This is a genomic window from Streptomyces sp. NPDC047049 (genome assembly GCF_040643995.1).
GTDB lineage: Bacteria > Actinomycetota > Actinomycetes > Streptomycetales > Streptomycetaceae > Streptomyces > Streptomyces mooreae.
The window spans coordinates 41085-251169 of record NZ_JBEYVM010000010.1; the positions used below are offsets into that span (position 1 = coordinate 41085).

The 210085-nt window shown below is 71.7% G+C and carries 184 protein-coding genes and 2 tRNA genes; 71 read left to right on the plus strand and 115 right to left on the minus strand.

The features are described 5' to 3' along the window. Positions 1 to 135 precede the first annotated feature (135 nt). Both ABZ851_RS22230 and ABZ851_RS22235 read right to left on the minus strand, forming a co-directional pair. Positions 136 to 678, minus strand: a complete 543-nt coding sequence (locus ABZ851_RS22230) for a GNAT family N-acetyltransferase (protein ID WP_361130279.1) — start codon at positions 676 to 678, stop codon at positions 136 to 138. Between the two features lie 368 nt (positions 679 to 1046). Next, positions 1047 to 2183: a glycerophosphodiester phosphodiesterase gene (locus ABZ851_RS22235; protein ID WP_361130282.1), complete on the minus strand. Its 1137-nt coding sequence runs from the start codon at positions 2181 to 2183 to the stop codon at positions 1047 to 1049. 307 nt (positions 2184 to 2490) lie between these two features. Here ABZ851_RS22235 and ABZ851_RS22240 point away from each other — a divergent pair, with 307 nt between their 5' ends. Then, positions 2491 to 3159 (plus strand): lysophospholipid acyltransferase family protein, encoded by a 669-nt coding sequence (locus ABZ851_RS22240; protein ID WP_361130285.1) that lies wholly within the window; start codon positions 2491 to 2493, stop codon positions 3157 to 3159. A 132-nt stretch (positions 3160 to 3291) separates the two neighbouring features. Here the strand turns inward: ABZ851_RS22240 and ABZ851_RS22245 are convergent, their stop codons facing one another. The 5 genes from ABZ851_RS22245 to ABZ851_RS22265 form a co-directional block, all read right to left on the minus strand. Further along, complete coding sequence (locus ABZ851_RS22245; RefSeq protein ID WP_336050273.1) at positions 3292 to 5262, minus strand: bifunctional metallophosphatase/5'-nucleotidase; 1971 nt, start codon at positions 5260 to 5262, stop codon at positions 3292 to 3294. 268 nt (positions 5263 to 5530) lie between these two features. Next, positions 5531 to 7075, minus strand: coding sequence for an MFS transporter (locus tag ABZ851_RS22250; protein ID WP_311625495.1), 1545 nt, complete (start codon positions 7073 to 7075; stop codon positions 5531 to 5533). Next, positions 7072 to 7623, minus strand: a complete 552-nt coding sequence (locus tag ABZ851_RS22255) for a helix-turn-helix domain-containing protein (RefSeq protein WP_311625494.1) — start codon at positions 7621 to 7623, stop codon at positions 7072 to 7074. Before ABZ851_RS22255 ends, ABZ851_RS22250 begins: the two co-directional genes overlap by 4 nt. Before the next feature lie 131 nt (positions 7624 to 7754). Beyond that, positions 7755 to 9197, minus strand: a complete 1443-nt coding sequence (argH, locus tag ABZ851_RS22260) for an argininosuccinate lyase (RefSeq protein ID WP_361130290.1) — start codon at positions 9195 to 9197, stop codon at positions 7755 to 7757. A 118-nt stretch (positions 9198 to 9315) separates the two neighbouring features. Next, positions 9316 to 10509 carry an argininosuccinate synthase gene (locus ABZ851_RS22265; protein ID WP_088796805.1) on the minus strand — a complete coding sequence of 398 codons (1194 nt, stop codon included), beginning with the start codon at positions 10507 to 10509 and terminating at the stop codon, positions 9316 to 9318. Positions 10510 to 10923: 414 nt separating this feature from the next. Between ABZ851_RS22265 and ABZ851_RS22270 the strand changes: the two genes are divergently transcribed. Continuing rightward, a tRNA-Pro gene (locus ABZ851_RS22270) sits at positions 10924 to 10997 on the plus strand. A gap of 205 nt (positions 10998 to 11202) precedes the next feature. Continuing rightward, positions 11203 to 11997: a DUF1963 domain-containing protein gene (locus tag ABZ851_RS22275; protein WP_361130293.1), complete on the plus strand. Its 795-nt coding sequence runs from the start codon at positions 11203 to 11205 to the stop codon at positions 11995 to 11997. Between the two features lie 17 nt (positions 11998 to 12014). Here the strand turns inward: ABZ851_RS22275 and ABZ851_RS22280 are convergent, their stop codons facing one another. The 8 genes from ABZ851_RS22280 to ABZ851_RS22315 form a co-directional block, all read right to left on the minus strand. Then, positions 12015 to 12497, minus strand: coding sequence for an SAM-dependent methyltransferase (locus ABZ851_RS22280; protein ID WP_361130295.1), 483 nt, complete (start codon positions 12495 to 12497; stop codon positions 12015 to 12017). A 455-nt stretch (positions 12498 to 12952) separates the two neighbouring features. Next, entirely contained in the window at positions 12953 to 14074 is a 1122-nt protein-coding gene (locus ABZ851_RS22285; protein WP_361130298.1) for a mechanosensitive ion channel domain-containing protein, read from the minus strand. A gap of 268 nt (positions 14075 to 14342) precedes the next feature. Then, a complete protein-coding gene (locus tag ABZ851_RS22290; protein ID WP_030987163.1) occupies positions 14343 to 14900 on the minus strand; it encodes an arginine repressor in 558 nt (185 codons plus the stop codon). An 8-nt stretch (positions 14901 to 14908) separates the two neighbouring features. Continuing rightward, positions 14909 to 16144 (minus strand): acetylornithine transaminase, encoded by a 1236-nt coding sequence (locus tag ABZ851_RS22295; protein ID WP_361130301.1) that lies wholly within the window; start codon positions 16142 to 16144, stop codon positions 14909 to 14911. Next, positions 16141 to 17058 carry an acetylglutamate kinase gene (argB, locus tag ABZ851_RS22300; protein ID WP_088801934.1) on the minus strand — a complete coding sequence of 306 codons (918 nt, stop codon included), beginning with the start codon at positions 17056 to 17058 and terminating at the stop codon, positions 16141 to 16143. The genes ABZ851_RS22295 and argB overlap by 4 nt, the downstream gene beginning before the upstream one ends. A gap of 64 nt (positions 17059 to 17122) precedes the next feature. Beyond that, positions 17123 to 18301: a bifunctional glutamate N-acetyltransferase/amino-acid acetyltransferase ArgJ gene (gene argJ, locus ABZ851_RS22305; RefSeq protein ID WP_361130304.1), complete on the minus strand. Its 1179-nt coding sequence runs from the start codon at positions 18299 to 18301 to the stop codon at positions 17123 to 17125. 70 nt (positions 18302 to 18371) lie between these two features. Then, on the minus strand, positions 18372 to 19400 hold the full coding sequence (gene argC, locus ABZ851_RS22310; protein ID WP_361130307.1) for an N-acetyl-gamma-glutamyl-phosphate reductase: 1029 nt from the start codon (positions 19398 to 19400) through the stop codon (positions 18372 to 18374). Between the two features lie 157 nt (positions 19401 to 19557). Next, positions 19558 to 20511, minus strand: coding sequence for an aminoglycoside phosphotransferase family protein (locus ABZ851_RS22315; protein ID WP_361130310.1), 954 nt, complete (start codon positions 20509 to 20511; stop codon positions 19558 to 19560). Positions 20512 to 20782: 271 nt separating this feature from the next. Between ABZ851_RS22315 and ABZ851_RS22320 the strand changes: the two genes are divergently transcribed. The 4 genes from ABZ851_RS22320 (at position 20783) to rox (ending at position 25755) form a co-directional block, all read left to right on the plus strand. Beyond that, positions 20783 to 21769 (plus strand): hypothetical protein, encoded by a 987-nt coding sequence (locus ABZ851_RS22320; RefSeq protein WP_361130313.1) that lies wholly within the window; start codon positions 20783 to 20785, stop codon positions 21767 to 21769. A gap of 116 nt (positions 21770 to 21885) precedes the next feature. After that, positions 21886 to 22479, plus strand: coding sequence for a hypothetical protein (locus tag ABZ851_RS22325; protein ID WP_361130316.1), 594 nt, complete (start codon positions 21886 to 21888; stop codon positions 22477 to 22479). Positions 22480 to 22751: 272 nt separating this feature from the next. Further along, positions 22752 to 23864 (plus strand): MFS transporter, encoded by a 1113-nt coding sequence (locus ABZ851_RS22330; RefSeq protein ID WP_361130698.1) that lies wholly within the window; start codon positions 22752 to 22754, stop codon positions 23862 to 23864. 457 nt (positions 23865 to 24321) lie between these two features. Continuing rightward, on the plus strand, positions 24322 to 25755 hold the full coding sequence (gene rox, locus ABZ851_RS22335; protein WP_361130319.1) for a rifampin monooxygenase: 1434 nt from the start codon (positions 24322 to 24324) through the stop codon (positions 25753 to 25755). A gap of 173 nt (positions 25756 to 25928) precedes the next feature. Here the strand turns inward: rox and ABZ851_RS22340 are convergent, their stop codons facing one another. The 4 genes from ABZ851_RS22340 to ABZ851_RS22355 all read right to left on the minus strand — a co-directional run bounded on the left by ABZ851_RS22340 (position 25929) and on the right by ABZ851_RS22355 (position 30854). Then, positions 25929 to 27326 (minus strand): FAD-dependent oxidoreductase, encoded by a 1398-nt coding sequence (locus ABZ851_RS22340; RefSeq protein WP_361130322.1) that lies wholly within the window; start codon positions 27324 to 27326, stop codon positions 25929 to 25931. Between the two features lie 246 nt (positions 27327 to 27572). Beyond that, positions 27573 to 29039 carry an APC family permease gene (locus ABZ851_RS22345; RefSeq protein WP_361130325.1) on the minus strand — a complete coding sequence of 489 codons (1467 nt, stop codon included), beginning with the start codon at positions 29037 to 29039 and terminating at the stop codon, positions 27573 to 27575. A 192-nt stretch (positions 29040 to 29231) separates the two neighbouring features. Then, on the minus strand, positions 29232 to 30098 hold the full coding sequence (locus tag ABZ851_RS22350) for a class I SAM-dependent methyltransferase (protein WP_361130328.1): 867 nt from the start codon (positions 30096 to 30098) through the stop codon (positions 29232 to 29234). A 165-nt stretch (positions 30099 to 30263) separates the two neighbouring features. Continuing rightward, complete coding sequence (locus ABZ851_RS22355) at positions 30264 to 30854, minus strand: helix-turn-helix domain-containing protein (RefSeq protein ID WP_361130331.1); 591 nt, start codon at positions 30852 to 30854, stop codon at positions 30264 to 30266. 137 nt (positions 30855 to 30991) lie between these two features. Here ABZ851_RS22355 and ABZ851_RS22360 point away from each other — a divergent pair, with 137 nt between their 5' ends. Continuing rightward, complete coding sequence (locus tag ABZ851_RS22360; RefSeq protein WP_361130334.1) at positions 30992 to 32110, plus strand: NAD(P)/FAD-dependent oxidoreductase; 1119 nt, start codon at positions 30992 to 30994, stop codon at positions 32108 to 32110. Positions 32111 to 32199: 89 nt separating this feature from the next. Here ABZ851_RS22360 and ABZ851_RS22365 read toward each other — a convergent pair whose 3' ends face one another. After that, positions 32200 to 32604: a DUF5997 family protein gene (locus tag ABZ851_RS22365; RefSeq protein WP_336050295.1), complete on the minus strand. Its 405-nt coding sequence runs from the start codon at positions 32602 to 32604 to the stop codon at positions 32200 to 32202. 58 nt (positions 32605 to 32662) lie between these two features. Here ABZ851_RS22365 and ABZ851_RS22370 point away from each other — a divergent pair, with 58 nt between their 5' ends. Continuing rightward, positions 32663 to 33493 carry a LysR substrate-binding domain-containing protein gene (locus ABZ851_RS22370; protein ID WP_361130337.1) on the plus strand — a complete coding sequence of 277 codons (831 nt, stop codon included), beginning with the start codon at positions 32663 to 32665 and terminating at the stop codon, positions 33491 to 33493. A 147-nt stretch (positions 33494 to 33640) separates the two neighbouring features. Here ABZ851_RS22370 and ABZ851_RS22375 read toward each other — a convergent pair whose 3' ends face one another. Continuing rightward, a complete protein-coding gene (locus ABZ851_RS22375) occupies positions 33641 to 33832 on the minus strand; it encodes a DUF1059 domain-containing protein (protein WP_088796820.1) in 192 nt (63 codons plus the stop codon). A gap of 159 nt (positions 33833 to 33991) precedes the next feature. On the opposite strand from ABZ851_RS22375, the gene ABZ851_RS22380 reads away from it, so the two are divergent. Next, the gene (locus ABZ851_RS22380) at positions 33992 to 35080 is read left to right on the plus strand and encodes a class I SAM-dependent methyltransferase (RefSeq protein ID WP_361130340.1); all 1089 of its coding nucleotides are present in this window, start codon (positions 33992 to 33994) and stop codon (positions 35078 to 35080) included. Between the two features lie 192 nt (positions 35081 to 35272). Beyond that, positions 35273 to 36022, plus strand: coding sequence for a helix-turn-helix transcriptional regulator (locus tag ABZ851_RS22385; RefSeq protein ID WP_361130343.1), 750 nt, complete (start codon positions 35273 to 35275; stop codon positions 36020 to 36022). A 63-nt stretch (positions 36023 to 36085) separates the two neighbouring features. On the opposite strand, the gene ABZ851_RS22390 is transcribed toward ABZ851_RS22385, so the two are convergent. Both ABZ851_RS22390 and ABZ851_RS22395 read right to left on the minus strand, forming a co-directional pair. Next, positions 36086 to 36460, minus strand: a complete 375-nt coding sequence (locus ABZ851_RS22390; protein WP_361130346.1) for a DUF4333 domain-containing protein — start codon at positions 36458 to 36460, stop codon at positions 36086 to 36088. A 5-nt stretch (positions 36461 to 36465) separates the two neighbouring features. Next, positions 36466 to 37182 (minus strand): hypothetical protein, encoded by a 717-nt coding sequence (locus tag ABZ851_RS22395; protein WP_361130349.1) that lies wholly within the window; start codon positions 37180 to 37182, stop codon positions 36466 to 36468. A gap of 218 nt (positions 37183 to 37400) precedes the next feature. Between ABZ851_RS22395 and ABZ851_RS22400 the strand changes: the two genes are divergently transcribed. Next, positions 37401 to 37880: a MerR family transcriptional regulator gene (locus ABZ851_RS22400; RefSeq protein ID WP_361130352.1), complete on the plus strand. Its 480-nt coding sequence runs from the start codon at positions 37401 to 37403 to the stop codon at positions 37878 to 37880. 13 nt (positions 37881 to 37893) lie between these two features. On the opposite strand, the gene ABZ851_RS22405 is transcribed toward ABZ851_RS22400, so the two are convergent. The 3 genes from ABZ851_RS22405 to ABZ851_RS22415 all read right to left on the minus strand — a co-directional run bounded on the left by ABZ851_RS22405 (position 37894) and on the right by ABZ851_RS22415 (position 40613). Beyond that, positions 37894 to 38466: a histidine phosphatase family protein gene (locus ABZ851_RS22405; protein ID WP_361130355.1), complete on the minus strand. Its 573-nt coding sequence runs from the start codon at positions 38464 to 38466 to the stop codon at positions 37894 to 37896. Positions 38467 to 38509: 43 nt separating this feature from the next. Further along, on the minus strand, positions 38510 to 38962 hold the full coding sequence (locus ABZ851_RS22410) for a GNAT family N-acetyltransferase (protein ID WP_336050309.1): 453 nt from the start codon (positions 38960 to 38962) through the stop codon (positions 38510 to 38512). Positions 38963 to 39110: 148 nt separating this feature from the next. After that, positions 39111 to 40613: a PLP-dependent aminotransferase family protein gene (locus tag ABZ851_RS22415; protein WP_361130358.1), complete on the minus strand. Its 1503-nt coding sequence runs from the start codon at positions 40611 to 40613 to the stop codon at positions 39111 to 39113. Here ABZ851_RS22415 and ABZ851_RS22420 point away from each other — a divergent pair. Next, entirely contained in the window at positions 40612 to 41613 is a 1002-nt protein-coding gene (locus ABZ851_RS22420) for a DMT family transporter (protein WP_361130361.1), read from the plus strand. The two genes, ABZ851_RS22415 and ABZ851_RS22420, sit on opposite strands and share 2 nt — an antisense overlap. A gap of 247 nt (positions 41614 to 41860) precedes the next feature. Then, positions 41861 to 42070 (plus strand): DUF1918 domain-containing protein, encoded by a 210-nt coding sequence (locus ABZ851_RS22425; RefSeq protein WP_361130364.1) that lies wholly within the window; start codon positions 41861 to 41863, stop codon positions 42068 to 42070. A 125-nt stretch (positions 42071 to 42195) separates the two neighbouring features. On the opposite strand, the gene ABZ851_RS22430 is transcribed toward ABZ851_RS22425, so the two are convergent. Then, positions 42196 to 43425, minus strand: a complete 1230-nt coding sequence (locus ABZ851_RS22430; RefSeq protein WP_361130367.1) for a family 10 glycosylhydrolase — start codon at positions 43423 to 43425, stop codon at positions 42196 to 42198. Between the two features lie 168 nt (positions 43426 to 43593). Between ABZ851_RS22430 and ABZ851_RS22435 the strand changes: the two genes are divergently transcribed. From ABZ851_RS22435 to ABZ851_RS22475, 9 genes are all read left to right on the plus strand, one after another. Beyond that, a complete protein-coding gene (locus ABZ851_RS22435) occupies positions 43594 to 44451 on the plus strand; it encodes a 3-hydroxybutyryl-CoA dehydrogenase (protein WP_336050318.1) in 858 nt (285 codons plus the stop codon). Positions 44452 to 44996: 545 nt separating this feature from the next. After that, positions 44997 to 45470, plus strand: a complete 474-nt coding sequence (locus ABZ851_RS22440; RefSeq protein ID WP_361130370.1) for an SseB family protein — start codon at positions 44997 to 44999, stop codon at positions 45468 to 45470. Then, positions 45467 to 46072 carry a hypothetical protein gene (locus ABZ851_RS22445; RefSeq protein WP_361130373.1) on the plus strand — a complete coding sequence of 202 codons (606 nt, stop codon included), beginning with the start codon at positions 45467 to 45469 and terminating at the stop codon, positions 46070 to 46072. The genes ABZ851_RS22440 and ABZ851_RS22445 overlap by 4 nt, the downstream gene beginning before the upstream one ends. Further along, a complete protein-coding gene (locus ABZ851_RS22450) occupies positions 46072 to 47871 on the plus strand; it encodes a putative T7SS-secreted protein (RefSeq protein WP_361130376.1) in 1800 nt (599 codons plus the stop codon). The genes ABZ851_RS22445 and ABZ851_RS22450 overlap by 1 nt, the downstream gene beginning before the upstream one ends. After that, positions 47868 to 48278, plus strand: a complete 411-nt coding sequence (locus tag ABZ851_RS22455; protein WP_361130379.1) for a hypothetical protein — start codon at positions 47868 to 47870, stop codon at positions 48276 to 48278. The genes ABZ851_RS22450 and ABZ851_RS22455 overlap by 4 nt, the downstream gene beginning before the upstream one ends. Further along, the gene (locus ABZ851_RS22460) at positions 48275 to 50764 is read left to right on the plus strand and encodes a type VII secretion system-associated protein (RefSeq protein ID WP_361130382.1); all 2490 of its coding nucleotides are present in this window, start codon (positions 48275 to 48277) and stop codon (positions 50762 to 50764) included. Before ABZ851_RS22455 ends, ABZ851_RS22460 begins: the two co-directional genes overlap by 4 nt. A 152-nt stretch (positions 50765 to 50916) precedes the next feature. Continuing rightward, complete coding sequence (locus ABZ851_RS22465) at positions 50917 to 52185, plus strand: MFS transporter (RefSeq protein WP_361130385.1); 1269 nt, start codon at positions 50917 to 50919, stop codon at positions 52183 to 52185. Positions 52186 to 52576: 391 nt separating this feature from the next. Next, positions 52577 to 53011: a hypothetical protein gene (locus tag ABZ851_RS22470; protein ID WP_361130388.1), complete on the plus strand. Its 435-nt coding sequence runs from the start codon at positions 52577 to 52579 to the stop codon at positions 53009 to 53011. Further along, entirely contained in the window at positions 53001 to 54191 is a 1191-nt protein-coding gene (locus ABZ851_RS22475; protein ID WP_361130391.1) for an MAB_1171c family putative transporter, read from the plus strand. The genes ABZ851_RS22470 and ABZ851_RS22475 overlap by 11 nt, the downstream gene beginning before the upstream one ends. Before the next feature lie 195 nt (positions 54192 to 54386). Here ABZ851_RS22475 and ABZ851_RS22480 read toward each other — a convergent pair whose 3' ends face one another. Next, positions 54387 to 55811, minus strand: a complete 1425-nt coding sequence (locus tag ABZ851_RS22480) for an aldehyde dehydrogenase family protein (protein WP_361130393.1) — start codon at positions 55809 to 55811, stop codon at positions 54387 to 54389. 157 nt (positions 55812 to 55968) lie between these two features. Continuing rightward, on the minus strand, positions 55969 to 56784 hold the full coding sequence (locus tag ABZ851_RS22485; protein ID WP_361130395.1) for an SDR family oxidoreductase: 816 nt from the start codon (positions 56782 to 56784) through the stop codon (positions 55969 to 55971). 574 nt (positions 56785 to 57358) lie between these two features. Here ABZ851_RS22485 and ABZ851_RS22490 point away from each other — a divergent pair. Continuing rightward, the gene (locus ABZ851_RS22490; RefSeq protein ID WP_311625452.1) at positions 57359 to 57616 is read left to right on the plus strand and encodes a hypothetical protein; all 258 of its coding nucleotides are present in this window, start codon (positions 57359 to 57361) and stop codon (positions 57614 to 57616) included. A gap of 30 nt (positions 57617 to 57646) precedes the next feature. Here the strand turns inward: ABZ851_RS22490 and ABZ851_RS22495 are convergent, their stop codons facing one another. The 10 genes from ABZ851_RS22495 to infC form a co-directional block, all read right to left on the minus strand. Then, positions 57647 to 58177, minus strand: a complete 531-nt coding sequence (locus ABZ851_RS22495) for an NUDIX domain-containing protein (protein ID WP_311625451.1) — start codon at positions 58175 to 58177, stop codon at positions 57647 to 57649. Positions 58178 to 58225: 48 nt separating this feature from the next. Next, positions 58226 to 59563 carry a transcriptional regulator gene (locus ABZ851_RS22500; protein ID WP_088796840.1) on the minus strand — a complete coding sequence of 446 codons (1338 nt, stop codon included), beginning with the start codon at positions 59561 to 59563 and terminating at the stop codon, positions 58226 to 58228. A 178-nt stretch (positions 59564 to 59741) separates the two neighbouring features. Then, positions 59742 to 60962: a PP2C family protein-serine/threonine phosphatase gene (locus ABZ851_RS22505; RefSeq protein ID WP_361130399.1), complete on the minus strand. Its 1221-nt coding sequence runs from the start codon at positions 60960 to 60962 to the stop codon at positions 59742 to 59744. 369 nt (positions 60963 to 61331) lie between these two features. After that, positions 61332 to 63884 carry a phenylalanine--tRNA ligase subunit beta gene (pheT, locus tag ABZ851_RS22510; RefSeq protein ID WP_361130402.1) on the minus strand — a complete coding sequence of 851 codons (2553 nt, stop codon included), beginning with the start codon at positions 63882 to 63884 and terminating at the stop codon, positions 61332 to 61334. Further along, complete coding sequence (gene pheS, locus ABZ851_RS22515; protein ID WP_361130405.1) at positions 63884 to 65008, minus strand: phenylalanine--tRNA ligase subunit alpha; 1125 nt, start codon at positions 65006 to 65008, stop codon at positions 63884 to 63886. The genes pheT and pheS overlap by 1 nt, the downstream gene beginning before the upstream one ends. Positions 65009 to 65267: 259 nt before the next feature. Beyond that, on the minus strand, positions 65268 to 66428 hold the full coding sequence (locus ABZ851_RS22520; protein ID WP_361130408.1) for a PAS domain-containing sensor histidine kinase: 1161 nt from the start codon (positions 66426 to 66428) through the stop codon (positions 65268 to 65270). Between the two features lie 83 nt (positions 66429 to 66511). After that, positions 66512 to 67366, minus strand: coding sequence for an RNA methyltransferase (locus tag ABZ851_RS22525; protein ID WP_336050341.1), 855 nt, complete (start codon positions 67364 to 67366; stop codon positions 66512 to 66514). A gap of 131 nt (positions 67367 to 67497) precedes the next feature. After that, entirely contained in the window at positions 67498 to 67881 is a 384-nt protein-coding gene (gene rplT, locus ABZ851_RS22530; RefSeq protein ID WP_052857680.1) for a 50S ribosomal protein L20, read from the minus strand. Positions 67882 to 67986: 105 nt separating this feature from the next. Continuing rightward, a complete protein-coding gene (rpmI, locus tag ABZ851_RS22535; RefSeq protein ID WP_016576627.1) occupies positions 67987 to 68181 on the minus strand; it encodes a 50S ribosomal protein L35 in 195 nt (64 codons plus the stop codon). A 124-nt stretch (positions 68182 to 68305) separates the two neighbouring features. Then, positions 68306 to 69004, minus strand: coding sequence for a translation initiation factor IF-3 (infC, locus tag ABZ851_RS22540; RefSeq protein ID WP_361130413.1), 699 nt, complete (start codon positions 69002 to 69004; stop codon positions 68306 to 68308). A 330-nt stretch (positions 69005 to 69334) separates the two neighbouring features. Here infC and ABZ851_RS22545 point away from each other — a divergent pair, with 330 nt between their 5' ends. After that, complete coding sequence (locus tag ABZ851_RS22545) at positions 69335 to 69715, plus strand: DUF1844 domain-containing protein (protein WP_086719722.1); 381 nt, start codon at positions 69335 to 69337, stop codon at positions 69713 to 69715. 86 nt (positions 69716 to 69801) lie between these two features. Here ABZ851_RS22545 and ABZ851_RS22550 read toward each other — a convergent pair whose 3' ends face one another. The 4 genes from ABZ851_RS22550 to ABZ851_RS22565 all read right to left on the minus strand — a co-directional run bounded on the left by ABZ851_RS22550 (position 69802) and on the right by ABZ851_RS22565 (position 73968). Further along, positions 69802 to 70575 carry an MIP family channel protein gene (locus ABZ851_RS22550; RefSeq protein WP_361130416.1) on the minus strand — a complete coding sequence of 258 codons (774 nt, stop codon included), beginning with the start codon at positions 70573 to 70575 and terminating at the stop codon, positions 69802 to 69804. 116 nt (positions 70576 to 70691) lie between these two features. Next, positions 70692 to 71423, minus strand: coding sequence for an SseB family protein (locus tag ABZ851_RS22555; protein WP_361130419.1), 732 nt, complete (start codon positions 71421 to 71423; stop codon positions 70692 to 70694). Between the two features lie 92 nt (positions 71424 to 71515). Then, positions 71516 to 72688, minus strand: a complete 1173-nt coding sequence (gene mycP, locus ABZ851_RS22560) for a type VII secretion-associated serine protease mycosin (RefSeq protein WP_361130421.1) — start codon at positions 72686 to 72688, stop codon at positions 71516 to 71518. After that, complete coding sequence (locus tag ABZ851_RS22565; protein ID WP_361130424.1) at positions 72685 to 73968, minus strand: hypothetical protein; 1284 nt, start codon at positions 73966 to 73968, stop codon at positions 72685 to 72687. The genes mycP and ABZ851_RS22565 overlap by 4 nt, the downstream gene beginning before the upstream one ends. A gap of 255 nt (positions 73969 to 74223) precedes the next feature. On the opposite strand from ABZ851_RS22565, the gene ABZ851_RS22570 reads away from it, so the two are divergent. Next, entirely contained in the window at positions 74224 to 75477 is a 1254-nt protein-coding gene (locus tag ABZ851_RS22570; protein ID WP_361130427.1) for an amino acid deaminase/aldolase, read from the plus strand. A 28-nt stretch (positions 75478 to 75505) separates the two neighbouring features. Here the strand turns inward: ABZ851_RS22570 and ABZ851_RS22575 are convergent, their stop codons facing one another. The 4 genes from ABZ851_RS22575 to ABZ851_RS22590 form a co-directional block, all read right to left on the minus strand. Continuing rightward, positions 75506 to 76780 (minus strand): haloacid dehalogenase-like hydrolase, encoded by a 1275-nt coding sequence (locus ABZ851_RS22575; protein ID WP_361130430.1) that lies wholly within the window; start codon positions 76778 to 76780, stop codon positions 75506 to 75508. Between the two features lie 112 nt (positions 76781 to 76892). Next, entirely contained in the window at positions 76893 to 77678 is a 786-nt protein-coding gene (locus ABZ851_RS22580) for a 3-oxoacyl-ACP reductase (RefSeq protein ID WP_336050354.1), read from the minus strand. Continuing rightward, the gene (locus ABZ851_RS22585) at positions 77675 to 79045 is read right to left on the minus strand and encodes an aldehyde dehydrogenase family protein (protein WP_093492941.1); all 1371 of its coding nucleotides are present in this window, start codon (positions 79043 to 79045) and stop codon (positions 77675 to 77677) included. Before ABZ851_RS22585 ends, ABZ851_RS22580 begins: the two co-directional genes overlap by 4 nt. A gap of 10 nt (positions 79046 to 79055) precedes the next feature. After that, complete coding sequence (locus ABZ851_RS22590; protein WP_093640086.1) at positions 79056 to 80423, minus strand: glutamine synthetase family protein; 1368 nt, start codon at positions 80421 to 80423, stop codon at positions 79056 to 79058. 73 nt (positions 80424 to 80496) lie between these two features. Between ABZ851_RS22590 and ABZ851_RS22595 the strand changes: the two genes are divergently transcribed. From ABZ851_RS22595 to ABZ851_RS22605, 3 genes are all read left to right on the plus strand, one after another. After that, positions 80497 to 81228, plus strand: coding sequence for an FCD domain-containing protein (locus ABZ851_RS22595; protein ID WP_361130435.1), 732 nt, complete (start codon positions 80497 to 80499; stop codon positions 81226 to 81228). Between the two features lie 149 nt (positions 81229 to 81377). Beyond that, complete coding sequence (gene eat, locus ABZ851_RS22600) at positions 81378 to 82865, plus strand: ethanolamine permease (protein WP_361130438.1); 1488 nt, start codon at positions 81378 to 81380, stop codon at positions 82863 to 82865. A gap of 121 nt (positions 82866 to 82986) precedes the next feature. Further along, positions 82987 to 83685 carry a gamma-glutamyl-gamma-aminobutyrate hydrolase family protein gene (locus tag ABZ851_RS22605; protein WP_361130441.1) on the plus strand — a complete coding sequence of 233 codons (699 nt, stop codon included), beginning with the start codon at positions 82987 to 82989 and terminating at the stop codon, positions 83683 to 83685. A 124-nt stretch (positions 83686 to 83809) separates the two neighbouring features. Here ABZ851_RS22605 and ABZ851_RS22610 read toward each other — a convergent pair whose 3' ends face one another. Next, on the minus strand, positions 83810 to 84742 hold the full coding sequence (locus tag ABZ851_RS22610) for a LysR family transcriptional regulator (RefSeq protein ID WP_361130444.1): 933 nt from the start codon (positions 84740 to 84742) through the stop codon (positions 83810 to 83812). Positions 84743 to 84828: 86 nt separating this feature from the next. Between ABZ851_RS22610 and ABZ851_RS22615 the strand changes: the two genes are divergently transcribed. Beyond that, positions 84829 to 85977, plus strand: a complete 1149-nt coding sequence (locus ABZ851_RS22615; protein ID WP_361130447.1) for a TDT family transporter — start codon at positions 84829 to 84831, stop codon at positions 85975 to 85977. Positions 85978 to 86066: 89 nt separating this feature from the next. Here the strand turns inward: ABZ851_RS22615 and ABZ851_RS22620 are convergent, their stop codons facing one another. The 3 genes from ABZ851_RS22620 to ABZ851_RS22630 form a co-directional block, all read right to left on the minus strand. Further along, positions 86067 to 86840 (minus strand): helical backbone metal receptor, encoded by a 774-nt coding sequence (locus ABZ851_RS22620; protein WP_361130701.1) that lies wholly within the window; start codon positions 86838 to 86840, stop codon positions 86067 to 86069. Between the two features lie 103 nt (positions 86841 to 86943). Then, the gene (locus tag ABZ851_RS22625; RefSeq protein ID WP_361130450.1) at positions 86944 to 89553 is read right to left on the minus strand and encodes an ABC transporter permease/substrate binding protein; all 2610 of its coding nucleotides are present in this window, start codon (positions 89551 to 89553) and stop codon (positions 86944 to 86946) included. Continuing rightward, the gene (locus ABZ851_RS22630; protein ID WP_361130453.1) at positions 89546 to 90805 is read right to left on the minus strand and encodes a betaine/proline/choline family ABC transporter ATP-binding protein; all 1260 of its coding nucleotides are present in this window, start codon (positions 90803 to 90805) and stop codon (positions 89546 to 89548) included. Before ABZ851_RS22630 ends, ABZ851_RS22625 begins: the two co-directional genes overlap by 8 nt. Positions 90806 to 91032: 227 nt before the next feature. Here ABZ851_RS22630 and ABZ851_RS22635 point away from each other — a divergent pair, with 227 nt between their 5' ends. Further along, positions 91033 to 91947 (plus strand): 5'-3' exonuclease, encoded by a 915-nt coding sequence (locus ABZ851_RS22635; protein ID WP_361130704.1) that lies wholly within the window; start codon positions 91033 to 91035, stop codon positions 91945 to 91947. Between the two features lie 51 nt (positions 91948 to 91998). Then, positions 91999 to 92856 carry a siderophore-interacting protein gene (locus ABZ851_RS22640; RefSeq protein ID WP_361130456.1) on the plus strand — a complete coding sequence of 286 codons (858 nt, stop codon included), beginning with the start codon at positions 91999 to 92001 and terminating at the stop codon, positions 92854 to 92856. Between the two features lie 98 nt (positions 92857 to 92954). On the opposite strand, the gene ABZ851_RS22645 is transcribed toward ABZ851_RS22640, so the two are convergent. The 11 genes from ABZ851_RS22645 to ABZ851_RS22695 form a co-directional block, all read right to left on the minus strand. Continuing rightward, positions 92955 to 95771 carry a DEAD/DEAH box helicase gene (locus ABZ851_RS22645; protein ID WP_361130459.1) on the minus strand — a complete coding sequence of 939 codons (2817 nt, stop codon included), beginning with the start codon at positions 95769 to 95771 and terminating at the stop codon, positions 92955 to 92957. Positions 95772 to 95984: 213 nt separating this feature from the next. After that, positions 95985 to 96947, minus strand: coding sequence for a twin-arginine translocase subunit TatC (tatC, locus tag ABZ851_RS22650; RefSeq protein WP_361130462.1), 963 nt, complete (start codon positions 96945 to 96947; stop codon positions 95985 to 95987). A gap of 65 nt (positions 96948 to 97012) precedes the next feature. Then, positions 97013 to 97312, minus strand: a complete 300-nt coding sequence (gene tatA, locus ABZ851_RS22655; RefSeq protein ID WP_361130465.1) for a Sec-independent protein translocase subunit TatA — start codon at positions 97310 to 97312, stop codon at positions 97013 to 97015. 221 nt (positions 97313 to 97533) lie between these two features. Next, positions 97534 to 97737, minus strand: a complete 204-nt coding sequence (locus ABZ851_RS22660; RefSeq protein WP_361130468.1) for a hypothetical protein — start codon at positions 97735 to 97737, stop codon at positions 97534 to 97536. A 17-nt stretch (positions 97738 to 97754) separates the two neighbouring features. After that, the gene (locus ABZ851_RS22665) at positions 97755 to 98015 is read right to left on the minus strand and encodes a hypothetical protein (protein WP_336050375.1); all 261 of its coding nucleotides are present in this window, start codon (positions 98013 to 98015) and stop codon (positions 97755 to 97757) included. Between the two features lie 58 nt (positions 98016 to 98073). Beyond that, the gene (locus ABZ851_RS22670) at positions 98074 to 99024 is read right to left on the minus strand and encodes a WYL domain-containing protein (RefSeq protein WP_361130472.1); all 951 of its coding nucleotides are present in this window, start codon (positions 99022 to 99024) and stop codon (positions 98074 to 98076) included. Positions 99025 to 99040: 16 nt separating this feature from the next. Then, complete coding sequence (locus tag ABZ851_RS22675) at positions 99041 to 100009, minus strand: WYL domain-containing protein (protein WP_361130475.1); 969 nt, start codon at positions 100007 to 100009, stop codon at positions 99041 to 99043. 164 nt (positions 100010 to 100173) lie between these two features. Further along, entirely contained in the window at positions 100174 to 100548 is a 375-nt protein-coding gene (locus tag ABZ851_RS22680) for an FKBP-type peptidyl-prolyl cis-trans isomerase (RefSeq protein ID WP_018087767.1), read from the minus strand. A gap of 57 nt (positions 100549 to 100605) precedes the next feature. Continuing rightward, entirely contained in the window at positions 100606 to 101409 is an 804-nt protein-coding gene (locus ABZ851_RS22685; RefSeq protein ID WP_361130479.1) for an FKBP-type peptidyl-prolyl cis-trans isomerase, read from the minus strand. Positions 101410 to 101752: 343 nt separating this feature from the next. Further along, positions 101753 to 103114, minus strand: a complete 1362-nt coding sequence (gene pafA / locus ABZ851_RS22690) for a Pup--protein ligase (RefSeq protein ID WP_088796873.1) — start codon at positions 103112 to 103114, stop codon at positions 101753 to 101755. 9 nt (positions 103115 to 103123) lie between these two features. Continuing rightward, positions 103124 to 104383, minus strand: a complete 1260-nt coding sequence (locus tag ABZ851_RS22695) for an MFS transporter (RefSeq protein ID WP_361130483.1) — start codon at positions 104381 to 104383, stop codon at positions 103124 to 103126. A 121-nt stretch (positions 104384 to 104504) separates the two neighbouring features. Here ABZ851_RS22695 and ABZ851_RS22700 point away from each other — a divergent pair, with 121 nt between their 5' ends. Next, positions 104505 to 105551 (plus strand): LacI family DNA-binding transcriptional regulator, encoded by a 1047-nt coding sequence (locus ABZ851_RS22700; protein WP_361130486.1) that lies wholly within the window; start codon positions 104505 to 104507, stop codon positions 105549 to 105551. A 70-nt stretch (positions 105552 to 105621) separates the two neighbouring features. On the opposite strand, the gene prcA is transcribed toward ABZ851_RS22700, so the two are convergent. The 6 genes from prcA to arc form a co-directional block, all read right to left on the minus strand. After that, on the minus strand, positions 105622 to 106494 hold the full coding sequence (gene prcA, locus ABZ851_RS22705; protein WP_088796876.1) for a proteasome subunit alpha: 873 nt from the start codon (positions 106492 to 106494) through the stop codon (positions 105622 to 105624). Positions 106495 to 106563: 69 nt separating this feature from the next. Next, on the minus strand, positions 106564 to 107409 hold the full coding sequence (prcB, locus tag ABZ851_RS22710; RefSeq protein WP_361130490.1) for a proteasome subunit beta: 846 nt from the start codon (positions 107407 to 107409) through the stop codon (positions 106564 to 106566). Then, positions 107361 to 107873 carry an endonuclease VII domain-containing protein gene (locus ABZ851_RS22715; protein ID WP_361130493.1) on the minus strand — a complete coding sequence of 171 codons (513 nt, stop codon included), beginning with the start codon at positions 107871 to 107873 and terminating at the stop codon, positions 107361 to 107363. The genes prcB and ABZ851_RS22715 overlap by 49 nt, the downstream gene beginning before the upstream one ends. Before the next feature lie 129 nt (positions 107874 to 108002). Next, positions 108003 to 108221, minus strand: a complete 219-nt coding sequence (locus ABZ851_RS22720) for a ubiquitin-like protein Pup (RefSeq protein WP_088796879.1) — start codon at positions 108219 to 108221, stop codon at positions 108003 to 108005. Between the two features lie 189 nt (positions 108222 to 108410). Next, positions 108411 to 109922: a depupylase/deamidase Dop gene (gene dop / locus ABZ851_RS22725; RefSeq protein WP_361130496.1), complete on the minus strand. Its 1512-nt coding sequence runs from the start codon at positions 109920 to 109922 to the stop codon at positions 108411 to 108413. Between the two features lie 276 nt (positions 109923 to 110198). Further along, positions 110199 to 111965, minus strand: a complete 1767-nt coding sequence (arc, locus tag ABZ851_RS22730; protein WP_093492937.1) for a proteasome ATPase — start codon at positions 111963 to 111965, stop codon at positions 110199 to 110201. A gap of 249 nt (positions 111966 to 112214) precedes the next feature. On the opposite strand from arc, the gene ABZ851_RS22735 reads away from it, so the two are divergent. Then, positions 112215 to 112508: a ferredoxin gene (locus ABZ851_RS22735; RefSeq protein ID WP_088796882.1), complete on the plus strand. Its 294-nt coding sequence runs from the start codon at positions 112215 to 112217 to the stop codon at positions 112506 to 112508. A gap of 45 nt (positions 112509 to 112553) precedes the next feature. On the opposite strand, the gene ABZ851_RS22740 is transcribed toward ABZ851_RS22735, so the two are convergent. The 3 genes from ABZ851_RS22740 to ABZ851_RS22750 all read right to left on the minus strand — a co-directional run bounded on the left by ABZ851_RS22740 (position 112554) and on the right by ABZ851_RS22750 (position 115589). Continuing rightward, entirely contained in the window at positions 112554 to 113129 is a 576-nt protein-coding gene (locus ABZ851_RS22740; RefSeq protein ID WP_361130707.1) for a hypothetical protein, read from the minus strand. Positions 113130 to 113331: 202 nt separating this feature from the next. After that, entirely contained in the window at positions 113332 to 114258 is a 927-nt protein-coding gene (locus tag ABZ851_RS22745) for a tRNA (adenine-N1)-methyltransferase (protein ID WP_088796884.1), read from the minus strand. A 68-nt stretch (positions 114259 to 114326) separates the two neighbouring features. Then, complete coding sequence (locus ABZ851_RS22750) at positions 114327 to 115589, minus strand: site-2 protease family protein (protein ID WP_361130501.1); 1263 nt, start codon at positions 115587 to 115589, stop codon at positions 114327 to 114329. Between the two features lie 175 nt (positions 115590 to 115764). Here ABZ851_RS22750 and ABZ851_RS22755 point away from each other — a divergent pair, with 175 nt between their 5' ends. Both ABZ851_RS22755 and ABZ851_RS22760 read left to right on the plus strand, forming a co-directional pair. Continuing rightward, entirely contained in the window at positions 115765 to 116736 is a 972-nt protein-coding gene (locus tag ABZ851_RS22755; RefSeq protein ID WP_361130504.1) for a RecB family exonuclease, read from the plus strand. A 56-nt stretch (positions 116737 to 116792) separates the two neighbouring features. Continuing rightward, positions 116793 to 117464, plus strand: a complete 672-nt coding sequence (locus tag ABZ851_RS22760) for a response regulator transcription factor (protein ID WP_088796887.1) — start codon at positions 116793 to 116795, stop codon at positions 117462 to 117464. Between the two features lie 93 nt (positions 117465 to 117557). Here ABZ851_RS22760 and ABZ851_RS22765 read toward each other — a convergent pair whose 3' ends face one another. The 4 genes from ABZ851_RS22765 to metH form a co-directional block, all read right to left on the minus strand. Then, on the minus strand, positions 117558 to 119156 hold the full coding sequence (locus ABZ851_RS22765) for an ABC transporter substrate-binding protein (protein ID WP_361130507.1): 1599 nt from the start codon (positions 119154 to 119156) through the stop codon (positions 117558 to 117560). An 89-nt stretch (positions 119157 to 119245) separates the two neighbouring features. Further along, positions 119246 to 120853, minus strand: a complete 1608-nt coding sequence (locus ABZ851_RS22770; protein ID WP_361130510.1) for an ABC transporter substrate-binding protein — start codon at positions 120851 to 120853, stop codon at positions 119246 to 119248. 363 nt (positions 120854 to 121216) lie between these two features. Further along, positions 121217 to 121930, minus strand: a complete 714-nt coding sequence (locus ABZ851_RS22775; RefSeq protein WP_361130513.1) for an HAD family phosphatase — start codon at positions 121928 to 121930, stop codon at positions 121217 to 121219. A 247-nt stretch (positions 121931 to 122177) separates the two neighbouring features. Next, the gene (metH, locus tag ABZ851_RS22780; RefSeq protein WP_361130516.1) at positions 122178 to 125687 is read right to left on the minus strand and encodes a methionine synthase; all 3510 of its coding nucleotides are present in this window, start codon (positions 125685 to 125687) and stop codon (positions 122178 to 122180) included. 269 nt (positions 125688 to 125956) lie between these two features. Here metH and ABZ851_RS22785 point away from each other — a divergent pair, with 269 nt between their 5' ends. From ABZ851_RS22785 to ABZ851_RS22805, 5 genes are all read left to right on the plus strand, one after another. Beyond that, positions 125957 to 126721, plus strand: coding sequence for an IclR family transcriptional regulator (locus ABZ851_RS22785; protein WP_361130519.1), 765 nt, complete (start codon positions 125957 to 125959; stop codon positions 126719 to 126721). 229 nt (positions 126722 to 126950) lie between these two features. Beyond that, a complete protein-coding gene (locus ABZ851_RS22790) occupies positions 126951 to 127739 on the plus strand; it encodes an MIP/aquaporin family protein (protein WP_336050398.1) in 789 nt (262 codons plus the stop codon). A gap of 49 nt (positions 127740 to 127788) precedes the next feature. Continuing rightward, complete coding sequence (gene glpK / locus ABZ851_RS22795) at positions 127789 to 129339, plus strand: glycerol kinase GlpK (RefSeq protein ID WP_336050400.1); 1551 nt, start codon at positions 127789 to 127791, stop codon at positions 129337 to 129339. 2 nt (positions 129340 to 129341) lie between these two features. Then, entirely contained in the window at positions 129342 to 130946 is a 1605-nt protein-coding gene (locus ABZ851_RS22800) for a glycerol-3-phosphate dehydrogenase/oxidase (RefSeq protein WP_361130524.1), read from the plus strand. A gap of 266 nt (positions 130947 to 131212) precedes the next feature. Further along, complete coding sequence (locus ABZ851_RS22805; protein WP_361130527.1) at positions 131213 to 131884, plus strand: FadR/GntR family transcriptional regulator; 672 nt, start codon at positions 131213 to 131215, stop codon at positions 131882 to 131884. 148 nt (positions 131885 to 132032) lie between these two features. On the opposite strand, the gene ABZ851_RS22810 is transcribed toward ABZ851_RS22805, so the two are convergent. The 8 genes from ABZ851_RS22810 to ABZ851_RS22845 form a co-directional block, all read right to left on the minus strand. Beyond that, on the minus strand, positions 132033 to 132818 hold the full coding sequence (locus tag ABZ851_RS22810; protein WP_361130710.1) for an SDR family oxidoreductase: 786 nt from the start codon (positions 132816 to 132818) through the stop codon (positions 132033 to 132035). A gap of 222 nt (positions 132819 to 133040) precedes the next feature. Further along, positions 133041 to 133898, minus strand: coding sequence for an amidohydrolase family protein (locus ABZ851_RS22815; protein ID WP_361130530.1), 858 nt, complete (start codon positions 133896 to 133898; stop codon positions 133041 to 133043). Continuing rightward, positions 133898 to 135007 carry an aldo/keto reductase gene (locus tag ABZ851_RS22820; protein WP_361130533.1) on the minus strand — a complete coding sequence of 370 codons (1110 nt, stop codon included), beginning with the start codon at positions 135005 to 135007 and terminating at the stop codon, positions 133898 to 133900. Before ABZ851_RS22820 ends, ABZ851_RS22815 begins: the two co-directional genes overlap by 1 nt. Before the next feature lie 7 nt (positions 135008 to 135014). After that, complete coding sequence (locus ABZ851_RS22825; RefSeq protein WP_361130536.1) at positions 135015 to 136046, minus strand: ABC transporter permease; 1032 nt, start codon at positions 136044 to 136046, stop codon at positions 135015 to 135017. Further along, positions 136043 to 137653, minus strand: a complete 1611-nt coding sequence (locus ABZ851_RS22830) for a sugar ABC transporter ATP-binding protein (protein ID WP_361130713.1) — start codon at positions 137651 to 137653, stop codon at positions 136043 to 136045. Before ABZ851_RS22830 ends, ABZ851_RS22825 begins: the two co-directional genes overlap by 4 nt. A gap of 23 nt (positions 137654 to 137676) precedes the next feature. After that, entirely contained in the window at positions 137677 to 138708 is a 1032-nt protein-coding gene (locus ABZ851_RS22835) for a sugar ABC transporter substrate-binding protein (RefSeq protein WP_361130539.1), read from the minus strand. 125 nt (positions 138709 to 138833) lie between these two features. After that, the gene (locus ABZ851_RS22840) at positions 138834 to 139583 is read right to left on the minus strand and encodes an SDR family oxidoreductase (RefSeq protein ID WP_361130715.1); all 750 of its coding nucleotides are present in this window, start codon (positions 139581 to 139583) and stop codon (positions 138834 to 138836) included. 74 nt (positions 139584 to 139657) lie between these two features. After that, the gene (locus ABZ851_RS22845) at positions 139658 to 141001 is read right to left on the minus strand and encodes an enolase C-terminal domain-like protein (RefSeq protein WP_361130718.1); all 1344 of its coding nucleotides are present in this window, start codon (positions 140999 to 141001) and stop codon (positions 139658 to 139660) included. A 261-nt stretch (positions 141002 to 141262) separates the two neighbouring features. On the opposite strand from ABZ851_RS22845, the gene ABZ851_RS22850 reads away from it, so the two are divergent. Further along, the gene (locus ABZ851_RS22850; RefSeq protein ID WP_361130542.1) at positions 141263 to 142435 is read left to right on the plus strand and encodes a PAC2 family protein; all 1173 of its coding nucleotides are present in this window, start codon (positions 141263 to 141265) and stop codon (positions 142433 to 142435) included. 113 nt (positions 142436 to 142548) lie between these two features. Here the strand turns inward: ABZ851_RS22850 and ABZ851_RS22855 are convergent, their stop codons facing one another. The 5 genes from ABZ851_RS22855 to ABZ851_RS22875 all read right to left on the minus strand — a co-directional run bounded on the left by ABZ851_RS22855 (position 142549) and on the right by ABZ851_RS22875 (position 149433). Continuing rightward, positions 142549 to 145605 carry an NPCBM/NEW2 domain-containing protein gene (locus tag ABZ851_RS22855; RefSeq protein WP_361130545.1) on the minus strand — a complete coding sequence of 1019 codons (3057 nt, stop codon included), beginning with the start codon at positions 145603 to 145605 and terminating at the stop codon, positions 142549 to 142551. Positions 145606 to 145765: 160 nt separating this feature from the next. Further along, positions 145766 to 146995, minus strand: a complete 1230-nt coding sequence (gene mshC / locus ABZ851_RS22860) for a cysteine--1-D-myo-inosityl 2-amino-2-deoxy-alpha-D-glucopyranoside ligase (RefSeq protein WP_361130548.1) — start codon at positions 146993 to 146995, stop codon at positions 145766 to 145768. A 132-nt stretch (positions 146996 to 147127) separates the two neighbouring features. Then, complete coding sequence (locus ABZ851_RS22865) at positions 147128 to 148057, minus strand: SCO1664 family protein (protein ID WP_361130551.1); 930 nt, start codon at positions 148055 to 148057, stop codon at positions 147128 to 147130. Continuing rightward, positions 148021 to 148611 (minus strand): DUF3090 domain-containing protein, encoded by a 591-nt coding sequence (locus ABZ851_RS22870; protein ID WP_311626701.1) that lies wholly within the window; start codon positions 148609 to 148611, stop codon positions 148021 to 148023. Before ABZ851_RS22870 ends, ABZ851_RS22865 begins: the two co-directional genes overlap by 37 nt. Positions 148612 to 148731: 120 nt before the next feature. Further along, the gene (locus tag ABZ851_RS22875) at positions 148732 to 149433 is read right to left on the minus strand and encodes a histidine phosphatase family protein (protein ID WP_361130554.1); all 702 of its coding nucleotides are present in this window, start codon (positions 149431 to 149433) and stop codon (positions 148732 to 148734) included. A gap of 59 nt (positions 149434 to 149492) precedes the next feature. On the opposite strand from ABZ851_RS22875, the gene corA reads away from it, so the two are divergent. After that, entirely contained in the window at positions 149493 to 150485 is a 993-nt protein-coding gene (gene corA, locus ABZ851_RS22880; RefSeq protein ID WP_361130557.1) for a magnesium/cobalt transporter CorA, read from the plus strand. Positions 150486 to 150539: 54 nt separating this feature from the next. Here corA and ABZ851_RS22885 read toward each other — a convergent pair whose 3' ends face one another. Further along, positions 150540 to 151328, minus strand: coding sequence for a ferritin-like domain-containing protein (locus ABZ851_RS22885; protein ID WP_361130560.1), 789 nt, complete (start codon positions 151326 to 151328; stop codon positions 150540 to 150542). A gap of 282 nt (positions 151329 to 151610) precedes the next feature. Beyond that, complete coding sequence (locus tag ABZ851_RS22890) at positions 151611 to 152666, minus strand: LLM class F420-dependent oxidoreductase (protein WP_361130563.1); 1056 nt, start codon at positions 152664 to 152666, stop codon at positions 151611 to 151613. 127 nt (positions 152667 to 152793) lie between these two features. Here ABZ851_RS22890 and ABZ851_RS22895 point away from each other — a divergent pair, with 127 nt between their 5' ends. Both ABZ851_RS22895 and ABZ851_RS22900 read left to right on the plus strand, forming a co-directional pair. Further along, positions 152794 to 153777 (plus strand): aldo/keto reductase, encoded by a 984-nt coding sequence (locus tag ABZ851_RS22895; protein WP_361130566.1) that lies wholly within the window; start codon positions 152794 to 152796, stop codon positions 153775 to 153777. Next, positions 153774 to 156497, plus strand: a complete 2724-nt coding sequence (locus ABZ851_RS22900; protein WP_361130569.1) for a helix-hairpin-helix domain-containing protein — start codon at positions 153774 to 153776, stop codon at positions 156495 to 156497. The genes ABZ851_RS22895 and ABZ851_RS22900 overlap by 4 nt, the downstream gene beginning before the upstream one ends. Positions 156498 to 156665: 168 nt before the next feature. On the opposite strand, the gene ABZ851_RS22905 is transcribed toward ABZ851_RS22900, so the two are convergent. Then, a complete protein-coding gene (locus ABZ851_RS22905; protein ID WP_336054717.1) occupies positions 156666 to 157340 on the minus strand; it encodes a hypothetical protein in 675 nt (224 codons plus the stop codon). Positions 157341 to 157387: 47 nt separating this feature from the next. Here ABZ851_RS22905 and ABZ851_RS22910 point away from each other — a divergent pair, with 47 nt between their 5' ends. After that, positions 157388 to 157576: a DUF5703 family protein gene (locus ABZ851_RS22910; RefSeq protein ID WP_006607658.1), complete on the plus strand. Its 189-nt coding sequence runs from the start codon at positions 157388 to 157390 to the stop codon at positions 157574 to 157576. Between the two features lie 84 nt (positions 157577 to 157660). Here ABZ851_RS22910 and ABZ851_RS22915 read toward each other — a convergent pair whose 3' ends face one another. The 3 genes from ABZ851_RS22915 to ABZ851_RS22925 form a co-directional block, all read right to left on the minus strand. Beyond that, positions 157661 to 158458, minus strand: coding sequence for a chaplin family protein (locus ABZ851_RS22915; RefSeq protein WP_361130573.1), 798 nt, complete (start codon positions 158456 to 158458; stop codon positions 157661 to 157663). 171 nt (positions 158459 to 158629) lie between these two features. Continuing rightward, complete coding sequence (locus tag ABZ851_RS22920; protein WP_129297185.1) at positions 158630 to 158863, minus strand: chaplin; 234 nt, start codon at positions 158861 to 158863, stop codon at positions 158630 to 158632. Positions 158864 to 159006: 143 nt separating this feature from the next. Beyond that, entirely contained in the window at positions 159007 to 160332 is a 1326-nt protein-coding gene (locus tag ABZ851_RS22925; protein ID WP_361130576.1) for a M20/M25/M40 family metallo-hydrolase, read from the minus strand. A 307-nt stretch (positions 160333 to 160639) separates the two neighbouring features. On the opposite strand from ABZ851_RS22925, the gene ABZ851_RS22930 reads away from it, so the two are divergent. The 4 genes from ABZ851_RS22930 (at position 160640) to ABZ851_RS22945 (ending at position 163051) form a co-directional block, all read left to right on the plus strand. Then, a tRNA-Leu gene (locus ABZ851_RS22930) sits at positions 160640 to 160727 on the plus strand. Positions 160728 to 160820: 93 nt separating this feature from the next. Continuing rightward, positions 160821 to 161762, plus strand: coding sequence for a pseudouridine synthase (locus tag ABZ851_RS22935; protein WP_361130579.1), 942 nt, complete (start codon positions 160821 to 160823; stop codon positions 161760 to 161762). A 144-nt stretch (positions 161763 to 161906) separates the two neighbouring features. Beyond that, positions 161907 to 162581 (plus strand): HAD family hydrolase, encoded by a 675-nt coding sequence (locus ABZ851_RS22940; RefSeq protein WP_361130582.1) that lies wholly within the window; start codon positions 161907 to 161909, stop codon positions 162579 to 162581. A 20-nt stretch (positions 162582 to 162601) separates the two neighbouring features. Then, positions 162602 to 163051 (plus strand): NUDIX domain-containing protein, encoded by a 450-nt coding sequence (locus ABZ851_RS22945; RefSeq protein WP_361130585.1) that lies wholly within the window; start codon positions 162602 to 162604, stop codon positions 163049 to 163051. A 63-nt stretch (positions 163052 to 163114) separates the two neighbouring features. On the opposite strand, the gene ABZ851_RS22950 is transcribed toward ABZ851_RS22945, so the two are convergent. Together ABZ851_RS22950 and ABZ851_RS22955 are read right to left on the minus strand one after the other, a co-directional pair. Continuing rightward, positions 163115 to 164734 carry an ABC-F family ATP-binding cassette domain-containing protein gene (locus ABZ851_RS22950; protein WP_361130721.1) on the minus strand — a complete coding sequence of 540 codons (1620 nt, stop codon included), beginning with the start codon at positions 164732 to 164734 and terminating at the stop codon, positions 163115 to 163117. Positions 164735 to 165146: 412 nt separating this feature from the next. Continuing rightward, the gene (locus tag ABZ851_RS22955; protein WP_361130588.1) at positions 165147 to 166604 is read right to left on the minus strand and encodes a cytochrome P450; all 1458 of its coding nucleotides are present in this window, start codon (positions 166602 to 166604) and stop codon (positions 165147 to 165149) included. 88 nt (positions 166605 to 166692) lie between these two features. Between ABZ851_RS22955 and ABZ851_RS22960 the strand changes: the two genes are divergently transcribed. The 3 genes from ABZ851_RS22960 (at position 166693) to ABZ851_RS22970 (ending at position 169159) form a co-directional block, all read left to right on the plus strand. Next, on the plus strand, positions 166693 to 167094 hold the full coding sequence (locus ABZ851_RS22960) for a (2Fe-2S) ferredoxin domain-containing protein (RefSeq protein ID WP_361130591.1): 402 nt from the start codon (positions 166693 to 166695) through the stop codon (positions 167092 to 167094). Positions 167095 to 167228: 134 nt separating this feature from the next. Further along, positions 167229 to 168026 (plus strand): response regulator transcription factor, encoded by a 798-nt coding sequence (locus ABZ851_RS22965; RefSeq protein ID WP_361130594.1) that lies wholly within the window; start codon positions 167229 to 167231, stop codon positions 168024 to 168026. Continuing rightward, positions 168023 to 169159, plus strand: coding sequence for a HAMP domain-containing sensor histidine kinase (locus ABZ851_RS22970; protein ID WP_361130597.1), 1137 nt, complete (start codon positions 168023 to 168025; stop codon positions 169157 to 169159). The genes ABZ851_RS22965 and ABZ851_RS22970 overlap by 4 nt, the downstream gene beginning before the upstream one ends. 88 nt (positions 169160 to 169247) lie before the next feature. Here ABZ851_RS22970 and ABZ851_RS22975 read toward each other — a convergent pair whose 3' ends face one another. From ABZ851_RS22975 to ABZ851_RS23000, 6 genes are all read right to left on the minus strand, one after another. Beyond that, positions 169248 to 170552 (minus strand): MFS transporter, encoded by a 1305-nt coding sequence (locus tag ABZ851_RS22975; protein ID WP_361130600.1) that lies wholly within the window; start codon positions 170550 to 170552, stop codon positions 169248 to 169250. Beyond that, on the minus strand, positions 170549 to 171202 hold the full coding sequence (locus ABZ851_RS22980) for a helix-turn-helix domain-containing protein (protein WP_361130603.1): 654 nt from the start codon (positions 171200 to 171202) through the stop codon (positions 170549 to 170551). The genes ABZ851_RS22975 and ABZ851_RS22980 overlap by 4 nt, the downstream gene beginning before the upstream one ends. 97 nt (positions 171203 to 171299) lie before the next feature. Continuing rightward, on the minus strand, positions 171300 to 172037 hold the full coding sequence (locus tag ABZ851_RS22985) for a cytochrome b/b6 domain-containing protein (RefSeq protein ID WP_361130606.1): 738 nt from the start codon (positions 172035 to 172037) through the stop codon (positions 171300 to 171302). Continuing rightward, positions 172021 to 172773, minus strand: coding sequence for a molybdopterin-dependent oxidoreductase (locus tag ABZ851_RS22990; protein ID WP_361130609.1), 753 nt, complete (start codon positions 172771 to 172773; stop codon positions 172021 to 172023). Before ABZ851_RS22990 ends, ABZ851_RS22985 begins: the two co-directional genes overlap by 17 nt. An 81-nt stretch (positions 172774 to 172854) precedes the next feature. Further along, entirely contained in the window at positions 172855 to 173826 is a 972-nt protein-coding gene (locus ABZ851_RS22995) for a tetratricopeptide repeat protein (RefSeq protein WP_361130724.1), read from the minus strand. A 307-nt stretch (positions 173827 to 174133) separates the two neighbouring features. Beyond that, positions 174134 to 175789, minus strand: coding sequence for an FAD-binding dehydrogenase (locus ABZ851_RS23000; RefSeq protein WP_361130612.1), 1656 nt, complete (start codon positions 175787 to 175789; stop codon positions 174134 to 174136). A gap of 206 nt (positions 175790 to 175995) precedes the next feature. Here ABZ851_RS23000 and ABZ851_RS23005 point away from each other — a divergent pair, with 206 nt between their 5' ends. The 8 genes from ABZ851_RS23005 to ABZ851_RS23040 all read left to right on the plus strand — a co-directional run bounded on the left by ABZ851_RS23005 (position 175996) and on the right by ABZ851_RS23040 (position 183018). Further along, positions 175996 to 176889 carry a DMT family transporter gene (locus tag ABZ851_RS23005; RefSeq protein WP_088796934.1) on the plus strand — a complete coding sequence of 298 codons (894 nt, stop codon included), beginning with the start codon at positions 175996 to 175998 and terminating at the stop codon, positions 176887 to 176889. A gap of 111 nt (positions 176890 to 177000) precedes the next feature. Then, positions 177001 to 177534: an NUDIX domain-containing protein gene (locus ABZ851_RS23010; RefSeq protein ID WP_361130617.1), complete on the plus strand. Its 534-nt coding sequence runs from the start codon at positions 177001 to 177003 to the stop codon at positions 177532 to 177534. 43 nt (positions 177535 to 177577) lie between these two features. After that, positions 177578 to 177988: a DUF202 domain-containing protein gene (locus tag ABZ851_RS23015; protein ID WP_336054178.1), complete on the plus strand. Its 411-nt coding sequence runs from the start codon at positions 177578 to 177580 to the stop codon at positions 177986 to 177988. 233 nt (positions 177989 to 178221) lie between these two features. Further along, positions 178222 to 178584: a DUF202 domain-containing protein gene (locus tag ABZ851_RS23020; protein ID WP_361130620.1), complete on the plus strand. Its 363-nt coding sequence runs from the start codon at positions 178222 to 178224 to the stop codon at positions 178582 to 178584. Positions 178585 to 178753: 169 nt separating this feature from the next. Then, positions 178754 to 179725: an MBL fold metallo-hydrolase gene (locus ABZ851_RS23025; protein WP_361130623.1), complete on the plus strand. Its 972-nt coding sequence runs from the start codon at positions 178754 to 178756 to the stop codon at positions 179723 to 179725. A gap of 222 nt (positions 179726 to 179947) precedes the next feature. After that, a complete protein-coding gene (locus ABZ851_RS23030) occupies positions 179948 to 181000 on the plus strand; it encodes a phosphotransferase family protein (protein WP_361130626.1) in 1053 nt (350 codons plus the stop codon). A gap of 7 nt (positions 181001 to 181007) precedes the next feature. After that, positions 181008 to 182240 carry an acyl-CoA dehydrogenase family protein gene (locus ABZ851_RS23035; protein WP_361130629.1) on the plus strand — a complete coding sequence of 411 codons (1233 nt, stop codon included), beginning with the start codon at positions 181008 to 181010 and terminating at the stop codon, positions 182238 to 182240. Positions 182241 to 182376: 136 nt separating this feature from the next. Then, complete coding sequence (locus ABZ851_RS23040) at positions 182377 to 183018, plus strand: MerR family transcriptional regulator (RefSeq protein WP_361130632.1); 642 nt, start codon at positions 182377 to 182379, stop codon at positions 183016 to 183018. On the opposite strand, the gene ABZ851_RS23045 is transcribed toward ABZ851_RS23040, so the two are convergent. From ABZ851_RS23045 to ABZ851_RS23060, 4 genes are all read right to left on the minus strand, one after another. Next, entirely contained in the window at positions 183006 to 183626 is a 621-nt protein-coding gene (locus tag ABZ851_RS23045) for a methyltransferase domain-containing protein (RefSeq protein WP_361130635.1), read from the minus strand. The genes ABZ851_RS23040 and ABZ851_RS23045 overlap by 13 nt on opposite strands. A 344-nt stretch (positions 183627 to 183970) precedes the next feature. Continuing rightward, positions 183971 to 184576 carry a TetR/AcrR family transcriptional regulator gene (locus ABZ851_RS23050; protein WP_129297164.1) on the minus strand — a complete coding sequence of 202 codons (606 nt, stop codon included), beginning with the start codon at positions 184574 to 184576 and terminating at the stop codon, positions 183971 to 183973. Between the two features lie 25 nt (positions 184577 to 184601). Next, the gene (locus ABZ851_RS23055; RefSeq protein ID WP_361130638.1) at positions 184602 to 186263 is read right to left on the minus strand and encodes an AMP-binding protein; all 1662 of its coding nucleotides are present in this window, start codon (positions 186261 to 186263) and stop codon (positions 184602 to 184604) included. Positions 186264 to 186386: 123 nt separating this feature from the next. Next, positions 186387 to 187160 carry an SDR family oxidoreductase gene (locus ABZ851_RS23060; RefSeq protein WP_361130641.1) on the minus strand — a complete coding sequence of 258 codons (774 nt, stop codon included), beginning with the start codon at positions 187158 to 187160 and terminating at the stop codon, positions 186387 to 186389. A 244-nt stretch (positions 187161 to 187404) separates the two neighbouring features. Between ABZ851_RS23060 and ABZ851_RS23065 the strand changes: the two genes are divergently transcribed. Both ABZ851_RS23065 and ABZ851_RS23070 read left to right on the plus strand, forming a co-directional pair. Continuing rightward, positions 187405 to 188682, plus strand: coding sequence for a DUF1343 domain-containing protein (locus ABZ851_RS23065; RefSeq protein ID WP_361130644.1), 1278 nt, complete (start codon positions 187405 to 187407; stop codon positions 188680 to 188682). Between the two features lie 103 nt (positions 188683 to 188785). Further along, positions 188786 to 190120 (plus strand): MFS transporter, encoded by a 1335-nt coding sequence (locus ABZ851_RS23070; RefSeq protein ID WP_361130647.1) that lies wholly within the window; start codon positions 188786 to 188788, stop codon positions 190118 to 190120. Positions 190121 to 190141: 21 nt separating this feature from the next. On the opposite strand, the gene ABZ851_RS23075 is transcribed toward ABZ851_RS23070, so the two are convergent. After that, positions 190142 to 191164 (minus strand): LysR family transcriptional regulator, encoded by a 1023-nt coding sequence (locus tag ABZ851_RS23075; protein ID WP_336054189.1) that lies wholly within the window; start codon positions 191162 to 191164, stop codon positions 190142 to 190144. A 259-nt stretch (positions 191165 to 191423) separates the two neighbouring features. Then, positions 191424 to 194243 carry a penicillin acylase family protein gene (locus ABZ851_RS23080; protein ID WP_361130650.1) on the minus strand — a complete coding sequence of 940 codons (2820 nt, stop codon included), beginning with the start codon at positions 194241 to 194243 and terminating at the stop codon, positions 191424 to 191426. A 254-nt stretch (positions 194244 to 194497) separates the two neighbouring features. On the opposite strand from ABZ851_RS23080, the gene ABZ851_RS23085 reads away from it, so the two are divergent. Beyond that, positions 194498 to 195118, plus strand: a complete 621-nt coding sequence (locus ABZ851_RS23085; RefSeq protein ID WP_361130653.1) for a hypothetical protein — start codon at positions 194498 to 194500, stop codon at positions 195116 to 195118. A 242-nt stretch (positions 195119 to 195360) separates the two neighbouring features. Continuing rightward, the gene (locus tag ABZ851_RS23090; RefSeq protein ID WP_361130656.1) at positions 195361 to 196803 is read left to right on the plus strand and encodes an amidase; all 1443 of its coding nucleotides are present in this window, start codon (positions 195361 to 195363) and stop codon (positions 196801 to 196803) included. 87 nt (positions 196804 to 196890) lie between these two features. Here the strand turns inward: ABZ851_RS23090 and soxR are convergent, their stop codons facing one another. Continuing rightward, on the minus strand, positions 196891 to 197460 hold the full coding sequence (gene soxR, locus ABZ851_RS23095; protein WP_361130659.1) for a redox-sensitive transcriptional activator SoxR: 570 nt from the start codon (positions 197458 to 197460) through the stop codon (positions 196891 to 196893). Positions 197461 to 197616: 156 nt separating this feature from the next. Between soxR and ABZ851_RS23100 the strand changes: the two genes are divergently transcribed. Then, on the plus strand, positions 197617 to 198078 hold the full coding sequence (locus ABZ851_RS23100) for a MaoC family dehydratase (RefSeq protein WP_361130662.1): 462 nt from the start codon (positions 197617 to 197619) through the stop codon (positions 198076 to 198078). Between the two features lie 108 nt (positions 198079 to 198186). Here the strand turns inward: ABZ851_RS23100 and ABZ851_RS23105 are convergent, their stop codons facing one another. Both ABZ851_RS23105 and ABZ851_RS23110 read right to left on the minus strand, forming a co-directional pair. Next, positions 198187 to 198837: a TetR/AcrR family transcriptional regulator gene (locus ABZ851_RS23105; RefSeq protein WP_361130665.1), complete on the minus strand. Its 651-nt coding sequence runs from the start codon at positions 198835 to 198837 to the stop codon at positions 198187 to 198189. A 232-nt stretch (positions 198838 to 199069) separates the two neighbouring features. Further along, positions 199070 to 200221, minus strand: coding sequence for an acyl-CoA dehydrogenase family protein (locus ABZ851_RS23110; RefSeq protein ID WP_361130668.1), 1152 nt, complete (start codon positions 200219 to 200221; stop codon positions 199070 to 199072). A gap of 146 nt (positions 200222 to 200367) precedes the next feature. Here ABZ851_RS23110 and ABZ851_RS23115 point away from each other — a divergent pair, with 146 nt between their 5' ends. Genes ABZ851_RS23115 through ABZ851_RS23125 form a run of 3 tightly spaced genes read left to right on the plus strand, consistent with a single transcriptional unit; the run spans position 200368 to position 202169 of the window. Next, positions 200368 to 201009, plus strand: coding sequence for a TetR/AcrR family transcriptional regulator C-terminal domain-containing protein (locus ABZ851_RS23115; RefSeq protein WP_361130671.1), 642 nt, complete (start codon positions 200368 to 200370; stop codon positions 201007 to 201009). Positions 201010 to 201063: 54 nt separating this feature from the next. Beyond that, positions 201064 to 201906, plus strand: coding sequence for a helix-turn-helix transcriptional regulator (locus tag ABZ851_RS23120; protein ID WP_361130674.1), 843 nt, complete (start codon positions 201064 to 201066; stop codon positions 201904 to 201906). Beyond that, positions 201888 to 202169: a DUF397 domain-containing protein gene (locus ABZ851_RS23125; RefSeq protein ID WP_361130676.1), complete on the plus strand. Its 282-nt coding sequence runs from the start codon at positions 201888 to 201890 to the stop codon at positions 202167 to 202169. Before ABZ851_RS23120 ends, ABZ851_RS23125 begins: the two co-directional genes overlap by 19 nt. Here ABZ851_RS23125 and ABZ851_RS23130 read toward each other — a convergent pair. From ABZ851_RS23130 to ABZ851_RS23145, 4 genes are all read right to left on the minus strand, one after another. After that, on the minus strand, positions 202166 to 203248 hold the full coding sequence (locus ABZ851_RS23130) for a Zn-dependent alcohol dehydrogenase (RefSeq protein WP_361130679.1): 1083 nt from the start codon (positions 203246 to 203248) through the stop codon (positions 202166 to 202168). The two genes, ABZ851_RS23125 and ABZ851_RS23130, sit on opposite strands and share 4 nt — an antisense overlap. Before the next feature lie 93 nt (positions 203249 to 203341). Next, entirely contained in the window at positions 203342 to 204736 is a 1395-nt protein-coding gene (locus tag ABZ851_RS23135; protein WP_361130682.1) for an aldehyde dehydrogenase family protein, read from the minus strand. Between the two features lie 395 nt (positions 204737 to 205131). Further along, positions 205132 to 206649: a citrate:proton symporter gene (locus ABZ851_RS23140; protein ID WP_361130685.1), complete on the minus strand. Its 1518-nt coding sequence runs from the start codon at positions 206647 to 206649 to the stop codon at positions 205132 to 205134. 226 nt (positions 206650 to 206875) lie between these two features. Continuing rightward, entirely contained in the window at positions 206876 to 207562 is a 687-nt protein-coding gene (locus tag ABZ851_RS23145; RefSeq protein WP_361130688.1) for a TetR/AcrR family transcriptional regulator, read from the minus strand. A 225-nt stretch (positions 207563 to 207787) separates the two neighbouring features. Here ABZ851_RS23145 and hmgA point away from each other — a divergent pair, with 225 nt between their 5' ends. Beyond that, a complete protein-coding gene (gene hmgA / locus ABZ851_RS23150) occupies positions 207788 to 209146 on the plus strand; it encodes a homogentisate 1,2-dioxygenase (protein WP_361130691.1) in 1359 nt (452 codons plus the stop codon). Positions 209147 to 209162: 16 nt separating this feature from the next. Next, positions 209163 to 209909: a GntR family transcriptional regulator gene (locus ABZ851_RS23155; RefSeq protein ID WP_336054204.1), complete on the plus strand. Its 747-nt coding sequence runs from the start codon at positions 209163 to 209165 to the stop codon at positions 209907 to 209909. The last annotated feature ends 176 nt before the right edge of the window (positions 209910 to 210085 follow it).

Here is a 210085-nt window from a genome sequence, read left to right on the forward strand (position 1 = left end):
GCGAGCAGGGCGGCGTTGGCCTGCTCGTACTGCAGCGCGTCGGCGCCGGACTCGGCCAGGTCGCGGGTCAGCAGCACGCGCGGCCGGGACCCGCACCCCCCCTTTTCTCATGCCGGTTTTCCCTGCCGGACGGCGTCACGCCTGGGCGGCGAACTCCCCCTGGCTCGGTTCGGCGGGCGTTGCCACGGCGGCGGCCTCCGTACGGAGCTCCTTCTCCAGCGTCACCACGCTCAGCCGGGGAGTGCGCTGCTCGGTGTCCACGGGCAGATAGCCGCGGCTGCGGTAGAGCCGCAGGTTGCCCTCGCTGCGGTGGCCGGTGAACAGGCGGTAGCGGGTGGCCGACCGCTCGGCCGCCAGCCGCTGTTCGACGGCGTCGAGCAGCCGTCCGCCCAGGCCGTGGCGCTGCATCCGCGGGTGCACGATGAGCTTGGCTATCCGCGCGGTGCCGTCCTCGTCGACCGTGCCGCGCACGGACCCGACCACCTCCTCGCCGAGCCTGGCCACCATGACGCAGCCCTCGCCCAGTTCGGCGCGCAGCGCCTGCAGCGTCTGGGTGAGCGGTTCGATGCCGTAGTCGTCGTACAGCGCGGCTTCCTGCTGGTAGCAGAGGTACTGGAGTTTGAGGATCTGCTCGGCGTCCTGATCGGTCGCCGCAGAGATGGTCACGCTCGTGCCCATGCGCGTATGCCTCCCCTATTCGGTTCGTTGGTCCGGGCGCTCGAGGGTGAGAGGGGTGCGCCCGGAACGATGTGCCCTGACGGACGGCGCCGTGGGGTACCCGTCGCCGCCATGGCGTGGCTGACACTGCTTCTTCCGGGTTCCCCGGTATGTGGCAGCGGCAATCTCCGCCGCGAGCATTCTGCGCAGGCAATTGGGGCAGACGGAACGGACCGGCACCGGGCTCTCCTGTGACATTCCCAACTCAGATGAGAGTGCGGGGAAGTCCGAGGGGAGAGCGCAGGGGAGGTGGTGCCGGTCCGGGCTCCGCCACGGCGGCGGTCCACGGCGAAAAGTTCCGCGAAGGGGCCACGAAGGGCCCCACGGGATCAGCCCTTACGGAACTCCGCGGCCGCCAGCAGCGCGGTGTCGGGGTTGTCGGAGAACAGGCCGTCGATACCGGTGCCCAGGAGCGCCTTGAAGAAGCGGAGGGAGTCGCCGTAGGCGTTCGGGTCGGTGCCGCGGCGCATGTCGGTCGGCAGGAAGGTGTTCTCGTTGCGGACCGTGTAGGGGTGCAGCACCAGCCCGGCGGCGTGGGCGTCCTTGACCACGGAGCTGGGCTCGCCGAGCTTGCCGTCGGCGTCCCGCGGAATGATCACGGTCAGGTCCGGGCCGATGCCCTGGGCGAACCCGGCGAGCCACTTCAGGCCCTCGGGCTTGACCAGGTCGGCCACGGTGCGCCGGTCACCGGACGCCGTGAAGTCCCAGGGGCGGTCCTTGAGCGTGCCCAGCAGGACGACCTTGGGACAGTCGACCAGCTTGTCCAGGCGCTGGATGCTGCTCGGCTCGAAGGACTGCAGGAAGTTCGGGGAGTTCTTCCGGTGCCGGCCGTGCGCCCGCAGCGCCTTGGCCAGCCGCTCCTCCAGGCCGAGGCCGAGCTTGCGGAAGTAGGTGGGGTGCTTGGTCTCGATGTGCAGCCAGACGCGGCGGCCCCGCTTGCGGCCCTCGCGCTCGGCCCACTGCAGGACCTCCTCGAAGGTCGGCACCTCCCACACCCCGTCGTAGAGGGTGTTGTGCTGGCGGGTGCCCGGTATGCGCTCCTTGGCGCGCAGGGTCTTGAGCTCCGCGAGCGTGAAGTCCTCGGTGAACCAGCCGGTCAGCTTGGCGCCGTCGACGGTCTTGGTGGTCTTGCGGTCCGCGAACTCGGGGTGCGCGGAGACATCGGTGGTGGCGGTGATGTCGTTCTCGTGACGGCAGACCAGATGCCCGTCCTTGGTGGGGACGAGGTCCTGCTCGATGACGTCCGCGCCCATGTCGAGGGCGAGTTGGTAGGAGCCGAAGGTGTGCTCGGGGCGGTAGCCGCTGGCGCCGCGGTGGCCGACGATCAGCGGCACCGGCAGCTCCTGGGGTGCGCCCTCGCGGGCACGGGCGCTCGCCTGGCCGGCTCCGCCGAATACCGCCGCTCCCGCGCCGAGGGCCGCGGCCCCCAGCACCGTCCGTCGTCCCGGCTGCTGCCACTTGTGCATGCCCACGCTCCTTGTCCGAGGTGTTTTCGTCCGTTCCAGGTGCTTCCGGGTGTTTTCCGGCGTGCGGTGAGGCGTGTTGCACACCGGCCCACGGAACCGGGCCGATCGTAAGCACGGACGGGTCATGCCGGGGAGACGCCCACCAACATAGGGGGGAACATGGAGGTAACACACGTCAACTGTGGGTCAACTGTGCGTATCGACCTCGTGAACCCGATGTGCGAGCCGGAGTGACCCGCGAGTATTGTCCTGGGCTGCAGAGATCTGCGCCCGCTTGACGTTGACCAGTCGCGACCCGGAGGGCCCGTTGTCCCGCATTGTGCTGAAGGCGATTCTCGGATTCGTCATGCGTGTCCTGTACCGCCCGAAGGTCGAGGGCATGGAGCGCATTCCGGCGACCGGACCGGTGATCCTGGCCGGCAATCACGTCACCTTCATCGACTCGCTGTTCCTGAGCCTGGTGGTCAAGCGCCCGGTGTACTTCATCGGCAAGGACGAGTACGTCACCGGCAAGGGCGTCAAGGGCCGGCTGATGGCCTGGTTCTTCACCAGCGCCGGCATGATCCCGGTGGACCGCGACGGCGGGCACGGCGGGGTCGCGGCGCTGATGACCGGCCGCCGGGTGCTGGAGGAGGGCAGCGTCTTCGGCATCTACCCCGAAGGCACCCGCTCCCCCGACGGCCGTCTCTACCGCGGCCGTACGGGTATCGCCCGGCTCACCCTGATGACCGGCGCGCCCGTCGTCCCGTTCGCGATGATCGGCACGGACAAGGTGCAGCCCGGCGGCAAGGGCCGCCCGCACATCGCCCCGGTGACGGTGCGCTTCGGCGAGCCGCTGGACTTCTCCCGCTACGACGGCATGGACCGTGACCGCTATGTGCTGCGGGCGGTCACCGACGAGGTGATGAGCGACGTGATGGAGCTGTCCGGCCAGGAGTACGTCGACGTCTACGCCACCAAGGCCAGGGCCGCCTGACCCGCCCTTGACCCGCTACCACGGGCCCCGTCCGATTCCCGGACGGGGCCCGTGGTGCGTGTGGTGCTCCCGCTCCGGGTCAGCGGGCACCCGGCCCGCCCCGGGTCAGCAGGGCACCCGGCCGGCCCCGGGTCAGCAGGGCACCCGGAAGCCGCCGGGGGCGCGCTGGCCCTCGGCTCCGCCGGTCAGCGCCGTGCGCAGCGCCGCCTCGGGCCGCGGTACCACGCTGCCGTCGGCCTGCAGGAGTTGCTGGCGCTGGGTGACGGTGCCGGTGCGGGCGCCGGGCACCTCCGCGTTCTTGACCCGTACCCGGTTCAGCGGTGCGGGCGTGAGCTGCTTCTTGGTGCGGACGAAGGAGATGAAGCTCTCGTAGTCGCGGGTGTGCCGGACCGGTGCGGTGAAGCCGGTGAAGGCGCTGAAGCCGTCCTGGTTGATGAGGGTGTACGAGGGGGCGGCGAGGCGGTAGCGGCGGCCGGTGTCGAGTGCGGTGCCGTTGATGAAGACGTCGGCGGGGTCGATCCGCCGGCCGACCGGCCCCGCGGCGTCGAAGGTGTAGCGGACGTTCCCGGAGACCGCCAGCGGTGAGAAGCCGAGGCCGCCGCCGGCGGTCGGCGCCCACTGTTCCTCCAGCGCGTCATGGATCTGCCGGCCGGTGACGGTGACGGTCAGGATCGGGTCGCCGAAGCCCACGGAGTTCCAGGCCTGCGCAAAGGTGAGGGTGCCGTCGGTCTCCTGGTCACGGATCAGATCGCCGGCGATCACCGCCTGGCCGACGCGCGGGGCGACCGCGATCACGGCGAGGTCGGCGGGGGTGTTGGGGTGGTCGGCGGGGTCGTCCATCGGGCCGTGCGGCTGCCGGCCCGCCCACAGCGCCCAGTCGGCGACGAGGTTGCCCATGGTGGACTCCCCCAGCGCGTTGCGGCGCCGGGTGAAGGAGGCGGTCTGGGTGCCGATCTTGGTACGGGCGCGGCGGGAGGCGTAGTCCGCCCAGTAGCCGGCGATCGAGCGCAGCTCGGGATCCGGCGTCACATCGCGGGTGTTGGGGTGGTTGGTGGAGGTGGTCAGCTCCCGGATCACCGCTCCGGTGTCCGGGTCGAGGCGGAGGTTGATCTCGTTGATGATCTGCCCGTAGCAGCCGGCCTCGACGAAGGGGCGGGGGTCGCCGTTGGGGTCGGGCAGCATCATGGTGAAGGCGCAGTGCCAGTGGCCGGTGACGATGGCATCGATGTCGGGCGAGACGCGCAGCGCCAGTTCGTAGGCGGGTCCCGAGGGGTTCTTGCCGCTGGAGAAGTCGCTGCCGGCCACCGCGCCGTCGTGCATGCTGAGCACGATCGCATGGACGCCGCGTTTCTTGAGCTCCGCGGCACAGCGGTTGGCGGTCTCCAGTTCGTCCAGGGTGCGCAGTCCCGGCTGGTAGGAGCCGGGGAACGACTCGGTGCCGACGGCGGTCAGATGGATGAAGCCGATCGCCAGCCGGCGGCCCCGGCCGGCGTCCACGTACTCGATGTTGTAGGGCGCCAGTACGGTTTCGCCGGTCGCGTTCCAGACCATGTTGGCGCTGTAGTAGGGGAACTGCGCGCCCTCGAAGCGGCGCCCGGTGGAGTCCTTGAAGTCGTCGTCCCGTCCGACGACCGGGAAGTCGTCGCCGTCGACCATGTGCGAGGTCAGGAAGGCCGCCGACTTGTCGAACTCGTGGTTGCCGGCCGAGGCGAAGTCGAGGCCCATGGCGTTGAGCGCCTCGATGGTGGGCTCGTCGGCGAAGGAGGAGGCGTCGAACTCCCAGCCGGAGAAGAGGTCGCCGGGGGCGAAGAAGAGCGAGTTGTCGCGGCCGTCTCTCAGCCGCTCCAGGTGGGCGGCCATATAGGCCACGCCGCCCACCGTGTACGTCTTTCCGCCGGCACCGGTGATGAGGGAGTTGGCTCCCGGGGCGCCCTGCAGATAGCCGTGCAGATCGGTGATGTTGAGGAGCTGGACGTCGACGTATTCGTCGGCGCTGGCCGCGTCGCGGGCGTGGCCGGTGGCGTAGGCGTTGCTGCCGATGGCGCTCGCGGTGGCCAGGGCCCCCGCTGCGGTGATGAAGGAGCGTCGTCCGATGTCGCGCACTGCGTCACTCTCCTGAACGAGCCGTCCGTAGGGGGACGACGGGAGAGTCAAGCGAGCCGCGCCGGACGGCCGGTCACCAGCACACGTACCGGGCGTGAACAGGCGAGGGACAGTCGCCCCCAGGGCGTGTCCCGTGGATCATGGCCGGTGCACGGCGCCGTGATCCACAGGACACGCCCTGAGGCGCGGTGGGTGCCCGCCGTCCGGCGGATCGGCAGGGGGTGTGTCCCTGGTCTCGCGGGCCGGCGGAGAGCGGCGAGACGCCCGCCTAGCTGTTGGCCAGCTCCTGGCCGCGGAGCAGGAACCAGGCGGCGACCGCGGCGGACAGCAGGACCGCCGCACCCACCGCGGCCGCGGCGTCCACCCCGGCGACGAAGGAGTGCTGTGCGGCCTTGACCAGTGCCGCGGCCTGGTCGGCGGGGAGGTGGCGGGCCGCTTCGAAGGCGCCGCCGAGCGATTCGCGGGCGGCGTCCGTGGCCGGCGCCGGGACCCCGGGCGGGGCGGCGAAGCCCCGGTAGTTGGCGGTCACGATGGACCCCAGCAGCGCGATGCCGAGCGCGGCGCCCAGCTCGTACGCCGTCTCGGAGACCGCGGAGGCGGCTCCCGCCTCCTCCTTGGGGACGCTGGAGAGGATCACATCGGCGGTGACCGTGAACGAGAAGCCGGCGCCGATGCCGACGACGAAGAGGATCAGGCACAGGGCGGCGGTGCCGGTGTCGCCGTGCAGGGTGGTGCAGCCGACGAGCGAGAGGCCGACCACGGCGAGGCCGCCGGCCACCACGATCCGTACGGACAGCCGGCGGGCGACCCAGCCGGCGGCCAGACCGGCGCCCACCGCACCGATCGCGGCCGGGAGTTCGGTGAGCCCGGCATTGAGCGGCGAGCGCAGCTGCACCATCTGGAGGAACTGGGAGAGGAAGAAGACCAGGCCGGAGAGTCCGAGGATGGTCAGCAGGTCGGCCAGCACCGCCCCGGAGAAGCCGCGGTGGTGAAAGAGCTTCATGTTCAGCAGCGGCGAGGCGAGGGTGAGCTGCCGCCGGACGAACACGAGCAGGGCGAGCACGCCGAGGACGGCGGCCAGTGCGATGTCCCAGCGGTAGCCCTCCACCGCCGCTTCCTTGATGGCGTAGACGACGGCGACGATCCCCACCAGGGCCAGCAGCACGCTGGGGATGTCCCACGGCCCGGGATCCGGGTTACGTGACTCCGGGATGACCCGGGCGCCGACGGCCACCAGCAGCGCCATCACCGGCAGGTTGATCAGGAAGACCGAACCCCACCAGAAGTGTCCCAGCAGAAAGCCGCCGAGGACCGGCCCCACCGCCATACCGGCCGAGGCCATCGCGCCCCAGATACCGATGGCCAGGCTGCGTTCCTTGGGGTCGTGGAAGAGGTTGCGGATGAGCGCCAGGGTGGCCGGCATCAGCGTGGCGCCGGCCACGCCCTGCAGCGCACGGGCGGCGATCATCATCTCCGGGGTGGCGGCGTACGCGGCGAGCACCGACATGGCGCCGAAGCCGACCGAGCCGATCAGCAGCAGCTTCTTCCGGCCGATGCGGTCGCCGAGGCTGCCCATGGAGACCAGCAGGCCGGCGATGACGAAGGAGTAGATGTCGCCGATCCACAGCAGCTGCGTGCCGGACGGCCGGAGGTCTTCGCTGAGGAAGGGGGTGGCGAGGCCGAGGACCGTGGCGTCGACGCCGACCAGCAGGACGGCGAGGACGAGGACGGCGAGTGCGAGCCAGCGTCCCGGCCGGGGCTGGTCGTCCACATGAGCCGAGCCGGCCGGTTCTGACGCTATGGTCTCGGTCATTTCTCCATGCTCCGTCGGATGCCGCCGAGCAGCAGCTCGGCGATCGAGTGGTTGAGGTCATTGCGGGCGACCCGTCCCTCGTGGACGGCCCAGGCCCCGGCGCCGATCAGGCCGTAGAAGGCCTCGGTGAGCCAGGCGGCGCTCAGATCGATGCGGAAGTCGCCCGCTTCCTGGCCGCGGCGGAAGAGGGCGGAGATACGGGCGTCCAGCTCCGCCCAGCCGGCGTTGATCTCGCCGTCCTCGAAGAGCTGGTTCTCGGTGAAGAGGAAGGCCAGGACGGCGGCGACCGGTTCGGCCTCGGCGATCAGCCGGCGCAGCGCCTCGACCGCGTCCCCCTCCTCCAGCCGCGCCGCGTCCATCGCCTGCACGAACTGCGCGATGCCGTGCTCCTCCAGCGCCCTGATCAGCGCGTCCCGGCCGGCGAAGTGCCGGTGGAGCGTCGCGCGGCTGATCCCCGCGGCACGGGCGATCTCGTCCATCGGCGTCGACGCCCGGCGCGTGAGCAACGCGGCGGCTTCCTTGAGTACCCGTTCACGGTCCACAGCCATGAGACACACAATACCTGAATGAGACATTGATGTCTCACATGACCCTCGCCACACGCACGACGGCGGCCCGCCCCCGGGTCACTCCCGGGGGCGGGCCGCCGTCACTTACCCCTGTGACCAGGGGTCTCCCACTAGGCCAGCTCGGTGGCCTTCTTGGCCGCCGCCCACTCCTGCTGCTTCACCAGATCGGCCCGCACCTCGGCGAGCTGGACCGCCACCGCGGAGGGCGCGGTGCCGCCCCGGCCGCTGCGCGAGGCGAGCGCTCCCGGGACGTTGAGGACGCCGCGGACCTCGGGGGTCAGATGCGGGGAGATCTTGGCGAACTGCTCGTCGGTGAGCTGGTCCAGCTCGATGCCGTGCGCCTCGCACTCCTTGACGCACTCACCGGCGACCTCGTGCGCCACCCGGAACGGCACGCCCTGCTTGACCAGCCACTCCGCGATGTCGGTGGCCAGCGAGAACCCGGCCGGGGCCAGCTCCTCCATCCGCTCACGGTTGACGGTCAGCGTGGCCATCATGCCGGTGAACGCCGGGAGCAGCACCTCCAGTTGGTCACAGGAGTCAAAGACCGGCTCCTTGTCCTCCTGGAGGTCACGGTTGTAGGCGAGCGGCAGCGCCTTGAGCGTCGCCAGCAGACCGGTCAGGTTGCCGATGAGACGCCCCGACTTGCCCCGCGCCAGCTCCGCGATGTCCGGGTTCTTCTTCTGCGGCATGATCGAGGAGCCGGTCGAGAAGGCGTCGTGGAGCGCGACGAAGGAGAACTCCTTCGTGTTCCAGAGGATGACTTCCTCGGCGATCCGGGAGAGGTTCACCCCGATCATCGCCGTGATGAAGGCGAACTCCGCGACGAAGTCACGGGAGGCCGTGCCGTCGATGGAGTTGCCGGCCGAGCCGTGCTCGAAGCCGAGGTCGGCCGCGACCGCCTCCGGGTCGAGGCCGAGCGAGGAGCCGGCCAGCGCGCCCGAGCCGTACGGGGAGACGGCGGTGCGGTCGTCCCACTGCCGCAGCCGCTCCGCGTCCCGGGACAGCGACTGCACATGCGCCAGCACATGGTGGGCGAAGAGCACCGGCTGGGCGTGCTGGAGGTGGGTGCGGCCCGGCATCGCCACGTCCGGGTGGGTCTCGGCGAGGGAGACCAGCGCCTCCTGGAGGTCGGCGATCAGCCCGCCGATGATCCGGGCGTGGTCGCGCAGGTACATCCGGAAGAGCGTGGCGACCTGGTCGTTGCGCGACCGGCCGGCCCGCAGCTTGCCGCCGAGGTCCGGGCCCAGCCGCTCCAGCAGCCCGCGCTCCAGGGCGGTGTGGACGTCCTCGTCGGCGATGGTGCCGGTGAACGAGCCGTCGGCGACGTCCGCGGCGAGCTTGTCGAGGCCGGCGAGCATGCGGGTCAGTTCATCCTCGGTGAGCAGCCCGGCCTTGTGGAGCACCCGGGCGTGCGCACGGGAGCCGGCGATGTCGTAGGGGGCCAGCCGCCAGTCGAAGTGGACGGACGCCGACAGTTGGGCCAGCGCCTCGGCCGGTCCATCGGCGAAACGGCCGCCCCAGAGCCGGACGTCACCGCTGTTGCTGCTCACTGCTGCTCCTCAAGGCTGCTTCGGATACGCGGCCTCCCCCTGGGTCCCGGGGACCAGGGGGTACCCCCGCCACGGGGGGCGGGGACGCGGGCCGTCGTACGGTGATAACGAGACGGGCTCAGGCCAGGTCGCGCTTGGCCGCGATCTTGCTCGACATCCCGAAGAGTTCGATGAAGCCCTTCGAGAGCGACTGGTCGAAGGTGTCGCCGGTGTCGTACGTCGCGAGGTTGAAGTCGTAGAGCGACTGGTCGGACTTCCGGCCGGTGACCACCGCGCGGCCGCCGTGCAGGGTCATCCGGATGTCGCCGCTGACCTGCTGGTTGGCCTCGTTGATGAAGCCTTCCAGGGCGCGCTTGAGCGGCGAGAACCACAGGCCGTCGTAGACCAGCTCGCCCCAGCGCTGCTCGACCTGCCGCTTGTAGCGGGCCAGTTCGCGCTCGACGGTGACGTTCTCCAGCTCCTGGTGCGCGGTGATCAGCGCGATGGCGCCGGGCGCCTCGTACACCTCACGGGACTTGATGCCGACCAGCCGGTCCTCGACCATGTCGATCCGGCCGATGCCCTGGGCGCCGGCCCGCTCGTTGAGCTGCTGGATGGCCTGCAGGACGGTGACGGGCTTGCCGTCGAGGGCGACCGGGACGCCCTCCTTGAAGGTGATGACGACCTCGTCGGCCTCCCGCTGGACGGCCGGGTTCTCGGTGTACTCGTACACGTCCTCGATCGGCGCGTTCCAGATGTCCTCCAGGAAGCCGGTCTCCACGGCCCGCCCGAAGACGTTCTGGTCGATGGAGTACGGCGACTTCTTGGTGGTCGCGATCGGGAGGTTCTTCTCCTCGCAGAACGCGATCGCCTTGTCCCGGGTCATCGCGTAGTCGCGGACCGGGGCGATGCACTTCAGGTCGGGGGCGAGGGAGGAGATACCGGCCTCGAAACGGACCTGGTCGTTGCCCTTGCCGGTGCAGCCGTGGGCGACGGTGGTGGCACCGTGCTTCCTGGCGGCGGCCACCAGGTGCTTGACGATGGTCGGCCGCGAGAGCGCGGAGACCAGCGGGTAGCGGTCCATGTACAGGGCGTTGGCCTTGATCGCCGGGAGGCAGTACTCATCGGCGAACTCGTCCTTGGCGTCCGCGACCTCGGCCTCGACCGCACCGCAGTCGAGCGCACGCTTGCGGATGACGTCCAGGTCCTCGCCGCCCTGGCCGACGTCCACGGCAACGGCGATGACCTCGGCGCCCGTCTCCTCGGCGATCCAGCCGATGCAGACAGAGGTGTCCAGGCCGCCCGAGTAGGCGAGTACGACGCGCTCGGTCACGGGTTTCTCCTTACGGTGCATACGCTGATGGGTATAAGTATGCACTCCACCGTATGTTTCGTCAACGGGACGATGAACACGCAGGTCAACGCGCGAGCCGACGGCGCGATGAGGCCGTCAGCCGCCCTCTCGCACCACCTCGGTCAAGACGCTCACATGACTCACCGACACGTCCTTCGCGGCCGTCAGCAGCGCCACCCGCTCCCGCAGCCCTCCGGCGCCTCGTAGACCCGGCGCACCCGCAGGCCATCCTTCGCGGACATTTCACCCATAACCCCATCGAACCACGCCGGGCGGGCCCCCGCTGGCGGCCCGGGACGACGCCTGCGAGCACCCGCTTTGGATTCATGGCCCCGGACAGGGTATTTTTCTTCTGCACGCCCCGGCCGGGATTCCTCCGGCCGGCACGAGCACCGGGACGTGGCGCAGCTTGGTAGCGCACTTGACTGGGGGTCAAGGGGTCGCAGGTTCAAATCCTGTCGTCCCGACGGTGCAGTAAGGGCTTTCAGCCCAGGTCAGGGCCTTGTTCCCGCTTCGGCGGGAACAAGGCCCTTGATCGTTTTCAGGGGCTGCCGGCTCGCGATGCCGTGGACCGCATGCGAGCCGACTTCCGTATCCGCAGTTCAAGCGGCTGCTCACCGTACTGTGGCAACCCCGCTCCTCGCCGGAAACGGACGTTGAGAAGATCCACCAATGGAATTCGACGACGCCGCCACCCTGCACCGGGTATGCACCGAGCGACTGGGCGAGAAGTCCGGCCGTCAGTTCGCGGCCATGGCCCGGCGCGGCTTCCGGCTCGTCCCCGCGGCGGACGGCTCCGAGGCCACCGGCCGCTGCCGTCTCGGCGGTCCCGCCCTGCTCGAACCCGGCACTCCCTGGCCCGAACTCGGCGGCTGCCCGCTGTCCCTGCACGCCGTACTCGACACCGACGCCCTCGCCCCCTGGCTCGGGGACGAACTGCCCACCCGGCCGGGTCTGCTCAACTTCTTCTCGTTCGACCCGGACGTGCCGTACGAGGAGTACCGGCGTCTGGGCCTGTCGCCCGAAGACGGCCTCGTGCTGACCGCGGATCCGGCACGGGCGGTCGAGACAGCGGCGCCCGCACCGGCCAGGAGCTATCCGGCCGCACCCGTCCACGCGGCCGGGGTGACCATGCTCCCGGACTGCTGGGACCTGGCGGACGACGACATCGACTTCGACCCGGCCGAGCACTGGGGAGCGCCGTCGCTCCTCCTCCTCGAGATGGAAGACTTCGACGGGAACACCGCCAACGGCCATCGTGCCTTCGGCTGGCCCGACACCTCGTATGCCTCCGAGGTGACCCCTCGCGACGCCGACGGACCGGCCGTCCACCTGCTCCAGCTCGCCGGGGACACTCAGCTCGGATGGGGCTGGGGCGACGCCGGGTCGCTGTACTTCACGATCCCGGCGAAGGCCTTCGCGGCGGGAGACTTCAGCAGAGCCGAGGCGACCGTGCGCTGTTGCTGAGCCCTTCCCCACGCCCCCTACTCGCGAGGACCGGCGTAGTAGTCGGCCAGCATCTCCGAGGGCCAGGCGGGCTCGCGCACCTCGCCCTGCGGTCCCATCGCGGTGAACCACGGCTTGATGTCCAGGACCGGTGTGCCGTCCACGGCATCCAGCGCTTCCACGTGCAGATCCAGGCCGTCCACCTTGACCAGGCGGCACCGCGAGACGCCCAGCCAGTTCACCCGGCGCATGTTGCGGTGGGCGAAGATGCCACCGGCCGGCCAGTCGGGGTTGCCGCGGGGGTGCCGGGGCTCAGGGCGCAGATCGGCGGGGTCGGTCAGGTGGAAGCGGAAAACGACCTCGAGGTGGGAGAAGTCCTCCAGGCCTACGACGGAACTCTCGGCGAACTGCTCCGGGTCGATACGGATGATGGAGCGAGTGCCGCCCCAGTAGTCATCCGTGGGCTCGACGCGTCCACCCACCACGTGGGCGACGGGCACGACCTTGAACTCTTCTGTCATGGGGCGGAACTCCTCGGAGAAGTGGAGGGGACGGGCGGTCAGGCGGACTCGGCAAGGTGAGCAGCAGCACGGTGATCGAGTTCGGCCACCGTAGGGGGCCCGGCCCGGCCCGGCAACGGTGCGGATCGGGGTGGTGGACAAGTCGAAGGCTCCGCCACGGCACCGTCCGCCGGGGGCGTGACGAGGGTGCCGGCCGAACCGGCATCGTCAGCGATGTCCGCGACGGCGTCTACGTGTTACGGCCGGAGAACGGGCCGGGCCACTGGCTCTGCGACGTCCCCGGGCGGCTGACGGTGGCCGTCCGGCGTGAAGAGCGGCGTGACGGCTGAGCCGAAGTGAGGTGAGGGGCAAGGCGAGGGGCGAGCCCGGCCGCCCCGGCGGGGGAAGGCCCGCGCGGGACGGCCGTTCGCGGCCGGGCTCATGACCGGGGGCTACGGCACCCGCCGGACCGGCGGCTACGGTACCGGCGGGACCGGGCCCGACAGGTCGCGCCGGTCCGAGAGGTCGCGCTGCTCCGAGAGGTCCCGCTGGTGCGGTATCGCGATCTCGTCCGGCTTCTGGAGGGCCACGGTCCGGGCCGGGGAGGGGATCCGGATGCCCTCGGCCCGGTAGCGCTGGTGCAGGCGCTTGATGAACTCGTGCTTGATCCGGTACTGGTCGCTGAACTCGCCGACGCCCAGGATCACCGTGAAGCTGATCCTGGAGTCGCCGAAGGTGTGGAAGCGGACGGCCGGTTCGTGGTCCGGGTCGCCGCCGTCGACGTCCTTCATCACGCTCTCGACGACCTCGGTGGTGACCCGCTCGACATGGTCGAGGTCGCTGTCGTAGCCGACGCCCACCTGCACCAGGATCGTCAGCTTCTGTTCCGGGCGGGTGAAGTTGGTCATGTTGGTGCCGGCCAGCTGGGCGTTGGAGATGATCACCAGGTTGTTGGAGAGCTGGCGCACCACGGTGTTCCGCCAGTTGACGTCGACGACGTAGCCCTCCTCGCCGCTGCTGAGCCGGATGTAGTCACCGGGCTGCACCGTCTTGGAAGCGAGGATGTGCACGCCCGCGAAGAGGTTGGCGAGGGTGTCCTGAAGAGCCAGTGCGACGGCGAGGCCGCCCACGCCCAGGGCGGTGAGCAGCGGGGCGATGGAGATGCCCAGGGTCTGCAGGACGACGAGGAAGCCCATCGCCAGGACGATGATGCGGGTGATGTTGGCGAAGATGGTCGCCGATCCGGCCACCCCGGACCGGGACTGCGCGAAGGACTTCACCCCTCCGGTGATCACCCGGGCCGCGGTGAGCGTGACGACCAGGATGAGCAGCACCATCAGCGTCCGGTTGACGGTGCGTTGGACCGTCTCCGTCAGCGGCAGCGCCGCGGCCGCCGCCGCCAGGCCGCCGGTGACCGCCGCCCAGGGCACCACCGCCCGCAGCGCGTCGACGAGGATGTCGTCCCCGCTCCACCGGGTTTTGAGGGCGTGTTTGCCGAGCCAGCGCAGCGTCACCCGCAGCAGTACGGCGGCCACGATGCCGGCCGCCAGCGCGGCGCCGGCCACGATCAGGTCGTGCAGTGTCACAGCGCGGTTCACCGGCCGGCTCCCCCCGCGGCCGGAAGGAGCGGCCTCGCTATCAGCCGGATGTGATGTCTCGTCACCATGCCACCTGCTCGTCTCTAGGGCTGTGAAGGCGCCGGGACATCCGCGGACGTCCCGGCGCGAACTGCCATCCTGCCGTATGGGGTTCGGCAGGCAGCGGGTGGCTCGGGTGGAATGGTGCACGGTGCGCGCGGCCGCCGCCGGGGGCGGGGCGGTTCGCTCCCCGGGGTGACGAGAGGCGCGGGGAGCGGCGCGGGTGGTGTCAGTGCGCCTTTTGCGCCAGGCGCAGCAGATGGTCGGCGAGGGCCTGCCCGCCCGCCGGGTCGCGGCTGATGAGCATCAGGGTGTCGTCGCCCGCGATGGTGCCGAGGATGTCGTGGAGTTCGGCCTGGTCGATGGCCGAGGCCAGGAACTGGGCGGCGCCCGGCGGGGTGCGCAGGACCACGAGGTTGGCGGAGGCCTCGGCGGAGATGAGGAGTTCGCCGGAGAGGCGGCGCATCCGCTCCTCCTTGGCCGACTCCCCCAGCGGCGCCCGCGGCTTGCGGTCGCCGCCCTCGCTGGGCACCGCGTAGATCAGCTCGCCGCCGGTGTTGCGGATCTTCACCGCGCCCAGCTCGTCCAGATCGCGCGAGAGCGTCGCCTGGGTGACGGACAGGCCGTCGTCGGCGAGCAGCTTGGCGAGCTGGCTCTGGGAGCGGACCGGCAGCCGGTTGAGGATGTCCACGATCCGGCGGTGGCGGGCGGTACGGGTCTGCGGTACGGCCTGGCCGCCGTTCTGCGCCTCGTTGTCCTGCGGCTCGTTGTCCTGCGGCTCGCTCATCGTTGTCGTCAGTCTCCGGCTCGTCGTTCCCCGTCGGCCCCTTGGCGGGCCGTGTCCAGGACGCCGGGAAGCCTGTGGAGGAACACTTCCGCTTCGTCGTCGGAGACGATCAGCGGCGGGGCGAGCCGGATGACGTCCGGCGCGACCGCGTTCACCAGCAGGCCCGCGTCCTGAGCCGCCTGCTGTACCTGTGGCGCGAGCGGCTCCGTCAAGACGATACCCAGGAGGAGGCCCGCACCGCGGACCTGGCCGACCAAGGGGTGGCCCAGGGCCTCGGTTCCGCTCCTCAGCCGCTCGCCGACCCGCTTGACGTTCTCCAGGACGCCGTCGGCCTCGATGGTGTCCAGGACGGCGAGGGCGCCGGCGCAGACGACCGGGTTGCCGCTGAAGGTCGAGCCGTGCGAACCGGGCGTGAGCAGGCCGGCGGCCGGGCCGAAGGCCAGCGTGGCGCCGATCGGCAGACCGCCGCCCAGGCCCTTGGCGAGGGTGACGATGTCGGCCTCGATGCCCTGTGCCTGGGATTCCAGCCAGTGTCCGGTCCGGCCGATGCCGGTCTGGATCTCGTCCAGGACCAGCAGGGTGCCGGTGGCGGCGGTGATCTCGCGGGCGGCCCGGAGGTAGCCGGGGGGCGGGACGATGACGCCGTTCTCGCCCTGGACGGGCTCCAGGATGACGAAGGCGGTGTCGGTGGTGACGGCGGCCCGGAGCGCTTCGACGTCGCCGTACGGGACGTAGTCGACCTCGCCGGGCAGCGGCGCGAACGGCGCCTGCTTGGCGGGCTGGCCGGTGAGGGCGAGGGCGCCCATGGTGCGGCCGTGGAAGCCGCCGGCCGTGGAGACCATGTGGCGGCGCCCGGTCAGCCGGCCGATCTTGAAGGCGGCCTCGTTGGCCTCGGCGCCGGAGTTGGAGAAGTAGACCCGGCCGGGGCGTCCGGCCAGCGCGAGCAGGCGTTCGGCGAGGGCCACGGTGGGCTCGGCGACGAAGAAGTTCGAGACGTGGCCGAGGGTGGCGACCTGGTCGGAGACGGCGCGGACCACCGCGGGGTGGGCGTGGCCGAGGGCGTTGACCGCGATGCCGCCGAGGAAGTCCAGGTACTCCTTGCCGTCGGCGTCCCACACCTTGGCGCCCTCGCCCCGGACGAGCGGGATACGGGGAGTGCCGAAGTTGTCCATCATGGCGCCCTGCCAGCGGCCGGTGAGGCCCGCGTTGGTCACCGGGCCGTGGCCGTGTGCCGCGTCGCTCATGTCGCCCCCTCGATCGTGTTCGCGTCCGGCACGACCATCGTGCCGATTCCTTCGTCGGTGAAGATCTCCAGCAGGATCGAGTGCTGGACCCGCCCGTCGATGACCCGGGCGGTGTGGACGCCGTTGCGGACGGCGTGCAGACAGCCCCGCATCTTGGGGACCATGCCGCTGGCCAGGTCGGGCAGCAGCTTCTCCAGTTCGGTGGCGGTGAGGCGGGAGATCACCTCGTCGCTCTGGGGCCAGTCCTCGTACAGCCCCTCGACGTCGGTGAGCACCATCAGCGTCTCGGCGCCGAGGGCCGCGGCCAGCGCGGCCGCGGCGGTGTCGGCGTTGACGTTGAAGACACCGCCGGCATCCTCCTCGTCGCTGCTGCGGGCGATCGAGGAGATGACCGGGATCCGGCCGTCGTCCAGGAGGGCGTGGACGGCCCCGGGGTCGATGCCGGTGATCTCGCCGACCCGGCCGATGTCCACCTGCTCGCCGCCGATGTCGGCGAAGTGCTTGGTCGCGGTCATCAGGTGCGCGTCCTCGCCGGTCATGCCGACGGCGAGCGGGCCGTGCTCGTTGAGCAGCCCCACCAGCTCGCGCTGCACCTGGCCGGCCAGCACCATCCGGACGACGTTCATCGCCTCGGGCGTGGTGACCCGCAGGCCGCCCTTGAACTCGGACTCCAGGCCGAGCAGGTCCAGCTGGGCGCTGATCTGCGGGCCGCCGCCGTGCACGACGACGGGGCGCAGTCCGGCGTGCCGCAGGAAGACCACGTCCTGGGCGAAGGCGCGCTTGAGCTCTTCGTCGACCATGGCGTTGCCGCCGAACTTGATGACGACGGTCTTGCCGTGGTGCCGGGTCAGCCAGGGCAGCGCCTCGATGAGGGTCCGGGCCTTGGGGAGCGCGGTGTGTTTGCGGGTGCTCATGCTGCGGCCTCGCTTCTGGGTGCGTGCCGGGATCCCGGCACGCACCGGTGATGGATGCGCTCGCTCATGAGGAGTACGCGCTGTTCTCGTGGACGTAGTCGGCGGTCAGGTCGTTGGCCCAGATGACCGCGGACTCGGTGCCGGCCGCGAGGTCGGCGGTGATGCGTACCTCCCGGTAGCGCATGTCGACCAGGTCGCGGTCCTCGCCCACCGAGCCGTTCTTGCAGACCCAGATGTCGTTGATGGCGACATTGAGCTGGTCGGGCTCGAAGACGGCGGAGGTGGTGCCGATGGCGGAGAGCACCCGGCCCCAGTTGGGGTCCTCGCCGTGGATGGCGCACTTGAGGAGGTTGTTGCGGGCGATGGAGCGGCCGACCTCGACCGCGTCGTCCTCGCTGGCCGCGCCCACGACCTCGATCCGGATGTCCTTGCTGGCGCCCTCGGCGTCCCCGATCAGCTGCCGGGCCAGTTCGTCGCAGACCGTGCGCACCGCCTCGGCGAACTCCGCGGTGTCCGGTACGACGCCGGAGGCGCCCGAGGCGAGCAGCAGCACCGTGTCGTTCGTCGACATACAGCCGTCGGAGTCGACCCGGTCGAAGGTGGTGCGGGTCGCGTCGCGCAGTGCCGTATCGAGGGCGGCGGCGGGCAGATCGGCGTCGGTGGTCAGTACGACGAGCATGGTGGCCAGGCCCGGGGCGAGCATGCCGGCGCCCTTGGCCATCCCGCCGACGGTCCAGCTTCCCCCGGCCTCCGGCCCGGTGGTGGCCCCCACCGTGACCTGGGCGGTCTTGTGCACGCTGTCGGTGGTCTTGATGGCGATGGCGGCCTTCTCGCCGCCGTGCCCGGTCAGCTCCGCCGCGGCGCGCTCGATTCCGGGCAGCAGCTTGTCCATCGGGAGCCGCAGGCCGATCAGTCCGGTGGAGGCGATCGCCACCTCGCCGGCGTTGTGCCCCAGCACCTCGGCGGCCTTCTCCGCGGTGGCGTGGGTGTCCTGGAAGCCGAGCGGACCCGTACAGGCGTTGGCGCCGCCGGAGTTGAGGACGACGGCGGAGACCGTGCCGCCCTTGAGGACCTGCTCGGACCAGACGACCGGTGCGGCCTTGACGCGGTTGGAGGTGAAGACACCGGCGGCGGCCAGTCGCGGCCCGTTGTTCACCACGAGGGCGAGGTCCGGGTTGCCGTTCTCTTTGATCCCCGCGGCGATGCCCGCCGCCGTGAACCCTTGTGCTGCCGTGACGCTCACTGCTTCTTCTCCTCCGTCGCTTCGCCGGCCGCCCCGCCGGTCACGCTGTGCTGCCCCGGATCCGTCCGTGTCACGGAGCCACCCCGACCTTCGGAAGTCCCGTCTCCTCGGGGAGGCCGAGGGCGATGTTCATGCTCTGCACCGCGCCGCCCGCGGTCCCCTTGGTGAGGTTGTCGAGGGCGCTGATCGCGATGATCCGGCCGGCCGCGGCGTCCAGCGTCACCTGGACCTGGGCGGTGTTGGACCCGTACACGGCGGCGGTCGACGGCCACTGGCCCTCGGGCAGCAGCCGCAGGAACGGCTCGTCGGCCAGCGCCTTGTCGTACGCGGCGCGGACGGCGGCGGCGTCCACGCCGGGCTTCGCCTTCGCCGAGCAGGTGGCGAGGATGCCGCGCGACATGGGGGCCAGGGTCGGGGTGAAGGACACGCTGATCCGCTCGCCGGCCACCGCGCTCAGGTTCTGGCTCATCTCGGGGGTGTGCCGGTGCCCGCCGCCGACGCCGTACGGGCTCATCGAGCCCATGACCTCGGAGCCCAGCAGGTGCGGCTTGAGGGCCTTGCCGGCGCCGGAGGTGCCGGTGGCCGCGACGATCACGGCCTCGGGCTCGGCGAGCCGGTCCGCGTAGGCGGGGAACAGGGCGAGCGAGACGGCGGTGGGGTAGCAGCCCGGGACCGCGATGCGCCGGGTCCCCTGGAGCGCGGCGCGCCCCCCGGGCAGCTCCGGGAGGCCGTACGGCCAGGTGCCGGCGTGGGCCGAGCCGTAGAAGGCCTCCCAGTCGGCGGAGTCGCTGAGCCGGAAGTCGGCGCCGCAGTCCACGACCAGCACATCCGGCCCCAGCTCCTCGGCGACCGCGGCGGACTGGCCGTGCGGCAGCGCGAGAAACACGACGTCGTGCCCGGCCAGCACCTCGGCGGAGGTCGGCTGGAGCTCCCGGTCGGCCAGCGGGCCCAGATGCGGCTGCAGCCCGCCCAGGCGCTGCCCGGCGTTGGAGTGCCCGGTCAGCGCCCCGATCTCCACCTCCGGGTGCCCCAGAAGCAGGCGCAGCACTTCACCGCCCGCATACCCGCTCGCCCCGGCCACTGCTGCTCGTACCGTCATGGACCTCTCCTCCTTGATGGCATGACTATACGGATAGCGGCAGTTTTATGCAATGGCCGGAGAGGGACGGCCACGGAAGGGGCGCGACGCAAAGATCCCGCCGGATTGGTTGAGTGGTTGACGATGAGGCCGTCGCCGCGCCCCGGACCGCCTTGACTCAGCCCGGCGCATCCATCAGGGCAGTGACATAGGCATCCAGCCGCTCCTCCACGGCTCGCGTCGTCAGCGCCGCCCTCCCCGCCTCCCGCCATGGCTGCGACACCGACCGCACCTCTTCCGAGAGCGCCAGGCCGCCCCGTACCAGCCAGTACAGTCGCTCGCTCGCGGCCGCGGCCAGCACCCCGCCGGCCTCCTCATAGGCCCCGGGGAACCGCAGGCCCCACGCCGGGCCGTGCAGCAGTGCGAGATTGGCGGCACAGTGCGCCACATCGAGATCCGCCGGACCCCAGGAGGCCGCCGCCCAGTCGACGACGCCGGTGATCCGGGCACCTGCCGGCCGCGCGGGCGGCACGTCGAACAGCACGTTGCCGGGCTGGAAGTCCCGGTGCAGGAATCGCCCTGCACAGCGCGGCGCGGGCCCCCGGATCACGTCGATCGCCGCGGCCCAGGCCGCCGCATGGGCACCCTTCGGAACGACCACGGTGCCGGCGGTCGTCAACGCCGCATACGCACGGGGCCGCACGGCGGGTCGCAAGGCGTGGATCGCCACGAGCTGACGGGCCAGCAGCGGAACGCGCGTCTCCAGCCCCTCGTCGTCGAGGACCGGCCGGCCCGCCAGACGGGTCATGAGGAGCGACGGACACTCGCAATGCGCGGCGGTCGGATCAACCGCGACCAGTCCAGGAGCCGGCACACCGGTCCCCGTGAGCAGGGTCAGGGCGCCGGCCTCCCTGTTCAGCCAGTCCTCGGCGTGCTCCACGTTGACGAAGGTCCGCAGTACGAGGTCACGGGCGCCTCCGTCCCGCGCGCCGATGGTCAGCCTCCACATTTCGGCAGTAATGCCGCCGTGCAGCGCTTCAGCTCTGACAATCCGTTCGCCGGCCTGCAGGTGCCGGCTCACCCAAGCCCGTGTCAACGGCCGGACAGCCGCCGCTCCGTCATGGTGGGCCACCGCGCCGACCCCGTTCCTTCCAGCCGCTTACCTGAGGACCTTTGAAGACGGACCCTGACGGAAATCCAGGACACCTCCCACCATATGCGCCACTTCAGTGACTTGAGCGTGGAACCTCTTCGCGGCGCGAGTCCTCTTATATGGGGCGCAAGGGTGCGCATGTGTGCATCTGCATGGGCACTCCCGCACACCAGAGTCATGCACGGCCTGAACATGACGCACGTCAACCTGTGCCGCCCAGGCGGCACGTGGGATACGAGAGGTCTGCTGAATGAAGATTCGCCGCGCCCTGACGGCCGCCGCGGCGGCTGCCGCATTAGCGCCCGCCGCCGTACTGGCCGCACCCGCCGCCGCGTTCGCCGCTGACGGAGGCCCGGCATCCCCGGACCGCGACGGGGCCACCCGTCACGCCCCGGCGAAGCCGCCGAAGGCCGCCGGGACCGTCGAAGGGCCCCATAAGGAGACCGCCGGTGCGAGAGATGCCACCGGTGGAGGCAAGGACGCCGGTGACTCCGACGGTGCGGGTCAGTCCTGCGCGTTCGAGTCCGACCAGTTGCAGGCGGCCGTCCACGGGCTGCCGCGCCAGCTGACTGCGGGCGGCGCCTGGACCCCCTTCACCATGACGCTCGCCAACACCACCGGCAAGCCCCTGGAGGAGGTCCAGCCCTCCCTGCTCGTGTCCTCCGCCCAAGATGTCGACCGGCCGTACTGGGAGCTGGAGACCGAGTACCGGGACGCCAAGACGGGGAAGTGGAAGACCTTCCACGACGCCCTGCCGGAGGACCTGTTCGGCTTCTTCGCCATCGGTCCGCACAGCAGCATCACGCTGCAGCTGCGCACCCACGCGGTCAAGAACGCCAAGCCCGGAGCCGGATACGCGCTCGCCGCCGGCGACTACCGCAACCACGACGGTTCCTGTGGCTCGGCCAAGGAAGCCTGGTACGACTTCACCATCCTGCGTGCGGACGCGAAGCCGACGCAGCCCCCGACCGGCAAGCCGGGTGAGCCGGGTGAACCGGGTGGCACGGCCGCGCCCGGACAGAGCGCCGCGTCCGGCGGCGGTACGGGTGGTTCCGGTTCCACCGGTGGCCTCAGCCCGCAGGGCGGCGGCGAGCTCGCCGCGACCGGCTCCTCGCCGGCGCTCCCGCCGGTCGCTCTCGCCGGCGGAGCCGCGATGGTGATCGGCGCGGGTGCAGTCATCGGCGTACGCCGCCGGAAGGGCCTGGCCGGTCCGGGCGCCACGGACGTCACCGCGTAATCCCCCGCCACTTTCCCAGGAACCTGTTGACCCACCCCAAGGATCCACGGCCTTGGAACCCGATGACACGGGAAACGAAGGCTCCAGGGGTCCGACGAACCAGGAGAGAGATCTTCATGAAACTGCGCCGCGCCCTGTCGGTCTCGGCCGCGACGGTCGCCCTGCTCCCGGTGGCGATGGCCGCCGCGCCCGCCGCCCAGGCGGCCCCTGCCGCGAAGCTCCCGAAGTGCTCCGACCTCGACACCGGGGAGAACCACCACACCTTAGTGGGCCGCTCGTTCGGCATACCCAAGTCGATCGCCCTCGGCAGTCAGTGGACGAGCTACACCGCCACGCTCACCAACGCCTCGGCGAAGGAGCTGAAGTCGTTCGAACTCAGCGCCAAGCTGGGCAGTTACATCTACAACGAGGGCGAGCGCGACCTGAGCCCGTACGGCGATCTGCAGTACTGGGACACCACGCAGCACGCCTGGAAGACGCTGCGCCAGGCCGACGGAAAGGCCCGCGGCACCCTCCCCGCCCCGAAGACGCTGAAGCCCCGCGAGTCCGTCCACGCACAGCTGCGGTTCAGGGTGAGCAAGGACCTGCCCATGGACCAGGCGTACGACGCGTTCACCGGCATCACCGGCGCCTTCACCGACCGCTACCGTGACACGGACTGCACGGCCGAGGTCGACGAGGCCGGCGCTTTCTCTCCCCGCAAGGGCTGAAACCCACGGGGGGGCTGCCGCCGTCGCGCCCCGAGGGCGGCGGCCCCCTATGGCCCTCCCGATCTGCCGATGAAAACCTCTGTCCGCAGGGGATGCGGAGGGAGATGCGGTGAGGCTGACCATGAATTGAGTTGCGGCGGGACCGGTGAGCCCGGTGAGCTGATTCCATGGACGGTGCCACCGAGCAGGAGCGGCCGGCGAGGGCCGGGAGAGCCCGCGCGATCACCGGGCGACCGGCTCCCCGGTACGGACCGGCGGTGCTCGTGGCCCTGATGCTGGCCGCCTTCACGTTCAACACCGCGGAGAACCTGCCGATCGGCCTCCTGGAGCTCATCTCCGAGAACCTTCATGTGTCCCTGCCGGCGGCCGGCCTGCTGGTCACCGGGTACGGCGTGACCGTGGCCGCTGCCTCCTTGCCGCTCACCCACGCCCTGCGGACGGTGGCCCGACGCCATCTGCTCACGGCACTACTGGCGACGCTCGTCGTCTCCAGCCTGGTTGCTGCGCTGGCCGCCTCCTACTGGCTGCTCCTCGTGGCACGGCTGCTGACCGCGCTCGCCCAGGCCTTGTTCTGGGCCGTGATGGGGCCGGTCGCGGTGGGCCTGTTCGCGCCCCGGGCCCGCGGGCGAGTGGTCGGGGCGCTGTCCGTCGCCGGTTCGCTCGCCCTCGTGATGGGTGTTCCCGCCGGAACCTGGCTGGGTCAGCACAGCGGCTGGCGGTTGCCCCTCGCCCTGCCGGCGGCTCTGGGGTTCATCTCTCTGGTGACGATCGCCGCTCTGCTGCCGACCTCACGTCCGGAAGAAGAACCTGCCGCCTACGGAACCGCCCCGGACGCCCGCCGGTTCGGGACGGTGCTGGTGGCCGGGGCCCTGTCCGCCACCGGGGCCTTCGCGGGATTCACCTACCTCGTGAAGTTCCTGGGCGACGTGAGCGGGTTCTCCCCCGGCACGGTCAGTGCCCTGTTCGTGGTTTTCGGTGGTGCGTGTCTGGCCGGGGTGAGCGTCACCGGCGTGCTGCTGGACCGCTTTCCGCAGTCCGCGCTGAGCGCTGCCGTTGCCACGCAGGCGGCGGGGATGCTCGGTCTCTATGCGGCCGGCACCGATCCGGTGGCGGCGGTGGGGTTCCTGGTGCTGATGGGCGGTGCACTCGGGCCGGTGTTCATGGCCACCCAGCACGCGATGCTGCGCTGCGCACCGGGCCGCACGGATCTCGCACTTGCGGCGAACTCCGGTTCCTACAACGCGGGTATCGCGGCGGGCGCCGCACTCGGCGGACTGATCCTGCCGCTGGCCGATGTGCGGGGCACCTTTCTCGCCGGCGGGCTGCTGACGTGCGGGGCCTGCGCGGTGCTCGTCGGTGGGCGGGTGTCCGCCCGGCGGCGATGAGAACGCCCGTACCGCTTCACCGAAAACGGGAGCACCAGCTCGGGAGGCCCGGGAGGCCCGCCCCCGGCGGGTGGACCCCAGCTCTTGACGGCCTCCGCGATCCAGCGTCCACGGCCGGTGCTGGCACTGGCATCGGTACCGGGACTGACGTCGGCACCAGCACCGGCAACACATAGCGAAGGCAAGGAGGTTACGCGCTCCTTGCCACTCTCAACCTATAGCGCACCGGGGGTCTTGCGGCAAGGCCCGGGAGGTGCCGCAGAATGTTCGGCCAAGGCCAGGACCTGCGCAAATCACGCATGTGCGAGGTGCGTGGGCCGTTGTCGGCGTTTGTCGATGTTGATGCATGTCGACCCATGTCGCTGCGTGCCGACGCATGGGTGGTGTGCGGGTGTCCTGCCGTCGGCCTGCGCGGGGCGGCCGGCCGACATCACCTCTCATGGAACGGGGCGTATTGATGATTGACGTGATCGTGGTCGGCGGCGGGCCGACCGGGTTGATGCTGGCCTGTGAGCTGCGGCTGCACGGCGTGCGGGTGGTCGTGCTGGAGAAGCTGGCCGGGCCGACCGGGGAGTCCCGCGGGCAGGGGCTCCACGCGCGCAGCGTCGAGCTGATGGACCAACGCGGCCTGCTGGACCGGTTCCTCGCGGTCAGTGAGAAGTTCCGGGCCGGCGGGCTTTTCGGCGGCATCATGAAGGCGTGGCCGGACCGGCTGGACACGGCTCACCCGTACGCCCTCGCCGTCCCGCAGCCGGTCACCGAGCGGCTGCTCAACGAGCGTGCCGTCGAACTCGGTACCGAGATCCGGCGCGGCTGCGAAGTGGCCGGGCTGAGCCAGGACGAGGACGGGGTGACCGTCGAGCTGGCGAGCGGAGCCGGCACGCACCTGCGTGCGCGTTACGTCGTCGGGTGCGACGGCGGTCGCAGTGCGGTGCGCAAGCTGCTCGGGGTCGGTTTCCCCGGTGAGCCCGCCACCGTCGAGACGCTGCTGGGTGAGATGGAGGTGGCCGAGGATCCGGCGGCGATCGCTGCCGTCGTCGAGGACGTACGCAAGACCCAGCTGCGGTTCGGCGTCGCGCCCACGGAGGACGGGGTGTGCCGCGTCATCGTGCCCGCCGACGGGGTGGCCGAGGACCGGGCGACCGCGCCGACCCTGGAGGAGTTCAGGCGGCAGCTGCGGGCGACCGCGGGCACCGACTTCGGGGTGCACTCGCCGCGCTGGCTGTCCCGGTTCGGCAACGCCACCCGGCAGGCGGAGCGCTACCGGGTGGGCCGGGTCCTGCTGGCCGGTGACGCGGCGCACATCCACCCGCCGACCGGCGGGCAGGGGCTCAACCTCGGCGTGCAGGACGCCTTCAACCTCGGCTGGAAGCTGGCGGCCGAGGTCGGTGGCTGGGCGCCGGAGGGGCTGCTGGACAGCTACCACGCCGAACGGCACCCGGTGGGCGCCGCCGTACTGGACAGCACCCGCGCGCAGATGACGCTGCTGGGGACCGATCCGGGGGCGACCGCACTGCGGGGACTCTTCTCGAAGCTGATGGACTTCGAGGAGGTGAACCGGTACGTGACCGGGATGATCACCGCGGTCGGGGTCCGCTACGACGTCGGCGAGGGCCACGAACTGCTCGGCCGGCGGCTGCGGGACGTACAGCTGAAGCAGGGGCGCCTCTACGAGTTGATGCACGGCGGCCGCGGACTGCTGCTCGACCGGACCGGCCGGCTCTCGGTGGCGGGCTGGGCGGACCGGGTCGACCACGTCGTCGATGCCAGTGACGAACTGGACGTGCCCGCGGTGCTGCTGCGGCCGGACGGCCATGTGGCGTGGGTGGGTGACGAGCAGCAGGATCTGCTCCGCCGGCTGCCCCGGTGGTTCGGCGCGGCGGCCGGCTGAGCAATGCGGTGAGCCGGCCAGTTCGAGACGTCCGGGGCGGGGCGGGCGGTCGGGGCGGGTCGGGCGGTCGGGGCAGGCGGGGCCGACGGGGCGGTGCAAGCGGGCCGAGGCAGGCGGGGGGCGGGGCCAACGAGTCGGAGCAGGTCAGGGCAGTGGGGGCAGAACAGTTCGGGTCAGGGAGACCGGTCCGGCAAGGCGGCGGCGTGCCGGGCGCGGGACAGTGCGACCAGGACTTCCTGGGCGGCTCGCTCGCCGGAGCGCACCGCTCCCTCCATCAGGCCGTGCATCAAGGTGGCCGACTCGGTACTGGCCCAGTGGATCCGGCCGGCCGGCTCGCGCAGCGCACTGCCGTAGTTGGTCAGGGTGCCCGGCGGGAAGTGGCCGATCATCCCGCCCAGTGACCACTGTTGGGCGGACCAGTCGGTCTCCAGGTACTGGGCGGGGTGACGCGCCTCGGGACCGAACCGCTCGGTCAGCGCGTCCAGCCAGATCTCCCGCCGCCGGGCCGGGTCCAGGCGTCCCAGGCGCAGGGCTCCGGTGCTGAACGCATAGCTGCTGAGTACTCCCGGCCGTCCCGACCGCGGCGTCTGGTCGATGGTGACCGGGACGGGCGACCGGGGTGCCAGGGTCTGGCCCGACAGGTGCTGCTCGCGCCAGAAGGGCTGGGGGTAGACCGTGTGCACCCGGATGATGGCGCCCGGCACCACCCGCTGCAGCAGATGGCTGTAGCGGGTGGGAAGCGGCGGATCGAAGGTGATCCGCCCCGCCAGCACCGGGGGCGTCGCCACGATCACCCGCTGCGCCCGCACGGTGAGCGAGGAGGAAACCACCTCGATACCGGTGGCGTCGTGGGCGATCCGCTCAACGGGGCTGGACAGGTGCACCCTTGGCCCCAGTTGCGCGGCCATCCGCCTCGCCACTTCGGGGGCTCCGCCGTCCACGAGGTGGGATTCGGTCTTCCTGGTGTCGGTGTAGTAGCCGAAACCGCCGCCGCCCCGGGCCAGGGTGAGGGCGCCCAGCAGCGATACCTCCGCCGGGTCGGCGCAGAACAGCAGGTTCATGGTCGATCCGAGCAGGGTGCGGGCGGTGGCCGAGGGCACGTTGCGCGGGTCGGAGAGCCACTGCCCGAGGGTGCGGGCGTCCCATGCCCGGGCGCCCCGGGCGGACCACGGGGCATCCGCCGGGAGGCGCCGCGTCATCAGTTGCAGCCGCGCCAGCGCCAGGCCGAGGGCGAAGAGGTTCTTGGGGCCGGTGGCGGGGAGGGGGCCGTGGTAGCGGTGGTTGACTCCGTCGAGGCGCAGGAGGTGATCGCCCTGCTCGTACTGGCGGTACACCTCAAGTCCCAGTTCCCGGCAGAGCTGGAACATCCGGTCCTGCCCCTTGCCCAGCCAGGTACCGCCGGCCGACACCACGGTCCCGTCGGGAAGTTCACGGTTCCACACCCGCCCGCCCACCCGGTCCCTCGCCTCGACCACCACCACCTCATGGCCGGCCTGGACCAGACGTCTCGCGGCGGCGAGTCCGGCGAACCCGGCACCCACCACGCACACGTCTGCCCGCAGCTGTTCCATGACCCACCTCCAGGCCCAGCCTCGCCCACCGGGCCGTGCTCCGCCCGGCGGGTGATCCATCAGGGCGCGAACGGCGCGCCGGCGGACCCGCACGTCGGCAGCCCCGGCACGTCGGCGGTCCGGCACATCAGCAGCCCCGGCATCAGCGTCCCGCCTCAGGTCAGCGGCGACGCCGTTCCCAGCCGGCCCGGAGCAGCACCGCCGCACGAGCGCGGCGCTCGGCGCTCGGCGCTCAGTGCTCAGTGCTCAGTGCTCAAAGACGCTCACCTCTCCGGGCTCGGTCTCCAGCACCTCACGGTCGAAGAGCAGCATGCCCAGGAAGAAGAGCCCGCCCACGAGGAGCAGCCCCACCACGATCAGGACGGGGACCAGCGCCTCCGGGGGCGCCACCAGCACACAGAGCGAGACGACCGACCACACCAGCGCGCAGATCGCGACCGGCAGCTCGAAGCGCCCGAGGCTGAACGCGCCCCTTTTGCGGTCCAGCCGTCGGCGCACCACCAGGTAGAGGACGATCGTCGAGCCGTAGATGATCGCCGGGAGAATCGTCGACGCGGTGATCAGCTTCAGCAGCGCGGCGCCCGGCAGCGCGACCATCAGGACGACTCCGACGACGAGGATCAGGACCGTCGCCGGGACCGGCGTGCGCGTGCGGGGGCTGACCCGTCGCATCAGCCCGTGGGCCGGGAAGCGCGCGTCGCGCGACATCGCGAAGACGATCCGCGAGCATGCGGCCATCACCACCATCCCGGCACCGAAGAACGCGAAGGCGATCGCCACCAGCAGGGTTCTCTCCATCACCGGGCCGAGCTGTTCGCGCATGATCGCGGCGACCGGCGAGCCGCTGGCGGTGATCCGTGGGATGTCGTTGATCGCGACCGTGAGCGCGATCAGGAACAGCATGCCCAGCAGCCCGGCGGCCACGACGGATCCCACGATCGCGCGCGGGACGCTGCGGTAGGGGTCCTTGGCCTCCTCGGCCAGGTTCGCCGCGGCGTCGAAGCCGACGAGCGTGGCCAGGCCCATGATCATCGCGAGCATCAGCCCGCCGCCCACGGCGAAATACTCCGGGGCGTTCTCGGTGACACCGCGCGAGGTGAGGTTGCCGGCCGTGCCGTGGCCCGTGATCGGCACGGCGATGAAGAGCGCGATCGCCACCACCACGACCAGCACCAGTTCGAGCCCCACCGCGCTCGCGTTGATCACGCTGACGATGCGCGTCGAGGCCACGGCGAGCACGGCCTGGATGAGCAGCACCACCAGTGTGATCACACGCGCGGTGTCTTCGTCGGGCCGGAGGCCGGCGAGCGGCATGAAGGCCTGACTCGCGAGTGCGTTGTCGACCGCCACGACCGCGATCGCCAGGTAGCAGAAGGTCAGCCAGCCGAACCCCCAGCCGACCTTCGGGTTGGCCAGCCGCGAGGCCCATTGGTAGGACGAACCGCTCAGCGGGATGCGGGCCGCGAGCTGGGCGACCACCAAGGCCACCAGCGTCTGTCCCACCGCCGCGACGGGCCACAGCCAGATCCCGACCGGCCCCGCGTTCTGCAGCACGTCGTCGTAGGTCCCGAAGATGCCCACCGCCACCGAGATGAACGCGAACGAGATCGCGAACACCTGGAAGGAGCCGAGCGTCCGCTTCAGCTCCTGCCGGTATCCCCCGAGCTCGACGGAGTCCTCGCCGGCCTGCGTGTTCTTCGCGGCCTCGGCCATCTCGGGCACCTCACCTTCACCGGGCCCCGGCGGCCACCCGCCCAGGTATCTCATGGCGGGCGCCGCTGCGGCGTCGGGCATGCCCTGATGCGGGTGGATATAGCCCGGTTGCGGGACGGATGACGCGCTGTCCGGACGGTGGAACTGCCGGACGGGTGGTGGAGTACCCAACCGGGCGGTGGGGGTGCCTGTCTACCGGGCGGTGGTGCGCCCGGCGCGGAGCACATGGCCGCTGAACACATCGGCGTCGGCAGCGGCACCGGCGTCGGGAGTGGGTTCGCCCAGGTATCGCGCGAGCAGTTCCGGCCCCGTGAAGTCCTCGATGTCGTCCAGCTTCATCGCGCGCAGCTCATCGGCGAGGCCGTCCGGGGTGAAGTGGCTGAGCCAGGGTTCGCCGAACTCCGCCACCCGCCGTGTGGCGGCCTCGTACGCGGCGCGGAGCTCCGGCGGCATCGTGGGCGACGGTTCGAGGTAGTAGTCGAAGACCACTTCGACGGGCGCGGTGTGCTCGGCCACGCAGCGCAGTGTGGCGAGGACGGCGTCCCGTGTCAGGTAGGGCGTGACCCCGAGCCAGATGAAGAACGCCGGTCGGTGGCGGTCCAGCCCGGCCGCGTCCAGGGCCTCGGCGAGGGTGTCGCGTTCGAAGTCGATCGGGGCGAAGACCAACGACGGCGGGAGGGCGATCCCGGCCGCGGCCAGCTGCTGCCGCTTCCACTCCTGGGTGTCCGGATGATCGACCTCGAACACCGTCAGGCCGGCGTGCGGGTTGCGGCAGGCGAAGGTGTCCAGGCCGGCGCCGAGTACGACGACCTGCCGGGTGCCGGCGGCCACCGCGGAGGCGAGCGAATCCTCGGCGAAGCGGCTGCGCGCGGCGACGAACCGGATGTTGTGCCGGGCGATCGGGTCGTCGGACGGCGGCAGCAACACGTCGGGGTCGAGGGGGAGGTGGAGGATCTTCGATGCCAGCGGGTCGGTGAAGAACCGCTGGGGATCGGCTTGGTGGCGCGCTCGGGCGTGCGCTGTCCGCATCGCGGTACGGCTCGGCTGACCGGCTTCCATGTGTTCCCCCAGTAACTTCCGGCTCAAGGGCCTCAGGCATTTCGTGTGGCACACCGGAGTATTCCGTGTGTGATGCCGGTCCGTGCGGGATTCCCGGTCTACTCGCCCCGCCAGGAGCCCGTCTTCTCGCCCCGCCAGGAGCTGGTCAGCCCTGGTCAGTCCCGGTCAGCCCTGGTCGTGCCCGGGGTGGGTGGCCGCCCAGCCGTTTTCGAGCAGGGCGAAGGCTGCTTCGGCGGCACGGCTCGGGTCGGTGTGCCGCTGGATGAGCCCACGGGTCTCCAGCGCGAAACGGGCGAGGGCGGCGCAGGTGACGTCGCCCTCGGGGGCGCCGGTCTCCTCGGCGATGGCCTGCGCCACGGCCGTTTCGTGGCGCATCCACATGCGGTGGGAGTAGTCGCGCAGCGTCGGAGTGCCCTCCACCATGCGCAGGAACGGGGCGCACCGCGGATCCTTGGCGAGGTCCTGGGTCCGCAGGAGGTGCTCGCGCAGCGCTTGCGGGATCGACTGTCCGGGGGCACGTTCCCGCACGGCGGCGACCAGCCCCGCCTCGATGTCGTCCTCCTCGTCGAAGACCAGCGCCTCCTTGCTCGGGAAGTGCTTGAACAACGTGGTCACCGACACGTCGGCGGCGTCGGCGACGTCCTTGACGGAGACCTGGTCGTAGCCCCGGTCGAGGAAGAGCTCCAGTGCGGCATCGGCCAGCGACTTGCGGGTTCGGGCCTTCTTGCGCTCACGGCGCCCGGTCGGTTCGGTCACCGTCGCAGCGTATCCCGAAGGGCATCACGAAGCGCACTCACTGCGAAAGTTAAGTCATTGCACTTATTTAGTGAGTGTGCTTTCTTGGTCGTGCCGGACCTCCCGGCGGATCACCCACTTCCGAGGGGACGAGCCCCATGAACGCCACGCGTGACCCCCGCATCGCCGTCGTCGGCGCCGGCCTGGGGGGCCTTGCCTGCGCCCGGGTCCTGCAGCGCCACGGTCGCTCCGTCACCGTCTGGGAGCGGGAGGCCTCCGCCGGAGCCCGCGCACAGGGCGGCTCTCTCGATGTGCACGCCGGGACCGGTCAGGCCGCCCTGCGCGCGGCGGGGCTGCTCGACCGCTTCCGCGCCCTCGCCCGGCCCGAAGGCCAGGAGTGGCGCCTGCTCGATCCCGCCACGGCCGCCGTCCTGCCCGCGCAGGGCCCGCCGGACGACCACGGCGAGGAGGACAGGCCGGAGATCGACCGCGGTCAGCTGCGGGGGCTGCTCCTGGATTCGCTCACCGCGGGCAGCGTGCGGTGGGACCGTGCCGTCAGCGCGGTCACCCCGCTCGGGGACGGCACCGGCCGCCTGCTCTTCGGCGACGGCACCACTGAGGACTTCGACCTGGTGATCGGCGCCGACGGCGCCTGGTCACGAGTGCGTCCGGCCCTGTCGGACGCCGTACCGGGCTATACCGGTGTGACCCTCGTCGAGGCCGGCTTCGAGGACTGCGACACCCGTCATCCCGGTCTGGCACGGATGGTCGGCGTCGGCACCATGGTGGCCATGGCCGACAGCAAGGTGCTGTTCGCCCAGCGCAACAGCAACGGCCGCATCCGCGTCTACATAGGCTTCCGCGGACCGGAGGACCGGCAGGTGGCCGCGGGTGTGGAGCCCGGTGACACGGCGGCCGTGCGGGCGCACCTGCTCACGATGTTCGACGGCTGGGACGAGCGCCTGCTCGCACTGCTGCGGGACAACGACGGCGGCTTCATCCACCGGCCCGTCTTCGCGCTGCCCGCCCCGCACACCTGGGAGCACGTCCCCGGTCTCACGCTGCTGGGCGACGCCGCGCACCTGATGCCACCGCTCGGGCTGGGGGCCAATCTCGCCATGCTGGACGGCACCGAACTCGCCCGGGCCCTCGTCGCCGAACCCTGCGTCGACGACGCCGTCCGTGCGTACGAGAGCGTCATGCTGCCGCGCTCGGCCGAGGCCGCCAAGGACTGTGCGGAGGGGCTGGCGCATCTCCTTCCCCCGACGGGCGCCTGAGCACGCCCCGCCACCCCTACGGGTACGGGGCGGGGCGGCCCGGTGGGGAAGGGGCGGCCCGGTGGGGAAGGAGGAGGATCAGCAGCGGTTCAGGAACGCGGCGGGCCGGACTGCTCGTCCCGGGCCGCGTTCTTCTCCTTGATCCGGGCCGCTTCCTTGCGGACCTCGGCCTGGGTGGCGCGCTCCTTCTGCAGCCACTCGGGACTGTCCTTCTTCAGCGCCTCGATCTGCTCCGTGGTGAGGGGTTCGGTGACACCGCCCCGCGCGAGGCCCGAGATGGAGACGCCCAGCTTGGCCGCGACCACCGGCCGGGGGTGCGGGCCGTTGCGCCGCAGGTCCTGCAGCCACTGGGGCGGATCGGCCTGCAGGGCGTTCAACTCGGTGCGCGAGACGACACCCTCCTGGAACTCGGCGGGGGTGGCCTCGAGGTACACACCCAGCTTCTTGGCCGCGGTGGCGGGCTTCATCGTCTGGGTGGTCTGGTGCGACGTCATGGTGTCCAGGGTATCGATCGTGTGCGCTACCTCCGACCACGACCGGTAGCCTGTGCACGTGACTGGCTCGGAAGTATCCCCTTCGTTCCGTCTCGCGTATGTCCCGGGGGTGACGCCCACGAAGTGGGTGCGGATCTGGAACGAGCGGCTTCCCGACGTTCCCCTGACCCTCGTCGCGGTGTCGGCCGCGCAGGCGTGCGACGTCCTGCGGGGCGGCGACGCCGACGCGGGTTTCGTGCGGCTGCCGGTGGACGGGGCGGACCTCAGCGCGATCCCCCTCTACACCGAGACGACCGTCGTCGTGGTCCCGAAGGACCACCTCGTGACGGCCGCCGACGAGGTGTCCGCCGAGGACCTGGCCGACGAGATCGTGCTGCACCCCCTCGACGAAACCCTCGACTGGGAGCAGCGGCCGGGGCGGCCCGCGAACGACCGCCCCGCCACGACCGCGGACGCCGTGGAGCTGGTGGCGGCAGGGGTGGGCGTCCTCGTCGTCCCGCAGTCCCTCGCCCGCCTGCACCACCGCAGGGACCTCACCTACCGGCCGGTGTCGGACGCCCCGGCGTCACGGGTCGCACTGTCGTGGCCGCAGGACGAGACCACCGACCTGGTGGAGGACTTCATCGGGATCGTCCGCGGGCGGACCGTCAACAGCTCACGCGGGCGCCGCCCGGACCCGGCCCCGGCGCAGCCGAAGGGCAAGCGCGGCGAGACCGGCGGCGCGCGGCACAAGCCCGCGGCCGGGAAGACGGCAGGGAAGACGGGCAAACCGGCGGGGAAATCGGCCGGGAAGCCGTCCGGCAAGAGTCCGCGGGGTGGTTCCGGCGGTTCCGGCGGTTCCGGCGGCGCGAGGGGCGCCAAGCGCGGCAGGCCTCGGCGCCGGTCGTAGCCCGCGGGGGCCGCCCACGGCGCCCGCGCGCACTGCATCCGGACAGGGCGAGGCCGCCGTCCCGCCGCGGGGACGGCGCACCGCTGCCGCGCCGCGGACGTCTACGGCTCCCGCGCCTGAGGCGCGCTCAGTGCTGCTCAGGCGTGCTCAGGCGTGCTGCGGAACCTCGTCCTTCATGGCCGTCCTGATCTGTTCCCGCAGCTCCGGGCTGTCCTGGTGTCCGTGGACGGATACCGCGTGCTCGGTGGCGGCGCGGAGCACTTCTTCCTCCTCGCCGGCGATGACGAGGGTGCAGTTCATCTCGCTGGGCTGGTCCCGGCAGTCGATCTTCTTGCGCATGGTGCACCTCCTGTCCCCTCCTCTCCCCCAGTGTCGGCCCCCGTGTCGTCCGGGGTCACCACCCGCCGCATACGGCGAATCCCGTATGGCGCGCGGGGTGGCCGTCCTGTTGCAGTGAGAGGAGGACGAGAGGGAGATGAGGACGAGGAGGTGAGAGACGTGACGGCCTCCGCCGGTGTCACCCCCGGCGCCTCGGTGGACGAGGACCGGGTACAGGAGTTCCTGGAGAGGGTGATCGCCGACAGCGGCGCCGCGGTCGCCGGCCTGTGCACCTCGCTCGGTGACCGGCTCGGCCTGTACCGGGCCATGGCGGGCGCCGGCCCCCTCACCTCCGTACAACTCGCCGCCCGTACAGGGCTGGTCGAGCGCTACGTCCGCGAATGGCTGACCGCCCAGGTCGCCGGCGAATACGTCAGCTACGCGCCCGGCACCGACACCTACCTGCTGCCCGACGAGCACGCCGCCGTCCTGGCGGACCCGGATCTGCCGACGTACGCGGCGGGGTTCTCCACCGTGCTGCGGGCGGTCTACGCCACCGAGGACATCCTCGTGGAGGCCTTCCGCACCGGTGCGGGCGTCGGCTGGGAGGAACACGGAAGCGCGCTGTTCGCCGGCACCGCGCAGTTCTTCCGCCCCGGGTACTCGGCCGCGCTGGCGCCAAAGTGGCTGGCCGCGCTGGACGGTGTGGTGGAGAAGCTGGAGCGCGGCGCGCGCGTCGCCGACGTCGGATGCGGCTACGGCTACTCCACGACGCTCATGGCCCAGGCCTTCCCCCGGTCGCGCTTCGAGGGCTTCGACTTCCACCGTCCGTCCATCGAAGCGGCCCGCGGCATCGCGGCCGAGCGGGGACTGGACAACCGGGTCAGCTTCCAGGTCGCCACCGCCCAGGACTTCCCGGGCGAGGGCTTCGACCTGATCACGTTCTTCGACTGCCTGCACGACACCGGCGACCCGGGCGGCGCGCTGCACCACGCCGAGCAGGCCCTGGCCGACGGCGGCACCTGCATGGTCGTCGAGCCGAACGCCTCGGCCAACGCCCAGGAGAACGTCAGCCCCGTCGGACGGGCGCTGACCGCGAGCTCGGTTGCCGTCTGCCTGCCGTCCGCGCCGGCCCAGCACGGTCCGCAGGCACTGGGAAACCACGCGGGTGAGGAGGTGCTGCGGCAGCTCGCCGACGAGGCCGGACTCCATCACTGGCGACTCGCCGCACAGAGCCTCGTCAACCGCGTCTATGCCGTCGGGCGCTGAGCCGCCTGACGCGCCCGGCCGGTCTTCCCCCGGCCGGCCGGGTGGGCCTCGTGTGACCGGCCCGTGCCCATCGCGGCACGCGTTCGGCTTGCCTGTGCACCGCGCGGGGCGTTCGGCTGCTCCCGCGTGTGGCTGCTTCCGCCCCCTCGGCACGCGTTTGACGGGCCTGTGCCCCCTCGGCACGCTGGAGGTATGAGCGCGGCCGCGGAGGCCGGCCTGCGGCGCATTCTCGCTGTCGTGGACCTCCTGATCGATGCCGTCGACGAGGACACCCTTGTTCCGGCGCTGCTTCCGCTGCTGCTCGGTGCCGTTCCCGGCGACAGCATCATCTGGTCGCCCCGCGCCGGCTCCGCCGACCGGCCGCTCACCGTGCCCGCCGGTCTGTTGACCCCGGACATACGGGAGGCGTTCGCGCGCGAGTCGGCGGCCGATTCCCTCGTCACCCACACCACCCTCGGCCCCGGCACCGCGATGCGCCGCTCCACCCTGCAGACCCGCGGCACCTTCCACGCCCTCGCCGCCTATGCCGACGTCTACCGGCCGCTGGGCGCCGAGCAGCAGCTCGCGATGTCGTTCCCCGCGGGCTACGCGGCCGGTGTGCCGCGGAAGGTGTGCGTGGCGATCAGCCGCAGCGGCAGCGACTTCTCCGACGACGATGTGGCGGCCGCGGCCCTGCTGCGCACCCGGCTCAGCCACGTCCTCAACCGGCTCGCCCCGCCCACGCCTGCGCCGTCCCCCGTCACCCGCCGCGAGTCGGCCGTGCTCACCCTGCTCGCCCGCGGTCTGACGAACCAGCAGATCGCCCACCGGCTGGCGATCAGTCCGCGCACGGTCGACAAACATCTGGAACACGCATACGCAAAGCTGCAGGTGGGCGGCCGGGTCGAGGCGGCGAACGCCTGGCTGACCAGGGGGCCGGCGGCACTGCGGCTCGCGCCGTAAGGCCCGGCCCGCGGCGGGCACCGCTTCAGCACGGCGGGCGCCGCTCACGGCAGCCGGGGCCGCTCACCGCGGCAGGGCGTGGCGCCGGTAGGTGACCTTGTTGTGGCGGACCTGGGTGACCTCGACGCTGAGGTGCCGGTCCAGGCCGAGGGGGAAATGGGCCGTACAGCGCACCTCGTCGTACGGCACGGGCCGGAGGTCGCCGGAGCAGTGCACCGCGTCGGGCCCGTTGCGGAAGGGCAGGGTGAGCTGGCCGCTGAGCGTTCTGGCGATCTCGGTGCGCGGCACCGTGTGGGTACCGTCGTCGACCTCGCTGGTGGCGTCGCGGGCGCGGAGGTGGACGACGGCGAGCGTGCACACGCCCGCGAGGGTGAGGGCCGTGATGAGGGCGGTGACGAGGCCGATGACCAGGCCGCGCCGTGGTGGATCCGCGGTCACCGCCGTCAGCTCCCGGTGCCGCGGGGGTGCCGCCGGCGGGCGAGGGCTCCCCAGCCGGCCGCGGCCAGCAGCAGCAGTCCGCCCGCGGTCGTGGCCGCCCGGCCGGTGCCGGCCGCGCCGCCGAGGCCGGTGTCCGCGCCGCCCTGGGGCACGACCTCGTCGGCACCACCGGAGACGGTCATGGTGCCGGTGAGGGTCTTCCGGCCGTCGCCGGCTTGCTCCCCGTACTCCTCGCCGCGTCCGCTGCCGTGGCCTTCGCCGTCCTCCCCGCCGCGCACCGTGCCGTCCGCCTCGTCGCCCGTCCGGCCGGTGTCCAGGGCGCTCTGCCGGGCCCGGGAGGTACCGCCGCAGGTGAGGGTGACCCGGTAGGAGCCGGGCGCGGTGTTCTCCGGCAGGATCGCGCTGCCGCCGAGCCGCCCGCTCCGGTCGGCGAGTTCCAGCGCGGGGATGTTCGCGTCGTCGAAGGTGGCCTCCGCGGTGTCGCCGGAGCACTGCCCGCCGTCGGAGACGGAGAAGGCGGCGCCCGGTGTCACCGGATCGGGCTGCACGACCACCGCGTCCGCGGTCTCCGGCGCGGCGCCGGCCTCGGCGGCGGCTCCGGTCACCGTGCCGGTGCCGGTGCCGACGGCGGCATCGGCACCGCCGTCGTCGCCGAAGAGCAGGACGGACACCGCCAGGGCACCGGCCGCCAGCGCGTACAGAGGAATCTGACGTATGGGCATAACCCGAGAGAAGCGTCCGGCCCGGCGGCGCGCACCTCGATGGCGGGCCCCGGCAAGGCCGACTTCCGCGCGAGACACCGGACCGTCGCCTCTTCCCGCAGGTCACAAGGGTGCGTACGCCCCGGACGGCGGAACCCGCCGGATGGGCTTTCCGGGTGGTGCCCGAGGGCGGCCCCGGCACTTGAACCTCACGCCGCGTGAGGAGGCATCGTTGCTCCATGAACGCCGCCACCTGGAAGGTCGGGGCCCTCGCCGAGGCGAGCGGACTGACCGTACGCACCTTGCACCACTGGGACACCATCGGCCTGCTGTGCCCCTCGCAACGCACGGCGGGCGGACACCGGGAGTACACGGAGGACGATGCCGTCCGGCTCTATCAGGTGCTCGCGCTGCGGAACCTGGGACTCGGGCTGGAGTCCATCGGCGTCTGCCTGGACAGCGGGATCGATCCGGCCGTGAAGCCCCGCCCCGTGAAGCCCCACCCCCTGAAGGAGCCCGTCATGCACCGTCGCACCCGTACCCGTATCGCCGTGGCCTCGACGCTGCCCACCCTGCTCGCCGTTGCGGCGTGTGGTGTGCTCGCCGCGACCGGCGCCCTCGCCTGGCGGATCCCGTGCTCCGGGCTGGTCGCGCTCGTGTTCCAGGGGGTGCTGACCGCTGTGCGGCTGCGCCGCGGGCCGGCGGCCGGTACGTCGTAGCGCGGGGCCGGCCTCATGCCTCCAGTTGGAGGTCCCACTTCCTGCCGGACCGGCCGGTGAGGGTGGTCACCGAGAGCGGCTGGACGTCTATCCGCCAGTACGTGTGCGGTGGGGCCTGGAGTGCGTAGACCAGGGCGGCGCGGACGACACCGGGCTCGGCGACCGCGAGGAGTCCGTCGGCGTCCTCGACCGGCCGGGTGTCCAGCCAGCCGCCGACGCGCGTGATGAAGGCCAGCAGCGACTCCCCGCCGTGCGGCGCCACGCGCGGATCGGCCAGCCAGGCCTCCACCGCGCGCGGCTCCTCGGTGGCCACCTCGCCCAGCGTGCGGCCGTGCCAGCGCCCCATGTCGCAGTCGCGCAGCGCCGGTTGCGGGAGCGGGCGCAGGCCGAGGGCTTCGCCGGTGTCCCGGCAGCGGGCCGACGGCGAGCAGTAGCGCAGTTCGGCGGCGGCGAGCCGGCACAGGACGGGCGCGGCCCGCTCGGCCTCGCGCCATCCCGCGGCGTCGAGCGGGCGGTCGTCGCCGAACCGCGTTCCGAGCAGCGCGGAGCTGCGGCCGGCGGCGAGCAGCTTCAGTCGGATGCTCATCCGCCGATGGTAAGAGCAGTAACGCCGCAATGGCCCTTGTTGATCACATCTCGACAGGACCCGGGTCGATCAGCCCGAGGGTCATCCACTGCTCCGGGGAGACCAGGGGGCGGAAGCCGACCTTCTCGTACATGCCGTGGGCGTCCTTGGTGGCCAGCGTCAGGCGGCTCGGCCCGCAGGGCGCCAGGTGGTCGGCGATGGCCTCGACCAGGGCGGTGCCCAGGCCCTTGCCGCGGTCGTCGCGGCAGATGTAGACGTCGCAGAGCCAGGCGAAGGTGGCGTGGTCGGTCACCACCCGGGCGTAGCCGGCCTGACGGCCGGAACCGGCCTCGTACAGACCGAAGTTGAGCGAGCCCGCGACGGCGCGGTCATGCAGCTCCCGGGACCGGCCCACGGCCCAGTAGGCGTCGGCGGACAGCCAGTGGTGGACGAGGCCGGCGTCCAGGCGCGCCGGGTCGGTGGAGATCTCGTAGCCGTCGAGGGCGTGATCGTTCATGCCGGGAGGTTCGCAGAAGGGCGGGGCGGCGTCGAGCCGTTACCGGTGGGGAGCGTTCCGGCCGGCCCGCTGTACTTGCGGGGAGGGTCCGGCCGCCCGCTGTACTTGCGGGCAGGGGAGCCGGCGCGCCCCTCCCCGCCCCGCCCGTTCAGCCCGCCGGTACCCCCAGCTCCTCGCACGCCGCGCGGAGCCTGCGGACGCCTTCCGTGATCTCGGCGGTGCCGGACGCGGCCGCGAAGCTCAGCCGCAGATGCGCGGCCGGCGGCTCGGCGGCGAAGTACGGCCGGCCGGCCGCGACCGCGACGCCCGCCCGCAGCGCCGCACCGGTCAGCGCCGCCTCGTCGGTGCCGTCCGGCAGCCGCAGCCAGAGGTGGTAGCCGCCCGGCGGGACGTAGAGGCCGCCCGGGGCGTCGTGGCCGTACGCCGACCCGTGCCGCCCGCCCGGCCCGGCGAGGCCCGGCAGGTACCGGTGCAGGGCCGCGGTCAGGGCATTGCGGCGGACGGTCAACTCGCCGGAGATCAGCCGCAGATGGCGCGGCCAGGCGGGCGAGCCGACGAGTTCCAGGGCGGTTTCCTGGAGCGGGCCCGGAACGAAGAAGCTGTCGACGACCTGGATGGCACGCAGCCGGTCGAGGACCGGACCGTGCGCGGCCAGGGCACCCACCCGCAGGTTGGGCGAGGTGGCCTTGGTCAGCGAGCGGACATGGACGACCGTGCCGTCCCGGTCGTCCGCCATCAGGGTCGGCGGCAGCGCGGGGGCGTCGCCGTGGACCAGCAGCCGCGCGAAGTCGTCCTCGATCACGAAGGCGCCGGCCGCGCGGGCCACTCGCAGCACCTCGCGGCGCCGGTCGTCGGCCAGCACCGCGCCGGTCGGGTTCTGGAACAGCGGCTGGCAGACGAACAGCCGCGCGCCGCTGACCCGGAAGGCGTCCGCGAGCAGGTCCGTACGGACCCCGTCCGCGTCCACCGGTACGGGCACCGGCCGCAGTCCGGAGGCGCGGGCCACCGCCAGCATGCCCGGGTAGGTCGGGGACTCGACGAGCACCGGGGCGCCGGGGGCGGCGAGGGCACGCAGGGCGGCGTTCAGCGCGCTCTGGCCGCCCGCGGTGATCAGGACGTCGCTGGCGGCCAGCGGACCACCGGGGCCGGCGATCTCGCGGGCGAACCAGGCCCGCAGCTCCGCCACCCCGCCGACCGTGGGGCGCCCCCAGACGCCCGGCCGCCGTCCGGCGCGGGCCAGGGCGGCGGCGAGGGCGCGCTCCGGCTGGAGATCGGGGTGCAGATAGCCGCCGATGAGTTCGATGACACCGGGCGCCGGGGTGGCGAGCGTGGCGAGCACACCCGAGGCGTCGACACTGCGCGGCACCTGGTCGCCGGCCGGCTCGGCGCTCAGCGCGATCTCCTGCCAGGAGGTGTCCACCGGCCGGGGCGCCTCGCCGCGCGGCTCGGCCCGGAAGGCCCCCGCGCCCGGCCGGGTCACGACCAGGCCCTCCGCCGCCAGCTCGGCGAGCGCCCGGGAGACGGTCACCGGACTGACCCGGTGCCGCTCCACGAGGGCGCGACTCGACGGCAGCTTCTCTCCTGGAGAGTAGCGGTTCAGCTCCACTCGCAGGGTCGCGGCCAGCTCGGCGCCGCTGCTACGCTCTTGCATGAGAGACAACGATAGCGCTACCGCCGCCACGGCGATAGCGGTCAGCACCCCGGACGCCCCGGTCACCGCCACCCCGGTCACGGCCGCTCCGGAGAACCGGCAGCCGCCCAAGGCCCCGCGGCTCCCGGAGGCCGCGGGCGGGGCGGCCGGCCGGGGCGCGCTGCTCGCCGCGCTCGGCGTCGCCGCCTTCTCGCTCACCTTCCCCGCGACCGCCTGGGCGCTGGAGGGCATGGGGCCGTGGACGGTGGTGATGCTGCGCAGCGTGCTGGCCACCGTGCTGGCCGGCGGTGCGCTGGCCGCGTTCCGGGCGCGCCTTCCCGAGCGGCGGCACTGGTCGGGCATCGCGGTCGTCACGGGCGGCGTGGTCCTCGGCTTCCCGCTGCTGACCACCCTCGCGCTGCAGACGTCCACCACCTCGCACGCGGCGGTCGTCGTCGGTCTGCTGCCGCTGACCACGGCCGCCTTCTCGGCCGTACGGACCGGTGCCCGGCCCTCCCGGACGTTCTGGATCGCCTCGCTGGTGGGCGCCGTCGTCGTCATCGGCTTTGCGGTGCAGCAGAGCGGCGGGGCGCCGGGCCGCGGGGATCTGCTGCTGTTCGGATCGCTGCTGGTGTGCGCGGCCGGCTACACGGAAGGCGGGCGGCTCGCCCGCCATATGCCGGGCTGGCAGGTGATGGGCTGGGCGCTGGTGCTGGCGCTTCCGGTCACGGTGACGGGCGCGGCGGTGGCGCTGTCCGCGGAGCCGCTGCGGCTCACGGTGCACTCGGTCGGCGGAGTGCTGTGGCTGGCGTTCGGCTCGCAGTTCCTCGGGATGGTCGCCTGGTACCGCGGGATGGCCGCGATCGGCATCTCCAAGGCGAGCCAGCTGCAGCTCGCCCAGCCGCTGCTGACCCTGCTCTGGTCCGTGCTGCTGCTGGGCGAGCGGCTGCCGCCGGCCGCCCCCGCCGCGGCGCTGGCGGTCCTGGCGTGCATCGCGGTCACCCAGCGGGCCCGTGGATGACCGCTCGGTGCCCCGGTGCGCACCGGGGCACCGAGCCGCCGCGGCCACCGGCCCACCGAAAGGGATGAACCTGCGCTTTCCGGGGTGCGTCCGCGGCCCGCGGACGTAAACTTGCCGCGACGGCAGGTACCGCCGTCCGGGTCATTGCCAGGCCCGTACACCGTGGAAATCGTTGGCCGTTCAACCGTCGGCCGTCGCACTGTCGGCCCGCGGGTCGTACGGCCGCCCCGAGGCGGGGAGGACCCTGATGCACGCAAAAAGGGGCGACCGGCTGGTGGTGCACGGCAGGACCGTCGGGCATCACGACAAGGTCGTCGAAATCGTCGAAGTACTGGGCCCGAACGGCGATCCGCCCTACCGCGTCCGCGCCGAGGACGGACATGAGGCGATCATGTCTCCCGGCCCCGACTCGGTCGTCCGGCACGACAAGGCCACCGACATGGACCCCGGCCGGTAGACACTGTCCGCCGGTAGCCACCACCGGGCGGCGGAACCGGCCGGCGGACACCGCTCCGGCCCGGCAGCGGAATCTCCTCATACGCCGCGGTCCGCGCGGACCCTCCCGGTCGGCGCGGACCGCCGCTACGACCGCGCCGCGGTGGCGTAGTGGTCGCGCACGACCCGCGCCATGGCCCCCGTCCGGTCCTTGGCCACCTCCTTCGCCGAGAAGTAGACATGGCCGCCCACCTGCGGATAGTCGCGGGCGAAGCTGAGGTGGCGGGAGATTTCGGCCGGGTCCTGCCAGGCGGCGGGCTGCGCGTCGCCCGCCTTGTAAAGGGCCTCGCCGATGTAGAGGTCCACCCCGGTGCCGTTGACGGTCCGCGCCCACCAGGGCACGAGTTCGGCGTAGTCGGCGGCGCTGAAGCCCAGGGGCCAGTAGACCTGGGGCACGAGGTAGTCGAGCCACCCCTCGCGCACCCAGCGGCGGGTGTCGGCGTACAGGTCGTCATAGGTCTGCACCCCGGCCCGGGTGCGGGAGCCCTGCGGGTCGGTGGCGCGATTGCGCCAGACCGCGAACGGACTGACGCCGAACCGCACCCGGCGCCCGGCCCGCCCCCTCCCGCCCCGGAGCCTGGCCGCCACCTCGGAGACCAGCCGGTCGATGTTGTCCCGGCGCCAGGCCGCCCGGCTCCGGAAGCCGCTGCCGAACTCGTCGAACGCCGCGTCGTCGTCGAAGTCCTCTCCCTTGACCGGATACGGGTAGAAGTAGTCGTCGAAGTGCACCCCGTCGATGTCGTAGCGCCGCACCGCGTCGAACATCGCGTCCTGGACGAAGCCGCGCACCTCCGGCAGACCGGGGTTGTAGTAGAGCTTGCCGCCGTAGGGCAGGACCCAGTCGGGGTGCCGGCGGGCGGGGTGGTCCGCGGTGAGCCTGCCGGGGTCGGTGTGGTTGGCGACCCGGTACGGGTTGAACCAGGCGTGGAGTTCGAGATTGCGCCGGTGGGCCTCGCGGACCGCGAAGTCGAGCGGGTCCCACCCGGGGTCCCGGCCCTGCTGCCCGGTCAGGCACTGCGCCCAGGGCTCGTACGGAGAGGGCCACAGCGCATCCGCGGTGGGCCGTACCTGGAAGAACACCGTGTTCAGCTTGCGGGCGACGGCCGTGTCGAAGTGGGCGCGCAGTTCGCGCTGTTGCGCGGCGGGCTGGAGCTTCGTACTGGAGGGCCAGTCCAGGTTGGCCACGGTGGCCAGCCACATGCCGCGCATCTCGCGCCGCGACGGGCCGCCCGCGGGCGCCGCCGCCCCCGCGGTGAGCAGCGAAGAGGCCGCGCCCAGCGTGGCCACGGCAAACCCTCTGCGTGTGATATGCCTCATCAAGAATTCCCCAGGTTGTCCGGTTCGTCCCGTCCTGAGGGTTCACAATGCCCGCCCCGGCGGCCTCGGCACGGCACCGCGCGGAGTAACGTCGGGGCCGAGGCGGCCGCCGGACCCTTACGGCGTAACGGCGTATCGCCGGTCCTGAAGATCAGCGAAAGGCACGATGTGACCGACATCGAACGCGTCGGAGTGGTCGGTTGCGGCCAGATGGGCGCCGGGATCGCCGAGGTGTGCGCCCGCGCCGGACTGGACGTCATGGTCGCGGAGACCACCGGCGAAGCTCTGGAGCTGGGTCGTACCCGTTTGACCAACTCTCTCGGCAAGGCCGCCGAGCGCGGCAAGATCACTGCCGAGGAACGCGACGCGACGCTCGACCGGCTCAGCTTCACCACCGATCTCGGTGAGTTCGCCGACCGCGATCTCGTCATCGAGGCCGTGGTGGAGAACGAGCAGGTCAAGACCGAGATCTTCCAGGTCCTCGACCAGGTGATCACCCGGCCGGACGCCATTTTGGCGTCCAACACCTCGTCGATCCCGCTGGTGAAGCTGGCGGTCGCCACCTCCCGGCCCGACCAGGTCATCGGAATCCACTTCTTCAACCCGGCCCCGGTGCAGAAGCTCGTCGAGCTGATCCCCGCCCTGACCACCGGCGAGGAGACCATCAAGCGCGCCGAGTCCCTGGTGCAGGGCGTGCTGAGCAAGCATGCGATCCGCGCCCAGGACCGCTCGGGTTTCGTGGTCAACGCCCTGCTCATCCCGTATCTGCTCTCCGCGATCCGGATGTTCGAGTCGGGCATCGCCAGCCGCGAGGACATCGACAACGGCATGGAGATGGGCTGCGCCCACCCGATGGGCCCGCTCAAGCTGGCCGATCTGATCGGCCTGGACACCGTGTCCTCGGTCGCCGCCTCCATGTACGAGGAGTACAAGGAGCCCCTGTACGCCGCTCCCCCACTGCTCGCGCGGATGGTCGACGCGGGCCGGCTGGGCCGGAAGTCGGGGTCGGGGTTCTACGCGTACTGAGGGGCGCGACGGCACCGCCAAGTAGCGCTGTTCCAGAGTGAGTTCATTCTGGAACAGCGCCGACGGCCGGCAGTTCGCCGAGTAGGGCAGCCACGCCGTCCCGACGGCCCCCCGTACCTGCTGTCCCGCAGCTGGGATGCCGACGTCCTCCGCGACGGTCTGCAGGCCTACCTCGTCGGCCAACTCGGCGAGGAAAACCGGGTGTTGGCCGTGGACGACACCGGCTTCGTGAAGAAGGGCCCCAGTCCGCTACCGGCCACCGCCGCCCTGCCGCGCCGCCCGCGTTCCCGGCGAGCGCAACTTTGCCATCAAGGGCAGCTTTGCCCGCGCCATGATCGAACGCCCCGTGGTCTCCCTCTTCCCCATCGCCCGGGTCACCGCCGATTGCGCCTGTGGGAAGGGCTCGCGTCCCCTCCCGATTCGCGGTGATCGCAGCCGTCAATCTAGTATCGCCCCTGGTCACGCCACGTGGTGACGGTCGTACCGAGCCGCCTGGCATGCGCTGAAGTCGTGACAGACCGACACAAGCAGGGGTGCGGAGCCGGATGGGCAGCGAGCTGTCGCCAGGAACGGCGGAACTGCGCGCGCAGATGGCCGCGTTCCTACGAGGCGAAGGCGATCCGCAGGCGCTGGTCGAGGCCGCGCAGAGCGCGGAGCTCCTGCTCCCCCTGCTCGGTGAAAGTGCCGTGTGGAGTGGCGAGTTGGACGGCATGCACTGGCTGTTCGCGTTCACCAGCGCAGGTGAGATGCACGCCTTTCTGCAGCAGAAGTGGGAGGCGGCCGAACCCGGCGAACTGCCCGCCGAACTGGCCCGGTACGCACGCTACCTGCGCGTGAGCGGCGAGGAGCTGTTGCGGGAGCTGCTTCCTGGGCTGGTGGAGCGGGACCGGGTTCCGATGGGGGTCGTGGTGGACGTGTCCTCCGGACTTCGCGCCTTCCTGCCGCCCGTGTCCGGAATCGTGCCGGATGGAATGGCACTCGATAAGGAATCCGTCGCCAAGGGGGAGGCCACGTGGTGAGTGGTGGTGGTTTCGGGGTCGATCCACAGATCCTGAAGCAGGTGTCCAAGGGCATCAACGATGCGCTGGACGAGCTGAAGAAGATCACGGACGCGACTGAGGCGACCACGGGTCAGGGCTTCTCCGATCTGTCGGTGCCGCCGACCGTGATGGGGCACTCCGATGCTTCTCAGTGGCTGGACGACTTCGCCAGGCGTTGGGGCTGGGAGGTCCAGGCGCTCCTGGACGAGGGCGACGACGTGGCCGGGACGTTGGATCTGAACGCGGGCTACTACAACGAGGCGGAAGAGTACGGCACGGGCGTCCTCAAGGACGTTGTGCTGTCCGCAACTGCGGACCCGACGCTGACCTCGGAGAAGGCGGAGAAGATGTCCTGGGGCCAGGTGGGCGGCAAGATCGAGGACGCCTACACCCCCGACTACTCCAGGGACAGTTTCCAGGACGCCGCCAAGGAGAGCCGGAAGAACCTCTCCCACGCCTGGACGGACGTCACGGAGACCGGAGTCGCCGGGGCCCACATCAAGGTGGCGAAGGCCGTCGGCTCCGCACCCTTCGGCGGTGGCGACGAGCAAGACGCCGACCCCACGTCGAAGGGGAAGTGATGGGCCTCTTCGACGATCTGGACCGCGCCTCCCAGTCGGCCCGCGACACGTTCGCCGACGGGGTGCAGACCGTCGCCCACGGTACGTCGAAGCTGCTTGATGAAGTGGGCGCACACGACTGGGCGGACAAGGCCGACTCAGCCGGCTCCTGGGCGGCCGACAAACTGGGTGCCCAGACCCGCGAGCTCGAGCTGAACGAGACCGACGACCCCGCCCTGCTGCTGCACGGGGACGCGAGCGGCATCCGTAAGGCCGCCGGGCAGGTGAAGAAGCTGGGCGCGGCCTTCGAGCGTACCGGCCTCGCGCTGCGGAAGATGGACCCCTCGGACTGGCACGGAAAGGCCGCTGAGCGTTTTCGCGAGAAGGTGCAGACCCACCCCAAGCGCTGGCTGAGCGCCGCAGACACGTTCGAGGACGCGGCCGCTGCGCTGGATCACTACGCCGACACGGTCGAGTGGGCGGGTAAGCAGGCCCGCGAGGCGGTCGAGCGGTGGAAGCAGGCCCAGAAGCAGACCGCGGCGGCCGTGGAGCAGTACAAGCGCAAGGTCGACGACTACAAGCAGCGGGCCGACGCCGCCGGGGACCAGTCTCCGCAGGAGCCGGGCCCGTTCCACGACCCCGGCGCCGAGGGACGCAAGTCCGCGGAGCACCTGCTCAAGACGGCCCGCAGCCAGCGCGACAGCGCCGGCACCCAACTGGCCGTGAAGCTCGCCCGTGGCACCGGCCGGGCACCGGCCGAGCCCCAGGGCTGGGACCGCCTCAAGCGCGAAGTCGGCAACACGGTGAAAAACCAGCTGGTCGGGGCCGAGCACCAGCTGGGCGGCATCGTCAAGACCGGCACCTCGTTGCTGCGCCTGGTCCGCACGGTCAACCCCCAGGACCCCTACAACCTGACCCACCCGGCCGACTACGCCACCAATCTCACCAGTGTCGCCGGCGGCCTGATTCACACTGCCAACCACCCCACCGAGCTGGTCAAGGGCTTCATCGGCGAGGGTTGGGGCACCGACCGCAACCAGGCCATCGGCGCCTTCGCGACGAACTTCATCGGCGGCGGAGGCGCCGTGAGCAAGGTCGGAGCCAAAGCCGCCGCCCACGGCATGGAAAGCGCTGCCGCCAAAGACGCCGCCACGACCGCCGCAAAGGACTCCGCCGGCGTCGCCGGGTACGGCGGTGACGCGGCGGACGCCGCTCGGCATGCCGATGATGCGGCAACGCATGCCGATGATGCGGCCGAGCACGCCGATGACGCCGCCGGGGCGGGCAGGGATCTGGACCCGGACGACCCTCGCAGCCTTCCCGCAGCCGTGGACAAGAACGTCGACATCGACAGCATGAGCCACAAGCCGGTGTGGCGCGAAGACCACGAGCCGCTGTACCGCAACGACAACCGCCATCCCCAGGAGATCTTCGACCAGGGCTTCCATCCACGCGACTCGTCCAACGCAGACCTTCATGGCTATGTGGAGGGCAACCATGCGTCGGCCTTTGTGAGCACCACCAGGGACGCCGATGCCAACTGGCTGACAGATTACCGGTACGAGGTGGACGCCCCCGGCGGCATCGAAGTCAACCAGACCCTGCCGAACAACAAGTACCAAGGTGAGCAGGAGATCGCCTACGCCGGGGGCATTGACCGCAAGCACATCAAGGGAGCCTGGGAGATCGACCCCCGCACCGGAACCAAGGGGGAATGGATACCGAACCCCCACTACGAGCCTCATGTCCCCAAAAAACCCGTCGCTCCCGCCCCTGAAGCACCGCCCTCCAGTCAACTGCCCGAAGGATGGACCCTATGAGTGGCCGCCAGCTCCCCGACCATTTCGACGTCCTCGCCTTCAACGGCGGCCAGCAGGCCGACGCCATCCTGAGCTGGGAGGGCGAAAACTACGATTTCACCGTGACCGCCTACGGCCCTTGGGGGCATGTCGCCGGCAGAGCGGATGACTGCTTCGAGGCGCTCACCCGCATCCGCGAGCAGATCGAACCCCAGGGGTGGCTCCTGGGTGTCAACGGCTCGCGTCGCGACACCTGGCCCTCCGGGATGTGCCGTGATACGGGGGGTTTCCTCGTCTGCCTGCTCAGGCCCGGCCTTCGCCCCACCGGCGCCGATCGCATCCAGACGTTCCACCCCGCGCCCCGCGAGACGCTGGCCACTGTCGCCGAGCAGATCGCCTTCGAAAAGCAGTGGAGCCAGTCGCTGTGACCACCCCGGCCGGCCCTGCCCCCACCGTTCCCCCGGTCACCGAGGCTCTGCGCGCCCAGGCCGCACAGCAGCGCGGCGGCTACGTGTACGCGATCGACCCGTACTTCGACCCCAACGGCGCCGTCCCCCCGTACGGCATCGTCGGCGGCTGGTCCGTCGGCAGCGCCGGCCAGCTCGTTTCCTTCACGCACAACCAGAACTACCGCCCGTCGCCGACGGCGTTGGAGTTCCCGCCCCCTGCCACCGCCCTGGACCAGGCCCTGCAGCGCGCCGTCACCGGTTACGGCAGCGAGCAGGAACTCCTCACGGCCTTCCGTGACGCCCCGCTCATCCTGTTCAGCCAGGAGGGGCAGACCGGCCTCTACACCGTCGTCGAGGACGACGGCAGCCGCTACATCCCGGCCTTCACCCACCCCACCCACACCCCCGACACCTGGCACCAGTGGCAAGAGAGCACCGGCCGTCAGCTCGCCGCCACCGGCCTCCCGGTCCGCCTCAACCCCGGCCACCGCATCAGCCTGACCATCCCGGGCGGGGGCGGGAATCAAGCCGGTGGCGAGCACGCCGGCCCCAATTCTTGGCCCTCCACCTCTTCCTCCGGCCTCCCCGAGGCCCTCGCGGAGGCCCCGCTGCTCGCCGCCGGCCTGCTCGCGGCGCTCGGCCGCCGACGCCGCACGGCCCTGTGGCAGTCCGCCATGAGCGCCAAGGGCCGCCGCACCCCGGAGCTTCGCCGGCCGACGGGTGTCGCCGCCGATACCCAAGATGCGCTGCTCGTCGGGGCCGCCCCCCAGGCCGCACGCGATCTCGACCACGCTCTGAGGGGACTGGCGTCCGCCTTGACCGTCGCATCGCGCACCCTGCCGACCGTCTACGGTGCCCGGCTCACCGACAGCGAGCTGAGCCTCCAGCTCGCCCATCCCGCAGGTCAGCCCCCAGCGCCATGGCAGCTCGGTCAGAACGAGACGTTCTGGCGCATCCAACGGGCCGACATCCCGGTGCACGAAACAGACCCCGGCACTGCCGCCCCCTACCCGGGCCTGGTCAGCCTCGGCAGTCTCGACGGCGCGCGCCTGCTGCTGAACCTCGAAGCCGCCCCCGGACTCATCTCCCTCACCGGCACGCACGCGGACCGGAGTGCCGTCCTCACGTCGGTCGCCGCGGAGCTCGCCACCAGCGGCTGGTCGGACCGCATGACCGTCACCCTCGTCGGCTTCGGCAAGGAACTCACCACGCTCGACCCGACCCGCGTCCGCCACTTCGACGACGTCGAAGCCCTCATGGAAACCATGGACGCGGAGACCCGGCAGCGGCGCGGTGCCCATGCCACGGCGGGCCACGACTCCGCGCTCACCGGCTCCGCACAGCAGACCCAAGGGGCGCCCCACGTGGTCCTCCTCGCCGCACAGCCGACCGAGGATCAGGCAGCGACGTTCGCCGAGCTCGTTGCCGACTCCGGCCGGCTGGGCATCAGCTACTTGGCGGCCACCGAGGAGAACGGCCTGCCCGGCGCGACCTGGAAACTCGACATCACCCCTGCGGGACGCCTCCTGGCCCCACTTCTCGGCCTGGAACTGCAGGCACAGCTGCTGCCCCGGGCCCCGTACGATGCCGTGGTCCAGCTCCTCGCCGGTGCCGCACCCGACGACGACCGCGACCCGGACCCCGGCACCCCGCAGTTCATGGTCGACATCACCCCGAGCGGACGACCCGCGGTGTACGCGCGGCTGGTCGGCGCCTACGAGGTCACCGGCCTCGACGCACCTGACGCCGAGCACGGCCCGCTTCTCCACGAGGCGCTGGTCATGCTCCTGCTCCATCGCGAAGGAGTGCACCCGCGCGTTCTGGCCTCCGGACTGTGGCCCCGCGGCGTCACCGAGGAGGTCCGTGACGCCCTCATCGAACGCCTGCGAACCTGGCTGGGGAGCGACCCCGACGGAACCCCGCGGCTCGGCACCGACGCCACCGGTCGGCTCACCCTCGCGCCTTCCGTCGTCTCCGACCTCGACGTGCTCCGCACCCTCCACCACGAGGCCACCGCGGGCAGCGGCTCAAATAGGGCACGCATACGGGAACGCCTGCTCAACGACGCCCTGGCACTCGCCCGCGGCCCCCTGCTCGCCAACCGCCCACAGGGCCGCTACACCTGGCTTTCCCACGAGATCAGCGAGGCTCAGCTGCTTCTGCTGGTGGCAGAAGTCGCACTGGCCCTGTCCGCCCACCACTTGGAGGCCGGCAACCCGACACCAGCGCTCAACGCCCTCCACACGGCCTTGGCCACCACGCCGACGGACGAGCGACTTTGGAACGAGCTTCTCCGCGCCGCACACGCCACAGGCGATGCGGCCACGCTCGAAGCAACGGCAGCATCGCTCATCACCCGCAATCACGAGCACAGCGGCGGCGCCCGTAGCCTCCCGCCCCGCACCGAGGCCCTTCTCGACGAGCTCTTGCCGTCCTGGCGTGACGCCCGGTCCGCTGCGGACTGATGTCCGCTGCGGACTGATGTCCCGTCTGCAGGGTTCGGTTACGGACAACCCGTCCCTCATAGATCTCTTGGAGCATGATGCGCCGGACCCCGCGCACGTCTGCTGGACGCCCCCGGCTGTCCGCCGCCCACAAGGCGGGACTCGCCGGCCTGGTGGGAACCACAGTCGAGTGGTACGACTTCTTCGTCTTCTCCACCGCATCCAGCCTGGTCTTCCCGGAGTTGTTCTTTCCCGGAGCACAGCAGGCCACCGGTCTGCTGGCATCGTTCGCAACGTTCTGGGTCGGCTTTCTGGGCCGCCCTGTCGGTGCAGCGTTATTCGGCCATTTAGGGGACCGGTTAGGACGAAAACGCAGTCTGGTGGGGACGCTCCTGCTGATGGGAGCGGCTACCACGGGCATCGGTCTGCTGCCCAGTTACGAGGAGGCGGGGATCACCGCTCCGGTGCTGCTGTGCGTCCTGCGGCTCGTCCAAGGGATCGCAGTAGGCGGCGAGTGGGGCGGCGCGGTACTGCTGGCCGGTGAACACGCGCCGCAGGGACGGCGGGTGACCCTGACGGCCATGGTGCAGCAAGGGACCCCGCTGGCCTCAATCCTGACCAGCGCGGTCTTCATCCCGTTCTCGCGACTGGGCGACGGCGAATTCCTGGCCTGGGGCTGGCGGGTCCCCTTCCTGCTCTCCACCGTCCTCATGGCCGTCGGCCTGGTCATACGGCTGAAGGTGCCCGAATCCCCTGAGTTCGAGGGACTGTCGGCGCAGGGGCGGGTGGCGCCCGCCCCGGTGCGCGACACCTTGCGGCGGCACTTCCCGAAGATGGCGGTGTGCGTCGGGGCCTGCGCCGTTCCGGTTGCCGGGACGTATCTGGCCGGCACCTTCGTGCTGTCCTGGGCGACCGTGCACATCGGTTTTCCCCGGGAGAAGGTGCTGGGCGTGGTGTTGTGCGCGGCTGTCGCCCGGTTCCTGATCCAGCCCGTCGCTGCGATAGCCGCCCAGCGCTTGGGGGCCGCAAGGATCTGCGGCCTGGGGCTGGCCATGTACTTGCTCGCCATTCCGCTCACCGTCCTGGCGCTGGGGAGCGGTTCGCTGCTCCGGATCGCGCTGGGGGTGTGCGCGTTGGAGTCCGCCAGCGCCGTCGTCTACGCGGTGGTCGCCGCCCTGCTCGTCGATGCCTTCCCGGTCCGTGTGCGCTACACCGCGATCTCCTTGGCCCAGCAGTCGGCTGGTGTGGTGTTCGGGGGCACGGCGCCGGCCCTGGCCCAGGCCCTGGTCACGCTGGGACACGGCTCGCTGTGGCCGGTGGCCCTCTACCAGGCATTCCTGGCCGCCCTGTCAGCCCTCTGTCTGCCGGCTCTGACGTCCGCCCGGCGCACTGCCGCGGCGGGCGCACACCCCCACCAGGAGGTGGCCGATGCGCCAGGGTAGTTCCGTGGGGCAACACCCTTGGCAGGGCTAGACTCTCTCCTCCCTTGGCAGACGCCGGGTTGGCTCCTGCCTCCGTTGGGGGACCTCTGTGGAGAAGGGCGGGAGATGCGCAGTAACGGATCGGCACGCGGCGAGGACGACCGTCTGCTGCTGCGACTCGGCCCCGCAGCCGGACCCCATGACTGAGGCAGCGTGCCTTGAAAAATACCCAGGTGGGCCGGGCCTTGTGATGTCACTGACGTTCCGGATCGCACACGCCCCGAGAAGCGACCGGTCTTCCCCACCGCAGGTCATTGGGAGAGGAATGCCTAAAAAGTACGCTCGATTACATCAGCGTTGCCAGTCGGCTCTTGACCAACTCAGTCTGCCACGCCCCTTCACCATCGATGCTTTGTGCCAGGAGCTGTCCGCACAGCGCAGACGTCCGTTGCATCTGCATCCGCTGCCGGAACAGGCCGCCCGGAACAGCATCTGCGGCATGTGGCTCGCCACCAAGACCGACGACCACATCTTTTTCGAGAAGCGCACCAGCCGCGTGCACCAGGAGCACATCGTGCTGCATGAGATCGGGCACATGCTGTTCGACCACCGTGGCACGGACCTGGGGCCCGGCGAGGTCCCTCAGGTCCTGTTCCCCGATCTGAACCCGCAGTTGGTTCAACAGGTGCTCGGCCGCGCCAGCTACACCAACCGTCAGGAACAGGAGGCGGAGATGCTGGCCAGCCTGCTGCGCATCCGTGCTTCACAGTCCGCCGCCCGAGCTCCGCACGGCGTGCTGGGCCGACTGGAAGCCGCGCTGGGCGCGCGTGCCGCGGATGAACGCTGACCCCTCCAACGCGCTGCGCTGGTTCGAGTACCTGTGCGTGGGCTGCCTGTGGCTGGCTCTGGCGATACGTGCCTCCGCCGCCATGCGCAGCCCGGAACAGCGCGGACTGTGGCTGGCCGTGGCCACCGCTTCGGTGGCCATGACGCTCACGCTCCCCCTTACGACCCCGCTCGCCCTCCAGGCTACCGGAGGGGTCCACACCATCGCCCTGGTGAGGAACATGAGCGGAGTGCTCTCGTCGGGCGCGGTCCTGTACTTCGTCTCGGCGGCCGCCGGCGGCCGCCGATTGCGCCTGGGCGCGTGCTACGTGACGAGCCTGGCCATGGTGTCCCTGCTGGTCCTGGATTTCCTGGCTCCACCACACCAGGAACATGCCGTGACGAGCCACGGTGGGCCGGCTCCCTCCACTGCCTATTGGCTCGTCTTGATCGTGGACCATCTCGCCGCGGACATCTCCTGCACCGCCTTGTGCCGCCAGTACGGCAGACGCACGGCCAACCCTGTCCTGAGGGCAAGCTTGCGGATGTTCGGAATCGGCACCGCGCTCTCCTGCCTGTTCTGGCTCTGCCAGCTCATCAACCTGCTGCACCACACCGATCGGATACAGCCGCTCCTCCCGTACGTCATGGGCCTGCACGGGCTGCTGCGCGCGATCGCCCTCCTGACGCCCTCGCTGTGGGCCGTGCAGGGCGCCACCGCGGAGATCCGCACCATCTGGCGCCTGTGGCCGCTGTGGCGCGACCTGGTACAGGCCGTGCCACACGTCGCATTCATCAAACCCCGTCACCGACTGCTGGAAATCGTGTGGCCGCATGCGTCCTGGCGGCTGCTGGCCTACCGCAAAATCATCGAGACCCGGGATGCCATCCTCGTTCTCAATGACTATGTCGCCGCCGGTGCGTGGGCTCGCGCGCGCCGGCATGTGGCCGCCGTGGGTGTCAGTCAGGCCAAAGTCGATGCGACGGTCCTCGCCTGTGTGATGTCAGGGGCACGCAGCGCCAAGCTCGCCGGTCTGCCTCAGCAGCAGTCCGCCGGCAGTCTCGTCAGCTTCGAAAACGACGACCTCGAAAGCGAGAAGGCATTCCTCCTCGACATGGCGCGAGCTTACGCCTCGGCCCCGGCCCGGAACTTCGCGAGCCATCCGGACACATCCGACAGGAAGTCCCGTGCGCGGCATTGAGCGTGGCAGGGCAGGGAACTGACGAAGCCCCTTGCCGTTGGTGTTTGGTGTACTGAGCGGAATCACGGCACCATCGAGAAGGGGCTTCGCCACGTCACTCTGCCTGCCCTGCTCTCTTCACCCTTGCGTTATGGACTGAAAAGGGTTCACGCAGAGTGCGGGCCAGCGCCGCCGACGGCGTCACCAGGCAGATCATCACTGGCAGAGTTGGAGCGACTTTGTCTGCAGGAATTCCATGAGCCCATGCTTGCCGAGTTCTCGCCCGACGCCTGATTGCTTATGGCCGCCGAAGGGAGCGAGCGGGTTGTATGCCCCGCCGTTAACGGTCACTTGGCCGCACTCCATCGAGCGCGCAAAGGCGATCGCCTGCCCCTCCTCGGCCGCCCACACGGCCCCTGCCAGGCCGTAGTCGGAGTCATTGGCGATGCGCAGCGCGTCCCCCTCGTCCTCGTACCTCATGAACGAGAGCACCGGGCCGAAGATCTCCTCGCGAGCAATGCTCATCTCGGCGGTGACGTCAGCAAAGACCGTCGGGCGGATGTAGTGGCCCTTGTCTCGCCCTTCAGGGGCCTCGGGTCCACCCGCGACGAGACGGGCGCCCTCTGCCATGCCACGACGGATGCAGTCGCGGACTTTCTCCCGCTGGGCGCTGCTCACCACCGGGCCCAGGCGGCAGTCGGGATCGGCCGGGTCGCCGGGAACATAGGAAGCAACCTCCTCGACGGCGATCCGAACCGCCTCTTCATAGTCATCGGCATGCACCAACGTGCGCGTCAACGCGTTGCAGGACTGTCCCGCATTGCGCATCACGTCAGCGACATTGACGCGGACGGCCTGTGCGAGGTCCGCTCCGGGGAGGATGACACTGGCGGACTTGCCGCCGAGTTCCAGGGCTACCCGCTTGACCTCAGCGCCGGCAAGTGACCCGATACGCCTGCCGACAGACGTGGACCCCGTGAACGAGACCATGTCGACCCCAGGGTGGCGTACGAGTGCCTCCCCAGCTTCCTCGCCCCTGCCGGTGACCAGGTTGAAGACCCCCCTGGGGAGGCCCGCGGCCGCCACGCACTCGGTGAACATCTGGGCCGAAAGAGGAGTCAGCTCCGCAGGCTTGAGCACCACCGTGCAGCCCGCGGCGAGTGCGGGAACAACCTTGCAGACGATCTGGTGCACCGGGTAATTCCACGGTGTGATGGCGCCCACGACTCCGACGGGCTCCAGCAGGACAAGCGAGTTGCCCACGCGCTCCTCGAAGGCGAAGTCGGCCACGAGCTCAGCATGCCGGCGCGTCATGGTAACCGGCAGACCGGCTTGTACCCTGCGGGAGAACCCGATGGTGGTTCCCATCTCGGCGGTGATGAGTGAGGCCATCTGTTCCTGGCAGGCGGCGAGTTCGTCAGCCAGCGCAGCCAGTAACTCGGCACGGCGAGCGGGCGTGGTGGCCGCCCACCCCGGCAGTGCCGCACGAGCCGCGTCGACCGCGGCATCGACATCGGCCGCAGAACCGGCCGGGACAGCTCCGACAACCCGCTCGTCCGCCGGATTGAAGACCTCGATGACGTCCGTTCCAGCCGCGGGTCGCCAGTGCCCTCCGATGAACACCTCATCGTGTGCGTTCACAAACATGCTCCTCCGTATGTCGGGCGGTAGCGGAAACACAGCCGTGAAAACTGTAGGACACACCGACCTCGGTCATTCGTGAGAGACCGTCAACTCGTCGGCAGCACGCAGCCGGCCTCGCCGCGGGCCCTGTGGCACGGGCCCGTCCGGTGATCCGCTACGGGCGCGGGGTGCGTGGCTCGATCCGGTGGTCGAAGGCGGCGCCGCCGACGCCGACCGTGGTCACCCCGCCGTCGACGGTGAGGGTGGCCCCGTTGACGTAGGACGCGGCGGGTGACAGCAGCCAGTCGATCGCCTCGGCGACCTCCTCCGGTTCGCCCGGCCGCCTGGCGGGAGTCAGCCGGTTCGCCTCCTCGTACGCCGCCTCGGTGCCGCCGGCCAGCCCTGCCTCCGCCGCGAACCGCGCCATCCGCTGGTCGGCCATCTCCGTACGCACCCAGCCCGGGCACACCGCGTTGGCCCGCAGCCCCTGCGGCCCGTAGTCGACGGCGAGGGAGCGGCACAGGTGGAGCAAACCGGCCTTGGACGTGGCATAGGCGGCGTTGCCGGCGCTGTTGCGGAGCGCGCCGACCGAGGCGACCGTGACCACCGCGCCGCGGGCCGCCAGCAGGTGCGGCAGCGCGGCACGCAGCAGCAGGAACGGGCCGGTGAGGTTGGTCCGTATCAGCTCTTCCCAGTCCTCGGCCGTGGTGTCGCCGACCGCGCCGCCCCGTCCGATTCCGGCGTTGAGCACCACGCCGTCGAGTCTCCCGTAGGCCGTCACCGTCGTCTCGACGAGTTCGCGCACGGCCTCGGGGTCGGCGGCGTCGGAGGGGTGGGCCAGCGCTCCGGTCTCCTCGGCCACCCGGCGCAGCGGCTCCGGCCGCCGCCCCGAGATCACGACCTGGTGCCCGGCGGTGCGCAGCAGGCGGGCGGTGGCGGCCCCGATTCCCGTTCCCCCGCCCGTCACCAGGACAACACGCTGCTCCGACATGGTCGTTCGCCTCCGAAGTGGTCAGCTTCCGGTTCCCCGCACCGCGAGCATACGAAGCCGCGTCACCGCCAAGCCGACCGGGTTCCGACGCCGTCGGCACCGCGACCGGGTGCGGGGCGAGGAACGACCGCGGCGAAGGGCAACGGCGAACAGCTCGCGAGCTGTCCCGGAGTGGGTCTTTCCGGCCGGCAGCTGCGGCTTGCGCCCGTGCCCAGGGCATCACGTAGCCGGAGCCGCACGTGAGGGTGGCTGTCCGCCCGCCGCTCGGGGGAAAACCGGCGGGCGGACCCCGGGCCGGCGGGCGCCCGTCCGCCGGCTTCGGCCCCCCGTGGCACCCTCAAGTCAACTCCCGTGCGGGCACCCGTGGGAGCGTGTGAACCGCCCCGTCCGGGGTGCGCGCTTCACACCCCGTGCGTACGCCGGCCCGGCCTGTCACCCCCCGTCACCTCACACGGGGTGTGAACCGCAGACCCGCATATCCCCGCCGCACACGCTCCCGCCCTTCACCGCAGCGCAGTTGACTGCTGCCCGTACGGACAACGAAGTCGCTGACTGAAGGAATGAGGAGCGGACCGTGACCGCCCACCCCGAACCCGATCTGGTCACCGCCGACTTAGCCGAGCTGAGGCGTCTCCTGGACGTCCGCACCGCCCGGGTCGACGGCCAACTCGCCCTGCTCGCCCAGCGCTCCGAGCAGCAGGAGCGGGACGCGGACGATGTGCAGGCCCGCGTCGCACGGCTGGAGCACACCCGCTGGCCACTGCCGTCCCTCGCCGCGCTCACGGGGCTCGCGGCGCTGTTGGTCGCGCTGTGGCAGGCGATCGGCCGGTGACCGCAGGACGCGGTCACCGGCCGGGTCACCTCAGCCCAGGCGGAGGTGATGCAGCATCAGCAGCGCGGCGGCCATGCCCGCGGCCGGCACCTCCCCCCGGGCCACCATGTCGGGTACCAGCTTCAACGCCACCCACTCCCGCCGCTCGGACTCGAAGCCGTCCTGGGGCAGGCCGGTGTACTCGCCCTCCTCGGACCAGTAGACGTGATGCCGGGCGTCGGTGAGGCCGTTGGAGGGTTCCACCGTGAGGAGGTGGTGGAGGGGCCCCGGGCGCCACCCGGTCTCCTCCTCCATCTCCCGGGCGGCCGCCGCCGCGATGTCCTCACCGTCCTCGACGACACCGGCGGCCAGTTCCCAGCCCCAGGTGTCGGTGATGAACCGGTGCCGCCACAGCAGCAGCACCTCGTTGGCCTCGTTGACCACTGTGGCCACGGCGACGGGCCGCATCCGGATCAGGTAGTGGTCCAGGTGCCGGCCGTCGGGCAGTTCCACATCGGCCAGATTGACCCGGAACCACGGATTCGCATAGACGGGCTTTTCGCTGAGATTGTTCCAACGCACGTAACTGCCACCTTCCGCTGAGGAGCCGGCAAGGTGACACGAGCCCGGTCACAGCGGAACGCGCAGCACCTCGTCGATGAGATCGGCAGCCTCGTCCGTCGCGGAGCTCCCGGTCTCCGCCAGATGCTCGCGCACCGCCCGCAGCCGGTCCCGCAGCCGTTGCGACTCCATGCCCCGAGCCTGCTCCGTCATCTGCGCGGCATTGGCCACGGCCCGGTCCGCATCGCCTTGACGCAGCTCGATATGGGTGAGCATGGCCAGCCGGTGGACCCGGCCGCGGTCGTGTGCGGGGGTGTCGACGGCGGCGTCCGCCTGCTCCCGGGCGGCCCGCAGGTCACCGAGGCTGAGCAGCGCCTCCGCCACTTGTACGTTCACCAGGCCGGGCTGGACATAGCCCGTCTCGGCCGGCTCCTGTCCGGGCCGGATGCGCTCCGCGGCCGCCTCCGCACGCCGGATGCACGCCAGCGCGCCGGCGCCGTCGCCGAGCCGGGCATAGGCCTTGGCCTGCATCGCGTAGAGGTCCGCGGAGAGCGCCGGGGTGATCTGCGGGCCCGCGGCCCGCAGCGCCGCCTCCGCGAAGGCGACCGCCTGGCGGTACTCCCGCACGAAGAGGGACTGGTTGACCAGCAGCGCGATGACATACGCACCGAGGCCGCGGTCCCCGCTGGCCTTGGCCAGCCGCAGCGCCTGATGGAAGTAGCGCTGGGCCAGGCCGAGAGCGTCCGAGTCGTACGCACAGATGCCGGCGACCGCGACCAGTCCGCCGGTCGCCCGGTGGAGCTGACGCCCCGTCGCATCGCTGTAGCTGCCCCGCAGCAGCGGCGCCGCCTCGGCGTTGAGGAATCCCACGATGCGTGCTCTGGTAGCGATACCACCCGCCTTCCGGTACATCGTCTCGTAGTGCGTCCGCGCGGCGCGCAGCATCTCGATGTCGGCCATGCCGACCCTCGTCAGCCCGTCGCGCGAGACGTCGGAGTCCTCGGGCGGGTTCTCCCACTCCCATACGGGGATGACCGCGGAGGTGCCGGTGAGCGCCGGGGCGTCGAGGATGTGCGGCCGTTGCTGCTCGTCGGACCGCCACAGCGCGGTGGCCCGCTCGACGAAACCGGAGAGCGGGGTGCCGGCGGCACGCCCCGCCCCCGGGCCGCTGAGCCCGATGTCGTCGAGCCCGACCGGCCGGTGCAGCCGTTCGCCGAGGATTTCGCAGATGAGGTCCGGTACCTGCCCGCGCGGCCGCTGGCCCTTCAACCACCGGGCCACCGCGGTGTGTTCGTACCGCAGCGCCAGGCCACGGCAGCGGCCGAGGCGGTTGATGCGCGCGGCGAGCCCGGCATGCGAGATGCCGGCCTCGTCGAGGATCGCGTCGAGCAGGGTGTTGGGCTCCATACCGGCCTCCCGGTGAGCCGGGCCCGCCCACGGGCCATCAGCTCATGGCCTTGTCGACTTCACCACTGTGTCCGTCGAGCGTAGTGAAGCGCCCCTCACACGGGGTGTGAAGGGTGCCCGCCGTCTTGGGCGGGCATCCGGGGAACCGGCCGGCGCCACGTCCCCGCCGGCCGGCAGGTCAGCGCGGAAGGCGGGCGCCGGGAGGCGTGACACGGGCCTGCTGGGCCGGCACCCGCACCCGGTCATTGCTCAGCATCACCAGCGCCACGTCATCGGTCAGACGCCCGTCCGCATGCCGCAGCAGCGCCTCCCGCACCTCCCCGACCACCCCCGACGGCGAGGGCCCGCACGGCGCCGGGGCGGCCTCGACGCTGCTGCGCAGCTCCTGGGCCAGCGGAAAGAACTCCCCCGTCGCATCCCGGGCGTCGGCCGCCCCGTCGGTGTGCAGGAACAGCCCCTCCCCCGGCCGCAGCTGTCCGCACCGCACCGCGGACAGCTCCTCGGGCAGCGGGAACAGCCCCAGCGGCGGCATCGGCTCGGCCGGCGCGACCGGGGCGACCGCCCGGCAGGCGACCCGGTACGGCCAGGGATGCCCGCAGTTCAGCGCCGTGACGGACCCGTCCCGCGCCACTTCGAGAAGCAGCAGGGTCACGAACTCCTCGGCGAAGGCGCTCACCGGGCCCCCGTCACCGGCCGCCGGCCGCCCCACGAGCGCCCGTTCCCGCAGATGCCGCTGGTGCGCCTGCTCCAACCGCCGCAGCACCCCGCCCAGTTCGGGTTCGTCGTGCGCCACTTCGCGGAAGCTGCCGAGCATCGCGGCGACCGTGCCTATCGCCTCCAGGCCGTGCCCGCGCACATCCCCGATCACCGCCCGCACCCCGTGCCGGGTCCCCACGACCTCGTACAGATCCCCGCCGACCATGGCTCCCTCGCTCGCGGAGAGGTGGTCGGCCGCCAGCAGCACCCCGTCGACCCGTCGGGGCAGCGGCCGCAGCACCACCCGCTGGGCGGCGACGGCGACCTCCCGGGTGCGCTCCAGCTCCCGCACCAGCCGCAGCCGCCGCCCGGCCGTCAGATAGCCGGCGCCGATCACCGCGAGGATCGCACCGCAGGTCATCACGCGCGTGCCCGCTCCGGCCGCGGGCTCCACCGCACCGAACGGCACCAGTGCGAGCAGCGCGCACACCCCGCCGAGCAGCACACACTGGCGGCGGCCGGTGCCCGCACAGGCGATGGCCGGTGTGGCGGCGAGCAGTTGCAGCAGCCGGCCGCAGGTCGGGCGGCACAGCTCCCAGGCCACCACCCCGAGCACCCACAGGCCGGGCAGCACGAGGACGAAGGCGCGCCGGACGGCCGCCGCCGCGGTGCCGGCTGCGCCCGGCGCCCAGGTTCGGATCATGCCGATGGTCCCCTTAGCCGGTCCGGTGGTCCCCCAGGGGGCTCGTCGCACTCCCCAGCAGGCGTTGAGCGGCCCGGCCGGGCCCACCGCCGCGCTCATACGGGCCGCCGCAACCGGGTTGATTCTTGCGACGTTCCGTATCCATCCGACGACGATCCGTACACCCTCACCCGATCGAGTGATGGCGTACGGATCCGATCGGCTCCGGCGGTCAGCGGCCCGCCCGCGGGCCGCCCCCTCGGCGCCTCCGGCCCGCCTCACCGCCCTCACCGGACCCGCCCGCCGCACACCGCGCACGACGAAGGGCGCGGACGGTCTCACCGTCCGCGCCCTCAGCCTTCACGACACGCCGTCGCGGTGCTGCCCGGCTCAGCCGCGCAGCACCGCACCCGTCCGCTCCACGGCCGCCGCGACCGCCGCGTCACGGGCCGCCGAGGCCTCCTCCGCGGTCAGCGTCCGGTCGGCCGCACGGAAGCGCAGCGCATAGGCCAGCGACTTCTTGCCCGCGCCGACCTGCTCACCGGTGAAGACGTCGAACAGCCGCAGCGATTCGAGCAGTTCACCCGCGCCACCGCGCAGCGCGCCCTCCACCTCAGCGGCCGGGACGGCTTCGTCGACCACGAGGGCGACGTCCTGGGTCGCAACCGGGAAGGCCGAGATCTTCGGCGCGCGCAGCGGGCCGGCCCCGGCCCGCTCCAGGCGGTCCAGGTCGATCTCCATCGCGCAGGTGCGCTCGGGCAGGGACAGCGCCTTGATGACCCGCGGGTGCAGCTCACCGGCGTTGCCGACGAGGATCTCCTCGCCGTCGGCGACGGCGAGCAGCGCCGCGCAGCGGCCCGGGTGGAACGGCGCGTACTGGTCCTGACGGACGATCAGCTCCACACCCGCCTCCCGTGCGACGGTACGGCCCGCCTCGATGGCGTCCGCCCAGATCGCGGGACGTGCGCCGCCCCACCAGCCGGCCTGCTCACGGCCCCCGGCGAGCACCACGGCGGCGCGCCGCGGCTGCTGCGGGAGGGAGGCGTCCAGCGAGGCGATCTCGTCGTCGGTCGGCCGGCGGTCGACCACCAGCCGGCTGGCCGGCTGCTCGTCACCAGTCGCCCGGAAGACCGGACCGGTCTCGAAGAGCGCCAGATCGTGCGTGCCCCGGCCGTAGTTGCGGCGCAGCGCGTTCAGCAGCCCCGGGATCAGCGTCGTGCGGAGGTCGGGCTCCTCGTCGGAGAGCGGGTTGACGAGGGTGACGGCCGCGCGGCGCGGGTCGTCGGGCTCGATGCCGAGCTGGTCGAGGACGTGCGAGCCGGTGAACGGGTAGTTCAGCGCCTCGACGTAGCCGGCACCGGCCAGCGCCCGGCCGACCCTGCGGTGCAGCCGCTGACGCTCGGTCAGCCCCCGGCCGGCCGGCGGCTTCGGGAGGGTGGAGGGCAGGTTCTCGTAGCCCTCCAGCCGGATGACCTCTTCCGCCAGGTCGTTGGGGTCGCTGAGGTCCGGCCGCCAGGACGGCACGGTCACGACCAGCTCGTCCTGGCCGTAGGCGTCGCAGCCGACCTGCTGGAGGCGGCGGACGACGGTCTCCCGGCCGTAGGCGACACCGGCGACCTTGTCCGGGTGGTCGGCGGAGAGGGTGATGGTGCGCGGCCCGCGGGGCGTGACGACCTCGGTGACGCCCTCCCCGGCGGTGCCGCCCGCGAGCAGCACCAGCAGATCGACGGTGCGCTGCGCCGCGGCGGACGCGGCCTCCGGGTCCACCCCGCGCTCGAAGCGCTTGGCGGCCTCCGAGGACAGCTTGTGGCGGCGGGCCGTACGGGCGATGGAGAGCGCGTCGAAATGCGCGGCCTCGATCACGACGTCGGTGGTGCCCCGCTGCTCGCCGGTCTCCGGGTCGGTGATCCCACCCGCGATCTCGGTGTTGGCGCCGCCCATGACACCCGCGAGGCCGATGGGGCCGCGGTTGTCGGTGATGACCAGGTCCGCGGCGTCCAGCACCCGCTTGGTCCCGTCCAGGGTGGTCAGCTTCTCACCCGCGGTCGCCCGGCGGACGCCGATCGGACCGTCCACGCCGGTGCGGTCGTAGGCGTGCAGCGGCTGGCCGAGCTCCAGCATCACGTAGTTGGTGATGTCGACGGCCAGCGAGACCGGACGCATCCCGGCCTTCTGCAGCCGGCGCTGCATCCACAGCGGGGAGCGCGCGCCGGGGTTCAGACCGCTGACCGTACGGGCGGTGAAGCGGTCGCAGCCGAGGGGGTCGGAGACCTGGACCGGGTAGCCGGCGGAGTTCGGCGGCGGCACGTCCAGCAGCGCCGGGTCGCGCAGCGGCAGGCCGTACGCGGTGGCGGTCTCGCGGGCCACCCCGCGCATCGACAGGCAGTAGCCGCGGTCCGGGGTGACGGCGATGTCCAGCACCTCGTCGACGAGCTCCAGCAGCTCGATGGCGTCGGTGCCCACCTCGTACTCCGGCGGCAGCACGATGATGCCGTGCGTGCCTCCCCCAGACTCCGTCTGGGGGGACCCCCAGTCGCCCATGCCCAGCTCGTCGCCGGAGCAGATCATGCCGTGCGACTTCTTGCCGTACGTCTTGCGCGCGGCGATCTTGAAGTCACCGGGCAGCACGGCGCCGGGGAGGACCACCACGACCTTGTCGCCGACGGCGAAGTTCCGCGCGCCGCAGACGATTTCCTGGGGCTCACCGGTGCCGTTGGCCTGGCCGACGTCCACCGTGCAGAAGCGGATCGGCTTCTTGAAGCCCTCCAGCTCCTCGATGGTCAGCACCTGGCCGACGACGAGCGGGCCCTTGAGGCCCTCGCCCAGCCGCTCGACGGTCTCGACCTCCAGGCCGACGGCGATGAGCTTGGCCTGTACGTCCCGGCCGGTCTCCGTCGCCGGCAGGTCGACGTACTCCCGCAGCCAAGAAAGCGGGACCCGCATCAGATCTCCATCCCGAACGGCCGGGTGAACCGGACGTCGCCTTCGAACATGTCACGCATGTCTTCCACGTTGTGCCGGAACATCAGCATCCGGTCGATGCCGAACCCGAAGGCGAAGCCGCTGTACTTCTCCGGGTCGACGCCACAGGCGATGAGCACCTTGGGGTTGACCATTCCGCAGCCGCCGAGCTCGATCCAGCCCTCGCTGGAGCAGGTGCGGCACGGGCGGTCGGGGTTGCCCACGGACTCGCCACGGCAGACGTAGCAGACCATGTCCATCTCGGCGGACGGCTCGGTGAACGGGAAGTAGTTCGGCCGCAGCCGGGTCTTCATGTCCGGGCCGAACAGTGCCCGGACCATGTGGTCCAGGGTGCCCTTGAGGTCGGCCATGGTCAGGCCCTCGTCGACGGCCAGCAGCTCGATCTGGTGGAAGACCGGGGAGTGCGTGGCGTCCAGCTCGTCGGTGCGGTAGACCCGCCCCGGGCAGACGACGTACACCGGCGGCTCGCGGTCGACGAGCGTACGGGCCTGGACCGGCGAGGTGTGGGTGCGCAGCACGACGCCGCTCTCGTCACCCTCGGTGCCGTTGCCCTGGACGAAGAAGGTGTCCTGCATCTGGCGCGCCGGGTGGTCGGGCACGAAGTTCAGGGCGTCGAAGTTGAACCACTCCGCCTCGACCTCGGGGCCCTCGGCGACCTCGTAGCCCATGGCCACGAAGACGTCCGCGACCCGCTCCATGAAGGTGGTCAGCGGGTGCCGGGCACCGGCCGGGGTGCGGTCGTAGGGCAGCGTGACATCCACCGCCTCCTCGACCAGCACGCGGGCGTCGCGCTCCGCCTCCAGCTCCTCCTGGCGGACCTTGAGCGCCTGGTTCACCCGGCCGCGGGCCTGGCCGACGCGCTTGCCGGCGTCCGCCTTGGCGTGCGGGGGCAGGGCGCCGATCTCACGGTTGGCGAGCGCGAGCGGCGAGCGGTCGCCGGTGTGCGCGACCTTCACCTCACGCAGCGCCTCCAGACCGTCCGCGGCGGCGATGGCGGCCAGCGCCTCGTCCAGCCGTGCGGCGATCGCTTCCGGTTTCAGGGCTTCGACCTCGACAGGGTCGTACGACTTATTGGGTGCGGACATCTCTTCCCGTGCTTCCGGTGGACTGGCTTGGCGTGGCTCGCGTCGCCTCGGCTCTTCGCTCACAAACGTCGATGACGAACGTCGATCACGAACGGGGGATGCCGAGCCCGCGTGTGCCCGCGATGCCTGTGCGCCAAAGGTGCCAAAGGTCAAGTCTAAGGGGGACGGGCCGCGCGGCCGGTCCGCGCCCCCGCGGGGCGCCTTCCCACCCGTCGCCCACCGCCGCCCTTCGCAGGACGCTTCGCGGCTTCCCCCTGTCTCAGGCCATGAAGGCCGGGGCCGCGACAGGCAGGCTGAATCGGAACTGTGCGCCGCCGGCCGGGGCACGGCCGACCGTGATCGTCCCGCCGTGGGCCTCGACGATGCCCTTGACGATGTAGAGGCCCAGGCCGGTGCCACCGCGCTTGCTGCCCCGCCAGAAGCGGGTGAACACGCGGCTCATCGACTCCTCCGGGATGCCGGGGCCCTCGTCGCTCACGGTGACGCTCGTCCCCTCCCCGCTGGTCGTGTCCGCTACCGGTCCGACCTCGATGGTGACGGTTCCCTCGCCGTGGCGCACCGCGTTTTCCAGCAGGTTGCCCAGCACCTGGTCCACTTTGTCCGGGTCCGCCCACAGATCGGGCAGGGGCTCCAGCATCCGGATCAGGAAGCGGTCCGGGCGCTGGCCGGCGGTGGTCTGCGCCTGGACGTGCCGGCGGACCGCGGCGCTCATGTCGACCCGCTGGCGGCGCACCTCCAGCCGTCCGGAGTCGATCCGGGAGATGTCCAGCAGCTCGGCGATCAGCCGGGTGACGCGGTTGGCGTCGGCGTCCACCGTCTCCAGCATCAGCCGCTTCTGGTCGTCGGTGAAGCGTTCCCACTTCTGGAGGAGGGTGGCGGTGAACCCCTTGACGGAGGTCAGCGGTGAGCGCAGTTCATGGGCGACGGTGGCGATCAGCTCGGCGTGGCTGAGCTCCGTACGGCGCCGGGCCTCGGTGCCGCGCAGCGCGATCACCAGCCGCTGTACCGGCCCGGTCGGCCGGCTGCGGACATAGCGGGCGGAGACCAGCACCTCACGGCCGCCGAGCAGCAGGTTGCGCTCGGGCTGGCCGCGGCGGATGGCGAGCCCGCCGTAGGGGTCGGTGAGCCGCCACCAGCGGCGGCCCTCGATGTCCTGCAGCGGCAGGGCGTGCTCCAGGGGGCGGCCGAGCGCGTCGCCGGGGCGGATGTCGGTGATCCTGGCCGCCGCGGCGTTGAAGCAGGTCACCCGGCCGGTCTCGTCGGCGACCACCAGGCCGTCGGGCAGATCGTCGGGATCCACCCCGAGACCGGCGTCCACGGTGCCTGCTCCCGCGGCAGCGGCGGACGACGGCCCGCGTGCCGGTCCGCCGGACGGGCAGCTGTCAGCGGTGACTGCGGTGCCGGAAGTCCTCACATCCATCCCCGTTACCCCCTTCCGGGCCCCCGAGCACGCAAGCCTACTAGTTCGGCTCGATGGCGCCGCGGAGTTCGCGAGGACGCCCCTCAGGCGGGTGACACCGCGCGGCAGCCGCCGGGACTGCGCTGGGCCCGGGCGGAGGCGTAGAGGCAGACCGCGGCCGCCGTCGCGAGGTTGAGGCTTTCGGCCCTGCCGTGGATGGGGACCCGCACCACCGCGTCCGCCAGCGCCCGGGTCTCCTCCGGCAGCCCCCAGGCCTCGTTGCCGAAGACCCAGGCGGTGGGCCCGCCCATCGAGCCGGTGTCCAGCTCGGCGTCCAGGTCACGGTCGCCCGCGCCGTCCGCGGCGAGGATCCGCACGCCCGCGGCCCGCAGCCCGCTCACCACCCGCTCGACCGGAACGCCCACCGCGACCGGGAGGTGGAAGAGCGAACCCACCGACGCCCGTACGGACTTGGGGTTGTACAGGTCCACGGAGGCGTCCGTCAGCACGACGGCGTCCGCGCCGGCGGCGTCCGCGCAGCGCAGCACCGTACCGGCGTTGCCGGGGTCACGGACGTTGGCGAGCACCGCGATCAACTGCGGGCGGGCGGCCAGGATCTCCTCGAACGGCGAATCGAGGAAGCCGCAGACGCCGAGCAGGCCCTGCGGTGTGACGGTCTGGGAGATGTCGGCGACGGTCCGGTCGTCGGCGAAGTGGACCCGCACCCCGGCCGCGCGGGCCGCCTCGACGATCTCGGTGTGCCGCTCGGCCGCCTCGACCGTGGCGAACAGCTCGGTCAGGGTGGGCACCCCGCCCGTGCGGTGCGCGATCGCCTCCCGTACGGCCTGCGGGCCCTCGGCGATGAACCGGCGCTCCTTGCCGCGGAAGGCACGGCGGGCCAGCCGCCGGGCGGCGGTGACGCGCGGGGAACGCGGGGAGATCAGCTCGGGGGTGCCCATGGGCGGCGGCTCGCTTCTGTGGTTCGGTGCGTGGGGGCCGGTCTGCGGACGAGACCTGGCCGGTCCGGAAAAGCGGCGGACCCGCAGGCCGGGGCCTGCGGGTCCGCGTCATCACGTCGTCAGGCTGAAGTTCAGGCAGCCTTCGGGGCGTTGACGTCGCTCGGAAGCGCCTTCTGGGCCACCTCGACGAGCGCGGCGAACGCGTTGGCGTCCGTCACCGCGAGGTCGGCCAGGATCTTGCGGTCCACCTCGACGTTGGCGGCCTTCAGACCCTGGATGAAGCGGTTGTAGGTCATGCCGTTGGCGCGGGCAGCGGCGTTGATGCGCTGGATCCACAGCTGACGGAAGTCGCCCTTGCGCTTCTTGCGGTCGTTGTAGTTGTAGACGAGGGAGTGGGTGACCTGCTCCTTCGCCTTGCGGTACAGGCGCGAGCGCTGGCCACGGTAGCCGCTGGCCTGCTCGAGGATCGCCCGGCGCTTCTTGTGGGCGTTGACTGCCCGCTTGACGCGTGCCACTTGTTAACTCCTTGTAGCGGGGCCGTGGTTGTCGTCACACGGCCCGAATCGATTGGGTCCCGGTCCGAGTCGCGCGCCCCCTCCTGTTCAGTGGGGCGCGGCGGCTCACTTGCCGAGAAGCTTCTTGATCTTCGCGGCGTCGCCCGGGGCCATCTCGGCGTTGCCGGTGAGGCGACGCGTCACACGGGACGACTTGTGCTCGAGCAGGTGGCGCTTGCCGGCGCGCTCACGCAGCACCTTGCCGGAGCCGGTGACCTTGAAGCGCTTGCTGGCACCGCTGTGCGTCTTGTTCTTCGGCATGCGCCGTTCTCTCCTCGTCAGGGGCGCTCCCGCAGGCGTGAACCGGCGAGCGGGAGCGTCATGTATGTCGATTGCTGTCCGGGGCGGGGTGCCCCGGTGTGAACCGGGGCTCACGCCTCGGGGATCACGCCTGGGCGTGCTCCTCGGTGGGCTCCTCGGCGGGCTCGTCCGCGGCCACCCCGCTCTGGCGCTCCGCCTTGCGGGCGGCCTGCGCCTCGCGGGCCTCGGCCATCGCCTCGGTCTTCTTCTTGTGCGGACCGAGGACCATGATCATGTTTCGGCCGTCCTGCTTCGGATTCGACTCGATGAAGCCGAGGTCCTCCACGTCGGACGCGAGCCGCTGCAGCAGCCGGAAGCCCAGCTCGGGGCGGGACTGCTCGCGACCACGGAACATGATCGTGATCTTGACCTTGTCACCCTGCTTGAGGAACCGGACGACGTGACCCATTTTGGTGTCGTAGTCGTGCGGGTCGATCTTCGGCCGGAGCTTCATCTCCTTGATGACCGTGTGCGCCTGGTTCTTGCGCGCCTCACGGGCCTTCATGGCCGACTCGTACTTGAACTTCCCGTAGTCCATGAGCTTGCAGACGGGCGGGCGAGCGTTCGCCGCCACCTCGACCAGGTCGAGGTCGTACTCCTGAGCAAGCTCAAGGGCCTTGGCAAGCGGAACAATCCCGACCTGCTCGCCGCTGGGACCGACAAGTCGCACTTCGGGAACGCGAATCCGGTCGTTGATGCGGGGCTCGGCGCTGATGGATCCTCCTCGGTAGCACCACGCGACGGCCTGGCGGACTGCCGCGTAACGTCTTTTCGGTGTGACCAACCGCGCGGTACATGAAAAATGCCCCGGACGGGACACAGGCGGGGCTCCACATAGATCTGGAGCACCGTCGCGAAGTCTCCGCGGGGCGCAGCCGGACCGTTGACCCGCCAACCTGAGGTCGGCCGGGTGGGAGATCGGAGCCTCCACTTGTGGGCCGGTCACATGCGTGTCCGGCCGGTCGGAACACCAGAATACACGAGTCAAGGGGTGGCACCCACTCCTGTGCCGGTACGGCCGCGCCCCGGGCCCGGGAGGACACTCCCGGACGCGGGGACCGGGCCCCTGCCCATAGGCTGGAGCCGACCCCTCAGCAGGAAGAAGCCCGAAGACATGAGCGACCAGACACCGCAGCAGCCCGACGCGCCGGACGCGGCGAACCCTGACTTCGACTCCATGACCCGCGACATCGCCGAGGTGCCGGCGGTCGAGGTGATCACCACGGTCGCGGTGCATCTGATGAGTTCGGCGGCGGTCAACCTCGGGCTCGCCGAGGAGGGCGCGGCACACAAGGACCTGGACGAGGCGCGCAAGCTCATCCAGGCGCTGGCCGGGCTGGTCACCGCCAGCGCCACCGAGATCGGCTCGTACCACGCGGCGCCGCTGCGGGACGGCCTGAAGTCGCTGCAGCTGGCGTTCCGCGAGGCCTCGGTCGTGCCGGACGAGCCGGGCCAGGGCCCCGGGGAGAAGTTCACCGGGCCGGTCTACGGCTGAGCCGCGCCACTACGGCATACCGGCGACGAGCCCCGGCCCGGGAAGGGCCGGGGCTCGCGGCGTGCCAGGGGCGGGGCGCCGGCCGGTCAGTCGGATTCGGCCCGGGATTCCGTGGTGGCCTCGGGCGGCACCGCGTCGTCGGCGACGAGGACCGGCTCGTGCGGCGGATGGGTGATCTGGTGCACCACCGCCGCGATGACGCCGCCGATCAGCGGCGCGACGATGAACAGCCACAGCTGGGTGATGGCCGCGCCGCCCGCGAACAGCGCCGGGCCGATGGAGCGCGCCGGGTTCACGGAGGTGCCGTCCAGGGGGATGCCGATGAGGTGGACGGTGGCCAGGGCCAGTCCGATCGCCATCCCGTTGAAGCCGATCACGGCCACCTTGTGGGTGACCGACAGCCACACGTAGACCAGCAGGAAGGTCATCACCATCTCGGCGACGAACGCGCCGCCGAGGTTGAGGTGCACCGCCGAGCGGTCGCCCCAGCCGTTGGTGCCGAAGGACCCGTGGGTCTGCAGCCCCGGGACCTGCCGGGCCACCAGGAAGAGCAGCGCCGAGCCGACGATGGCGCCGACCACCTGGGCGATCCAGTATTCGGCGGCGGTCCGCAGGGTGAGCCTGCGGGCCAGCAGCATGCCCAGCGTCACCGCCGGGTTGAGATGGCAGCCCGAGACCGGGCCGAGGGCGTAGGCAAGCGCCACCATGGTGAAGCCGAAGGCCAGGGCGATGCCGAAGGTGCCGATGTATTCGCCCGCCAGCACGGCCGAGCCGACGGCGAAGAACACCAGGAGCAGCGTGCCGAGGAACTCGGATACGACCGTGCGGGTCAGTACCTTCGAGATCTCCGTTTTCTCCATGGGGGCTCTCCTCGCGTGGATCTTGAGCTCTCCCCGCATTGTGCGTCCTTGGAGACGAACGCGCCCGTCGGCGGCCCGGGACCCGCACGTCGCACCCGGGCCCCGGTGGTGGTGGGTCAGCGCCGGTAGAGGGGTTCTCCGGCCGTCGTGGCGCCGGGCGGCAGAAGGGCCAGGTCCAGGCCCTTCACGAGCCGGGCACGAAGGATCTCGTCGGCGGCCAGCGACCGGGCCAGCCGCTGGGCGACCTCGGCGGCCGGGGCATCGGGGGCGAGGCCCAGAGCCAGGGTGGCGTCGGTTTCGCCGGACGGGACGAGACGGGCGACGAGCACGCCGGGCTCGGCGTCGAGCAGGGCGCGCAGGGCGTCGGTGACGGCCGGGTCGGCGAGCGGGTCGGCGCTCGTCCGGCCCTCGGCCAGGGCGCGCAGGGCGGGGCCGGTGAGCTGGTACGTGACCGGGCCCGCCAGGTCGACGACGACCGTGTCGGCCTTCTCGTGGGAGGCGGCGAGCAGCGCCTGCCGCAGCGGGACCGCGACGGGGCGGGCGTCGGCGCGCCAGCGCTGCAGTGACTCCATGCAGGTGAAGGCGGGCAGGGCGCGGCGCCCGTCGGGGGCCTGGAGGGTGGGGACCGCCATGTCGCTGGTCTTTTCGCGGCGCAGGCCGTCGGGGCCGGTCTCCACCTCGCCGAGGACCGCCACCACGGGCACCAGGACGCGCGCGCCGGCCAGCGCCGACAGGAGCTGGGGCTCGGCGGCCCGGTCCGCCCCGTACGCCGCCAGGGCTGCCGCGAGCGCGGGGTCGGCGGAGCCGTCGTCGTCGGAGAAACCGGGGTCCGGGATGTTCTTCTGCACGGGGTGAGCGTATCGGCCGGTGGTGGTGCCTTTTCCGGGGTGGTGCCGTTGACGTGCGGTCCGGTGGGGTCCGGCGCGGTGGGCGGGGCCGGTCAGTGGTGGGCGGGGCGGCGGCGCCAGAGGACGACGGCGGCCGTGAGGAAGGCCAGGCCCGCGGTGCCGGCGGCCCAGGGCAGCCAGTCGGTGGGGGTGTCCCCGTCGTCGGCGGCGGTGGGGCCGGGGCCGAAGTAGCGGGTGGCGTAGCCGGCGGGGGCCGGCTGCTGCGGGGTGGGCTTGAGGTCCGCCGCGGCGTCGAGGGCGGCGGCCGGGTCGATCAGGCCGGCGCCGTAGTCGTCGTCGCGGCCGCCCTTGGGGTGGTCCTGGGCGGTGGAGGTCAGCAGGCGGCGGATCTGGTCCGGGCTCAGGCCGGGGTGTGCGGAGCGGATCAGCGCGACGGCCGCGGAGACGAACGCGGCGGCGGGGCTGGTGCCCCAGCCCGAGAGGTAGCCGTCGTCGTTGTCGGCCATGACGATGTCGTAGCCGGGCGCGCTGACCGTGGCGTACCAGTGCCGGGTGGAGAACCGGGCCCGGCCCCCCAGGTGGGTGACGGCGGTGGCCGCGATGACGCCCGGGTAGGCGGCGGGGTAGGAGACGTGGTTGCCCTTCTGGCCGCCGTTGCCCGCGGAGGCGACGACGGGGATGCCCTTGCCGAGGGCGTACTGGATGGCGGCGTCCTCGCGTGGTTCGGGGTGCGCGGACTCGCTGTCGTCACCCAGCGACATATTGATCACGTCGGCGCCGTGGTCGGCGGCCCAGCGGATGCCGTCGGCGAGCGCCCCCGCCTTCTCGGTGCGGGCCCGCTCGCGCTGGGTGTCGCTGTCTTCGAGGATCACCCGGACCGGCAGGATCTTGGCGGCCGGGGCGAGCCCGAGCACTCCGCTGTCGCGGCCGTTCGGGCCGTGGCCGTGACCCGCGATGATGCTGGCCATGCCGGTGCCGTGCCGGGCCCAGGCGGAGTCGCCCGGCCCGGCGCCGAAGCCGACCAGGTCCTGCTCGGGCAGCACCTGTCCTTCCAGGTCGGGGTGGTTGGCGTCCACACCGGTGTCCAGGACGGCGACCGTGACGCCCTCGCCCTTGGTGGTGCGCCAGGCCTGCTGGGCGTGGACGGCCTGGAGGGCCCACTCCTGGGCACGGAGGGCATCGGCCCGGGCGGGGACGGCGGGCAGTGCGGCGAGCACCGCCGAGGCCAGCGCGAGGGCGGTGCCGCGCCGCACGGACTGCGTCATGACGAGGCCTGCCTTGTCGGAGTCCGGCTGCCGGCCGCCTTGCGGAAGTCCGCCTCGATGCGGTCCGCCAGGTCCTTCGCGTCGTGGCCCAGTCCGGATTCGGCCGGGGCGGTGGTGGCACCGGCCCGGACCGCGGCCTCGGCGGGCTGTGGCGCGGTGAACGTGCGGCCGTCGGCGAAACCGGAGACGGCGTAGACGACGGCCGGGATGTCGGTGAGCACCCGGACGGTCCAGCTGGCCCGCTGGGCGGGCCCGAAGTCCTCGGCCAGGGTGCCCTTGGCCGCGTACGGCAGCGGCATCAGGTCCGTACGGGTGCCCAGGTTCTTGCTGCTGAAGCGGGTGTTGAGCGCCGTCATCGCGGCCGGGGCGGCCTTGGTGGTCTGCGCGCCGACCGTGATGACGGCGCTGCGGGTGGCGTCGACGTAGGTGGCGCGCAGCAGCCGGACACAGCCTGCCGGGGCGAGCGCGGCGGCGAGCCCGGTGTCGTAGGCGCCGGAGCAGCCGGTGTCGGGGGCGACGGCGATCCGGGTCCAGGTGCGGTCGGCGCCTCCGGGGCCGGCGCCCAGGCCTTTGACGGTGCGGGGGAAGAGCGTGTCGACGGGGGTGTCGTGCCAGACGTCGCGGCCCTTGGCGAAGACGGCCTCGGCCGTGGGGGCGGCGCCGGAGGCGTCCCCGGTGAGCCGGCTTCCCGCCGCCGCACCGCCGATGAGGCCGATGCCGAGGATCAGGCAGGCCGCGGCGGTGAGCACCCGGGTGCCGGGGCGGCGGAAGGGGGCGGCCGGTGCGCCGGCCCCGTGCACCGCTCCCGGGCGAGGGAGGGGAGTACGGGGCCACGGCACCGGTGACGGGCGCCCGGCGGCGTGCGCACCGGGGCCGCTCCACAGCTCCTGGCTGCGGGCCAGGTGGAAGGCGGCGGTGTCGCGGAAGGCGGGGGGCTGCGAGGGGCCGGGGGCGGCCGGTCCGGTGGGGGCCGGTCCCGTGGGGGCCGGGGAGCCGGGGGCACGGTCCGGGCGGGGCGGCTGCGGCGCGCCGGCGGCGGGGGGCTGCGCGCGGGGCGGGGCGGCGGGGCGGGGCGGCACGGGGAGCGGGCCGGCGGTGGCCGAGGCGGCGGGCGCGGACGGCGGCAGGGGTGGCATGGGCGGCACCCGGCGCAGCACGGCCGTCTGCGGGTCGTCGGCCGGCCACGCCCCGGGTGCAGCGGCCGCGGCGGGCCGCCGGGGTGGCTCGGGAGGTATGGGCGGGACGGGTTGCGCATCGGCGAATTCCGCGTCGGTGCTCACCCGCGCTCCCCCTTGCGCCGCTGACCTCCGGGCCCGATCCGCAATCGGGGCACGGTGGTTCGTATCCGGACAACACGCCGCTGACCTGCTGGTTGCGGTGTTCGAGTCACTGTAAGCGCTGACGCCGTCGGTGCTCCAACCCATGTCCGCTCTGTCGCAAAGTCCCCTCTACCCGCCGGTAGGGGCACCTCCCCCGGTAGCAGGGCGCCGCCCACGCCCTTTTGGCACGGGGGAAGCTCTGGCAGGCTGCGGGCCATGCCCCCGCAGACAGTCGATACCCCTGACGACACGGCCCCGCACCGGGCCCACCACCCGGCCGGGGAGACCCCGTTCGACCGGGCCACCGCCCATCTCGACGCGCCGCTGGCCGTCGTCGACCTGCAGGCCTTCGACGCCAACGCCGCCGACCTGGTGCGCCGTTCGAAGGGCAAGCCGATCCGGGTGGCGAGCAAGTCGGTGCGCTGCCGGGCGCTGCTGGAGCGGGTGCTGGCGCGCGACGGCTTCGCGGGGATCATGAGTTTCACGCTCGCCGAGTCGCTGTGGCTGGCGCGCTCGGGCTTCCCGGACGTCCTGCTGGCCTATCCGTCGGTGGACCGTGCGGGCTTCGCCGAGCTGACCGGCGACGCGCAGCTCGCGGCCGCGGTGACGGTGATGGTCGACGACCCGGCACAGCTGGATCTGATCGATGCGGCCCGGCCGGCCGGCGGGGCGGGCGAGGAGGTGCGGGTGTGCCTGGAACTCGACACCTCCTACCGGCTGATGGGCGGGAAGGTGCGGGTCGGTGCCCGCCGTTCACCGCTGCGGACGCCCGACCGGCTGGCGGCGCTGGCCCGGACGGTGGTGCGCCGCCCCGGTTTCCGGCTGGTGGGGCTGATGGCGTACGAGGGGCATGTGGCCGGTGTGGGCGACGACGTCGCCGGTAAGCCGGTGTTCTCGCGGGCGATCCGGATGATGCAGGCGGCGGCCCGCAAGGAGCTGGCGCGGCGCCGCTGGGAGGCGGTACGTGCGGTACGGGCGGTGGCACCGCGCCTGGAGTTCGTCAACGGCGGCGGGACCGGCAGTGTGCAGCACACCGCGGCGGAGGCGGCGGTCACCGAGATCGCGGCCGGGTCGGGGCTGTATGTGCCCCGGCTGTTCGACAACTTCCGTTCGTTCAGCGGGCGTCCGGCGGCGCTGTTCGCCCAGCCCGTGGTGCGCCGCCCGGGCCCCGGGGTGGTCACGGTGCTGGGCGGCGGCTATCCGGCGTCAGGGGTCGCGGGTCCCGACCGGCTGCCGGTGCCGTATCTGCCGGCCGGGCTGCGCTACGACCCGCAGGAGGGCCCCGGCGAGGTGCAGACCCCGTTGCTGGGTCCGGCCGCCGACGGGCTGCGGATCGGCGACAAGGTGTGGTTCCGGCATGCGAAGGCCGGTGAACTGTGTGAGCGGTTCGACCAGCTGCAGTTGATCGACGGGGACCGGGTGGTCGACACGGTGCCGACGTACCGGGGGGAGGGGCACACCTTCCTGTGACGGCGCGCCCCCGCCCCGGTGTTCCCCGTCAGCCGTGGATGCGGTCCTGCTGGTCGGGCACGATGCTGCCGTCGGCGCGGCGGACCGGGCCGAGGGTGCCGTCCGGCTGCGTGTAGCCGGTGGTCGCGCACGGGTACGGGTCGGCCTGGCGCTTCTTCGGCTCGATGAACATCGGGTTGACCAGCCAACGGCTGTCGGCGTTGTCGTAGGCCCGGCACATGAGCTCGGGCTTGTTGCGGTTGATCGCCAGATGGGCACCGGTGGCGTCGCCGACGAAGGTGACATCGGTCTCCGCGTCGCCGGCCGCGAAGGCGGGGCGATGCGCCCGGTCCTGCTGCTGCCAGGCCTTGGCGCCCTTGACGCCGTAGATCTCCTGGTTGATCCAGCAGCGCTTGCCGTCCATGTAGGTCAGCACCTCGCCGTGGGTGTCCTTGACGTCGCCGCAGCCCTGGACGCCGGTGGTGAGCTTGCCGTCGTGGACCAGGTTGCGGATGCCGATGAGGTGCTCGCGGTCGATGCCCACACCGGGCGCCCAGGCCCGGACCAGCGGCTCGGCGGACGCGGAGACGATGTAGACGTTGAAGCCGGCCTTCTTGAGGGTGCTGATGAGGTCGCGCTGCTGCTCGTAGTAGCGGACGTAGCCCGCCATCGTGTGCGTGCCGACCTTCTGCTCCGCACCGACCGGCGCGGCGAGGTTCTGGGCGCGGGCGGCGCGGGCGTACGCGGTCAGCCGCGCGGGGCTGTGACCGGCGAACAGCTGGGTGATCCAGACGTATCCGGGGACGGTGCGGCGGTGGTTCCACTCGCCCTCGAACGCGGGCTTGCCGGTGGAGGTCTTGGCGTCCTCGTAGATGTCGAGGATCTCGTCGGTGCAGCCGGTGTCGGTCGACGTCGGCAGCGGACGGCCCGCCGGTACGGAGGTGCCGCAGGCCTTGGTGAGCGCACGGGCGGCGTCCTTGGTCATCCACTTGTTGGTGGCCTGCCAGTCCGCGGGGCGCAGCACCTTGTCGTTGCGCAGCATCCAGGCCAGCGTGGCGTCGGAGATGTCGTTCTTGACGACGGTGTTGTCCCAGTCGAAGGTCGCGACCGGCCGCGCGCCCCCGGAGCCGGAGCAGCTGCCCCGCTCGTCGATCATCTTCTGGAGCTCGGCACGGTTGTCGCCGTACCAGCCCTTGGTCACATGGAGGGTGGGGCAGTGGCGCGGGGCCGGGCCCGCCGTGGCCGTTTGGGCGACGGCGACGCCGCCTCCGGCCATGACTGCGAGGGCAGCACCCGCTGCCGTCCAGCGACGCTTGGTGAGCATGGAACGCACTCCTGTCGAACGAAGAACCGAAGGCGGACGCTAGCGTACGGCGGCCGGGCGTCGCTTGACGTCCGGCCGCCGTGCCGATTGCGCGCAGGTGAACAGCGCGTGTTTACAGGGGAGTCACGTACGCGCCCGCGATACCGCCGTCGACCAGGAATTCGGCGGCGTTGACGAACGAGGAGTCGTCGCTGGCGAGGAAGGCGACGGCGGAGGCGATCTCCTCGGGCTCGGCGAACCGGCCGACGGGGACGTGTACCAGGCGGCGCGCGGCGCGCTCGGGGTCCTTGGCGAACAGCTCCTGCAGCAGCGGGGTGTTGACCGGTCCCGGGCACAGGGCGTTGACCCGGATGCCCTCGCGGGCGAACTGCACGCCCAGTTCACGGGACATGGACAGCACGCCGCCCTTGGAGGCGGTGTAGCTGATCTGCGAGGTGGCGGCGCCCATCACGGCCACGAAGGACGCGGTGTTGATGATGGAGCCACGGCCCTGGTCACGCATGTAGGGCAGGGCGTGCTTGCAGCAGAGGTAGACCGAGGTGAGGTTGACCTCCTGGACGCGCTTCCAGGCATCCAGGCCGGTGGTGAGGATCGAGTCGTCGTCGTCCGGGGAGATCCCGGCGTTGTTGAAGGCGATGTCGACCGAGCCGTAGGTGTCGAAGGCGGCCTTGTACAGCGCCTCGACCTGGTCGGAGTCGGTCACGTCGACCTGGACGAAGAGGCCGCCGACCTCGGCGGCCGCGGCCTTGCCCGCCGTCTCGTCGATGTCGGCACAGACGACGTTGGCGCCTTCGGAGGCCAGTCGGCGGGCGGTGGCCAGGCCGATGCCGCTTCCGGCACCGGTGATCACGGCGGTACGGCCGACGAGGCGGCGGCACACTGCGGTCTGCTCGGTCACTTGGTCTCCTCGGTGCTGATGAAGATGTTCTTGGTCTCGGTGAACGCGGTCAGTGCGTCCGGGCCCAGCTCACGGCCGAGACCGGACTGCTTGAACCCGCCGAAGGGGGTCCAGTAGCGCACGGCGCTGTGGGAGTTGACGGAGAGGTTGCCGGCCGCGACGCCGCGCGAGACCCGCAGGGCGCGGCCGACGTCACGGGTCCACAGCGAGCCGGCCAGGCCGTAGTCGCCGGCGTTGGCGAGCCGGACGGCGTCGGCCTCGTCGTCGAAGGGCAGGACGACGGCGACCGGGCCGAAGATCTCCTCGACGGCCGTACGGTCCTCGGGGCGGCCCTCCAGGACGGTGGCCGGGTACCAGAAGCCCTTGCCGGCGGGCGCCTCGCCGCGGATGGCGGCCGGGGCGTCCTCGGGGACGAAGGACCGTACGCGCTCGCGCTGGGCGGCGGAGATCAGCGGGCCCATCCGGGTGTCCGGGTCGGCCGGGTCGCCGACGGTGAACGCCTTGACCGCGGGCTCCAGCAGCTCCAGGAAGCGGTCGTAGACGGAGCGCTGGACGAGGATGCGGCTGCGGGCGCAGCAGTCCTGGCCGGTGTTGTCGAGGAAGGAGCCGGGGGCGGCGGCCGCCGCGGCCTCGATGTCCGCGTCGGCGAAGACGATGTTGGGGCTCTTGCCGCCGAGTTCCAGGGTGAGCCGCTTGGTCTGCGCCGCGCAGCGGGCGGCGATCTGCCGGCCGGTGGTGGTGGAGCCGGTGAAGACGACCTTGGCGACGCCGGGGTGGTCGACCAGCGCGGTGCCGGTGACCGGCCCCTCGCCGGGCAGCACCTGGAACAGGCCCTCGGGGAGCCCGGCCTCCAGGGCGAGTTCACCGAGCCGGAGTGCGGTGAGCGGGGTGGTCTCGGCGGGCTTGAGGAGAACGGCGTTGCCGGCCGCGAGCGCGGGGGCGGTGCCCCAGGCGGCGATCGGCATCGGGAAGTTCCAGGGCGCGATGACGGCGACCACGCCCAGCGGCTCCTGGACGGTGAGGTTGAGGCCGCCGGCGACCGGGATCTGGGTGCCGGTCAGCCGCTCCACTCCCCCGGCCGCGTAGTGCAGCAGGTCGCGGACGTTGCCCGCTTCCCACCGGGCGTTGCCCAGCGGGTGGCCGGCCTCCTTGAGTTCGAGGGCGGCAAGCGGCTCGATGTGCGCGTCGACGACGTCGGCGAAGCGGCGCAGGATGCGGGCCCGGTCGCCAGGTGCCACCGCGGCCCAGGCCTCCTGGGCGGCCGCGGCCCGGCGGACCGCCGCGTCGACCTCTTCGGGGGAGGTGGTGGGGACGGTGGCCACCACCTCCTCGGTCGCCGGGTTGAGAATCTTCAGCTCGTGCAACACGTGTGGTTCCTTACATGCGCTCGAAGGAGCGGAAGCGCTCCCAGTCCGTGACGGCGGCGTCGTAGGCGTCCTGTTCGACGCGGGCCATGTGGCGGTAGTGGTCGACGACCTCGTCGCCGAACGCGGCCCGGGCGATCGGGCTGCGCTCCCACAGCTCGGCGGCCTCGCGCAGGGTGGTGGGGACATGGGCGGCATCGCCGGTGTAGGCGTTGCCGGTGGTCGCCTCGGGGAGTTCGAGCTCGTGCTCTATGCCGTAGAGCCCGGCCGCGACCATGCCGGCGACCGCGAGGTAGGGGTTCACATCGCCGCCGGGCAGGCGGTTCTCCAGCCGGTGGGCGCGGCCGTGGCCGACCACCCGCAGGGCGCAGGTGCGGTTGTCGGGGCCCCAGGCGACGGCGGTGGGCGCGAAGGAGCCGGGGCGGAAGCGCTTGTAGGAGTTGATGTTGGGCGCGTAGAGGAGCGTGAAGTCCCGCATCGCCGCGACCTGGCCCGCCAGGAAGTGCTGCATGGTCTTCGACATGCCGTACGGGCCGTCGTCGTCGGCCAGCACCGGCCGGCCGTCCTCGTCCTGCAGCGAGAGGTGGATGTGACAGGAGTTGCCCTCGCGCTCGTCGTACTTCGCCATGAAGGTGAGCGACATGCCCTCCTGCGCGGCGATCTCCTTGGCGCCGGTCTTGTAGATGGCGTGCTGGTCGCAGGTGGTGAGCGCCTCGTCGTAGACGAACACGATCTCGTGCTGGCCGAGGTTGCACTCGCCCTTGGCGGACTCGACGGTCATCCCGGCCGCGCCCATCTCGTTGCGGATCCGGCGCAGGACGGGCTCGACCCGGCCGGTGCCGAGGACGGAGTAGTCACCGTTCCACTGGTTGGCGGGGTTCATCTCGCGGTAGCCGCGGGACCAGGCGTCCTCGTAGGAGTCCTTGAAGAGCATGAATTCCAGCTCGGTGCCGGCGTAGGCGCTCCAGCCGCGCTCGGCGAGCCGGTCGAGCTGGCGGCGCAGGATCTGCCGGGGCGAGGCGGCGACCGGGGAGCGGTCGTGCCAGGCGAGGTCGGCGGTGATCAGGGCGGTGCCGGGGTTCCAGGGGGTGCGGCGCAGCGTGCCGGGGTCGCCGTGCATGGCGAAGTCGCCGTAGCCGCGCTCCCAGGAGGACATTGCGTAGCCCTCGACGGTGTTGAGGTCGACGTCGACGGCGAGAAGGTAGTTGCAGCCCTCCGTGCCGTGGTCGAGGACGGTGTCGAGGAAGTACCGGGCCGCGAACCGCTTGCCCTGGAGCCTGCCTTGCATATCGGTGAAGGCGAGGACGACAGTGTCGATCTCCCCGGCGTCGACGAGGACCCTGAGCTCCTCGACGGAGAGTGGGGGCGTGCGGTCTGCCACGGTGTTGCCTCCTGTCACTGCATCCGGAGGTCATAAGGTAGGCACACGAACCATTGATTGGGAAGGGGTATCGATGGACGGTGCGGCGGACCGGCTGGCACCCGTGCTGCGACCGGTGCGGGCGGGCAACGGTTTCGAGGAGGCGCTGGAGCAGATACTCCAGGTCGTCCGGCTCGGCCTGGTACCCCAGGGCGAACGGCTGCCCGCCGAGCGCGAGTTGGCCGAGCGGCTGCAGATCAGCCGGGTCACCCTGCGCGAGGTGCTGAAGGTGCTGCAGGACGAGGGCCTGGTGGAGAGCCGGCGCGGGCGCTACGGCGGCACCTTCGTGCGGACGCGCACGGACAATCCCGGCGAGGCGGAGCTGCGCCGCAGGATCGGGAAGACCGACGTCGAGGACACCCTGCGCTTCCGGGAGGTGCTGGAGGTGGGCGCGGCCGGGCTGTGCGCGGCCCACGGACTCGATGACCAGCAGAGCGACCGGCTGCGGGCGGCGCTCGCGGCCACCCAGGACGCACCGCTCGCCGACTACCGCCGACGCGACACCCTGCTGCACCTGACCCTCGCGGAGCTGTCCGGGTCGGCGTCGCTGGCGGCGCAGTACGCGGCGGTGCGGGCGCGGGTGAATGAGCTCCTGGACTGCATTCCGCTGCTGGTGCGGAACCTGGAGCACTCCCAGACCCAGCACACGGCGCTGGTGGAGGCGGTGCTGGAGGGCGATGCGGACGGTGCGCGCGAGGTGATGCGCGAGCACTGCTGCGGAACCGCGGCGCTGCTGCGGGGATTCCTGACCGCCCCCTCCCCCTGACCGCACCGTCACCCTGAGCGCCCGCCCGGGAACCGTGCGCGCGCGTTCACCATTCTTTTACGTACAGGTCTTGCGCCGAGGCGACCCGCCAGCAAAGGTATGCGGCTAAACCTTTGCTCGTTATCCCCTCGGCGAGGCAGGAGCGGCTCATGGCCGACAGCACGGAATCGCAGACCGCACCGCCCACCGCGTCCCCGGGCGGCGGCTCTCCGGACGGCGGCGCATCATCCGACGAGAGCTATCTGGAACGGCGGACGCTGCGCCGCGGCAGCGCGGGGCCCCTGCTGCTGACCGGCCTGGGCGTGGCCTATGTCGTCTCCGGCGACTTCTCGGGATGGAACAACGGTCTGGCGCAGGGCGGCTTCGGCGGCCTGGCCATCGCCGCCGTCCTGATGGGCCTGATGTACACCTGTCTGGTCTTCGCGCTGGCGGAGCTGGCCTCGATCCTGCCGACCGCCGGCGGCGGCTACGGCTTCGCCCGGCGCGCCCTGGGCACCTGGGGCGGCTTCCTGACCGGCACCGCCATCCTCATCGAATACGTACTGGCGCCCGCCGCGATCTCCATCTTCATCGGTGACTACGTCGAATCGCTCGGCCTCTTCGGCCTGCACTCCAGCTGGCCGGTCTATCTCGCCTGCTTCGCGATCTTCATCGGGATCCATCTGTGGGGCGTGGGCGAGGCGCTGCGCTTCAGCCTGATCGTCACCGCCATAGCGGTCGCCGCGATCATCGTCTTCGCGATCGCCGCCCTGACCGACTTCCATGTGGACACGCTCAACGACATCCCCGTCAAGGCCGGTGCCTTCGGGGCCAACTCCTGGCTGCCGTTCGGCATTCTGGGGATCTGGGCGGCCTTCCCGTTCGGCATGTGGTTCTTCCTCGGCGTCGAGGGCGTACCGCTGGCGGCCGAGGAGACCAAGGACCCGGCCCGGTCGCTGCCCAAGGCGATGGCCGCCGCGATGGGCATCCTGCTGGTGCTGGCGCTGATCACCTTTGTCGCCGCCACCGGGGCACGCGGCTCGACGGCGATCCAGTCGGTGGGCGACCCGCTGGTCCAGGCGCTGCAGCCGCACGGCGCGCCGACCACCGTCAGCCGGATCGTCAACTACGCGGGGCTCGCGGGCCTGGTGGCGTCCTTCTTCTCCCTCATCTTCGCCGGTTCCCGCCAGCTCTTCGCGCTCTCCCGCGCCGGCTACCTGCCCCGCTTCCTCTCCCTGACCAGCCGCCGCAAGGCCCCCTACCTGGGACTGCTGGTGCCCGGGGCGCTGGGCTTCGCGCTCGCCGCGGCCACCGGGGACGGCGCCCGGATGCTCAATGTCGCGGTTTTCGGCGCCACCATCTCCTACGCGCTGATGGCGCTCTCGCACCTCGTGCTGCGCCGCCGCGAACCCGGGCTGCCCCGCCCGTACCGCACCCCCGGCGGCATGCTGACCTCGTCCGTCGCGTTCGTCCTGGCCTGCTCGGCGCTGGCGGCGACGTTCCTGGTCGACGAGGAAGCCGCCTTCATCGCCCTCGGCGTCTACGTCGTGGCGCTCGCCTACTTCGCCTTCTACTCCCGCCACCGGCTGGTGGCCGCGGCGCCCGAGGAGGAGTTCGCGGCGCTCGCGGCGGCGGAGGCGGAGCTCGAACGCGACTGACCGGCACCCCCGGGACGCAGCCATGGCCGGCCGGGCACCCCGGCCGGCCCCATCCGTCCCCGCACGTCCGCACTCACTCACGCGCCCCCATCCCCCACCGACTCACGGAGGACCGCACCCCATGTCCCAGCCCCTCATCGGCATCAGCACGTACCAGGAAGAGGCCCGGTGGGGGGTGTGGGCCCTGCCCGCCGCGCTGGTACCCGCCGGTTATCCGAAGCTGGTGCAGCGCTCGGGCGGGCTGGCCGCGCTGCTGCCACCGGGCGATCCGGACACGGCGGCCGCGGCCGTGGCCCGCCTGGACGGGCTGGTGATCGCCGGCGGCGCGGATGTGCAGCCGGCGCGCTACGGCGCGGAGCCGCACCCCAGGACCGGTCCGCCCGCCCTGGACCGGGACGCCTGGGAACTGGCCCTGATCGAGGCCGCCTTGGCGGGCGGCGTACCGCTGCTGGGCATCTGCCGCGGCCTCCAGCTGCTGAACGTGGTCCTGGGCGGCACCCTCGTCCAGCACCTCGACGGGCATGCCGGCGCCCCCGGCGTCTTCGACCGGCACGACATCAAACCGGTCCCCGGGACGCTGCTGGGCCGGACGCTGCCCGAGCCGGTCTCCGTGCCGACCTATCATCACCAGGCCGTGGACCGGATCGGCCGCGGGCTGGTGCCGTCCGCCTACGCGGAGGACGGCACCATCGAGGCGGTGGAACTCCCGGGCGCGTACGGCTTCACCCTGGCGGTGCAGTGGCACCCGGAGGCCGGGGACGACACCCGCGTGATGGAGGCCCTGGTGGCGGCCGCGCGCGAGGCATCCGCCGCCACGTGACGGGGGCGTGCCGGGCCGTCGCCGGCCCGCGGGCCCGGCACGTTCAGGACGCCCCACGGGCCCGGCACCCCCAAGGCGCCCCACGAGCCCGGCACGCTCAAGGTGCCCCGTGCGCCCGGCACGCTCAGGACGCCGCGCGGGTCAGCCCCAGCAACTCGCGGGCCGGGCCCGCCGGCCGCTGACCGGCGGGCCACACGGCCCGCAGCTCCCGGCCGAGCCGCAGCTCCCGCACCGGAATCTCGACCAGCCGGCGCGCGGTCAGCTCCTCCCCGACCGCGAGTTCACTGAGCACGGACGGTGCCGCCTCGCTCACCACGGCCGCCTTCACCGCGGTGGTCGAGGCGAGTTCGAGGAGCGGTTCGGCCAGCCCGCCGTGCCGGGCGAGCGCCGCATCCAGCACCTGGCGGGTTCCCGAGCCCCGCTCGCGCAGGATCAGCGGGGTGGCGGCGAGTTCGGCGACGGTCAGCTCCCCCCGGCGCCGCGCCCACGGGTGCGACGGTGCGGCGACCACGACCAGCCGGTCCTGCCCGATGACCGTCCCGTCCAGCCCCGCCGGCACCTGCAGCCCCTCCACGAAGCCGAGATCCGCTTCCCCGCCCAGCAGCCGCTCGGCCACCGCGCCGGAATTGCCCGCCAGCAGCGATACGGCGGTCCCGGGCCGCCGCGCGCGCAGGGCGATCAGCCACCCCGGCAGCAGATACTCGGCGATGGTCATGCTGGCCGCGACCCGCAGCCTTGAATCGCGCTGCCCCCGCAGCGCCTGCGCACCGGCGTCGAAGGCCTCGGCGGCCTCCACCACCCGGCGCGCCCAGTCCGTCACCAGGGCCCCGGCATCCGTCAACCGGGAACCGCGCGGCGAGCGTTCGACCAGCGCCACTCCCAACTGCCGCTCCATCGAGCGGATACGGCTGCTGGCGGCAGGCTGGGAGATGCCCCGCGCCCGGGCGGCCCGCCCCAGGCTCCCGAGCCGGGCGACGGCGAGCAGCAGCTCCAGCGCACCGAGGTCCGGGACCCGGTGCGCCAGCGAAACGGCGGCGGGCCCGGTCTCACCACTCATAAGTCCCCCTGCACATAACCCCAGCTTATGCCCTCATAGACACGAGGTCCCTGGTGGCGGCCGTAGCGGGCGCCGACGCTGTTCCCATGGCATCTCTCGCGCAAGCACCTTCCCGCCCCGGCACCGCCGCCGGGACCGGCCCCGGCACCCCCGATACCGCACCCTCGGTCCGTCATCTCGGGCCGAACTGGTACGCCGCCGTCATGGGCACCGCGATCGTCGCCAACGCCGGCACGGTCCTGCCGCTCACCGCCCCCGGCCTGCACACCGCCTTCCAGGCCGTCTGGGCGCTGTCGGCGCTGATGCTGCTGATGCTGCTGGCCGCGCGGGCCGTGCACTGGGCGCGGCACGGCGACCAGGCGCGCCGCCAGCTGCTCGACCCGGCCGTCGCCCCCTTCTACGGATGTCTGGCCATGGCCCTGCTGGCGGTCGGCGGCGGCACGCTCGCCGTGGGCCGGGACGTCATCGGCGAACCGGCCGCGGTGGCGGCCGACGCCACCCTGTGGATCCTGGGCACCCTCGTCGGCCTCACCTGCGCCGCCGGGATCCCGTACCTGATGGTGGCCCGGCACCGCATCGAGCCGGGCAGTGCCTCTCCCGTCTGGCTGCTGCCGCTGGTCGCTCCCATGGTGTCGGCGGCACTGGGCCCGGCCCTCGTGCCGTATCTGCCGGCCGGCCAGTGGCGGACGGCGCTGCTGTTCGCCTGCTACGCGCTGTTCGGCATGTCGCTGCTGGCCACGCTGCTCGTCCTGCCGCTCGTGCTGTCCCGGCTGATCCACCACGGCCCGCTCCCCCTCGCGCTCACCCCGACCCTGTTCCTCGTCCTGGGCCCCCTGGGGCAGTCCACCACCGCGGTGGCCAACCTCGCCCACGCCGCACCGGGCGTCGTGGACGCCTCTTCCGCGCACGCCATGGACGCCTTCGCGGTGCTCTACGGCGTCCCGGTCATGGGCTTCGCCCTCCTCTGGCTGGCGATCGCCACCGCGCTGGTGGTGCGCGCCGTCCGCAACGGCATGGGTTTCGCGATGACCTGGTGGGGCTTCACGTTCCCGCTCGGGACCTGCGTCACGGGCGCGGCGGGGCTGGCCCGGCGCACCGGTCTGACCGCCTTCGACTGGCTCGCGGTGGGCCTGTTCGCGCTCCTTGTGACGGCCGTGGCGGTGGCCGCGACCCGGACCGCCGCCGGCCTGGCCCGCGGCCGCCTGCTCGCGCCGCCCCGGCCGGTCACCTCGTAGGGCGTCTGCCTCAGCCGTCGTGCGCCGCGCGACCACCCAGCCGTCGTACGCCGCCCCTCACCCGGCCGCGGCCAGGGCCGCACGCTCCCTCACCGCGCCGCGGCCAAGGCCCCGGACAGTTCCGCCGGAGCGCGTACCAGGGACGGCCCGTACCAGGTCAGATACCGGCCGCTGACCAGCGCGGCGGGCAGGCCCGGGAACGCCTCGGGACCGTCCTCGGCGCTGAAGCGGTACGGCTCGTCGGGCAGCACCACGAGGTCGGCGCCGCAGGCCAGGAGCGCGTCGAGCGGGATACGGGGGTAGCGGTCGGCATGGTCCGCGTAGCGATGGCGGACGCCCAGCCGGGCCAGGAGGTCGCCGGCGAAGGTGTCCCGGCCCAGCACCATCCACGGGCGTCGCCAGACGGGCACCACCGCCGTCCTTCCCCGAGCTCTCAACTCCGTTCGAGCAGGGGAGACCCCACTCGCCGCCGGGACCGGCAGCTCGCGCCAGGCGGCCTCGGCGGCGTCCAGCCACGGGGGCCGGGCCAGCCCGCAGCCGTGGACGAGGACCCGCTCCAGCTCCCGGAACGCCTGCGGCAGGGTCCGTACCTCGGTGACCAGCACCGCGATCCCGGCGGCGCGCAGCGCGGCGAGATCCGGCTCCCGGTTCTCCTCCTCGTTGGCGAGCACCAGGTCGGGGGCGAGGGCGGCGATCCGCTCGGTGTCCGGGTTCTTGGTGCCGCCGATGCGGACGACATCGAGCCCGGCCGGCTCGCTGCACCAGTCGGTGGCCCCCACCAGCAGGCCGGGGGCGGTGCGGGCGACCGCCTCCGTCAGCGAGGGCACGAGGGAGACCACGCGGCGCGGCGGAGTGCGGCTCATCATGGCGCCAGCCTCGCACGGACCGGCCGGAAACGGCCGAGCCCCGCCACCGAAGGATCCGGTGGCGGGGCTCGCCGCACTGACGTGGGCGCCGAGGGCGGGATTACTTCACGGGTGCCATCTTGTCGACGATGCCCGGATGGGCATCGATCCACTTCTGGACGCCCTTGTTCTCGTTGCCCTTGCCGGCCGCCTGGATGTCCTTCTCCAGGCTGCCGAGCTCATCGGAGCTCATCTTCCAGTTCTTCAACCAGCGGTGGAACTCCGGGAACTTGTCCGGGAAGCTCTTGTTGCCGATCGTCTTGATCTGGTTGTTGGCACCCCAGGTGCCCTGGGGGTCCTTGAGCTTGGTGAGGTGGTACTTGCTGTACGCCCAGTGCGGGGACCACAGGACCACCGCGATGGGCTCCTTCTTGGCGTAGGCCCGCTCCAGCTCGGTGAGCATGGCGCTGGTCCCGGCCTCGGTGACGTCGAAGCCGTCCAGGCCGTACGCGGGAGACACCACGCTCTTGAGGCGCTTCATCTCGCCGGTGCCCGGCTCGATACCGATGATCTTTCCGCCGAAGGTGTCCTTGTGCTTGCGCAGGTCGTCCAGGGTCTTCACGCCCTTGACGTAGGACGGTACGGCGATCTCCAGGGAGGTCTTGTCGTACCAGGCCCCGACATCGACGAGATCGTTCTTGTACTTGTCCCAGTACTGCTTCTGCGCCACCGGAAGCCAGGCGTCGGTCTCGACATCGATCTGTCCCGTCGACAACCCGGTCCACATCGGGCCGACATCGAGGTTCTGCAGCTTGGGCTTGTAGCCCCGCTTCTCCAGGATGTTCTTCCAGAGGTAGGTGGTGGCGATGCCCTCGTCCCACGCCGGGTAGCCCATGGTCGGAGTCTTGCCCGCGTCCTTGCCCTTGGCGTACTGGGCCTTGGCGGACGGCGCCAGCTTGTTGACCAGGCCCGGGTGCTGCTTGAGCCAGGCGCGGACGCCCTCCTGCTCATGCCCGGTACCGGCGTTCTTGACCGCGCTCTCGAGGCTGGTGAGCTGCTTCTCGTCCAGGTGGAAGTTCTTCATCCAGCCGGCGACCTGCGGCTCGTCGTGGGAGAAGCCCTTGCGGCCCAGCATGTGCAGGCTGTCCCCGGAGCCGAAGGAGCCCTTGGGGTCCTTGAGCTTGGTCAGCTTGTACTTGTCGTAGGCCCAGTGCGGCGACCACAGCGTGACGGCGATCGGCTTCTTGTCGTGGATCGAGCGGTCCAGCTCGGTGAGCATGGACGAGGTGCTGGACTCCATGACCTTGTACTCGCCGCCCAGGCCGTAATCCTTGAGGACCTTGTCCTTGAGGATCTTCATCTCGCCCGCGCCCGGCTCGATCCCGGTGATCTTGCCGCCGAAGGTGCCGCCCTTGCCCTTGAGGTCGTCCAGGGTCTTGACGTCCTTCATGTAGGACGGGACCGCGATCTCCAGCGAGGTCTTGTCGTACCAGGCGCCCAGGTCCTCGAGCTTGTCCTTGTACTTCTTCCAGTACTCCGCGTGGGTCGTCGGCAGCCAGGCGTTGGTCTGGACGTCGATGTCACCGCGGGCCTGGCCGGTGAAGAGCGGGCCGGCGTCCAGGGCCTGGGCCCGGGGCTTGTAGCCGCGCTGTTCGAGGATCTCCTTCCACAGGAAGGTCGTGGCCTTGCCCTCGTCCCAGTTGACGTAGCCGAGGCTGATCGGCCGGCCGTTGCCGTCGGTGCCGCCCGCGCCGCCGCCCTTGTCCTTGCCGACGACGCTCATCCCGCCGGCGATCAGCGCGAGCACGACCACGGCGACCGTCGCCAGCGAGGTCGCGGGCTTCCACCGGAGGAACTTCAGGCCGCCGAGCGCGGCCTGCGCCTTGGCCAGCGCGCGCCGGCCCAGCGGGGAGACCCGCTGGTTGAGCGCACTGGTCATCCGGTCCAGGTACACCGCGAGGATGACGACCGCGAGACCGCCCTCCGCGCCCAGCTTCACGTCGACCGAGCTGAGCGAGAGGTAGACGGTGCCGCCGAGACCGGCACCGCCGACCATGCCGGCGATGACGACCATGGACAGCGCCAGCATGATGACCTGGTTGATGCCGGCCATGATCGTCGGCAGCGCGAGCGGCAGCTGTACGCGGAAGAGCGTGCGCCGCGGATGGGTACCGAACGCGTCGGCGGCCTCGACCAGTTCACCGTCGACCTGCCGGATGCCCAGTTCGGTCATGCGGACCGCGGGCGGCATGGAGAAGACGATGGTGGACACGATGCCGGGGACGGCGCCCAGGCCGAAGAAGAGGATGCCGGGGATCAGGTAGACCATCGCGGGCATCGTCTGCATCAGGTCCAGTACCGGACGCACCGCCCCGCTGACGGCACGGTTGCGGGCCGCCCAGATACCGAGGGGGACGGCGACCGCGACCGTGATGATGCAGGCCACCAGCACCAGCGAGAGCGACTGCATGGTCTGGTGCCACTGCTCGATGGAATCGATCAGGGCGAAGCCGAGGAAGGTCAGCACGGCGGCCGGCAGACCCCGCAGCCACCAGGCGATCACCGCGAAAATGCCCGTCAGGAGCAGCGGCGTGGGGCCGGAGAGGACCGTGAGGATGCCGTCGTAGAAGCCGCCCAGCACGGTCGTGACGAAGTGGAAAAGCCACTCGGCGTGGTCCCGCAGCCATTCGACCAGGCTGTCGGCCCAACTGCCTATCGGGATCCTAGGCACCGGCGTTCACCTTGTCCTCGGGGTCGTGGTCCGTGGACGTGTTCCCGGACGCGGGCTCGGAGGTGGGCTCGGAGGTCTTCGCCACCGGTGTCTTCCCGGCCGGGGTCTTCTCCACCGAGGCCTTCTCCGTGGCCGTCTGGCCGTCGGCCTCGGCCGGGACGGGGCCGGCCGGGGCCGGGCTCTGCTCCGCGGCCTCCCCGAGGACGGCCAGCAGCCGCTCGGCCGTGACGGCCCCGGCCAAAGTGCCCTGCTCATCGGTCACGGCGACCGGAACGCTGCTGGTCGAACAGGGCGTGAACAGCTCGACCAGTGGGGTGTCGACCCCGACCGTGGCGGGGGCCGCGGCCCGGAACTCCGCCGCGGTGGTGAGCTTCTTGCCCTCCGGGGTCGTGGCGCCGAGCACGGTCCCGACCTCGGTCATGATCGCGCCCGCGGTCAGTACCCGGGTGCGGTCCACGTCCTGGGTGAAGGAGGCGACATAGTCGTTGGCCGGTGTGACGAGGATGTCCTCGGCACTGCCGATCTGCACGATCCGGCCGTCGCGCATCACGGCGATCCGGTCGCCGAGCCGCATGGCCTCGTTCAGGTCGTGGGTGATGAAGACGATGGTCTTCTTCAGCGACTTCTGCAGCTCCAGCAGCTGGTCCTGCATATCGCGGCGGATCAGCGGGTCGAGTGCGCTGAAGGACTCGTCCATCAGCAGCAGATCGGCGTTGGTGGCCAGCGCACGGGCCAGTCCCACGCGCTGCTGCATACCGCCGGACAGCTCGTCGGGCCAGGACTTCTCCCAGCCCTTGAGCCCGGTGAGTTCCAGCGCTTCGGTGGCACGCGCGGTGCGCTCGGCGCGCGGTACGCCCTGCACTTCGAGGCCGTAGGCGGCGTTCTCCAGCACGCTGCGGTGCGGGAAGAGCGCGAAGTGCTGGAAGACCATGGAGATCTTCTGGGAGCGGACCTTGCGCAGCTCCTTGTCGCTGAGCGACGTCAGGTCCTGGCCGTCGAAACGGACGGTTCCCGAGGTCGGCTCCAGCAGCCCGTTGAGCGTGCGCAACAGGGTGGACTTGCCCGATCCGGACAGACCCATGACGACGAATATCTGGCCCTCGTCGACCTCGATCGAGGCGTCGATCACCGCGGCGGTGGTGCCTTCAGCCCGCAGCTCCTCCCGGTCGGCGCCAGCTTCGAGCTTGCGGACCGCGTCCTCGGGTCGTCTGCCGAACACCTTGTACAGATGCTCGGCTTGCAGCCTGGCCACATATGCCTCTCTTGTCGATTGAGGGACGACCTGCCACCCCCGTAGCCAGGTCGTGGAGCGGCACGGGTTCCGCCCGCCTTTACCGGTCGAAAGGTTGAATCTCGACCGGGTCCACTCCGGTTGCGCGTCTGCCCTTCTTTATCTGGCTCAAACAAGTCAGTGATTCAACTCACATCCGCGTGACGTATGGGGCATACGGCAAGATGCGGGATGTGACTCGACGCCTGATGCTCCTCGACACCGCCTCTCTCTACTTCCGCGCCTATTTCGGGGTACCGGAATCAGTCAAGGCCCCGGACGGCACCCCGGTGAACGCGGTGCGCGGCCTGCTGGACTTCATCGCCCGGCTCGTCCAGGACCACCACCCCGACGACCTGGTCGCCTGCATGGACTTCGACTGGCGCCCGCAGTGGCGGGTCGATCTGATCCCCTCGTACAAGGCGCACCGGGTCGCCGAGGAAGCCCCGGCCGGCTCCGCGGAGCCCGACGAGGAGGAGATCCCCGACACCCTCTCGCCGCAGGTCCCGGTCATCGAGGACGTCCTGGACGCCCTGGGCATCGCCCGCATCGGGGCGGCCGGCTACGAGGCCGACGACGTCATCGGCACCCTGACCGCACAGGCGAAGGGCCCCGTGGACATCGTCACCGGCGACCGCGACCTCTTCCAGCTCGTCGACGACCGGCGCGGCATCCGCATCCTCTATCCGCTCAAGGGCGTCGGCACCCTCCAGGTCACCGACGAGGCCCTGTTGCGCGAGAAGTACGGGGTGGACGGCCCCGGTTACGCCGATCTGGCGCTGCTGCGCGGCGACCCCAGCGACGGCCTGCCCGGCGTACCGGGCATCGGCGAGAAGACCGCCGCCAAACTGCTGGCCACCTACGGCGACCTGGCCGGCATCCTGGCCGCCGCCGACGACCCGGCCTCGAAGGTGACCCCCGCCCAGCGCAAGCGGCTGCTGGAGGCCCGCCCCTATCTGGCCGTCGCCCCCAAGGTCGTGAAGGTGGCCGCCGACGTGCCCGTCCCCGCCGTCGACCACACCCTGCCGGCCGAACCGGCCGACCCCGAGCGCCTGGAGGCGCTGGCCGCCCAATGGGGCCTCGGCGGCGCCCTGCAGCGCCTGCTCCTCACCCTCCGCCGCTGACACCTGTTAGGTTAGGTAAACCTAATAAATCACGCATCAGGGGAGATTGCCGTGGCAGCAGAGCGTCCGTCCCGCAAGAAGCCCACCCTGCACCGCGCCCGGGTGGAGCGCACCGAGCAGCTCACCCCGCACATGGTCCGCGTGGTGCTGGGCGGTGACGGGCTGGCGGAGTTCACGTCAGGCGAATACTCCGACCATTACGTGAAGCTGGTCTTTCCGCTGCCCGGCGTCAGCTACCCCGAGCCGTTCGACATCGCGCAGATCCGCGCCGACTTCCCGCGCGACCAGTGGCCCAGCACCCGTACCTACACCGTGCGCGCCTGGGATGCCGGAACCCGCGAGCTGACCGTGGACTTCGTGGTGCACGGCGACGAGGGCCTGGCCGGGCCGTGGGCGGCCGCGGCGAAGCCCGGCCAGGAGATCTTCCTGCTGGGCCCCGGCGGCGCCTACGTCCCCGAGGCGAGCGCCGACTGGCACCTGCTGGCGGGCGACGAGAGCGCGCTGCCGGCCATCGCGGCCTCCCTGGCCCGGATGCCCGCGGGGGTGCCGGTGCACGCCTTCATCGAGGTGGCGGGCCCGGAGGAGCGTCAGGAACTGGAGGTACCGCCCGGTGCCGAGGTCACCTGGCTCTACCGGGGTGCCGCGCCGGTCGGCCGTGAACTGGTCGCCGCCGTACGGGCGCTGGAGTTCCCGGCCGGCCGGGTCCAGGCGTTCGTGCACGGCGAGGCCGGGTTCGTGAAGGAGCTGCGCCATCTGCTCCGCGTCGAGCACGCGGTCCCCCGTGAGGCCCTGTCCGTCTCCGGCTACTGGCGCACCGGCCACAACGAGGACGGCTGGCAGGCCGCCAAGCGCGACTGGAACCAGCAGGTCGAGGCCGAACAGGAGTCAGCGCCGGCCACGGCCTCCTGACGCCCTGCCCGGTCTTCCGGGCGAGTGCGGACGGCGCCGCACCCCTCCGAACGGGGGTGCGGCGCCGTCGCACTGCCGGGCCGGTCCGGCCCTGCCGCTCAGCCCACCGACGAATACGCCACCACGCCGCGCAGCACACCGTCCATGGCCTTGCGGGCGGTACGCGCCACCGTGCCCCCGGGCGGGGCGGCCGCGGCGATCTGGCCGAGGACGTCGACCAGCTGCTTGCACCAGCGGACGAAGTCACCGGCGGGCATCTCCGCCTCCCGCAGGACCTCGTCGAGGCCGAAGCCGGAGGCCCAGCGGTACGCGGCCCAGGCGAAGCCGAGGTCCGGCTCGCGCTGACCGACGCCCTCCGCCTGGTTGATCTTGTGGTCCTCCTCCAGGGCGTCCAGCCGGCCCCAGATGCGGACCATCTCGCCCAGCGCGTCCCTGGCCTTGCCGGCCGGCAGCTTGGGTGCCACCGCGTCGTCCGCCTGCCGTGCCTCGTACACCAGCGCCGAGGCGCAGGCCGCCAGCTCCGCCGGGCCCAGGCCCTCCCAGACCCCCTCGCGCAGGCATTCGCTCGCCAGCAGATCCAGCTCGCCGTAGAGCCGGGCCAGGCGGCGGCCCTCGTCCGTGACCGTGTCGCCCTCGAGGTAGTCCAGCTCGGTCAGCAGGGCGCAGATCCGGTCGAAGGTACGGGCGATGGTGTTCGTCCGCCCCTCGATCCGGCGCTCCAACTGGCGGGTGTCGCGCAGCAGCCGGTGATAGCGCTCCGCCCAGCGGGCGTGGTCCTCGCGCTCGGCACAGCCATGGCAGGGGTGCGCCCGGATCTCCGTCCGCAGCCGGGAGATCTCACGGTCGTCGGCCGCCGCCGAGCGGGGCTTGCGGTGCCGCGACGGCACCCGGTGTCCTGCCTTCGTCCGCAGCGCCGAGGCCAGATCGCGGCGCGACTGCGGGCTGCGGGCGTTGAAGGACTTGGGGATCCGCATCCGGTCCAGCGCCTCGACCGGCACCGGGAAGTCGATCGACCCCAGCCGCTTGACCTGCCGCTCGGCGGTCAGCACCAGCGGACGCGGGCCGTCCTGCGCCTCGAAGCCGCGATGGCCGTTGGTCCGGCCCGACGGCATACCGGGGTCGAGGACCAGCGCGAGGCCCGCGTATTTGCCGGTCGGCACATGGATGACGTCGCCGGGCTTCAGCTTCTCCAGCGCCGCCGCGGCCGCCACCCGCCGCTGAGCCGCGCCCTGCTTGGCCAGCTCCGTCTCCCGCTCCTTCAGCTCCCGCCGCAGCCGGGAGTACTCCTCGAAGTCGCCGAGATGGCAGGTCATCGAGCCGCGGTAGCCCTCCAGCCCCTCCTCGTTCTTCTGCACCTGCCGCGAGATCCCGACCACCGACTTGTCGGCCTGGAACTGCGCGAAGGACATCTCCAGCAGCTCCCGCGAACGGTGCCTGCCGAACTGCGAGACGAGGTTGACCGCCATGTTGTACGACGGCTTGAAGGAGGACCGCAGCGGATACGTACGCGTCCCGGCGAGCCCGGCCAGCGCGCCCGGGTTCATCCCCCGCTGCCACAGCACCACCGCATGGCCCTCGATGTCGATCCCGCGGCGACCGGCGCGGCCGGTCAGCTGGGTGTACTCACCGGGGGTGATGTCGGCGTGCTGCTCGCCGTTCCACTTCACCAGCTTTTCCAACACCACGGAACGCGCGGGCATGTTGATGCCCAGCGCCAGCGTCTCGGTGGCGAAGACGGCCTTGACCAGACCCCTGACGAACAGCTCCTCGACGACCTCCTTGAACGTCGGCAGCATGCCGGCGTGGTGCGCCGCGATGCCCCGTTCCAAGCCCTCCAGCCACTCGAAGTAGCCCAGCACATGGAGGTCGTCGTCCGGGATGCCGGCCGTCCGCGCCTCCACTATGCGGCGGACCTCCTCACGGCCCTCCTGGTCGTTGAGCCGCAGGCCCGAATACAGGCACTGCTGGACGGCGGACTCGCAGCCGGCGCGGCTGAAGATGAAGGTGATCGCGGGCAGCAGGCCTTCGTTGTCGAGGCGGTCGATGACCTCGGGCCGGCCGGGCGTCCAGATCCGGGCACGCTGGCGCCGCTCGCGCTCACGGTCCGCCTCGCGCAGATTGCGGCCCCGGCGCTTGTCCCGGCCGAACGTCGGCCGGCTGTTCTCCATCCGCGCCAGCCGCTCCAGATCGGGATTGACCTCGCGGCGGCCGCCGCTCTGCCCGTCCCGCTCCTCGAACAGGTCGTATATCCGGCGGCCCGCGAGGACGTGCTGCCACAGCGGCACCGGGCGGTGCTCGGAGACGATCACGGCCGTGTCACCACGGACGGTGTCCAGCCAGTCGCCGAACTCCTCGGCGTTGGAGACCGTCGCCGACAGTGACACCAGCGTCACCGATTCGGGCAGATGGATGATCACCTCTTCCCAGACGGCGCCACGGAAGCGGTCGGAGAGGTAGTGCACCTCGTCCATCACCACATAGCCGAGGCCGACCAGCGACTGGGAGCCGGCATAGAGCATGTTCCGCAGCACTTCGGTGGTCATCACGACCACCGGAGCCTCGGAGTTGACACTGTTGTCGCCGGTCAGCAGACCGACCTTCTCGGCGCCGTACCGCTTCACCAGATCCTGGTACTTCTGGTTGGACAGCGCCTTGATGGGCGTGGTGTAGAAGCATTTTCGGCCCTGCTCCAGGGCCAGGTGGACGGCGAATTCGCCGACGATCGTCTTTCCGGATCCGGTAGGGGCCGCGACCAGCACGCCCTTGCCGGCCTCCAGGGCCTGGCACGCCTCGACCTGGAACGGGTCCAGCCCGAAGTCGTACATCTCTCGGAAAGGGGCGAGTGCGGTGGCCTGCTCGGCCGCCCGGAGCTTGGCGGCGGCATAGCGCTCAGCAGGGGACATGTCCTCGGTCATCGTGCTTACGAGCCTACCGGCCACCTCTGACAACGACCGGATCTTTATGGCGGCCCTTTACCGAACGGGCACCGGCAGCGCCGTGCGGCGCCGCAGGGACGGGCGCCGGGGCGGGCCGGAAGCGGCCCCTCACGACGAACGGCCCCCGGCTCATGGAGCACGGGGACCGTCACCCGCCGGCCAGGGCGGCGTGCCAAGTCAGGTAACCGGCCGTCACGTCACGTCGTCGTACCCTCCACGGGCCCGCGTCTCGCCGTCGGCCGCCTCACCGCTCGCCTGTTCCGGCAGCATCCGGCCGGAGGAGACCGGCTCGATCTCACCGACCCCGGAAGGCGTCAGATCGAGCTCCGAGGCCTCGTCGTCGCTCAGCTCCGTGTCCGGGTTGCCCCGCCTGCGGCGGCGGTCGTTGACCAGACAGATGCCGACGGCGCCGAAGTACAGCACCACGATCGGAGCCGCCAGCAGCCCCATGGTCAGCGGGTCACCGGTCGGGGTGGCGATGGCCGCGAAGACCGTGATGCCCAGCACCATGAACCGCCACCAGCTCAGGATCCGACGGCCGGTCAGCACCCCGCCGAAGTTGAGCAGCACCAGGAGCAGCGGCAGCTCGAAGGCGAGACCGAAGACCACGATCATGCGCGTGACGATGTCGAAGAAGTCGTCGGCCGGGAAGAGGTTGGACCAGTGCTCCGGGGTCAGGCCGAGCAGGGCGGCGGCCGTGGTGGGCAGCACCGCGTAGGCGAGGTAGGCGCCGGTGAGGAAGAGCGGCACTCCGGCGCCGACGAAGCTCAGCGCGTACTTCTTCTCGTGGCGGTGCAGACCCGGCGCGAGGAAGGCCCAGAGCTGGTAGAGCCACACCGGGCTGGAAGCGACGACACCCGTCGTGAGGGAGATCTTGAGCATGATCGTGAACGGTGCGAGCAGACCGTTCGCAACGATCTGGGCACAGGGATGATCGTGCGGCCCGATCGTGCCGCCCTTGGCGCAGCCGACCGAATTGATGGTCGGGCCTGTGATGAATTGGGCGATGGCCTCGTACTGCCACGCGGCGATGGCGGTGATCACACCCATCGCCAGTACCGACTTCAGCAGCCGGTTGCGCAGCTCCCGCAGATGCGCCGCCAGCGGCATCCGCCCCTCGGGGTCCTTCTCCTGTTTGCGGGCAGACTTGGGCAACCCACGTCCTCGTCTCGTGCGTCAGCCTCTCCCGAAACGGATCGGTGCGGCTGGATCGGTTCGGCTCAGCTCTGGTTGGTGCGGTGCGGCTCGGCCACCGGGCGCGAGCTGTTCACATCACCGGGGGCTGCCTGAATCGTACGAGGAGCCTGCTGCGCGGCATCTGCGGGCGCCTCGGACGTGGTGCCGGCCGTGGCACCGCCGTCCGCATCGCCGTCCTTCTTCATCGCCTTGGCTTCACTCTTGAGAATGCGGGCCGACTTGCCGAGCGACCGCGCCATGTCCGGAAGTTTCTTCGCGCCGAAGAGCAGCACAATCACGACGAGGATCAGGATGATCTCGGGGGCCCTCAGGTTGCTGAGCATCTGCGACTACCTTCTCGCCGGGGCGGCGTCTGCTGTGGTGCCTGCCGATAGGGTCGGACTGGCTTCCTGGTGCTCGCACGATCGTAACGTTCGGTGGTGAACGCCGGGCAATCCCCTCGCGTACTCGTGATTGCCGCGGGCGCCGTGCTGTCTGAACCGCTGATGCAGCGTACCTCTCCGCCCGGCCCGGCAGCAGAGCGCCGACGCCTTCGGCTACCTCTTCAGTCCCGCCCGGCCTCGTGCGTCCGGGACGCCAGCGGAACGGCCGCCCGCTCAAGATCCTCGGCAGCCCGCTGGATCCGCTCGGACGTCGCTCCGACCTGGCGGGCGAGCCGCCGCACCTCGGCGAAGACACGTACGGCCAGGACGCCGAGCACGGCGATCCCGGCGAAGCCGAGGGCGATTGCGATCATGGGCCAGAGCATGGGGACGAGCCTATCGGTCAGCGCGTGTGCAGCCGCAGCGTGCGGACCCCGCCGCCGGTCAGCAGCTCGACGATCCGCTCACCGGCCGGTCTGCGCACCGCACGGCGGCAGTCGGGGCAGGTGAAGGAGTAGAAGGTGGTGCGGCTGCTGGCGCCGATCGCCAGCCGGAAGGCGTCCGAGGCCAGCTCGAAACGGCCCCGGCAGTCCGGGCAGGCCGCTTTGAAGAGCACCGGCGCGCTCATGCCCGCCAGGGTGGTGGTCACCATCGTGGTCGTCATCCTTCGCTGCCGTCTCCTGCTCCCTGCGCACGGCGGTGCGCCACCGGGTGCCCCGCCTTCACTCGCCGTACGCCGCGAGCGCCTGATCGGCGGCCTGCCGCGCACTGTCCGCGAGCTCCTGCGGCGCCACGATCCGGCCGTCGCGGCCCAGGCGCAGCGCCAGCCGCCGCAGCGAGGCCGGGTCGGGCGTGCGCAGCGTGATGCGCAGTCCGCCGTCGGGAAGCTCCTCGGCGCTGTCGTGCGGGTAGTACTCGGCGACCCAGCGGCCGCCGGGCCCGACCTCGATGGACACCTCGGGGTCCTCGGCCGCGGGCTGCACCAGTCCCTCCGACAGGTCGCGCAGCTCGACCGGCGGCGGGTCGGCGGGGGCGTCCAGCAGCTTGATCTCGGCGACCCGGTCGAGCCGGAAGGTGCGCCGGGCCTCGGAGAGCCGGCACCACGCCTCCATGTAGGTGTGGCCGACGGCGAACAGCCGGATCGGGTCGACCTCACGCTCGGTCAGTTCGTCGCGGGCCGGAGAGTAGTACCGCAGCCACAGCCGCCGCCGCTCGGCGATGGCGCGGTCCACGTCGGCGAAGACGCCGCCCTCGGACTCGAAGGTCACCGACAGCCGGGCACTGGCACCGGCCGCCTCGCCGGCCGCCGCCTCCAGCTTGGCGGTGGCCCGCAGCAGCGCCTGCCGGTCGCCTTCGCGCAGTCCGGGCAGCGTGGCCACCGCGCGGGCCGCGACCAGCAGCGCGGTCGCCTCGTCGGCCGCCAGCCGCAGCGGCTCGGCGACGTCGTCGGGGTTGTGCCACCAGATGCGGTCGCCGTCGGTGTCGATGTCGAGGAGGTCGCCGCCGCGGAAGCTCGTCCCGCACATCGGCAGGACGTCGAGGTCGGCGATCAGCTCGTCCTCGGTGATGCCGAAGGCGCGGGCGACGTCGCCGACGTGGGCGCCGGGGCGCTCGCGCAGATAGGTCACCAGGGACAGCATCCGGCGGGTCTGGTCGATCGCGTTCGTCGCCATGGGTCTCGTGTTCCTCTCAGCCCTTGGCCACGGCACGCAGCCGGTCGATGACCTCGGCGCGCAGTTCCGCGGGTTCCAGTACGACCACATCGGGCCCGAACTCCACCAGCCAGGCGTCGAGGCCATGGCCGTTGGGGATCTCCAGCTCGTCCCAGCCGCCGCCCAGCTCGCGGACGGTGAGCGCGCGGGCGCGCAGCGGATAGCCGTGCTCGGCGCGGAGCCTGATCCTGGCGGTGCCGGTCGCGGTCTCCCCGGCCCAGCTCTCGACGGTCTCGCGGACGGTGACGTGATCGGGTACCGGCGCCGTGAACGCCCCTTGCCGGGAACGGACCTTGCCGGTGATCCGCGAAAGCCGGAAGACCCGCTCCGCCTTGCGCTCGCGGTCCCAGCCGGCGACGTACCAATGGCCCCGCCAGCACTCCAGGATCCACGGTTCGACCTGCCGCTGCTCAGGGCGGGCGGCGTTCGACTTGCGGTAGTCGAAGACGACCGGGCGGCGGTCCCGGCAGGCCAGCATCAACGGCTCGAAGGCGGCTTCATGAGCGGGGATACGGGGTTCCAGGGCGCTGTGCGGCTGCCCGGCGTCGTAGTCCGCACCGTCCCCGGCCAGCGGCATACCCGCCGCGCGCAGCTTCTGGAGCGCGCCGCTGGCGGCGCCGGCCAGCCGGGCCTGCTGCCAGATCTTCGCGGCGAGCCCGAGGGCGGCGGCCTCCTCGGCGTCCAGGGTGATCGGGGGCAGGCGGTTGCTGTCGCGGCGGGCGAGATAGCCGATGTCGCCCTCGATGCCCTCGACGGTCTCGATGACCAGGCCGAGCTCGCGCAGATCATCCTTGTCGCGCTCGAACATGCGGTTGAACGAGTCGTCGCTGCCGGCCTCGATATAGGCCTCGATGGACGACCTCAGCTCACGCTTGGTCAGCGGGCGTCGCGTCCCCAGCAGGCACAGCGCCAGATTCATCAGCCGCTCGGCCTTGGCAATGGCCATCGACGCCCTTTCTCGTTGAACTCCCGATCGTTGACCGTACCGCTCGGGGAGGTCAGGGCAAAGCCGGACGGGGAAGCGGGCGGACACGCCCGAGGGCCCGTGCCGTCACGGCACGGGCCCTCGGAAACGTCAGCGGCGGTCGCGCACCGCGACCGGCAACGGTCTCAGACGGAGACCAGGTCGCAGACGAAGATCAGCGTCTCGCCCGGGGCGATCCGGCCGCCGCCGGCACCGCGGTCGCCGTACGCGAGGTGCGCGGGGATGGTCAGCCGGCGGCGGCCGCCGACCTTCATGCCCTGCACGCCCTGGTCCCAGCCGGCGATGACCTGGCCGGCACCCAGCTGGAACTGCAGCGGCTTGCCGCGGTTCCAGCTGGCGTCGAACTCCTCGCCGGTGCTGAACGACACGCCGACGTAGTGGACGGAGACGGTGTCCCCGGCCTTGGCGACCGGCCCGTCGCCCTCCGTCAGGTCCACGATCTCGAGCTCGGTGGGAGCCGGTCCCTCAGGAAAGTCGATCTCGGGCTTGTCGATGCTCACGAATGTGCTCCTACTTACGAATCTTTACGATTACGGCGTCAGTCTCGCAGATCGGCTTCAGCTGACGCTGAGCACGTCCACGGAGAACACCAGATCGGAGCCGATGGACTTCTGCTGCTGCTCGGTCAGCTTGCTCTTGGGCACCACGATCAGCACCCGGCTGCCGGCCTTCTTCCCCTTGAGGCCTTCCTTCCACCCCGGCAGCTGCGCGACCGGCACATCCTGCGCCCCGGGCTGCCCCGGCGCCCAGGTGTCGGCGATCACCTTGCCGTCCTTCCAGGTGACCACCGTGTAGTTGGCACGCACGATGCTCTTGTCACTGATCGTCGCGCCCTTGCCCTTGATGATCGTCTCGCTCTTGACGTCCTTCGGCGCGTCCTGGCCCTTGGGCAGGGTGATCTTCGGTGCCTTGTCGTCGATGGCGGTCCCGACCTTGGGGAGATCGGGGTCGTTCTGCGCGACCGGCTTGCCCTCGATCTTGCTCGGCATGATCTTCTTGAGATCGACGACGAAGACCAGCGTGGAGTTGGCGGGAATGTTCTGCTGCGCCTGCGCGCCGTATCCCTTGTCCGGCGGGATGACCAACTCGACGCGGCTACCGAGCTTCTGGCCCACCAGGCCCTCGTCCCAGCCCTTGATGACCTTGCCGCTGCCGATCTCGAAGGTGGCCGGCGCGCCGCGGTCCCAGCTGTTGTCGAACGCCTTGCCGTCCCAGGTCTGGCCGAGGTAGTTGGCGTTCAGGGCCTCGCCCTTCTTCACCTCCGGCCCGTCACCCTTTTTGAGGACCTTGACCTGAAGCTTCTTGGGAGGAGTGCCCTCACCCTTGTCGACCTTGGGCTTGGCATCCGCCTGGCCACTCACCGCCGGCACGGAACCGGCCTTGGATGACTCGTCATTGCCGCAGGCCGCTGCAGAAACGAGAAGCAGGGGAACGGCGATCAGGGCTGCGATGGGGCGTCGGCGCACGTATATCCCTCAAAACGGGCTGCGATCAGTGAATGGACAGATCCACTCTAGCCACGCCACACAACAATGGCGGGCCCGTGTCACACGGACCACGCCACTGTCCCATCCCACCGGCCCCTTTACCGGCACCCCACGCCTGGCACGCCGTTACTTGACCGGACCGGAGTCCCTACCGTCAGTGACGCAGGAACCCGGCCCGGCACCGGCGGGGGCGCGCTCCCCCATTCGGGGCATCCGGTCACATGCCTGCGATCAGCTTCTCCACGCGGTCGTCCACCGAACGGAAGGGGTCCTTGCACAGCACCGTCCGCTGCGCCTGGTCGTTCAGCTTGAGATGCACCCAGTCGACCGTGAAATCACGGCGCTGCTCCTGGGCCCGGCGAATGAAGTCACCGCGCAGCCTGGCGCGAGTGGTCTGCGGCGGTACCGACTTGCCCTCGAAGATTTTCAAGTCGTTACAGATCCGCTCCGCCTGCCCCTTCCGCTCCAGGAGGTAGTAAAGCCCCCGGCGGCGATGGATGTCGTGATACGCGAGGTCTATCTGCGCCACCCGGGGGTGGGACATGGTGATGTTGTTCTTTGTGCGGTACCGCTCGATGAGCTGATGTTTCATCACCCAGTCGATCTCGGTGGAGATACGGTCGAGCTCCTCCTCCCGGATCGCCTCGAGCGTACGGCCCCACAGCTCCAGGACCCGTTCGACGGTGCCCGTACGGATTCCGCGGCGGTCGCAGAAATCCACGGCCTTTTCGTAGTACTCCTGCTGAACCTCGAGCGCCGATGCCTCGCGCCCGCTGGCCAGCCGCACCTTGCGCTGCCCGGTGATGTCATGGCTGACCTCACGGATGGCCCGGATCGGGTTCTCCAGCGTCAGATCCCGCATGACCGTGCCCGCCTCGATCATGCGCAGCACGAGATCGGTGGCCCCGACCTTCAGCATCATGGTCGTCTCGGACATGTTGGAGTCACCGACGATGACATGCAGCCGGCGATAGCGCTCGGCATCCGCATGCGGTTCATCGCGGGTGTTGATGATCGGCCGGGAACGGGTCGTCGCCGAGGAGACGCCCTCCCAGATGTGCTCCGCGCGCTGGCTGACGCAGTAGACGGCGCCCCGCGGAGTCTGCAGCACCTTGCCCGCGCCGCACAGCAGCTGACGGGTGACGAGGAACGGAATGAGGATGTCCGCGAGCCGGGAGAACTCACCATGCCGGGCCACGAGGTAATTCTCGTGACATCCGTAGGAGTTTCCCGCCGAATCGGTGTTGTTCTTGAAGAGATAGACGTCGCCCGCGATTCCCTCCTCATGCAGGCGGCGCTCGGCGTCGACGAGCAGGCCTTCGAGAATGCGCTCGCCGGCCTTGTCGTGCGTGACCAGCTCGGTCACGTTGTCGCACTCGGGAGTTGCGTATTCCGGGTGCGAACCCACGTCCAAGTACAGGCGGGCACCGTTCCGCAGGAAGACATTGCTGCTGCGGCCCCATGACACGACACGGCGGAAGAGGTACCGCGCCACTTCGTCAGGCGACAGTCGGCGCTGTCCCCTGAACGTGCACGTGACGCCGTACTCGTTCTCCAGCCCGAAAATGCGGCGGTCCATGACTGAACATTACGCCTGACGGCCTGCTCTGAAACCGGGTTCGACGGCCCCGTTTCGATCATTTTCCGCCGGGGCCGCACCCGCCGTACGCAGCACGGGATCCCCGAGAAATCGCTTCGTCGACAAAAGGACGAGCAGCGCGGCGAGCCCACCGGCGCCGGCCACCGCGAAACCCGCCACCGCGCCACCGCCCTCGACCGCCGGGCCCACCACGGAAGCACCCACCGCCGATCCGACACCGAACGTCGTCACCAGCCAGGAGAACGCCTCCGTCACCGTGCCCCGGGGCGCGTGACGGTCCACCACCACGAAGGCACAGGCCAGCGCCGGCGCCAGGAACACTCCCGCGACCCCGGTCAACACCGTCATTCCGGCCACCCCCGGAACCAGCACCAGCGGCAGATAGCCCAGCGCCAGCAGCCCGATCAGCAGCCGCAGCCGGCTCTCCGGCCGCCCCGGCCACTCGCGCGCGCCGTAGCCGAGGCCACCGATCAGCGCACCGGCACCCAGCGCGGACAGCAGCCAGCTGGAGACCATCCCCCCGCCGTGCTCCTCCGCGTACGCCACCGCCGCGACCGCGATCGAGCCCAGCGCCAGCCCCACGAAGAAGAACGCCCCGATCAGCACCAGCATCCCGGCCGAGCGCAACGCACCCAGCCAGTGCGCCTCACGCGGGCCGCTGCGCCACTGCCGGGACGGTTCGGAGACCACGACGGAGAGCGCCCCGAGGACCCCGAGCAGGTTGATCACCAACAGCGCCGCCCCCTCCGACCAGGCCGCCACGCACAGCGTCACCAGCAACGGTCCCACCGCGAACATGACTTCCTGCGCCACCGCGTCCAGTGCATAGGCGGCGTGCACCCGGTCCGCGCGCTTGAGGACCCCGGGCCACAGCGCCCGCAGGCCGCCCTCCAGGGGCGGGGTGAAGAAACCGGCGATCACCATGGCGGCGCAGGCGAGCCACAGCACATCCAGGCCGACGGCCGCGAGCAGCGCCATGCCGAGCGCGGAGAGCACCGCGGCGGGCAGCATCACCCGCGGCTGGCCATAGAGGTCCACCGCCCGGCCCAGCAGCGGCTGTCCGATGGCGTTGCAGACGCCGTAGACCGCGGAGAGCGCACCGGCCAGGGCATAGCTGCCGCCGTCGGCGCGTACGAAGAGGACCACGGCCAGCGCCGCGGTGGCGTTCGGCAGCCTGCCGACCAGCGTCCCCGCCAGAAGCCGGGCCGCGTGCCGGGTTCTGAGCAGCTCCGCATATCCCGCGGCCATCCCTGCCCCTTTTCCGTCCGGACCGGCCGGACATGTTACGTATAACTTCCGCCGTTATACGTACCATGACCCTCATCCGCAGTCCACCCGCCCTCGCCGTGCACAAGGAGCGAAACCCCCGGTGACCAGCAACGAGACCAGTACACCCGGCCGGCGCCCGGCCGCCGCGCGCACGACCAGCCGGGACGTGGCCCGTGCCGCCGGGGTCTCCCAGGCCGCCGTCTCACTCGTGCTGGGCGACAAATGGCGCGGCCGGGTCTCCCCCGCCAAGGCCGAAGCCGTCCGCACCGCCGCCCGCGAGCTGGGCTACCGCCCCAACCTCGCCGCCCGCAGCCTGCGGATGGGCCGCACCCGCACCGCATTGCTGGTCGTCCCCGCCCTGACCACCGAATTCTTCGCCCGCGTCTACACCGGCGCGGCCCGGGTCGCCGCCGACCACGACTTCGGAGTGGTCCTCTACCCCTCCCCCGAGGGCATCGGCCCGGCCCGCGACCCCTTCGGCTCCGCGGCGGCCACCCTGGACGGCGTGATCGCCTCATCGATGGCCGCCGAAGCCCTCACCGCGCTCCGCGACGCGGACCTGCCGCTGGTCATGCTGGACAGCGACCCCCACGACGACCGGGCCACCGCCACCGTCAACCTCGACATCGCCGACGGCGTCCGGCAGTTGACGCGCCATCTGACCGCCCTCGGCCACCGCCGCATCACCCACCTCGCCGCCGACGTGGACTCCTGGACCTTCGATCTGCGCGCCCGCGCCGTCACCGAAGCCCTGGACACCCCCGGCACACTGCTGCGCCGGCAGCCGGCCGCCCTCGGTGTCGACGCCGGGCTGCACGCCGCCCACGCCGCCCTGACCGCCCCCGGCCCCCGCCCCACGGCCCTGCTCTGCGACGACGACATCATCGCCGCGGGCGCCTGCAAGGCCGTACGCCGACTCGGCCTGCGGGTCCCCGAGGACGTCTCCGTCACCGGCTTCGACGACCTGGCCCTGGCCCTCGCCGTCGAGCCGGAGCTGACGACCGTACGGCTGCCCGCCGAGGAGTTCGGTGCGGCCGGGATGCGGGCCCTGATGAGCGTGCTCGACGGCCACCCGGCCGCGGCCCCCACCCTGCCGGTCGAACTGATCACCCGGGGTTCCACCGCCCCGGCCGCGGACGCCCCGTGAAAAGCGGCGCGCCCCGGCGGGCGGTGACCCACCGGGGCGCGCGACCGGGGACACGCCCCGCGGCCTGACGTCAGAGCAGGGGCTCCCCGTCGGAGCCCTCCCCGTCCGACGCTCCCTTGCCGTTGTCCGGCTTGCTTCCCTTGTCCTTCGAGCCCTTGCCGCCGCTTTCCCCGGCGGTGGTCCCGGACTCCCCGGCACCGGCGCCCGCATCCGCGTCCGCCGCCTCGCCGGCGTCCGCCCCGCCGCTCTCGTCCAGCAGCCGGGACAGCTGCCGCCCCAGGATCCGCTTGAACTTGCGCTGCTGGGGACGCGTACGGTCCAGCGTCGCGACCTCCAGCTGCTCGGCGGTCAGCCGGCGCTCGCCGCCGTTGTTGTCCCGCGACAGCGACTCCACGGCCAGCTTGAGCGCCTCGGCCAGCGTCATACCGTCGCGGTGGCGCTGGTCGAGATAGCTGCTGATCTGGTCCGCGTTGCCGCCGACCGCCACCGAGCCGTGCTCGTCGACGATCGAGCCGTCATGCGGCAGCCGGTAGATCTGGTCGTCCTCGGGGGCCGCGCCGACCTCGGCGACGATCAGCTCGACCTCGTAGGGCTTCTCGGCGGCGCTGGAGAAGATCGTGCCGAGCGTCTGGGCATAGACATTCGCCAGGCCCCGCGCGGTCACATCCTCGCGGTCGTAGGTGTAGCCCCGCAGATCGGCGTAGCGCACCCCGCCGATCCGCAGGTTCTCGAACTCGTTGTACTTGCCGACCGCCGCGAAGGCGATCCGGTCATAGATCTCGCTGACCTTGTGCAGGGCGCGGGAAGGATTCTCGGCGACGAAGACCACGCCGTCGGTGTACTGCAGCACCACGACACTCCGGCCGCGCGCGATGCCCTTGCGGGCGTACTCGGCGCGGTCCGCCATGGCCTGCTGGGGTGAGACATAGAACGGCGTCGACACCGGCTATCCGTCCCTTCCTGTCAAAAGCTCACTCGGTAGCTGGGGGAGCACTGCGGACCGTCCGTCCCGTCAGAGCAGCGCGGCGCGCGGGCCGTCGGGCTGTTCGAGGCGGCGCTCGTGCACGGCACGGGCGATCTCCGAGACCTCGTCCCCGGTGAGCCGCTTGAAGCCGTCCTCGGTGATCACGGTGACGATGGGGTAGATCCTCCGCCCCATATCGGGCCCGCCGGTCGCGGAGTCGTCATCGGCCGCGTCATACAAGGCCTGGACGACGGCGGTGGCGGCCTGATCCTCCGTGAAATCTTCCCGGAAGAGCTTCTTCAGCGCACTGCGCGCGAAGACCGAGCCGGAACCCGTCGCCGCGAAGCCGTGCTCCTCCGACCGCCCGCCGGTCACGTCGTACGAGAAGATACGGCCCTTCTCGCGGTCGAGGTCGAAGCCTGCGAACAACGGCACCACGGCCAGGCCCTGCATGGCCATCCCCAGATTGCTGCGAATCATCGTCGACAGACGATTCGCCTTGCCCTCCAGGGAGAGTTGGGCACCCTCGACCTTCTCGAAGTGCTCCAGCTCCAGCTGGAAGAGCTTGACCATCTCCACCGCGAGGCCGGCCGTGCCCGCGATGCCGACCGCCGAATACTCGTCGGCCGGGAAAACCTTCTCGATATCACGCTGCGCGATGACATTGCCCATTGTCGCCCGCCGGTCACCGGCGAGCACCACGCCTCCGGGGAACGCCGTGGCAACGATCGTCGTGCCGTGCGGCGCCTCGATGGCACCCTGCACCGGCGGCAACGGGCGGTTGCCCGGCAGCAGAGTGGGTGAGTGCTCACCGAGGAAATCCATGAAGGACGAGGATCCAGGCGTCAGGAAGGCAGCTGGTAGACGCCCGGTGCTTCGAGTATTGGCTTCCACACGTTTCCTTCCAGATACTCGGCCGCCCGCCTCAATACGTCCGGCCGATCCTTGAATTGACCCAAGGCTGCATTGCAACTGAAGCACAGTACGCCTCGGACCCTACCCGTCCCGTGATCGTGATCCACATGCACGGGGTCGGCATCCAGGCAGATCGGGCACATCCAGCGCTGTTCCTCGATGAGCGCAGCGCGCTCGGCTTCGCTCATGCCGTAGTGGCGCTTCAGGTGGCTTACGCGCCCCTTCATTGCCTTGCACGACTTGCCGAGTGTCGCGAGACCGTCCGAAGCGCTCCGATTCCGTGTCCACTCACTGTGCGGTTTGATCTCGCGACACGTGCGGCAGTACTTGTGGCCCGCCGGGGCCTCCACGCGCGGCCGGACGTTGCACCCCTTAGCCACCTGACGAGCCTGGTGGTACGCCGACGCGCATCCCCGGCAGTAGGCCTGCAGGCCGTCACGCATCGCCCTGTTCCTCGCGAAGGCCGTCCGCGGCCTGTGCTCCTTGCACCGCGGACAGCGCTTCACACCTTGATCTTCCGGCACTCGAAGCCCCCACCATCCGCAAGCCTTCGATTCCAAGGAAATTCAGGCCTATTGTCCACCCTTTTGAACGAAGGAGCGCACGAAATCCTCTGCGTTCTCCTCGAGCACGTCGTCGATCTCGTCCAGCACCGAGTCCACGTCGTCCGACAACTTCTCCTGGCGTTCCTTGAGGTCTTCCGAGGCCTGCGCGTCCTCCGTCTGCTCCTCGACCTCTTCCGTGGAACGCGTGGCCTTCGCCTGTCCGCCGCCGCTGTCCTTGGTCGCCATGTCCCTCACCCCGCTCGGTTCGCCCCGCTCGATGTGACCTTCAAGATCCGACCCTACAAGCAGGGTCCGACATCGGCCCTGCAGTTGCTGCAACGCCCGGGAGTCACCTCATTGATTCCCGCACCGCGGCGATTTCAGCCGCGGATCGGCTGTGGATCTTGAGGAATTCTGTCGTGCACCTGCCGAAGCTCAGCGGCCGGACAGCGTCCTCACCAGCTCCTCCGCGGTACGGCACCGGTCAAGAAGCTCCTTGACGTGCTTCCGGGTACCCCGCAGTGGCTCCAGCGTGGGAACCCGTTGCAGGGAGTCACGACCGGGCAGATCGAAGATGACCGAATCCCACGAGGCGGCCGCGACGTCGTCCGCGTACTGCTCCAGGCAGCGGCCGCGGAAGTAGGCCCTGGTGTCCTCCGGAGGCTTCTGCTCGGCCCGCTCGACCTGGGACTCGTCCAGGAGTCGCTTCATCTTCCCGCGGGCCGCCAGACGGTTGTACAGGCCCTTCTCGGGCCGCACGTCGGCGTACTGCAGGTCGATGAGGTGCAGTCGCGCCGCGTCCCACTCCAGGCCGTCGCGGCGCCGGTAGCCCTCCATCAGCTCTCGCTTGGCGACCCAGTCGAGTTCGCCGGACAGGCTCATCGGGTCGTTCTCCAGCCGGCCGAGCACGTCCTCCCACCGGGTCAGGACGTCCTTGGTCTGCTCGTCCGCATCCGCTCCGTAGCGGTCCTCGACGTATTTGCGGGCCAGCTCGAAGTACTCCATCTGGAGCTGTACGCCGGTGAGCGTGCGGCCGCTGCGGAGCGTGATCAGATGTTGCAGGGAAGGGTCGTGCGAGACCTGGTGGAGGGTGCGCACCGGCTGGTCGACGGCCAGGTCGACCGCGATGAAGCCGTCCTCGATCATCGAGAGCACCAGGGAGGTGGTGCCCAGCTTCAGATAAGTCGAGATCTCGGAGAGGTTCGCGTCCCCGATGATCACGTGGAGCCGGCGGTACTTCTCCGCGTCCGCGTGCGGTTCGTCGCGGGTGTTGATGATGGGCCGTTTGAGCGTCGTCTCCAGCCCGACCTCCACCTCGAAGTAGTCGGCGCGCTGGCTGAGCTGGAAGCCGTGCTCGTGGCCGTCCTGGCCGATGCCGACCCGGCCGGCGCCGGTGACCACCTGGCGGGAGACGAAGAACGGCGTCAGGTGCCGCACGATGTCCGAGAAGGGGGTCTCCCGCTTCATCAGGTAGTTCTCGTGCGTCCCGTAGGAGGCGCCCTTGTTGTCGGTGTTGTTCTTGTAGAGGTGGATGGGCTGGGCGCCGGGGACCTGGGCGGCCCGTTCGGCGGCCTCGGCCATGATCCGCTCGCCGGCCTTGTCCCACAGCACGGCGTCCCATGGATTGGTGACCTCGGGGGCGCTGTATTCGGGGTGGGCGTGGTCGACGTACAGCCTTGCGCCATTGGTGAGGATCACGTTCGCCAGGCCGATGTCCTCGTCCGTGAGCTGGCTGGCGTCCGCGTTTTCGCGTGCGAGGTCGAAGCCGCGGGCGTCCCGCAGCGGGTTCTCCTCCTCGAAATCCCAGCGGGCACGGCGTGCCCGGTGCATCGCGGCCGCGTAGGCGTTGACGACCTGGGACGAGGTGAGCATGGCATTGGCGTTCGGGTGACCGGGGACGGAGATCCCGTACTCCGTCTCGATTCCCATTACTCGCCGTACGGTCATGCGGCCCTCCTTGCCCGGCGGCGCCCCCGGATGGGGTCGGCGCTCAAGTACCGCGGTGCCTCCGGTCCGTGCGCGTGCCCCGCGCCCGCACAGGGTGACGCCGCGGTACCGAAGAGCCTAGAACGCCTTTGCGGCGCTGGGGAGATCATTACAGTCATTGCTCCAGTCCGGTTTTCCCTGGTCCACCGTGCCCTTATCGGGTGCGGTGATGAAACCCCCGGAAAAGCGTCCGGCTGCGGACGCCCCGTGCAGGACATCCGCAGCCGGAGAGCGGTGTTACAGGTATTGGCCGGTATTCGCCACCGTATCGATGGAGCGACCGGTGTCCGCGCCCTGCTTTCCGGTGACGAGCGTACGGATGTAGACGATCCGCTCGCCCTTCTTTCCGGAGATACGGGCCCAGTCGTCCGGGTTGGTGGTGTTGGGCAGGTCCTCGTTCTCCTTGAACTCGTCCACGCATGCCTGGAGGAGGTGGGAGACGCGAAGCCCCTTCTGATTGTGTTCGAGGAAGGCCTTGATGGCCATCTTCTTTGCGCGTCCTACGATGTTTTCGATCATCGCACCGGAGTTGAAGTCCTTGAAATAGAGGACTTCCTTGTCACCATTGGCGTAGGTGACCTCCAGGAAGCGATTTTCCTCGGATTCCGCGTACATCTGCTCGACGACGGATTGAATCATTCCGCTCACTGCGGCCTTCCGCGAGTCGCCGTGTTCGGCGAGGTCGTCGGAGTGCAGCGGAAGATTTTCCGTGAGGTACTTCGAGAAGATGTCCTTGGCGGCCTCCGCGTCCGGACGCTCGATCTTGATCTTCACATCGAGACGGCCGGGGCGCAGGATCGCCGGGTCGATCATGTCCTCGCGGTTCGAGGCACCGATCACGATCACGTTTTCCAGGCCCTCGACACCGTCGATCTCGGAGAGCAGCTGCGGGACGATGGTGTTCTCCACGTCCGAGCTGACGCCGGATCCCCGGGTGCGGAAGAGGGAGTCCATCTCGTCGAAGAAGACGATGACGGGGGTGCCCTCGCTCGCCTTTTCCCTGGCCCGCTGGAAGACCAGCCGGATGTGCCGCTCCGTCTCACCGACGTACTTGTTGAGCAGCTCGGGGCCCTTGATGTTGAGGAAGAAGCTCTTCCCCGCGGGCTGCCCGGTCACCTCGGCGACCTTTTTGGCAAGGGAGTTGGCGACCGCCTTGGCGATGAGGGTCTTGCCGCAGCCCGGCGGGCCGTAGAGCAAGACACCCTTGGGCGGGCGGAGTTCGTGCTCCTTGAAGAGGTCGGGGTAGAGGTACGGAAGCTCGACCGCGTCCCGGATCAGTTCGATCTGACCGCCCAGACCGCCGATCTTGGTGTAGTCGATGTCCGGGACCTCTTCGAGGACGAGCTCTTCGACCTCGCTCTTCGGGATGACCTCGTAGACGTAGCCGGAGCGGGGCTCGAGGAGCAGGGCGTCGCCGGGGCGGATGGTGATGTCCAGCAGCGGCTCGGCGAGCCTGACCACCCGTTCCTCGTCGGTGTGCCCGATCACCAGGGCGCGCTCGCCGTCCTCCAGGATCTCCTTGAGGGTGACGATGTCGCCGGCGCTCTCGAACTCCATGGCCTCGACCACGTTGAGCGCTTCATTGAGCATGACCTCCTGGCCGCGCCGGAGGTCCCCGGACTCCACACTGGGGCTGACATTCACCCGGAGCTTTCTGCCTCCGGTGAAAATGTCGACCGTGTCGTCCTCGTTCGCCTGCAGGAAGACACCGAAGCCGGCCGGCGGCTGTGCGAGCCGGTCGACCTCCTCCTTGAGCGCGACGATCTGGTCGCGGGCCTCGCGGAGAGTATTGGCGAGACGCTCGTTCTGCGCCGAGACGCCGGCCAGGTTGGTCTGCAGCTCGACGATCCGCTCTTCGAGAATCCTCGTGTGACGCGGAGAGTCGGCGAGCTTGCGTCGCAGGACGGCGATCTCCTGCTCGAGATAGGCAACCTGGCCGGCGGGATCTTCAGACCCCCGCCCCGGCCGGATGCCGCGGTTGATGTCGTCGTCGTGGGCTGCCACGGTCCTCACCTCCTCCAAGGAGCTGGACGCTTCCTGACCCTACCTGGGCCGGTGCAGGTTGAAACCCCTAGATCGAAAAGACTGTCGGGGCGTGTCCGATCTTCACCCTTGCGCACGTCCTCACGCCAAGGGAATACCCACCCAACAACATCGGAAAGCGAGCGGTTGTATCGTCGAGTCGGTCAACACCCGTCAGGGCTGGCGCCACTTAGACAAAAACGGTTCACGTACGCAGGAACGGCAGGCGAGATGACCGCGCAGGACGAAGCCCCAGAGCTGGAAGTGTGGATCGACCAGGACCTGTGCACCGGGGACGGCATCTGTGCGCAGTACGCACCGGAGGTCTTCGAGCTCGACATCGACGGGCTGGCTTATGTGAAGAGCACCGAGGACGAGCTGCTGCAGGACAAGGGGGCCACAACCCCCGTCCCGCTGAAGCTGCTCGATGACGTCCGGGACTCCGCGAAGGAGTGCCCCGGGGACTGCATCCACGTCCGCCGTGTCAAGGACCTGGTCGAGGTCTACGGTCCGGACGCGGAGTAGCCGGCGCGGCGCGCACCGCGTCGGCCGGACACATGATGTGACAGATCACAGACCCTGGGTGCTCATGGCCGCGGGGAGTTCGCTCTGGACGAACTTCCCGCCCCTCCACTGCCACTTGACGCTCCGGTGCACATCGGGGCAGCAGCGCGGTACGTCGAGCGTGGAGTAGCCCAGCAGGGCCGCTGAGATCGCGCCGTTTCCGACCGTGAGGGTTTGGACGGTGCGGCGGCGGGCGGGGTCGAGGAGCGTCGCCACGATCCGGGGTGCGGCCTGGGGGTCGGACGGCTGCGCGAGGACGTAGACGCCACTGGGCGGGGTGCCGGTCTGGCTGTGGCAGCGGACCACGGCAACGGTCTCCGTCGTCCCGTCGCCGTCGAGGTCGCCGGATGCCTTCTTCACCACGTCGAGGCGGTTGGGGCCGCAGTCGACCGGAAAGGTCACCCTGTCCGGGTCGGGGGCGGCCGCGGGGCGGGGGCCGGCCGCGGCGACGGGGGAGGTCGTGGCCTTGGCGTCAGGGGGCTGGACGAAGGACGCGGCCGCCACGACCGCCGAGATGGCGGTGGCGGTGGCGAGCCAGTGCATGGGGCGCGGCTGGGTGTGCAAAAGGTCCTGGCCTGCCATGGGCTGCACGCGGGGTAACTCCTGTGAAGTGCTGTACCGGTGGGAGTGCCCAGCATCGTTCCACAGGAGGGTGCGCCAAGGAACCGGCCGGGCCGGAGTTTTCCGTGCAGATCCGGTGGGGGAAACGACGGAGCGCCGCCGGCGGTTCCCGGTGGGGAACTCGTCGGCGGCGCCGGGTGGTTCGGTGGCCGGATCCGGGCGGTCAGCCGCGCTCGGCGGAGCTGCCCTTGGGGGCGGCTGCCTGGTCCTTGCCCGGTCCTGTGTAGTCCTCACCGTAGGCGCCCTTGGCCGGGCGGCGGCGGCGCAGCGGGGGCTCGACGCCGTCGGCGAGCCGGCGGGCGGTCAGCAGGAAGCCGGTGTGGCCGATCATGCGGTGGTCGGGGCGGACGGCAAGGCCCTCGACGTGCCAGGTGCGGACCATGGTTTCCCAGGCCGAGGGCTCGTTGAAGGTGCCGTGCTCGCGGATCGCCTCGACCGTGCGGGCCATCTGCGTCGTCGTCGCGACGTAGGCGCAGAGGATGCCGCCGGGGACCAGGGCCTTGGAGACGGCCTCCAGGCACTCCCAGGGCGCGAGCATGTCGAGGATGACGCGGTCGACGTCGGTGTCGGAGAGGTTGTCCTGGAGGTCACCGACGGTGAGCGTCCATGCGGGGTGCGGTCCGCCGAAGTAGCGCTCGACGTTCTGGGTGGCGATCTCGGCGAAGTCGGCGCGGCGCTCGTAGGAGTGCAGCATGCCGTCGTCGCCGATGGCGCGCAGCAGGAAGCTGCTGAGCGAGCCGGAGCCCACACCGGCCTCGACGACGCGGGCGCCGGGGAAGATGTCGGCCATCGCCAGGATCTGCCCCGCGTCCTTGGGGTAGACCACGGCGGCGCCGCGGGGCATGGACAGGACATAGTCGGGGAGCAGCGGGCGCAGCGCGAGGTAGGCGACGTTCCCGGTGGTACGGACAACGCTGCCCTCGGGAGCACCGATCAGCTCGTCGTGGGGGAAAGCTCCCTTGTGGGTGTGGAAGCTTTTTCCCTCTTCGAGCGTGAAGGTGTAGTGGCGTCCCTTGGGATCGGTGAGCTGGACCTGGTCCCCGACCTTGAAGGGCCCGCGACGGCGGGCGGCACCGGTCGGTTCGGACATGTGACCAGCCTACCGGCCCGTCGGGACGCCGCGGACCAGTGGGCGGCCGGGAGACGGCCGGCGCGGGGTCAGGGCTTGCGGGCCATGGCGGAGACGAAGGCCCGCTCGACGTCGGCGGTGGACAGGACGCCGTAGATCTCGCCGGTCTCCTCGATGACGAGGTATTCGGTGGCGGGGGTGGCGCGCAGGTACTCCAGAAGGTCCTCACCGGCGAGTTCGGCGGAGACCCGCATACCGTCCTTGAGGTCCTGGGCGAGGGTGCCGACGGCGACCCAGGGGCGGCGGTGGTCGGGGACGCCGATGATGGCGGCCTCGCGGACGAGGGCGGTCGGGGTGCCCTGGCGGTCGACGACGACCAGGGCGCGGGCGCCGGCGTCGTTGGCGCGGCGCAGCGCCTCGGAGAGCGGGGTGTCGGTCTCGACGGGAACGGCGCGCCGGGTCAGGGTGCGGGCGGTGAGGTCGGGGAGCCGTTCGCGCAGGCGGGCCATGCGCAGGCTGTTGCCGGCGCCGGTCCAGATGATCGCGGCGAGGATCGCGGCGAGCAGGGCGTCGGTGAGCGAGTCGGCGCCGCCGATCTCGGGACGGGCGGCGCCGAGGACGCCGGTGTGGGTGAGCAGCGGCAGGCCGATGAGGACGGTGACGGCGAGCGCGCGGCCGACCCAGGCGGCGGCGATGGTGCCGCTCATGGGTCTGCCGGTGATCTTCCAGACGACGGCGCGCAGCATCCGGCCGCCGTCCAGGGGGAGCCCGGGCAGCAGGTTGAAGATCGCGACGATGAGGTTGGAGATCATCAGCCCGGCGAGCAGGACGCCGGGGACGGTGCCGGGTTCGACCAGCTGCATGCCGGCGTAGAAGACCCCGGCGAGGACGAGGGAGAGCAGCGGGCCGACGAAGGCGAGGACGAACTCCCTGCCGGGGGTCTCGGTCTCCTTCTCGATCTCCGAGACGCCGCCGAAGAACTGCAGCTGGATGCGCCGTACGGGGAGCTTGAAGCGGAGCGCGGCCACGGTGTGGGCGAGCTCGTGGACGAGCACCGAGGCGTAGAAGGCGACCGCGAAGAACAGCGAGACGAGATAGCGGGCGACGCCGAGCTCGGGCAGTACGCGCTCCAGCTGGCCGCCGAAGACCCAGGTGATCAGGGCGGCGACGAGGAACCAGCTGGGCGCGACGTAGACGGGCACGCCGAAGGGACGGCCCATCAGGATGCCGCCCCCGCCGGGCTTCCGCTTGCCCGGCGTGGGTGCCTTGGGCCCGTTGCCGCCCTCGGGCGGCTGGGGCGGCTGGGGCCGCACGGACTCCTCGGGGTCCTGCGACTTCCCGCTCTCGTCCACGGCGTCCCCTCATTGAATACGGCATTCGCCCCTGCTCGGCCTGATATCTCGATCATGCAGGGCGCAGGGGTCCAGGGTCGATGGTATGCGGAGTGCCCCGGCCCGATCCGCTGCGGGGCCCTTGCGGCGCCGGTCCGTCCGCGCCTGTCAGTGGCGGGCCGTAGGGTTTTGTGGCATGGGATGGAGCACGGAGCAGGCCGGGGCGGGCACACAGCACGGGGAAGCCGGGGCGGGCGCGGAGGCTGCCGGGGTGGGCGGTGAGGATGCCGGGCCGGGGGCGCGGGGCGGGGAGCAGCCGCGGCCGCCGGTGGCGCTGTCGCCGTCGCGGGCGAGCGATTTCATGCAGTGCCCGTTGCTCTACCGCTTCCGGGTGATCGACCGGCTGCCCGAGAAGCCGAGTCCGGCGGCGACCCGCGGCACGGTCGTGCATGCGGTGCTGGAGCGGCTCTTCGACGCGCCAGCGGCGGAGCGTACGGCCGTCGGGGCGCGGGCGATGGTGCCGGGCGAGTGGGAGAAGCTGCTGGCCAAGCGGCCGGAGCTGGCGGAGCTGTTCGCGGACGACGCGGCGGGTGAGCGGCTGGCGCAGTGGCTGGCCGAGGCCGAGGCGCTGGTGGAGCGGTGGTTCTCGCTGGAGGATCCGACGCGGCTGGAGCCGGCGGAGCGTGAGCTCTATGTCGAGACGGTGCTGGATTCGGGGCTGCAGCTGCGGGGGTTCATCGACCGGGTGGATGTCGCGCCGACGGGTGAGGTGCGGATCGTCGACTACAAGACCGGCAAGGCGCCGCGGCCGCAGTTCGCCGAGGGTGCGCTGTTCCAGATGAAGTTCTATGCGCTGGTGATGTGGCGGCTGCGCGGTGTGGTGCCGCGGCGGCTGCAGCTGGTCTATCTGGGCAGCGGCGATGTGGTGACGTACGACCCGGGTGAGGCCGATCTGCGGGCCGTGGAGCGGAAGTTGCTGGCGCTGTGGGAGGCGATCCGGCTGGCGACGGAGACCGGCGACTGGCGGCCGCGGCCGACGAAGCTGTGCGGCTGGTGCGACCATCAGGCGCACTGTCCGGAATTCGGCGGCACTCCCCCGGTGTATCCGCTGCGGATCCGCCCGCCGGAGGGCGGTGGGGTGCCGCAGGGCAGAATGGGGGAGATCTAGCGCAGTTGCCCCTACCAGGCGCTGTTCGCCCGGACAGGCCTACCGAAGGAGAGCTTGTGGCCATCCGCGTCCTGCTGGTCGACGACCAGCCCCTGCTGCGTACGGGATTCCGGATGATTCTGGAGGCGGAGCAGGATCTGGCGGTGGTCGGAGAGGCCGGTGACGGTCTGCAGGCGCTGGAGCAGGTGCGGGCGCTGCAGCCGGATGTGGTGCTGATGGACATCCGGATGCCCCGGATGGACGGCGTCGAGGCGACCCGGCAGATCACCGGGCCGGCGAAGGACGGACCGGCGAAGGTGCTGGTGCTGACGACGTTCGATCTGGACGAGTACGTCGTCGAGGCGCTGCGGGCGGGGGCGAGCGGCTTCCTGCTCAAGGACGCGCCGGCCCATGAGCTGGTGCAGGCGATCCGGGTGGTGGCGGGGGGCGAGGCGATGCTCGCGCCGAGCATCACGCGCCGGCTGCTGGACAAGTACGCCGGGCATCTGCCGTCGGGCGAGGAGCCGGTGCCGGACACGCTGCACACCCTCACCGAACGCGAGGTGGAGGTGCTGAAGCTGGTGGCGCGCGGGCTGTCGAACGCGGAGATCGCCGCGGATCTGTTCGTGAGCGAGACGACAGTGAAGACGCATGTGGGGCATGTGCTGACGAAGCTGGGGCTGCGCGACCGGGTGCAGGCGGCGGTGTACGCGTACGAGAGCGGGCTGGTGCGCCCCGGCGCCCAGTAGCCGGCGCGGGACTGACGGTTCGGCAGACGGACGACGGCGGGGCCGGTCCGGGAAGGTTCCCGGACCGGCCCCGCCGTCGTGTGTCAGGTCCGGTCAGGCCTCGGACGGCTTGCTGATCTCCCAGAACCGGAAGACGGTCGAGGGGTCCAGGGTCCATTCCAGGCCTGAGACCCCTTCACGGGCCACCGCGTACTGCTTGCCCTGCCAGAGCGGGAGCATCGGCACGTCCTGCGCGACGATGTCCTGCAGCTGCCGGAACTGGGCCTTGGTGGCGCCCCGGTCCGGCTGGTCGGCCGTCTTGGGCAGCAGGTGCCCGGTGATGGTGGGCGAGCTGTAGTGGTTGGCCACCACGTTGTCCTTGCCGAAGAACGGCGCGGTGAAGTTGTCGGGGTCCGGATAGTCGGGGATCCAGCCCTTGACGTAGACGCCGAACCGGCCGGAGGCCACGCCCTGCTCGTACTCCTTGGTGGGCAGGGTGCGCACCTTGGCGTCGAACAGGCCGCTGGAGTTGAGCTGTTGGGCGATTTCCTCGAAGGCCGGGACGGTGCCGGGGCCGAAGCGGTCGGGGGTCGCCCAGAGCGTGAGCGGCACCTTGCCGTTGTAGCCGGCCTGGCGCAGTGCGTCCTTGGCCTTGTCGGGCTTCGGACTGTCGCCGTAGGTGTTGAAGAAGGAGGTGCTGTGGCCGGTGATGCCGGCCGGGACGATCGAGTACAGCGGCACCGCGGTGCGCTGGTAGACGTCCCGGACCAGGGAGGAGCGGTCCAGCAGGTAGGCGATCGCCTTGCGGACGCCCAGTTTGCCGGCGACCGGGTCCTTGAGGTTGAAGACCAGGTGCATGACCTCGGCGCTGGCGCCCTCGACGACCTGGGTGCCGTGCTGCTGCTTCAGCGAGGCGTTGTCGAGTGCCGCGATGTCCTTCATGGACAGGCCGCGGTAGGCGACATCGACGTCGCCCTTCTCAACGGCCGTCTTGAGCTTGTCGGGGCGGTTGAAGAACTTCACGGTCATCCCGGAGTTCTTGACCTTGGCGGGGCCCTTGTACGAGCCGTTGACGCCGAAGACGGCCTTCTCGGAGCTGTACTCCTTGAGGGTGTAGACGCCGGAGCCGGTGGCCTTGCCGTCGGTGCGCAGCCGGTCGGCGGGGTAGTCGGCGTGGTCGACGATCGAGCCGGCGCCGGAGGCTATCTTCATCGGGAAGGTCGCGTCGGGCGACTTCAGCCGGAAGATCACGGTTTTAGCGTCCGGTGCCTCGACCGTGTCGAGCGCGGAGAACATCACGGCGGGGCCGTTGCTGTCCTTGATGCGCCGGGTGCGGTCGAAGGAGTACTTGACGTCCTTGGAGGTCAGCGCGTCACCGTTGCTGAACTTGAGGCCGTCCTTGAGGGTGCAGCGGTAGACCTTGCTGTCGCTGTCGGTGAAGCCGCAGCGTTCGGCGGCCTCCGGCTCGGGTGTGGTGCCTCCCTTGGGGAAGCTCAGCAGGGACTGGAAGACGTTGTTGAACAACAGCCATGATCCCGGCTCGTAGCCGGACGCCGGGTCGGTGGACTGGACCTTGTCCGTCATCCCCATGACCACGGGCTCGCCGGTGCCGGCCGCCCCCGAGTCGTCCGTGCCGCACCCGGCGACCGCAAGCAGGGCTGTGGCCAGCCCGGCTCCGATCGGGGCGGCCAGCCACTGGTCACGCTTCCTCACTAAACGGTCCTCACGTTCTGGGTGGTGCCTGTCGGGCCGCGGCGGGGAGGCCGTGGCGGGGGGGGTACTGCATCGGCCGGATCCGCGGCTCAGTCGGCGACGCCGCGGCTGAGCTCCCAGATCTGCAGCGACGAGGAGGAGTTGAGCGCCCACTCGATGCCGGTGACGTCATCGCGGGCGACCACGTACTGCTTGCCCTGCCACAGCGGGAGGAGCGGTACGTCGTCGGCGATGAGGTCCTGCGCCTGCTTGAAGTTGGCCGCGGCGGCGTTGCGGTCGCTCTGCTGCCGGCTGTCCGGGATCAGCTGCGACTCGATCTTGGGGTTGCGGTACGGGGAGCCGAGGAAGTTCTGCTTGCCGATGAACGGCGCGATGTAGTTGTCCGGGTCCGGGATGTCCGCGAACCAGCCCATGTTGTAGACGCTGTACTTGCCGTGCAGGGCGTCGGTCCGGTACTGCTGCCAGCTGTCGACGCCCTTGACGCTGACGTCGAACAGCTTGGTGCTGTTGAGCTGGCTCTGCAGCGCACGGACTTCCTTGGCGGTGCTGGAGCCGTAGTGGTTCGTGGTGTACGTGAGCGTGAACTTCACCGGGGTGGAGATGTTCGCCTGCTGCAGCGTCTTACGGGCCGCGGTCACGCTGGGGTTCCCGTACTTGGTGAAGAACGAGTTGATGTGACCGGTGAGGCCGGTGGGAACCATCGAGTAGAGGGGGTCGCCGGTGTAGGAGTAGACGTCGCGCACCAGCTCCGAGCGGTTGACGATCTGCGCCATCGCCTTCCGCACGGCCTTGTTGGAGACGGCCGGGTCCTTGGTGTTGAAGGCCAGGTAGCGGATCTCCTGCCCCGGCATCTCCTGGATCATGACGTGCTTGTCCTGGGAGTTCTGCAGTTCCCTGACCTGGTCGGGCGACAGCCCGCGGTACATCAGGTCGACATCCCCCTTGCGCAGCTCCTGCTCCGTGGCCTTGGAGTCTGCGAAGAAGCGCATCTCGACCTTGTCGTTCTTCACGTTCACCCCGCCCTTGTAGCCGGGGTTCTTGGTGAAGGTGGCCTTGGTGATGCGGTTGTTCCTGCGCTCCGTCTTCACCGTGTACGGGCCGGAGCCGACCACGTCGAAGCCGCTGTAGAGACGGTCCTTGGGGTACACCTCGCTGTCGACGATGGCCGCGGCGGGGGTGGCGAGCTTCTGCGGGAAGGTGGCGTCCGGCTTGCGGAGGTGGAAGACCACCTCCTTGTCGTTGGGCGTCTCGACCTTGTCGATGTCGTCGAGCAGCGCGACCGGACCGTTGGTGTTGTTGATGGTCCGCATGCGGTCGAGGGAGAACTTGACGTCCTGTGCCGTCAGGGCGTGCCCGTTGGAGAACTTCAGACCGCTGCGCAGGGTGCAGCGGTACTGCTCGTTCTGGGTGTCGCGGAACCCGCAGGATTCGGCCGCCTCGGGTACCGGCGCGGTGCCGGTCCTGGGCAGCCGCATCAGCGTCTGCAGGGTGCCGCGCAGCATGTTCCACGCATCGACGTCGTAGGCCTGCGCCGGGTCGAGCGGCGCGGGCGCCGCCTTGGTCGCCTCGATCACGGTGGGGACGCCCACGACGATCGGATCGCCGCCTTCGCCCGCGCCGTCCGTGCCGCCACAGGCTGCGAGGACGGGGGCGAGGAGACCGGCCAGCGCCGGCAGCACCAGGGTCTTGCGATTCATCGTCGGCAGGTTCCTTATCAGCGCAGAGGTGTTGCTCGCGTCGACATTAGTAGGAACGGCCAGCCAGTCTCAGACACAAAGGAGTTGATTCGATATGGGCTCCGGATAACGACGGGCGGGTGATCGATATCCGGACGGTGGAACGATTCGCGCGTTGCTCCACCAATCCGGACACTTACCCCCGCCCAAACCCCCCGGCAGCCCCTCTGGAACACCCATGGGTTCCACTGTCGACGGCCCGGCACGTGAGAAACGTCACGCGTTCAAGGAACCGTGACGAGGCCGGAATTCAGTCATCGCATTCGTCACGGAAAATGAGCGGGCCACTCCCCTCGGTTCTGAGGGGCATTCTCCGGGACACGCTCAGTGCACGGTTCCCCGGCTTTCCGTGATGAGCGTACGGAGAAATGGGAGATCGACTTCTTCCAGCGAGGGCACGACCGTACGGCCCAGGGCCGGCGGGATCGGCGTCACCGACGGCACCGCGACGACCGGGCAGCCCGCGGCCTCCCCCGCGGCCACACCGGTCAGGGTGTCCTCGATGACCGCGCAGCACGCCGGGTCGGCCCCCAGGCGCGCGGCGGCCGTCAGATACGGGTCCGGGTGCGGCTTGGTGCGCTCCAGGTCGTCGCCCGCGAGGGTCAGCCGGAAGTTCTCCGGGCCCAGGGAGTGCAGCATCTGGTCGACGATGGCGCGGTGCGAGGCGGAGACCAGAGCGGTGGGCACCTCGTGGGCGGCCAGCTCGGCCAGCAGTCGGCGGGCGCCCGGCATCAGGGGGATGCCCCGCCTGATCCGGGCCAGGAACGCGGCGTTGAGCAGCACACTGAGCTCGGTCAGGCTGATGTCGACACCGGTGGCCTGAATCAGATACCCGGCGCTGCGGGTCATCGGGCCGCCGACCACGACCTCGCGGTGGGTGTCGTCGAGGATGTGGCCGAGCTCGGCGAAGACTTCCGCCTCCGCCTCCCACCAGAATCCCTCGGTGTCGACGAGCGTGCCGTCCAGATCGAGGAATACGGCTTGGAGGGTCGCGGCTTCGGCCGTTCGGGTGCCGACTGCGGGGATGCTGCTGGTCATCCATCCACCTCCGTTGCGACGTCCCCGGAGGGACGAAAGGGCCGGTCGCCATCCCCGGCTGGGGAAACGACCGGCCACTACCGGACCGATAAGTGTACGACGGTACGGGCCGGAATGCGTGGTGAAGGAGGTCGGGGCCGCCCCGGAGTGACCCGGGGACGGCCCTGACCCGCTCACGCGGAATTACCGGGTGTCACGACACCCCGTGGCGCTCCCGGTCCTCCGGGGCCGCTCCGGGTTCGTCCCGCTACCGCGCGTTGAAGTACTTCGCCTCCGGGTGGTGGATGACGATGGCGTCGGTGGACTGCTCGGGGTGCAGCTGGAACTCCTCGGAGAGCTCGACACCGATCCGCTCCGGCTGCAGCAGGTCGGCGATCTTGGCGCGGTCCTCCAGGTCGGGGCAGGCGCCGTAGCCCAGCGAGAAGCGCGCGCCGCGGTACTTGAGCGCGAACATGTCCTCGACGTCGGCCGGGTCCTCGCCCGCGAAGCCCAGCTCGGCGCGGACCCGGGCGTGCCAGTACTCGGCGAGGGCTTCGGCCAACTGGACGGACAGGCCGTGGAGTTCGAGGTAGTCGCGGTAGGAGTTGGCCTCGAAGAGTTCGGCGGTGGCGCCGCCGATCTTGGAGCCGACCGTCACGACCTGGAGCCCGACGACATCCGTCTCGCCGGTCTCTTCGGGGCGGAAGTAGTCGGCCAGGCACAGGCGCCGGCCGCGGCGCTGGCGGGGGAAGGTGAAGCGGGTGCGCTCGGTGCCGTCCTCGTGCAGCAGGATCAGGTCCTCGCCCTTGGACACACACGGGAAGTAGCCGTGTACGACGGCGGCTTCCAGCAGGTTCTCGGTCTGGAGCTTGTCGAGCCAGCCGCGCAGCCGGGGGCGTCCCTCGGTCTCCACCAGCTCCTCGTACGTCGGGCCGTCACCGGTGCGGGCCTGCTTGAGGCCCCACTGCCCCTTGAAGAGGGCGCCCTCGTCCAGCCAGGACGCGTAGTCGGCGAGCTGGATGCCCTTGACGACGCGGGTCCCCCAGAACGGCGGCTCGGGGACCGGGTTGTCGATGGCGACGTCGGAGCGCACCGCGCCCTCGGGCTCCTCGACCTCCAGCACGGCCGTGTCCCGCTTGGGCACCCGGCGCTGCTTGAGCTCGGGGAGGGTGGCGCCGGGCACGCCGCGCTTGACGGCGATCAGGGCGTCCATCAGGCGCAGGCCCTCGAACGCGTCGCGGGCGTAGCGGACCTCGCCCTCGTAGATCTCGTGGAGGTCCTGTTCGACATAGGCGCGGGTCAGCGCGGCACCGCCGAGGATGACGGGGAAGTCGGCCGCCATCTTGCGCTGGTTGAGCTCTTCCAGGTTCTCCTTCATGATCACCGTGGACTTGACCAGCAGACCGGACATCCCGATGACATCGGCGCGGTGTTCCTCGGCGGCTTCCAGGATCGCCGAGACCGGCTGCTTGATGCCGAGGTTGACCACGTTGTAGCCGTTGTTGGACAGGATGATGTCGACGAGGTTCTTGCCGATGTCATGGACGTCGCCGCGGACGGTGGCCAGCACGATGGTGCCCTTGCCCTCGTCGTCCGACTTCTCCATGTGCGGCTCCAGGTAGGCCACCGCGCTCTTCATGACCTCGGCGGACTGCAGCACGAACGGCAGCTGCATCTGCCCCGACCCGAACAGCTCGCCGACGACCTTCATGCCCTCCAGCAGGGTGTCGTTGACGATGTCGAGGGCCGGGCGGTCCTGGAGGGCTTCCTCCAGGTCGGTGTCGAGGCCGTTCTTCTCACCGTCGATGATGCGGCGCTTGAGGCGCTCCTCCAGCGGCAGGGCGAGAAGTTCCTCGGCCCGCCCGGCCTTCATCGACTTGGTGTTGACGCCCTCGAACAGCTCCATCAGCTTCTGCAGCGGGTCATAGCCCTCGCTGCGCCGGTCGTAGACGAGGTCGAGGGCGGCCTTGACCTGCTCCTCCTCCAGCCGGGCGATCGGCAGGATCTTGCTCGCGTGCACGATCGCGGAGTCCAGGCCGGCCTTGACGCACTCGTCCAGGAACACGGAGTTGAGGACGATGCGCGCGGCCGGGTTCAGGCCGAAGGAGATGTTGGACAGACCGAGGGTGGTCTGGACGTCCGGATGGCGCTTCTTCAGCTCGCGGATCGCCTCGATGGTGGCGATGCCGTCCTTGCGGGACTCCTCCTGGCCCGTGCAGATGGTGAAGGTCAGGCAGTCGATGAGGATGTCCGACTCGTGGATGCCCCAGTTGCCCGTCAGGTCCTCGATCAGCCGCTCGGCGATGGCGACCTTGTGCTCGGCGGTGCGGGCCTGGCCCTCTTCGTCGATGGTCAGCGCGATCAGCGCCGCGCCGTGCTCGGCCGCCAGCGCGGTGACCTTCGCGAACCGCGACTCCGGGCCGTCCCCGTCCTCGTAGTTGACGGAGTTGATCACCGCACGGCCGCCGAGCTTCTCCAGACCGGCCTGGATGACGTTGAGCTCCGTGGAGTCCAGCACGATCGGCAGGGTGGAGGCGGTGGCGAACCGGCCGGCCAGCTCCTCCATGTCGGCCACGCCGTCCCGGCCGACGTAGTCGACGCACAGGTCGAGCATGTGGGCGCCCTCGCGGATCTGGTCGCGCGCCATCTCCACGCAGTCGTCCCAGCGGCCCTCCAGCATCGCCTCCCGGAACTTCTTCGACCCGTTGGCGTTCGTCCGCTCGCCGATCGCCAGGTACGAGGTGTCCTGGCGGAACGGCACCGTCTGGTACAGCGAGGCGGCGCCCGGCTCGGGGCGCGGATCGCGGGCGGTGGGGGCGGTGCCGCGGACCCGCTCGACGACCTGCCGCAGGTGCTCCGGCGTCGTACCGCAGCAGCCGCCGACCAGGGAGAGGCCGTACTCGGCGACGAAGGTCTCCTGGGCGTCGGCCAGCTCCGTCGCGGTCAGCGGGTAGTGCGCCCCGTCCTTGCCCAGCACCGGCAGGCCCGCGTTCGGCATGCACGCCAGCGGGATGCGGGAGTGCCGGGCCAGGTAGCGCAGGTGCTCGCTCATCTCGGCGGGGCCGGTGGCGCAGTTCAGGCCGATCATGTCGATGCCCAGCGGCTCCAGCGCCGTCAGCGCGGCACCGATCTCCGAGCCCAGCAGCATGGTGCCGGTCGTCTCCACGGTCACGGAACAGATCACCGGCAGGTGGGTGCCGGTGGCCTGGAGCGCCCGGCGGGCGCCGAGAATGGCGGCCTTGGTCTGCAGGAGGTCCTGGGTGGTCTCCACCAGGAGGGCATCGGCGCCGCCGGCGATCATGCCTTCGGCGTTCTGCTGGTAGGCGTCACGCAGCGTGACGTACGGGGCGTGGCCCAGCGTCGGCAGCTTGGTGCCGGGCCCCATGGAGCCGAGGACGTAGCGCTGCTGGCCGGTGGAGGCGGTGAACTCGTCGGCGACCTCACGGGCGATCCGGGCACCGGACTCCGACAGCTCGAAGACCCGCTCGGGGATGTCGTACTCCGCGAGCGCGGCGAAATTCGCACCGAAGGTATTGGTCTCCACGCAGTCGACACCGACCGCGAAGTACTCCTCGTGCACCGAGCGCACGATGTCGGGCCGGGTGAGGTTGAGGATCTCGTTGCAGCCCTCGAGCTGCTGGAAGTCCTCCATGGTCGGATCCTGCGCCTGCAGCATGGTGCCCATCGCCCCGTCGGCGACCACCACCCGCGAGGCAAGCGCCTCGCGCAGGGATGCGACGCGAGACGTGTTGTCGGACGTTGGCGTGTTCGAGGCCATGGAGATGCTCCCGTGGTTGCGACGGCTGTCGGCTTTGCACCCGCCTTCAGAGGGCGCACCCGGCCAGCGTAGCTGCCGGTCCGGTACACGTGTTCCCCGTTCCACGCCGTGGACAGCACCGCCCGGCCGCCCTCCACCCCCCTGCGCGCACCAACCATGATCGTTGGCAGACTCCGTTCGCCCGGCAAAAGGTCGCGGAACGCTGACTGAAGTTGGCATGGACCGATATCGTTCAGCATTGTCGAACCGCTCACTTCGGAGGTTGCCCGATGGCACGCACCATCCAGTCGCTGGAGCGCGCCGCAGCGATGCTGCGGCTGCTCGCAGGAGGGGAACGGCGGCTGGGACTCTCCGACATCTCCTCCTCCCTGGGACTGGCCAAGGGCACCGCCCACGGGATCCTGCGCACACTGCAGCAGGAAGGCTTCGTCGAGCAGGACGTCGCGTCCGGCCGCTACCAGCTGGGCGCGGAGCTGCTGCGGCTGGGCAACAGCTACCTGGACGTGCACGAGCTGCGCGCCCGCGCCCTGGTGTGGACCGACGATCTGGCCCGCTCCAGCGGCGAGGCCGTCTACCTGGGCGTCCTGCACCAGCAGGGGGTGCTGATCGTCCACCACGTCTTCCGCCCGGACGACAGCCGGCAGGTGCTGGAGGTGGGCGCGATGCACCCGCTGCACAGCACGGCGCTGGGCAAGGTGCTGTCGGCGTACGACCCGGTGGCGCACAGCGAGATCGTCGAGGCGGACCGGACGGCGTTCACCCCGCACACCGTGACCGGGCTGGCGGACTTCGAGCGGCTGCTGGACCTGATCCGGGCACGGGGCTGGGCCGCGGACGTGGAGGAGACCTGGGAGGGCGTGGCCTCGGTGGCGGCGCCGATCCACGACCGGCGGCGGATGCCGGTGGGTGCGGTGGGCGTCACGGGGGCGGTCGAGAGGGTCTGCCAGGAGGGCGAGCTGCGGCCGGAAATCATCGCTGCTGTGAGGGATTGCGCACGGGCTGTGTCCCGGGATCTTGGCGCAGGGCGATTCTGACCGGATTCACCCCATAAGTTCACCTAAGTTTTTCGCCACGGAACCCTTGACGGGGTTCTACCGGTGAACAAAACTGCCGTTCGTCGGTCGGCATTGTCGAACACCTAACGGCAATATTCGCTATGGTGGGGCATTGCCGCGGGCCGACCACCGCCCTCTAGGAGGGTACGGACCACCGGACGGGACCCGGGGTTCGTCTTCCCCTGGACGAAGGACAAAGGAGTCGCGGGTGTCCAGCTCCGACATCTTCATCAGCGAAACCATCGGTACCGCTGTTCTGATCTTGCTCGGCGGTGGCGTCTGCGCCGCCGTCACGTTCAAGCGCTCCAAGGCGTTCAACGCCGGATGGGTGGCCATCGCCTTCGGGTGGGGCTTCGCCGTCCTCACGGGTGCCTACATCGCCGCGAAGTCCGGCGCCAACCTCAACCCTGCGGTCACCATCGGTCTCGCCATCAAGGGCGGCATCGAGTGGAACCAGGTGCCGGTCTACTTCGGCGGCGAGATGCTCGGTGCCATGATCGGCGCGGTACTGGTGTGGATCACCTACTACGGGCAGTTCCAGGCCCATCTGAGTGACCCCGAGGTACTGGCCGACCACACCGGCGAGGAGGGACTGGTCGACCAGTCCGCCGCCCCGGCGGCCGGACCGGTCCTCGGCATCTTCTCCACCGGCCCGGAGATCCGGAACGCGGTGCAGAACCTGGCCACCGAGATCATCGCCACCACCGTGCTCGTGCTGTCGATCCTCACGCTCGGTCTGAGCGACAACGGCAAGGGCGTCGGCGTCATCGGCACCCTGCTGGTCGCGCTGGTCGTCACCGGCATCGGCCTGTCGCTCGGCGGTCCGACCGGGTACGCCATCAACCCGGTCCGCGACCTCGGCCCGCGCATCGTGCACGCGCTTCTGCCGCTGCGGAACAAGGGCGGGTCAGACTGGGGCTACGCCTGGATCCCGGTCGTCGGCCCGCTCATCGGCGGAGCCCTCGCCGGTGGTATCTACCAGGTGGCGTTCGCCTGAGCCGCCTGACCGCCCCGACTCCGCCCGCACCGACTTCTTGGAGCACACCATGAGCGACAACCCCAGCACCGCTTCCCACGGCCATGGGCCGTTCATCGCGGCCATCGACCAGGGCACCACGTCCAGCCGCTGCATCGTCTTCGACAAGGACGGCCGGATCGTCTCGGTCGACCAGAAGGAGCACGAGCAGATCTTCCCGAAGCCGGGCTGGGTCGAGCACGACGCCACCGAGATCTGGAACAACGTCCAGCAGGTCGTCGACAGCGCCGTCCACAAGGCCGGGCTCACCGCCGCCGACGTCAAGGCGATCGGTATCACCAACCAGCGCGAGACCACGCTCCTGTGGGACCGCACCACCGGCGAGCCCGTCCACAACGCCATCGTCTGGCAGGACACCCGCACCGACGCGCTCTGCAAGGAGCTCGGCCGCAACGTCGGCCAGGACCGCTTCCGCCGCGAGACCGGCCTGCCGCTGGCCTCGTACTTCGCCGGCCCGAAGATCCGCTGGCTGCTCGACAACGTCGAGGGCCTGCGCGAGCGCGCCGAGCGCGGCGACATCCTCTTCGGCACCATGGACTCCTGGGTCATCTGGAACCTGACCGGCGGGGTCGACGGCGGCGTCCACGTCACCGACGTCACCAACGCCTCGCGCACCATGCTGATGAACCTCCACCGCCTGGAGTGGGACCCGAAGATCCTGGCGTCGATGGAGATCCCGGCGGCCGTGCTGCCGGAGATCAAGTCCTCCTCCGAGGTCTACGGCCGCAGCACCAGCGGTGTGCTGGCCGGTGTCCCGGTCGCCTCGGCGCTCGGTGACCAGCAGGCCGCGCTGTTCGGCCAGACCTGCTTCGAGCAGGGCGAGGCCAAGTCCACGTACGGCACCGGCACCTTCATGCTGATGAACACCGGCCACGAGCCGGTGAACTCCTACAACGGCCTGCTGACCACGGTCGGCTACCGCATCGGCGACCAGCAGCCGGTCTACGCCCTGGAAGGCTCCATCGCCGTCACCGGCTCGCTCGTCCAGTGGATGCGCGACCAGATGGGCCTGATCAACAGCGCGGCCGAGATCGAGACCCTGGCCAGCACGGTCGAGGACAACGGCGGCGCGTACTTCGTGCCGGCCTTCTCCGGCCTGTTCGCCCCCTACTGGCGCTCGGACGCGCGCGGTGTCATCGCGGGCCTGACCCGCTACGTCACCAAGGCGCACATCGCACGCGCCGTGCTCGAGGCCACCGCCTGGCAGACCCGCGAGATCACCGACGCCATGACCAAGGACTCCGGCGTCGAGCTGACCGCGCTCAAGGTCGACGGCGGCATGACCTCCAACAACCTGCTGATGCAGACGATCTCGGACTTCCTGGACGCACCCGTGGTGCGCCCGATGGTCGCCGAGACCACCTGTCTCGGCGCTGCCTACGCGGCCGGACTGGCCGTCGGCTTCTGGTCCAGCACCGACGAGCTGCGCGCCAACTGGCGCCGGGCCGCCGAGTGGACCCCCCGGATGGATGCGGCCACCCGTGACCGCGAGTACAAGAGCTGGCTCAAGGCTGTGGAACGTTCCATGGGCTGGCTCGATGACAGCACTGTCGAGGAGTAAAAATGAGCACCCTGCAGAGCGCCCCGGCACTCGGGACGCACCCGGCCAGTGGTTCGCACGCGAGCCGCGCCGAGACTCGGGAGCAGCTTTCCAAGGCGACGTACGACCTCCTGGTGATCGGCGGCGGCATCCTGGGCATCTCCACCGCCTGGCACGCCGCACAGGCCGGACTGCGGGTTGCCCTGGTGGACGCCGGTGACTTCGCCGGCGCCACCTCCTCCGCCTCCTCCAAGCTGCTCCACGGCGGTCTGCGCTACCTGCAGACCGGCGCGGTCAAGCTGGTGGCGGAGAACCACTTCGAGCGGCGTGCGGTGTCCCGCCAGGTGGCACCGCACCTCGCCAACCCCCTGACCTTCTACCTGCCCGTCTACAAGGGCGGCCCGCACGGCGCGGCCAAGCTCGGCGCGGGCGTCTTCGCCTACTCGGCGCTGTCCGCGTTCGGCGACGGCGTCGGCCACGTCATATCCCCGGCCAAGGCGCAGCGCGACGTGCCGGAGCTGCGGACGGACAACCTCAAGGCCGTGGCCGTGTACGGCGACGACCAGATGAACGACTCGCGGATGGCCCTGATGACCGTCCGTGCGGCGGCCGAGGCCGGCGCCACGGTCCTCAACCACGCCGAGGTCACCGGCCTGCGCTTCACCCAGGGCCGGGTCACCGGTGCGGAGCTCAAGGACCGGATGGAGGGCGAGGAGTTCGGCGTCAACGCCCGCCTGGTCCTCAACGCCACCGGCCCGTGGGTGGACCACCTGCGCAAGATGGAGGACCCGAACGCGGCCCCCTCCATCCGGCTGTCGAAGGGCGCGCACCTGGTCCTCAAGCGGACCGCGCCCTGGAAGGCCGCGCTGGCCACCCCGATCGACAAGTACCGCATCACCTTCGCCCTCCCCTGGGAGGACATGCTGCTGCTGGGCACCACGGACGAGGAGTTCGAGGGCGACCCGGCGGATGTCTCCGTCACCGAGAAGGACACCGCCCAGATCCTGGACGAGGCGGCCTTCTCCGTCCGCGACCAGCAGCTGTCGCGTGATCTGATCACGTACTCCTTCGCGGGTCTGCGGGTGCTGCCCGGCGGTCCCGGCGACACCTCCAAGGCCAAGCGCGAGACGGTGGTGACCGAGGGCAGCGGCGGCATGCTGTCGGTGGCGGGCGGCAAGTGGACGACCTTCCGGCACATCGGCCGTACGGTCATGAACAAGCTCGCCGCGCTGCCCGGCCACCCGCTGGCCGAGGACATGGAGCCGATCGCGCACCTGCCGAAGAAGCTCCCGCTGCCCGGTATCGCCAACCCGAACGCGGTGGCGCACCGGCTGCTCGTCGACGGCGGTACGCCCGGCCCGCGGATGGCCCCGGAGACCGCCCGGCACCTCGCCACCCACTACGGCTCGCTGTCCTTCGACATCGCGCGGATGGCGAACGAAAACCCGGCACTGGCCGAGCGCATCCACCCGGACGCGCCGGAGATCTGGGCGCAGGTCGCCTACGCCCGGGACAACGAGTGGGCCGAGACGGTCGACGACGTGCTGCGCCGCCGCACCACGCTGATGATCCGCGGCCTGGACACGGAGGACGTGCGGGCCAAGGTCAAGGACATGCTGGCCGGCTGACGGCGGCACCCGGCCGCTGTTGGACGGCGGCCGGGAGCTGACGGCGCCTCACGGTGACGTACAGCGCATGACGAGGGGGCGGTTCACGGGGGGCCGCCCCCTCCGTCGTACCCATGGACAGCACCGCGTACGGGAGCGGGCGGGGGCGGCGTACCGAGCCATAATGGGCTCAGACATCGGATGTCTGTGACGGCATCCGGGCGGCGGTACCCGGGTGACGGCATCCGGGCGGCGGTATCCGGGCGGGTGCGAACGGGGAGGTCGGCATGGCGGTCACCGACGAGGCCATCGAGAAGATCAAGGGCATGATCGTCTCCGGCGCGCTGCGGCCGGGTGACCGGCTGCCGAAGGAGAGCGAACTGGCGGCCGAGCTCGGCCTGTCCCGCAACTCGCTGCGCGAGGCGGTCCGCGCGCTCTCCCTGATCCGCATCCTGGATGTGCGCCAGGGCGACGGCACGTATGTCACCAGCCTCGATCCGCAACTCCTGCTGGAGGCCATGAGCTTCGTGGTGGACTTCCACCGCGACGACACCGTGCTGGAGTTCCTTGCCGTCCGCCGGATCCTGGAGCCGGCCGCCACGGCCATGGCGGCCGGCCGGATAGGCCTGGAGGAACTGAACGCCCTGGAGGACCGGTTGAACGCGCTGGGACCGAGTCCTTCGGTGGAGGATCTGGTCGCCGGCGATCTGGAGTTCCACCGCCAGATCGTCGCGGCGTCCGGCAACTCCGTGCTCTGCTCCCTGCTGGACGGGCTGTCCGGGCCGACCACCCGGGCCAGGATCTGGCGGGGGCTGACGCAGAAGGACGCGGTGGCCCGCACCCTCACCGAGCACCGCGCGATCCTCGGGGCGCTGCGCGACCGGGACGCGGAGGCGGCGCGGGCGTGGGCGACGGTGCATATCGCCAGCGTGGAGCAGTGGTTGCGCGCGTCGCTGTGAGGCCGGTGCCGCGCGGCGGCCGTCCCTCCGGTGCTCCCGCGGCCGTCCCTCCGGTGCTCCCGCGGCCGTCCCTCCGGTGCTCCCGCGGCCGTCCCTCCGGTGCTCCCGCGGCCGTCCCTCCGGACGATGGTCCCTCCGGCGCTGCCGGTCAGACCGCGAAGCCTCCGTCCACCGCGATCGAGGCGCCCGTGATGTACCGTCCGCCCTCGCCTGCCAGATGGGCCACGGTCGCCGCGACGTCCCAGGCCCGGCCGTACGCCCCCAGGGCGGTGAGTTTGGCCTGCATCGTCGCGCTCTCGCCGTCGGCCGGGTTCATATCGGTGGCGATGGGGCCCGGGGTGATGAGGTTGGCGGTGATGCCGCGCGGCCCCAGCTCCTTGGCCAGGGTCCGGGTCAGGCCGGCGAGGGCGGCCTTGCTGGTGGCGTAGAGGGTGCCGCCGGGGAAGGCGACCCGCTCGGCCATACAGCTGCCGATGGAGAGGATCCGGCCGCCCTCGGCGAGATGAGCGGCCGCGGCCTGCGCCGCCAGGAACGGGGCCCGGACATTCGTCCGCAGCACCCGGTCGACGTCGTCCAGGGAGATCCCCTCGAAGGGACCGAGCACGCCGATGCCCGCGTTGTTCACCAGGATGTCCAGCCGCCCGAACCGTTCGACGGTGCCGTCCACCGAGGCCCGCACCTCTTCCGCTTCACCACAGTCGGCCCGTACCGCCCAGGCCTGCCCGCCGCCCCGCTCGATCTCCTTGACCACCTGTCGGGCCTTGTCCTGTCGGCTCTGATAGGTCAGGGCCACCGCCGCACCGTCGGCGGCCAGCCGCAGCGCCGTCGCCTCCCCGATCCCCCGGCTGCCGCCGGTCACCAGGGCCACCTTGCCGGTGAGCGGCCGGGGGCCGTGCGCCGCCGTGGTCCCCGCCGTCGCCGTCACGGCCGCCATCACGGTCGCCGTCATCGTCATCACCTTCGCATCGAGTCGTCCGTCGTCGTCCGCGGCCGTCCGCGGTCCCACGGAGCCGGCCGCATTTCTGCGGAGCCGTCCGTAGTCCTGCGGAGCCGGCCGCGTTCCGCACCGGGTACACCGGTCTGCCGGTGTTCTCCGTGGTGCGACTCGATCCTCCGGGGCGGCGGATCACGAAGCTGGCGGAATCCGGACGTCGCGTCAGCGGCCCGGCCGCGCCTGCCCGGCCGGCGTCCCGACGCCGTACACCCGCTCCGCCGTTCCCCCGAAGACGTCCGACCGTTCCGCCGGGCCCAGGTGGGCGGTCGCCGACTCCGCGAGCGCCACGACGTCCTCGTAGCCGGCCGCCAGCGTGCACACCGGCCAGTCGGAGCCGAACATCACCCGGCCCGGGCCGAAGGCCTCCAGGACGTGCCGGGCATAGGGCAGGATCTGCTGCGGCCGCCAGGCATCCCAGTCGGCCTCGGTGACCAGCCCGGACAGTTTGCAGCTGACGTTCGCCTGCCCGGCGAGCGCGGTGAGGGCGTCGGCCCAGGGCTGCCAGTCCCCCGCCGCGACCGCCGGTTTGCCGGCGTGGTCCAGCACGAAGGCCAGCCGGGGGACGGCACGTACGGCGGCGTGCGCGGCGGGCAGTTCGCGCGGGGTGACCAGCAGGTCGTAGACCAGCCCGGCGTCGGCCACGATGCCCAGGCCCCGGAGCACGTCCGGGCGGATCAGCCACTCGGGGTCGGGTTCGTCCTGCACCTGGTGCCGGATGCCCACCAGGCCGGGGGGCAGCGCCGCGAGGACCCGGGCGAGTGCCGGGTCGCGGAGGTCGGCCCAGCCGACGACACCGGTGACCGGCCCCTCCCCCGTCGCCAGGGTGAGGAGTTCGGCGGTCTCCTCGTACGAGGACGACGACTGGACGAGGATCGTGCCGTCGAGGCCGTGCGCGGTCAGATGCGGGGTGAGGTCGCTCAGCGCATAGCCGCGGCGGATCGGATCGGCCCACGGCCCGTCCATCCACGGCTGTGCGCGCCGGGCCGGATCCCACAGATGGTGATGGGCGTCGATACGCATCAGGGGCGCGCTCCGGGGTCGGGGGGCGGGGTCGTCGGGCCCGGGCCGCCGGCCTCGGGCTCGCCGGCCTCGGCGTCGTCGATGGGCCCGGGGTCGTCGGCATCGGGTTCAGCGTGCAGGGGCAGCGGCAGATCGGGGTCGAGCAGGCCGCGGGCGACGAGCGTATGCCACAGCTCGTCCGGGATGTGACGGGTGAACAGCGCGGCGTTCTCGGCCATCTCCTCGGGACCGGCGGCACCGACGACCACGGAGGCGACGGCACGGTGCCCGAAGGGGAACCGGAGCGCGGCGGCCTTGAGGGGAACGCCGAACCGTGCGCAGACGGCGCCGAGTTGACGGGCCCGGTCGAGGAGGGCGGGCGGCGCGGGCGCGTAGTCGTAGGGCGCGCCGGGCGACGGGTCGGCCAGCAGGCCGGAGTTGTAGACGCCGCCGACGACCACGGAGGTACCGCGGCGCTCGCACTCCGGCAGCAGGTCGTCGAAGGCGGTGCGCTCCAGCAGGGTCCAGCGGCCGGCGCAGAGCACCACGTCCACGTCCAGGTCGGCGACCAGGCGGGCCAGCACACCGCTGTGGTTCATGCCGAAGCCGATGGCGCGCACCACGCGCTCGGCGCGCAGCTCGGCGAGGGCCGGGAAGCCGGTCTCGTACACCTCCCGCAGGTGGTCCTCCACGTCGTGGAGGTAGACGATGTCGACGGCGTCCACGCCGAGCCGCCGCAGGGACGCGTCCAGCGTGGCGCGGATGCCGTCGCGGGTCAGGTCCCGTACCCGGGCCCGGGCGGGGGTATCCACGAAGCCTTCGCCGGCGGCCCGCTCCCCCGGCGCGAGCGGCCGCAGCCGGCGGCCGACCTTGGTGGAGAGGGTGTAGGCGGCGCGGTCGCGGCCGCGCAGCGCCCGGCCGAGGCGTTCCTCGGACAGGCCCACGCCGTAGTGCGGGGCGGTGTCGAAGTAGCCGGCGCCGGTGGCGAGGGCGGTGTGGACGACGCGCTGCGCCTGCTCGTCGGGGATGGCGCGGTAGAGGTTGCCGAGCGGTGCGCAGCCCAGGCCCAGGGGCGGGACGGTGACACCGGTCCGTCCCAGCTCCCTCGGCCCCTGCGGGGGACAGTGCACGGCGGCCTCAGTCCTGCTTCTCGCCGCTGGTGAACCGGGAGATGACCAGCGCGACGATGATGATCATGCCGTTGAGGAACTGGGTCCACAGCGGTGGCACGCCGCCCAGGGTCATCACATTGATGACGAGCTGGAGCGTGAGGACGCCGGTGAGGGCGCCGAAGAGGGTGCCCCGGCCACCTTTGAGGCTGATGCCGCCGATCACCGCGGCGGCGAAGACCTGGAAGATCCAGCCGTTGCCCTGGCTCGCGGAGACCGCGCCGTAGTGGCCGGTGTAGAGGATGCCCGCGAAGGCGGCCAGCACTCCCCCGACGGCCAGCACGATCCAGGTGAGGCGGTCCACCCGGATGCCGGCCGCGCGGGCCGCCTCCGGGTTGCCGCCGATGGCGTACAGCGCCCGCCCGTGCCGGAGGTAGCCGAGGGCCGCGCCGCCGAGCGCGAAGAGGGCGAGGCAGATCCAGACGGCAGCCGGGATGCCCAGCCAGTCGGCCTGGCCCAAGTAGGCGAAGGACGCCGGGACATCGCCGATGGACCGGCCCTCCGAGAGGCCCACCTGCAGGCCGCGGAGCATGGTGAGCATCCCGAGGGTGGCGATGAAGCCGTTGACCCGCAGGGTGAGGATGAGGAAACCGTTGGCGGCGCCGATCGCCGCGCCCACGGCCAGGCAGAGCGGGATCGCGGCCTGGTCGGGGAAGAGTTCCAGCCCGGCGAAGCGGCCGCCGTGTGCGGGCATCACCAGCCACAGGGCGACCACCGGTGCCAGGCCGATGGTGGATTCCAGCGACAGGTCCATCCGCCCGCTGATGAGGACGAGCGCCTCGCCGAGCACCAGCAGGCCCAGCTCGGTGGACTGCTGGATGACGCCGACCAGGTTGTCCTGGGTGAGGAACGCGGGCGACACGATGAAGCCGATGACGCCCAGCACGAAGATCACCGGCACCAGGGAGAGATCCCGCCAGCGGGCCGGGTCGATCCGGGGCCGGGGGCGCGGCGGGCGCCGGGCCACGTCGGTGGCCGGCGGCGATACGGTCTCGGTCATGGCGCGGTCCCTTCCGTTCCGTGCGTGTTCCAGGCCTTGGGCGCCCGGTCGCGGCCCGTGCCGGACGGGCCGGGCGCGGCGCCCTCGCCGGCCGGCACGCCCTCCATCGCGGCGACGAGTTCGTGATCGCGCCAGCCGGCGGCGAATTCGGCGGTCACCCGGCCGTGGAAGACCGCCAGCACCCGGTCGCAGATCCGCAGATCGTCCAGTTCGTCGGAGACGATCACGGCGCCGCTGCCGCCGTCCGCGACCTCCCGTACGACGCCCAGCAGGGCGTCCTTGGACTTGACGTCGACGCCGTTGGTGGGCCGGACGGCGACCAGCACGGCGGGCTCGCGGGCCAGCGCGCGGGCGATCACGACCTTCTGCTGGTTGCCGCCGGAGAGCCCGGACACCGGCTGGCCGGGCCCGGTGGCCTTGATGTCCAGCGCCGCGATCATCCTGCGGGCGAACGCGCGGGTCCGGGAGGGCAGTACGGTGCCCCTCGGCCCCAGCCGGCCGGCGACGGTGAGGGTGGCGTTCTCGGCGACGCTACGGCCCGGGACGAGCCCTTCGCGGTGCCGGTCCTCGGGAACGTAGCCGATGCCGGCGGCGAGGGCGTGCGGCACGCTGCCCGTACGGACCGGGTGCCCGCGCACCGTGATCCGGCCGCCGTCGGGGGCGCGCAGCCCGGCCAGCGTCCGGCCGATCGCGGTGGTGCCGCTGCCCGCGGCGCCCGCGAGGCCCACCACCTCGCCGGCCCGTACGGTCAGGTCGAGCGGCGCGAAGTGCCCTGTGGCGGCCAGCTGCCGGGTGCGCAGCACCGGCTCGCCGGGCGGGCGCGCGGCCGTCCGCGGCCGGCCCGCGGGGCCCGCCTCCTCGCCCGTCATCGCCGCCACCAGCGCGTCCTTGGTCAGGCCCGGGACGGGCGCGGTCAGCACATGCCGGGCGTCACGGAAGACGGTGACGGTGTCGCACAGCTCGTGGACCTCCTGGAGGTGGTGCGAAATGAACAGGAAGGCCACTCCCCGGTCGCGCAGCTCCCGCAGCTTGCCGAAGAGCCGGTCGATGCCGGCGGCGTCGAGCCGGGCGGTGGGCTCGTCGAGGATGATCAGCCGGGCGCCGAAGGACAGCGCACGGGCGATCTCCACGAACTGCCGCTGCTCGACGCCGAGTTCCTTGATCCGGGCGGCCGGGTCGACCTCGACGCCGTAGCCGGCGAGCAGTTCGCGGGCGCTCTCGCGCAGCGCCCGCCAGCGGATGGTGTGCCCGCCCTGGAAGCGGCCCAGGTAAAGGTTCTCCGCGACGGTCAGCTCCGGCACCGTCATCGGCTTCTGGTGGACGCAGGCGGCCTTGCGCTGCCAGGCGGCGGTGTCGCCCCAGCCGGGCGCGGGCGCGCCGCCGAAGGTGATCCGGCCGGCGTCCGGGCGTGCCATGCCGGTCAGTACGGACACCAGGGTGGATTTGCCCGCGCCGTTCCGGCCGACGAGGGCGTGCGCCTCTCCGGGGCGTACGGTCAGCCGGGCGCCGTCGAGGGCGACGGTGGGGCCGTAGCGCTTGACGATCCCCTCGGCGTGCACCGCCGCCGCGGGCCCGTTGGCCGCCGGCTCGGCCCCGTTCGCCGCCACCGTGTGCGCGTCCGCCGCCACCGCTACTTCTTCTTCCCGAGCTGGTTGGCCCACAGTTTCCGGTCGTCGACGGTGTCCTTGGTGACCAGGGGCGCCGGCAGCTGGTCCTCCAGACCGTTCTTGATCTTCACGATGGTCGAGCCGTGGCCGGTGGGGCCCGGTGTGAAGGTCTTCCCTTCCAGGCTTGCCCTGGCGTAGTACAGCGCGTACTTGGCGTAGAGGTCGGCGGGCTGGGAGAGGGTGGCGTCGATCTTTCCGGCGCGGATCGCGTCCAGTTCGTCGGGGATGCCGTCGTTGGAGATGATGGTGATGTGCCCGTCGGTGCCGGCCGGCCGCAGGAGCTTCTTCTGGTGCAGGAGGGCGAGCGTCGGCTGCAGGAAGGCGCCGCCGGCCTGCAGGTAGATGCCGCCCACGTCCGGGTGCTGGGCGAGCAGGCTCTGCAGCTTGCCGGAGGCGACCTCGCCCTTCCAGTCGGTCGCCAGCTCATGCACGGTGATCTTGGGGAACTTCTTCTTCATGCACGCCGCGAAGGCCTCGGAGCGGTCCCGCCCGTTGACCGAGCTGAGGTCGCCCTGGAGTTCGGCGACCCGGCCCCTGCCGCCCAGTTTCCTGCCCAGGTAGTCGCAGGACTTCTCGCCGTAGGCGCGGTTGTCGGCGCGTACGACCATGTAGACCTTGCCCTCGTCGGGGCGGGTGTCGACGCTCACCACCGGGATCTTCTTCTCCGCCAGGCGCCGCAGCGCTTCGGCGATGGCCCCGGTGTCCTGCGGCGCCATGACGATGGCCTTGGCGCCCTGGTCGGTCAGCGCCTGCACATTGGAGACGACCTTGCCGATGTCGTTCTGCGAGTTGGACAGCGGCAGCGCGGCCGGTCCGCCGTGGTCCAGGTCCTCTTCGAGGTACTGCTGGTAGGAGTTCCAGAAGTCGGTGTCCGTACGGGGCAGGTCGATGCCGATCCTGCCGCCCGCGGCGCTGCTGCCGCGGTTGCAGCCGGCGAGCGCGGCGGTGGCGAGCAGCGCGGCACAGGCAGCCGCACCGGTCGTACGCAGTCTCATGGGTGGTCCCTCGGTCGTGGTGTGCGGCTGGTGCGGGGCGCTGTACGGGTCGGGCCGGATGCGGGTCGTGGCCGGATACGGGCCGGGCCGGAATCAGGGCGTGGCCGGATACGGGTCATGGCCGGTCAGGTGGCGGGCCGCAGCCGCAGCCCCTGCATCCCCCCGTCCACGGCGAGCGCCGTCCCGGTGATGCCGGAGGCGGCCGGGGACGCCAAGGAGGCGATGGCGGCGGCCACTTCGTCCGCGGTGACCATCCGGCCCATCGGCTGGCGGGCGTTGAGGGCGGCGCGTTCGGCGGCCGGGTCGTCGGCCTGATCCAGCAGCCGGCCGATCCACGGGGTGTCGGCGGTACCCGGATTGACGCAGTTGACGCGGATGCCCTCCCGGAGGTGATCCGCGGCCATCGCGAGGGTCAGCGAGAGGACCGCACCCTTGGCGGCACTGTAGAGGGCGCGCTGTGGCAGGCCGGCGGTGGCGGCGATGGAGCAGGTGTGGGTGACGGAGACCCGGCCCGGGGCGCCGGCAGCGGTGCGGCGCAGCGCCGGGAGCGCGGCGCGGGCGGTGCGCACCAGGCCCAGCACGTTCACGTCCAGGACCCGGGCCCACTCCGCGTCGTCGTTGTCCTCGACCGTGCCGACGGCGCCGATGCCGGCGTTGCCGACGAGGGTGTGCAGGGCGCCCAGCTCCCCCACCGCTTCGGCGACGGCGGCGCGTACCGCGGCGTCGGAGGTGACATCGGCCGTGACCGGGATCGTCCCCGGGGGCGCGCCGGAGGGGTCCCGGTCCAGGACGGCGACCCTGGCGCCGCGCGCCAGCAGCAGGGCCGCGGTGGCCGCCCCGATGCCGGAGCCGCCGCCGGTGACGAGCGCGGTCATTCCCGTGAAGTCGGCCGGCGGCCGGGCGTGGTGCGGTGCGGAACCCAGCGGTGCGGAACCCAGCGGTGCGGAACTCATGCGGAGACCTCCTGTTCGCCGTGCCGGCTGCGCGGGGAGCGGCGGGCGCGCCACACCGGACCGTCGGGGAAGCGGTGGGCGGCGATCGAGGCCGGTTTCATCCGGGCCGAGAAGCCGGGTGCGGCCGGGGCGCGGTAGCGGCCGCGCTCGACGACGACGGGATCGCTGAAATGGTCGTGCAGATGGTCGACGTACTCGATCACCCGGTCCTCCCAACTCCCGGACACCGCCACGTAGTCGAACATCGCCAGATGCTGCACCAGCTCGCACAGCCCGACCCCGCCCGCGTGCGGGCACACCGGCACGCCGTACTTCGCGGCCAGCAGCAGGATCGCCAGGTTCTCGTTGACCCCGGCCACCCGCGCCGCGTCGATCTGGACGAAGTCCACGGCGCCGGCCTGCAGCAGCTGTTTGAAGACCACCCGGTTGGCGACGTGCTCGCCGGTGGCGACCTTCACCGGCTGGCCGGAGCGCACCGCGGCATGCCCCAGGACGTCGTCCGGGCTGGTCGGTTCCTCGATCCAGTGCGGGGCGTACGGCGCGAGCGCGGTCATCCAGCGGACCGCCTCGGCCACGTCCCAGCGCTGGTTGGCGTCGACGGCGATCCGTACACCGGGGCCGACCGCGTCCCTCGCCAGCCGCATCCGCCGCCTGTCGTCGTCGAGGTCGGCGCCCACCTTCAGCTTGATCTGGCCGAAGCCCTCGGCCACGGCCTTCTTCGCCAGCCGCACCAGCTTGCCGTCGTCGTAACCGAGCCAGCCGGGCGAGGTGGTGTACGCGGGGTAGCCCTCGGCCTTGAGGCGAGCGGCGCGCTCGGCCCGGCCGGGGGCCGCGGCACGCAGGATCGCCAGCGCCTCGGCCGGGGTGAGGGCGTCGGAGAGGTAGCGGAAGTCGACGAGGGAGACCAGCTCCTCGGGCGTCAGCGCGGCAAGGAACTCCCACACCGGCAGGCCGGCCCGGGCGGCGGCCAGGTCCCAGGCGGCGTTGACGACGGCGCCGGCCGCCATCTGCATCACGCCCTTCTCGGGGCCGAGCCAGCGCAGCTGGGAGTCGTGGGTGAGGTCGTGGTGGAGTGCGGCGAGCCCGGCTGCGGTGGTGGGTACGGGGCGGCCGACGACGTACCGGGCGAGAGACCGGATCGCGGCTGCCATGACATCGTTGCCGCGCCCTATCGTGAAGCAGAGACCGTGCCCCCGCGGTCCGCTGCCGGTGTGCAGCACGACATAGGCGGCGGAGTAGTCGGGGTCCGGGTTCATGGCGTCCGAGCCGTCGAGCTGCTCCGAGGTGGGGAAGCGGACGTCGTGGACCTCGAACCCGGTGACGGTGTCGGCCGCGGCCATGGGCATGCCCCCTGAGATGTTGCGGAAGAACATCGGACGTCTGCCAGTCATCCGATGTATAGACCTGCGCGTCGGCCACCGTCCAGACCCCGTACGGAAGTTGACCGAACGTCCCCTGCAACAGATCGGATGAATCTCGCCCCCCTCACGCAAAGGGGCTGCGAACCGGCGCCACGGACGCCGTAGTCTTGGGAACGCACGCAATGGAACTGCTGCCGGCGGCCGCCCCAGGTGGCCGGACCGGTCGGAAGGAGGCGCTGGGTGATCGAGCTCGAGGGGGTGCCCGAGCTGATCGACCCGGTCATGGTGGCCGCGTTCGAAGGCTGGAACGACGCCGGCGACGCCGCCTCCGCCGCGGTCGCGCATCTGGACCGGGAGTGGAAGGGCGAGGTCTTCGCCGCGCTGGACGCGGAGGACTACTACGACTTCCAGGTGAACCGCCCCACCGTCTTCCTGGACGGCGGCGTACGCAAGATCACTTGGCCGACGACCCGGCTCTCCGTCGTCCGCGTCGGCGACAAGAACGGCAAGGGGCGGACCCGCGATCTCGTCCTGGTCCGCGGTATCGAGCCCAGCATGCGCTGGCGCTCGTTCTGCAACGAAATCCTCGGCTTCGCCCATGAGTTGGGCGTGGAGATGCTGGTGGTCCTGGGCTCGCTGCTCGGCGACACCCCGCACACCCGGCCGGTGCCGGTCAGCGGGGTCACCTCCGACGCGGAGCTCGCGAGCCGCCTGGACCTGGAGGAGTCCCGCTACGAGGGCCCGACGGGCATCGTCGGCATCCTCCAGGAAGCCTGCACCCACGCGGGCGTTCCCGCGGTGAGCCTGTGGGCAGCGGTGCCGCACTACGTGTCCCAGCCGCCCAACCCGAAGGCCAGCCTCGCGCTGCTCAACCGCCTGGAAGACCTCCTCGACGTCCGTATCCCGCTCGGTGAGCTGAGCGAGGACGCGCGCGCCTGGCAGCTGGGCGTGGACCAGCTGGCGGCGGAGGACAGCGAGGTCGCCGAGTACGTCCAGTCGCTGGAGGAGGCGCGGGACACCGCGGACCTGCCGGAGGCGTCCGGCGAGGCCATCGCCCGCGAGTTCGAGCGCTATCTGCGCCGCCGTGACCCGCAGGCCCCTCCCGGTGTGGCGACCGAGGGCGGGCTCGCCGACGGCCGCGACAGCTCCTACCTCCGCGATTCCACCAGCGGCCGCGGCCGCCCGCCCCGCCCGGTGTCGAAGGAGCCGCGGGAGCCGAAGCCCGGCGACGACAGCGCCGCGGGGCCGAAGGACACCGGTACGGGCGGCGGCCCGAAGGACACCGGCACCGGTACCGGCAAGGGCGCCAAGGGCTCCGGTGACGCGCCCGGCCCGTCGGAAAACCCGTCAGGGAGCGCCGACTCCGCCGACTCCGCGCGACCGGAGGACGGCCCCGAGGACGCCGGAAGCTGAGCGCCCCGCGCTGCCCCTCCCGCCGGAACGGGAGGGGCAGCGCTCGCCGCGGTGACGGGCAGCGCTCGCCGCGGTGACGGGCAGCGCTCGCCGCGGGGACGGGCGGTGCCCGCTCACCCCGTGCAGTGGAAGCGCGCCCCCGCCCAGTCGCCGTGATCGCCGGACTTCTTGCCGTCGGTATCGGTCACCTTGAGGCGTACGTGCCGGACGCCGCCGAGCGGTACGTCCACCGCCACCGGTGCCGAGGCGCCGGTCAGCTTCGGCGAGGTCCACAGCGCCTTGCCGTCCCCCTCCACCGAGAAGGCGACCTGCCCGTAGCCGGCGATCTCGTCGTCGATCCCGGCGTCCGCGGTGAAGGACGTACAGCGCCCGCCGGTGAAGAACTCCAGGTCCGAGTCGGCGTGCGTCCCGATGCCCTTGCCGTACATCTTCCCGGCGAGGGTGAGCGGACGGCCGTCCGCCGGCCCCGACTCGCCGTTGCTGTGGTCGCGTTCGGCCGGCCCGTAGCCATTGGTCTGGCTCAGCCACTCCAGATCGCTCGCCCAGGTGTCGGCGGCGGGCGCCGGCGGTACGGCCCGTACCTCGAAGCGGTGCACCGCCGTCCGCGGCGCGCCGGCCGAGCGGTAGCGGACGGTCGCGGTGACGGTGACCGGGTCCGCGCTCCTGGCGTCCCGGGGCGCGGTGAGCGTCAGGGTGTCGCGCCGGGTGGTTCCGGCGGCGATCCGCGCATGGCGCACCGGCGCCGAGACGGTCCAGCCCTCGGGCGCGGACAGGGACACCGACACCCCGTGTGCCGCACGGGTGCCCGCGGTGAGCGCCGTCCGTACGGATGTCGGCACGCCCTTGGTCACTTCCTGGCCGCCCGGCGTGGCCACCGCGACCGTCGCGCCCGGGGTCCGGCCGCCGACCGCGCTCGCGCCCTTCAGCAGCAGGGTGAAGGCGCGGCCGGTGGGGCGGGAGGCGGTCTTGACCCGGACGACGCCCGCGCGGTCGGCGGGGTCGTGGAACCAGCCCTCGTCCGCCGCCTCGAACGCGCCCGCGGACGGCAGCCGCCGCAGCGGACGGCCGTCCAGGGTGACGCCGCGGGGCGCGTCCCCGGTGTGCACGGTGAAGCGGTACGGCCGGGCCGTCTGCTTGCCCCGGAACGCGCCCCGCAAGGCGCCGACGCCGATCCGGACGTCGCCGCCTCCGGCGCGCGGTGCCGCCACCTGCACCCGCTGGGTGGCGCTGCTGCCGTCCCGGTGCGCGCGGGTCACCCCGTCGTCCTCGTAGAGGGTGAACGAGGAACGGCCCTGCGGGTAGACGTCCCAGGCGAGCGGCGAGTGTGCCGTCCGGTCCCGGTAGGACCTGATGCCCGGCCACATGGGCACGGCGGCACCGGCCCTGACGAAGAGCGGCAGGGTGTCCAGGGGCGCGCTGTAACCGTCGACCGTGGCCGGCCCCTGGTAGGTGCGTCCACTCCAGTAGTCGACCCAGGTGCCCTTCGGCAGGTAGATGCCGTCGCGGGTGCCGGTGTCCTGGTAGACGGGCGCCACGAGGAAGTCCCGGCCGGTCAGGAACTCGTACTTGGCGGCGTCGGTGGCGGCCTTCGGGTCGTCGGGGTATTCGAGCGACAACGGCCGCACGGGCCCGACGCCGGTCCGGGTCGCCTCGGCCGCGTAGGAGTACATGTACGGCAGCAGCGACTCCTTGAGCTTCAGGTACTTCCGGTTGACGGAGGTGTAGGGCTCGCCCTGGCGATAGGGCTGTTTGTCGCTGTCCGCCCAGCCGTCCATCGTCATCATCGCCGGGAGGAAGGACTTCCACTGCAGGTCGCGGACGTAGGTGTGGGGGCTGCCGCCGAAGATGCCGTCCACATCGCCGGTCGTGTAGGCGAGTCCGGACATCGTCGCGCCCGCGTAGGTGGGTATCTGCCAGCGGATGTAGTCCCAGCTGCCGCTCTGGTCACCGGACCACTGGACCCCGCAGCGCTGGGCACCCGACCAGCTCTCGGGGGCCCAGGTGAAGCCCCGGGCATCGCTGTTGTCCTCGATGCCCCGGTAGGCGTCCTTGCAGCCGTCCAGGGCGAACTTGTAGCCGTCGCCGACCCAGGCGACATCGAGCTTGGCGATCCGCTGGCCCGCCTTGACCTGGTCGGCGAGCTTGGCGATGCCGTCCTCGGTCCACAGCCCCAGCTTCATCTTCCGTTCGCCGAGGCCCTGGGAGGCCCGGTCCAGGTTCTCGTAGCCGCACCCGTAGCCGTCGTTGACCAGCATCCAGCCGCCCGGCAGGTCGTTCTCCGTATAGCCGTCGGCGACCTTCAGGGCGTCGAGGGTGTGCCGCTCCCCCCGGTTCGCATTGTGCAGGTAGCAGTCGGAATCACCGATCTCCAGGCCGTACAGCGGCGGCAGGAAGGGCTTGCCGGTCAGCGAGGTGTACTGGCCGATGACGTCCTTGGCGCTCGGCCCGGCGAAATAGTAGGCGTCGAACCGCCGTTCCTTCGCGCGCGTCGTCACCGGCCGGCCGAAGGCGTACGTATTGGGCGCGTACGTATTGCGGAAGACTCCGTAGCCCGCGGACGAGAGGTAGAACGGGACGGAGTTGGGGTGTCCGCCGTCGTCCCAGTGGTAGTCGACGCCGACCTCGACGGTGTGGCCGCGGTGTGAGGTGTTGCCGCGCCCGTTCTGCATCCCCGCGCCGTAGAACTGCTCGTTCCCGCCGCGCGCCAGGGTCTGGGTGGTGGTCGTGTCGTCCCAGCTCAGGCCCTTCGCCTCGGACCACACCAACGAGCCGTCGGCCCGCCGCAGTTCGAAGCGGAGCGGCGCCTTGAAGGCCTTCAGGGTGACCTGTGAGGTGCTGAGTTCGTAGGCTTCCCCGGCGTCCCGCCAGTGGGTGGCGGGCGGTGCGCCCTGGGGCAGCACGATGTCCTTGCCGGTGGGGTCGGTGAAGGTGCCGTCCGGGGCGAGTTCGATGCGGAAGGTCCGCTCTGTCACGAAGCTGACGCGTGCCTCGGCCCGGCCCGCGTGCAGACGGTAGACGGGCCCGTTCGCGGCGAAGCCGGTGACGTCGCCGACGGTCCCGTCGGGTGCGCGGCCGTCCGCCCGTACGCTGCCCGCCGGGCCCGCGACGGCCGCCACGAGCCCGAGCAGCGCGGCAACGACCGCCACCCGCAGTCCTGTTGGTTTCCTCATGCCCGCAGCTCTAGTCCGCGCCCGGGCCGCACCACCATGGACTCTTGGGCCGGGTTGCTGGATTTCTGCGCGCCCGCAGGCCGGCGGGCGCAGGAGCCGAGACAAGAGGGGCGCCCCCGCCGGCTGGCGAAGGCGCCCCTGAGGACGGGTGCGGCGGGTGTTACAGGGCCACGCCGAGCAGTGCGTCGACCGCGCGGGAGACGAGGCCGGGAGCGCCCTCGTCGCTGCCGCCGCCGGACTCCTGTGCCGCGGCCCAGCGGTCCACGGCCGCGAGGGCCGCCGGGGAGTCGAGGTCGTCGGCGAGCGCCGTACGGATCTCCTCCAGGAGGGCGTCGGCGGACGGGCCGTCGGGACGGGAGACCGCGGCGCGCCAGCGCGCCAGCCGCTCCACGGCCCCCTCCAGCACCGCGTCGGTCCACTCCCAGTCGGCGCGGTAGTGGTGTGCGAGCAGCGCCAGACGGACCGCGGCCGGGTCGGTGCCGTCGCGCCGCACCGCGGAGACGAAGACGAGATTGCCCTTGGACTTGGACATCTTCTCGCCGTTCAGGGCCACCATGCCGGCGTGCACATACGCCTTGGCGAAGGGGTGTTCGCCGGTGAGCGCCTGGGCGTGCGAGGCGCCCATCTCGTGGTGCGGGAAGGCGAGGTCGGAGCCGCCGCCCTGGATGTCGAAGCCCATGCCCAGGAGGTCCAGGGCGATGGCGACACACTCGATGTGCCAGCCGGGCCGGCCGCGGCCCAGCGAGCCGCCGTCCCAGCTCGGCTCGCCGTCACGGGCGGCCATCCACAGCATCGGGTCGAGCGGGTTCTTCTTGCCTTCGCGCTCGGGGTCGCCGCCGCGCTCCGCGGACAGCAGCCGCATCGCCTCGGCGTCCAGCCCGGAGACCTCGCCGAAGTGCGGGTCGGCCTCGACGGAGAAGTAGATGTCGCCGTCCAGCTCGTAGGCGGCACCGGCGTCGCGCAGCCGCTCCACCAGCGGGACGATGCCGGGTATCGCCTCGACGGCGCCTATGTAGTGGCGGGGCGGCAGCATCCGCAGGGCCGTCATGTCCTCGCGGAAGAGGGCGGTCTCGCGCTCGGCGAGCGCCGTCCAATCGACACCGGTGGCAACGGCCCGCTCCAGCAGCGGATCGTCGACATCGGTGACGTTCTGCACGTAGTGAACCTGGCGCTTCGTGTCGAGCCACACGCGCTGAACCAGGTCGAACGCGTTGTAGGTCGCCGCGTGCCCCATGTGGGTGGCGTCGTAGGGCGTGATGCCGCAGACGTAGATACGGGCGACGGGACCGGGGTCGAGGGTCACCCGTCCGCCGGTCGCGGTGTCGTGGATCCTCAGGTCGCGGCCCTGGCCAGGCAGGGCGGGGACCTCAGAAGCGGGCCATGCATGCATGCCATGAGCCTAACCGGACGGAGGTTCCGTCTACGAACGGGATCGGAGGTCTGGCCGGAAAGGCGGTCTTGCGTTCAGTGGCCGAACGTGCAAGCGGATCGGGCGGCCTCCCGCCGCGCCCACGGCGGAATCTCAGACCGGCGGCCAGGGGATGGCGGGCCATTCGCCGCTCGGCTCCGGGTGCCGGCCGCTGCGCAGCAGCCCGGCCACCCGCGCCCGCAGCGCCGCGATCTCGTCATCCGTGATCAGTTCGGCCAGTCGGGCGGCGAGCGGCCCGGCGTCCTCCAGTGCCTCCTGAAGGCCCCGCAGCACCTCCAGCGCCTCGTCGGTCAGTGGCTCCCCCGCCCACCCCCACAGCAGGGTGCGCAGCTTGTCCTCGGCGTGGAACGTGACGCCGTGATCGATGGCGAAAAACGCTCCGCCGTCGCCGGGCAGCAGGTGGCCGCCCTTGCGGTCACCGTTGTTGATCACGGCGTCGAGCACCGCGAGCCGCCGCAGCCGTGGATGGTCCGCGTGCACCAGCAGCGCGGTGCGGCCCTCGCCGACCTGCGCGAAGCCGACCGCCTTCCAGCCGGGCCCCGGCTCCTCGTCCTCCACCAGGGCCAGCAGCTCGGGCACCTCGTCGCTGCTCTCCGGCGGATCGATCCACTCCTGGACCATGCCGGTGCCGTAGGGGCCGTCGCGCAGCACCGTCACCGGAATGAGGTCCCAGCCGCAGGCACGGGAGATCTCGTACGCGGCGACCTCGCGCTGGGCGAGCGTGCCGTCGGGGAAGTCCCACAGCGGACGCTCGCCGGCGACCGGCTTGTAGACACAGGCGGCGCTGCGCCCGTCCTGCGCGACCGTGCAGTAGAGCACGGCGTTGGACGCCTCCTGGATGCGGCCGCGCACGGTCAGCTCGCCGTCGGTGAACAGGGCGTCGGGCCGGTCCCCGGCGGGTTCCGGCGCGGCCGGCGGCGGGTCCTGGTGCGCGACGGGACCGGGCAGCGGAGCGGCCTGCCCGGCAGGTTCGACGGGCACGGCGCTCAGGCGTCCCGTCGGTATCCGTTCTGGCGCGGGCATACGTGTCCCTCCGGGTCGAGCGGCAGGCTGCACAGCGGGCACGGCGGGCGGCCGGCGTTGACCACTTCGAGCGCCCGCTTGGCGAACGCCCTGGCCATGGTGCCGGTCAGGCGCACCCGCAGCATCGGCGGGCCGTTCTCGTCGTCCTGGAGCAGCCGCTCCTCCGCGTCGGCGAGGTCCTCGTCGCTGTCCGCCTCCAGCTCGACCAGGGCCTGTGCCTCGACGATCATCCGCTCGTCCTCGCCGTCCCAGGCGAGCGCCATGGTCCCCACCCGGAACTCTTCCTCGACGGGCGATTCCAGCGGGGCGGAGTCGGCCAGCTCGGCGGGTGAGACGGCGGGCACCGGGGCGTTGCCGCCGCTGCGCCGTACGACCTCGTCCAGCAGCTCATCGATCCGCTCGGCGAGCGCCGCGACCTGGGTCTTCTCCAGGGCGACGCTGGTGGTGCGGCCGGAGGCGGTGGCCTGGAGGTAGAAGCTACGGCGGCCAGGCAGCCCGACCGTACCGGCCACGAAGCGGTCCGGCGCGTCGTAGAAGAACACCTGACGGGACAACGTCCTGCTCCGATTGCTCGACTGCGGGGTCACTGCGGTCGCTGCACGTCCTGCGGGCACTGCGCGGATCGCAGGGTCGTGGCGGGCAGCGCCGTCGCACCACCCTACTGCGCCGACTGATCACGCTGCTCCCGCACCACCGCCGACGGCCGCGTCCCGGTCGGCCGCCGCGCCGCCGCCGTCATCCGCCCGGGGCACGAGTGATCCGAAGTCGCCGGTGTCCCCGAGCCGTACGAGGTAGGGGCGCAGCCGGGTGTAGCGGATCGCGGTGACCGAGCACGGCTCGACGGAGATCCGCTGGAAGAGGTCGAGGTGCATGCCCAGCGCGTCGGCGACCAGGGATTTGATGAGGTCGCCGTGCGAGCACATGAGGTAGGCCGCCTCGGGGCCGTGCGCCTCGTCGATGCGGGCGTTCCAGTCGCGTACCGCGTCCACCGCCCGGGCCTGCATGGCGCGCATCGACTCGCCGCCGGGGAAGGCGGCCGCTGAGGGGTGCTGCTGGACGACCTCCATCAGCGGCTCGTCGCTCAGCTCGGCGAGTTTGCGGCCCGACCAGTCGCCGTAGTCGCATTCGCTGATCCGGTCCTCGATGTGCGGCGTGAGCCACGGCCGGGCCTCCAGCAGCGGCGCCACGGTCTCCCGGCAGCGCTGCAGCGGGCTGGAGACGACGGCGGTCAGCGGCACCTGGGACAGCCGTACGGGCAGCCCGGCGGCCTGGGCGGCGCCGTGCTCGTCGAGGGCGACGCCGGGCGCCCGTCCGGCGAGCACTCCGGCGGTGTTGGCGGTGGAGCGGCCGTGCCGCACCAGGATCAGCGTGGGCATGGGCGCCACCCTACGTTCCCGGTCCGTGTTCCTGGCAGGCGGCGGCGTGACGAGCGAGAATGCCAGGTGTGATCGTGGACTGCGCCATCTACCGGGACGGCCGCCGCGCCGAGTGCGCGACCGACTTCTCCCGCGCGCTGGAGGAGGCGCGGGCCGAGGGTGACGCCTTCCTGTGGCTGGGGATGTACGAGCCGACGGAGCGGGAGTTCGATCTCGTCAGCAGCGAATTCGGGCTGCACCCGCTGGCCGTCGAGGACGCGCTCAAGGCGCATCAGCGGCCCAAGCTGGAGGTCTACGACGACTCGCTGTTCATGGTGCTGAAGCCGGTCACCTACGACGACGCGGCCGCCACGGTGACTGCGTCGGAGGTGATGGTGTTCCTGGGCGAGGCGTTCGTGGTCACCGTCCGGCACGGCGAGGCCAGCCCGCTGGCGGCGGTGCGCCGGCGGCTGGAGGACCACCGGGAGATCCTGCGGCACGGCCCGGGGGCGGTGCTGTACGCGGTCTGTGACGCGGTGGTCGACCACTACATCGACGTGGCCTCCGAACTCCAGCTGGATCTGGAGGAGTTGGAGGCGGAGGTGTTCGCTCCGGTACGCCGGGACACCAAGAACACCGCGGCCGAGATCTACGCCTTCAAGCGCGAGGTGCTGGAATTCCGGCGGGCGACCGGCCCCCTGGCCGCGCCGATGACCCTCCTGCAGAACCCCGGCGTGCCGTACGTGCACGACCACGCCCGGCCGTTCTTCCGCGACGTCGACGACCACCTCACCCGCGCCAACGAGTCGGTGGAGAGCCTGGACCGGCTGCTCTCGGACATCCTCGCCGCCCATCTGGCGCAGATGGGCGTCCGGCAGAACGACGACATGCGCAAGATCTCGGCCTGGGCGGCGCTGGCGGCCGTACCGACCCTGATCGCCGGCATCTACGGCATGAACTTCGATGACATGCCGGAGCTGAAGTGGCACCTGGGCTATCCCGCGATCCTGCTGGTGATGGTCGTCATCGAGGTCTCGCTCTACCGGCTGTTCAAACGCCGCGGCTGGCTGTGACGGCGCGGCCGGCCGTGCCGGGGGCGGTCCCGGCGGCCGGGCGCCCCGCAGGGCTCAGGCGAACTCCGGAGCCGAGGTGGCCGGGCCGCCCAGCGCGTTCCGGCGCTCGGGCATCTTGAGGCTGACCATCCGCCGCCAGCCGCCCAGCCGCTCATAGCCGTACATCGCCCGGATCCCGGTGGTGATCCCGCCGCTCTTCGCCTTCGGCCACCGCAGGATGCGGCCCATGTGGTCCATCACGGCCAGGCTGACGTCCCGGTAGATGACGATCTCGGCATGGGCACAGTCGTGCAGGATCCGCTGGATGGTCCGGCCGTGGCCGAGGCGCGCCAGCCGCAGCAGTTCCTCGTGGCAGTACGCCAGGTGGTTGTCCTCGTCGTGGGAGATCATCCGGATCGCCTTGCCCACCTCGGGGTGATCACCGAAGTGCTTGTTGAGCATCACCATCTGGTCGGCGGCACGCTGTTCGGTGACCCGGCTGTGCGCGAGGTAGGTGATGATGTCGAGTTCGGTGAGCGGTTCGTCGCGGCGCAGCTTGTCGTGCGCCAGGCCGATGCCCCGCCGCTCCAGCAGCGCGGTGTAGTCGGTCTCCACGGGGACGGCGGCGGGCGTCAGGCCGCGCTTGCGCAGCAGGGCGTGGAAGATCCGGCCGTGCTTGTCCTCGTCCGCGCCGTGCCGGGTGACCTTGGGCGCCAGCTCGCGCAGCGAGGCGGGCATGAGGGCGGCGATCCGGCCGTTCTCCCAGCCGCCCTGGGTCTCGCCGCTGGCCGCGATGGAGCAGAACAGGCGGTAGGAGTCGTCGTTGTCGACGATCTCCTGGAACAGGCTTCGAGCCGAGATCATCTGCACACCTCCGAACGGACACACCCGTAGGAAAAGTCAAAGGGGGTGTCCGGCGGGAGGCAACCGGAGCGGCCGTTCGTACGGCCGTCCGGGCGATGTCCGTCCAGGTGGCGGGCGTAACCCGGGCCCGTATCACCGCGTTGTGCTGCCTGACGGCCGCGGCGGGGAAGATCCCCCGAGCCCCCGCCACGGCCGTGGGGACGACCGGGCCCGGCACTGTGCGCCGGGCCGTGTGCGGGACTTCCGGACGGGTGCCGGTACGAGCCCTGCCGCCCCGGTCACCTACGCCAGGCCGGCCCGCTCCAGGGCCTCGGTGCCGGCCCGCAGCGAGGCGAGGCGGTCCTCCAGGGTGAAGCCCGCCGGGGCCAGCGTCAGCGTGGTCACTCCGGCCGCCGCGTAGGCCTGCATCCGCTCGGCGATCCGCTCGACGGAGCCGAGCAGCGTGGTCTGGTCGATCAGCTGCTCCGGGACCGCGGCTGCGGCGCCCTCCTTGTCGCCGGACAGGTACTTGCCCTGGATCTCGGCGGCTTCCTTCTCGTACCCCATGCGCCGGGCGAGCTGGTTGTAGAAGTTCTGCTTCGGGCTGCCCATTCCGCCGACGTACAGGGCGGTGTACGGACGGAACATGTCGGCCAGCGCGCTGACGTCCTTGTCCGCGCCGACGGCCAGCGGCAGCGTCGGGCAGACGTCGAAGCCCTCCAGGGTCTTGCCCGCCTTCTCGCGGCCGGCCCGGAGGTGCGAGACGGCGGTCTCCTCCAGGTGGTCGGCGGAGGGGAAGATCAGCAGGGCGCCGTCGGCGATCTCACCGGTCTGCTGGAGGTTCTTCGGGCCGATCGCCGCGATGTAGAGCGGGATGTGCGCGCGCTGCGGGTGGACGGTGAGCTTCAGCGGCTTGCCGGGGCCGTCGGGCAGCGGCAGCGTCCAGTGCTCGCCCTGGTAGGACAGCCGCTCGCGCGACATGGCCTTGCGGACGATGTCCACGTACTCGCGGGTGCGCGCCAGCGGCTTGTCGAACTTGACGCCGTACCAGCCCTCGGACACCTGCGGCCCCGAGACGCCGAGCCCCAGCCGGAACCGGCCCCCGGAGAGGGAGTCCAGGGTGGCGGCCGTCATCGCGGTCATCGCGGGCGTACGCGCCGGGATCTGGAAGATCGCCGAACCGATGTCGATCTGCTCGGTCTGGGCCGCGACCCAGGAGAGCACGGTGGCGGCGTCGGAGCCGTAGGCCTCGGCGGCCCAGCAGACGGCATAGCCCAGGCGATCGGCCTCCTGCGCGACCGCGAGATTGTCGGAGTCCATCCCGGCGCCCCAGTAGCCGAGGTTGATGCCAAGCCTCATGCCGCTCCCCTTACCGATCAGTAACGTCGCTGTTGCGGGGACTGTAGCGCGCGCCCCCGCCGGCCGTCATCGGCGGGTTGTCCACAGGTCCCCTGTTCCCGGCTCGCGGCCAGTAATCTCAAGGCCCATGGAGCAAAGGCACCTCGGCCGTACGGGCCTTCGCGTGTCCCGCCTCGCGCTCGGCACCCTGAACTGGGCCCGCGACACGGACGAGCAGGAAGCCGCCGACCAGCTCAAGGCGTTCTGGGAGGCCGGCGGCACTCTGGTGGACACCGCCGACATCTACGCCGACGGCGGCGCCGAATACCTCCTGGGCCGGCTGATGGAAGGGCTCGTTCCGCGCGAGGACCTGGTCATCGCGACCAAGGCCGGCAGCGTCCTGGCCGCGGACCGCCACGTCGACGGCTCCCGGCGCCATCTCCTCGCCGCCCTGGACGCCTCCCTGGAACGGCTGGGCACCGAGTACGTCGACCTGTGGCAGCTGCACGCCTTCGATCCGCACACCCCGCTGGAGGAGACCCTGCAGGCCCTCGACCTCGCCGTCACCAGCGGCCGGGCGCGCTATGTGGGGCTGTCGAACTTCTCCGGCTGGCAGCTCGCCAAGGCGGGCACCTGGCAGCTGGCCGCGCCCGGTGTACGCAACCGGCTGGCGAGCACACAGATGGAGTACTCCCTGCTCCAGCGCGGTGTCGAGCGGGAGGTGCTGCCGGCGGCGCTGGATCTCGGGATGGGCCTGCTGCCGTCGTCGCCGCTCGGACGGGGCGTGCTGACCGGTAAGTACCGCCATGCGACGCCGGCCGACTCGCGGGGCGCCTCGGAGCATCTGGCCCCGTTCGTCGCGCCCTACCTCGACGAGACGGCGGGCCGGGTCGTCGAGGCAGTCACCACCGCCGCCGACGGACTGGCCGTCACCCCGCTCCAGGTCGCGCTCTCCTGGGTGCGCGACCGCCCCGGAGTGACCGCGCCGATCCTGGGCGCCCGCACGGAAGCGCAGCTCAGAGCCGCATTGTCAGTGGAGACCCTTAGTCTTCCTGACGAGATCCGCCGGGCGCTGGACGATGTTTCGGCTCCGGTGCACCACTACCCCGATCACGACTGGAGCACGCTGTGAGTACCGACCGCCTCGCCGGCGAAACCCCGCCCGAGCAGGAGGCCGCGCCCGGGACTGCGGATGCCCAGACACCCGACGGCCCCACGGCGGCACGGGAGGACCCCGCGGCACCAGGGAACGACGCCATGGCGCCGGGCCCGGACGCGACGGCGCCGGAGCAGGCCACAGCACCGGACACGGATACAGACGCGACGGCGCCGGAACACGCCACAGCACCGGAGGCGGACACGGACACGACGGCGCCGGAGGGCTCCTCGGCCGGCGTCGCGGACGCGACGGTTCCGGTGAGCGAGCCGGCGCCCGCGGCCCCTGGCGGCGGGGACCGGGCTCCCGGCTCCGGTGCGGCACGGGAGACCGCGGTGCCCGCGTCGGGCAAGGCGACCGCGGACGCGCTGGCCGCGGCGGTACGCGCGGTGGAGAGCGGCGAGCGCACGGCCGCTTCGTTCTTCAACGACGCCCCCCGTCCCGCGCCCCGTCCCACCGGGCAGGCCGCACCCGCCGCCCGGCCCCGCGAGGACCGCCCTGACACCACCGGCCGCCCCCCGCAGCAGGGCGCACCCCCCGGCCCCGCCGCCCCGGAGGCCGCCCGGCCCGGCAGCGCCTCCGGCGCCGGCCGTCCGGCCGGTCCCCCCGTCGCGGACACCGGCACCATGGGCCCGGCCGCCGCACCGGCTCCGGCCGGCCCGGCTCCCGCCCCCCGTCCCGCCGCGGCCACGGCCCCCGGCATCGAGGGCGTACGGCAGGTCCTCACGGCGGGCGGCGCGCCCCAGGCGCTGGCGGAGCCCGCCGCGGAAGTGCTCGGCGAGCGGGCGGCCGAGGCGCTGCGCGAGGACCCCTGGCAGTTGCTCGGTGTGCCAGGGGTGCGCCCCGAACAGGCCGACGGCTTCGCCCGCGCACTGCTCGGCCCGGCCTGCGGCCCTGGCGACGAGCGGCGCGCACAGGCGCTGGTCGGCTGGCTGCTGGAACAGGCCGCCGTCGCGGGGCACTCCGCCCTGGAGGCCGCCGCCCTGCGCGCCGCGCTCGCCCAGCGCTCGGTGCCCGACCCCGACGAGGCCCTGCAGACCGCCATCGCGGACGGTGCCGTGCTGGTCTTCCAGGACGCGATCGAGGAACCGGGCCGGGCGCGCCCCGCCACGGGCGACGACGAGGACGAAGAGCAGCCGGTCCGGATCCTGCTCGGCCTGGACCGGTTCGCGATGGCCGAAGAGAGCGTCGCCGACGGCCTGGCGCGGCTGTTGAACACCTTCGAAGCGGTGGCCGGGCCGGAGCAGCACACCGCGGCGGACGCCGGGGAGCCCGGCGACGGCACGGCGGCCTCGGAGCCGACGACCGCGGAGCCGGCAGCCACGGAGCCGGCGGACGCCGACCGGAGCCCGGCCGCGGAGGGTGCCGACGCCCCGGCCCCCGGCGCCGGAGGCACCGGTGCGCCCGCCGAAGCCGACGCCGACGACACCGCCGCCCCCCGGCCCGTACGCCCCTCCGCCGCCGCCTGGGAGGCCGCGGCGGCCGCCGCACCGTCGCCGTCGGCCGCGGAGCTCATCCGCGCCGCCGCACACAGCGGCCTGGTGGCGCACACCGGTGCCGAGGCGGCCCGCGCCGAGCCCGCCGCGCTGATCGCCGCGGCCCGCTCGCTGGGCCTGCGGGCATTCGGTGCCACGTATACCGAGAACGGCCGCCGGCGCCTGGCCGCCCACCTCGCCGCGAGCACCCCGGAGGCCGCCGCCGCATCCGGGGACCCCGGCGCGGCCGCGGTGACCGTGTCCGGCCTGCTGTCCGGCCGCCAGGGCCCCGGCCGTGACGCCGACGGCGCCCTGGCGCTCGATCTGCTGGTCGTGCTGGACGCCCCGCAGCTGGATCTGGAGACCGCCGCGCTGCTCGTCGAGTCGCTGACCGACGGGACCCGCCTGGTGCTCAGCGGCGATCCGGGGGTGCTGTGGTCCGCCGGTCCCGGCCGGCTGTTCGCCGATCTGCTCGCGGCCCGCTTCTGTCCTCAGGTCGCCTCCCGCACCCCGGACTTCGGCCCGATCGGCGAGCTGGTGTCGGGCATCGGCATCGGCGAACTGAGCCAGGTCGAGGCGCCCGGCAAGGAAGTGGTGATCGTCCCGGCGCGGGATGCCGGAGAGGCGGTGCACCGCACCGTCCAGCTGGTCGCCGACTCCGTGCCCCGGGCGCTCGGTGTCCCCGCGGAGCAGACCCAGGTCATCACCGTCGGCCACGGCGGCGCGGCCGGCACCCGCGCGCTCAACGCCGCCCTCAAGGAACGGCTCAATCCCGGCCCCGGCCGGTTCGGCGGTTTCGACCCCGGCGACCGCGTGGCCTACGCCCCCGCGCCCGGCCGCACGGTGCCCGGCACGGTCACCGGCGCGGACGCGTCCGGGCTGCATCTCGACTGCGACGGCACCGCGGCCGTGGTACCGCGCGAACAGGTCGCTGCGGGAGCCGTACGCCACGGCTGGGCGCTCACCGCGCACCAGGCGGCCGGGATGCGCTGGCCCGCCGCGGTGGTCGTGCTGCCCGGGGACGCCGCGGGCGGTCTGACCCGCGCCTGGGTCTACACCGCCTTCAGCCGCGGCGAACGCCACCTGTCGGTCGTCCAGGGGGTCGACCAGGCGCTGCCCCGCGCCGTCGCCGAGGTGCCCGTCAAGGAACGCACCACCCGGCTGCGCACCCTGCTGCGGGACAGCGTCCAGAGTGCCGAGGAGCCGCCGGCGGCCGGCTGACCGGAGAGCGCGGCCCGCGCCCCCTCACCACACGCACCACAAGCCGCCGCCCCGGCCCGTGGGCAGCCTTCTGCCGACGGACCGGGGCAGCGGTCGGTGTACCGGATCAGGAGGCTTCGGCGGGGCCGGGGCAGGGCCTGTGGGGCCAGGCCGCCCACCCCGCCCACCTCACCGTCCGCGGCCGGGCGCTTCCAGATCGTCGTCGTCGCCCAGTTCCTCGTCGAAGACCGCGCTGACGTCGAAGCGGCACACCACCCGCTGGGGGTCCGCCTGATCGAACGGCGCGGACAGCCACTCCCCCGGTTCGGCCGGGTCGTCGGCGGCCGCCACCCACAGGGTGGAGTCGCCCTCCTCCAGGCCGAACTCCTTGTGCCGGGAGGCGATCTCGTCCGGCTCGAACTCCCCGAAGAGCACGCCCAGCGCCGCATGCACGCTGGTGCCGACGACCGCGGCGGCGTCGGCGCCGCCGCCCGCCGCCTCGTCGGCGGCGTCCGGATCGAGGTCGGCGATGCGCTGGGCCTGATGCAGCAGCCGCTGCGGTTCGGCGACGGTGTAATCGCGCCGGATCAGCACGCTCAGCGCACTCGGCTCCTCCGGGCCCGCGTAGGCGGGCAGGGCATCACTCCCGGGGATCTCGAAGGGGGTGACCTCGTCGTAGGTGTCGTACAGCAGCTCGTCATAGACCTCTGCCGCCGCGGCGAGCTCGTCGAACGCGGCGTAGACGGCCGGGTCGTCCTGCCCCGAGCGGCGTTCGACCGCGTCGAGGTGACGGTCCAGCGCGGCTTTGACCGCCTCGGCGGCGGCACGTACCTCGGCAGCGGAAGGCTGCGCAGCATCAGACATAGTGCAGACGCTATCCGTACCGAGGCCGGTCCCGCACAATAGATGCGATGCCGGAATACGAATTCTGCGATGTGTACGTGCCTCGGGGAGTGTCCCGGAAGGCCGCCACCCGCCTGCTGACCGACCATGCCGAGTACGGACACTGGGAGTTGGACCGACTGCGCCTGAACCCGGACGGGAGCCGCAAGGTGCGGCTGCGCCGGCGGATCATCCGCCAGCTCCGTGCCACATGGTGAGCGCCACCGGCGCCTGAGCACGGCAGAGCGGGCCCCGCTTGGCAGGGCCCGCTCGTGGAGCGCCGGTGCGCTATGTCGTGCTGCTCACCGGCGGGCGGCGCGCGCCTTGCGGTAGATCAAGGCGCCCCCGAGCAGCAGTCCGGCGCTGGCCGGAATCGCGTAGCCGACCCCTCCGGCACCCGTCTGCGCGAGGTGACCGACGGGCTTGGGGGGCGTCACGATCTGGCTGTGCCCCCCGGTCTGCGGCTTCGTCCCCGGCGTGTGCGGCGACTGCTGGCCGGGCTTGCCCGGCTGGTGGGGCTTGCCCGGGTGATGGGGCTTGCCCGGCTGGTGCGGCTTACCGGGCTGGTGCGGCTTGCCCGGCTGGTGCGGCTTACCGGGCTCGTGGGGCTTGCCCGGGTGGTGCGGCCGGCCCGGGGCCGGCGTCGACCCATTGGCGCAGTGGTTGCCGAAGGCCGGGTTCAGCAGCCCGGCCGCCGAGACGCTGTTGCCACAGGCGTTCACCGGTACGTCGACCGGAGCCTGGACACTGTTGCCCGACGCGACACCGGGCGAGTTCGAGGCCCCGCCCGCGGCGTTCGCACCGCCCTGGTGCCCGGCCTGGTGACCACCCTGGTGTCCGCCGACGTGCCGACCACCGCCGACGTTGGCGCAGTGGTTGCCGAACGCGGGGTTCAGCAGCCCGACGACGTTGACGGTGTTGCCACAGGCGTTCACCGGTACGTGCACCGGTACCTGAACACTGTTGCCGGATCCCACGCCGGGCGAGTTCGCCGCGCCTCCGGCGGCTCCCGCATCGGCCTGTGCATAGCCGGCGGCCATGGCGAGTACGCCACTGGCGGCCGCCATGGTGATCAGGCCCTTTCGTGCGACCTGTCTCATAGGTTGTTCCCCTGCCTAGTGCCTTACAGGAATACGGGCAAGTGAGGATCCTCGGAAGAATCCACCGGCCCGCCGAAACCCAGCGGCTCCGGAATGCGTGGCGCGCCTTCCGGAGCCGGACCGAGTCAGACCCTTACGGATGTAAATACAACGCCAAAGGACGCCAGAAGGTCACTTGTTGACGCAGCCCGCGCCGAACGCGGGGTTCAGCAGCCCGATCACGGAGACCGTGTTGCCACAAGCGTTCACCGGAACGTGTACCGGCACCTGGATGGTGTTGCCGGAGACCACACCGGGAGAGTTCAGCGCAGCGCCCTGGGCACCCGAGTCAGCAACGGCCAGGCCCGCACCGGCGAGCACGACACCACCGGCCACTGCCGCAGCGGCGACGACCTTCTTGATCATTAATTCCTCCTTGTAGCCAATACGATCCCAGCCGCGGACCGCACTCACTGCAACGAGAAAAATGCTGTTGAAGCTACGAACACATCGGCGCGTTCACCCTTTTCAGCGAAGCCGGCGCGAAAGGCAGGAAATCCGCGCCGAATTCAGCTCTGGTCGATGAACCGGTCGAGCACCCGGACCCCGAACTTCAGTCCGTCCACCGGCACCCGCTCGTCCACACCGTGGAACATCCCTGCGAAGTCCAGCTCCGGCGGCAGCTTCAGCGGGGCGAAGCCGAATCCGCGGATCCCGAGATCGTCGAAGGACTTGGCGTCCGTGCCGGCGGAGAGCATGTACGGCACGGCGCGCGCGATCGGGTCCTCGGCCTGCAGCGCCGACTGCATCGCCTCGACCAGCGCACCGTCGAAGGTGGTCTCCAGCGCCTTGTCCGCGTGGACGTCCTCCCGCTTCACCCGCGGGCCCAGGAGCCGGTCCAGGTCGGCCAGGAACTCCTCCTCGTGGCCCGGCAGGAAACGGCCGTCGACATGGGCGGTGGCCTGCCCCGGGATGACGTTGACCTTGTAGCCGGCGCCCAGTTGCGTCGGGTTGGCGGTGTTCTTGAGCGAGGCGCCGATCAGCTTGGCGATACCACCGAGCTTGGCCAGCGTGGCGTCCATGTCCTCGGGGTCGAGCTCGGTGCCCAGCGCGTCCCCGAGCTGGTCGAGGAAGGAGCGCAGCGTCTTGGTCACGCGCACCGGGAACTCGTGCCGGCCCAACCGGCCGACCGCTTCGGACAGTTCGGTGATCGCGTTGTCCTTGTGGATCATCGAACCGTGACCGGCGTTGCCGTCCACGGTCAGCTTCATCCAGTGCATGCCCTTCTGGGCCGTCTCGATGAGGTAGAGCCGCACCTGCTCGTTGACGGTGAAGGAGAAGCCGCCGACCTCGCTGATCGCCTCCGTGACGCCCTCGAAGAGGTGCGGGTGGTGGTCGACGAGGTAGCGCGCGCCGTAGGTGCCGCCCGCCTCCTCGTCCGCGAGGAACGCCAGCACGATGTCGCGCGGCGGCTTGCGGCCGGTGCGCAGCCGGTCCCGGACGACGGCCAGCGTCATCGCGTCCATGTCCTTCATGTCGACCGCGCCCCGGCCCCAGACGCAGCCGTCGGCGATCTCCCCGGAGAACGGGTGGTGGGTCCAGTCGCCGGCGTTGGCCGGCACCACATCGGTGTGCCCGTGGATGAGCAGCCCCGGCCGCGAGCGGTCCTCGCCCTCGATCCGGGCGACGGTCGAGGCGCGGCCCCTGTGGGACTCGAAGATCTGCGGCTCCAGGCCGACCTCGGCGAGCTTCTCCGCGACGTACTCGGCGGCGGCCCGCTCCCCCGGCCCCGAGTGGTCGCCGTAGTTACTGGTGTCCATCCGGATCAGATCCCGGCACAGGTCGACGACCTCGTCCTCACCGGTCACCGCACGGCCCGACTGCGACTCGCTCATGCCGCGCCCTCGCTTCGCCCGGCCCCGCATGCGCGGGGCTCCCACCTCTCCATGGTTCGCTCGCGGAGCTGACTCACGGTGCCTCCTCTGGCTTCACGGCCGCGTCGCGCACCCCTCGGAGCACGGCCCACGGCGGGGTCCACTGCCATCCTCCACCTGTCGCCCGCTGTGCCCAAGGCCGCAATACTCCCGACATGCGCTGGTCACAGCCCCGCTTCCGGCCGAATGCAGGGGTGATCGACCACCCGCGAACGTTTGCTATTGTTTTCCACGTCGGAACGGCCCAGGCCGCACCGGCAGACACCTTGTCCGGGTGGCGGAATGGCAGACGCGCTAGCTTGAGGTGCTAGTGCCCTTTATCGGGCGTGGGGGTTCAAGTCCCCCCTCGGACACCATCGCGCACAGAGGTGCCGGTCGATCTTCGACCGGCACCTCTGGCGTTTTTGGCCTGCTTTGCGTTGTCAGCCCGGCTGGGGTTCTCTTGCCGGGTGAGACGCAGATCCCCGGTTCCTCCCGCCCCGCTCCCCCAGCGGGACGGTATCGATCCCGTACGGGTGCGGCTGCCCGCCGATCCGGACGGGGTGTGGGGGACGGTCCGGGAACATCTGGTCGACCGGTTCCAGGGGGCGATCGGGGCGCGGCGGGTGGACGCGATGCTGGGCGCGGGGCGGTTCGTCGGGACCGGCGGTGCGCTGAGCGGGGCGGAGCCGTACGAGCCCGGACGGTACGTCTGGTTCCACCGGGACTTCGCGCCGGAGGTGCCGGTGCCGTTCGAGGTGCGGGTCGTCCACCGCGACGAGCGGATCGTGATCGCCGACAAACCGCACTTCCTCGCCACGACGCCGCGCGGGCGGCACATCACCGAGACCGCGCTGGCCCGGCTGCGGCGCGAGCTGGGGCTGCCCGCGCTGCAGCCCGCGCACCGGCTCGACCGGCTCACGGCGGGGCTGGCGCTGTTCGTCGTACGGCCCGAGGACCGGGGCGCGTACCAGGGCCTGTTCGGCGGGCGGCGGGTGCGCAAGGAGTACGAGGCGGTGGCGCCGTACGACGCGGCGGTGGCGCTGCCGGTGACCGTGCGCAGCCGGATCGTGAAGGAGCGCGGCGTGATGGCCGCGCGCGAGGAGGCCGGCGCGGTCAACGCGGAGAGCCGGATCGAGCTGGTGGAGCGGCGGGGCGGGCTGGGCCGGTACCGGCTGCTGCCCGCGACCGGCCGTACCCATCAGCTGCGGGTCCATATGAACGGCCTCGGGCTGCCGATCCTCCACGATCCCGTCTACCCGGTGGTCGCGGACCCGGACCCGGACGACTTCAGCGCGCCGCTCCAACTGCTGGCGAAAGTACTGGAGTTCACCGATCCGGTGGACGGCAGGACGCGGCGGTTCGAGAGCGGGCGGCGGCTGGCGGCGTGGGACCCGGCCCCGGAGGCGTGATCGGGGGGGGCCGGGAGGCGGACGCCACCATCCCGCGTCCGGACCGACGACGAGCCGCACGGAATTCGCGGTGCGGTCGGCCGCCGGGTGTGCCTAAGGTGCGCCGGTCGGTGGAGTGGGTGCGGGAGAGGGGCTGGCGGGCGCATGCTGATTTTCGATGCGGATGACACGTTGTGGGAGAACAACGTGGTCTTCGAGCGGGTCATCGACGAGTTCCTGGAGTGGATGACCCACCCCGGACTCGACCGGGCCGGGGTGCGGGCCGTGCTCGACGGGATCGAGGCGGCGAACGCGGTGACCCTCGGATACGGCAGCAAGGTGTTCCTGCACAGCCTCGGCGAGTGCGTGGCGCGGCTGCGGGGCCGGGCCGCGACGGCCGAGGAGGCGGCGCGGATCTCCGGGTGGGCCGGGGCCTTCGACGGGGACCGCGTGGAGCTGATCCCCGGCGTCGCCGAGACCCTGGCCGAACTCGCCCGGCGGCACGATCTGCTGCTGCTGACGAAGGGCGACACCGAGGAGCAGCAGCGGAAGATCACGGCCTCCGGGCTGACCCGGCACTTCCGCGGCGTCCACATCGTGGCGGAGAAGAACACCGCCACCTATGAGGAGCTGACTCGCTCCTACGGCCTGGAGCCGGGCTCGGCATGGATGATCGGGAACTCCCCCAGGTCGGACATCCTGCCGGCCCGTTCCGCGGGCCTGAACGCGGTGTTCATCCCGCACGACCACACCTGGGTTTTGGAGCACGGGGAGCTCGACCCCGCCGACGAGAAAGTGCTGCGGCTGCCGGCGTTCGGTGACCTGCTGCGGCACTTCTGAATCTGAGAAAGGTGGGAGAGATGACGGTGGCAAGGCCCGGGGTGTCCTGTGTCTTCGTGTGCCATGACGGCGCCGGTCGGGTGTTGCTGGCCCGGCGGAGCGCGGGGGCCAGGGATGAGCCGGGGACGTGGGACTGCGGTGCCGGGGCGCTGGAGTTCGGTGAGTCCTTCGAGACGGCCGTGGCACGGGAGGTGCAGGAGGAGTACGGCGTGCGGCCGCTCGGCATCGAGCAGATCGGGGTGCGCAATGTGCTGCGCGGTGACCCGGTCGACTCGCACTGGGTCGCGGTGGTCTTCGCCGTACGGGTGGCGCCGGCCGGGGTGACGATCGGCGAGCCGCACAAGTTCGATGCGCTCGCCTGGTGCGCTCCCCATGAGCTGCCGGTGCCGCTGCATTCGCAGTGCGGGGCGGCTCTGGAGCTGTTCGGCGCGGGGCCCGGTGCCCGGCGGGCCGGCCGGGCGCGGGACTGACGCGGGACGGGGCCGCCGATGGGGGCGGGGCGGGGGCGTCTTCCCCGTCCCGCCCCGTTCCGTCTACTGCGGTGCGATGTCGGTCAGTTCACCGTCCTCCAGGGCGAGCCGGCGCGTGATGCCGATGTCCCTCAGGAACGCCGGGTCGTGGCTGACGACGAGGAGCGCGCCCTCGTAGGACTCCAGGGCCGTGACCAGCCGGCGGACCGAGGCGAGGTCGAGGTTGTTGGTCGGCTCGTCGAGCATCAGCAGCTGCGGGGCCGGTTCGGCCAGCATCAGCGCGGCGAGCGAGGCGCGGAAGCGTTCGCCGCCGGAGAGCGTGCCGGCCTGCTGGTCGGCCCGTGCGCCCTTGAACAGGAAGCGGGCGAGCCGGGCCCGGATGCGGTTGTTGGTGGCGTCCGGGGCGAAGCGGGCGACGTTCTCGGCCACGGTCAGCGCGGGGTCGAGGACGTCCAGCCGCTGCGGCAGGAAGCGGAAGGGGACATGGGTCTGTGCGACACCCTCCTGCGGGGGGATCTCCCCGGCGAGGGTCCGCAGCAGGGTGGTCTTGCCGGAGCCGTTGCGGCCGGTCAGCGCGATGCGTTCGGGGCCGCGCACCTCCAGCTCGGCACGGGCGCCGAAACGGGTGCGCAGGGCGTGCAGGGTGAGCACCGTGCGGCCCGGCGGCACGGCGGTGTGCGGCAGGTCGATACGGATCTCGTCGTCCTCCCGGACCGCCTCGGCCGCCTCGTCCAGGCGTTCCCGGGCCTCCTTGAGGCGTTCGGTGTGCAGGATGCGGTGCTTGCCCGCGGATACCTGGGCCTCCCTCTTGCGCTCGTTCATGACGATCTTCGGCTCGCGCTTGTGGGCGTTCATCTTGTTGCCGTAGCGGGCCCGGCGGGCCAATTTGATCTGGGCGTCGGCCAGTTCGCGCTTCTGGCGCTGGACGTCGGCCTCGGCGGCCCGCACCGTCCGCTCGGCTGCTTCCTGTTCGACGGCCAGGGCGTGTTCGTAGGCGCTGAAGTTGCCGCCGTACCAGTGGACCTCCCCGTCGCGGAGGTCGGCGATCCGGTCGACGAGTTCGAGGAGTTCACGGTCGTGGCTGACCACGACGAGGACGCCGGACCAGCCGGTGACCGCGTCGTGGAGCCGCTGCCGGGCCGGTCCGTCGAGGTTGTTGGTGGGCTCGTCGAGCAGCAGGACGTCCGGCCGGCGCAGCAGCAGGGCCGCCAGCCGCAGCAGGACACCCTCACCGCCGGACACCTCGCCGATGGTGCGGTCGAGGTCGAGGCCGGGCAGCCCGAGCTGGTCGAGGGTGGCGCGGGCGCGTTCCTCGACGTCCCAGTCGTCGCCGATGGCGGTGAAGTGCTCCTCGCTCGGGTCGCCGCCCTCGATGGCGTGCAGGGCGGCGCGCGCGGCGGCGATGCCGAGCGCTTCGTCGACCTTCAGGTGCGTGTCGAGCGGGGCGTGCTGCGGGAGGTAGCCGACCTCGCCGGCCACCTTGACGCTGCCGGCGGTCGGGGAAAGTTCGCCCGCGATCAGCTTCAACAGGGTGGACTTTCCGGCCCCGTTGGAACCGATGAGGCCCGTACGGCCGGGGCCGACGGCCAGCGGGAGATTTTCCAGGACGGGGCTGCCGTCGGGCCAGCTGAAGCCGAGGCCGGTGCAGACGATGGCCGCGGAGGACGCGGAGGTGGGTGGCATGGACACAGGGGTCTCCTGGGCGCGAAGGGGTGTGGGGAATGCGCTGGGAGACACCGCACCGTCGGCGCGTCGTCAAAACGCCGGGTGCGTCGGGTACGCCGTACGTACGCCGAGGTCGCGGACGGGCCGCGCGAGGCATGAACCGCCGCTCCGGATACCGGAAGCGCAGGGCGGATCACCGTCGCGGGCGCGGTGCCTCAGGACCTCAGACGAGCAACGGCCTTCTCCGATCGGCGGCAATGGGACCGGGATGGACGATACGGGGGACGCCGCCGAAACACAAACGCTATTTCCGTTGCGTTTGCTGTTGGGATTGCGGTTGCGGTTGCCTTGATGGTTGCGCTCGCGTTCCGGCATGCGCGTCGCTTTCCGCTGTGCGTGCGGCGTCCCCGGATCTCGGTCCCCTGCTCCCTTACTCCCCGGCTCCGTCGCGCGGGCGCAGGCGCACCCGGGCCGGGCCGGTGGCCTGGAGGGTGATCCCGGCGGCGACCGGCACCTCCTGGTCCACGGCTTCGAATTCGTACGTCCGCAGCAGCACGGCCAGCGCCAGCACGGACTCCAGCATCGAGAAGTGCTGCCCGATGCAGGCGCGCGGCCCGCCGCCGAACGGGAACCAGGCGTAGCGGTGCCGCTCCGCCTCCCGTTCGGGTGCGAAGCGCCGCGGATCGAAGCGTTCCGGGTCCTCCCACAGCTCCGGGCTGCGGTGGGTGACCCAGGGCGCGACGACCACATCGGCACCGGCCGGGATGCGGTATCCGCCGATCTCCGTGGCCGCCACGGCCCGGCGGCTGATGACCGGTGCCGCCGGATACAGGCGCATGGACTCCTTCAGCGCCTGGGTCAGATACGGCAGACGGTCCAGGTCGGCGGCCGTGGGGGCGCGCCCGCCCAGCACCCGGTCGATCTCCTCGCGCACTCTGTGCTGCTCCTCGGGGTGCCGGGCGAGGAGGTGGAGGGTGAACGCGAGGGAGGTCGCGGTGGTTTCGTGCCCCGCCAGCAGGAAGATCAGGACCTGTTCGCGGACCTCGGTCGCGTCGAGGGAACCGTCCTCGTCGTTGCCGGCGGCGGCCAGCAGGGACAGCAGGTCGTCCCCCGCGCCCCTCCCGTCCGCCTCGTCCCCCGCCTTGGTGGCCGCCCCGCGCGCCGCCCGCCGGTCCGCGATGATGCGGTCGCAGAGGGCGTTCAGCTCGTCGGTCGCGGCCCGGGCCCGCAGGTTCGCCGGGGTGGGCCACTCCCGCGGGACCTTCACGGGTACGTAGGCGCGCCGGACGACATAGGCGTTGATGACCGGGGCACACCGGTGGAAGGCGTCCTCGGCCGCCGCCGCGTCCAGGCCGAACAGGATCCGGGCGACGGTGCGCAGCGCCAGCCGGTTCATCTCGGGGACCAGGTCGAGGGTGTGGCCCCCGGCGGTGCGCCAGCGCTCGGCGAGGGTGCCGGCCTCGGTCGTGATCGCCGCGGCGTAGCTGTCGACCCGGCGTTTGGTGAACAGCGGCTGCACCAGCCGCCGCTGTCTGAGGTAGTCGGAGTCCTGGCTGGTGAGCAGGCCGTTGCCGAAGGCCTGCCGGACCTCCTCGTAGAGCGGGTGGTCCTTACGGAAGTTGGCGGCCTGGGAGGCGAGGATCTGCTGTACGCCTTCGGGCGCGAAGACCGCATGGAACACGCTGCGCAGACCGGGCGGGCCGGCCACCAGCCGCACCACGTCGCCGTGCGTCCGCCGCGCATTGACGAAGGTGGTGAGGGAGTCGCGCCGCAGGTCGAGCATCGAGCCGAGCACGGGGAGACCGGCCGGGCCGGGTATCTCGCTCTCCGGTGCGGGGCCGGGGCGAGGGCCGTGATGGGGGCGGGGCTGGGGGTCTGTGAGGGGCATGCCGGATGTCTATCCCGCGCAACCGGGTTCCTACCCCCGCCCGGCCCTCCCGCATCGGGGCCGCGGCACCGGCCGTAGCATGAGCCGGATGATCGACAAGCGTGCCGGACGGGCAGCCACCGCGGCCCCGTGCCGGATCACCGTGTGCCGGGGCTGCTGCTGCGGCGATGCGGCCAAGATCCCGGGTGTGGACCACGCCGGGCAGATACCGCGGTTGCGCGCGGCGCTCGACGGCGCGGCGCCGGTGCGGGCCTCGGAGTGTCTGGACGTCTGTGACCAGGCGAATGTGGTCGTGGTCCAGCCGTCGCCCGCGGGCCGGGCGGCCGGCGGGCGCCCCGTGTGGCTGGGGCTGGTCAACGACGACGACGCGCTGGCCGACATCGCCGCGTGGATCCGGGCCGGCGGGCCCGGTCTGGCCGAACCGCCGGGCGTGCTCGACCTCTATGCGATCACGGTGTCGCGACGGGTACGGGAGGGGCTGGAGGGCTGAGGCGCCAGGGCGCGGGGCTGATACCGGCCATGGGTTACCGGAGTCTTACGACAGCAGGCCTGCCCGCCCGCCACCGCGCGCGCTGGTGTTGGCTGGCCCCATGACGTCTCTCTCCAGAAGGGCACGCTGAGCCCGTGCACCGCGCAACGCCGCCCTCCCCGCCCGTCCCGCTGCACGGGCCGCCGCGCCGTGTCCTGGTCGTCGAGGACGATCCGACCGTCGCGGAGGTCGTCACCGGCTATCTCTCCCGCGCCGGCTACACCACCCGGCACGCCGCCGACGGTTTCGCCGCCCTCGACCGGGCCGCGGAGTTCCGCCCGCATCTCGTGGTGCTCGACCTGATGCTGCCCGGCCTCGACGGGCTGGAGGTGTGCCGCCGGCTGCGCCGCTCCGACGACGGTCCGGCGGTCCCGGTGGTGATGCTGACGGCCCGGGGCGAGGAGGCGGACCGCATCCTGGGGCTGGAGCTGGGCGCGGACGACTATGTGACCAAGCCCTTCAGCCCGCGCGAGCTGGTGCTGCGGATCGGCTCGGTGCTGCGCCGTGCGGAGTCCGCGCCGCCGGCCGCGGCGCCCTCGGCCGTCCTGTGTGCCGGGGACCTCCGTGCCGACCCCGGCGGCCGGCGCGCCGATCGCGGTGGACGGGAACTCTCCCTCACCGCCCGCGAGTTCGACCTCCTCGTCTTCCTGATGCGCCACCCCGGGCAGGTCTTCTCCCGGGAGGAGCTGCTGGCCCGGGTCTGGGGCTGGGAGTTCGGGGATCTGTCCACGGTGACCGTGCATGTGCGGCGGCTGCGCGAGAAGATCGAGGCGGATCCGGCCGCGCCACGGCTGGTGACGACGGTCTGGGGCGCGGGCTACCGCTTCGACCCCGTGGAGGACGAGCCCCCGCCGGAGCCCGGACCGCTGCCGGGAGGCGATCCGCGCTCATGACGGACTTTCTGGTCATCGTGGCGCTGGCGGCGCTGGGCGCGGCGCTGGCGGGCCTGCTCGCCGCGCCCGCGGTACGGGTGCTGCGGCGGCGCTCGGTCGCGCTGTCGCTGTTCGCGGTGGCGGTGCTGGCGGTGGCCGCGATGGCGGCGGGCACGGTGGCGGTCGCCCAGGCGATGTTCCTGTCCGGGCACGACCTGGGCGTGGTGATGGCCGTGGTGGCCGTCTCCGGGGTGGTGTCGCTGGCGGCCGCGCTGCTCTTCGGACGCCGGATCGCGGCGGGCAGCCGGGAGCTGGCACGCTCGGCCCGTACGGTCGGCAGCGAGGGCGGCTTCGTGGCGCCCGCCGAGCCGCCCACCGCGGAGCTGGCCGCGCTGTCCCGGGCTTTGGAGGAGACCAGCGGGCGGCTCGCCGCGGCACGGGAACGGGAGCGGGCGCTGGATGCCTCCCGGCGCGATCTGATCGCCGGGATCTCGCACGACCTGCGCACCCCGCTCGCCGGGCTGCGGGCGATGGCCGAGGCGCTGGAGGACGGGGTCGCCGAGGACACCGCGCGCTACCACGCACGGATGCGGGTCGAGGTCGACCGGCTGGCCGCCATGGTCGACGACCTCTTCGAACTCTCCCGTATCCAGGCCGGGGCGCTGGCCCTGACACTGTCGCGGGTATCGGTGTACGACCTGGTGGACGACGCCCTCGCCGGGGCCGGGCCGCTGGCCCGGGCCGGCGGGGTGCGGCTGGTGGACGGCGGGGTGGCACCGCTGCCGGTACGGGTGGACGCCCAGCAGATCACCCGTGTCCTGGGCAATCTGCTGGTCAACGCGATCCGTGCGACGCCGGCGGACGGCACCGTGGCGGTCAGCGCACGGCACGAGGAGGGCCGGGTGATCCTCGCGGTCGAGGACGGCTGCGGGGGCATCCCGCCGGAGGATCTGGCACGGGTCTTCGACACCGGCTGGCGCGGCGGCGCGGCCCGCACCCCGCGCGCGGACGGCAAGGGCGGCGCCGGGCTGGGCCTGGCGATCGTCCGCGGGATCGTGGAGGCCCACGAGGGCCGGGCGACGGTACGGAACACCGGGGCGGGCTGCCGCTTCGAGGTCGAACTGCCGTCGGCGGACGTGCCGGTGGAGGCGTAGGCGGGCGGCGGACGGGGCCGCGGGCGGTTGTGGCGCGCGTGCGGCCGGTCCTCCGTCGGCGTGGGCGTACGGGTGTGCCTGGCGCGTCTCAGCGCCGTGCCGCCGCTCCGTCCCGGTCCGCCGGATCCGGGCCGTGCTCCTCCCGGCCCTCGTCCCCCGTCCGGCGCACCGGCAAGTCGCGGACGGCCCCGACCGGCGAGAAGAGCAGGATCAGGGCGGCCAGCGGCACCCCGGCGGTCATGATCCACATGGCCGTGCGGAGGCCGAGGGCGGAGCCGAGCACGCCGCCGAGCAGTGCGCCCAGGGGCAGCGTGCCGTAGTTGAGGAAGGAGCTGCCGGCGATCAGCCGGCCGAGCAGGGCCGGCGGGCAGTAGCGCTGCTGGAAGCCCGCCTTGAGGGTGTTCCCGCCCACCACACCCGCACTGACGCCGAAGCTGCCCGCGACGTAGAGCAGCGCCCCGGTGCCATGGGCGGCGAGGGGGATGAGCAACGCGGTGCCGGACAGGCCCAGTTCGCACAGGAGCATGGCGCGGGCCGTACCGAACCGGTCGGCGGCCCGGCGCGCCAGGAAGGCGCCCGCGATCCCGCCCGTACTGGCCGACGCCAGCAGCCCGCCGACCGCGCCGGGCGGCAGACCGACCTCGCGGACCAGGAAGACCGCCGCGATCGACTGGTACCCCATGAGCGCGAGATTGGAGGCGGCGCCGAAGAGCGTCAGGGTGCGGAGCCATACATCGCCGGTGACCAGCCGCAGCCCCTCGGCGATGTCCGCGAACAGGGGCCGTGCGGCGCGGTCGCGGGGGTCCGGGCGTGGCTCGCGGTGCCGCATGCGGAGCAGGCACAGCAGGGAGATGAGGAAGGTGGCGGCCTGGGCGGACAACGCGTTGACGGCGCCGGCCAGTTGGGCGAGGGAGCCACCCGCCCCCTGTCCGGCGATCTGCGCCGCCGAGGCGCTGCCGTGCAGCTTGGCGTTGCCCTCGGCCTGGTCGGCCGGTGCGAGCAGGCCGGGGAGGTAGGCACTGTAGGCGGTCTGGAAGACCACCGCCGCGGCCCCGGCCAGCAGGGCCACGGCGATCAGTAAGCCGAGGCTGAGCCCGCCGTACCGGGCGAGGAGCGGTACGGCGGCGAACAGCACCAATGACAGGCCGGCGGCGCCCAGCATCAGGGGCCGACGGCGCGTCCGGTCCACCCAGACGCCCACCGGGAGACCGATGAGCAGCCAGGGCAGCCAGCCGCAGGCGCTGAGCAGCCCGACCGCGAAGGTGGAGGCGTGCAGGGTGGACACCGCGACCAGCGGCATCGCCACGCTGGTGACGGCCGCCCCGAACTTCCCCGCCGTCTCACCGCACCACAGCAGCCGGAAGTCACGATGGCGGCGCAGCAGTCCGCTCATCGCTCGTGACGCTCCTTGCGCGGGAAGGCCTGCAACTGGACGACGACGGGCCGCCGCTCCTCGGGGGCTTCCTCGCCGGATCCGCTCTGCGCCGCCACCCGGTGCCGTACGACTACCTGCTCCAACTCCGCGTTCAATGAGGCGAGTTGTGCGGGCGTCAGGCGCAGGTCGTGCCACTGGGAGAGGGTGCCGGCGTCCCGCCATTCCGGGGCCCAGTCCTCGGTGAGGTAGCTGACGACCCGGTTGAAGTGCTGCTGGACGATTTCGTGCACATAGAGCTCCAGCGCGCCCCGGGTGTCCGGATCGTCGCGGAATTCGGTGGTGTCGAGCCGGTGGGCGACCCGGACCGCCCGCCACCAGCGTTCGCGCTTGGTGCCGCGGCCGGTCTCCTCCTCGATGAAGCCGTGTTCGGCGAGGTGCCGCAGATGCCAGCTGACCGTACCGGTGTTCTCGCCCAGACGGCGCCCGAGGCCGGTGGCGGTGTCCGGACCGTCGAGCCGTAGCAGCTCCAGGATGCGCAGCCGCAAGGGGTGGGCGACCCCGCGCAGACTGCGGGCGTCCATCCGGCGGGTCGGGGGCGTGGCGGGCGGCGTCGGCGTCGGCGTCGGCGTCGGCCGGGACGGGTGCGGTGGTGTGGAGGCGTCAGGCATGGACGGCAGCCTAGAGTTGCAGAGACTTCTCTGCACAGAGATCTCTGCAGAGAAGTCTCGGCAACGGGCGGGAACCGGCCACACCGTTGGAAGGAAGCTAGGACCTGTCCTCGGAGTCCCCGTTTGCGCTCTGCCCCGCTTCCGCGCCGTCACCCCCGTCCCTCTCCTCCCCCTGCACCCACAACGGATGCTCGCGCCGCGCCCATTGCGCGTCGACGGAGCCGGTGCGCAGGCCGCGGCGTGACTCGGGGTCGCCGTACGCCTTCCCGACATGGCCGGCGATCACGATGACCACGGCGAGCGCGAGCCAGTCGTGGACGAAGGTGGCGCCGGTGCGCCACAACAGGGGCGCGATGGGGGTCCCCCCTGCTCGAGCGAAGCCGAGAGCTTGGGGGAAGGTGAACCACATCAGCAGACCGGTGCCGAGCATCACCAGGACCGCACCGGCGATCCAGGCGGCGTAGAGCTTCTGCCCGGCGTTGAACTTGCCGGCCGGGCGGCCCCCTCGGCGGCGCAGTGCGGCGCGCAGCCACTGGCGGTCGTGCGGGCCGTAACGGTTGAGGCGGGTGAGGTCGGCGCGCAGGGCGCGGGAGCCGAGGCCCAGCAGCAGGGGGACGGGCAGCAGGATGCCGGACCACTCGTGGACGGTGACCATCAGGTGGCGGCGGCCGACGAGTTCGGCGAGAAAGGGGAGGTAGAGGCAGCCCGCGGTGAGGACGCAGACGGCCATCAGGGTGGCGGTGGCGCGGTGCACCCGGCGTTCGGCGGGGGTGAAGCGCGGGACGCGGGGGCGCGCCGAGGCGGTCCCGGACCGGCTCTCAGGTGGTCGGGGCATCGTCGCGTCCGTTCGACCGGCCGACCCAGGCGTCGATGTCATATCCGAGGTTCTCCCAGTAGCCGGGCCGGACGTGGTCGGTGACGGTGATCCCGGAAAGCCACTTCGCCGACTTGTAGAAGTACATGGGCCCGACATAGAGGCGCACCGGGCCGCCGTGGGCGTGGGCGAGCGGCTTGTCCTGCATCCGCAGGGCGACCAGGACGTCGTCGCGGCGGGCCTGTTCGAGGGTGAGGGATTCGCTGTAGGTGCCGTCGAAGCAGGTGAAGCGGACGGCCTTGGCCTCGGGGCGGACGCCCGCGGCGTCGAGGAGGGCGGAGAGGCGGACGCCCTCGAAGGGGGTGGCGGGCACCCGCCAGCCGGTGACGCACTGGACATCGCGGACGAGCCGGGTCTGCGGCAGCCGGCGCAGACCGGCGAGGCTCAGGGTGGTCCGGTGGCGGACCAGGCCGTCGATGGTCAGGCGGTAGGTACGGGCGTCCTTGGCCGGTACGGAGCCGGTCACGGAGTAGTAGCGGAAGCCGCCGCCGCCCGGGAGCAGGCCGGTCAGGCCGGTGGGGTCCTGCTGTGCGGCGGCCCCGAGGGTGTTGTCGTAGGCGCTCTGCAGGAAGGGGGCGGCGGCGACGCCGGCGGCACCGGCGGCGAGTATGCCGAGCACCACGCGGCGGCCCACGGGGGCGCCCTGCCCGTCCTCGCCGCCGCCCGCCGGGCGGGGCCTCTTCGCGTCCTTGGTCACCCTTCGATTGTGAACCCGCCGCGGGCGCCGGGGCCGGCGTCCCGGCCCCGGCGTCAGACTTTCGTCATCAGCGCCGCCGGGTCACGGGGCGGCGGCCTCCCGGGCACGGCACAGTGCGGTGGCCCGCGCGGCCCGGAACGCCCCCGCGCCGTCGCGGCCCGGGTACGACCACGGGGCGCGTGTGGCGTGCGGACCGATCCGCTGGAACAGCGTGGCGGCCTCGGCGGTCCGCCCTTGGTGGAACGCGGCATGGGCGAGGAAGTTGAGATCGATCTTGCGGCGCGGGTGTTCCTCGCCCTCCCATTCCAGCCACCAGTCGACGGCGGCCTGCAGCACCTGCCGGGCGCGCCGGGTGGACCAGTGGCCCCAGCCCGCGGGGTCGGAGGGAGCCAGGCCCGCGGCGGCGAGGACGCGGTAGCGCTCGGCGTGCGCCACGACGGGGAGGAGGGCGAGCGGGGAGTCGGCGGGGGCACGTGCCGCCGCGCGGGCCGCGAAGACATGGACCGGGTGCCGTGGATCGTCGGCGACGCCCGGCAGTTGCTCGGCCAGGGCGGCCGTCATGAGGTGGTGGGCGTGATGGTGGTCGCGGTGGCGGGCGCACACCTGGTGGAAGGCGTGGGCCCGTTCGCCCGGGGTGCCGGTGTGGCGGGCGAGGATCAGCGCGCCGAGCCAGGGGGTGGGGTCGTCGGGCAGCATCCGGGCGGCGGTGGCACAGGCTTCGGCGGCGGCCCCGGTACCGCTCTCGCCGCGCAGCGCGAGATGGACGGTGGCGAGGGCCAGGAGGGTGGCGGCGTCACCGCTGTCCGGTTCGGCGAGCAGCCAGTCGCCGGCCCAGGCGGCGCTGCCGGGGCAGGTGGCCAGGACGGTTAATCGGTGGCCGCGCAGATCCCACTGCGCACCGGTCCCGGTGAGCAGGGTACGCACCCTGGCCCACTGGCCGAGCGTCAACGCCTCGGCCGCGAGGGCCAGTTGGGCGTCGTCCAGGGCCGGGGTGAGCACCGGGGGGCCGGGGCGGCGGGCGCGTCGGAGGGGTGGCGGCATCGGTGGCGACATCGAAATCACGGGTCAGGGGCTCCATCAGGGGCTCCACGGCGCGCCGCACCGGCCGTCTCACCGCACCGAGTCGTCCTCGGCGGGCGGGGACCGGATCCGCGCACCTCTACAGAGGGTGACGACTTGGTCCGCACCAGTCATCACGCACAGCAAAGCGGCCCGCAGAGCTCCGCGTCAAGGCGCGAAGGGGAATGGCCGGATCCGCCCCCTCTCGCTTCGTATACGAAGGGAGCGGCCGGCCACCGGAAACCCGGCAGGAGGGGCGAGCCCCCTCCCCCGTCACGCTCCCCCGCACCGCCCCTCCCCTTCAGGACACCGCCCGTGCCGCCGCCCGGCCCGCCGTCCGGCCGGAGAAGAGACAGCCCCCGAGGAAGGTGCCCTCCAGCGAGCGGTAGCCGTGCACCCCGCCGCCGCCGAACCCGGCCGCCTCGCCCGCCGCGTAGACGCCGGGCAGGGGTGTGCCACCGTCGGTCAGCACCCGCGACGAGAGGTCGGTCTCCAGGCCGCCGAGCGTCTTGCGGGTGAGGATGTTCAGCCGTACGGCGATCAGCGGGCCGGCCTTGGGGTCGAGCAGCCGGTGCGGTGCCGCGGTGCGGATCAGGCGGTCCCCGAGGTAGGCGCGGGCCCCGCGGATCGCGGTCACCTGGAGGTCCTTGGTGAAGGAGTGGGCGATCTCCCGGTCCCGCGCCACGATCGCGTCGCGCAGCGCCTCCTCGGCTATCAGCGGCTTCTTGGTCAGTTCGTTCATCCGACGCACCAGGTCGGTCAGCGAACGCTCGACGACGAAGTCCGCGCCGCGGTCCATGAACGCCTGCACCGGCCCCGGTGCGCCGGCCCGGGCCCGGCCCAGCACGCCGCGGATGCTCTTGCCCGTCAGATCGGGGTTCTGCTCGGAGCCGGAGAGGGTGAACTCCTTCTCGATGATCTTCTGGGTGAGGACGAACCAGGTGTGGTCATGGCCGGTCCGCATGATGTGTTCGAGGGTGCCGAGGGTGTCGAAGCCGGGGAAGAGCGGCACCGGCAGCCGTTTGCCGCGCGCGTCGAGCCACAGCGGGGACGGTCCGGACAGGATCCGGATGCCGTGCTGCGGCCAGACCGGGTTCCAGTTGTCGATGCCCTCGGTGTAGTGCCACATCCGGTCGCGGTTGATGATCCGGCCGCCGGCCGCCTCGGCGATGCCCAGCATCTTGCCGTCCACATGCGCGGGCACTCCGGACAGCATCCGCCGCGGAGGCTTGCCGAGCCGTTCGGGCCAGTTGGCGCGCACCAGCTCGTGATTGCCGCCGATACCGCCCGAGGTGACGATCACGGCCTGGGCCTTGAGTTCGAAGGCGCCGGCCACCTCGCGGCTGCTGGGCCTGCCGCGCTCGGCGTCCGAGGGCTCCAGGACCTCGCCGCTGACCGTGTCCACGCTCCCCGCGGTGCGCGACAGCCCGGTCACCCGGTGGCGGAAGCGCAGCTCCACCAGCCCGCGGGCGACTCCGGCCCGCACCCGGCGTTCGAACGGGGCCACCAGCCCGGGTCCGGTGCCCCAGGTGATGTGGAAGCGGGGGACGGAGTTGCCGTGGCCGGTCGCGTCGTAGCCGCCGCGTTCGGCCCAGCCGACGACGGGGAAGAGCCGTACGCCCTGCCGGCGCAGCCAGGAGCGCTTCTCGCCGGCCGCGAAGTCGACGTAGGCCTCGGCCCAGGAGCGCGGCCAGCGGTCCTCGGGCCGGTCAAAGCCGGCCGTGCCCAGCCAGTCCTGCCAGGCCAGCTCACGGCTGTCGCGGATGCGCAGCCGGCGCTGTTCGGGGGAGTCCACCAGGAAGAGACCGCCGAAGGACCAGTGGGCCTGTCCGCCGAGGGACTGCTCGGGCTCCTGGTCGAGGAGGATCACCTTCCGTCCGGCGTCCACCAGTTCCGCGGTGGCCGCCAGGCCCGCGAGCCCCCCTCCGATCACGATCACATCAGCGTCGTACGCCATCTCAGCCACTCCTCAACGGGGCACGCCGGGCGCCCCGGCCGCCTGGTGGAACGATCCTCAGCGCACCCGACTGCCGCGTCAACCACCGGGTTACCGCGCAGTACACCAAGGCGCGCGGGAGAATGGTCGATGACGAGGGCCACCCCACGCCCGCCGCCTGGTGACTATCCTCAGGCGCATCCCCCGCCCCCGATACGAGGTGCGACGTGACGGTGATACTGCTCGCCCTTGGAGCGGCCTGCTGTCTGGGACTCGGTTTCGTGTTTCAGCAGGCCGCGGCACAGCACGCCCCGATGAAGGACTACCTCTCGGTGCGGCTGCTGCTCGATCTGGTGCGGATGCCGCTGTGGCTGGCAGGTATCGGTCTGATGGTGGTCGGGATGGCGCTCGGCGCGATGGCGCTGGGGATGGGCGACATCACTCTGGTGGAGCCCCTGCTGGCGACCAACCTGCTGTTCGCGATGGCGCTGTCGCGGCGGCTGACCCGGCAGCGGCTCGGCCGGAGCGGCTGGGCCGGGCTGTGGCTGCTGGCGGGCGGGGTGACGGCCTTCATCGTGGCCGGGCGCCCCCAGGGCGGGCAGCGCAGCACGGATCATCTGTGGCAGTGGCTGATCATGGGCATGGTGCTGGGCACCGCGCTGCTGCTGGCGGCGGTCGCCAAGCGCGAGCGGGTGCATGTGAGCCTGGAGGCCGCCCTGCTGGGGATCGCGGCGGGCCTGATATACGGGCTGCAGGACGCGCTGACCCGGATCAGCGGGGAGCACTTCGGCGAGGGCGGCTGGTCGGCCCTGGTCACCAGCTGGCAGCCGTACGCCATCGTGGTGCTCGGGGTGCTGGCGCTGGTGCTCGTACAGAGCGCCTTCGAGTCGGCGCCGCTGCGGCTCTCGCTGCCCGCGCTGACCGCCGCCCAGCCGCTGGCCGGCATCGCCTGCGGGGTGGGGTTCCTCGGCGACCAGCTGCGGGTGACGCCGGGGGCGCTGGCGTGGGAGGTGGCCGGGATCGTGGCCGTCGTCGCGGGCATCGTGCTGATCGGCAGCCATCCGGCGATGCCACCGGGGTCCGGCCGGCGCGAGGACGTACGGGAGCTGCAGCCGCACTGAGGAGGGCGCCCCGGGCCGCTCCCCCGCGGTGCCGGCCGCCCCCGCGGACCGCCGCCCGCAAACCGTCGCCCGGTGGGCCGCGCCCGGGTCCCGGGTGGTTGCATGGCTGCCATGGCCGATCAGCAACCGCTCAACGCGGACGAAATCCTCGACGTCGTCGATGAGAACGATCAGGTCGTGGGGCAGGCCCCACGCGGCGAGACCTACGCCCGCAGGATGCGCACCCGCTGCGCCTTCGTCCTCGCCCGGGACGAAGCGGACCGGATCTTCGTCCACCGCCGCACCCCGCAGAAGCTCGTCTTCCCCTCGCACTACGACATGTTCGTCGGCGGGGTGCTCGGCACCGGCGAGACCTACGACCGGGCGGCGCTGCGCGAGGCCGAGGAGGAGCTGGGCGTCCAGGGGCTGGAGCCGCCCCGGCCGCTGTTCAAGTTCCTCTACGAGACGGCCGAGCACACCTGGTGGTCCGCGGTCTACGAGGTGCGCTGCACCCTGCCGGTCGCCCCGCAGGAGTCGGAGATCGACTGGTTCGCGTTCCTGACCGAGGAGGAGCTGGCCCGGCGGCTGGACGAGTGGCCGTGGACGCCGGACGGGCTCGCCGCGTACCGGCAGCTGCTGGCCCGGCGGGAGGCGGGGGACGTCTGATGCGCCCCGGGCAGGGCACCGGCCGGCCGATAGGGTTTCGGCCATGATCCTTACCGAGGCACTGCGGTCGGCCGGCGCTGCCGTACGGCTGTGGTTCTCGCCCGCGCGGGTCCGCGAGGAGGGCACGACCCCCGACTACCGCTTCTCGCTCGCCAACGAGCGCACCTTCCTCGCCTGGCTGCGCACCGGGCTGGCGCTGGTCGGCGGCGGTTTCGCGGTGGACCAGTTCCTGCCCCGGCTGCACCAGGGGCTGCGGGTGACCTTCACCGTCGTCCTGCTGGTGGGCGGCGCGCTGTGTGCACTGCGGGCGGTCAGTCACTGGGTGCGCTGCGAGCGCGCGATGCGGCGCGGCGAGGACCTGCCGGTCAGCCGCTTCCCCACGGCGCTGGCGCTGAGCGTCGGCGTCCTGGCGGTGGCGGTGGTCGTGCTGGTCCTCCTGGGCCGGACCACCTAGGGGGTATCGTTCGGATCATGGCGGGCTCGCGGGGCCTGGCACGCACTCCCCCACGCCTGAACGGCGCGGGGGGACCCCCATCCGCGTTGTCGTCACTCTTCCCCAAGCTCTCGGCTCCGCTCGAGCAGGGGAGTCCCCAACCGCTCCGCGTCGACTCCCTCCTCCGCCTTGCGATCGCACGCACCAGACCCCGCTCCCTGATCCACCATGATCCAAACGACACCCCCTAGCCGATGACGGGCGACGTGCCCCCGGGCGCCGGGCCGCCGCGTCCGGCCCCCGACCGGGACCCCGGGCTGCAGCCGGAGCGGACCAGGATGGCGTGGCGGCGTACCACGCTGTCCGCCACCGCGATGGCGGTGCTGGCCGCCCGTCAGCTGCTGCACAGCGCCGCCCCCGGGCCGGTGGAGGTGGCTCTGGCGGCGCTGACCGGCGTGTTGTGGATCGCGTTCGTGGCGCTCGCGCACCGGCGGATGCGGGCGATGGTCACCGGCCGGCCGCCGGGCCTGCCTCCGCGGACGGCCCTGCTGCTGGTCGGCTGCACCCTCGGGCTGGCGCTGTGCGGCGCGGTGATCCTGGCACGGCCGGGGCACTGAGCCGGGGCCTGAGCCAGGGCATTGGGCCGGGGTGCGGCGCCGGGGTGCGGCGCCGGGCACGGCGGGTGGCAGAGGTACGGTGACGCGACCCCCCGCCGTCCCGGGTCGGGACCGACTCCCGCTCCGGCAGCGGGAAATGAGGGACCACCGGACGAGGAGACACACCCGCATGGGCGACTCGGCAGCACGGAACACGCCGGCACAGACCCCGGCAGCACACACCTCGGAGGCACCGGCCGCCGAGCCCTACCTCACCGAACTGGCCGCCGGGGTCCACGCCTTCATCCAGCCGGACGGCGGCTGGTGCCTGAACAACGCGGGCTTCGTCACCGACGGGGACGCCACCCTGGTCGTGGACACCGCCGCCACCGAGCGCCGGGCGCGCCTGCTGCGCCGCCGGATCGCCGAGAGCGGCGCGCCCGCGCCCCGCATGGTGGTCAACACGCACCACCACGGCGACCACACCTACGGCAACTGCGTCTTCGCACCCGAGGCGACGGTCATCGGGCACGCCTCCTGCCGCCGTGAGCTGCTGGCCGCCGGGCAGCAGCTGCACGCGGTGTGGCCCGAGGTGGAGTACGGCGACATCCGTCTGACGGCGCCCGAGGTCACCTACACCGACGAGCTGGCCCTGCACGTCGGGGACATCGAGGTGCGGCTGATCCACCCCGGCGTGGCACACACCACCGGCGACACCGTCGTCTGGCTGCCCCGGCAGCGCATCGTCTTCGCCGGGGACCTGGTCTTCCACGGCGGCACCCCGTTCGTCTTCATGGGGTCGCTGGCCGGATCGCTGCGGGCGCTGGAGTTGCTGCGCACCCTGGACGCGGTCACCGTCGTCCCCGGGCACGGCCCGGTGACCGGCCCCGAGGTGTACGACGGCATCGAGCGCTACCTGCGGTTCGTCGGCCGGCTGGCGCAGGAGGGCCGGGCAGCCGGGCGTACGCCGCTGGAGGTGGCCCGGGAGGCGGACCTCGGCCCGTTCGCGGAGCTGGCCGAGAGCGAGCGGCTGGTGGCGAACCTGCACCGGGCGTACGCGGAGCTGGCGGGCACCGCGCCGGGCGCGCCGCTCGACGTGGGGGCCGGGTTCGGCGATATGACGGTGATGAACGGCGGGGTGCCGGTGGCGTGTCACGCCTGACCACGGCCTTGCGGGCGGGGGCCTGAGGGGAGGCCGGGCGCGACGGGGCCATGGACGGCCGGCGTCGGGGCAGCCGGGCGCGTCGGGACCGCGAGCGTGGCGGAAAAATCCCCGCGTGACCCACGCCCCACGGCCCGGCACTGGACGCCATACCGACTAGTCGGCATGATCGTGCTGCAACCGATCGGCCGACCGGCCGTCCACTCCGTACGGAGGAGCACGATGAGCAAGGGCACCCCTCCCCCGCAGCCCCAGGACCAGGAGGATCCTCCCGGCCTCGACCTGGAGCGATTGCGCGAGCATCTGGGCCGGGAGCGGCCGGGGCTGGCCGGCGGCCCGCTGCGGGCCCGGCTGATCGAGGGCGGGCGGTCCAACCTCACCTACCGCGTCACCGACGGTGCCGCCTCCTGGGTCGTCCGCCGGCCGCCGCTCGGCCATGTGCTGGCCACCGCGCACGACATGCGGCGCGAGCACCGGGTCATCAGCGCCCTGCACGAGACACCGGTGCCGGTGCCCGAGGCGCTGCTGCTGTGCGAGGACGAGTCGGTCATCGGCGCACCCTTCTACGTGATGGAGCTGGTCGAGGGCGTGCCCTACCGCACGGCCGGCCAGCTGGCCCCGCTCGGGCCCGAGCGCACCCGGGCCGTGGTGCTCTCCCTGGTGGACACGCTCGTGGACCTGCACGCGGTGGACCCCGAGGCGGCCGGGCTCGGCGACTTCGGCCGTCCCGAGGGCTTCCTGGAGCGCCAGCTGCGCCGCTGGGGCAAGCAGTTGAGCGCGTCGAAGAACCGTGACCTGCCGGGGATCGACGAGCTGCACAAGAGGCTGGGCCGGGCGCTGCCCGCCTCGCCCGCCCCCACCGTCGTCCACGGCGACTACCGCCTCGACAACGTCCTGATCGGGTCCGACGACACCCTCAAGGCCGTCCTGGACTGGGAGATGTCCACGCTCGGCGATCCGCTGACCGACCTCGGCCTGCTGGCGATGTACAGCTCGGACCTGGGCCTGCCGCAGTCGCCGGTGAGCACCACCAGCGGCGCCCCCGGGCACCCCTCGCCGGGCGAGCTGATCGAGCGTTACGCCGCCCGCTCCGGCCGGGACACCTCCGCCATTGCCTGGTACACGGCGTTCGCCTGGTTCAAGCTCGCCGTGATCCTCGAGGGCATCCACTACCGCTTCACGCTCGGCCAGACCGTCGGCGCCGGGTTCGACCGGATCGGCGAGCTCGTCCCCGTCTTCATCGACCACGGACTCACCACCCTCAAGGAAGGCTGAGGCACCCATGGACTTCGCATTCGACGCCCGGACCGAGGAACTGCGCGCACGGCTCCTGACGTTCATGGACGAGCACGTGTACCCCGCCGAGCGGACCGCCCATGAACAGCGGGCCGCGCTCGCCTCACCGTGGGACACCCCGGCGATCGTCGAGGAGCTGAAGGCCGAGGCCCGGCGGCAGGGGCTGTGGAACCTGTTCTTTGTGGACGAGCACAGCTTGCCGGACGCGGAGCACGGCGCCGGGCTGACGAACCTCCAGTACGCCCCGCTGGCCGAAATCACCGGCCGCAGCCCTCAGTTGGCGCCCACCGCGCTGAACTGCGCGGCTCCGGACACCGGCAACATGGAGGTGCTGGCGCAGTTCGGCAACGAGGCGCAGCAGAAGCAGTGGCTGGCGCCGCTGCTGGCCGGTGAGATCCGGTCGGCGTTCGCGATGACCGAGCCGGAGGTGGCCTCCTCGGACGCCACCAACATCGAGACGCACATCGCGCGCGACGGCGATGACTATGTCATCAACGGCCGCAAGTGGTACATCTCCGGCGCGATGAACCCGCTGTGCCAGATCTTCATCGTGATGGGCAAGACCGACCCGGACGGCCCGGACCTCCGCCGCCAGCAGTCGATGATCCTGGTCCCGCGGGACACACCCGGCGTGGAGGTCAGGCGCGCCATGCAGGTCTACGGCTACGAGGACCACTACCACGGCGGCCACGCCGAGGTGGTGTTCCACGACGTACGGGTGCCGGCGAGCAATCTGATCGGCGAGGAGGGCGGCGGCTTCGGCATCGCCCAGGCGCGGCTCGGCCCCGGCAGGATCCACCACTGCATGCGGCTGATCGGCATGGCCGAGCGCGCCATCGAGCTGATGTGCCGCCGTGCGGTGACCCGTACGGCGTTCGGCAAGCCGCTGGCCCAGCAGGGCGTGGTGCAGGAGTGGATCGCGGACGCCCGGGTGGCGGTGGAGCAGCTGCGGCTGCTGGTGCTGAAGACCGCCTGGCTGATGGACACCGTCGGCAACAAGGGCGCGCACACCGAGATCCAGGCCATCAAGATCGCCACCCCGCGCACCGTCGTGGACATCCTCGACAAGGCGGTACAGCTGCACGGCGCGGGCGGCGTCAGCCAGGACTTCCCGCTGGCGGAGCTGTGGGCCGGCGCCCGCACGCTCCAGCTGGCGGACGGCCCCGACGAGGTGCACCAACGGTCACTGGCGCGCCGCGAGTTGAAGCGCTACCTGTAGGGGGTGTCTGCCCGATCATGCCGGGCCCGAGGGGGTGGGGACCTCGGGCCCGGCCTGCGTACGCCGTGAGCCGGGCCGCTTGTCCACCGGTCGGAGCGGGCCCCGGGCGTGCGGCCCCCGCGGCTATCCTCGGGGGATGCGTATCGGAGAACTGGCGCGGCGGACCGGGGTGCCGGTTCCGTCGATCAAGTACTACACCCGGGAAGGCATGTTGCCCCCGGGCGAGCGCATCAGTCCGAACCAGGTCCAGTACGCCGCATCGCACATCCGGCGGCTGAAGCTGATCCGGGCGCTGACCGAAGTGGGCGGCTTGTCCATCGCGGCGGCCGCCGAGGTGCTGGCCGGCATCGACTCTCCGGGCACCACCCCGCAGGGCATGCTCGGGACCGCGCAGTCGGCGGTCAGCAAGGTGGCCGCCGAGCGGGGCACCGACGAGATGTGGGAGCGCGCCGAGCGTGAGGTCGCGGAGCTGGTGCGGCGGCACGACTGGGCGGTGCGGCCGGAGAATCCGGGGTGGCGGACGCTGGTGCAGGTCGTGGTGGCCTATCACGAGCTCGACCAGAGCGAGCTGCTGGGCCTGCTCGACCGGTACGCGCAGGCCGCCGGATCCCTGGCCGCCGCCGAGCTGGCGGCGTTCGACGGGGTCCCGAGCCTCGACGCCCAGATCGAGGGTGCGGTGCTCGGGACCGTACTGGGCGACACCGCGATGGCCGCGCTGCGGCGTATCGCCCAGGAGGACGTGGCCCGGCGGGTGCGGGAACGGTCTCAGACGCTCTGAACGGGCTCGCCGGCCGGGACGAGGTGATGCACCCGGGCCGGCGGCAGGTTGCCCAGCACCAGTTCGGTACGGAAGGTGTGCCGGTCGAGTATGCGGCGCAGCGCGTTCTGGCCGTCGAGGGCGTGGACCCGGTTGGCCGGGCCGCTGAACGTGCGGCGGACCGTGGCCCCGCCGACGTAGCCGAAGAAGGAGAGCGTGCCGCCGGGCCGCAGGGCGCCGAGCAGCCGGTCGAAGATGTCCGTGGTGGTCGGGGCGTCGAAGTTCGCGAACGGCAGGCCGCAGACGATCGTGTCGTAGGTGCCGAGTTCGTGCTCCTGCACCAGGCCGGTGAGGAACTGCAGCCGGGGGTCGCTGCCGTAGGCGCCGTGCAGGATGTCGACGAACCGCGGGTTGGCCTCGACCAGGTCGAGGGTGTCTTCGCGGCCCAGCGCGTCGGCGATGTGGCGGGTCACCGCGCCGGTGCCGGGCCCCACCTCCAGGACCGCGCGGGAGCGGCCGGGGCTGGGGACGAGGTAGCGGGTCAGGGCCTTGCCGAGCCGGGGACTGCTCGGAGCAATCGCGCCCACCTCCCGGCGCGTCCGTGCGTACTCCCGGAGAAACAGCGTCACTTCAGCCACAAGGCCACCCACATCGGTAGTGATAGCAGAACTATCGATACCGTAAGTTACGGACGGCGGATGAGGACAGCCCCGAGCCGTAACCACCCCTTGAGTGTCCTTGCCCGTGAGCGCATTCCCACAGGCCCTGCGCGCAATCCAACAAATTCCTGAAGATGCGGTGAAGGCCCGCGGGGGGCGCGCCGGGAGGCGGCCCGGACCGCCTCGATGTGGCCGGTCCGACACGCAGGGTGACGACATGTGAGGAACGTCACTCCCGCGCGTGTGGCCAACGGAACACCGCGGCGGGCCGGTAGGGGCGGCGCACGTCGCGTGCGGTGCGCGCCGGAAAACCTCTACGGCCGCAGGGCGCGCAGCAGCAGGTCCGCCAGGTGATCGGCGACCTGCTGCGGGCTGAGCGGTCCGTCCTCGCGGTACCACGTGCCCAGGTGGTGCACGGAGCCGAAGTGGTAGTCCACGACGAGGTCGGCGGGGATGTCGGCGGCGAAGACGCCGGTGCGCTGCCCCTCCTCGACCAGGGCCCGGAACCGCTCGTGGTAGCGGCGCCGTTCGGCACGTACCTGCTTGTCCTTCTCCGGGCTGAGCTGGTGCATCGAGCGGAAGAAGATCTTGGTGTCGTCGAGGTTCTCGATGGTGGTGACGACCACATCGGCGGCGGCGTCCCGCAGGCGCTGCTCCACCGGCGCGTCGGCGCCGGCGAAGTGGTCCAGCCGCTCCTGCTGGAGTCGCAGGACCCGGCCGTAGACCTCGTGGAGCAGATCCTCCTTGGAACCGAAGTAGTGGTACAGGGCGCCCTTGGTGACGCCCGCCGCATCGACGATCTCCTGGACGGAGGTGCGGTCGTAGCCCTGCTCGGCGAAGAGCCTGGTGGCGGTGGCCAGCAGCCGCTGGGCCACCGGCTTCGCACCGCCGTTGCCGTTGCCGTCCTTCGTGCCGGCCATCGCCCTCACCTGTCCTTCGTGCTCGTCATGCGCGGTGGCGCAGCTCCCGTCGGAGGATCTTGCCACTCGTGGTCTTCGGAAGCTCGGCCAGGATCTCCACCGCACGGGGATATTTGTACGCCGCGAGCCGTTCCTTGCAGTAAGCGGCCAGCTCGGCGGGTTCCGGGGACGTGCCGGGGCGCAGGCTGACATAGGCCTTGACCGACTCGCCGCGGTAGGCGTCGGGCACCCCCACGACCGCCGCCTCGCGCACCGCCGGATGGCTGTAGAGGACGTCCTCGACCTCGCGGGGCCAGACCTTGAACCCGGAGGCGTTGATCATGTCCTTCTTGCGGTCGACGACGTACAGCCAGCCGCCGGCGTCCATGAAACCGATGTCACCGGTGCGCAGCTCGCCGTCCGGGATGGCCTCGGCGGTGGCGTCGGGGCGGCGCCAGTAGCCGGGGACGACCTGGGGGCCGCGGACCGTTATCTCGCCCTGTTCGCCGAACGGGAGGTCGCGGCCCCTCTCGTCGGTGATCCGCACGAGGGTGTCGGGGCCGGGGACGCCCACGGCGAGCGTGCCGGAGACCTTGTCGACCGGTGCCTCGCGGCCCGGCGGGACGCTGGCACAGGGGGCGGTGCACTCGGTCAGGCCGTAGCCGTTGTGGAGGTACGGCCCGAAGTCGGTGCGGAACTTCTCGACGAGGGCGGGCGGCAGCGGCGCACCGCCCGAGGACATGGTCCTGAAGGACGCGAAGTGGTCGCGGGTGGCCTCGGGGTGGGCCATCAGCGCCATGTAGGCGGTGGAGGGCCCGACCGTATAGGCGGGGCGGTGCTCCAGGAAGGCGTCCAGGACGACACCGGCGTCGAAGCGGTAGGCGAGCGCGAGGGTGCCGGAGCCTGCGACGCAGGCGGCCAGTTCGCAGACCATGCCGGTGATGTGGAAGAGCGGGGCGAGGGCGAAGTAGGTGGCCCCGTCGGGCAGGCCCAGGCCGGCGCGCTGGCGTTCGGCGTTGTAGATGACGTTACCGTGGGTGTTGGTGGCGCCCTTGGGGGTGCCGCTGGTGCCGGAGGTGTAGCTGATCAGCGCCAGGTCGTCGGCGGTGAGCTCCGGGTCGGTGGGCACGGCGCGTATCCTCCCCGCCGTGCGGGCGACGGTCAGCAGGTCGTCGGCGCCCTCCTGCGGGCCGAGCCGGTCACCGCGCAGCACCCGCCGGTCGTCGCGGGTCTGCAGGTCCCGTTCCCAGGCGGTGAGCGCGATCCGTACGGACGGCGCCTCGGCGGCGGTGGCCCGCAGAAAGCCGTCCCAGGTGCGGTCGGCGCAGATGACGGCGGTGACCTCGGCGTCGTCCAGGATGTGCCGCATTTCGGCGGACTTGTACATGGGGTTGACCGGCACCACCACCCCGCCGGCCTTCCACACGCCGAGCAGGGCGAGCACGAAGTGCGGGGTGTTCTGCAGCATGACCGCGGCCCGGTCGCCGCGCCGGAAGCCGCGCTCGGCGAGGTGCGCGGCGATGCCGTCGGAGAGCGCGTCGGTCTCCGCGTAGGACAGCCGGCCGTCGAAGTAGGCGAGCGCCGTACGGTCGGGGACGCGGCCGACCGCGGCCCGGAAGGCGTGCAGCGTCGAAGGGGGCGGCTGGACGGGGGCGCGCTGGGCGTCGGTGAGCTGTGCCAGCCACGGCATGTCCTGGTAGGAGGTCATCGGGGTGCGGCCCTTTCTTCCTGATCGCCTGAATCATCCCTGCGGGGGAAGCGCACGGGTGACGCGGGGTGGCGGTGATGCGCCGGTCCGGCCCGGCTCCGCCACCCTGCGCCGGCGGTGGCCCTACGAGCGGCCGCCCTCGGTCTGCTCCAACTTCCGCTGGAGGTGGTTCATCCCGCCGAGCCAGCGGTCGGGGTCCGCCGCCCGCGCGGTGTAGTAGTCCGCGACCTCGGGGTGCGGCAGGACCAGGAAGCGGCCCTCGGCCATCGCCGCGAACAGGGCGTCGGCGACGTCCTCGGGTTCCACGGCCGTGGGCGTCAGGACCAGGTCCCCGGCGGCACCGGTGGCGGCCAGCATGTCGGTGCGGACGCCCTGCGGGCAGATGGCGTGGACGTCGATGCCGCGGTGCCGGTAGGTCAGCGAGAGCCATTCGGCGAAGGCGTAGGCGCCGTGCTTGGTGACGCTGTACGGGGCGGCGGCCACCATGGTGAGCAGGCCGGCGGCGGAGACCGTGGAGATGAAGCGTCCGCTGCCGCGCTCCAGCCACTCGGGCAGCAGCTCCCGCGCGGCCCGGACATGTGCCATGACGTTGACGTCCCAGGCCAGCGTCCAGTCCTCGTCGGACGCCTCGGGCCCGCCGCCGGTCCCCACCCCGGCGTTGGCGCAGAAGATGTCGATGCCGCCGCCGAGCGCCGCCCGTGCGGCCGGGACGACGGCGGAGGCGTCGCCGGCGACCGCGATCGCCCCGATCTCCCCGGCGGTCTTCGCCGCCTTGGCCTCGTCGAGGTCGTTGACCACGACCCGGGCGCCCTCGGCGGCGAACCGGCGGGCCAGCGCGGCGCCGATCCCCCCGCCCGCCCCGGTCACGACAACGGTCTTGTCCCGTACGGCTGCCACCCTGGGTCTCCCTCGGTCGTGTCGATGCGACGGAGGCAGACTAACCAGTCGGTATGTCCCGGCGGAAGAGCCCTTGCCGTACCGGCGCCGGGTCCGTGCGGAAGAGTCCGCGCCGCACCCGCCGCGTCCATAAGGAGGAGTCCGCCGCACCGGGCGGGTCCATTCCGCCCTGCCCCGGAGCGGGCTAGCGTGCACACGACACGTACCCGGTTGAGGTTGATTCCCTGATCACGGAGGTGTGCGGATGGCTCTGTCGAGACGCGTTCTGCTCGGGCGGCTGGCGACGGCCGGCGCGGCCGGCGCGGCACTGGCCACGGGTGCGGGGCCCGCGCAGGCGGCGGACCCCGCGCATGGCGGCGGCCGGCGGGTGCACACCGGCTTCGACCGGCTGTCCGCCGACGGCTACCGCCTGCTGGACGGCCGCACGGTGGGCATCGTCACCAACCCCACCGGCGTCACCCGGCACCTGCGGCACATCGTGGATGTGATGCACGCCGACGAACGGGTGCGGCTGACCGCCGTCTTCGGCCCCGAACACGGCTTCCGCGGTACCGCGCAGGCCGGCGGTTCCGAGGGCCGCTACGACGATCCGGCCACCGGACTGCCCGTCTACGACACGTACAACAAGAGCGGCAGGGATCTCGCCGGCATCTTCGGCGCCTCCGGTGTGGACACCGTCGTCTTCGACATCCAGGACGTGGGCGCGCGGTTCTACACCTACATCTGGACGCTGTACGACTGCATGGTGGCGGCGGCGCTCGCCGGCAAGCGCTTCGTCGTCCTCGACCGGCCCAATCCGGTCACCGGCCGCTCGGCCACCGGCCCGGTGCTCGACAAGGCGTACGCCTCGTTCATCGGCCGGGAGCCGATCGCGCAGGCACACGGGATGACGGTGACGGAGCTGGCGCTGCTGTTCAACGGCGAGTTCGTGCCGCAGGCGGCCGGGCGCCCGGTGGAGCTGGAGACCGTGCGGATGACCGGCTGGCGGCGCACCGACTTCTTCGACGCCACCGGCCTGCCCTGGGTGCCGCCGAGCCCCAACATGCCCACGCCCGACACCGCCCTGGTCTACTCCGGCACCTGCCTCTTCGAGGGCACCAACCTCTCCGAGGGGCGCGGCACCACCCGCCCCTTCGAGCTGCTGGGCGCGGAGGGCATCGACCGCCGCTGGTCCGCGGCCGCCACCGGACTGGGCCTGCCCGGCGTCCACTTCCGGGAGGCCTACTTCGCCCCCACCTTCTCCAAGTTCCAGGGCAAGACGATCGGGGGCGTCCAGCTGCACGTCCACGACCGCGAGGCGTTCGACCCGGTACGTACCGGCATCGGCCTCCTGGTGACCGCGAAGCGGGTCTGGAGCGGCTTCGCCTGGCGTCCCGACAACGGCATCGACCGGCTGACCGGCTCCTCGACCGTCCGGAAGATGATCGACGCGGGCGCGGGGACGGACGAGATCGTCGCCGCCTGGCGGGAGAACCTCGCCCGCTTCCGCGCCCTGCGGAAGCCGTATTTGCGCTACACGTAGGGGCGTTGGGCCGACCGCGGCCCGGGCCCGCCCCGGTCTCACCAACCGAGACGGGCCCGTTGCGCTCTTGACCGGCCGCTCCACCGGGCCGGAAAGTGCGCTGGTGAGCAGCGACGCGACAGCAGCACAGGGATCAGCGGACGCTCCGCCGAAGACGGCGGAGGAAGCCGGCGGCGGTGAGAGCCTGCGCCGGGTGGCGGTGGCCTCGTTCATCGGGACGGCCATCGAGTTCTACGACTTCTACATCTACGGGACGGCCGCCGCGCTCGTCCTCAACCAGGCGTTCTTCCCGACGCTCAACCCGGTCAACGCCACCCTCGCATCCTTCTCCACCTACGCGGTGGCGTTCGCGGCACGGCCGCTGGGCTCGGTGCTCTTCGGCCACTTCGGTGACCGGGTGGGCCGCAAGTCCGTCCTGGTCGTCTCGCTGCTGCTGATGGGGCTCTCGACGGCGTGCGTGGGGCTGCTCCCGGGCTATGGCACCTGGGGCGTGTGGGCACCGTTGCTGCTGCTCGTGCTGCGCTTCCTGCAGGGCATCGGCCTGGGCGGCGAGTGGGGCGGGGCCGCGCTGCTCGCGGTCGAGCATGCGCCGCGCGGGCGCCGCGGGCTGTATGCGGCCTTCCCGCAACTCGGGCCGTCCGTCGGGTTCTTCGCGGCGACCGGGGTGTTCTGGCTGCTGTCGTCCGTGCTCGATGACGCGGCGTTCCGTTCGTGGGGCTGGCGGGTGCCGTTCCTGCTGTCGTTCCTGCTGGTCGGTGTGGGGCTGTTCGTACGGCTGAAGATCAGTGAGACGCCGGTGTTCGCGAAGGTGCTGGATGCCCAGGAGGCGAGCAAGGTGCCCGCCGTCGAGGTGCTGCGCCGTCATCCGCGCGAACTGCTGCTGGGCGCGGGCGGCATGATCGTCGCGTACGGCCTCTTCTACACCGCGACGACCTACTGCCTGTCCTACGCCACCGCCGGCCTCGGCATCTCCCGCAACACCATGCTGGGGCTCTCCCTCGTCGCCTGCCTGTTCCTGGCCGCCGGGACCTGGCTCGCCGCCACCCGTTCCGACGGTGCCGGGCGCCGCAAGCTGATCCTCGCCGGGAGCGCCCTCGCGGTCGTGTGGGGGCTGGTGCTCTTCCCGCTGCTGGACACCGGGGCGCCGGTGCTGATCGCCCTCGGCATCGGCGGCGCGCTGTTCTGCATGGGGGTGGTGTACGGCCCGATGGGCGCGTACCTGCCGGAGCTGTTCGGTACGCGGGTGCGGTACTCGGGCGCCTCGCTGGCCTACAACCTGGGCGGCGTCCTCGGCGGCGCGGTGGCCCCGCTGGTCGCCACCCGGCTCCAGTCGGCGTACGGATCGGCCTCGGTGGGCTGGTACGTCAGCGCGATGGCGGTCGTCTCGCTGCTGTGCGTGCTGGCGCTGCCGGAGACCCGGGAGCGGGACCTGGTCTGAGGCACCGGTGACGCCGCGCGCTCACGAGCTCAGCCACCATCGCCCGCTCTCCCTGGACAGCGCCTCCCACAGGAGGTTGAGGGGGTGTCCGGGTGCGTAGGAGTCCCGCTCGCCGCGGCGGGTGAAGACGCCGACCAGCACCTCGGTCCGGGGCCCCACCTCCCCGACGATCTCCAGGGTGCGCAGCCCGCCGGCTTCCGGGAGGCGGCCGTCCGCGGCGGCCTCCCCGATGCCCCGGGTGACCAGCATCGCCCCGCTGACCACTCCCGACCGCAGCAGTTCGAAGCCGTAGTGCGCGGCCTCGATCTCGGCCGCCACGGACAGCTTGTTCCGGTAGTCGGGGCCGTACCAGGAGGTCAGGAAACGGCTGATCAGGCCGCGCGTCGAGACGACCAGCGGCAGCCGGGGCAGGTCGTGGGCGCCGAAGGAGGTGCCGGGGAGCCGTTCCGGCGGCAGGTTCGTCAGCAGGGAGAGCCCGCTGCGCCGCCACTCCATGACCTCGTACGGAGCCAGCACTTCCGCTTCGTCGCCCTGGGTGACCACGACGCTGCCGCAGACCAGGTCGAGTTCCTTGGTGCGCAGCTTGGTGAAGAGGTCGCCGGTGCGGACATGGGTGACCTTCAGGTCGACGTCGTCGCGCTCATAGTCCTCGGCGACGCGTTCCACCGCGTCCAGCAGGAAGCCGAGGGTGTAGCGGGTGGTGCCGACGGAGAGCGTCCGGCCGAGCCGGCGGCGGGCGTCGCGCACCCCGTCCGACCACTCCCCCAGCGTGCGCCGCGCCAGCTCGACCAGCGCCTCGCCGGTCGCGGTGAACAGGGCGTCCTGGCCCCGTCCTTGCTTGAGGACCAGTTCCTCGCCGCACAGCGCGGCAAAGGTGCGGTTCATGGTGTCCAGCTGCTTCTGCACACTGGACTGTTCGCGCCCCAGTCGCCGCGCGGCGCCCAGCGCGGTGCCCGCCTCGTGGACGACGATCAGCGTGCGCAGCTGGTCCATGGTGGTATCCAGCAGCTCCGTCGGGTACTGCTGCGGACCTGACAAGGCCATGCCTCGCTTTCCCATTCCCTGGACTTCAGAACCCTGCAGCATAACCCCGCGGAATTCCGGCCCGGCGGCCAGTCGGACTTCCCGGTAGGGGAGTTCGCGCTTCCCGGTAGCGGAGTCCGGGCTTCCCGGTAGCGGAGTCCGGGCTTCCCGTCACGGGAGGGGGACGGCGGAGCACCCGGTGGGCGCGCGAAGGCCCCGGGGCGGTGGTGCAGCCCCGGGGCCTGGCCGTTCCGTGCTCCTGCTGCCGGTGTTATCGGTGCTATCGGTGTGCCGGGAACTCCACCACCTGCTGGTAGGTCGGCCGGTTCTGCCAGCTGATGGTCTCGTGGGTCAGACCGCCCACCGCGCGGTGGATGATCGCGTCCGCGCACCACTGGTCGCCGGCCTTGCAGCTGGCGTCGCCGGGGTAGACCTGTTCGGCCGTCTTCCCGGCCGCCTGCTGGAGCGTGGCCAGCAGGGTGTCGCGGCAGGCGGACAGGTCACCGTTGCCGCAGTACGGCTGCGCGAGCGGGCCGGCCACCTTGTCGCCGAGCACCGACCGCAGATCCTTGTCCGCGTAGCTCCACCAGCCGTACTGGAAGGCCGATCCGGCGTGTGCCCCGGTCGGGCCGTGGCCGGCGGACGGGGATTCGTCGATGCCGAGATTGGCCCGCAGCGCGTCGTAGAGATCGCCGCCCAGCCCCGGCTTGAAGACCGCGTCGATCATCAGCGGCCACCAGGCGTCCATCAGGCGTACGGCGTCGGGGTGGGTGTAGGCGTGCGAGCCCGCGGCGGTCTCGCGGCGCTGGGCACCGTCCTTGCGCCAGGCCTCCAGCTGCTGGACCGCGGTCTTCAGCCGGGGGTCGGTGACGGGCTTGCTGCCCAGGACCCGCAGGAGTCCGGGCAGCACGTCCTCGCCGCGCAGGTCGGTGACGGCGGCCTCGGACATGGCGCGGGTCAGCGAGGCCCGGGTCACCCCGCCCTTCCCGGTCAGTGCGCGCACCCGGTCGTCCAGCAGATTGCCGCGGTGCACCGACCCGTTGCCGAAGCCGGCCGAGTCGTAGTCCTTGGCCTGCTTGTTGTTCCACGAGATGTAGTAGTCCTGGTCGACGGACTGCGGATGCTGGGCGGGCGGGGTGTAGTCGGTGGTGTTGGTGTCCGGGTCGTAGCCCTTCCACTCGTAGGCGTCCTCCGCCTTGATGGGCAGTGCGGGATCGACGTCGGGGTTGCGGACCGGGTTGAGGCCGCTGTTGTAGTACGCGATGTCACGGGAGTCGGCGTAGAACCAGTTGAAGGCGTAGCCGATGTGCTCGGCGGCCTGCTGGAACGTCTTGGCGTCGCGGACGTAGGACGGGTCGTTGAACATCTGGAAGCCGATGATCGAGTCGGCCTCGTGGCGGTAGGTGGAGCGCTGCGCGGTGTAGGCGACGGGCTTGCCGTCGACGGCCGCGCGGTGGGTGACGGTCCCGTACTTCGTCCGGAAGACCTGCATCCGGTAGGAGCCGGCCGCCGTCGGGTCGGCGACGGTGGGCTTCCAGGAGTTGGTGCGCTCCAGCTTCTCCATGGGGACGCAGGCGCCGCGGTAGCGGTAGGAGGTGGAGTCCTTGGTGGGCGCGGAGCCGTCCGCGTTGCACAGCTCCACGGCGTAGGTGTCGGTGATGTCCTGGCCGGCGGAGGTGGCGCTCCAGGAGTAGTCCTGGCCGCGGCCGAGCTGGACGTACATCCCCACGCCGGCGAAGGAGGCGCCGCGGGCGCTGATGCCGGGCCCCTGGATCTCCTGGAGCATCAGGAGCTGCGGCGCGAAGTAGCCGGTCTGCGGGCCGAAGACGGCGACCGGGTGCCCGCTCGCGGAGTGCTTGCCGGAGACCAGCAGGGCGTTGGACATCCCGCGGTGCTGGGTGGGGTCGAAGCTCCCCTTGGGCAGCACCCCGTCCTTGAAGAGGCCTTCCAGTTTCCTGTACTTCTTCGGGGCCTTGACCGGGTCCCGCGGCGGTGTCCCGCTCTTGACGGTGGCCGCGCCGGTGCGGTCGAAGACCAGCGGCTCGGCCGTCACCGAGCCGCGGTCGGGCAGTGCGGTGCCCTTGGCCTTGGCCGGCTTGACCGCGTACGGGAAGCTGCTGCCGTCGTGCAGCGTCTTGGCGGCCTCGGGGTCGTTGCGCTCCCGGAAGGACTCCCAGACCTGGGTGCCCTTCTCGACGCCGTACTTCTGCTGGGCGGAGAGCAGCGCGAGGGCCGACGGGACCTCGCCGCCTCCCCCGTTGCCGAAGAGACCGCCGACGACGGAGGCGAGGGCTATCAGGTCGGTGAGCTTGAAGGGCTGGATCTCACCGGCGTTGGTGATGGCGTCGACATGGCCGGTGAGGACGTACTCGCCGGGGAAGTAGCGGCCGTTCTTGGACTGTTCGCGGTAGGCGTTGATGCCGTCGACGTAGGCCTGGGCGTCCTGCATGGCCAGCTTGCCGCGCTCGCCGTTGGAGTCGCGGATGTTGTCGACCTGGGCCTGGAGATCGGCCTCGGTGTACGGCGCCTGCGGCCAGAACTGCTGCTCCAGGCCCTGGTTGGCGAGGGCGCCGCCGGCGAAGGAGGTCAGTTCGCCGCGCCCGATGTGGCGGAAGAGGTCCATCAGCCAGAGCCGGTCCTGGCCCGCGGCGTAGCCGGCGCCGAACTCGGTGCCGTAGCGGGTGGTGCCCTTGATGTGCGGCACCCCGGTCTTCTTGTCCCGGGTGATGGTCACATCGTTGCGAGGTGTGCTGACCTTGCCGACCTGGTCCTGGGGGACGCCGAAGGAGGCGTCGTTGAAGAACGTGGTGAGGGTGTCGTCGGTGAGCGACTGGTAGCCACTCGCCAGCGCGCCGTACGGGCCGAGTTGGTCGGTGGAGTGCTCGGGGTGGGTGCCGAACAGCTTGTTGCCGAGGATCTCCACCAAGGTGGCGTTGCCGGTGGCGCCGGGCGGCAGGATGTCGGCGCACTGGCCCTGGCAGTAGTCGTCGTTCGGTGCGGCGGCCGCGGCCGCGGTGGGGGGCGGTGCCAAGAGCATGGCACCCAAGGCGAACAGGGCCGCCGTGGCGGCAGTCCTGAGCCTTCCGGTACGTCGTCGCATTCCTGCTCCTCGCTGGGGGTCCCCTGCCCGTCACGAGCGAGGGGGAGGGCGGGCGGGACGTTACCGCCGGTTATCCCTGACCGGAAGATGAACAACAGTCAACTTTTGTTCTTGCGGCGGGAGTTTGCGCCAGGGCCGCCCCGGAAAGCCGGAACATCGCCCCGGAAACCGCAAGAAAGTTCGAGGGATCCAGTTGGTGATCGACTACGTCCCATCTCCGTTCAGTCGGATCCTCCCCACGGAGGTGGGATGAAATGGCCGGTTTCAGAGCCCTCGCAGAACAGGTCCGCAATCCACGACTCGTCGCGGCTCAGCGGCGCACGGCCCTGCGCAAGTGCCTTGAACGCTTCGCCCCTTACGGGCACCGGGCGACCTGGCACCACCTGTGCACCCGGGCCGGTATCGCGACCCAGGACCGTGACCCCGATCCGGAGCGGCTGATGGCCGCGCTCGCCGAGCTGGAAGAGGCCCGCACGCTCTGGCTCGCGTACGAGGAAGAGTTCGCCGCCCGGCGCCGCAAGGAGAAACACGACGGCATCCGGCAGCCCGGCGCGATCGACGAATGGCACCGGCGGACCTGGGGCGGCTGCGACATCGTGCCGTGCGAGTCACCGCAGCGCCACCCCGCGGCCCGCCTCGCGGTGGTGCTGCGCCGCATGATCGTGGCGATGGAAGCGGGACGGCCGCGCCGCGACTGCCCGGTGTGCGGCGGCACCCGCTTCGCCTGGCTCCCGGATGCGGTGGACGCACCGGCACCCGGGCCGGCCTGCCGGCAGTGCGGGGTGCTGGCCCCGCTGTCCGTGCTGACGCACGAGGCGCTGACCACGGCGGGCCGGGTACGGGTGCACGAGGCGGGGGCGTTCGCGGCGGCCTGACCGGGGCCGGGGCGGGGGCGAACGGGCTGCGCCGCCCTCCCGTCCGCCCTCGTCCGACCCAGGCGCGCTCTCGTCCGGCCGCGGGCGGCCTCCCCCTCCCCCGGCCTTTACGAGCCACCCCTCCACCTGAAACAACTGTTCACGGGCCGCCCCCGCACCGGCATCGGACCCGGCCGGCGCCGGCCCTCCCGCCCGTACGGCACCAGGGCCGTGCGGGCACCCTGAGGAGAGGCTGGACGTCCATGGCCGACCTGCACGATCTGACCGCGCTCGAACAGGCCGAGAAGATCCGGTCGGGCGAGCTCTCCCCCGTGGAGCTCACCGAGCACTATCTGACGCGGATCGAGCGGCTCGACGACTCACTCGGCGCGTTCCTCACCCGCACCCCGGAGACCGCCCGCAAGCAGGCCTCGGACGCCGAGAGCGAGGCCACCGCGGCCCGCCGGGAGGGCCGTGCGCTCCCGCCGCTGCACGGCGTCCCCGTACCCGTGAAGGACCTCAACCAGGTCGCCGGGGTGCGCTGCACGATGGGTTCCCGGGCGCTGGCCGGGCATGTGCCGACCGTCGACGACCATGTGGTCCACAAGCTGCGGGCGGGCGGCACGATCCTGCTCGGCAAGACCAACACCCCCGAATTCGGGCTGCCGTGCTACACCGAGAACGACCTGGCGCCGCCCGCCCGCACCCCGTGGGACCCGGAGCGCTCGGCGGGCGGCTCCAGCGGCGGGGCGGCCGCGGCCGTGGCCGGCGGCCTGGCACCGCTCGCGCACGCCAGCGACGGCGGCGGCTCGGTCCGTATCCCGGCCTCCGTCTGCGGGCTGTTCGGCATCAAGCCCAGCCGCGGCCGGATCAGCGGCGGCCCGCTGCTCCACGACATCTCGGGCCTGGCCACCTCGGGCCCCCTGGCCCGTACGGTCGCGGACGCGGCCACCCTGCTGGACGTCATGGCGGGCCCGATGCCCGGCGATCCGTTCGCCGCGCCGCCGCTGCCGCCCGGCGAGACCTTCGCCACCCACGCCCGCCGCGACCCCGGACGGCTGCGGATCGCCTGCCTCACCGAGCCGCCCGTCCCCGGCCTCGAAGTCCACTCCGACTGCCGCACCGCCACCACCGACACCGCCGCCCTGCTGACCACGCTCGGCCACGAGGTCGAGGAGCTGTCCCTGCCGGCCGACGACGGCATCCTGCTCGCCTTCACCCGTGTCTGGTCGGTGCTCGCCGCGAGCCGCCCCGTACCGCCGGAGCGCGAGGAGCTGCTGATGCCGCTCACCCGCTCACTGCGCGCCCGCGGCGCCGAGGTCTCCGGTCCCGACTTCGCACGCTCGATGTACGCGTTCCGGCTCCTCGCCCAGTCCATCGCGGACGGCCTGATGCCGCCGGGCACCGGCTACGACGTGATCCTCTCGCCCACGCTGGCCGCGCCCCCGGTGCCGGTCGGCGCGCTGCGCAACGACGCCGATCCCGAGGCCGAGTTCGCCGCCATCGGCGCCTTCACACCGTTCACCGCGCTCTACAACGCCACCGGTCAGCCCGCGGTGAGCGTCCCGCTGCAGTGGAACGCCGAGGGGCTGCCGATCGGGGTGATGCTGGCCGGGCGCTACGGCGACGAGGCCACGTTGATCGCGCTGTCGGCACAGCTGGAGCAGGCCCGCCCGTGGACGGACCGCACGCCGGCCATGTGGTGACACCGCCGCCACACCCGCGCCCGCCCTGCCGTGGGGCGGGCGCTGCCGAGCCGTGGGGCACCACGACCGGGACGGGCGCACCCGCGCTCACGGCTCGCCGTTCGCACAGCAGCCCTCCTCGTCCCGCTCACCGGACCGGACCCGCGGATGCCGCTGCTCGCCGCCCGCGCGCTGCTGCGCCCCGTCCGGGTCCTGGACGCTCCGGTCGACCCGCAGCCGTCGCGCGCCGGGCCCCTGCTCACCGAGGTTGTCGTACGGGTTGGACAGCGCGCAGGTCTCCAGCGAGAGGCAGCCACAGCCGATGCAGTCCGTCAACCGGTCGCGCAGCTCGACGAGTTGGGTGATCCGCTCGTCCAGTTCGGCGCGCCAGAGGGCGGAGAGCCGGGCCCAGTCGGCGCGGTTGGGCGTGCGCTCGTCGGGCAGCTCGGCCAGCGCGTCACGGATCACCGCGAGCGGGATCCCCACCCGCTGTGCCGCCCGCACGAACGCGACCCGGCGCAGCGCGTCACGGGTGTAGCGCCGCTGGTTGCCCGCCGTCCGGGTGCTGCTGATCAGCCCCTTGGACTCGTAGAAGTGCAGCGCGGAGACCGCGGCACCGCTGCGCGCGGAGAGCTGGCCGACGGTGAGCTCATGAACCTTGAACGGAAGCTGGGGCACGGTTCAACCCTAGGCGACCCTTGGGGTGGTCTCCCGGCCTCCGGGCTCGCCGGACCGTTGACAGCGGGGCGCGCACTCAGCATGCTGAGCAAGCGCTTAGTAAGCATCGGCCGGTGTGGTTACAGCGGCGGATGGATCCCGAGGAGGCGGACGAAAATGGCACAGCCCCGAGTGTTCGGATCGCTCGACGAACTGCGCGGCGCAGTCGGTGAGGAGCTGGGCACCAGCGACTGGCTGGAGATCGACCAGAAGCGGATCGACCTGTTCGCGGAGGCCACGGGCGATCACCAGTGGATCCATGTGGACCAGGAGAAGGCCGCGGCCGGCCCCTTCGGCACCACCATCGCGCACGGCTATCTGACGCTGTCGCTGCTGCCCGCCTTCGTGCCGCAGCTGATGCGGGTCGACAACGTGAAGATGGGCATCAACTACGGCACCAACAAGGTCCGTTTCCCCGCCACCGTCCCGGTCGGTTCACGACTGCGCGCCACCGCCAGGATCGCGGACGTGACCGAGGTGCCCGGCGGCGTCCAGCTCGCCACGGTCGTGACCATCGAGCGCGAGGGCGGCGACAAGCCGGTCTGTGTCGCGGAGTCGGTCAGCCGGTTCTACCTGTAGGGGGTGTCTCCCCGATCATGCCCGGCGACGGCCGGACCACGGACCGCCGGGGGCACGCGGCTCCCGCCGGCCCACGCCCGGCCGGTCCGTTCCGGAAAGCGGGCCGCTCTACCCCTCGTGGGCGGCGGCCCGGTCCACCGGCGCACCCACCATGCGCAGCACGAGGTCGGCATAGAGGGTGCCGACCTCGTCGGGCGTCCGCGGCCCCTGGGCCGTGAACCAGCGGGCGACGTCCACGCACAGCGACAGCACCGCGAGGGTGGTGCCCGGCACGTCGTCGGCCTGGAACTCGCCGCTGTCCGCGCCGTCCTGGATGATCTGCCGCAGCACCCGGTCCGTACGGCGGCGCAGACCGGTGATCTCGGTGTAGTGCTCGGGGCTCAGCGCCTGGAGCTCGTACTGGATGACCCGGGCGGTGGTGTGGTGCTCGGCGTGCCAGCGGGCGAAGGTCCGCACGGCATCGCGAAGGCGCTCGGTGGCGCTGCCCTCGGCCTCGGCGGCGGCGTCCATGATGCGCAGCGCCTTCTCGTGGCCGATGCCGCTGATGCGGTACAGCAGCTCTTCCTTGGTCTTGTAGTGGATGTAGAGGGCGGCCGGGCTCATACCGGCGCGGCCGGCGATGTCACGGGTGGTGGTGGCGTGGTAGCCACGCTCGGCGAAGGCCTCGACGGCGGCACTGACCAGGCGCCGCGCGGCATCCGGGGTCACCCCGGCCCACTCCTGGTTCTCCTCTTCGGCCCGCTTCGCCGCCGCACCCATCGCGCACCCCGCTCCTCGATCCGCCAGGGACCCTCCTCTGACGGATCGAACACCATATCGCGCCGCTGAGCAAGCGCTTAGGGCCCGGCGGCAGGCAACCGGGGCGCCCGCGGACGGACCGGGCAGCGCCCACGGGCGGACCGGCGGGCACCTGCGGACGGGCCGGTGAGCACCCGCACGCGGGACCGGCGAGCCCGCGCACGGCCCCTGAGCCCCCGCGGCCGGCCACCGGTCAGAAGGCGGAGACCCCGGTCAGCGCACGGCCGATGACCAGCTTCTGTATCTGGCTGGTGCCCTCGTACAGGGTCATCACCCGGGCGTCCCGCAGCAGCTTGCCGACCGGGTACTCGTCGATATAGCCGTAGCCGCCGAAGACCTGCAGGGCGTTGTTGGCGGCCCGCACCGCGGCCTCGGAGGCGAACAGCTTGGCCTTCGACGCGGCGGTGACGAACGGCTCGCCGCGCTCGATCAGATCGGCCACCCGCCAGGTCAGCAGGCGCGCCGCGTCCACGTCCACGGCGATATCGCTGATCAGCTCCTGCACCAGCTGGTGCCGGGCGAGGGGCTTGCCGAACTGCTCGCGCTCGCCCGCGTAGCCAAGCGCGGCGTCCAGCGCGGCCTGGGCGATGCCCACACAGCCGGCCGCCACCGACATCCGGCCCTTGGCCAGCGCGGACATCGCGACCGAGAACCCCTTGCCCTCGGGTCCGAGCATGGCGGCGGCCGGGGCCCGTACGCCGTCCAGGACCAGCTCCGCGGTGGCCTGGCCACGCAGCCCCAGCTTGCCGTGGATCTCACGGCGCTCCAGTCCGGGGCTGTCCGCCGGGACGAGGAAGGCGCTGATGCCCTGGTGCCCCGGGGCGCCGCCGGTGCGGGCGAAGAGCAGCACGACATCGGCCCAGGTGCCGTTGGTGATGAACATCTTGGAGCCGTCGATGACGTACGAGTCCCCGTCGCGGACCGCCCGGGTGGCGAGGTTCGCGGCGTCGGAGCCGGTGCCCGGTTCGGTCAGGCCGAAGCAGCCGACCGCCTCGCCGGAGGTGAGCCGCGGCAGCCACGTCCGCTTCTGCTGCTCGTCGCCCCACGAGGCGAGAGTCTTGGCCACCAGCCCCAGGGAGACCGAGACGATGCCGCGCACCGAGGAGTCGGCGCGGCCCAGCTCCTCGGTGACCAGGACATAGGAGAGGTGGTCGCCGCCGGAACCGCCGTACTCCTCGGGGACGGTGAGCCCGAGGAACCCCAGGCCGCCGAGCTTCTTCACGATGCCGCGGTCGACATGCTCCGCGCGGTCCCAGGCGGTGGCGTGCGGGGTGATCTCACGGTCGGCGAAGTCCTTGGCGAGCTGCCGTACCGCGGTCTGCTCCGCGCTGAGCTCCAGATTCATCTCGGGCTCCCTGTGGACGAGATCGTGCACGTGAACATGGACGAGGTCGCGAACTTGGACGAGGGCGTGGACGAAGCCGTGGCCGAGCACGCGCGCACTTAATTAGCACTGCTAGTTTTTGAGGGGCAGCCCCTACTATGTGCGTCATGGCCCGACCCCGCAAGCCCCTGCTGAGCCGCGAGCGCATCGTCTCCACGGCGCTGGCGCTCATCGACTCCGAAGGGCTGCCGGCGCTCTCGACCCGCCGCCTGGCGGCCGAACTGGGCGTGAGCGGGCCGTCCCTCTACAACCACTTCACGACCAAGGACGAGATCCTCGACGCGGTGGCCGACACGGTCATCGCCCAGGTCGACGTGTCGGGCTTCGCGACGGGCGCGGACTGGCGCGCCGGGCTGCTCGCCTGGGCCCGCTCCTACCGCGCGGCACTCGCCGCGCATCCGCAGATCGTGCCGTTCCTCGCCCAGGGACCCGGCCGCCGCCCGGCCGGGCTGAAGATGGCCGATGCGGCGTTCGGCGGGATGGTCGAGGCGGGCTGGCCGCCCGCCCAGGCCACCAGGGTCTGTGCGATGGTCCGCTACTTCGTGGCAGGCTCCGCACTGGGCTCGTTCGCCCGCGGCTTCGTGGACGACCCGAGCGCCTACGACCCCGCCGACTACCCGCACCTGGGCCAGGCCCACCTCCTGGCGGAGCATCAACGCCAGGTGGACGAGGGCGCTTTCGAGACCGGGCTGCGGGCACTGGTGGACGGCCTGGCGCTGCAATTCCCTGCGCGGCCCGCCAAGGACTGACTACCGTGAGTGTTCCGGCCGTTACGGGAACTGGCCGGTCGTGGAGGAGGTCCCATGCCGCCGAGAAGGGTCGTCACCGGACGGAGCCAGGAGCCCCGCAAACGGTTCGCGGAGGAACTGCGCTTACTGCGTGCGCAGAAGGGCGACAGCCTGCGCAAGCTCGGTGAGGTGCTCGGCTGGGACGCGTCGCTGTTCGGGAAGATGGAGAGCGGGAAGACCATCGGCAGCCCGGAGGTGGTGGAGGCGCTGGCCCAGCACTACGGGGCGGAGGAATGGCTGCTGACACTGTGGGAGTTGGCGGCGGGGGATCCTACGCAGTTCCTGGAGCAGTACCGGAGGTACATGGCGCTGGAACAGGAGGCGATGAGCCTCTGGCATTACGCCCCGAGCGCGCCGCCCGGCCTACTCCAGACGGCCGGGTATGCGCGCGAAGCGCTCGCTACGGGCGACCTCCAGGGCCGGGAGCTGGACCAGCAGGTCGAGGCGCGCATAGGGCGTCGGAAGTTGCTGGAGCGGGACGACGCACCGCCGTTTCGCGTCATCCTCTCGGAGGCGGTGCTGCGCACGCGGCTGCGCGACCCTCAGAAGTGGCGGGAGCAGCTGGAGTACCTGGCGGAGGCAGCGGAGCGCCCGAAAATCACCCTCCACGTACTGCCGTTCAGCGCCGGTCCGCATGGCCTGATGAACACCGCTGTGAAGTTCCTGCGGCTGCTGGACGGTCGTACCGTGGCGTACACCGAGAATGACGATCGCGGTGAACTCATCGAGGAAAACTGCAGGGTTGAGGATTTGCAGCGCCGATACGATGCGATGCGTGACCTGGCGCTGCCCCCGGCCGAGTCGCGGAAGTCCATCGTCCAGATGTTGGAGGAAGTGCCGTGCGAGCCATCGACCTGAGCAAGGCGACGTGGCGCAAGAGCAGCTACAGCAACACGAGTGGCGGCGACTGCATCGAGGTCTCCGACGACTTCCTGACCGCCGCCAACTGGCGCAAGAGCAGCTACAGCAACTCCAACGGCGGGAACTGCATAGAGATCGCCGACAACCTCCCCGCCCTCGTCCCCGTACGTGACAGCAAGAACCCCCAAGGGCCCGCGCTCGTCTTCAGCGCCGCCGCCTGGGGGTCCTTCGTTGCCGCCGTGAAGAACAGAGCCGTCTAGAAGACGACCAGCGCCCGCCCGCCCTTGCCCGCCAGCATCGCGTCGAACGCCGCCGGGATGCCGTCGAGGCCGATCCGCTCGGTGACCAGCGCGGAGAGATCGAGCGCGCCGGAGCGGACGTGGCCGGCGATGACGGGGAGATCGCGGGCGGGGTCGCTGTTGCCGTAGACACAGCCGGAGAGCGTCCGGCCGAAGTAGAAGAGCTCCAGGGCGGAGAAGGTCACCTGCTGCTCCTGGCCGCCGATGCCGACGACCGTCGTACGGCCGCCGCGGCGGGTCGACGACCAGGCCGTGCGGATGGTGTCGGCGCGGCCCACACACTCCACGGCGACATCGGCGCCCACTCCTGAGGTGAGCTTGCGGATGCGCTTGGCGGTGTCGTCGCCCGCCACCACGAACTCGGTGGCGCCCGCGGCGCGGGCCAGCTCCTCCTTCTCCGGGGAGACGTCCACGGCCACGATCGGGCCCGCGCCGGCGATCCGCGCGGCCTGCAGCGTGGCCAGGCCCACCCCGCCGACACCGAAGACCGCGACCGACTCCCCCGCCCGTACCCGGGCGTTGTGGTGCACGGCGCCCCAGCCGGTGAGCACCGCGCAGCCCAGCAGCGCCGCGTCGGCGAGCGGCACCCCATCGGGCAGCGGCAGTGCGGCCCGCGCGGGCACCACGGTCTCCTCGGCGAACGCGGCGGTGCCGAGGCCGGGGTAGAGGTCGGTGGCGTCGGCGGCGAGGGTGGCGTACGGAGCGTCCGCGGCGTGGCCGGAGCGGGCACACAGCCAGGGCTCGGCCAGCCCGCAGAAGTGGCAGTCGCCGCAGGACGGCGCCCAGTTGAGGACGACCTGGTCGCCGGGGGCCACCGTGGTCACCTCGGGGCCCACCGCGGTGACCGTGCCCGCGCCCTCGTGACCGAGGACGGCCGGGGCCGGCTGGCGCAGGGTGCCGTTGGACAGGGACAGGTCGGAGTGGCAGACACCGGCGGCGGCGAGCCGGATACGGACCTGGCCGGGGCCGGGCTCGGGCAGGTCGATCTCGGTGACCCGCAACGGGGCGTTGACGGCGGACAGTACGGCGGCGCGGACCACGGGAGAACTCCTCGGGACGGAGGACGGGGCTGACAGGAAGGGCGGGCGTCGCGGCGGGGTGCGGCACCGGCCGCCCCCCGCCGCACGGCCGGATCAGAACTGCAGCGACTTGGTCTGCAGGTATTCGGTCAGCCCGTGCGGGCCCAGCTCGCGGCCGACGCCGGACTGCTTGTAGCCGCCGAAGGGGGCAAGGGGGTTGAACCGGCCGCCGTTGATGTCGACCTGGCCGGTGTCCAGGCGGCGGGCGAAGGCGACCGCCTCGGCGTCGTCGCCCGCCCAGACCGCGCCGGCCAGCCCGTAGACGGTGGCATTGGCGATCCGGGCGGCGTCGTCCTCGTCCTCGTACTTCAGGATCGACAGGACCGGGCCGAAGATCTCCTCCTGGGCGATGGTCATCTCCGGGGTGACATCGGCGAAGACGGTCGGTGTGACGTAGAAGCCCGCCCCGGCGGGTGCCTGCGGTCCGCCCGCCACGACCCGTGCGCCCTCGGCGATGCCCTGCTCGATGTAGCCGCGCACCCGGTCCCGCTGCCTGGCGCTGACCAGCGGTCCGACCCGCTCCCCCGGGACGTACTTGGCGGCCGCCGCGGTCGCCAGCTCCACGGCCTCCGCGTACCGGTCCTTGTGGACCAGCATCCGGGTCCAGGCGCTGCAGGTCTGGCCGGAGTTGGCCATGACATTGGCGACGCCGACCGCGACCGCCTTGGGCAGATCGGCGCTGGGCAGGATGACATTGGCGGACTTGCCGCCCAGTTCCAGCGCCACCCGCTTGACGGCGGCGCCCGCGAGGGCACCGATCCGCTTGCCGACGGCCGTCGAGCCGGTGAAGGAGACCAGGTCGACCCCCTCGTGCTCGGCGAGTGCCTGTCCGGCGACCGGGCCGAGTCCGGTGACGAGGTTGAAGACACCGGCGGGTATCCGGGCCGCGTCGACGCACTCGGCGAAGAGCTGGGCGACCAGCGGGGTGTCCTCGGCGGGTTTGAGCACCACCGTGCAGCCGGCCGCCAGCGCCGGAGCGACCTTGGCGACGATCTGGTGCAGGGGGTAGTTCCAGGGCGTGATCGCGCCCACCACGCCCACCGGTTCGTGCAGCACGGTGGAGTTGCTGATCGTCTCCTCGAAGGCGTGGGTGCCGGCCAGTTCGGCGTACGAGCCGCAGACCGCGAGCGGCACCCCGGCGTGCACCATCGTGCTGAAGGCGAGCGGCGAGCCGAGTTCGGCGGTGACGGTCTCGGCGATCTCCTCGGCACGCGCGGCGAGTTGGTCGCGCAGCGCGGCCAGATGGGCCGCGCGCTCGGCGGGCGGGGTGGCGGCCCAGCCCGGCAGCGCGGCACGGGCGGCGCGGACCGCGGCGTCCACGTCCTGCGCCGAGCCGGCCGGGACGGTGGCGATGACCTGCCCGTCGGCCGGGTTGACGACCTCGATCGTGCCGCTGCCCCCGGCGGGCCGCCAGCTTCCGTCGATGTACATCGCGTCGTGCTGCTTCACGTCGTGGTCCTCCCGAGCCGGCTGCTGGTCGTCCACCCAAACTAGCGCCGGTAGTTTTGTGCGCGCCAGGAATCCGCCACACGTGTGGGGTGACGGCCACCACGGGCCGGGGCGGGCCCGCAACCTCCTCCCGCCTGGAAGGTCACCACGACCCTAGGGCCCGCCCGCCCCCTCCCGCCTTGGCGGATGGCCCCCATGTTTCCCCGGTCATGTGGGGGAATCCCGCCTTGCCGTGCACCGCGTCCGCTCTCCGGTCCGCCCGTGCCGTGGCGGCGCGACCGGTCCGCCGGGCGCCCGCCCCGTGCGGGCGGCCGGGGCGCGCCGGAGGCCAGCAGCAGCGCGCCGAGCGGGACGAAGGGCGCGGCGGTGCCGGCGCCGTTGTGGGTGCCGGTCACCTAGAGGATGCCGAAGACCACACCGGCGCACAGGACCACCAGGGAGGTCAGCGCGGCCCACTTGACGGTGAACTTGGTGTGGTCACCGAACTCGACCTTGGCCATGCCGACGAGGACGTAGACGGCGGGGACCAGCGGGCTGGACATGTGCAGGGCCTGTCCGACGAGGGAGGCACGGGCGATCTCGATGGGGGCCACGCCGTGGGCGGCGCCGGCCTCGGCGAGGATCGGCACGATACCGAAGTAGAAACCGTCGTTGGACATGAAGTAGGTCAGCGGGATGCTGAGGACGCCGGTGACGATGCCCATGTGCGGGCCGAGCGCGTCGGGGATGCCGCTGACCAGCCAGCGGGCCATGTGCTCGACCATGCCGGTGCCGGTGAGCACACCGGTGAAGACGGCGGCGGCGAAGACCATTCCGGACACGTTGAGCACGTTCTCGGCGTGCGCGGCGACGCGGGCCTTCTGGTCCTTCATGTGCGGGAAGTTGACGGTCAGGGCGAGGGCCGCGCCGAGGAGGAAGAGGACCGGGATCGGCAGGGCCTGCAGGATCAGCAAGGCGAGCAGCGCGACGGTGAGCGCGGCGTTGAACCAGTAGAGCCTGGGGCGCAGGGTGGCCCGCTGCGGGTCCAGGACCTGAAGTCCGTCGTCGGTGTCGCTGTCGCTGTCGGACCCCCTGTCACTGTCGGACCCCCTGTCGCTGTCGGCATCGGCGTCGGCCTGGCTGCCGGAGCCCGTGCCCGCGCCGCCGGTGCCTCGCTGCGCACCGCCGCCGACGGTCCCCGTGCCACCGGCACCCCCCGCGCCACCGGCACCCGCGCCGACCAGCACCTGCTCGGTCTCCTTCGCGCTCTCCCGCTCGTCCGCGGCCTCGGTCACCAGCCGGGTGTCGCCGAGGGTCAGCGTGCCGAGCCGCTTGCGCTCGCGCCGGCCGAGGACGTACGCGAGGGCGAACACCGCTACCAGGCCGACGGCCAGCGCCGGGATCATCGGGACGAAGATGTCGCCGGCGTCGAGCTTGAGGGCGGTGGCGGCGCGGGCCGTCGGTCCGCCCCAGGGAAGGGTGTTCATCACGCCGTTGGCGGTGGCGGCGACACCGGTCATGACCACGAGGCTCATCTTCAGCCGCTTGTAGAGCGGGTAGAGCGCCGAGACGGTGATCATGAACGTGGTGGAGCCGTCGCCGTCGAGCGAGACGATCGCGGCGAGCAGGGCCGTGCCGAGCACCACCCGCACCGGGTCGGCCTTGCAGAACCTCAGGATGCCGCGGACGACCGGGTCGAAGAGCCCGACGTCGATCATCACCCCGAAGTAGATGATGGCGAACATCAGCATCGCGGCCGTGGGGGCCAGGTCACCGATGCCCTTGAGGACGTAGTCGCCCAGGTGGGCGCCCTGTCCGACCAGGATGCAGAACAGCGCGGGGATGAGCACCAGCGCGGCCATCGGTGACATCTTCTTCATCATGATCAGCGCCAGGAAGGCGGCGATCATGACGAATCCGAGGATTGTCAGCATTAGGGGTACCTCACGTTCGCCCTTGAACATCTGCCGGGGGGTGGCAGTTCAGGCGACGGTAGGTCCCCTTAACTTTTGTTAACAAGGTCTTGACACGCGAGCAATACGAGCAAAACCCCAGGTCAATACGGATCTCACCGGACGGGCGTGCGCCCAACCGGCAACCTGCCGCCGGCCGGGGCACCGGGCCACCGGGACGCAGCGCCGTCGGCGCCCGGCCGGCCTCTCACGCCTCCGCCGTCTCCCCCTCCGTCGTCTCCCCCTCCCCCGAGCCCGGCGCGTCCAGATAGCGCGCCAGGTAGGCCCGGAGCAGTTCCTTGGTCTCCGTGACGATGGCGGGATCGCCGGCCGGGTCCGTGCGGAAGGCGAGCTGGAGCAGCGCGTCGGCCGTCTCGACGCCGACCAGGAAGGCGGTGCGCAGCCGCTCGTCGGCGGTGTCCAGACCGAGCGGGCCGGCGAAGAGGGCGCGCAGCCGGTCGGCGACCTCGTCATTGGCCTGCCGGGAGGCATGCGGGGCGGGGAGGGTGAACTCCACCAGGGCGAAGCCCGGCATCGTCCGCTTCATGGCGAGGTATTCGTCGACCACCACGTCCATCGCGTGGCGCCATTGGAGCGGCCGGCCGACCGGGGCGGTCAGCCGGGCCGTGATGCGGTCCGCGTAGGCGTCGAGATTGCGCCGGGCCAGCGCCTCGGCCATGGCGCGCTTGTTGGGGAAGAAGCGGTAGACGGAGCCGATCGGGACGCCCGCGCGGCCGGCCACGGCCCGGGTGCTCAGCTCGTCGTATCCGGTCTCGTCCAGGACTTCGGCGCACGCGTCGAGGATTCTGGCCAGCCGCTGGGCGCTGCGCTGCTGGACGGGTGCACGGCGCAGGGAGGCGGGCGGGGGGCCGGGGCGAGGGGTCGGCTGCTGCACCCGTCCATCCTGCCCGCCGCCCCGACGGGCGGGACCGCCATCGCCGCGATTTGGCCCACCGGAGCCGGCCGCCTGCTGACCGCCGCGAACCAGCCCGCGTCCGGCCGCCCCCGGCATCCGGCCGACCGGCGCGATCCGGCCGACGCGGCCGGGAGCCTCCGTTGACGCCCCCCGACGGCAATCCTAAGGTCTTGCATAGGATTCCTTGAGCGGCAGGAGCACGCGATGGCAGGCACGGGCAACGAGCAGGCGAGGAAGACGGCCGAAGGGCTGGCGTACAGCACCGGCTTCGGCAACGAGCACAGCTCGGAGGCCGTCCCCGGCGCGCTGCCGGTGGGCCGCAACTCCCCCCAGCGCGCACCGCTCGGCCTGTATGCCGAACAGCTCAGCGGGTCCGCTTTCACCGAACCGCGCGGCCACAACCACCGCTCCTGGCTCTACCGCATCCGCCCGTCGGCCGCGCATCCGCCGTTCGTCCGCGCCGGACAGCGCGGCGTCCGCTCGGCGCCGTTCACCGACTGCGCCCCCGACCCCAACCGGCTGCGCTGGAACCCGCTGCCCGCGCCCGCCGGCCCGACCGACTTCCTGGACGGGCTGTGGACGCTGGGCGGCAACGGCGACGCCACCCAGCGCACGGGCATGGCCGTCCACCTCTATTGCGCCAACACCTCCATGGAACGGCGGGTGTTCGGCAACGCGGACGGCGAGCTGCTGATCGTGCCGGAACGCGGCGGGCTGCTGCTGCGCACCGAACTCGGCCTGCTGCACGCCGAACCGGGCGAGGTGGCGTTGATCCCGCGCGGCATCCGCTTCCGCGTCGAGCTGCTGGACACCGCGCCCGACGGCGAGCAGGGCCCGCCCGCCCGCGGCTACGTCTGCGAGAACTACGGCCGCCCCTTCCAGCTCCCCGACCTGGGCCCGATCGGCGCCAACGGTCTGGCCAACGCCCGCGACTTCCGCGCACCGGTCGCCGCCTACGAGGACGTCGAGGGCCCCGTCGAGGTCGTGAACAAGTTCTGCGGCCACCTCTGGACGGCCACCTACGACCATTCGCCGCTGGACGTGGTCGCCTGGCACGGCAACCACGTCCCCTACGTCTACGACCTGCGCCGCTTCAATGTCATCGGCTCGATCAGCTACGACCACCCCGACCCGTCGATCTTCACCGTGCTCACCGCCCCCTCCGACACCCCGGGGCTGGCGGGTGTCGACTTCGTGGCCTTCGCGCCGCGCTGGCTGGTCGGCGAGGACACCTTCCGGCCGCCGTACTTCCACCGCAATGTGATGACCGAGTACATGGGGCTGATCGAGGGCGCCTACGACGCCAAGACTGCCGGAGAAGGGGGTTTCGTTCCGGGCGGCGGTTCGCTGCACAACATGATGTCGGCGCACGGGCCCGACCGGGAGACCTTCGACCGGGCGAGCGCCGCCGAGCTGCGGCCGCAGAAGATCGACGACGGGCTGGCCTTCATGTTCGAGACCCGCTGGCCGCTGACGCTCACCGAACAGGCCCGGGACGCCGGCCATCTGCAGCGCGGCTACGACGACGTATGGCAGGGTCTGCAACGTCATTTCCGCCCGTGACACCGGGGAACGCCTCGTGACCACCTTCGCTCCCGACTCGCTCGCCCTGAACCGCAAGCTGCCGCTGTGGTACCAGGTCTCGCAGTCGTTGCGCGCCTCCATACTCGGCCGCCCGCCCGAGGCGCCGCTGCGGCTGCCCACCGAGGACGCGCTCGCCGCGCACTACGGCGTGAGCGTGCTGACCATGCGCCAGGCCCTCAAGGAGCTGGAAGCGGAGGGCCTGATCAGCCGGCACCGGCGCCGTGGCACCTTCATCGAGCCGAGCGCCCAGCGCGGAGCGCCGGTGCGGCTGCTGGGCTCGGTGGACACGATCGTGGCCCAGCAGTCCGGGATGAGCACCGAACTGCTGGAGCACGGCCCCACCGCGGTACCGCCCGAACTGTCCCAGTATTTCCCCGACATGGCGGAGGTGGCCGGATACCGCCGGCTGCGCAGCGACGAGGAGACCGGCGAGCCGACCAATCACGCACACAACTACGTACGCCCCGAGGTCGCCGAGCGGATCGACCCGGCGGATCTGCTGCGCTGGCCGATGACGAAGGTGCTGCGGGACGGGGTCGGGGTCCGGATCAGCCGGATCACCGACAGCGTCGAGGCCCGCCTGGCCGACCCCGAGACCGCCCGCCTGCTACAGGTTCCGCTGCTCAGCCCGATCCTGCACTACACGGGGGTCACCTACGGTGAGGGTGGCGACGTGGTTGATGTCGCCCGGATTCATTACCGGGGCGACCGCTTCTCGTTCACGGTGACGCTGGACGCTTAGCTGCTTCCCACGTTTTCGGCTTTCCCACCGTGGGGGTTGCTCGCCGTTCTTCGCCCCGCTGCGCGGGTGCGCCCGCCGTTTCGCCTGGCGGCGGGCCGGGTCCGCTGCGCGGGGCTGTGGGTGCGGTGACGGGCCTCCGGGGCCTGGTGTGTGGACTGCTTCGCTTTACGTCCACA

What these genes read in the sequence shown, in the direction of transcription:
- ABZ851_RS22665 (WP_336050375.1), bottom strand. Translation starts at nt 98,015, where the DNA reads ATGACGACCACGATGGTGACCACCACCCTGGCGGGCATGAGCGCGCCG.
- ABZ851_RS22345 (WP_361130325.1), bottom strand. Translation starts at nt 29,039, where the DNA reads ATGGCCGAGGCCGCGAAGAACACGCAGGCCGGCGAGGACTCCGTCGAG.
- ABZ851_RS23085 (WP_361130653.1), top strand. Translation starts at nt 194,498, where the DNA reads ATGGCCGGTTTCAGAGCCCTCGCAGAACAGGTCCGCAATCCACGACTC.
- mycP (WP_361130421.1), bottom strand. Translation starts at nt 72,688, where the DNA reads ATGACGCAGTCCGTGCGGCGCGGCACCGCCCTCGCGCTGGCCTCGGCG.
- ABZ851_RS22885 (WP_361130560.1), bottom strand. Translation starts at nt 151,328, where the DNA reads ATGATCTCGGCTCGAAGCCTGTTCCAGGAGATCGTCGACAACGACGAC.
- ABZ851_RS22360 (WP_361130334.1), top strand. Translation starts at nt 30,992, where the DNA reads ATGAACGCCACGCGTGACCCCCGCATCGCCGTCGTCGGCGCCGGCCTG.
- ABZ851_RS22325 (WP_361130316.1), top strand. Translation starts at nt 21,886, where the DNA reads ATGAAACTGCGCCGCGCCCTGTCGGTCTCGGCCGCGACGGTCGCCCTG.
- ABZ851_RS22945 (WP_361130585.1), top strand. Translation starts at nt 162,602, where the DNA reads ATGACGGTGGCAAGGCCCGGGGTGTCCTGTGTCTTCGTGTGCCATGAC.
- ABZ851_RS22660 (WP_361130468.1), bottom strand. Translation starts at nt 97,737, where the DNA reads ATGCTCTGGCCCATGATCGCAATCGCCCTCGGCTTCGCCGGGATCGCC.
- ABZ851_RS22775 (WP_361130513.1), bottom strand. Translation starts at nt 121,930, where the DNA reads ATGACCAGCAGCATCCCCGCAGTCGGCACCCGAACGGCCGAAGCCGCG.
- eat (WP_361130438.1), top strand. Translation starts at nt 81,378, where the DNA reads ATGGCCGACAGCACGGAATCGCAGACCGCACCGCCCACCGCGTCCCCG.
- ABZ851_RS23090 (WP_361130656.1), top strand. Translation starts at nt 195,361, where the DNA reads ATGGCCGACCTGCACGATCTGACCGCGCTCGAACAGGCCGAGAAGATC.
- ABZ851_RS22920 (WP_129297185.1), bottom strand. Translation starts at nt 158,863, where the DNA reads ATGATCAAGAAGGTCGTCGCCGCTGCGGCAGTGGCCGGTGGTGTCGTG.
- ABZ851_RS23105 (WP_361130665.1), bottom strand. Translation starts at nt 198,837, where the DNA reads ATGGGTGCGGCGGCGAAGCGGGCCGAAGAGGAGAACCAGGAGTGGGCC.
- ABZ851_RS22395 (WP_361130349.1), bottom strand. Translation starts at nt 37,182, where the DNA reads ATGCCCATACGTCAGATTCCTCTGTACGCGCTGGCGGCCGGTGCCCTG.
- ABZ851_RS22740 (WP_361130707.1), bottom strand. Translation starts at nt 113,129, where the DNA reads ATGGCAGGCCAGGACCTTTTGCACACCCAGCCGCGCCCCATGCACTGG.
- ABZ851_RS22805 (WP_361130527.1), top strand. Translation starts at nt 131,213, where the DNA reads ATGGCGGTCACCGACGAGGCCATCGAGAAGATCAAGGGCATGATCGTC.
- ABZ851_RS22720 (WP_088796879.1), bottom strand. Translation starts at nt 108,221, where the DNA reads ATGGCGACCAAGGACAGCGGCGGCGGACAGGCGAAGGCCACGCGTTCC.
- argC (WP_361130307.1), bottom strand. Translation starts at nt 19,400, where the DNA reads ATGACGGTACGAGCAGCAGTGGCCGGGGCGAGCGGGTATGCGGGCGGT.
- ABZ851_RS22365 (WP_336050295.1), bottom strand. Translation starts at nt 32,604, where the DNA reads ATGACGTCGCACCAGACCACCCAGACGATGAAGCCCGCCACCGCGGCC.
- ABZ851_RS22570 (WP_361130427.1), top strand. Translation starts at nt 74,224, where the DNA reads ATGCCCCCGCAGACAGTCGATACCCCTGACGACACGGCCCCGCACCGG.
- ABZ851_RS22840 (WP_361130715.1), bottom strand. Translation starts at nt 139,583, where the DNA reads ATGACCGCGCTCGTCACCGGCGGCGGCTCCGGCATCGGGGCGGCCACC.
- ABZ851_RS22375 (WP_088796820.1), bottom strand. Translation starts at nt 33,832, where the DNA reads ATGCGCAAGAAGATCGACTGCCGGGACCAGCCCAGCGAGATGAACTGC.
- ABZ851_RS22545 (WP_086719722.1), top strand. Translation starts at nt 69,335, where the DNA reads ATGAGCGACCAGACACCGCAGCAGCCCGACGCGCCGGACGCGGCGAAC.
- ABZ851_RS23000 (WP_361130612.1), bottom strand. Translation starts at nt 175,789, where the DNA reads ATGGCGTACGACGCTGATGTGATCGTGATCGGAGGGGGGCTCGCGGGC.
- ABZ851_RS22235 (WP_361130282.1), bottom strand. Translation starts at nt 2,183, where the DNA reads ATGCACAAGTGGCAGCAGCCGGGACGACGGACGGTGCTGGGGGCCGCG.
- ABZ851_RS23055 (WP_361130638.1), bottom strand. Translation starts at nt 186,263, where the DNA reads ATGACCTCCTACCAGGACATGCCGTGGCTGGCACAGCTCACCGACGCC.
- ABZ851_RS22320 (WP_361130313.1), top strand. Translation starts at nt 20,783, where the DNA reads ATGAAGATTCGCCGCGCCCTGACGGCCGCCGCGGCGGCTGCCGCATTA.
- ABZ851_RS22835 (WP_361130539.1), bottom strand. Translation starts at nt 138,708, where the DNA reads ATGAGACTGCGTACGACCGGTGCGGCTGCCTGTGCCGCGCTGCTCGCC.
- ABZ851_RS22340 (WP_361130322.1), bottom strand. Translation starts at nt 27,326, where the DNA reads ATGGAACAGCTGCGGGCAGACGTGTGCGTGGTGGGTGCCGGGTTCGCC.
- ABZ851_RS22275 (WP_361130293.1), top strand. Translation starts at nt 11,203, where the DNA reads ATGGAATTCGACGACGCCGCCACCCTGCACCGGGTATGCACCGAGCGA.
- ABZ851_RS22330 (WP_361130698.1), top strand. Translation starts at nt 22,752, where the DNA reads ATGCTGGCCGCCTTCACGTTCAACACCGCGGAGAACCTGCCGATCGGC.
- ABZ851_RS22925 (WP_361130576.1), bottom strand. Translation starts at nt 160,332, where the DNA reads ATGAGCGAGTCGCAGTCGGGCCGTGCGGTGACCGGTGAGGACGAGGTC.
- ABZ851_RS23100 (WP_361130662.1), top strand. Translation starts at nt 197,617, where the DNA reads ATGGCACAGCCCCGAGTGTTCGGATCGCTCGACGAACTGCGCGGCGCA.
- ABZ851_RS22895 (WP_361130566.1), top strand. Translation starts at nt 152,794, where the DNA reads ATGGAGCAAAGGCACCTCGGCCGTACGGGCCTTCGCGTGTCCCGCCTC.
- ABZ851_RS22985 (WP_361130606.1), bottom strand. Translation starts at nt 172,037, where the DNA reads ATGCCCCGACCACCTGAGAGCCGGTCCGGGACCGCCTCGGCGCGCCCC.
- ABZ851_RS22425 (WP_361130364.1), top strand. Translation starts at nt 41,861, where the DNA reads ATGCACGCAAAAAGGGGCGACCGGCTGGTGGTGCACGGCAGGACCGTC.
- pheS (WP_361130405.1), bottom strand. Translation starts at nt 65,008, where the DNA reads ATGTCCGCACCCAATAAGTCGTACGACCCTGTCGAGGTCGAAGCCCTG.
- ABZ851_RS22645 (WP_361130459.1), bottom strand. Translation starts at nt 95,771, where the DNA reads ATGACCGAGGACATGTCCCCTGCTGAGCGCTATGCCGCCGCCAAGCTC.
- ABZ851_RS22995 (WP_361130724.1), bottom strand. Translation starts at nt 173,826, where the DNA reads ATGTCGCCACCGATGCCGCCACCCCTCCGACGCGCCCGCCGCCCCGGC.
- ABZ851_RS23050 (WP_129297164.1), bottom strand. Translation starts at nt 184,576, where the DNA reads ATGGCCGGCACGAAGGACGGCAACGGCAACGGCGGTGCGAAGCCGGTG.
- ABZ851_RS22635 (WP_361130704.1), top strand. Translation starts at nt 91,033, where the DNA reads ATGCTCCTCGACACCGCCTCTCTCTACTTCCGCGCCTATTTCGGGGTA.
- ABZ851_RS22670 (WP_361130472.1), bottom strand. Translation starts at nt 99,024, where the DNA reads ATGGCGACGAACGCGATCGACCAGACCCGCCGGATGCTGTCCCTGGTG.
- ABZ851_RS23035 (WP_361130629.1), top strand. Translation starts at nt 181,008, where the DNA reads ATGGACTTCGCATTCGACGCCCGGACCGAGGAACTGCGCGCACGGCTC.
- ABZ851_RS22440 (WP_361130370.1), top strand. Translation starts at nt 44,997, where the DNA reads ATGGGCAGCGAGCTGTCGCCAGGAACGGCGGAACTGCGCGCGCAGATG.
- ABZ851_RS22800 (WP_361130524.1), top strand. Translation starts at nt 129,342, where the DNA reads ATGAGCACCCTGCAGAGCGCCCCGGCACTCGGGACGCACCCGGCCAGT.
- tatA (WP_361130465.1), bottom strand. Translation starts at nt 97,312, where the DNA reads ATGCTCAGCAACCTGAGGGCCCCCGAGATCATCCTGATCCTCGTCGTG.
- ABZ851_RS22500 (WP_088796840.1), bottom strand. Translation starts at nt 59,563, where the DNA reads ATGGAGCCCAACACCCTGCTCGACGCGATCCTCGACGAGGCCGGCATC.
- ABZ851_RS22295 (WP_361130301.1), bottom strand. Translation starts at nt 16,144, where the DNA reads ATGAGCGACGCGGCACACGGCCACGGCCCGGTGACCAACGCGGGCCTC.
- ABZ851_RS22975 (WP_361130600.1), bottom strand. Translation starts at nt 170,552, where the DNA reads ATGAGCGGACTGCTGCGCCGCCATCGTGACTTCCGGCTGCTGTGGTGC.
- ABZ851_RS22615 (WP_361130447.1), top strand. Translation starts at nt 84,829, where the DNA reads ATGGCATCTCTCGCGCAAGCACCTTCCCGCCCCGGCACCGCCGCCGGG.
- glpK (WP_336050400.1), top strand. Translation starts at nt 127,789, where the DNA reads ATGAGCGACAACCCCAGCACCGCTTCCCACGGCCATGGGCCGTTCATC.
- ABZ851_RS22475 (WP_361130391.1), top strand. Translation starts at nt 53,001, where the DNA reads ATGAACGCTGACCCCTCCAACGCGCTGCGCTGGTTCGAGTACCTGTGC.
- ABZ851_RS22940 (WP_361130582.1), top strand. Translation starts at nt 161,907, where the DNA reads ATGCTGATTTTCGATGCGGATGACACGTTGTGGGAGAACAACGTGGTC.
- ABZ851_RS23120 (WP_361130674.1), top strand. Translation starts at nt 201,064, where the DNA reads ATGCCGCCGAGAAGGGTCGTCACCGGACGGAGCCAGGAGCCCCGCAAA.
- ABZ851_RS22915 (WP_361130573.1), bottom strand. Translation starts at nt 158,458, where the DNA reads ATGAGACAGGTCGCACGAAAGGGCCTGATCACCATGGCGGCCGCCAGT.
- ABZ851_RS22455 (WP_361130379.1), top strand. Translation starts at nt 47,868, where the DNA reads ATGAGTGGCCGCCAGCTCCCCGACCATTTCGACGTCCTCGCCTTCAAC.
- argB (WP_088801934.1), bottom strand. Translation starts at nt 17,058, where the DNA reads ATGAGCACCCGCAAACACACCGCGCTCCCCAAGGCCCGGACCCTCATC.
- ABZ851_RS22855 (WP_361130545.1), bottom strand. Translation starts at nt 145,605, where the DNA reads ATGAGGAAACCAACAGGACTGCGGGTGGCGGTCGTTGCCGCGCTGCTC.
- ABZ851_RS23025 (WP_361130623.1), top strand. Translation starts at nt 178,754, where the DNA reads ATGGGCGACTCGGCAGCACGGAACACGCCGGCACAGACCCCGGCAGCA.
- ABZ851_RS22970 (WP_361130597.1), top strand. Translation starts at nt 168,023, where the DNA reads ATGACGGACTTTCTGGTCATCGTGGCGCTGGCGGCGCTGGGCGCGGCG.
- pafA (WP_088796873.1), bottom strand. Translation starts at nt 103,114, where the DNA reads ATGGACCGCCGCATTTTCGGGCTGGAGAACGAGTACGGCGTCACGTGC.
- ABZ851_RS23140 (WP_361130685.1), bottom strand. Translation starts at nt 206,649, where the DNA reads ATGCTGACAATCCTCGGATTCGTCATGATCGCCGCCTTCCTGGCGCTG.
- ABZ851_RS22955 (WP_361130588.1), bottom strand. Translation starts at nt 166,604, where the DNA reads ATGCCCCTCACAGACCCCCAGCCCCGCCCCCATCACGGCCCTCGCCCC.
- ABZ851_RS22950 (WP_361130721.1), bottom strand. Translation starts at nt 164,734, where the DNA reads ATGCCACCCACCTCCGCGTCCTCCGCGGCCATCGTCTGCACCGGCCTC.
- ABZ851_RS22595 (WP_361130435.1), top strand. Translation starts at nt 80,497, where the DNA reads ATGGACGGTGCGGCGGACCGGCTGGCACCCGTGCTGCGACCGGTGCGG.
- ABZ851_RS22415 (WP_361130358.1), bottom strand. Translation starts at nt 40,613, where the DNA reads ATGCAAGAGCGTAGCAGCGGCGCCGAGCTGGCCGCGACCCTGCGAGTG.
- ABZ851_RS22250 (WP_311625495.1), bottom strand. Translation starts at nt 7,075, where the DNA reads ATGACCGAGACCATAGCGTCAGAACCGGCCGGCTCGGCTCATGTGGAC.
- ABZ851_RS23075 (WP_336054189.1), bottom strand. Translation starts at nt 191,164, where the DNA reads ATGGCCTTGTCAGGTCCGCAGCAGTACCCGACGGAGCTGCTGGATACC.
- ABZ851_RS22420 (WP_361130361.1), top strand. Translation starts at nt 40,612, where the DNA reads ATGAGAGACAACGATAGCGCTACCGCCGCCACGGCGATAGCGGTCAGC.
- ABZ851_RS22450 (WP_361130376.1), top strand. Translation starts at nt 46,072, where the DNA reads ATGGGCCTCTTCGACGATCTGGACCGCGCCTCCCAGTCGGCCCGCGAC.
- ABZ851_RS22575 (WP_361130430.1), bottom strand. Translation starts at nt 76,780, where the DNA reads ATGCTCACCAAGCGTCGCTGGACGGCAGCGGGTGCTGCCCTCGCAGTC.
- ABZ851_RS22770 (WP_361130510.1), bottom strand. Translation starts at nt 120,853, where the DNA reads ATGAATCGCAAGACCCTGGTGCTGCCGGCGCTGGCCGGTCTCCTCGCC.
- ABZ851_RS22905 (WP_336054717.1), bottom strand. Translation starts at nt 157,340, where the DNA reads ATGTCTGATGCTGCGCAGCCTTCCGCTGCCGAGGTACGTGCCGCCGCC.
- ABZ851_RS22520 (WP_361130408.1), bottom strand. Translation starts at nt 66,428, where the DNA reads ATGGATGTGAGGACTTCCGGCACCGCAGTCACCGCTGACAGCTGCCCG.
- ABZ851_RS22350 (WP_361130328.1), bottom strand. Translation starts at nt 30,098, where the DNA reads ATGGAAGCCGGTCAGCCGAGCCGTACCGCGATGCGGACAGCGCACGCC.
- ABZ851_RS22735 (WP_088796882.1), top strand. Translation starts at nt 112,215, where the DNA reads ATGACCGCGCAGGACGAAGCCCCAGAGCTGGAAGTGTGGATCGACCAG.
- ABZ851_RS22980 (WP_361130603.1), bottom strand. Translation starts at nt 171,202, where the DNA reads ATGCCTGACGCCTCCACACCACCGCACCCGTCCCGGCCGACGCCGACG.
- mshC (WP_361130548.1), bottom strand. Translation starts at nt 146,995, where the DNA reads ATGCATGCATGGCCCGCTTCTGAGGTCCCCGCCCTGCCTGGCCAGGGC.
- ABZ851_RS22280 (WP_361130295.1), bottom strand. Translation starts at nt 12,497, where the DNA reads ATGACAGAAGAGTTCAAGGTCGTGCCCGTCGCCCACGTGGTGGGTGGA.
- rox (WP_361130319.1), top strand. Translation starts at nt 24,322, where the DNA reads ATGATTGACGTGATCGTGGTCGGCGGCGGGCCGACCGGGTTGATGCTG.
- ABZ851_RS22525 (WP_336050341.1), bottom strand. Translation starts at nt 67,366, where the DNA reads ATGGGCACCCCCGAGCTGATCTCCCCGCGTTCCCCGCGCGTCACCGCC.
- ABZ851_RS22485 (WP_361130395.1), bottom strand. Translation starts at nt 56,784, where the DNA reads ATGTCGGAGCAGCGTGTTGTCCTGGTGACGGGCGGGGGAACGGGAATC.
- ABZ851_RS22890 (WP_361130563.1), bottom strand. Translation starts at nt 152,666, where the DNA reads ATGAGGCTTGGCATCAACCTCGGCTACTGGGGCGCCGGGATGGACTCC.
- ABZ851_RS23065 (WP_361130644.1), top strand. Translation starts at nt 187,405, where the DNA reads ATGGCTCTGTCGAGACGCGTTCTGCTCGGGCGGCTGGCGACGGCCGGC.
- metH (WP_361130516.1), bottom strand. Translation starts at nt 125,687, where the DNA reads ATGGCCTCGAACACGCCAACGTCCGACAACACGTCTCGCGTCGCATCC.
- ABZ851_RS22875 (WP_361130554.1), bottom strand. Translation starts at nt 149,433, where the DNA reads ATGCCCACGCTGATCCTGGTGCGGCACGGCCGCTCCACCGCCAACACC.
- ABZ851_RS22815 (WP_361130530.1), bottom strand. Translation starts at nt 133,898, where the DNA reads ATGCGTATCGACGCCCATCACCATCTGTGGGATCCGGCCCGGCGCGCA.
- ABZ851_RS22410 (WP_336050309.1), bottom strand. Translation starts at nt 38,962, where the DNA reads ATGAACGATCACGCCCTCGACGGCTACGAGATCTCCACCGACCCGGCG.
- ABZ851_RS23010 (WP_361130617.1), top strand. Translation starts at nt 177,001, where the DNA reads ATGGCCGATCAGCAACCGCTCAACGCGGACGAAATCCTCGACGTCGTC.
- ABZ851_RS22550 (WP_361130416.1), bottom strand. Translation starts at nt 70,575, where the DNA reads ATGGAGAAAACGGAGATCTCGAAGGTACTGACCCGCACGGTCGTATCC.
- ABZ851_RS22960 (WP_361130591.1), top strand. Translation starts at nt 166,693, where the DNA reads ATGATCGACAAGCGTGCCGGACGGGCAGCCACCGCGGCCCCGTGCCGG.
- ABZ851_RS22785 (WP_361130519.1), top strand. Translation starts at nt 125,957, where the DNA reads ATGGCACGCACCATCCAGTCGCTGGAGCGCGCCGCAGCGATGCTGCGG.
- ABZ851_RS22810 (WP_361130710.1), bottom strand. Translation starts at nt 132,818, where the DNA reads ATGGCGGCCGTGACGGCGACGGCGGGGACCACGGCGGCGCACGGCCCC.
- ABZ851_RS22405 (WP_361130355.1), bottom strand. Translation starts at nt 38,466, where the DNA reads ATGAGCATCCGACTGAAGCTGCTCGCCGCCGGCCGCAGCTCCGCGCTG.
- ABZ851_RS23110 (WP_361130668.1), bottom strand. Translation starts at nt 200,221, where the DNA reads ATGAATCTGGAGCTCAGCGCGGAGCAGACCGCGGTACGGCAGCTCGCC.
- ABZ851_RS22825 (WP_361130536.1), bottom strand. Translation starts at nt 136,046, where the DNA reads ATGACCGAGACCGTATCGCCGCCGGCCACCGACGTGGCCCGGCGCCCG.
- ABZ851_RS22255 (WP_311625494.1), bottom strand. Translation starts at nt 7,623, where the DNA reads ATGGCTGTGGACCGTGAACGGGTACTCAAGGAAGCCGCCGCGTTGCTC.
- ABZ851_RS22745 (WP_088796884.1), bottom strand. Translation starts at nt 114,258, where the DNA reads ATGTCCGAACCGACCGGTGCCGCCCGCCGTCGCGGGCCCTTCAAGGTC.
- ABZ851_RS22675 (WP_361130475.1), bottom strand. Translation starts at nt 100,009, where the DNA reads ATGGCCATTGCCAAGGCCGAGCGGCTGATGAATCTGGCGCTGTGCCTG.
- ABZ851_RS22865 (WP_361130551.1), bottom strand. Translation starts at nt 148,057, where the DNA reads ATGCCCGCGCCAGAACGGATACCGACGGGACGCCTGAGCGCCGTGCCC.
- ABZ851_RS22230 (WP_361130279.1), bottom strand. Translation starts at nt 678, where the DNA reads ATGGGCACGAGCGTGACCATCTCTGCGGCGACCGATCAGGACGCCGAG.
- ABZ851_RS23030 (WP_361130626.1), top strand. Translation starts at nt 179,948, where the DNA reads ATGAGCAAGGGCACCCCTCCCCCGCAGCCCCAGGACCAGGAGGATCCT.
- ABZ851_RS22430 (WP_361130367.1), bottom strand. Translation starts at nt 43,425, where the DNA reads ATGAGGCATATCACACGCAGAGGGTTTGCCGTGGCCACGCTGGGCGCG.
- rpmI (WP_016576627.1), bottom strand. Translation starts at nt 68,181, where the DNA reads ATGCCGAAGAACAAGACGCACAGCGGTGCCAGCAAGCGCTTCAAGGTC.
- ABZ851_RS22605 (WP_361130441.1), top strand. Translation starts at nt 82,987, where the DNA reads ATGTCCCAGCCCCTCATCGGCATCAGCACGTACCAGGAAGAGGCCCGG.
- ABZ851_RS22910 (WP_006607658.1), top strand. Translation starts at nt 157,388, where the DNA reads ATGCCGGAATACGAATTCTGCGATGTGTACGTGCCTCGGGGAGTGTCC.
- dop (WP_361130496.1), bottom strand. Translation starts at nt 109,922, where the DNA reads ATGACCGTACGGCGAGTAATGGGAATCGAGACGGAGTACGGGATCTCC.
- ABZ851_RS22715 (WP_361130493.1), bottom strand. Translation starts at nt 107,873, where the DNA reads ATGCGTGACGGCCTGCAGGCCTACTGCCGGGGATGCGCGTCGGCGTAC.
- ABZ851_RS23020 (WP_361130620.1), top strand. Translation starts at nt 178,222, where the DNA reads ATGACGGGCGACGTGCCCCCGGGCGCCGGGCCGCCGCGTCCGGCCCCC.
- ABZ851_RS22610 (WP_361130444.1), bottom strand. Translation starts at nt 84,742, where the DNA reads ATGAGTGGTGAGACCGGGCCCGCCGCCGTTTCGCTGGCGCACCGGGTC.
- ABZ851_RS23080 (WP_361130650.1), bottom strand. Translation starts at nt 194,243, where the DNA reads ATGCGACGACGTACCGGAAGGCTCAGGACTGCCGCCACGGCGGCCCTG.
- ABZ851_RS22290 (WP_030987163.1), bottom strand. Translation starts at nt 14,900, where the DNA reads ATGAGCGAGCCGCAGGACAACGAGCCGCAGGACAACGAGGCGCAGAAC.
- ABZ851_RS22755 (WP_361130504.1), top strand. Translation starts at nt 115,765, where the DNA reads ATGGGATGGAGCACGGAGCAGGCCGGGGCGGGCACACAGCACGGGGAA.
- ABZ851_RS22385 (WP_361130343.1), top strand. Translation starts at nt 35,273, where the DNA reads ATGAGCGCGGCCGCGGAGGCCGGCCTGCGGCGCATTCTCGCTGTCGTG.
- ABZ851_RS23040 (WP_361130632.1), top strand. Translation starts at nt 182,377, where the DNA reads ATGCGTATCGGAGAACTGGCGCGGCGGACCGGGGTGCCGGTTCCGTCG.
- ABZ851_RS22505 (WP_361130399.1), bottom strand. Translation starts at nt 60,962, where the DNA reads ATGATCCGAACCTGGGCGCCGGGCGCAGCCGGCACCGCGGCGGCGGCC.
- corA (WP_361130557.1), top strand. Translation starts at nt 149,493, where the DNA reads ATGCCAGGTGTGATCGTGGACTGCGCCATCTACCGGGACGGCCGCCGC.
- ABZ851_RS23015 (WP_336054178.1), top strand. Translation starts at nt 177,578, where the DNA reads ATGATCCTTACCGAGGCACTGCGGTCGGCCGGCGCTGCCGTACGGCTG.
- ABZ851_RS22400 (WP_361130352.1), top strand. Translation starts at nt 37,401, where the DNA reads ATGAACGCCGCCACCTGGAAGGTCGGGGCCCTCGCCGAGGCGAGCGGA.
- ABZ851_RS22620 (WP_361130701.1), bottom strand. Translation starts at nt 86,840, where the DNA reads ATGAGCCGCACTCCGCCGCGCCGCGTGGTCTCCCTCGTGCCCTCGCTG.
- ABZ851_RS23115 (WP_361130671.1), top strand. Translation starts at nt 200,368, where the DNA reads ATGGCCCGACCCCGCAAGCCCCTGCTGAGCCGCGAGCGCATCGTCTCC.
- hmgA (WP_361130691.1), top strand. Translation starts at nt 207,788, where the DNA reads ATGGCAGGCACGGGCAACGAGCAGGCGAGGAAGACGGCCGAAGGGCTG.
- ABZ851_RS22845 (WP_361130718.1), bottom strand. Translation starts at nt 141,001, where the DNA reads ATGGCCGCGGCCGACACCGTCACCGGGTTCGAGGTCCACGACGTCCGC.
- ABZ851_RS22695 (WP_361130483.1), bottom strand. Translation starts at nt 104,383, where the DNA reads ATGGCCGCGGGATATGCGGAGCTGCTCAGAACCCGGCACGCGGCCCGG.
- pheT (WP_361130402.1), bottom strand. Translation starts at nt 63,884, where the DNA reads ATGCGGGTCCCGCTTTCTTGGCTGCGGGAGTACGTCGACCTGCCGGCG.